The organism is Desulfovibrio sp. TomC (genome assembly GCF_000801335.2).
GTDB lineage: Bacteria > Desulfobacterota > Desulfovibrionia > Desulfovibrionales > Desulfovibrionaceae > Solidesulfovibrio.
Window position 1 is genome coordinate 1 of record NZ_JSEH01000004.1, and the last position, 230686, is coordinate 230686.

At 62.9% G+C, this 230686-nt stretch carries 193 protein-coding genes, 3 tRNA genes and 2 pseudogenes (1 of these 198 cut by a window edge); 103 read left to right on the plus strand and 95 right to left on the minus strand.

All coding sequences use genetic code 11. From position 1 onward, the window contains the following. Positions 1-2308: pseudogene (locus tag NY78_RS24525) on the minus strand (hypothetical protein); the annotation flags it as partial. A gap of 394 nt (positions 2309-2702) precedes the next feature. Here NY78_RS24525 and NY78_RS04695 point away from each other — a divergent pair. The 3 genes from NY78_RS04695 to NY78_RS04705 all read left to right on the plus strand — a co-directional run bounded on the left by NY78_RS04695 (position 2703) and on the right by NY78_RS04705 (position 5375). Beyond that, positions 2703-3263: a DUF4125 family protein gene (locus tag NY78_RS04695; RefSeq protein WP_047960036.1), complete on the plus strand. Its 561-nt coding sequence runs from the start codon at positions 2703-2705 to the stop codon at positions 3261-3263. Positions 3264-3407: 144 nt separating this feature from the next. Further along, a complete protein-coding gene (locus tag NY78_RS04700) occupies positions 3408-4502 on the plus strand; it encodes a glycerol dehydrogenase (RefSeq protein ID WP_043632394.1) in 1095 nt (364 codons plus the stop codon). Between the two features lie 270 nt (positions 4503-4772). After that, positions 4773-5375, plus strand: coding sequence for a hypothetical protein (locus NY78_RS04705; protein ID WP_053062137.1), 603 nt, complete (start codon positions 4773-4775; stop codon positions 5373-5375). 30 nt (positions 5376-5405) lie between these two features. On the opposite strand, the gene cyoE is transcribed toward NY78_RS04705, so the two are convergent. From cyoE to NY78_RS04755, 10 genes are all read right to left on the minus strand, one after another. After that, entirely contained in the window at positions 5406-6275 is an 870-nt protein-coding gene (gene cyoE, locus NY78_RS04710; RefSeq protein ID WP_043632396.1) for a heme o synthase, read from the minus strand. A gap of 10 nt (positions 6276-6285) precedes the next feature. Further along, positions 6286-6609, minus strand: a complete 324-nt coding sequence (gene cyoD, locus NY78_RS04715; RefSeq protein WP_043632399.1) for a cytochrome o ubiquinol oxidase subunit IV — start codon at positions 6607-6609, stop codon at positions 6286-6288. Position 6610: 1 nt separating this feature from the next. After that, positions 6611-7228, minus strand: coding sequence for a cytochrome o ubiquinol oxidase subunit III (cyoC, locus tag NY78_RS04720; RefSeq protein ID WP_043632401.1), 618 nt, complete (start codon positions 7226-7228; stop codon positions 6611-6613). 75 nt (positions 7229-7303) lie between these two features. Then, positions 7304-9271 carry a cytochrome o ubiquinol oxidase subunit I gene (cyoB, locus tag NY78_RS04725; protein WP_043632404.1) on the minus strand — a complete coding sequence of 656 codons (1968 nt, stop codon included), beginning with the start codon at positions 9269-9271 and terminating at the stop codon, positions 7304-7306. Between the two features lie 22 nt (positions 9272-9293). Beyond that, positions 9294-10211 carry a ubiquinol oxidase subunit II gene (cyoA, locus tag NY78_RS04730; protein WP_331428908.1) on the minus strand — a complete coding sequence of 306 codons (918 nt, stop codon included), beginning with the start codon at positions 10209-10211 and terminating at the stop codon, positions 9294-9296. Positions 10212-10710: 499 nt separating this feature from the next. Next, positions 10711-10959 (minus strand): hypothetical protein, encoded by a 249-nt coding sequence (locus tag NY78_RS04735; RefSeq protein ID WP_043632409.1) that lies wholly within the window; start codon positions 10957-10959, stop codon positions 10711-10713. Between the two features lie 205 nt (positions 10960-11164). Beyond that, positions 11165-11800, minus strand: a complete 636-nt coding sequence (locus NY78_RS04740; protein ID WP_043632411.1) for a response regulator transcription factor — start codon at positions 11798-11800, stop codon at positions 11165-11167. Next, a complete protein-coding gene (locus NY78_RS04745) occupies positions 11793-13667 on the minus strand; it encodes a 7TM diverse intracellular signaling domain-containing protein (protein ID WP_043632891.1) in 1875 nt (624 codons plus the stop codon). Before NY78_RS04745 ends, NY78_RS04740 begins: the two co-directional genes overlap by 8 nt. 374 nt (positions 13668-14041) lie before the next feature. Then, positions 14042-15427 (minus strand): hypothetical protein, encoded by a 1386-nt coding sequence (locus tag NY78_RS04750; RefSeq protein ID WP_043632413.1) that lies wholly within the window; start codon positions 15425-15427, stop codon positions 14042-14044. A 444-nt stretch (positions 15428-15871) separates the two neighbouring features. Further along, a complete protein-coding gene (locus NY78_RS04755) occupies positions 15872-16855 on the minus strand; it encodes a LysR family transcriptional regulator (protein ID WP_047960040.1) in 984 nt (327 codons plus the stop codon). A 157-nt stretch (positions 16856-17012) separates the two neighbouring features. Here NY78_RS04755 and NY78_RS04760 point away from each other — a divergent pair, with 157 nt between their 5' ends. The 3 genes from NY78_RS04760 to NY78_RS04770 all read left to right on the plus strand — a co-directional run bounded on the left by NY78_RS04760 (position 17013) and on the right by NY78_RS04770 (position 20294). Next, the gene (locus tag NY78_RS04760) at positions 17013-17513 is read left to right on the plus strand and encodes a C-GCAxxG-C-C family protein (protein ID WP_043632416.1); all 501 of its coding nucleotides are present in this window, start codon (positions 17013-17015) and stop codon (positions 17511-17513) included. 660 nt (positions 17514-18173) lie between these two features. Continuing rightward, entirely contained in the window at positions 18174-18677 is a 504-nt protein-coding gene (locus NY78_RS04765) for a hypothetical protein (RefSeq protein ID WP_043632418.1), read from the plus strand. An 84-nt stretch (positions 18678-18761) separates the two neighbouring features. Next, entirely contained in the window at positions 18762-20294 is a 1533-nt protein-coding gene (locus NY78_RS04770; protein WP_043632421.1) for a class I adenylate-forming enzyme family protein, read from the plus strand. A 55-nt stretch (positions 20295-20349) separates the two neighbouring features. Here NY78_RS04770 and NY78_RS04775 read toward each other — a convergent pair whose 3' ends face one another. Both NY78_RS04775 and NY78_RS24530 read right to left on the minus strand, forming a co-directional pair. Then, positions 20350-21909, minus strand: coding sequence for an MFS transporter (locus NY78_RS04775; RefSeq protein WP_231583774.1), 1560 nt, complete (start codon positions 21907-21909; stop codon positions 20350-20352). 160 nt (positions 21910-22069) lie between these two features. After that, positions 22070-22495 (minus strand): hypothetical protein, encoded by a 426-nt coding sequence (locus tag NY78_RS24530; protein ID WP_156180868.1) that lies wholly within the window; start codon positions 22493-22495, stop codon positions 22070-22072. Between the two features lie 358 nt (positions 22496-22853). On the opposite strand from NY78_RS24530, the gene NY78_RS04785 reads away from it, so the two are divergent. After that, positions 22854-24284: a DUF1254 domain-containing protein gene (locus tag NY78_RS04785; protein ID WP_043632427.1), complete on the plus strand. Its 1431-nt coding sequence runs from the start codon at positions 22854-22856 to the stop codon at positions 24282-24284. A 619-nt stretch (positions 24285-24903) separates the two neighbouring features. Here NY78_RS04785 and NY78_RS04790 read toward each other — a convergent pair. The 5 genes from NY78_RS04790 to NY78_RS04810 all read right to left on the minus strand — a co-directional run bounded on the left by NY78_RS04790 (position 24904) and on the right by NY78_RS04810 (position 31860). Further along, positions 24904-26625: a TIGR03768 family metallophosphoesterase gene (locus NY78_RS04790; RefSeq protein ID WP_043632430.1), complete on the minus strand. Its 1722-nt coding sequence runs from the start codon at positions 26623-26625 to the stop codon at positions 24904-24906. Positions 26626-27437: 812 nt separating this feature from the next. Then, a complete protein-coding gene (locus NY78_RS04795; protein ID WP_082139887.1) occupies positions 27438-29216 on the minus strand; it encodes an NHL repeat-containing protein in 1779 nt (592 codons plus the stop codon). Positions 29217-29997: 781 nt separating this feature from the next. Further along, positions 29998-30074: transfer RNA gene (locus tag NY78_RS04800), tRNA-Pro, on the minus strand. Positions 30075-30135: 61 nt separating this feature from the next. Next, the gene (gene amrS / locus NY78_RS04805; RefSeq protein WP_043632435.1) at positions 30136-31152 is read right to left on the minus strand and encodes an AmmeMemoRadiSam system radical SAM enzyme; all 1017 of its coding nucleotides are present in this window, start codon (positions 31150-31152) and stop codon (positions 30136-30138) included. 21 nt (positions 31153-31173) lie between these two features. Next, positions 31174-31860, minus strand: a complete 687-nt coding sequence (locus NY78_RS04810) for a hypothetical protein (protein WP_156180869.1) — start codon at positions 31858-31860, stop codon at positions 31174-31176. Between the two features lie 26 nt (positions 31861-31886). On the opposite strand from NY78_RS04810, the gene purM reads away from it, so the two are divergent. Next, positions 31887-32933, plus strand: a complete 1047-nt coding sequence (purM, locus tag NY78_RS04815; protein WP_043632438.1) for a phosphoribosylformylglycinamidine cyclo-ligase — start codon at positions 31887-31889, stop codon at positions 32931-32933. A 394-nt stretch (positions 32934-33327) separates the two neighbouring features. Here purM and NY78_RS04820 read toward each other — a convergent pair whose 3' ends face one another. The 3 genes from NY78_RS04820 to rplM all read right to left on the minus strand — a co-directional run bounded on the left by NY78_RS04820 (position 33328) and on the right by rplM (position 35543). Continuing rightward, on the minus strand, positions 33328-34617 hold the full coding sequence (locus NY78_RS04820) for a radical SAM protein (protein WP_043632442.1): 1290 nt from the start codon (positions 34615-34617) through the stop codon (positions 33328-33330). Positions 34618-34699: 82 nt separating this feature from the next. After that, entirely contained in the window at positions 34700-35092 is a 393-nt protein-coding gene (gene rpsI / locus NY78_RS04825) for a 30S ribosomal protein S9 (protein WP_043632445.1), read from the minus strand. A gap of 22 nt (positions 35093-35114) precedes the next feature. Continuing rightward, on the minus strand, positions 35115-35543 hold the full coding sequence (gene rplM / locus NY78_RS04830) for a 50S ribosomal protein L13 (RefSeq protein WP_043632448.1): 429 nt from the start codon (positions 35541-35543) through the stop codon (positions 35115-35117). A gap of 162 nt (positions 35544-35705) precedes the next feature. On the opposite strand from rplM, the gene NY78_RS04835 reads away from it, so the two are divergent. Then, positions 35706-36965 carry an HD domain-containing protein gene (locus NY78_RS04835; protein WP_043632451.1) on the plus strand — a complete coding sequence of 420 codons (1260 nt, stop codon included), beginning with the start codon at positions 35706-35708 and terminating at the stop codon, positions 36963-36965. A gap of 67 nt (positions 36966-37032) precedes the next feature. Beyond that, on the plus strand, positions 37033-37509 hold the full coding sequence (locus NY78_RS04840) for a CBS domain-containing protein (RefSeq protein ID WP_043632454.1): 477 nt from the start codon (positions 37033-37035) through the stop codon (positions 37507-37509). Between the two features lie 171 nt (positions 37510-37680). On the opposite strand, the gene NY78_RS04845 is transcribed toward NY78_RS04840, so the two are convergent. Continuing rightward, complete coding sequence (locus tag NY78_RS04845) at positions 37681-38568, minus strand: alpha/beta fold hydrolase (RefSeq protein ID WP_043632456.1); 888 nt, start codon at positions 38566-38568, stop codon at positions 37681-37683. 372 nt (positions 38569-38940) lie between these two features. Further along, positions 38941-39954: an HD-GYP domain-containing protein gene (locus NY78_RS04850; protein WP_043632459.1), complete on the minus strand. Its 1014-nt coding sequence runs from the start codon at positions 39952-39954 to the stop codon at positions 38941-38943. 377 nt (positions 39955-40331) lie between these two features. On the opposite strand from NY78_RS04850, the gene mraZ reads away from it, so the two are divergent. From mraZ to NY78_RS04935, 17 genes are all read left to right on the plus strand, one after another. Continuing rightward, positions 40332-40790: a division/cell wall cluster transcriptional repressor MraZ gene (gene mraZ, locus NY78_RS04855; protein WP_043632462.1), complete on the plus strand. Its 459-nt coding sequence runs from the start codon at positions 40332-40334 to the stop codon at positions 40788-40790. Between the two features lie 8 nt (positions 40791-40798). Next, positions 40799-41773, plus strand: a complete 975-nt coding sequence (gene rsmH, locus NY78_RS04860) for a 16S rRNA (cytosine(1402)-N(4))-methyltransferase RsmH (protein WP_043632464.1) — start codon at positions 40799-40801, stop codon at positions 41771-41773. A gap of 8 nt (positions 41774-41781) precedes the next feature. Continuing rightward, positions 41782-42264, plus strand: coding sequence for a hypothetical protein (locus NY78_RS04865; RefSeq protein ID WP_043632467.1), 483 nt, complete (start codon positions 41782-41784; stop codon positions 42262-42264). A gap of 109 nt (positions 42265-42373) precedes the next feature. After that, positions 42374-44410 carry a penicillin-binding transpeptidase domain-containing protein gene (locus NY78_RS04870; protein ID WP_043632470.1) on the plus strand — a complete coding sequence of 679 codons (2037 nt, stop codon included), beginning with the start codon at positions 42374-42376 and terminating at the stop codon, positions 44408-44410. 17 nt (positions 44411-44427) lie between these two features. Further along, complete coding sequence (locus NY78_RS04875; RefSeq protein WP_043632899.1) at positions 44428-45891, plus strand: UDP-N-acetylmuramoyl-L-alanyl-D-glutamate--2,6-diaminopimelate ligase; 1464 nt, start codon at positions 44428-44430, stop codon at positions 45889-45891. Next, positions 45882-47282, plus strand: coding sequence for a UDP-N-acetylmuramoyl-tripeptide--D-alanyl-D-alanine ligase (locus NY78_RS04880; protein WP_043632472.1), 1401 nt, complete (start codon positions 45882-45884; stop codon positions 47280-47282). Before NY78_RS04875 ends, NY78_RS04880 begins: the two co-directional genes overlap by 10 nt. Then, on the plus strand, positions 47279-48355 hold the full coding sequence (mraY, locus tag NY78_RS04885; RefSeq protein ID WP_043632475.1) for a phospho-N-acetylmuramoyl-pentapeptide-transferase: 1077 nt from the start codon (positions 47279-47281) through the stop codon (positions 48353-48355). Before NY78_RS04880 ends, mraY begins: the two co-directional genes overlap by 4 nt. An 8-nt stretch (positions 48356-48363) precedes the next feature. Beyond that, positions 48364-49692: a UDP-N-acetylmuramoyl-L-alanine--D-glutamate ligase gene (gene murD, locus NY78_RS04890; protein ID WP_043632477.1), complete on the plus strand. Its 1329-nt coding sequence runs from the start codon at positions 48364-48366 to the stop codon at positions 49690-49692. Beyond that, entirely contained in the window at positions 49689-50816 is a 1128-nt protein-coding gene (gene ftsW / locus NY78_RS04895) for a putative lipid II flippase FtsW (RefSeq protein WP_043632480.1), read from the plus strand. The genes murD and ftsW overlap by 4 nt, the downstream gene beginning before the upstream one ends. Next, positions 50813-51925: an undecaprenyldiphospho-muramoylpentapeptide beta-N-acetylglucosaminyltransferase gene (gene murG, locus NY78_RS04900; RefSeq protein WP_043632483.1), complete on the plus strand. Its 1113-nt coding sequence runs from the start codon at positions 50813-50815 to the stop codon at positions 51923-51925. The genes ftsW and murG overlap by 4 nt, the downstream gene beginning before the upstream one ends. A gap of 35 nt (positions 51926-51960) precedes the next feature. Then, positions 51961-53334 carry a UDP-N-acetylmuramate--L-alanine ligase gene (gene murC, locus NY78_RS04905; RefSeq protein WP_043632900.1) on the plus strand — a complete coding sequence of 458 codons (1374 nt, stop codon included), beginning with the start codon at positions 51961-51963 and terminating at the stop codon, positions 53332-53334. Further along, positions 53324-54211 (plus strand): UDP-N-acetylmuramate dehydrogenase, encoded by an 888-nt coding sequence (gene murB, locus NY78_RS04910; RefSeq protein WP_043632485.1) that lies wholly within the window; start codon positions 53324-53326, stop codon positions 54209-54211. The genes murC and murB overlap by 11 nt, the downstream gene beginning before the upstream one ends. A gap of 35 nt (positions 54212-54246) precedes the next feature. Next, positions 54247-55140 carry a cell division protein FtsQ/DivIB gene (locus tag NY78_RS04915; protein ID WP_231583776.1) on the plus strand — a complete coding sequence of 298 codons (894 nt, stop codon included), beginning with the start codon at positions 54247-54249 and terminating at the stop codon, positions 55138-55140. A gap of 228 nt (positions 55141-55368) precedes the next feature. After that, the gene (gene ftsA, locus NY78_RS04920) at positions 55369-56595 is read left to right on the plus strand and encodes a cell division protein FtsA (protein ID WP_006921978.1); all 1227 of its coding nucleotides are present in this window, start codon (positions 55369-55371) and stop codon (positions 56593-56595) included. 55 nt (positions 56596-56650) lie between these two features. Then, positions 56651-57970: a cell division protein FtsZ gene (gene ftsZ, locus NY78_RS04925; RefSeq protein WP_043632488.1), complete on the plus strand. Its 1320-nt coding sequence runs from the start codon at positions 56651-56653 to the stop codon at positions 57968-57970. A 92-nt stretch (positions 57971-58062) separates the two neighbouring features. Further along, positions 58063-59730 carry a radical SAM protein gene (locus tag NY78_RS04930; RefSeq protein WP_043632490.1) on the plus strand — a complete coding sequence of 556 codons (1668 nt, stop codon included), beginning with the start codon at positions 58063-58065 and terminating at the stop codon, positions 59728-59730. Positions 59731-59753: 23 nt separating this feature from the next. After that, positions 59754-60365, plus strand: coding sequence for a LysE family translocator (locus NY78_RS04935; RefSeq protein WP_043632492.1), 612 nt, complete (start codon positions 59754-59756; stop codon positions 60363-60365). A 265-nt stretch (positions 60366-60630) separates the two neighbouring features. Here the strand turns inward: NY78_RS04935 and NY78_RS04940 are convergent, their stop codons facing one another. Both NY78_RS04940 and NY78_RS04945 read right to left on the minus strand, forming a co-directional pair. Then, positions 60631-62034: a sigma-54-dependent transcriptional regulator gene (locus NY78_RS04940; protein ID WP_043632494.1), complete on the minus strand. Its 1404-nt coding sequence runs from the start codon at positions 62032-62034 to the stop codon at positions 60631-60633. After that, positions 62031-64448, minus strand: a complete 2418-nt coding sequence (locus tag NY78_RS04945) for a c-type heme family protein (protein ID WP_043632497.1) — start codon at positions 64446-64448, stop codon at positions 62031-62033. The genes NY78_RS04940 and NY78_RS04945 overlap by 4 nt, the downstream gene beginning before the upstream one ends. 197 nt (positions 64449-64645) lie before the next feature. Here NY78_RS04945 and NY78_RS04950 point away from each other — a divergent pair, with 197 nt between their 5' ends. From NY78_RS04950 to NY78_RS04980, 8 genes are all read left to right on the plus strand, one after another. Then, positions 64646-65068 (plus strand): universal stress protein, encoded by a 423-nt coding sequence (locus NY78_RS04950; RefSeq protein ID WP_043632499.1) that lies wholly within the window; start codon positions 64646-64648, stop codon positions 65066-65068. A 757-nt stretch (positions 65069-65825) separates the two neighbouring features. Next, positions 65826-67262, plus strand: coding sequence for a putative sulfate exporter family transporter (locus NY78_RS04955; RefSeq protein ID WP_043632502.1), 1437 nt, complete (start codon positions 65826-65828; stop codon positions 67260-67262). A 17-nt stretch (positions 67263-67279) separates the two neighbouring features. Next, positions 67280-67450, plus strand: coding sequence for a hypothetical protein (locus tag NY78_RS25190; protein ID WP_197084204.1), 171 nt, complete (start codon positions 67280-67282; stop codon positions 67448-67450). A 138-nt stretch (positions 67451-67588) separates the two neighbouring features. Beyond that, a complete protein-coding gene (locus NY78_RS04960) occupies positions 67589-67810 on the plus strand; it encodes a hypothetical protein (RefSeq protein ID WP_043632505.1) in 222 nt (73 codons plus the stop codon). A gap of 374 nt (positions 67811-68184) precedes the next feature. Beyond that, positions 68185-71709 carry an FAD-binding and (Fe-S)-binding domain-containing protein gene (locus NY78_RS04965; protein WP_043632508.1) on the plus strand — a complete coding sequence of 1175 codons (3525 nt, stop codon included), beginning with the start codon at positions 68185-68187 and terminating at the stop codon, positions 71707-71709. 6 nt (positions 71710-71715) lie between these two features. Continuing rightward, positions 71716-72147, plus strand: a complete 432-nt coding sequence (gene ruvX / locus NY78_RS04970; RefSeq protein ID WP_043632512.1) for a Holliday junction resolvase RuvX — start codon at positions 71716-71718, stop codon at positions 72145-72147. Beyond that, the gene (mltG, locus tag NY78_RS04975; protein WP_043632515.1) at positions 72129-73154 is read left to right on the plus strand and encodes an endolytic transglycosylase MltG; all 1026 of its coding nucleotides are present in this window, start codon (positions 72129-72131) and stop codon (positions 73152-73154) included. Before ruvX ends, mltG begins: the two co-directional genes overlap by 19 nt. 129 nt (positions 73155-73283) lie before the next feature. After that, on the plus strand, positions 73284-74195 hold the full coding sequence (locus NY78_RS04980) for a 4Fe-4S ferredoxin (RefSeq protein WP_047960041.1): 912 nt from the start codon (positions 73284-73286) through the stop codon (positions 74193-74195). An 81-nt stretch (positions 74196-74276) separates the two neighbouring features. On the opposite strand, the gene phoU is transcribed toward NY78_RS04980, so the two are convergent. From phoU to NY78_RS25195, 3 genes are all read right to left on the minus strand, one after another. Beyond that, positions 74277-74951 carry a phosphate signaling complex protein PhoU gene (phoU, locus tag NY78_RS04985; RefSeq protein ID WP_043632518.1) on the minus strand — a complete coding sequence of 225 codons (675 nt, stop codon included), beginning with the start codon at positions 74949-74951 and terminating at the stop codon, positions 74277-74279. A gap of 165 nt (positions 74952-75116) precedes the next feature. Continuing rightward, positions 75117-76337, minus strand: coding sequence for a phosphoserine phosphatase SerB (serB, locus tag NY78_RS04990; RefSeq protein ID WP_043632521.1), 1221 nt, complete (start codon positions 76335-76337; stop codon positions 75117-75119). A 149-nt stretch (positions 76338-76486) separates the two neighbouring features. Then, on the minus strand, positions 76487-77743 hold the full coding sequence (locus NY78_RS25195; RefSeq protein ID WP_197084205.1) for an alginate O-acetyltransferase AlgX-related protein: 1257 nt from the start codon (positions 77741-77743) through the stop codon (positions 76487-76489). Between the two features lie 294 nt (positions 77744-78037). Here NY78_RS25195 and NY78_RS05000 point away from each other — a divergent pair, with 294 nt between their 5' ends. Then, entirely contained in the window at positions 78038-78280 is a 243-nt protein-coding gene (locus NY78_RS05000; protein WP_043632527.1) for a hypothetical protein, read from the plus strand. Between the two features lie 170 nt (positions 78281-78450). Here NY78_RS05000 and NY78_RS25200 read toward each other — a convergent pair whose 3' ends face one another. After that, positions 78451-78627: a hypothetical protein gene (locus NY78_RS25200; protein WP_197084206.1), complete on the minus strand. Its 177-nt coding sequence runs from the start codon at positions 78625-78627 to the stop codon at positions 78451-78453. Between the two features lie 306 nt (positions 78628-78933). Here NY78_RS25200 and NY78_RS05005 point away from each other — a divergent pair, with 306 nt between their 5' ends. Then, complete coding sequence (locus NY78_RS05005; protein WP_043632530.1) at positions 78934-80067, plus strand: pyridoxal-phosphate-dependent aminotransferase family protein; 1134 nt, start codon at positions 78934-78936, stop codon at positions 80065-80067. Between the two features lie 125 nt (positions 80068-80192). Here NY78_RS05005 and NY78_RS05010 read toward each other — a convergent pair whose 3' ends face one another. After that, positions 80193-81113, minus strand: a complete 921-nt coding sequence (locus NY78_RS05010) for an ATP-binding protein (protein WP_043632533.1) — start codon at positions 81111-81113, stop codon at positions 80193-80195. 274 nt (positions 81114-81387) lie between these two features. After that, complete coding sequence (locus NY78_RS05015; RefSeq protein WP_043632536.1) at positions 81388-81585, minus strand: hypothetical protein; 198 nt, start codon at positions 81583-81585, stop codon at positions 81388-81390. A gap of 145 nt (positions 81586-81730) precedes the next feature. On the opposite strand from NY78_RS05015, the gene NY78_RS05020 reads away from it, so the two are divergent. The 3 genes from NY78_RS05020 (at position 81731) to trpS (ending at position 84041) form a co-directional block, all read left to right on the plus strand. Beyond that, positions 81731-82108 carry a response regulator gene (locus tag NY78_RS05020; RefSeq protein WP_043632539.1) on the plus strand — a complete coding sequence of 126 codons (378 nt, stop codon included), beginning with the start codon at positions 81731-81733 and terminating at the stop codon, positions 82106-82108. Between the two features lie 224 nt (positions 82109-82332). After that, positions 82333-82977, plus strand: a complete 645-nt coding sequence (locus tag NY78_RS05025; protein ID WP_043632542.1) for a site-2 protease family protein — start codon at positions 82333-82335, stop codon at positions 82975-82977. A 56-nt stretch (positions 82978-83033) separates the two neighbouring features. Further along, positions 83034-84041 (plus strand): tryptophan--tRNA ligase, encoded by a 1008-nt coding sequence (trpS, locus tag NY78_RS05030; RefSeq protein WP_043632545.1) that lies wholly within the window; start codon positions 83034-83036, stop codon positions 84039-84041. Positions 84042-84799: 758 nt separating this feature from the next. On the opposite strand, the gene NY78_RS05035 is transcribed toward trpS, so the two are convergent. Then, the gene (locus NY78_RS05035; RefSeq protein WP_043632548.1) at positions 84800-87244 is read right to left on the minus strand and encodes a ComEC/Rec2 family competence protein; all 2445 of its coding nucleotides are present in this window, start codon (positions 87242-87244) and stop codon (positions 84800-84802) included. A 166-nt stretch (positions 87245-87410) separates the two neighbouring features. Between NY78_RS05035 and NY78_RS05040 the strand changes: the two genes are divergently transcribed. The 3 genes from NY78_RS05040 (at position 87411) to NY78_RS05050 (ending at position 88990) form a co-directional block, all read left to right on the plus strand. Beyond that, positions 87411-87752 carry a hypothetical protein gene (locus NY78_RS05040; protein ID WP_043632550.1) on the plus strand — a complete coding sequence of 114 codons (342 nt, stop codon included), beginning with the start codon at positions 87411-87413 and terminating at the stop codon, positions 87750-87752. Positions 87753-87806: 54 nt separating this feature from the next. Continuing rightward, positions 87807-88394, plus strand: coding sequence for a DJ-1/PfpI family protein (locus NY78_RS05045; protein WP_043632553.1), 588 nt, complete (start codon positions 87807-87809; stop codon positions 88392-88394). A gap of 230 nt (positions 88395-88624) precedes the next feature. After that, positions 88625-88990, plus strand: a complete 366-nt coding sequence (locus NY78_RS05050; RefSeq protein WP_231583777.1) for a hypothetical protein — start codon at positions 88625-88627, stop codon at positions 88988-88990. A gap of 621 nt (positions 88991-89611) precedes the next feature. On the opposite strand, the gene hydG is transcribed toward NY78_RS05050, so the two are convergent. Together hydG and NY78_RS05060 are read right to left on the minus strand one after the other, a co-directional pair. Beyond that, the gene (hydG, locus tag NY78_RS05055; protein ID WP_043632557.1) at positions 89612-91048 is read right to left on the minus strand and encodes a [FeFe] hydrogenase H-cluster radical SAM maturase HydG; all 1437 of its coding nucleotides are present in this window, start codon (positions 91046-91048) and stop codon (positions 89612-89614) included. Continuing rightward, on the minus strand, positions 91041-91316 hold the full coding sequence (locus NY78_RS05060; protein ID WP_043632560.1) for a TM1266 family iron-only hydrogenase system putative regulator: 276 nt from the start codon (positions 91314-91316) through the stop codon (positions 91041-91043). The genes hydG and NY78_RS05060 overlap by 8 nt, the downstream gene beginning before the upstream one ends. A 600-nt stretch (positions 91317-91916) precedes the next feature. Between NY78_RS05060 and NY78_RS22990 the strand changes: the two genes are divergently transcribed. Beyond that, positions 91917-93890: a PAS domain-containing hybrid sensor histidine kinase/response regulator gene (locus NY78_RS22990; RefSeq protein WP_197084207.1), complete on the plus strand. Its 1974-nt coding sequence runs from the start codon at positions 91917-91919 to the stop codon at positions 93888-93890. Positions 93891-93970: 80 nt separating this feature from the next. Here NY78_RS22990 and NY78_RS05070 read toward each other — a convergent pair whose 3' ends face one another. The 4 genes from NY78_RS05070 to NY78_RS05085 form a co-directional block, all read right to left on the minus strand. Further along, positions 93971-95782: a carbon starvation CstA family protein gene (locus NY78_RS05070; RefSeq protein ID WP_043632562.1), complete on the minus strand. Its 1812-nt coding sequence runs from the start codon at positions 95780-95782 to the stop codon at positions 93971-93973. A gap of 134 nt (positions 95783-95916) precedes the next feature. After that, positions 95917-97812, minus strand: coding sequence for a LytS/YhcK type 5TM receptor domain-containing protein (locus NY78_RS05075; RefSeq protein WP_082139889.1), 1896 nt, complete (start codon positions 97810-97812; stop codon positions 95917-95919). 8 nt (positions 97813-97820) lie between these two features. Further along, positions 97821-98588: a LytR/AlgR family response regulator transcription factor gene (locus NY78_RS05080; RefSeq protein WP_043632565.1), complete on the minus strand. Its 768-nt coding sequence runs from the start codon at positions 98586-98588 to the stop codon at positions 97821-97823. A 304-nt stretch (positions 98589-98892) separates the two neighbouring features. Beyond that, positions 98893-99909 (minus strand): cation diffusion facilitator family transporter, encoded by a 1017-nt coding sequence (locus NY78_RS05085; RefSeq protein ID WP_231583778.1) that lies wholly within the window; start codon positions 99907-99909, stop codon positions 98893-98895. An 83-nt stretch (positions 99910-99992) separates the two neighbouring features. Here NY78_RS05085 and NY78_RS05090 point away from each other — a divergent pair, with 83 nt between their 5' ends. The 6 genes from NY78_RS05090 to NY78_RS05115 all read left to right on the plus strand — a co-directional run bounded on the left by NY78_RS05090 (position 99993) and on the right by NY78_RS05115 (position 104937). After that, positions 99993-100784: a prepilin peptidase gene (locus NY78_RS05090; RefSeq protein WP_043632568.1), complete on the plus strand. Its 792-nt coding sequence runs from the start codon at positions 99993-99995 to the stop codon at positions 100782-100784. Positions 100785-100905: 121 nt separating this feature from the next. Further along, the gene (locus NY78_RS05095; protein ID WP_043632910.1) at positions 100906-101241 is read left to right on the plus strand and encodes a hypothetical protein; all 336 of its coding nucleotides are present in this window, start codon (positions 100906-100908) and stop codon (positions 101239-101241) included. Positions 101242-101347: 106 nt separating this feature from the next. Further along, positions 101348-102502 (plus strand): MlaE family ABC transporter permease, encoded by a 1155-nt coding sequence (locus NY78_RS05100; RefSeq protein WP_043632571.1) that lies wholly within the window; start codon positions 101348-101350, stop codon positions 102500-102502. Between the two features lie 118 nt (positions 102503-102620). After that, entirely contained in the window at positions 102621-103310 is a 690-nt protein-coding gene (locus NY78_RS05105; protein WP_197084211.1) for an ABC transporter ATP-binding protein, read from the plus strand. A gap of 17 nt (positions 103311-103327) precedes the next feature. Further along, positions 103328-104341 carry an MlaD family protein gene (locus tag NY78_RS05110; RefSeq protein ID WP_043632572.1) on the plus strand — a complete coding sequence of 338 codons (1014 nt, stop codon included), beginning with the start codon at positions 103328-103330 and terminating at the stop codon, positions 104339-104341. Beyond that, positions 104338-104937: a PqiC family protein gene (locus tag NY78_RS05115; protein ID WP_043632575.1), complete on the plus strand. Its 600-nt coding sequence runs from the start codon at positions 104338-104340 to the stop codon at positions 104935-104937. Before NY78_RS05110 ends, NY78_RS05115 begins: the two co-directional genes overlap by 4 nt. A gap of 81 nt (positions 104938-105018) precedes the next feature. Here NY78_RS05115 and rsgA read toward each other — a convergent pair whose 3' ends face one another. The 12 genes from rsgA to NY78_RS05175 form a co-directional block, all read right to left on the minus strand. Next, positions 105019-106074 (minus strand): ribosome small subunit-dependent GTPase A, encoded by a 1056-nt coding sequence (gene rsgA, locus NY78_RS05120; RefSeq protein WP_043632578.1) that lies wholly within the window; start codon positions 106072-106074, stop codon positions 105019-105021. 547 nt (positions 106075-106621) lie between these two features. Further along, positions 106622-107116: a HyaD/HybD family hydrogenase maturation endopeptidase gene (locus NY78_RS05125; RefSeq protein WP_043632581.1), complete on the minus strand. Its 495-nt coding sequence runs from the start codon at positions 107114-107116 to the stop codon at positions 106622-106624. A 68-nt stretch (positions 107117-107184) separates the two neighbouring features. Continuing rightward, positions 107185-108879 carry a nickel-dependent hydrogenase large subunit gene (locus tag NY78_RS05130; RefSeq protein WP_043632584.1) on the minus strand — a complete coding sequence of 565 codons (1695 nt, stop codon included), beginning with the start codon at positions 108877-108879 and terminating at the stop codon, positions 107185-107187. 72 nt (positions 108880-108951) lie between these two features. Continuing rightward, positions 108952-109896: a hydrogenase small subunit gene (locus NY78_RS05135; protein WP_043632587.1), complete on the minus strand. Its 945-nt coding sequence runs from the start codon at positions 109894-109896 to the stop codon at positions 108952-108954. 337 nt (positions 109897-110233) lie between these two features. Next, positions 110234-111097, minus strand: coding sequence for a M15 family metallopeptidase (locus NY78_RS05140; protein WP_047960043.1), 864 nt, complete (start codon positions 111095-111097; stop codon positions 110234-110236). 268 nt (positions 111098-111365) lie between these two features. Next, the gene (locus tag NY78_RS05145; protein ID WP_043632590.1) at positions 111366-111923 is read right to left on the minus strand and encodes a C-GCAxxG-C-C family protein; all 558 of its coding nucleotides are present in this window, start codon (positions 111921-111923) and stop codon (positions 111366-111368) included. Between the two features lie 141 nt (positions 111924-112064). After that, on the minus strand, positions 112065-112580 hold the full coding sequence (locus NY78_RS05150) for a rhodanese-like domain-containing protein (protein ID WP_043632593.1): 516 nt from the start codon (positions 112578-112580) through the stop codon (positions 112065-112067). Next, entirely contained in the window at positions 112562-113062 is a 501-nt protein-coding gene (locus NY78_RS05155; RefSeq protein ID WP_043632596.1) for a MauE/DoxX family redox-associated membrane protein, read from the minus strand. Before NY78_RS05155 ends, NY78_RS05150 begins: the two co-directional genes overlap by 19 nt. Before the next feature lie 115 nt (positions 113063-113177). Beyond that, on the minus strand, positions 113178-114152 hold the full coding sequence (locus NY78_RS05160; protein WP_082139890.1) for a lytic transglycosylase: 975 nt from the start codon (positions 114150-114152) through the stop codon (positions 113178-113180). A 53-nt stretch (positions 114153-114205) separates the two neighbouring features. After that, positions 114206-114955: an OmpA/MotB family protein gene (locus NY78_RS05165; RefSeq protein WP_047960044.1), complete on the minus strand. Its 750-nt coding sequence runs from the start codon at positions 114953-114955 to the stop codon at positions 114206-114208. 6 nt (positions 114956-114961) lie between these two features. Next, positions 114962-115807, minus strand: coding sequence for a flagellar motor stator protein MotA (gene motA / locus NY78_RS05170; RefSeq protein WP_043632599.1), 846 nt, complete (start codon positions 115805-115807; stop codon positions 114962-114964). After that, positions 115804-116397 carry a hypothetical protein gene (locus NY78_RS05175; RefSeq protein WP_043632602.1) on the minus strand — a complete coding sequence of 198 codons (594 nt, stop codon included), beginning with the start codon at positions 116395-116397 and terminating at the stop codon, positions 115804-115806. Before NY78_RS05175 ends, motA begins: the two co-directional genes overlap by 4 nt. Before the next feature lie 106 nt (positions 116398-116503). Here NY78_RS05175 and metX point away from each other — a divergent pair, with 106 nt between their 5' ends. From metX to NY78_RS05190, 3 genes are all read left to right on the plus strand, one after another. Then, on the plus strand, positions 116504-117700 hold the full coding sequence (gene metX / locus NY78_RS05180) for a homoserine O-acetyltransferase MetX (protein ID WP_043632605.1): 1197 nt from the start codon (positions 116504-116506) through the stop codon (positions 117698-117700). Further along, positions 117690-118301, plus strand: a complete 612-nt coding sequence (gene metW / locus NY78_RS05185; protein WP_043632608.1) for a methionine biosynthesis protein MetW — start codon at positions 117690-117692, stop codon at positions 118299-118301. Before metX ends, metW begins: the two co-directional genes overlap by 11 nt. Before the next feature lie 205 nt (positions 118302-118506). Continuing rightward, complete coding sequence (locus NY78_RS05190; protein ID WP_043632612.1) at positions 118507-119688, plus strand: acetylornithine transaminase; 1182 nt, start codon at positions 118507-118509, stop codon at positions 119686-119688. Positions 119689-119831: 143 nt separating this feature from the next. Here the strand turns inward: NY78_RS05190 and NY78_RS05195 are convergent, their stop codons facing one another. The 3 genes from NY78_RS05195 to fdnG form a co-directional block, all read right to left on the minus strand. Beyond that, positions 119832-120740: a formate dehydrogenase accessory protein FdhE gene (locus tag NY78_RS05195; RefSeq protein WP_082139891.1), complete on the minus strand. Its 909-nt coding sequence runs from the start codon at positions 120738-120740 to the stop codon at positions 119832-119834. A gap of 110 nt (positions 120741-120850) precedes the next feature. After that, positions 120851-121585 carry a 4Fe-4S dicluster domain-containing protein gene (locus NY78_RS05200; protein WP_043632615.1) on the minus strand — a complete coding sequence of 245 codons (735 nt, stop codon included), beginning with the start codon at positions 121583-121585 and terminating at the stop codon, positions 120851-120853. 59 nt (positions 121586-121644) lie between these two features. Beyond that, complete coding sequence (gene fdnG, locus NY78_RS05205) at positions 121645-124683, minus strand: formate dehydrogenase-N subunit alpha (protein WP_082139892.1); 3039 nt, start codon at positions 124681-124683, stop codon at positions 121645-121647. Between the two features lie 350 nt (positions 124684-125033). Between fdnG and NY78_RS05215 the strand changes: the two genes are divergently transcribed. Both NY78_RS05215 and NY78_RS05220 read left to right on the plus strand, forming a co-directional pair. Next, the gene (locus tag NY78_RS05215) at positions 125034-125915 is read left to right on the plus strand and encodes a formate dehydrogenase accessory protein FdhE domain-containing protein (RefSeq protein WP_043632623.1); all 882 of its coding nucleotides are present in this window, start codon (positions 125034-125036) and stop codon (positions 125913-125915) included. Positions 125916-126080: 165 nt separating this feature from the next. Then, positions 126081-127367: a citrate synthase gene (locus tag NY78_RS05220; protein WP_043632626.1), complete on the plus strand. Its 1287-nt coding sequence runs from the start codon at positions 126081-126083 to the stop codon at positions 127365-127367. A 414-nt stretch (positions 127368-127781) separates the two neighbouring features. On the opposite strand, the gene NY78_RS24540 is transcribed toward NY78_RS05220, so the two are convergent. Next, on the minus strand, positions 127782-128129 hold the full coding sequence (locus tag NY78_RS24540) for a hypothetical protein (RefSeq protein ID WP_156180870.1): 348 nt from the start codon (positions 128127-128129) through the stop codon (positions 127782-127784). A 176-nt stretch (positions 128130-128305) separates the two neighbouring features. Between NY78_RS24540 and NY78_RS05225 the strand changes: the two genes are divergently transcribed. After that, positions 128306-128506, plus strand: a complete 201-nt coding sequence (locus tag NY78_RS05225; RefSeq protein WP_043632628.1) for a hypothetical protein — start codon at positions 128306-128308, stop codon at positions 128504-128506. 12 nt (positions 128507-128518) lie between these two features. Here the strand turns inward: NY78_RS05225 and NY78_RS05230 are convergent, their stop codons facing one another. From NY78_RS05230 to NY78_RS05250, 5 genes and pseudogenes are all read right to left on the minus strand, one after another. Further along, complete coding sequence (locus tag NY78_RS05230) at positions 128519-129028, minus strand: 3D domain-containing protein (RefSeq protein ID WP_043632631.1); 510 nt, start codon at positions 129026-129028, stop codon at positions 128519-128521. 529 nt (positions 129029-129557) lie between these two features. Further along, positions 129558-130331, minus strand: a pseudogene (gene tatC, locus NY78_RS05235) (twin-arginine translocase subunit TatC); the annotation flags it as partial. A 348-nt stretch (positions 130332-130679) separates the two neighbouring features. Beyond that, positions 130680-132572, minus strand: coding sequence for a potassium transporter Kup (locus NY78_RS05240; protein ID WP_043632636.1), 1893 nt, complete (start codon positions 132570-132572; stop codon positions 130680-130682). Positions 132573-132797: 225 nt separating this feature from the next. Then, positions 132798-133523, minus strand: a complete 726-nt coding sequence (locus NY78_RS05245) for an EI24 domain-containing protein (RefSeq protein WP_043632639.1) — start codon at positions 133521-133523, stop codon at positions 132798-132800. Positions 133524-133561: 38 nt separating this feature from the next. Beyond that, positions 133562-133846, minus strand: a complete 285-nt coding sequence (locus NY78_RS05250) for a hypothetical protein (RefSeq protein ID WP_043632642.1) — start codon at positions 133844-133846, stop codon at positions 133562-133564. Positions 133847-134047: 201 nt separating this feature from the next. Between NY78_RS05250 and NY78_RS05255 the strand changes: the two genes are divergently transcribed. Further along, positions 134048-134554: a hypothetical protein gene (locus NY78_RS05255; RefSeq protein WP_043632645.1), complete on the plus strand. Its 507-nt coding sequence runs from the start codon at positions 134048-134050 to the stop codon at positions 134552-134554. Beyond that, entirely contained in the window at positions 134554-135936 is a 1383-nt protein-coding gene (locus NY78_RS05260; protein ID WP_053062139.1) for a tetratricopeptide repeat-containing serine protease family protein, read from the plus strand. The genes NY78_RS05255 and NY78_RS05260 overlap by 1 nt, the downstream gene beginning before the upstream one ends. 223 nt (positions 135937-136159) lie before the next feature. Here the strand turns inward: NY78_RS05260 and NY78_RS05265 are convergent, their stop codons facing one another. The 9 genes from NY78_RS05265 to NY78_RS05305 all read right to left on the minus strand — a co-directional run bounded on the left by NY78_RS05265 (position 136160) and on the right by NY78_RS05305 (position 146461). After that, a complete protein-coding gene (locus NY78_RS05265; RefSeq protein WP_043632648.1) occupies positions 136160-137644 on the minus strand; it encodes an outer membrane homotrimeric porin in 1485 nt (494 codons plus the stop codon). A gap of 252 nt (positions 137645-137896) precedes the next feature. Continuing rightward, positions 137897-139375 (minus strand): outer membrane homotrimeric porin, encoded by a 1479-nt coding sequence (locus tag NY78_RS05270; protein ID WP_043632651.1) that lies wholly within the window; start codon positions 139373-139375, stop codon positions 137897-137899. A 280-nt stretch (positions 139376-139655) separates the two neighbouring features. Then, positions 139656-141362 carry a single-stranded-DNA-specific exonuclease RecJ gene (gene recJ, locus NY78_RS05275; protein ID WP_043632654.1) on the minus strand — a complete coding sequence of 569 codons (1707 nt, stop codon included), beginning with the start codon at positions 141360-141362 and terminating at the stop codon, positions 139656-139658. Positions 141363-141715: 353 nt separating this feature from the next. Further along, entirely contained in the window at positions 141716-142618 is a 903-nt protein-coding gene (locus NY78_RS05280; RefSeq protein WP_043632657.1) for a tetratricopeptide repeat protein, read from the minus strand. A gap of 108 nt (positions 142619-142726) precedes the next feature. Further along, positions 142727-143359 carry a guanylate kinase gene (gmk, locus tag NY78_RS05285; protein WP_043632660.1) on the minus strand — a complete coding sequence of 211 codons (633 nt, stop codon included), beginning with the start codon at positions 143357-143359 and terminating at the stop codon, positions 142727-142729. Beyond that, complete coding sequence (locus tag NY78_RS05290) at positions 143349-143609, minus strand: DUF370 domain-containing protein (RefSeq protein ID WP_043632663.1); 261 nt, start codon at positions 143607-143609, stop codon at positions 143349-143351. The genes gmk and NY78_RS05290 overlap by 11 nt, the downstream gene beginning before the upstream one ends. 100 nt (positions 143610-143709) lie before the next feature. Next, a complete protein-coding gene (locus NY78_RS05295; RefSeq protein WP_043632666.1) occupies positions 143710-144591 on the minus strand; it encodes a YicC/YloC family endoribonuclease in 882 nt (293 codons plus the stop codon). Beyond that, on the minus strand, positions 144576-145157 hold the full coding sequence (locus NY78_RS05300) for a DUF4416 family protein (RefSeq protein WP_043632670.1): 582 nt from the start codon (positions 145155-145157) through the stop codon (positions 144576-144578). Before NY78_RS05300 ends, NY78_RS05295 begins: the two co-directional genes overlap by 16 nt. Then, positions 145154-146461, minus strand: coding sequence for a MiaB/RimO family radical SAM methylthiotransferase (locus NY78_RS05305; RefSeq protein ID WP_047960045.1), 1308 nt, complete (start codon positions 146459-146461; stop codon positions 145154-145156). The genes NY78_RS05300 and NY78_RS05305 overlap by 4 nt, the downstream gene beginning before the upstream one ends. Before the next feature lie 104 nt (positions 146462-146565). Between NY78_RS05305 and NY78_RS25205 the strand changes: the two genes are divergently transcribed. The 3 genes from NY78_RS25205 (at position 146566) to NY78_RS05315 (ending at position 148349) form a co-directional block, all read left to right on the plus strand. After that, entirely contained in the window at positions 146566-146724 is a 159-nt protein-coding gene (locus tag NY78_RS25205) for a hypothetical protein (RefSeq protein ID WP_197084209.1), read from the plus strand. Between the two features lie 148 nt (positions 146725-146872). Continuing rightward, complete coding sequence (locus NY78_RS05310; RefSeq protein WP_043632676.1) at positions 146873-147601, plus strand: EAL domain-containing protein; 729 nt, start codon at positions 146873-146875, stop codon at positions 147599-147601. Between the two features lie 343 nt (positions 147602-147944). Continuing rightward, positions 147945-148349 (plus strand): MucR family transcriptional regulator, encoded by a 405-nt coding sequence (locus tag NY78_RS05315; RefSeq protein ID WP_043632679.1) that lies wholly within the window; start codon positions 147945-147947, stop codon positions 148347-148349. 134 nt (positions 148350-148483) lie between these two features. On the opposite strand, the gene NY78_RS05320 is transcribed toward NY78_RS05315, so the two are convergent. Then, on the minus strand, positions 148484-150829 hold the full coding sequence (locus NY78_RS05320; protein ID WP_043632682.1) for a glycosyltransferase family 39 protein: 2346 nt from the start codon (positions 150827-150829) through the stop codon (positions 148484-148486). A 216-nt stretch (positions 150830-151045) separates the two neighbouring features. Next, positions 151046-152806, minus strand: coding sequence for an NAD+ synthase (locus tag NY78_RS05325; RefSeq protein ID WP_043632685.1), 1761 nt, complete (start codon positions 152804-152806; stop codon positions 151046-151048). Positions 152807-153076: 270 nt separating this feature from the next. On the opposite strand from NY78_RS05325, the gene NY78_RS05330 reads away from it, so the two are divergent. From NY78_RS05330 to NY78_RS05350, 5 genes are all read left to right on the plus strand, one after another. Further along, a complete protein-coding gene (locus tag NY78_RS05330) occupies positions 153077-155437 on the plus strand; it encodes a tetratricopeptide repeat protein (protein WP_231583780.1) in 2361 nt (786 codons plus the stop codon). A gap of 36 nt (positions 155438-155473) precedes the next feature. Beyond that, entirely contained in the window at positions 155474-157039 is a 1566-nt protein-coding gene (locus NY78_RS05335) for a glycosyltransferase family protein (RefSeq protein WP_043632688.1), read from the plus strand. Positions 157040-157408: 369 nt separating this feature from the next. After that, positions 157409-158722 carry a hypothetical protein gene (locus tag NY78_RS05340; protein ID WP_043632691.1) on the plus strand — a complete coding sequence of 438 codons (1314 nt, stop codon included), beginning with the start codon at positions 157409-157411 and terminating at the stop codon, positions 158720-158722. Beyond that, the gene (gene hisC / locus NY78_RS05345) at positions 158706-159815 is read left to right on the plus strand and encodes a histidinol-phosphate transaminase (protein ID WP_043632694.1); all 1110 of its coding nucleotides are present in this window, start codon (positions 158706-158708) and stop codon (positions 159813-159815) included. Before NY78_RS05340 ends, hisC begins: the two co-directional genes overlap by 17 nt. Continuing rightward, on the plus strand, positions 159812-161041 hold the full coding sequence (locus NY78_RS05350; protein ID WP_043632697.1) for an MFS transporter: 1230 nt from the start codon (positions 159812-159814) through the stop codon (positions 161039-161041). Before hisC ends, NY78_RS05350 begins: the two co-directional genes overlap by 4 nt. Before the next feature lie 115 nt (positions 161042-161156). Here NY78_RS05350 and NY78_RS05355 read toward each other — a convergent pair whose 3' ends face one another. The 7 genes from NY78_RS05355 to NY78_RS05385 all read right to left on the minus strand — a co-directional run bounded on the left by NY78_RS05355 (position 161157) and on the right by NY78_RS05385 (position 172591). Beyond that, the gene (locus NY78_RS05355; protein ID WP_043632700.1) at positions 161157-161984 is read right to left on the minus strand and encodes an FAD binding domain-containing protein; all 828 of its coding nucleotides are present in this window, start codon (positions 161982-161984) and stop codon (positions 161157-161159) included. Beyond that, entirely contained in the window at positions 161981-162466 is a 486-nt protein-coding gene (locus NY78_RS05360; protein WP_043632703.1) for a (2Fe-2S)-binding protein, read from the minus strand. Before NY78_RS05360 ends, NY78_RS05355 begins: the two co-directional genes overlap by 4 nt. Continuing rightward, on the minus strand, positions 162463-164760 hold the full coding sequence (locus NY78_RS05365; RefSeq protein ID WP_043632707.1) for a xanthine dehydrogenase family protein molybdopterin-binding subunit: 2298 nt from the start codon (positions 164758-164760) through the stop codon (positions 162463-162465). Before NY78_RS05365 ends, NY78_RS05360 begins: the two co-directional genes overlap by 4 nt. Beyond that, positions 164750-166042 carry a hypothetical protein gene (locus NY78_RS05370; protein ID WP_043632709.1) on the minus strand — a complete coding sequence of 431 codons (1293 nt, stop codon included), beginning with the start codon at positions 166040-166042 and terminating at the stop codon, positions 164750-164752. The genes NY78_RS05365 and NY78_RS05370 overlap by 11 nt, the downstream gene beginning before the upstream one ends. A gap of 504 nt (positions 166043-166546) precedes the next feature. Then, on the minus strand, positions 166547-168214 hold the full coding sequence (locus tag NY78_RS05375) for a hypothetical protein (RefSeq protein WP_053062140.1): 1668 nt from the start codon (positions 168212-168214) through the stop codon (positions 166547-166549). 107 nt (positions 168215-168321) lie between these two features. Then, positions 168322-168891, minus strand: a complete 570-nt coding sequence (locus tag NY78_RS05380; protein ID WP_043632712.1) for a UbiX family flavin prenyltransferase — start codon at positions 168889-168891, stop codon at positions 168322-168324. A gap of 277 nt (positions 168892-169168) precedes the next feature. Further along, positions 169169-172591 carry a glycosyltransferase gene (locus NY78_RS05385; RefSeq protein WP_043632714.1) on the minus strand — a complete coding sequence of 1141 codons (3423 nt, stop codon included), beginning with the start codon at positions 172589-172591 and terminating at the stop codon, positions 169169-169171. 584 nt (positions 172592-173175) lie between these two features. On the opposite strand from NY78_RS05385, the gene NY78_RS05390 reads away from it, so the two are divergent. The 11 genes from NY78_RS05390 to NY78_RS05440 all read left to right on the plus strand — a co-directional run bounded on the left by NY78_RS05390 (position 173176) and on the right by NY78_RS05440 (position 184096). Continuing rightward, positions 173176-174123, plus strand: coding sequence for a sugar-binding transcriptional regulator (locus NY78_RS05390; protein ID WP_043632717.1), 948 nt, complete (start codon positions 173176-173178; stop codon positions 174121-174123). Between the two features lie 14 nt (positions 174124-174137). After that, entirely contained in the window at positions 174138-175865 is a 1728-nt protein-coding gene (locus NY78_RS05395) for a glycerol-3-phosphate dehydrogenase/oxidase (protein WP_043632720.1), read from the plus strand. A gap of 15 nt (positions 175866-175880) precedes the next feature. Beyond that, positions 175881-176672, plus strand: coding sequence for an MIP/aquaporin family protein (locus NY78_RS05400; protein ID WP_043632723.1), 792 nt, complete (start codon positions 175881-175883; stop codon positions 176670-176672). Further along, positions 176669-178162, plus strand: a complete 1494-nt coding sequence (gene glpK / locus NY78_RS05405) for a glycerol kinase GlpK (RefSeq protein WP_043632727.1) — start codon at positions 176669-176671, stop codon at positions 178160-178162. Before NY78_RS05400 ends, glpK begins: the two co-directional genes overlap by 4 nt. Before the next feature lie 216 nt (positions 178163-178378). Then, a complete protein-coding gene (gene ruvC / locus NY78_RS05410; RefSeq protein ID WP_043632728.1) occupies positions 178379-178891 on the plus strand; it encodes a crossover junction endodeoxyribonuclease RuvC in 513 nt (170 codons plus the stop codon). Then, complete coding sequence (gene ruvA, locus NY78_RS05415; protein WP_043632730.1) at positions 178888-179496, plus strand: Holliday junction branch migration protein RuvA; 609 nt, start codon at positions 178888-178890, stop codon at positions 179494-179496. The genes ruvC and ruvA overlap by 4 nt, the downstream gene beginning before the upstream one ends. After that, entirely contained in the window at positions 179493-180497 is a 1005-nt protein-coding gene (ruvB, locus tag NY78_RS05420) for a Holliday junction branch migration DNA helicase RuvB (RefSeq protein ID WP_043632732.1), read from the plus strand. Before ruvA ends, ruvB begins: the two co-directional genes overlap by 4 nt. Before the next feature lie 19 nt (positions 180498-180516). Beyond that, a complete protein-coding gene (gene thyX, locus NY78_RS05425; protein ID WP_043632735.1) occupies positions 180517-181263 on the plus strand; it encodes an FAD-dependent thymidylate synthase in 747 nt (248 codons plus the stop codon). A gap of 504 nt (positions 181264-181767) precedes the next feature. Next, complete coding sequence (locus NY78_RS05430; RefSeq protein WP_043632738.1) at positions 181768-183132, plus strand: DnaA ATPase domain-containing protein; 1365 nt, start codon at positions 181768-181770, stop codon at positions 183130-183132. A gap of 428 nt (positions 183133-183560) precedes the next feature. Beyond that, positions 183561-183773 (plus strand): antitoxin MazE family protein, encoded by a 213-nt coding sequence (locus NY78_RS05435; protein WP_043632741.1) that lies wholly within the window; start codon positions 183561-183563, stop codon positions 183771-183773. After that, positions 183770-184096, plus strand: a complete 327-nt coding sequence (locus NY78_RS05440) for a type II toxin-antitoxin system PemK/MazF family toxin (RefSeq protein WP_043632744.1) — start codon at positions 183770-183772, stop codon at positions 184094-184096. Before NY78_RS05435 ends, NY78_RS05440 begins: the two co-directional genes overlap by 4 nt. 1075 nt (positions 184097-185171) lie before the next feature. On the opposite strand, the gene NY78_RS24545 is transcribed toward NY78_RS05440, so the two are convergent. From NY78_RS24545 to NY78_RS05450, 3 genes are all read right to left on the minus strand, one after another. Continuing rightward, on the minus strand, positions 185172-185696 hold the full coding sequence (locus NY78_RS24545; RefSeq protein WP_156180871.1) for a hypothetical protein: 525 nt from the start codon (positions 185694-185696) through the stop codon (positions 185172-185174). A gap of 70 nt (positions 185697-185766) precedes the next feature. Beyond that, positions 185767-186102 (minus strand): RHS repeat-associated core domain-containing protein, encoded by a 336-nt coding sequence (locus NY78_RS23505; protein ID WP_082139893.1) that lies wholly within the window; start codon positions 186100-186102, stop codon positions 185767-185769. Between the two features lies 1 nt (position 186103). Further along, positions 186104-186850 carry a UPF0280 family protein gene (locus NY78_RS05450; protein ID WP_043632750.1) on the minus strand — a complete coding sequence of 249 codons (747 nt, stop codon included), beginning with the start codon at positions 186848-186850 and terminating at the stop codon, positions 186104-186106. Positions 186851-186955: 105 nt separating this feature from the next. Here NY78_RS05450 and NY78_RS05455 point away from each other — a divergent pair, with 105 nt between their 5' ends. After that, positions 186956-187861 (plus strand): glycosyltransferase family 2 protein, encoded by a 906-nt coding sequence (locus tag NY78_RS05455; protein ID WP_047960054.1) that lies wholly within the window; start codon positions 186956-186958, stop codon positions 187859-187861. 51 nt (positions 187862-187912) lie between these two features. Here NY78_RS05455 and NY78_RS05460 read toward each other — a convergent pair whose 3' ends face one another. Then, on the minus strand, positions 187913-188272 hold the full coding sequence (locus NY78_RS05460) for a molybdenum cofactor biosynthesis protein MoaE (RefSeq protein WP_043632753.1): 360 nt from the start codon (positions 188270-188272) through the stop codon (positions 187913-187915). A gap of 28 nt (positions 188273-188300) precedes the next feature. On the opposite strand from NY78_RS05460, the gene NY78_RS05465 reads away from it, so the two are divergent. Beyond that, positions 188301-191033, plus strand: coding sequence for a tetratricopeptide repeat protein (locus NY78_RS05465; protein ID WP_043632756.1), 2733 nt, complete (start codon positions 188301-188303; stop codon positions 191031-191033). Positions 191034-191083: 50 nt separating this feature from the next. Here the strand turns inward: NY78_RS05465 and NY78_RS05470 are convergent, their stop codons facing one another. Next, positions 191084-191725, minus strand: coding sequence for a TetR/AcrR family transcriptional regulator (locus tag NY78_RS05470; RefSeq protein ID WP_043632759.1), 642 nt, complete (start codon positions 191723-191725; stop codon positions 191084-191086). Between the two features lie 646 nt (positions 191726-192371). Here NY78_RS05470 and NY78_RS05475 point away from each other — a divergent pair. Genes NY78_RS05475 through NY78_RS05485 form a run of 3 tightly spaced genes read left to right on the plus strand, consistent with a single transcriptional unit; the run spans position 192372 to position 195856 of the window. After that, positions 192372-194525: an FUSC family protein gene (locus NY78_RS05475; RefSeq protein ID WP_043632761.1), complete on the plus strand. Its 2154-nt coding sequence runs from the start codon at positions 192372-192374 to the stop codon at positions 194523-194525. Between the two features lie 23 nt (positions 194526-194548). Beyond that, on the plus strand, positions 194549-194755 hold the full coding sequence (locus NY78_RS05480) for a DUF1656 domain-containing protein (RefSeq protein ID WP_043632764.1): 207 nt from the start codon (positions 194549-194551) through the stop codon (positions 194753-194755). Between the two features lie 9 nt (positions 194756-194764). After that, positions 194765-195856: an HlyD family secretion protein gene (locus NY78_RS05485; RefSeq protein WP_043632767.1), complete on the plus strand. Its 1092-nt coding sequence runs from the start codon at positions 194765-194767 to the stop codon at positions 195854-195856. A gap of 260 nt (positions 195857-196116) precedes the next feature. On the opposite strand, the gene NY78_RS05490 is transcribed toward NY78_RS05485, so the two are convergent. The 8 genes from NY78_RS05490 to NY78_RS05525 form a co-directional block, all read right to left on the minus strand. After that, positions 196117-196434, minus strand: coding sequence for a TusE/DsrC/DsvC family sulfur relay protein (locus NY78_RS05490; protein WP_006921540.1), 318 nt, complete (start codon positions 196432-196434; stop codon positions 196117-196119). 291 nt (positions 196435-196725) lie between these two features. After that, positions 196726-198471 (minus strand): YcaO-like family protein, encoded by a 1746-nt coding sequence (locus NY78_RS05495; protein WP_043632770.1) that lies wholly within the window; start codon positions 198469-198471, stop codon positions 196726-196728. Positions 198472-198502: 31 nt separating this feature from the next. Beyond that, positions 198503-199234 carry a class I SAM-dependent methyltransferase gene (locus tag NY78_RS05500; protein ID WP_043632773.1) on the minus strand — a complete coding sequence of 244 codons (732 nt, stop codon included), beginning with the start codon at positions 199232-199234 and terminating at the stop codon, positions 198503-198505. Positions 199235-199336: 102 nt separating this feature from the next. After that, positions 199337-199411: transfer RNA gene (locus NY78_RS05505), tRNA-Gly, on the minus strand. Between the two features lie 14 nt (positions 199412-199425). Continuing rightward, positions 199426-199500: transfer RNA gene (locus NY78_RS05510), tRNA-Cys, on the minus strand. A gap of 657 nt (positions 199501-200157) precedes the next feature. Then, entirely contained in the window at positions 200158-200616 is a 459-nt protein-coding gene (locus NY78_RS05515; RefSeq protein WP_043632775.1) for an Hsp20/alpha crystallin family protein, read from the minus strand. A gap of 94 nt (positions 200617-200710) precedes the next feature. Then, positions 200711-201829 (minus strand): serine hydrolase domain-containing protein, encoded by a 1119-nt coding sequence (locus NY78_RS05520; protein WP_043632777.1) that lies wholly within the window; start codon positions 201827-201829, stop codon positions 200711-200713. 14 nt (positions 201830-201843) lie between these two features. Continuing rightward, the gene (locus NY78_RS05525; RefSeq protein WP_043632780.1) at positions 201844-202803 is read right to left on the minus strand and encodes a YbgA family protein; all 960 of its coding nucleotides are present in this window, start codon (positions 202801-202803) and stop codon (positions 201844-201846) included. Positions 202804-202931: 128 nt separating this feature from the next. Between NY78_RS05525 and NY78_RS05530 the strand changes: the two genes are divergently transcribed. The 12 genes from NY78_RS05530 (at position 202932) to NY78_RS05585 (ending at position 215866) form a co-directional block, all read left to right on the plus strand. Then, positions 202932-203564, plus strand: coding sequence for an HAD family hydrolase (locus NY78_RS05530; RefSeq protein ID WP_156180872.1), 633 nt, complete (start codon positions 202932-202934; stop codon positions 203562-203564). Beyond that, the gene (locus tag NY78_RS05535; RefSeq protein ID WP_043632783.1) at positions 203557-204201 is read left to right on the plus strand and encodes a phosphatidylserine decarboxylase family protein; all 645 of its coding nucleotides are present in this window, start codon (positions 203557-203559) and stop codon (positions 204199-204201) included. The genes NY78_RS05530 and NY78_RS05535 overlap by 8 nt, the downstream gene beginning before the upstream one ends. Before the next feature lie 44 nt (positions 204202-204245). Further along, entirely contained in the window at positions 204246-205019 is a 774-nt protein-coding gene (pssA, locus tag NY78_RS05540) for a CDP-diacylglycerol--serine O-phosphatidyltransferase (RefSeq protein ID WP_043632784.1), read from the plus strand. Between the two features lie 122 nt (positions 205020-205141). Further along, entirely contained in the window at positions 205142-206683 is a 1542-nt protein-coding gene (locus tag NY78_RS05545) for a 2-isopropylmalate synthase (RefSeq protein WP_043632786.1), read from the plus strand. Further along, positions 206668-207927 (plus strand): 3-isopropylmalate dehydratase large subunit, encoded by a 1260-nt coding sequence (gene leuC / locus NY78_RS05550; RefSeq protein WP_043632789.1) that lies wholly within the window; start codon positions 206668-206670, stop codon positions 207925-207927. Before NY78_RS05545 ends, leuC begins: the two co-directional genes overlap by 16 nt. Before the next feature lie 96 nt (positions 207928-208023). Continuing rightward, positions 208024-208524, plus strand: coding sequence for a 3-isopropylmalate dehydratase small subunit (locus NY78_RS05555; RefSeq protein ID WP_043632792.1), 501 nt, complete (start codon positions 208024-208026; stop codon positions 208522-208524). Between the two features lie 237 nt (positions 208525-208761). Then, positions 208762-209838 carry a 3-isopropylmalate dehydrogenase gene (leuB, locus tag NY78_RS05560; RefSeq protein WP_043632794.1) on the plus strand — a complete coding sequence of 359 codons (1077 nt, stop codon included), beginning with the start codon at positions 208762-208764 and terminating at the stop codon, positions 209836-209838. A gap of 381 nt (positions 209839-210219) precedes the next feature. Continuing rightward, a complete protein-coding gene (locus NY78_RS05565) occupies positions 210220-212205 on the plus strand; it encodes an ABC-F family ATP-binding cassette domain-containing protein (RefSeq protein WP_043632797.1) in 1986 nt (661 codons plus the stop codon). Beyond that, the gene (locus NY78_RS05570; RefSeq protein ID WP_043632800.1) at positions 212202-212606 is read left to right on the plus strand and encodes a (deoxy)nucleoside triphosphate pyrophosphohydrolase; all 405 of its coding nucleotides are present in this window, start codon (positions 212202-212204) and stop codon (positions 212604-212606) included. The genes NY78_RS05565 and NY78_RS05570 overlap by 4 nt, the downstream gene beginning before the upstream one ends. 144 nt (positions 212607-212750) lie before the next feature. Continuing rightward, positions 212751-213623: a methylenetetrahydrofolate reductase [NAD(P)H] gene (metF, locus tag NY78_RS05575; RefSeq protein ID WP_043632803.1), complete on the plus strand. Its 873-nt coding sequence runs from the start codon at positions 212751-212753 to the stop codon at positions 213621-213623. A gap of 108 nt (positions 213624-213731) precedes the next feature. After that, the gene (locus NY78_RS05580; protein ID WP_043632805.1) at positions 213732-214757 is read left to right on the plus strand and encodes an aspartate-semialdehyde dehydrogenase; all 1026 of its coding nucleotides are present in this window, start codon (positions 213732-213734) and stop codon (positions 214755-214757) included. Between the two features lie 167 nt (positions 214758-214924). After that, positions 214925-215866 carry an aminotransferase class IV gene (locus tag NY78_RS05585; protein ID WP_043632807.1) on the plus strand — a complete coding sequence of 314 codons (942 nt, stop codon included), beginning with the start codon at positions 214925-214927 and terminating at the stop codon, positions 215864-215866. Between the two features lie 64 nt (positions 215867-215930). Here the strand turns inward: NY78_RS05585 and NY78_RS05590 are convergent, their stop codons facing one another. After that, positions 215931-216689 (minus strand): hypothetical protein, encoded by a 759-nt coding sequence (locus NY78_RS05590; protein ID WP_156180873.1) that lies wholly within the window; start codon positions 216687-216689, stop codon positions 215931-215933. Positions 216690-217001: 312 nt separating this feature from the next. On the opposite strand from NY78_RS05590, the gene NY78_RS05595 reads away from it, so the two are divergent. The 6 genes from NY78_RS05595 to NY78_RS05625 all read left to right on the plus strand — a co-directional run bounded on the left by NY78_RS05595 (position 217002) and on the right by NY78_RS05625 (position 224891). Beyond that, positions 217002-219008 carry a methyl-accepting chemotaxis protein gene (locus NY78_RS05595; RefSeq protein WP_043632811.1) on the plus strand — a complete coding sequence of 669 codons (2007 nt, stop codon included), beginning with the start codon at positions 217002-217004 and terminating at the stop codon, positions 219006-219008. 310 nt (positions 219009-219318) lie between these two features. Then, the gene (locus NY78_RS05605) at positions 219319-220836 is read left to right on the plus strand and encodes a sensor histidine kinase (protein WP_043632816.1); all 1518 of its coding nucleotides are present in this window, start codon (positions 219319-219321) and stop codon (positions 220834-220836) included. After that, the gene (locus NY78_RS05610) at positions 220821-222257 is read left to right on the plus strand and encodes a sigma-54-dependent transcriptional regulator (RefSeq protein WP_043632819.1); all 1437 of its coding nucleotides are present in this window, start codon (positions 220821-220823) and stop codon (positions 222255-222257) included. Before NY78_RS05605 ends, NY78_RS05610 begins: the two co-directional genes overlap by 16 nt. A 179-nt stretch (positions 222258-222436) precedes the next feature. Then, positions 222437-222811 (plus strand): response regulator, encoded by a 375-nt coding sequence (locus NY78_RS05615; protein ID WP_047960046.1) that lies wholly within the window; start codon positions 222437-222439, stop codon positions 222809-222811. 102 nt (positions 222812-222913) lie between these two features. Next, the gene (locus NY78_RS05620) at positions 222914-224173 is read left to right on the plus strand and encodes a sulfite exporter TauE/SafE family protein (protein ID WP_043632820.1); all 1260 of its coding nucleotides are present in this window, start codon (positions 222914-222916) and stop codon (positions 224171-224173) included. Between the two features lie 4 nt (positions 224174-224177). Next, positions 224178-224891, plus strand: coding sequence for a hypothetical protein (locus tag NY78_RS05625; protein WP_043632823.1), 714 nt, complete (start codon positions 224178-224180; stop codon positions 224889-224891). Positions 224892-225080: 189 nt separating this feature from the next. Here the strand turns inward: NY78_RS05625 and NY78_RS05630 are convergent, their stop codons facing one another. Further along, the gene (locus tag NY78_RS05630; protein ID WP_043632825.1) at positions 225081-225479 is read right to left on the minus strand and encodes a response regulator; all 399 of its coding nucleotides are present in this window, start codon (positions 225477-225479) and stop codon (positions 225081-225083) included. A gap of 190 nt (positions 225480-225669) precedes the next feature. On the opposite strand from NY78_RS05630, the gene NY78_RS05635 reads away from it, so the two are divergent. The 3 genes from NY78_RS05635 to NY78_RS05645 are packed head-to-tail and all read left to right on the plus strand — an operon-like array spanning position 225670 to position 227841. Then, a complete protein-coding gene (locus tag NY78_RS05635; RefSeq protein ID WP_043632828.1) occupies positions 225670-225957 on the plus strand; it encodes a hypothetical protein in 288 nt (95 codons plus the stop codon). After that, on the plus strand, positions 225950-226741 hold the full coding sequence (locus NY78_RS05640; protein WP_053062142.1) for an HD domain-containing protein: 792 nt from the start codon (positions 225950-225952) through the stop codon (positions 226739-226741). Before NY78_RS05635 ends, NY78_RS05640 begins: the two co-directional genes overlap by 8 nt. 23 nt (positions 226742-226764) lie before the next feature. After that, positions 226765-227841 (plus strand): tetratricopeptide repeat protein, encoded by a 1077-nt coding sequence (locus NY78_RS05645; protein WP_043632831.1) that lies wholly within the window; start codon positions 226765-226767, stop codon positions 227839-227841. A 418-nt stretch (positions 227842-228259) separates the two neighbouring features. Here NY78_RS05645 and NY78_RS05650 read toward each other — a convergent pair whose 3' ends face one another. From NY78_RS05650 to NY78_RS05660, 3 genes are all read right to left on the minus strand, one after another. Further along, on the minus strand, positions 228260-229156 hold the full coding sequence (locus tag NY78_RS05650; protein WP_043632834.1) for an OmpA family protein: 897 nt from the start codon (positions 229154-229156) through the stop codon (positions 228260-228262). Between the two features lie 89 nt (positions 229157-229245). Beyond that, positions 229246-230043, minus strand: a complete 798-nt coding sequence (locus NY78_RS05655) for a motility protein A (protein ID WP_043632837.1) — start codon at positions 230041-230043, stop codon at positions 229246-229248. Then, on the minus strand, positions 230040-230686 hold the 3' portion of the coding sequence (locus tag NY78_RS05660; RefSeq protein WP_043632839.1) for a cyclic nucleotide-binding domain-containing protein. It continues 556 nt past the right edge of the window; only the last 647 of its 1203 coding nucleotides appear in the window; the start codon falls outside the window, past its right edge — the gene reads right to left on this strand; it ends in the stop codon at positions 230040-230042. Before NY78_RS05660 ends, NY78_RS05655 begins: the two co-directional genes overlap by 4 nt.

A 230686-nucleotide genomic window follows, 5' to 3' on the forward strand; every position in this document is an offset into this window, starting at 1 on the left:
GGGTGGCGTCCAGTCCGGTGGCGGCGGTGGCCGTCAGGGCGGCGATCTGGGTGGCGGTCAGGGCGGCCAGGGTGGTCGTGGACAGCTCGCTGGCGTCCGTGGCGGTTAGGCCTTTTATCTGGGCGGTGGTCAGCGCCGCGATCTGGTTGGCGGACAAGGCGCTGACCTGGGTGCTGGTCAGCCCGCTTACGGCAGTGGCGGTCAGACCCTTGACTTGGGTGGTGGTCAGGGCGGCCAGCTGGGTGGTGGAGAGGGCCTCGACTGCGGTCATGGTCAGGGCGGCGATCTGGGTGGCCGTCAGGGCCTGCAACTGGCTTGCAGTCAGGACCGCGATCTGATCCTCGTTGATCCCGGCAATCTGGGCAGCGGACAAGGCCGCCATCTGGGCGGTGGTCAGGGCGGCGAACTGGGTGGTGGTCAGGCCGTTTATGTCGGTGCTGCTCAGACCTTTGATCTGGGTGGCGGCCAGGGCGGCCAACTGGGTGGTGGAGAGGGCGCTTAACTGGGTATCGGTCAGGGCAGCGCTGGAAAGTCCCTGGATCTGGGTGGCGGTCAGGACACTGATTTGGTCTTCGGAAAGGCCGGCCACGGCCGTGGCGGTCAGGGCGCTCAGCTGGGTGGAGGTAAACGCCGCCAGTTCGTCAGGGGTCAGTTCGCTGACGTCAGTGCTGGTCAGCCCCCGGATCTGGGCCGGGGTCAGGGAAGCGATCTGGGCCGGGCTTAGTTCGGCAAACTGGGTGCTGGTGAGCTGGCTGACCGAGGCGGCGCTCAGGCTCTGGATTTGGGCGTTGGTCATGGCCGCCAGTTCGGTGCTGGTCAGGGCTCCTGCGGCTGTCGTGGTCAGGGCGGCGATTTGGGCAGTGGACAGCCACTTGATCTGGGTCGTGGTCAGGGAGGGGATCTGATCGGCGGTCAGGCCCTTGATCTGGCTGACGCTCAGTCCGGAAATCTGGGTGGCGGACAGGACTGCGAGCTGACTGGGAGACAGCAGCCCGATGGCGGTGGCGGAGAGTCCGGACAGGGCCGTCTTGGTCAGGGCGGTGATCTGGTCGGTGGACAGGACAGCCAGCTGGGTGGCGGCCAAAGCGCCTGCCGCGGCGGCGGTCAATCCGGCGATCTGGGTGGTGGTCAGACCGGCGATCTGGTCCTCGGACAGGCCCTTGATATTGGCAGCGGTCAGGGCCGCGATCTGGGTGGCGCCAAGCGCTGCCAGTTCCGTGGTCGTCAGATCGCCAAGGTCCGTGGCGGTCAGGCCCCTGATTTGGGTGGTGGTCAGGGCCGTGATCTGGTCCGTGGTCAGGGCGGCGGACTGGGAGGCATTCAAGGCGTTGATCCAGGAACTGGCCAGGCTCTTGACCTGGGTGGTCGAGAGCGAAGCAAGCTGGGTCCCGCGCAAGGCGTCGATGGCCGTGGTGGTCATGGCTGAAAGCTGGGTCCCGGTCAGGGCGGCCAGCTGGGCCGTGGTCAGGGCGTTGATCTGTCCGCCGTCCAGGGCCTTTATCTGGGTAACGGTCAGGGCCGCCACTTGCGTTCCGGTCAAGGCGGCCAGCTGTTCGGGGGTCAGAGCGCCCACCGAGGCAGCGGCCAGGGCGGCCACCTGGGTGGGGGCCAATCCGGCCAACTGGGCGGCGCTGAGCTGTCTGGCCTGGGTGGTGGTCAGGGCGGCCAGACCGGCGGACGTCAGACTGACAACCTGGGTCGGTTCCAGGCCGGCGACCTGCTCTTCGGTGAGGTTTTTGACCTGGGCGGCGGTCAGGGCGCTCATCTGGGTGGTGCTCAGGGCGTCCATCTGGCTGGGGCTGAGACTGGCCAGGGCGGTGCCGGCGAGGCTTTTCACCTGGGTGGCGGACAGGGCGTTTATCTGGCCCGTGGAGAGTCCGGCCATCTGGGTGTCTCTGAGCGCCGCCATCTGGGTGGCGGTCAGGGCGGAAATCTGCGTGGTGGACAGGGCCGCAATCTGGGTCGTGGTCAGTTCGGCAATCTGGGTGGTGGTCAGTTCGCCAATGTCGGTGGCGGTCAGTCCTGCCAGCTGGGTGGTGGACAAGGCGGCAATTTCGTCCGCACCAAAGACAGCAATCTGGTTCTTGGTGAGGGCGGAAAATTGGACGGCGCTGAAATAAGCGATCTGGTCGATGGTCAGGGCGGCGGCCTGTCCGGTGGTCAGGGCGGCGACCTGGGAGGCGGAGAGCGCTTCGACCTGGGATTCCATCAGAACGGCGAAATCCGTGGCGTCCAGGCTTCGCAACGTGGTCGTCGACAGGCTGGCAATGGCCTCGGGGGTGTACGTCGCGATTGAGGATGCAAGCATGTTCCGACTCCTTGCGCTTGGGACCTGGCAGGCGTCCGGTACGGCTCTGGGACGCGGGAAATTATTGCCTACTACGGCAACTTTCAGTTCATAAGGCAAGATTAGCGCCAATGATAACGACTTTGGGCCAGTGCGTTCGTATTGCATCCGTTTCGGGACGGACCGGGGGCGACGACGGGGAATGGCCTGGGAGCCGGGCGCAGACTGCACGGGCTGTGCGGCCGCGCGGACGGCCTTTCATGGGCACGGGACACACTCGGTTGCCCAGGGGGAAAGCTTTCGGTGGACAGGGGGCCGGGCCGGCCGATACCTTTTGCCGATGCCGGCATGTTCCAAATCCCTGGAAAGGGATCCGTTCGATAACCACCGACAATAACTAGGTAGAGAGATGCCGATGCGAGTTACAAACGAAACCCGGGAAGCCCTGCTGACAAGCATCATCGAAAAGGAACTGTCCATGTTCCTGGCGATCCAAAACGAAGAGGAGCCGGCCTCCGGCCGGCACAATCCGGACGCTTTCCGGCTCACGCGCTGGATGGCCCACGCCGTGCATACCGACGCGGTCCTGGCCTCCTATCTGGAGGACCTTTTGCTGGCCGAAGCCGCCGGGCGCAATTGCATCGCCGAGAAATACGGCCGCCTGTCGGGTGAGATCCCGTCGGGAGCGGACAGCCCGCACATCGCCCTGATTGCCGATGCCGAGGCCGAGTGGCTGGAGGAGGCTGCGGCCCGCTACCCGGTGGCCATCAAAAGCACCGGCGGCGTCCTGTTTCGCCGCTATGTCGCCTGTGAACTGGAAGGTCTGTCCGGGCGGACGCTGGCCCTGTACGCCGAGGAGGTCCAGGCGGCCCGGGAGGCGGGGCGCAATATGGTGGAAGAGCGCCATGAACTGTTGTGCCGGCGCATGGGCTATGCCTCCCTGGCGGCGCGGGAGGCGGCTTTGGGCCAGGAGTAGGGCCGCCGGTCGCGCGCCTGGCTGCGCAGGAGGCAACGCGCCGCGAACGCTTCCTGGCCGCAGTCAGTACGGCTCCACGAGTCTTTGGGGGATGGACGAACCAAGCCGTTGCCAACGACCGGCGACGGGCGAAAGGGGAAACACATGATCACGACGACGCTGTTTCCTGGACGCTATGTCCAGGGCAACGGGGCCTTGTCCCGTTTGGGCCGGGAGCTGTCCCGCCTGGGCACCCGCCATTTTCTGATTTGCTCCCCGCATCCGCTGGAGCATCTGCTGCCGCCCGTCCTGCCGCAGCTTGAGCAGGCCGGGACAGTGCATATCGAGCGTTTCGGCCGGGAATGCACGGACCAGGAAATTGCCCGGCTGCTGGCTGCGGCCAAGGCGTTTGGCGCACAGACCATAACCGCCCTTGGCGGCGGCAAGACCCTGGACACGGCCAAGGCCGTGGCTGCCCAGGCCGGACTCCCTGTGGCCGTGGTCCCCACCATCGCCTCCACGGATGCGCCTTGCAGTTCGGTCTGCATCATCTACACAGCGCAAGGGGTGTTTGAGCGGGTGGACATCCTGCCCCGCAATCCCGATCTGGTGCTGGTCGATACCGCCATCATGGCCGCGGCTCCGGCCCGGTTCCTGGTGGCCGGCATGGGCGACGCGCTGGCCACCTGGTTTGAGGCGGAGTCCTGCCGTATCAGCCGGGGGGCCAATATCGCCGGGGACGTCGGGTCCATGACCGCCCATGCCCTGGCCCGGCTGTGCTATGAGACGGTGCGGGACTGGGGGCTTTTGGCGCGCACGGCCTGCCAGGCCGGCGTAGTCACACCGGCCCTGGAGCGCGTTGTCGAGGCCAACACGCTGTTAAGCGGCCTGGGGTTCGAGAGCGGCGGCCTGGGCGCGGCTCATTCCATCCACAACGGCCTGACTGCCCTGGCTGGGGTCCACGGCCGCAGCCATGGCGAGAAAGTGGCCTTTGGCGTACTGGCTTCGCTCTTTCTGACAGACAAGCCCGTGGCCTGCATTAATGAGGTCTACGACCTGTGCCTGTCCCTTGGCCTGCCGACCACCCTGGCCGATCTGGGGCTGGCCGGCGTGTCTGACGCTGATCTGCTCCTGGTGGCGCAAAAGGCTTGCGCCGCCGGAGAAAGCATCCACAACGAGCCGGTGGAGATCTCCCCGGGCGTGGTCCTGGCCGCCCTCAAGGCGGCCGATGCCGAGGGTCGCCGTCGCCGGCCGGCCTAGGACGGTGTTTCGGATTAATGGTGCATTTTTTCCGTGAATGCGGCATGTTATGGCTTTATTCCGTGCCCCGGCCCAGATGTGCATTGCCCAGAGGCGACGCCTGGGCCGGGGCTGGATCGCGCCGTTGTCGGAGCCGATAGGCGGGGCAGACGGGGAGTGTGTCCCGCCTTGCGCTTCAGGCCTGGGGGCCATGCTGGAAGGCTCGGGAATTGACTTTCATCGCATTCGATGGAAGAGAATAGAGGAACGTCTGGACTCGGAGGAAGCGCTATGAAAGGCAATGCGTTGACTACTTTTTTTATAAAGCATTCACTGGCTATTTTTGTGATTGCTACGGCGTGTTGCCTGTCGCTGATCGTCTATTTCACGAATAGTTTCAAGCCAAATGTCCTTGGAACATGGATGATTGTTGGAATCCTGACGTCATTGCTGTTTTCAGGAGTCGCCCTGGTCGTTATCCTGGCGGTCGCTGCAGTCGAGAAGGCGCGTAAATACATTATTGCGTACCAGCCGCAGGAAGGGGTCACGTTAAAAGGACGCTATGAAAAAGAGCGGATACGGGTCTCGGATTTTTTCTCGGCCTTCCTTCTGGTCAATGAGAACATCACCTTTGAGAATTGTGAAATTCAAGGTCCTGGATCAATCTATCTGCTCGAAAACAGCGATCTCGATAACTGCACATTCAAATTATGCGATTGGATCGTGGTCAAGGGCGAGGTGACGGTCAATACGGCGGCGCATTTCCGAAATACCGATTTTTTGAATTGCAACTTTTTCAATGTCGCCATCTATATGTCGCAGGAGACAGCGAACAGGCTGTGCGAAAAGCAAAAGGCCTGTTCCCGCGAAGAACTGTCCATTATCGGTCGCTAGTGTCGCGTTCGCAACTGACGCCGCCGTTGCTCAGGGGAGTGGAACCGTCGCGGTATAGTCCACGGACATCATGACGCTTACAACGACAATGGTCAGGATGGAAAGGATATATAATTTTCTGGCCCAGAGCAGTTCTGTCTGAAGTTTGGGGCCGGTCCAGGCCACGGTCAACCAATACAGACTCAGCATCGCGACGACGCCGGAGTAGGCATACCCGGCATAACCGCAAACGGTCAACAACTGCGCTGCCAGCGTGAACGCAATGATATGGACCACCATGTCTTTTTTGGTGGCCGCAACGCCATGTCGGACCGGCATGACCGGCAGCGAGGCGGCGGCGTAGTCCTTGAACCGGTAAATCGTGATGGCGTAGGAGTGGGGTATCTGCCACAGGCTGAAGATGGCCAGTACGATCAGGCCGCCCAGGTCGAGCCTGCCGGTCACGGCGCAGTAGGCCGCCAGCGGCGGGGCCGCGCCGGCCAGACTGCCCACAACCGTGCTGTAGGCCGAAGTGCGCTTCATGACGAGGCTGTAGACGCCCACATACACGGCGAAGCCGGCGACAACGATCGCCAGCGTCAACAGGTTCGTGCCTAGCCCAAGAATAGCCAGACCGATCACCCCTAAAATCAAGGCGTAGAGCAGACTGCCCACGGTCGAGATGGACTGCCGGGCCAAGGGGCGCGTTGCGGTGCGCGCCATGAGCGCGTCGATGTCCCGATCAATATAGTTGTTGCAGACGCATCCCGAGGCGACAACAGCGGAAATGCCCACGAGGACGGCCAGAAAAAGGCCAACGTCGATACGTCCCTGGGCGGCCAGAAAAAAGCCGCCGGCGGCCGAAAGGACATTGGCAAACACAATCCAGGGCTTGGCCACCCGCAAATAGTCTTTCAGCACGTATCAGGTCTCACATCCGGTAATGCAGGCTGTGCATGATCCAGATGGATCCGCCAACGAAGAGGAAAATGATAAAGAAGGTGAACAGGAGCGACATGAGATTCCAGTACATGGCGGAAGATGTGTCGAGATGGAGAAAATAATGCAGTTGCACAATGATCTGGGCGACGGCAGCGGCAAATATGCAGAATATGGTGGCCGAGTGGGGCAGCGCGCCGGTCATGACCAGGACAAAGGGGATGGCTGTCAGCAGGACTGAAAGGCCAAACCCTGTGGCGTAGGATCTGATCGAACCGGTGTTGGCCCCGGCCGCGTCGTGGTGTGTCTGATGCATCTTACAAGACCCCCATCAGGTAGACGACCGTAAAGAGACCGATCCAGACAATATCGAGAAAGTGCCAGAACATGCCGAGTCGCAGGAGTCGGCTTTGCACCGGCGCGGTCAGGCCCTTGGTCGCCAGCTGGACCAGCATCACCGCCATCCAGAGCAGGCCGCAGGCCACGTGGGCGCCGTGGGTGCCGACAAGCGCGAAAAACGCCGAAAGAAAACCGCTGCGCTGCGGTCCGGCCCCTTCGTGGATGAGCTGGCTGAATTCGTGGATTTCCATGGACACGAAGCCCAGCCCCAACAGGAAGGTGACGACCAGCCCCAGCCTGATCGGCCGTGTGTCGCCTTTGCGCATGGTCAGCATGGTCAGGCCGAAGGTCGCGCTGCTAACGAGCAGCAGGGCCGTTTCCCCCAGCACGTAGGGCAGATTGAAGAGCTCTTTGCCTGTCGGTCCCCCGGCATAATTCTGGGAAAGGACCACATAGGTCGCAAAGAGACCGGCAAAGAGGATGAGGTCGCTCATCAGATAGATCCAAAACCCAAGCGCCGCAATGGACGCCGTGTCGTGGACCTCGCCGCGGGTCTCAAGGCTGGTGTTTGGAAGTGTTGCTTCGGTCGCCGTCATATATCTCTCCTTTGAAGCGTCTGCCCAGTTTTGGCTGTGCTTGCCATCCGTCGCTTGCCTGGCGCGCAGGCGACGTTAGCCCATGTTCTGATAGCGCAGGTTCTCGATGCGCGCGACTTCGGCCGCCGGAATGATGTAATGGATGTCATCGAGGCTGGCCCGGGCGACCACCACGGCGATAAGGCCCAGGAAACTCGCGGCGGCCAGCCACCAGATGTACCAGATCATGGAAAAGCCGAAGACAAAGGCCAGGACGCCGATCGCCAGGCCATGCCAGGAATTTTTGGGCATTTCGATCGGCTCATACTTGGCCGGGCGCTTGGCGGCGAGGCCCTTTTCCTTCATGTCCCAGAAGGCGTCGCGGTCCTCAACGACGGGAATAATGGCGAAGTTGTAGACCGGGGGCGGCGAGGTGGTCGCCCATTCGAGAGTCCGGCCATCCCAGGGGTCGCCAGTGACGTCACGGTTGGCGTGGCGGTCTTTGATGCTGACCAGGAGTTGGATGATGGTGCAGCCGATGCCCAGGGCAATGACGCCCGTACCGAGGAAGGCAATGATGAGATAGGGCTGCCAGGCCGGATTGTCGAAATGCTGCATCCGCCGGGGCATGCCCATGAATCCGAGGATATACAGAGGGATAAAGGCCATATAAAAGCCGATCAGCCAGCACCAGAAGGCCCGCTTGCCCCAGGTTTCGTCCAGGCGAAAGCCGATGGCCTTGGGAAACCAGTAGGCGTAGCCGGCAAAGAAACCGAACAGCGTGCCGGGAACCAGCATATTGTGGAAATGGGCAATGAGAAACAGGCTGTTGTGCAGCACGAAATCGGCCGGCGGGATGGACAGAAGGACGCCGGCCAGACCGCCCACGGCAAAGGTGGAAAGAAAGCCGAGGGTCCAATACATCGGCGTGGTAAAGCTCACCCGGCCGCGATACATCGTAAAGAGCCAGTTGAACACTTTGACGCCCGTGGGGATGGCGATCAGCATGGTCGAGATGCCAAAGACGATATTGACGTTGGCGCTGGACCCCATCGTAAAGAAGTGGTGGACCCAGACGGCAAAGGACAGAAACATGATGGCGGCCGTGGCGTACACCAGGGAGCCATAGCCAAAGAGTTTCTTTCTGGAAAAGGTGCTGACGACCTCGGAGAAGATGCCGAAGGCCGGCAGGATGACGATGTAGACCTCGGGATGGCCCCAGGTCCAGAACAGATTGGCGTACATCATCATGTTGCCGCCCAGGTCGTTGCTGAAGAAATGCATCCCGAGATAGCGATCCAGGGTCAAAAGGGCCAGGGCGACGGTTAAGACCGGAAACGAGAAGATGATGAGCACGTTGGTAAAGACGGCGGTCCAGGTGAAAAGCGGCATCCGCATGAGGGTCATGCCCGGAGCGCGCATTTTCAAGATGGTGACCAGGAAATTGACCCCGGTCAGCAGGGTCCCCAGGCCGGCTATCTGGATGGACCACATCCAGTAATCCACGCCGGTGTCCGGGCTGTAGGCAAGTTCGGTCAGGGGGGCATAGCCGGACCAGCCGGCCCGGGAGAATTCCCCGACGCCAAGGGAAACCATGACCAGCATGGTGCCGGCCACGGTCAGCCAGAAGCTCACCGAGTTCAGGAACGGGAAGGCCACGTCGCGCGCGCCGATCTGGAGCGGGATGATGATGTTCATGAGTCCCGAGAGAAAGGGCATGGCCATAAAAAGGATCATGATCGTGCCGTGGGCGCTGAAAATCTGGTTGAAGTGATCCGGCGGCAGAAAGCCTTGCGCAGCGCCCAGGGCAATGGCCTGGTGCGTGCGCATCATGATGGCGTCGGAAAAGCCGCGCAGCAGCATGATCAGCGACAAGATGACGTACATGATGCCGATCTTCTTGTGGTCGAAGCTGGTGAGCCATTCCTTCCAGAGGTAGGTCCACTTCTTGAAGTAGGTAATAAGGACGAGAATGCCAAATCCGGCCAGCAGGGAGCCGACAACCGCCCCCATGACGATCGGATCATGGTACGGTATGGCAGAGAGGCTCAGTTTTCCGAACATTGCAGCGGTCCTCCGTATGGCCCTATTGTCCGTGGCCGGAATGGGGCATGTCGCCTGTGGCTGGCGCGTCCATGGGCATGGGATTGTATTGGCGGATGATCGACTCGAACAGATCAGGATCGACCGATGAGAAATAGAGGACTGGCACACTGGAGCTTGGCTTTTGAAGTTCCTTGAAGCGGGCCAGGTCAAGCCGCTGCGGCGACTGTTTGACTTGCCGCACCCAGGCCTCAAAGTGTTCCTTGGAGTCGGCCAGGGCCTTGAATGTCATGGCCGGGTAGCCGGCGCCGCTGAACTGCTGGTTTTGGCCGATGTATTCGCCCGGTTCGTCAGCCATGAGGTGCAGCTTGGTTTCCATGCCGGCCATGGCGTAGATCTGGCTGCCGAGCTGGGGGATGAAAAAAGAGGTCATGACGGTGTCGGAGGTGATCTGGAAGCTGAGCGGGACTTTGGCCGGGAAAACGAATTCATTGACCACGGCGATATTTTGTTCCGGATAAATGAAAAGCCATTTCCAATCGAGGCTCACCACTTTGACCTGAAGCGGCGCAGCATCGGATTTGAGCGGGAGATACGGGTCCAGACGATGGGTGTCGCGCCAAGCCAAAAACGAAAGCACCGACACAATGACAATCGGAATGAGCCACATGGCTATTTCTATTTTTTTGGAGTAGCACCAATTCGGGTCATACGGTGCATTCTTGTTTGTCGATCTGTACTTGAGAGGAAACCAGAGGGACATGATGATGACTGGAAGGACAACCAGCAGCATAAGAACGAAAGATACGATAATGAGAAAGCGCTCAGAGTGCCCGATCGGCCCTTTTGGATTCAAGACAATGAGTTCGCTACAGCCCTGGAGAAGGACAACAGCACAGAGCAGCAGCAAAATTGTGAATGCGTAATGCCATTTTCTTTTCATATGCCTACCTCGACGCATTGAGGGACGTGTCTGGTCTCAACCTTGCCGAATTATCTACTTTTTTCATAACTTGCTGTCAACGACGCCGACCCGTGGGGCACGACCCCAAGCCTTCCCGGGTCGAGACCGATTCGGTCAATGCGTCGAAGAATCCCTGTGGGGCGATGCGGCCGCGATCTTCCCGGCCATGGAAAGTCCGATCAAACCGCACGTGGCGTCGGGGCGGTGGCGTGCAAGGCGCGCTTCCCTGGTCAGTGGCGGGGGCATACGATGCCCGGTCCGAAACGAGGGTTGTGATCCCGGAAGCCTGCAAAAGCGCCTGGAGCCTTAGGCCCGGGCGTTTGCGGCAACGGCGGCCAGCCCCAGCAGCCCGACGCCCTGCGGAACTTAGGGCCGGGCGTTTGCGGCGATGGCGCAGACAGGGCCTGCTGCGGCAACGGAGCGACGCAGCAGGCCCCTTGAGGGCAGATCAATGGGCTTTCTCCCGGCGACCAGGAGCGCCCGCTTCTTGCGGTTTTTACTGCAACAGCAATAACCCAGGGGCCGCCGGGGAAGCTGTGGCGGTTTCGATCTTGCCCCCTTCAATGCGATTATTGTTGGCGTCGGCCACGTACAGCATGCCGGCTTTGCTTACGGCAAGGCCTTGCGGAAAGTTGAATTGCCCGTCGTCCCTGCCGGCGTCGGAGCCGGAAGCGCCGCCGCCGTAGCGTGTCCAGTTGCCGGCGGCGAGGGAAAATGCGTCCTTTTCCGATTTTCCTGACTCCATCCCTCTCCAGGGGACAGCGAGCACGAATACAACGGGAGGCTTGTCAGGGATTTTCCTGGTTTTGGTGTAACAGAATTCAGGGACATCCTGCGTCGCGCGAGGACAAGCGGGGAGCGTGGCGCAGGGCGTCAGCGGGAAGGGCGTAGAAACGCTCGGAACAGGGCCTTCGCGGCCCGATCCGGCAAGGGGGAAAGAGGCTGGTTGGTCAGTCGTGCCGTCGGATGGCGAACTTGCGCAGTTCCTTCATGCTGGCAAGCCCGAGCTTGCGCAGAAGGCGGCCGTAATACGTTTCCACGGTATGAAAGCTGATGTTGAGCGCCCGTCCCATCTCGGCGCTCGTTTCGCCGCGTCCGAGTCCGGTCAGGATCTGCTCCTCGCGCTGGCTCAAGGTGGTCTCGCCGGCTTCGTCCGGCGCGAGAAACCGGTCGGCCAGACGGCGCATGACCTCGGGGCTGGCGTAGCGCTCTCCGGCGGCAACCTTCGCGATGGCCTCAAGCAGGACATCTTCGACCTCGCGCTTGGTGACATAGCCCCGGGCTCCCCGGGAAAAGGCCCCTTCGATGCTCTTGCGGTCCTCGTGCATGGAATAGATGAGCGTCGGAATGCCCCGGGCCGTCAGGTCGTCAATGAGATCCAGCCCGGATTCCTTGGCCAGGGACAGGTCCACCAGGGCCACGGCCGCCCCTGAGCCGTCGACGCAGGCCAGAAGCTCCTCCCGGCTCCCGGCCAGGCCGCATATGGCATGGCCGCTCATTTGCAACAGCACCGACAGGCCGTTGCGCATAACGGGATGGTCGTCGACCAGAAAGACGCGCACCCCGGATGGCGCAGCCTTATCCATCGGCATCCTCCTGTGTTGTCTTGACTGCGGCGCACGAGAGGGAACAGGTCACGCTGGTCCCGCCGCCGGCCGCGTCGTCTATGGTAAGCGTCGCCCCGATCATCCTGGCCCGGTGGGCCATGATGCGCAGGCCAAGTCCGCCTGTGGCAGGGGCCGCGCCCAGACGGCCGATGCCGTCGTCGCACACGGCCAGCGTCAGCCGCTGGTCCGGCCCACAACGCAGAGAGACGCTGATCCGGCCGGGGTTGGCATGCTTGACGGCGTTGGTCACGGCCTCCTGGGCAATGCGAAAGAGTTGGACAAGTTGCTCGCTGTGGCACGGCGCACAGGCCAGATCTTCCCCATACGTGATCTCGACGCCGCTCGAAACACCCATGCGCCGGGCCAACTCGGCCAGGGACGCCCCGACGTCGCCGGAGTCGTGCTCCACCGGCCAAAGCCCCCGGGAGAGGTTGTAAGCTTGGCTGACCGAGTCCTGCAGCAGCGCGGCAATCTCCGAGACTTCTGCGGCCACGTTCGGCTCGGCGATGGGCCGGCGGGCAAGGGCCGAGCAGCGCAACCGGGTGCCGGCCAGTTGCTGGCACAGGCCGTCATGCAGGTCGTGGCTCAGGCGGCGGCGTTCCTCCTCGCTGACGTTCACGATTTCCCATTCCAGCCGGCTGCGCTCGTCCATTTCCGTCTGCAGAACGGCGGAGAGATTTTCCACGGCCGTAAATGCGTTGGAAAAACGCTGGGCCATGGCCAACGCCTGGGAAATGACGAAGGCGAGCAAGCCGAAAGGCATGAGGTTTTCGCCGTTGAGGCTGAAAACATGCCCGTATATGTCGTTTAAGGATGTGGCCGAAAGAATAAAATACCCAATGAGAAGCACCGACGCACCGGAGCGACGATGTCGCAGGCAAAGCAACAGCATGACAAGAAAGCAGGCGTTGAGGGCGAAGGCAGTGACCGCGAGCCAGGGGAGTGCATCATAGATGACAGGCTGGGGTTGCGTCAGAATTATGCATACGAATACAATGCTTCGTATGTCGCAAATATATTGGATACAAGGAATGAATTCTTTCGGATACAGTGACCAGTAAAATCTGTAGAGAACCGACCCTAATACGGAAAATCCGACAAGACAGATTTGGGCGAGAATTTCCGGGTCAGCTTTTGGAACAAACAAGGTAATCAACCAATCCGAAGAATCCATTGTGCTGTATATGCCAATGAAGAGGATGCAGCCCAGGCCGAAATAGAGGGTGGAAACTTCCTTTTTCCGCAGAGAATAGAGGACGAAATGGTAACTGGCCATGATGAGCAGGCTGCCGGCAAAAAACATGGCCCAGGCCCAGGTGCGGATGTGCGCCTGTTCCAATTGACCCGGTAGGCCCAGCCCGATGGGATTGAGCACGCCGCCGCGGCGGAAGGTATGGTTGGACACCTGCAACACCAGGTCGATGGGGGCTCCGTGGCTCTCAAGGATGACCAGGACCAGGGAGCGATGCGCGGATTCGGTCGCGGCGCTTGTCCCCGCCACGCCGCTTGCGGCGAGGAGCTTGCCGTCGGCCCACAACCGGTAGGCGGCGTGGATGCCAAAAAGCCGCATTTCCAGTCGGCGCTCGCCAGGACCCGGCGCCAGACGCAGGCGCAATGTGGCCTGCCCCCGGCCGGGCAAGGGGCGGCCATGGAGCAAAACCCCTTTCCATGTGTGGGGAAGCGCCATGAAGCCGGAAGGCTGCGGCGGTGGGGCGTCGGGCGCGAAATCATCGGGAGTGAGCAGGCGGTCCCAGTAATACTGCCATTGGCCGCTTAAGGAGACCGGCCCGTCCCGGGCCATGTCCCAGCCGGAAAGATCAAACACGCCGTCCCTGGCGATGGGCATGGGGCTGTCCTTTCTGACGCAGCCATAGCCTGACAGGAGGAGCAGCAGCCCAAAGACGGCAGCGGCCATCGGGTGCACAGGCGCTCTCATGCGCCAGCCGTCAGCTGCCGTTTGCGACCGTGATCGGGAGGCATGGCGTTCCCACTGTCCCGGTCGTACAACAAAAGGGAAGACGCCGTTGTAACGGACATGCCTGGTCCCTCTTCCTCCTGGTTGGCAGGCACAAAAGCGCATGCTTCGTCCGACATGGGTAGGCCGCTACGCCGGGCAGCGCAGGACACGTTGTGCGCAGCGGTTTTGGGCAACGCTGGGGATTTTTTATCGGTGTTTTTTCTTGAAGGCAAATTTCTCCGGACAAGGGACAGGCACGAAATTCATTTGGCGTCCAGGAGGATTCTCAGTCGGACATAGTCTTGCAGGAGGCGTTGTTCGTCCGGCTCGATGCCGGCCGGCATCTGGGCCTTGCGACAATAAAAACCCGGAGCCCCGCACTGTTCGGCCAGGTTCAGCCGATCCACGCGACGGGCGCGCAGCAGCAGGCCCAGCCAGGTCTCGCCAGGGTCGCATTGGATGTCGCGGATTTTGGGTTGCCAGTAGTCGCCCGGCGTGACCGCAACGGCTTGGCTGAGCAGCAGGGCCAGGCTGGCAGCGCAGGCGACCCGGGCCGCCCGGCCCCAGCCGATGCGTTCGAGCCAAGCCAGTCCGGCCGCGGCCAGACACAGAATCAACGGGAAGTAATACCAGGAAAAACGGGCCTCTTCGCTCTGGTAAAAAAAGAGCAGTCCGATGAGCAGACCGGTTATGGTCGCCAGGAAGCCGGTGGCCGGGGAGAACGGTCCTGGCCTATGCTTGGCAGCGGCCACGGCCAGGACCAGGGCGATCGGCACGAGAAAGCTGTAATACCACGTCCAGACGTTGGCGTAGAACCCGGCCATGTCCAGGGACAGCCGCAACAAGGGGAACTGGACAGGCACCTGCTCGTGGGGGATGGCTGCATTCCAAATGAAAAGGAGCAGCCCGGCCAGGCCGACCACGGCGGCGGAGAACAAAACCCGTGACCAGCCGGGCCGGCCGGTCCGCCGGTCATGCGCCCAGCTCAGGACAGCGCCGGCCAGAAACGGCAGGATGCCATACAGCTGGGTCAGGCCGGCGAGGAGGCCCACGGCTCCGGCCGCCCGGAACTGGCGTGCATCATCCGTGAGGAACCATTCGAGCATCAACCGGGTCGAGACAAGTGCGCCGGCGATGGCCAGGGGGTCGGCCAGAATGAAGCTCCGGAAAAAGGCGTAGGGGGACAAAACGGCCATGGCGAACAAGGCTGCCTGGGTGCTGCCCGAAACACGAAACCGCCGCCAGATGGACAACAAGGCGGCCAGGGACAGGAAATGGGCCAGGCAAAGAGAGCCCACCACCACGAGCCCGCTGGAGCCAAGGAAAGCGTCCAGGGTCGTCACCAGGACGAAGACCGGTGAGCGTAAAAAAAACAATGGGCCGTCAACAGCGCCATGAACGAAGGCGCGGATATAAAGCCCCTCCAGGACCCAGTCGTAGCCATCGTATTCGATGTCTGGATAACTCGACACGAGGCCTGGCCCGATGAGTCCGGCCATGCAGAGCAATTGGACGAGCGCGACCAGCCCGGCCGCAATGAGCCCGAGGCGCTTGGCGGTAAAAAACGGGCCGGGGATCTGGGGAAGCGCTCCGGGCCGGGTGCCGTCGAGGCCAGTGGGGGCTGTTGCATCAGTCGTTGAACATACCATGGTGACGCTCGAGTCTTTCAAAATGAAGTGTCGTTATTTACAAATCTTCCTGTCACACAGCAAGCACGACCTGAAACTCGTGCTTAAAATCCGCACTTTTTGGTCCCCAATTTGCCTCCAGAGAAATTTTTCAACAAAAAAATGGCTTCCAGTTTTCATCGCAATCCATTGAATTTGCCGATCGGCGCGAAGCGATTCGAACGCTCGGCATCCTGTTCCCAAAGCCTTCCTGCTCGGTTGTATCCATAGAAAGAGTGGGATAGTTCTTGAAGTCCGACAAGTCAGACCAGACAAAATCGATCTTCTCCGGACATTCCCGGTTCTCCTGGGGATATCCAACGCCTCGGTTTTCCTCCGTTGGAGCACCACATCTCTGGGTTCAATCGGAATCCATCGGCCCAGAGGAGAAACACAGGGGACATGTTTGTGCATCACCTGCAACATTTATTTTTTCGAGCGACAACACGCCTTGTCGTTGCCGTCATCTTCTTGTTGAGAGAGCTTGTCTCCCAAATCTATTGCTAAAAACGGCAAAGAGCCAACCATCAGTTCTGCGCGCATCAAGGCCATGAATGACGCAAGAGGCGGAGAAATCCACTTGTTCTTGTGGTGCAGCATCAGCACGGCCACTTCCAAAGCGGGGCTGTCCCAGGGGAGAACCGCCAGGTTGCCTGCAGCAATGTCCTCACGGACCGCCGATGTCGGCAAGATGCTCACCCCGAGCCCGTTTCGAAGACATCCCCGGAGCGACGCTGCGCTGGAGAACTCCAGACAGGCTGCCGTGCGCACCCCGGCTTCGGCCAGCATGTTTTCAAATACCTTGCGATAGGCGCAATCCGCCGTACAAAGCAGCAATGTCTCGCCGGCCAAGGCTTCCAGCCCGAAGAGCGCCCCGCCTCGCGCCAGCCGATGCTCCGGTGCGGCCACCAAAACCAGCTCCTCCATGCCAAGAGCTTCCACAATGAGGTCGCCGGCCCGAACGCTGTCTGCCATGAGAAAGGCGAGATCGGTGATGCCCTGGCGTAAATCATTCTCCAACCCCTCGACGGTGCAAGAGATAAAGCGCAGTTGCAAATGGGGATACGCCTCTCGAAACTGTCGGATCACGCGTCCCATCCGCCAGGCGCAAAGGGACTCGGGCACTCGAATGGTGAGCACCCCCCGCGCTTCCGAAGCTCCGGCCACCCAGGCCCTGGCTTCGTCTTCCAGGTCCAGGAGTTTGACAGCCATTTGCTGCAGGCGTTTGCCGGCTTCGGTGAGGGCCACGCTCCGGCCGAGGCGTTCGAAGAGACGGACCTGCAATTCGTCCTCCAAGGAAGCGATTCGCGCTGAAACCGTCGATTGAGCTGCGTGCACCTCCAGCGCAGCACGATGAAAACTGAGATGGCGCGCCACAGCCGCAAAGGTTCGGACATCCCGCAATTCCACAAGCGTCTCCTGGGCAGGGTTTGTTCGGAATTTCCGATCAACCCCTTCGGATATATTCGCTAGATTCGATCAGAGACCATGATTAAACAGAAATAAAGATCGAAGCAACCGTCGCGCCGACCGTGTTTCGGCACGACGCAACCGGAGGGCGAAAGCCATGGAAACGCGAGAAGTGGAGCAACGGGCGCAGGAACTGTTTGAAAGCGGCATGAATTGTGCGGAAGCGGTGTTGACGGCTGTCCTGGCCGGCCAGGGAGTCGAGGCATGCGAACAGGCCGCGCGGCTGGGGACGGCTTTTGGGGCAGGGGTGGGCCGCAGTAAGGAGGAAATATGCGGGGCGCTTTCAGGCGGGCTCATTGCCCTGGGCTATCTTCAGGGGCGTCGCTGTGGAGACGAAGCCTGGGACGGGTTGGCGGCCCTGGCGGCTGGTGTTCGAAATCGTTTCAAGGCAGCCCACGGCTGTACCTCCTGCGCCGCCTTGTTGGCCGGGTTCGGAGCACAGGAAGGCATGGACAAGTGTATCCGGCTGTCAGCCCGGACAGCCGGTCTTTTCCACGACGCTCTCCGAAACCCCGAAGCCGTTGAAACCTCTGGCCCGGCTTGCGGCTGCGCGGCGCGACAGGCCAAGCCGGCCGCAACCGGGCGTTGTTGCGGGTAACTGTCGTTTTGCATCGTATGCGTGCGGTCGGTTGGCCTCCAGGTTGCCAGCCGCCCGCAAAAGATAAAGGGGATAGGCCAACGGTGGTTTATCCCCTTGAAATTTGGTCGCGGCGAGGGGATTTGGACACCCGGGGTCCTGCGCCCTAAGCCTTGCCGTCTTGTCGCATCGAGTTGATAGCCAATAATCAATTGAAGATACGTATGGCTGTCCGGACACAATCGATCTTCTTTGGGCATTTTCGGTTTCCCATTGGTTCTCCAAAATCCCGGTTATCCAAGACTGGAGAACCATAGTTCAGCGCCATCCGGGAGGTAATTTGAGCCACTCCCAGAGACGAAAGGGACGTATGGACTGCATTGGCGGCGCATGAAGAAGTGTAAACCCTTGCCGATTGCGCCTCAGCCCGCACAGTGTCACGCCATTCTGTTGACTGTCGCCGCAAGCCATGCGATATTTTTACAAAATGGTATCGTAGCCCACGTTTGGCCAGCGCTGCGGAAGCATGCACTCTGAGATTTCAGCTGGAGTCATACTTTCCACTTGGAGACGTCTGTCTGTATATTGTTCTGGGACAGTTCTGAAAGGATATTGATTGCAGGAGTCATTTGTTACGCAGGATGTATGACTTTATTCAGTCCAACAAACAATGGAGGGGTTATGCGTACGTTCATTTTTGTTGCGGTATTCGTTTTCACGGCTCTGTGTTCTCAACCTGCGCAGGCTTTTGAGTGCGGTAAACTTGATTTCGGGGCTAAACTGAGCGACATAGACGATGGCAATTTCGTGTTTTATACGGAGAAAGAAGGCGTTTCATACTATAATTATGTGGGAATTTGCCGTCTCCCGGTGCATCAGAAAGCATCGCCTGCCATCGCCTATGCTTTCATCGACGGACAATACTATGCCAGAATTATCCGCGTTGTCGGTAGGGATAAAGAAGATATCCTCGCCGATATGAAGAAAAGTCTATGTACCCCAAGCGCTGCAAAAAACGAAGGGGAATGGAGCTTGTATACATGTGATTTGCCAAACGAAATTGAGTTCAAGTTCAAATATAACAACAAGACTGGCGAGGCGAAGACTGCTGCCTACAGCAAGTCCTTGCGTGAAAAGATTGGGAAAAGCGGCAAAACCGATCCGGCCGCGTTCTTGGAGAAGTAGCCTTTCGGCGAAATCGTCGTGAGGGCTTTTGAGGTGAAAGCCGACGGCGGCACAAGGGCATGGGAACATGCCAAGGAGTGTCCCATGCCCCTTTTTCGCATGGTCGCCGCCACGGCAGCGCAGCGGCCCGAGGCCGTGGCCCTTTGTTGCGGGCCTCGTCACGTCACCTACGCCCAACTGGTTGCAGACGCAGGCCAGCTGGCCGCTTGGCTTTCAAGCCGTGGTCTTGCCCCCGGCGACCGGCTTGCCGTTCTCCTCCCGAACACCATCGAGCTTGTCGTCGTCATCCTGGCTGCCTGCCGGGCTGAGCTCGTCCTTGTTCCTCTTTCGCAGGACGCGCCGCCGGCCCGGCAAGCCGAGGTTATCGGGCAGACTGGGGCCAGGGGTCTTGTTTTGGCCGCCGGTTTGGGCGCGGCCATCCCGGCCGAGGCGCGGGAGCGGCTGGCGGTAACGGTCTGCCTCGGTCGGCCCGAACCGGGAACAGTCGGATATGACGCCTGTCTCGCCCATGCCCCAACCGACCCTGCGCCCCGGAGCAACGTTGCGGACCCGATCTGCCTTCTGGTTTTTACCTCCGGCTCAACCGGCCGGCCCAAGGCCGTCGCACACAGCCAGGAACGGCTGGCGCGACGTGTGGAAGCCTTTGTCCAGGCCCTTGGCGTCACGGCCGAGGATACGACCTTGGCCGTATTTTCGGCCTACCGGCCAGTGGTCCTGGTGTTCCAGGTGCTGGCCATGCTGCGCCAGGGCGGGACCGTCGTGCTGGCCGAACAGCCGGCCCCGGCCCCGGCCGCGTTCTGGCGTCTCTATGGCGAGGTCCGCCCGGGGTATTGCCTCGTGATGCCCAGTTACGCCCGGATGCTTTTTGCCGATCCGGCCGCCGCCCACGTTGACCATTCACGGCTGCGGTTTTGGCTCAGCGGCGGCGACTCGCCGGGACAAGCCCTTTATGAGGCGGCCCGGCGAATCACCGGCCGGCCGTATTGCAACCTGTATGGCCTCACCGAAACAGGCCTTGTGGCTGTGGTCGCGCCAAGCGAAACGGACAAACCCGGCTGCGTCGGCAGGCCCGTCGGGGATGTGTCCGTGCGGCTTGTGGACGACGCCGGGCGGGACGTTCCCGAGGGGAGTCCCGGACGCCTTCTCGTCACCTCGGCGAACATGATGGTCGGCTATTTCAACGACACCATGGCCACGCATCGGGCCATCGGAACCGGCTGGTACGATACGGGCGATTGCATGCGCCGCGACGCCGCGGGCGACTACTGGTTTCTCGGCCGCAGCGGAGACGTCATCGTGCGCCATGCCGTCCAGGTGGTCGCCGCCCTGGTGGCCGACGTCCTAGCCGGGTATCCTGGCCTGGCCGAGGCCGTGGTGGTAGGGGTGGCCGATGCCGAGGCCGGGCAGGTACCGGTGGCCTTTTATCGAACGACCGGCCCTGATCCCGGCCCCGAAGCGCTGCTCCGGTACCTCGCCGACCGGGTGGACGCCTTGTCTGTGCCCGTGGCTTGCCTGCCTCTTGAGCAGTGGCCGGTGACGCCCCGGGGCAAGACCGACCGACCGAAGCTGACGGCTTTGGCTGTGGCGTCCCTTGGCCGGATGCGCGGGGATGGTTGAGCGAGGCCGGCCAAGGGATGCCCCGTGTTTTTCCGAATGTGCCGTTGCGCGGTGCTCAAAGGTCTTGCGTGTCCTCGGGCAGGAGCCCTGAGGCGGGCTCGGGCAGCCAGCGCGAGGCAATCAGATTGACGAGGGTGACCAGGAAGGCGATCCCGGCAGCGGCGTAGGCCACTTGGGCGGGGTGGGCGGCGGCGACGGGCAGGACGGCGGCGAGCCATTGGGTCAGGGCGGCGAAGCATGATCCGAGCATGCGTCCGCCGACGTTGGCCGCGAAGCTTTCCCCTGTGCCCCGCAAGTGCAGTGGATAGACACGGGGGAGATAATTCCCCCAGAAGCTGAACTGGCCGATAATAAAAAATCCCGCCAGAAAAAGGCCGCTTTCAAAGGCGGGCAGGCTCGTGGTTCCGGCCCAGGCGAAGGTCACTGGCAAAATAACCGTCGCCGGAATCAGAAAAAACCGCAGAAGCCTCCTGCGGCTGACAATCCACACCGCCAGCACTGCCAGGGCGCACCGCCCGCCAATTCCCCCCATCTCCTGGAATGTGGTCACGCGCGCCGCGATTCTCTGTTCCACCGGACCGGCGATGCGGCGTTTTTCCGAGAATAGCCTCTGCTCGATTTCGCCCTCGGGGCATCCTGCCGCCGTCAACTGGGTCCGAAGCGACGCCTGATCTTCTTCGGACAAAAGCGCGCCCTGGGCCTCGGCCACGGCGGCCCGGGTCTCGGGCAGCCCGGGCACGATTTGCGGCGCTTGCAGCAAGGCCCCAAAGGAGGCGGCGAAACTCAGCGTGAACATGCCGGTGACCAGACAGGTGGTGCGCCAAAGCCTGGGGGAGAACAGGGCGGCCACACTTGGCCGACCAAGGCGGCCGGTACGGCGTTTTTCCAGCCAAGGCGGAGATTCCGGCAGAAAAGGCCGCACCAGGAGAAGCGGCAGGGCCGGCAACAGGCCGGACATGAGCGTATAGCGCCAATCCGCGTGCGGATTGGCGATGTGCCCGAGAAAGGACAGGAAATGCGGGAGGCCGATCGGCGGCAAGGCCATCGGCGGCAAGGTGAACCAGCCCAATATCTCTATCGGACGGCCGGCAGCCCATGCTGCCGCAATGCCGCCGGCCAGGGCCACAAGCAGTCCCCCCACGGAAGAGAAGGCTTGCGTGGTTCCAAGTACGGCCTCGCGCCGGCGTGGTTCGGGAAAAATTTCGGCCAGCCAGGCCACCGCAGCCACGAATTCCACGCATACTCCGATGAAAACAAGGCAGCGCAGGACAAGCAGCATGGGCAGGTTCGCAGCAAACCCGCTCAAGAACGAGGAGCACGCATACAGCATGATGCTTGCAGTCAGTATGCGTTGCCGGCCAAAGCGGTCAGCGAGGTAGCCGCCAAGAAGTCCGAAGGCTCCGCCGGCTATGGCGGGGATATAAAAGAGCAGACCAAACCAGAACGTGAATTCTGGCGAGCCGGGAACAATGCCGCCGAGTTCCATGAGCGCCGGGCGCACGATGAGCGGAAGCATAAGCAGTTCGTAGCTGTCAAAGAGAAAGCCGCAGGCGGCAACTGCACAAACAAGCCACTCCCTGGCCGTCAGCCGGAGTGGCCGAAGAGGGGCGGTCACAGATGGGCCGGACACGCCCGGCGGCGACGCAGCGCGCGGAACATCGTTTTTGGTATCAGAGCAGCTGACCAGCAGCAAGAGATGCAGACGTATGCCGAGGTGTTGCGGGCCGCTTGGCCGGTGGGCCAGCGTTCACTTGCGGCATCCCGAAAGGTGTGCCCTATTTTGTTGCGCACAAGGCCTGTTGTTGTCCGTGGGCCTCGTTGGCGTACGGCACAGCCAGCCAGCGGTATCCTGGATCGGCCTTGCCGACAGGACCGATGCCCGGAAAAGAAATATGCGCCCCGGCCACAAGGTGCCCGTGGCTTGCCGCCTCAGAAAAAGCCCGTTCCCGTTGCTTGATCGCCGCATCGGGATCGAGGTCGTACTCGATAGCCACGTCGGGGCGGGGAAATCGGATGATGAGAAAGGCATTCACCGAGGTGATTCGAGGGGACGGGACATACGATGCCTGAAGAAGCGCCTCGACCAGAGCGCCACACGGCGGCAGGAACTCAAATCCAGATTTGGGGCCATGATAGACGCCATCCTGACCGCCTCCGCCGAGGATTTCAAAAAGAGCTCCCCGAGGAGGAAGGGTGCGCATTTTATACTGAGGCCATAGCCAAAAGACGTGGGCTGTGATAACGGCCTTGTCAAATGGGGCCTGCGCGACTTGTGTCGAGAGGCGGCGGAGTACTGAATTGGTTTATATTACAGGGATAAGATATTTATCAAACAATAACCATCTCTTTTGAAAATGCACCCTGTCGAAACTTCATCGGATATGGCTTCGCGTTCAGGAGCGTGTTGCTGGCGCTCCATCTCTCCGCTTTTGCTGCGACGGACCAGATTTTACATGCGTTTTTTTGGCGGAAGGGTTTTAACCTGCAATCATTAGCTGCATCTGAAGAATGACGCACAGGTCAAAGCGCGCATCAGTCAACCTTTAGTCGGAGGTTACTATGGTCAGTGTGTTAATCAAAGAAGCAAGGCTTTTTTGTCTTTCGATTGTTGTCTTGGCGGCTCTCTGTGTCAACGCACAGGCTAAAGAAAATGTTTTTGCTGCTATTCCACTTGGTGTTGAGGCGTATGTTTATGGATATCCACTCGTGACCATGGAAATGACGCGACGCGTGATGACAAACGTAACGACGCCTGAGGGGACACGCGCCCCAATGGGGCAGTTTGTTCGGATGCGTGCGTATCCCTCGGCGGAGTTTCGTGACGTGACCGCGCCAAACGCAGATACGCTGTACACAACGGCCTGGATAAACGTGAGTCAGGAACCGTATGTACTCACTCTGCCGGATGCCAAAGACCGCTACTACCTCTTCCCCATGCTTGACGGCTGGACGAATGTCTTTCAGGTGCCTGGAAAACGCACCACCGGAACCAAGGCGCAGGTATATGCCATCACCGGTCCAGGCTGGAAAGGCAAGCTGCCCGAAGGAGTGAAAGAGTATAAGTCGCCTACCAATCTCGTCTGGCTGCTGGGACGCATATACTGCACGGGAACGCCTGAGGATTACTCGGCTGTGCACGCGATGCAGGACGAAATTTCCCTTGTTCCTCTTAGCTCTTATGGCAAGCCTTACACGCCTGCGGCAGGCAAGGTCGACCCAGCGATCGATATGAAGACTGCCGTGCGTGAGCAAGTCAATGCGCTGAGCGTGTATGACTACTTCAGTCTGCTGGCAAAGTTGATGCAAGACAACCCGCCTTCCCCGGCTGACAAGCCGATGCTTGCGAAACTGGCGAAGCTCGGGATCGCGCCGGGCCAGCCCTTCGACGGGAGCAAGCTTAACCCCTTGGCGCGCGAAGCATTCTCCATGGTCCCGAAGATTGCCTTTGAAAAGATCATGCTTTGGATGAAGGAGGGGATCGTCGCTGGGGACATGAAGCTGGAGCACGGTTGGCTCTTCACGACCAAGACGGGAGCCTACGGCGTCAACTACATCCAGCGAGCGCTCATCACTGCGATCGGTCTTGGCGCGAACCTCCCCCAGGATGCGGTCTATCCAACTTCGGAAGGGCCGAACGTGTTTGAGTCGTATAACGGGGGGAAGAACTACGTGATGCACTTCGATAAAGGCCAACTCCCTCCTGCAAAAGGTTTCTGGTCGCTGACCATGTACGACAAGGATTACTTCTTTGTAAAGAATCCGATCAATCGGCAAAGTATCAGTGCCCGCCAGAATCTGAAGCAAAATGCGGATGGTTCCGTGGATCTTTACATCCAGAACGAAAATCCAGGCCCAGACAAGGAATCCAACTGGCTGCCGGCGCCGAAAGATACGTTTGTCCTGATGCTGCGTCTCTATTGGCCACAGGAAACCAAGCCCTCAATTCTCAATGGAACCTGGACCATCCCGGCGGTTAAGGCGGTAAACTAGTCCGCACGGGCGAGAGGAGTGCAGCGAAGACCACGTTCGCCCGTCCAGGCTTCATCGCGTGGTCGCAAACTTGTTGGCTCCGGTTGACCTGCGGCTGCGCGATGATCAGGGGATGAGACGCAGGCAAGCCAACGGTCGGGTGCTCAAGGAGTGGTCGCTGATGCGGTACAGACGTGGGCGGCGCGGTCGTTTCAGGCCGCGCCGCCTTTTTCACGTTTGCCGGGATCGATGATGCCTGCAGAGTGGGCAGGGGTCGCAGAAGGGGGACAGTTGTTCTCCCGGGAGAACCTTCGCCGGGCCACCGGCGTCAGTTCCGGCAGTTGTGCCACGCGCTGTTCTTGAAGCAGCCCTGGCGCAAACACCTCCGTTCGAATCTATCTGGTCGGGGCGAGGTGATTTGAACACCCGACATCCTGCTCCCAAAGCCGCACAGCCGGCGAGCTCTATGGGAGCATTGTCGATCGATCGCAGGTAGGTGCAACCGCCTCACGGCTCTTCCTGGCTCTCTACGTCAGTAAACTCCTGGCCTGGTGGACGGGCAGCGTATCGCCCTCCAAGGTTCGGTCCGCTTCACGCCACGCAGTGAAGAGCCAACAACAAACCTGTCCCCAAGGAGAGGTCAAGAACGCACCGGGATGCCAACGTTGTTGAGCTTCGCCCGCATTGACGGACTCAAGGGAATGACAAGCTCCGCATTGTATGAACCGGTGGGGGGATAGCCCCTGGGATTGTGGAAAATCTGCTGGACGGCCACGGCATAGGCGCGCGAGGTCGAGGCTGGCGACCCCTCCTGAACGTCCGGATTGAAGTCGGCGGCCAGGATGGACAAAGTGCCGTCGCTGTTGCGCAGGATCTCGAAGGTGCGAAATTGCTGGGGGAAGTCCCGGAGCGAGGAGGTTTCGATCTGCCAGAACCCCAGTTCCGGGCGGGAGCCATCGGGCGAGGCAAAAGCGGTAATGGCGTTGCAGTGCCGGTGTCCCGCGATCCAGGCGATGAGATTGGGATAGGTCTGCAGTTTGGCGATCAGTTCCGGCTCGGAGATGGCGGCGGCGGCGTACCAGCCGACCGGGGAGGTTGGCGGCTCGACGCCGATGGGAGCATGGGCGGCGATGATCATGAGCCTGCCCTCGGCCTGGCCCCGGTCCAGTTCGCCCACAAGCCAGTCCAGGCGCGCCTTGTCCAGGGAGCCATGTCCGTAGCCGGGGGAACTCGTCCGGGACATGGGTTGATCGACATCGTCTTCCCGCTGGGTGTCGTCGACCACAATCACCGTCAGCGGGATATCCGGCCTCGGCTCGAAGCTGTAGCAGGCAAAGTTGTTCTCGGTATTGGCCTGGCTGAAGCCGTGACCGACCGGAGTCGAAGTGGTGTGAAAAAATTCGGCCATCCACTCCTTGGGCGTCAGGGAGCGGCGGTTCGGATCGGCCACGACCTTGGGCGGGCTGGGAAAGTCCGCCACCGGACCCATGCCGACGATATCGCCGTAGGGCGTCCGGCCGTCGATGACCCCCTGGTAGGTTCCCCGGCTGTCAATCCCCTTGGGATCAGCCAGGAAATCGCCGAGATTCAGGACATGTTCACCGGTATAGACCTGTCGAAAATATTCCGTCACCGGGAAGGAACCAATGAAAAAATGATCGTGGTTGCCGCGCGCCTGATACCAAGGGATGGACTTGTTCAGCCCGGCCGCCTGGAACGGTTTTTGGTAGTCGATGCTGTCGACGCCGACATGCGCCCCGGAACTGGGGGTGATGGCCTTTCCGTCCAGGACGTCAAGATACCAGCGCAGTTCGTTGTACTGGGTATTGTTGCAGGTATCCCCCAGGGAGATGCCGAAATCCAGGGGATCCTGTTTGTGGATGGCGTTTATCGTTCGCACCGCCGCATCCAGGACCTGGGTCGTGTACAGCATGGCCGGGGAATAGGCTGCGGAAATGTGGTGTTTGAGGCCAAGGGCGAAGAGCTGGGCCGGGCTTTCCTTGTCGGCGATATGGATGTCGGAGATGGTAAAAAACCGCACCAGCCGGGCAACCGGTTTCCCGGCCGGGGCGCCATGGTTGGCGGGCATGAGGTCCAATCTCTTGGGAACGGCGAGGGGCTCGCCGAAGCTCCAGAAGCCATAGCCTGACTCGGCGTATTTGGCGACATCCGTGGGCCGCAACTTGGGCGAGGTGGCGGGCACGGGAACGGGGACGACGCTGCGCGCCAGTGTCGCCAGCGACTGGGCGGCGGCATTCACCGGGGAAAGGATCCATTCGACACCGGCCGCCAGCCCGCCGCAAGCAACCAGAGCGGCTCCGGAGAGGCTGGTATTGAGAAAATTCCGCCGGGAAAATTTCATGATGCGCCCTCCTGTTTTCTGTCCTGGCGACGATTGCGATCATGCGGCCCGTTGACTGGCCGACGCGTCCAGGCGTCCTGCCGATGGTCCGGCCGCAGCGCCCTTTCCATGCATCGGGCTTGCACCCCTGCCAGACTGTGAGTGATCAGTGCCGCATCTTCGGGATTGGGGCAAGAGAATCGGCAAGGCAGCTCCGTTTCCCCAGACGGCATGGCATTGGACCGCCATGTCCGGCGGCCTTTTTATACTCCATATCGTATCCAGCCAATTTTCCACGAAAAAGGGCCTACGAAATATTCGTAAGCCCTTGAAATATAACTGGTCGGGGCGAGGTGATTTGAACACCCGGCATCCTGCTCCAAAAAACCTCATGGTTGGTTGTATCCTTTGAAATAATTTAATATTTATCGTCGGCGGATAAGCCCGGATGGACAAAATCAATCATCTCCAGGACATTCCCGGTTCTCCGGTTGTTATCCTAAATCCCTGGTTCCCAAGTGCTGGAGAAGCCGATCGCAGCGCCGGCCGCGAGACAATTCCCAGGTTCCTCGGGTTGTAGTCCTGTTTTGCTCCCCTTGGGATAAACAGGGCAGAGTTTACGCGTCTGCGGGATTGGGCATGCGATGTCCGGTCCGCAAGGAGCGTTTGCGGTCCCGGGAATCGCCAGAATCCCCTGAAGCGTTACGCCAGGGAGGCTGTTGTTGAGGTCGAGGACAATGCCTGCCCCGGGAACGGATCAACGCGCCGCCCCCCCGTGCGACAGGCGGTCGGGGAACCTCCGTGATGGCGGATAACGCTTCCCCTGCCTGCGCCTACTGCAACAGTAACGACGCGATGGGGGCTGGCGAAACCGTCGTGGTCGCGACCTCGGCCGCTTCGATGCGATTGTTGATCGTGTCGACCACGTAGAGCATGCCGGCCGTGCTCACGACCAAGCCTTGGGGAGCGTGGAATTGCCCGTCATCGCCGCCGGCGGCCGTGCCGGAAGCGCCGCCCCCGTAGACACTCCAGTGGCCGGATGCGTCGCGGACCTGGATGCGGTTGTTGTCGGTATCGGCCACATAGAGGTTTCTCAACGCATCCACGAACACGCCCGACGGGGCCTGAAACTGGCCTGGGCCGGTGCCGCTGGAGCCGATGACCGTCCAATTGCCGCCGGTGTCGCGGACCTGGATGCGGTTGTTGTCGGTATCGGCCACATAGAGGTTGCTGGAACTGTCCACGGCCACGGCCTTGGGGCTGGAAAACTGCCCGAGGCCGCTGCCAAGTGTGCCGACGGAAGTCCAGTTGCCGGAGGTATCGCGGATATGGATGGCATGGTCCATTTCGGCCACATAGAGGGTGTCGGCTTTGTCCACGGCCATGCCCAAGGGATGGTACATCGTGGAGTCCTCGTAGCTCGACCAATGGCCGGAGGGGTCACGTATCTGGATGCGGTTGTTATACGTGTCGGAGATGTAGACGTTGCCGGAGGCGTCGACCGCCACGCCCGACGGGTATGCGAATTGTCCGAGGCCGTCGCCGGGCCCGCCGATGAGCGACCAGGTTCCGGCGGTGTCGCGCGCCACGACGCGTGAGTTGAACGTATCAGCGACATAGATCGTGCCGGAGCCGTCCACGGCCACGGCCAGGGGCCAGCCGATAAATCCCAATTCCGAACCCGCGCTGCCCCAGATCATCGTCCAGGCGCCTGTGGCTACGGATGTGCCCGTGACAACGCAATTGTTGTCGGTGACATAGATGTGGCCTGAGCCGTCCACGGCCACCGCCGTGGGGTTCGCGAAGGTGCCGTTGCCCGAAGACGTCCAGGTGCCGGCCGTGTCGCGCATCTGGATGCAGTTGTTGTCATCGATCACGTATATGTTGCCCGATCCATCCACCGCCACGTCCCGGGGCCAGAGGAACTGCCCGGGACCCGAGCCAGAGGTGCCGTAACTGGTCCAGTTGCCGGAGGTGTCCCGGACCTGAATGCGGTAGTTGTCGCCATCGGTCACGTACAGGTTGCCCGAGCTGTCCAGGGCGATGCCGCCCGGGGATGCAAACTGGCCGACAGCGCTGCCATGCGAGCCGATGGCCGTCCAGTTGCCGGACGTATCCCGGATCTGGATACGGTAGTTTTGGGAATCAGCCACGTACAGTTTTCCGGAGCCATCCACGGCGATGCCCCACGGGTATGCAAACTGGCCGACAGCGCTGCCGCTTGTGCCCATTGTGGTCCAGTTTCCGGCGGTGTCGCGCACGAGGATTTTATTGTTTTCCGTGTCAGTGACGTATATTGTACCGGAGTTATCGACGGCAACCGCCTTGCCAAACGTTCCAACGGAAGCGTCCGGACCCTGTATTTTCGTCCATTTTCCGGCATTGTCGCGCCGTTCTATCTCGTTTAACTCTGTATTGAGAATGTACATCGTTCCGTTACTGGCGAAAGTTACATTCACAGGCTTTCCAGTTCCGTAAGTGAACTGGCTGGTGTCGACCGGCGCTATTCTGGTAAAATCCAGTGTTTTCGCCGCAAAGACCGCCCCTGCCCACATGGTGAAAGCCAGGATGAGCAGGGTGTGAACAAGTTGGCGTCTCATAACGTGTCCCATGGTTTGCTCCTGTGCAATTGCCGCGTGACTGCTTTATTATGCGGATACGCCGGACGGCCGATGGTGTAGATCATCCTTCTTGACCGTTCAGGAAGCTTTTTCGAGAGGCCGCAGTGCATAAAATGGTCAGTTTCGTCCGGGAAGCGATCCTTGCGCGTGCCATGGGCAACAACCCCATCGGCCCTGCCAGGTCTCCTGGAACGACACCCGCCCACGATCACCTCCACCGCCTTCGATGGGGATTTCGTAGCGTAACTCTCTAAAATTAAGGCTTATTACCCCATTTATCCGGGCATTGGCTTCGAAACGGATAGCGCGAAAACGGCAAGAGGTCTGTCGGGGATTCCCGTGATTCTGTGTAGCGGAATTTGGGGACAGCCTCGCCGCGCCCGGCCAAGGTGGAAGAGGAGCCGGATTGTCCCGGCGGTAAGGCGGGCAGTGTTGCCCGGGCTGGGGATGTCCCCGGCCGGGCCTCGGAAAGGCAGGAGGCGGACTCGGCCGGTCAGCCGTGCTGCCGGATGGCCAACTTGCGCCGTTTCTTCATGCAGGAAAACCCGAGTTTGCGTATCAAGCGGCCGTAATAGGTCTCTTGACGGGATGGTCGTCGACCAGAAAGACGCGCACACCGGATGTCGCAACCTAATCCAGACAACTTCCCGGAATATTGTATGTGTACATTAAGGGCCAAGCCTAACGGCATCCCTTTTGTCCCACAGGACGGCCCACAGGAGAATTTTCCACGAGAAAAGGGCCTACGAAATATTCGCAAGCCCTTGAAATATGGTCGGGGCGAGGTGATTTGAACACCCGGCATCCTGCTCCCAAAGCAGGCGCGCTACCAGTCTGCGCCACGCCCCGACGCAAGAGGGGATTGGTTACTGCAACTTCCCGGTCCTGGCAAGGGTTACGAGCCGGCTTGTCACGGCAGGCCGATGCCGGCGATGGACACGCCGCACGAAGAACACCGGCCACCGACCGTTCGCGCCGCCAGAAGCCCTATGCCCTCGCGCTCGATGAGCCGCTCGCCGCAGCCTGGACAGAAGGTGGCGTTACGGTCCGCATCCAGGATGTTGCCGACATAGACGTAGCGCAGTCCGGCCTCACGGCCGATGGCGTAGGCGCGCTCAAGGTCCTCGGGCGACGTCGGCGGCCGGTCGCGCATGGCGAAATCGGGATGGAAACGCGAAATGTGCCAGGGCGTGTTCGCCCCAAGCTCTTTGGCCAGGAAGCCGGCCAGATCCGTCAATTCCCCGGTGCTGTCGTTGCCGCCCGGAATGAGCAGTGTCGTCACTTCCAGCCACCAGCCAAGCTCCCGGATACGCACGAGATTTTTCAGCACAGGCGTAAGCTTCGCGCCGCAGATGCGCTCGTAGAAATCCGGGCGCATGGCTTTCAAATCGATGTTGGCCGCGTCGATGCGCCCGGCCAGGGCATCGAGGCACTGCCGGCTCTGGAATCCGTTGGAAACCAGGATGTTTTTGAGGCCGGCCCCATGGGCCAGATCGGCCGTATCGGCCATCAGCTCAAAAAAAATGGTCGGTTCGGAATAGGTGTAGGACACCGAGGCTGCGCCGCTGCGTCGGGCGGCGGCCACCAGATCGGCCGGGCTGACCTGTTCGCCGGTAATCGGCTTGCCCTGACGGGGCGGTTGGGACAGGGAAAAATTCTGGCAAAAGGAGCAGGAGAGGTTGCAGCCCATGGTGCCAAAGGAAAAGGTCGTGGTGCCGGGGAGGAAGTGATAAAGCGGCTTTTTCTCCACCGGATCGAGATTGGCGGCGGCCACCCGGTCGTAGACCAGGGTAAAAAGTGCGCCGTCCCGGTTTTCCCGCACCCCGCAAAGCCCCCGGCGGCCAACGTCGATACGGCAGAAATGCGAGCACAGCCGGCAGGACACGCGCCCGTCAGGCAGGGCTTTCCACAATGCGGCAGGATGCATGGCGGCCTCCTTGGCTTGGAGCTAGGAACCGGAGCCGGTCGTCCCTTGCCCGGTCGGTAGTCTTTGGCCGGACGGCGAACCAGGGGACTGGCCGAAGCCGGACGTGTTGCCGGTCGGGCCGAAATTTCCCGGATTCCCCTGGTTGCCGGGAGCGGTCTGGGACTGGCCCGGCGGTTGGCCCAATGGACTGGATTGGCCCGACGGGCCGCCGGCCATGCCCCGCCCCTGGCTGGGTTGTCCTGGCTGGGGCATGGAGCCTGGCTGTCCGATTTGCCCCCGCGGTTGACCGGATTGTGGGCCGGATGGCGAGCCGGCTTGTTGGCCGGTCTGCTGGCCGGGCATGTTGCCGATTTGCGGATAGACATAGATGGGGCCGGTCTGGGACTGGTCCTGGGTCGGTTTGGGGCGCGGCCGTATTTCCATGATGACGCTGCCGTCCTCTTCGCGGCCAAGGCGCATGTGGTCCACGTTGCCCAGGCGCACGTCGCGGCGCGGCTCGTCATTGTTGTCCCAGGCAGAATCCGAGGGCGCAGCCGGCGGCGGACCGTACTCGACCGAGGGCGAACTCATGCCGTCAGCCGAAGCCGGCCTCGGAGCGAGCAGGGCGGTCGCCACGAGCAGGGCCAAAGCAATGGCCGCAACCCGGCGAGAGGCGGCGGGCTTCCCTTGAACTTCGCGGACAAAACGGCTAGCATGACGTGTTTTCATTTGCATTTCTCGCAAGGAGCCACCCCATGGCCGACAGATCGGCAGCCTACAAAGCCGCAGGCGTTGACATCGACGCCGGCAACTCCCTGGTTTCGCGCATCAAGTCCATTGTGGCCGGAACCTACAGCAAGGGCGTGCTCTCCGACATCGGCGGCTTCGGAGGCCTTTTCAAACTCGACTCCGGGGCCATGGCCGACCCGGTGCTCGTGGCCTCCACCGACGGCGTGGGCACCAAACTCAAACTCGCCCACGACATGGAAAAGCACGATACCATCGGTATCGACCTTGTGGCCATGTGTGTCAACGACATATTGGTTCAGGGGGCAAAGCCGCTCTTTTTCCTGGATTATTTCGCCACCGGCAAACTTTCGGTAGACTTGGCCGCCCAGGTCGTCTCCGGCATTGCCGACGGCTGCAAAGAGTCGTCCTGCGCCCTGCTTGGCGGCGAGACGGCCGAGATGCCGGGCTTTTATCCTGACGGCGTCTACGATCTGGCCGGCTTTTGCGTGGGCCTCGTGGACAACGCCAAGATCGTCGACGGATCGAGTATTGGCGTCGACGACGTCATTATCGGCATCGAGGCCTCGGGACCGCACTCCAACGGCTATTCGCTGATCCGCAAGATCCTGGCCGACTCCGGGCTGGCCCCGACCGACCCCCTGCCCAATTCCACCCAGACCGTGGGCGAGGCCCTGCTTGCGCCGACGCGCATTTACGTCAAAACCGTGCTCAATTTGCTGCGCGATTTCGACATCAAGGGCATGGTCCACATCACCGGCGGCGGGTTCTACGACAACGTCAACCGCATCCTGCCCAAGGGCGTGGCCGCCCAGATCAAATTCGGTTCCTGGCATGTGCTGCCGGTCTTTGACTGGCTCAAGGAGCAGGGGAACCTCACCTGGCCGGAGATGCTCCAGATTTTCAACTGCGGCATCGGCTACATGCTGGTGGTTGCCCCGGAGATCGCCGACGACGTCATGCAGCGCTTAAAGGCCCTGCACGAATACGCCCGGGTCATCGGCCGGGTTGGTATCCGCCAGGAAGGGGCCGAGCAGGTCGAGGTGATTTTTTAGGGGAAGTGGGGGAAGAGAAGAGAAGAATGCCCCGGCGGCCGGGAGGGGGTAACCCCCTCCCGGACCCTCCCTGCCAAAAGAGAACGTCGCCCCTGGGTTGGACCGGATAGACCGGTCCAACCCAGGGGCGACGTCAGTATTGGGGCGTGCGGTCTTTCCCGCATCGCTTCATTCCGTCGCGACGACGCCGCCCCGGGCGGCGGGGAAGCTTCCACCGGCCGCTGGAGCCACGGGGATTCCTGTCAAGCGTTGGCTTCTTCTGTCCTGGTCCACAGCCGACCCGATTCCCCGTAGTCCCCAAAACCCCTTTACAAACTTCTCCAATTGCAGGGGTCCGGGGGGATCATCCCCCCGGCCGCCGGAGGCATTCTTTCTCTTTATCCCCTTGTCCCCATTACTCTACCCTCTCTTCCAGATACGGATTGAAATAGCCGAATTTCAGCCAGGGGCAGGCCTTGCGCAGGCGTTTGCGGAAATTGGCCAGTCCCATGGAGGCGTGCCGGGCCGGATCGGCCAGTGCGCCGCTGCCGGCCGCCACCTGCAGGTAGAGTTGGGGGTCGAGGTTTAGGTTGCGCAGCTGGATGAAATCCACCTTGTATTCGGTGACCAGCTCGGTCAGGGCGGCAAGCTCGGCCTCGGTGTCGGAGATGCCGGGGAAAAAGAGGAAATTGAGCGACACAAAAAGTCCGCCGGCCTTGGCCCGGGCTATGGACTCGCGCACGGCGGCAAAGCCGTAGCCGACCGGCCGGTAGTAGGCTTCATACAGGGCCGCCTCGGCGCTCGACAGGCTCACCCGGATCGACGACCCGCCGGCGGCGGCAAAAGCCTCCACACCGTCGGGCAGGCTGGCGTTGGTGTTGATGTTGACCGTGCCTTTGCCGCCGTTCTGGCGGAAGCGGGCCACGGCCTCGCAGATGACCTTGGCTTCGGTCAGCGGTTCGCCTTCGCAGCCCTGGCCAAAGGAATAGACCGGCCGTTTTTCCCGGCGGCCGTGTTCGGTCATGACTTCCACGATCTCTTGGGCTGTTGGCCGGAAGCTGATGCGCGTCTGGGTGGAGGGAAAGCCCGAGCCTTCCTCCTGGAGCGACAGGCAGCCTACGCACCGGGCGTTGCAGGTGCGCGAGGTGGGCAGGGGGGCCTCGAAGCGGCCAAGGGCCAGGTTGCGGGCGGCCGGGCAGCAGGAGGTCAGGGCGCAGCCGGTCAGGTGTTCGAGCAAGCGGTTTTTGGGGAACTTGGCCCGAAGCGCCTTGGCGCCCTTGATGATGCGGTCGCGGCTGATGCCGGTGAAGATCTGGCGTTTGTCCTCGTCCACCCGGGCGGCGGCTACGTAGAAGCGGTCGCCGGAAAAGCCCACTGCGCCGTAGGCGAACAGGGGCAGGGTCGGGGCGTTAGCGCGGGCGGCGTAGGCGGCTGTGGCCGAGAGGGTGTAGCCGGGGCAGACAAAGGCGGCCACGGCCTGTTCGTCGAGCTGTTCGATCTCGCCGGATTCCGGGTCAAAGCCCAGGGCATGACGGCCGGGCAGGAGGAACAGTTCGCTTTCCGGCGGCAGGGCGATGATCTCGTCCGGGCGCGGCGGCTCCAGGCGATCGCCCCGGCGCACCAGCATTTCGAGCTCGGGATGGTCGTAGATATTGCCGTCGTTGTCGGCGAAAACGAGCTTGGGGCGGGGTTTGTGTTCGGCCATGGGAGCCTCCTTGGGGCCAACGCCAAAAGGCGGAACCGCTTTCGCGGTTCCGCCCTGGGATACTGTGTAATCGCCGCGCGGTTTAACGCTTCGAGTACTGGAACCGGGCGCGGGCGCCGCGCTGGCCGTACTTTTTACGCTCTTTCTCGCGGGAGTCGCGGGTCAGCAGGCCGGCTTTCTTGAGCACGCCGCGCAGCTCGGGGTCGAGCGTGATAAGCGCGCGGGAGATGCCGTGGCGCACAGCCTCGGCCTGGCCGGTCATGCCGCCGCCGGCGACGTTGACCTTCACGTCCAGGCGGCCTTCCAGCTTGGTCAGGGCCAGGGCCTGACGCACAATGGCGTGCAGGGTGGGACGGGGAAAGTATTCCTCGAAGGGCCGATCATTAATGAGGATGCGGCCATTGCCTTTGTAGAGGCGGGTACGGGCCGTGGCGCGTTTGCGGCGGCCGGTGGCGTAGTAGAATTCGTCGCTCATGTGGATTCTCCGGAGGCCGGGTTTAGACGTCCAGGGTTTCGGGCTTTTGGGCCTCGTGGGGGTGGGCTTCGCCGGAGTAGACCTTGAGCTTTTTCAGCATGGCCCGACCGAGGCGGTTTTTGGGCAGCATGCCGCGCACAGCCTTACGGATAACATCTTCCGGCTTTTTGGCCAGCATGTCGCGCAGGGAAGTTTCCTTCAGGCCACCGATCCACCCGGAATGGCGGTAGTATTTTTTCTGGTCCAGCTTGCGGCCGGTGGTGCGCACCTTGCCGGCGTTGACCACGATGATGAAATCGCCGGTATCCATGTGGGGGGCGAATTCCACCTTGTGCTTGCCGCGCAGGCGAATGGCCACGGCAGAGGCCAAGCGGCCGAGGATCTTGTCCGAGGCGTCGACCACGAACCAGTTGTGGGAAATATCTTTGGGCGTCGGGCTAAACGTTTTCATGGCGGCTCCTCTGAGTTGCTCGAAAGACGAATCCTGTATTCCCGCAGACCGTGGTTGTCAACAGCATTTTTTGCAGGAACCGTCCGGCGCAGGAAGGGAGGTTGCCCTTTATCCCCGGCAGGGCTAGGCTTGCGTCCGATCGAGGAATTTAAAGGAGAAGGCATGGTCAGCGTCCGCAAAAGCCTTTTGCAGTTCCTGTTTGCCGGGTCGTTCATGAAGCGGTGGAACGACAAACACCGCAGTATGGAATTGGTGGAGGTCGACAAACAGGCCCATAAGATGATGGTGGCCTGGATGCTCTACGAACTCAATTCCCGCCATCTGCCCGAACCGAAGCGGCTGGCCCTGGGGCTGGAGATCGTCGAGGGCGGATTGTTTGAATATCTCTACCGGTTGGTCATCACCGACATCAAGCCGCCGGTCTTTTATAAAATCAAGGCCAATCCGGCCCATTACCGGCAGCTCACCAACTGGGTGTTCGAGCAGCTCGAACCCCGGGTGCGCGAACTGGGCGAGGACTTCTGGGGGCGGCTTCGGGCCTATCTGTCCGTGCCGGAAAGCGACGCCCCGGCCCGGCGCATCCTGGACGCGGCCCATCTCTATGCCAGCGGCTGGGAATATTCCCTGATCAAGCGCGACAATCCCTGGGACGACGAGTTGCTTGAAATCGAGTCGTCGTTTACCGGCGGTCTGGCCCGGTTTGCCGATCTGCGCGGGGTGCGCGATCTGGCCGACGGGCTCTTTGCCGGCAAGAAGACGCCGCTGGGGCATTTCGGCCGGCTGCTTGGGCAGCTGCGGTTCCAGACCCGTTGGTCCCAGACCCCGCGCATCCCGGAGACCTCGGTGCTGGGCCACATGTTCCTCGTGGCCGCCTACGGCTATTTTTTCAGTCTGGCGGTGGACGCCTGCCCGGCCAGGCGGCTGAACAATTTCTTTGCCGGCCTGGTCCACGACATGCCCGAACTCCTCACCCGCGACATCATCTCCCCGGTCAAGCAGTCGGTCGCGCCGCTTGGAGATATGATAAAGGAATATGAAAACCAGGAACTGGAGCGACGGGTCTTTTCGGTCCTGACCGGCGGCGGCTACGGCGATCTGGCCGACCGGCTGGCCTATTTCCTGGGCATCGAGGTGGGCTCGGAATTTTACGAATCCATCCGCGACGAGACCGGGAAAGCGGTGCGGGTGACGCCCGACGAACTGGAGCACCGCTGCAACCTGGACAGCTTCGATCCCAAGGACGGGCAGCTCCTAAAGGTCTGCGATTCGCTGGCCGCCTTTATTGAGGCCTACACCGCCCTTCGAAACGGCATCACCTCCGATCAGCTGCAACAGGCGGTGTGGCGGCTGCGTACCCGCTATTCGCCGGTGGTCCTTTTTGGTAAGGTCCATGTCGGAGCCTTGCTGGCGGATTTCGATTGACCAGCCCTTCACAAGCCTGGGCAAACCGGGTTAGGCTGGCGCACCGCCACGCCATCGGAGAAAGAGAATGCTACGCAAACGCGCCTTCGACGCCTTGCGCACCGACGTGCTTGCCGTCGACGCCGGCGAGCCCCTGGAACTTGTTGCCAGCAAATTGCAGCAACATCTGGAGAAATGCCCGGAACTGGATGCCGCCGTGGTCATGCGCCAGGGGCGCTACGTGGGTATCGTGAGTCTTCGGACGCTCCTGTCGGACTTAAACGACTGCGCCCTGGACGCAAGCCTGCGCACCAGTCTTGGCGATGATGATTTTGAGGAAACCTATCGCGCCGCCTGTCGCCACTGCATGGGGCGCAAAGCGGCCGACGCCGCCCGGCGCGACATCCCCAAGGTGTCGGCCGCCGATCCCCTGCATCTGGTCCTGGACGCCATGATCAAGGCGGACAGCCGCTTTGCCGTGGTCTTGGAAGGCGAGCGGCTGCTTGGACTGGTGCCCTTGGGCGAGATCTTCCGCGAGATGCGCCGCGAGTGCGCCCAGCTGTAACCCCTTGCCTGACCACGCTGCCACGGCCCCGGGGCAACGTGCGCCGCACTGCCCCTGGCCGAAGGAGAGGCGACGTCCGCACCGTTGGATTGGGAGGGGAACGCTTGGCCCGGCAATCCGGCGCTCGCCCCGCTGACCCAACACCGCGCGTATCCCGTCGATGCAGTCATTTCATGCGTTGGCGTGCTGTGTCTGCTCCGAAATAGCGCTGACTATTTTCGCCCAGGTCCCTTTTGGCATGTCATGGCCCATACCGGGAATAATCAATAACCGGGCCCCCGGTATCGTCTGGGCTGTGTCTTTCCCTGCCTCGACGGGCAGCAGCGGATCTTTTGCCCCATGTATCACAAGTGTTGGCGCTTTGATGGATGCAAGCGACGGTCTTCTGTCTCCACTGACCATAAGGGCCGCATTTTGGCGCGCCATTCCCTGCGGATAATAGGACCGATCATAGCTCGTTTCTAAGAATGCTCGGGCTCGTTCTTCCTCAAATGGAAATCCAGGACTCCAGATTTTTCGCCATGTCTGCACATTGTGCTCAATATAGGCTTCGCGTTCCTCCGGCGGCGGCGCGACAACAGCAGCTATTGCCTCTGGTTTCCCTTGCGGAAGGCCGGGGTTGCCTGTGCTCGACATGATGGACGTCAGGCTCAGGACATGTCCCTGGTGTCTGGAGGCGATGACCTGAGCGATCATGCCGCCCATTGAAGCGCCGCAGATGTGGGCTTTCTCTATGCCTAACGCAGCCAGGAGGCCAACGGAGTCGTCGGCCATATCTTCAAGAGTATAGGCTGACTGCACGGCCTTGCCTTCCATGGCGGCTTGTATTGTCGCCATAATATCCGGGATGCCCGCTTCCTCAAATTTTGTCGAGAGGCCGGCGTCACGGTTGTCAAAACGAATGACGAAGAGCCCTGTTTGGGCCAAGTGTTCACAGAACTCAATATCCCAGAATGTTAGTTGGGCTCCATTCCCTGCGATTAATAAGAGTGCAGGAAAATGCTTCTCGCCAAACGTGTCGTACGCAATCTGAATCCCATTGGCTGTTACAGTTGGCATTGGCTACTCCTGCCCCGCTAGGGGCACTTCGAGGCATCTGGCCATTCAATTTAGTTTATACAGTAACGACAAGCAGAGGCAAGTTCAACCTGTCCGGCAGCCGACCTGGGGAGTGAATACGCGCAAGCGCCCAGATTCGGGCGAAGTGGCCTCGGTCGACAGACCGCGCCGTTCGTGCCGGCGGTTGCCGGCAGAGAAGCCGGGCGAGTCGCAAGCGCAATGCCCGGCGCGACGTTTCGTGGGCAGGGTCCGGCCTGGGTTTGACTCCAGGGGCTTTGCCTCGGAAATGGCGGGAACCGGCCACGCACCTCGGGAGCGCCGTCTCTGGGCGGGAGGATGTGGGGGAAACGGGTCCGGAGTGGGAAATCGTCCCTATTTTTGATTGGCCAGCATGGCGATCAACCGTTTGACAATGTCGCTGGGGTAGCGGCGGCTGTCGTCGAAGAGTTTTTTGGCCGCCGCCAGCGGTTCCATGGCCGGGGCGTAAGCCCGCTTGGCAATCATGGCGCAAAACGAATCCACCACACCGGCCAAGAGTCCCAATTCCGAGATATTGCCCATGGTCAGTTTCTGCGGGTAGCCCGAGCCGTCGAGGCGCTCGTGGTGTTCCGACACGCAGCGCTCCATTTCCGCAAACTTGATGTCGATGCGCGTGAGCATCTCATATCCGGCCATGGTATGGTTGCGGATTTTTTGCATTTCATCGGGCAGCAACGTCTTGGTCTTGTCGCGGATCATGGCCGGCACCCGGGTCATGCCAAGATCGTGCAGAAACAGGCCAAGGATGGTGCGATCCAGGATGGCGCGCGCATTTCTGCTGTCGCGAAACGTCTCGGACTGGCCGGCCAGAAACAGGTGCAGGCCGAGCAGGCCGCAGTTGACGGCGTGGTTGGGCAGGCTGTGGGTGGTGTGCATCCGCTTGGCCAGGGCCTTGGTGCGGTTGAAATCCTCCCACACGTACTCGGTCAGCACCAAAACGTCCTCGCGCACCTTGTCGTAGACGATGCGCACCGGCTGATCGAAGAAGGCTTCCATGCGCCGGGTGAGCGCAATCTGGAAAATATCGGCAATCTCCGCTTCGGTGAGATGCTTGTCGAGGAGCACCAGATCGAGCTGGTAGCTGATGTGCTTGACGTAGACCGAATGATCTTCGCGGGAGACGAAGATCGTGCCCCCGGCCACCAGATCGGCCAACTCCTGGGATTGCTCCTTGGAAAGTCGGTCCCCAACCTTATAATACGGCGTGATGCGGGAAACCGGCTCCAGGAACCGGTAGATATTGAGCGGCGGGCGGAACTTGCTAAAACTCTGGAGAATATCCGGATTGATCTGGTAATATTCTTCTTCAAGTCCTACCGGAATTTCCAGTGTCGACCTCTCGCGCATGATGCCCTTCCATGGGTCGTGTGACGTCGGGGTTTCCTTCCGGCCAGCGGAAGGGGGCGAGCATTCGCCATGACTTCCATCCCTTAACGGGTTCTGCAACATTCTGGCAAGGCTTGCAGCCCCGCGACCTTTTTCCCAGGCTTTGCCGCTTGTTTTCAGGTGGTTAGCAAAACCGCTGGAAAATGTCCTGAAATCCCACTCGCTTTGCTGAAACATCCCGATATACCGGCCCATTTCCCACCTTGGCCCCGGAAAGGCGGGGATGGATGTGGCATTTCCCTGTCAAGAGGTGGTTTGCCCTTGACACCAATAAGCGATTGGTGGAGAGAATGTGGGAAATGGTGGTAAGAAGTGGTGAGCCATCTGTGTGAGGGACCGTGTTCAGAGGGCATTCCAATCGCAGCCTCGACCCCAAGGGTCGCTTGATGCTGCCTCCGGAGTTTCGGGAGGAGATCTTTCGACTCGTCCCTGATGGCCGGATCATGCTCACCAATAACTTCGATGGGGCCATAAGCGGCTATCCCATGCCGGAATGGGAGCAGGTGGAAGCCAGTTTTCGGTCCGGCAACACACTGATTCCGGGCTTCCGGGACATCGAACGGTTTTTTATTGCCGGGGCCACCGAGGTGACGCTGGATAAGCAGGGGCGGGTGCTCATTCCGCCGTATCTGCGCACCTACGCCGCTCTGGACAAGGATTTGGTGCTGGCCGGGGTGGGGACGAAGTTCGAAATCTGGGACCAGAGCCGCTTCGAGGAGCGCCTGCGCCAGACCGCCGCCAATTTCAACGCGCATATGGACACGCTGGCCGCGTCCGGAATCGCGCTGCGGTTTTAAGGACAGGCGTGGACAACCAACCCGTGCATATACCGGTCCTTTTACAGGAAGTGATCGAATACCTCGGCATCAAGCCGGGGATGAAAATTCTGGACGCCACGGTCGGGCTTGGCGGGCATTCTAGGGGGATGCTCGATGCGGCCGGGGGAGAGGGGCAGGTGCTCGGTTTGGACAGGGATAGGGAAGCCCTGTCCGAGGCCGGGCGACGACTTGCCCCCTACGGCGAGCGGGTGCGCCTGGTGCGCTCGCGTTTAAGCCGGTTCCCGGCCATCCTGGCCGAGGCGGGGTGGGAGAAGGTCGATGCTGCACTCCTGGACGCAGGGATGTCCTCGTTGCAGCTCGACGACCCGGAGCGGGGCTTCGGGTTTTTAAACGACGGCCCCCTGGACATGCGCATGGGGGCCGAGGACGGCGGGGAGAGCGCCGAGGCGCTGATCAATCTGGCCCCGTTTGCCAGATTGGCCGAGATCATCCGGGAGTACGGCGAAGATCCGCAGGCCGGGCGCATTGCCCGGGCCATCGTGGCGGCCAGGGAACAGGCGCCCATCACCACCACGGCCCGGTTGGCCGAGGTGGTCTGGCAGGCCTACCCGGCCAAATGGCGGGCCACGGCCCGGCAGCACCCGGCCACGCGGACCTTCCAGGCCCTGCGGATGGCCGTCAATGAAGAGTTGGCCGAACTGGCCGCCTTTTTGGAGGCCATCCCGGACCATCTTGCCCCGGGGGGGCGGGTGGCCGTGATCTCGTTTCACTCCCTGGAGGACCGGCTGGTCAAGCGGGCGTTTCGCCACGAGGCCACCGATTGTCTGTGCCCCAGGGAACAGATGGTCTGTATTTGCGGGCATCGGGCCAGGTTTCGGATCCTGACCAAAAAGCCCGTCATGGCAGGGGAAGAGGAAGTTCGGGGCAACTCGCGCGCGCGCAGCGCCAAGCTGCGGGTGGCCGAGCGGTTGCCAGACGCCGGGGATAGGGCCGCATACTAGGAGTGGGAATGGGCGCGTTGTCGAAAGAATGGGCCATTTCCATGGCCTTTAGCCTGGCATTGCTGCTGATTTTCGGCCTGGGACTGGTGTGGGTCAACATTGAGCGGGTCGATCTGGCCTACGAGCTCAACAAGATCCAGCACCAGATCGACGAACGGGAAGTCCTCTCGTCCAAGCTCGAAGTGGAACGCAATACCCTGATCACGCCTTCCCGGCTGCGCGAACTGGCCAAGGAGCGGGGGCTGGGACCGGCCCGTCCGGGCCAGATCCGGCGTGTGGCCGCAAGCGGCGAGATCGAGGCTTCCCCGTTGCTGCCCGTGACCGCCGAACCCGCCAAAAAAGCGACCAAGGTCGCCGCCGAACCGGTCAAGCCCGTGGCCAAGGTCACGGCCGAAGCCGGCGGCAAGGCCGCGGCCAAGGCTTCCGCTCGGGCCGCCCGGGCCGTTGCCGCGCCCAAACCTTTTGAACCCGCCCCGGCGGGTGGGCAGTAGATCGGTTATGGCCATGAACCATTCCAACGTCACCTTTTCAGGCAGCCTGTCCCCGGATGCGCCGTGGCGTATCGCGGGATTGTGGCGGTAACGGGCCTCGGGACCGGACATGCGCAAACCGCCCAAAGAACGCCAGCACACGACCGTACGGGACTGGAGCCGGGTCAAGCTCACCTGTGTGGGTGTCCTGCTGGGACTGGCCTGGCTTGGCCTGTGGAGCCGGGCTGGCTATCTGCAGATCGTGGCCGGTCCGGAGTTGGCCCAATTGGCCGTTCGCCAGCATGTGGCCTCGGAAGTGGACAAGGGGGCGCGCGGCGAAATTTATGACCGCTCTGGTCGCCTGCTGGCCAAAAGCGTCGAGATCGAAGGCCTGTTTGTCCGGCCCAAGGAAATTGTCGATCCGGACAAGACGGCGGCCTTCCTGGCCAAGGTGCTCCACATGAAGGAGCAGCGGGTCAGGAAGAAGCTGCAAAGTTCGTCGGGCATGGTCTACCTGTCCTGGCGGGTCGGGGACCGCACCGCTGCGCGCATCCGGGAAGCGGCCCTGCCGGGTGTGCATTTCACCAAGGAATTTGGGCGGTTTTATCCCAATGGCCATCTGGCCAGCCAGTTGATGGGCTTTGTCGGCGTGGGGGATGTGGGCCTTGAGGGCCTGGAGAAGTCCTTCGACGGCCAACTCTCGGGCCGGCAGGCCAAATACGTGGTCCAACGCGACGCCTCGGGCCGTCGCTTTTATTTCGATTCCCAAGGCCGGGAGCTGGCCGACATCAACGGCCACGACGTGCGTCTGACCATCGACGCCCAGATTCAGTTTTTCGCCGAAGAGGAACTCGAGAAAGCCGTTACCACCAACAACGCCAAGGCCGGCACCTGCCTCGTGGTCCACGTGCCCACGGGCGAAGTTCTGGCCATGGCCAACTATCCCTTTTTCAATCCCAACGTCGGGCGCGGCATCAGTCCGCGCATTGCCCGCAATCACGCCGCCCTGGATGTGTTCGAACCCGGTTCCACCATGAAGCCCCTGCTCGTGGCTGCGGCTCTGCAGGAACGCACGGTGCGTCCGTCAACGACGTTTAACTGCGAGAACGGCAAGTTCGGACTGGCCGGCCGGGTCATCAAGGATACCCATTCCTACGGCGTGCTGCCGGTCAATATGATCGTGCGCGTTTCGAGCAACATCGGCGCGGCCAAGATCGGGATGCAGCTCGGCTCGGCCCGACTGCACAACTATTTTGAAAAACTTGGCTTTGGGAGACAGTCCGGATTGCCCATTTCCGGCGAGGGCAAGGGCCTCTTGCGCCCGGTCAAAGCCTGGTCGATCCTGGATCTGGCCACGGCTTCTTTCGGTCAGGGCGTGGCCGTCACCCCGGCCCAACTGGCCCAGGCCTATCTCATTTTGGCCAACGACGGGGTGTACAAGCCGCTGAAGATCGTGGCCGCTCCCGACGACGCCGCAGCCCAACGCCAGCCCTACCGGGTGTTTGATGCCGACGTGGCCCGCACGGTCCAGCAAATGATGCGCGACGTGGTCCATGAGGAGCACGGCACCGGCCGCTCGGCCATGATCGCCGGCCTGGAAACCGGCGGCAAGACCGGCACGGCCCAGAAGGCCGGTTCGACCGGCGGTTACGGCAACAAATATCTTGGCTCCTATGTCTCCTTTATCCCGGCCATCAGCCCCGAATACATCGTCATGGTCATGGTTGACGAACCCGAGCCAAGCCATTACGGCGGCGTGGTCGCTGCGCCGGCAGTGCGCGAGGTGACCCTGCGGATGCTCTCCTACCTCGGCCGGATGCCTGAAACCGTGCAGGTGGCCAAGGCGGCGGCCTCCGGCGCTGTTTCCGGCTCCACGGCTGCAGCCGAGACGCCGGCTGCGCCCATGGCGCCGTCCAAGGCGGACAAGGACATCCTGGCCATCGCCCAGTCCAAAACGGCCGAGACCAAGGCCGTCGAAATCCATGCCGTGCCGGATTTTTCAGGGATGCCGCTGCGGCGGGTGGTGGAGATTCTGGCCGGCAAGGGCATTATGCCGCGCCTGGAAGGGCAGGGGCTGGTGGTCTCCAAGCAAAGTCCCGGTCCGGGTACGCCCTGGCCCGGGGAAAACAAATCAGAGTTCGTGCTCTGGCTGGCCAGACCGTCCTGAGTGGCGAGGCGATGACCATGACAGCAACTACCGCAATACCAGCTTTTTCCGCGCTCCTTGACGCCGTGCGCCAGGGGGGTGTGGACGTGGCCGCCCATTCCGGCAAGACAACGCCGGGGGGCGTGTTTGTGGCTTTGCCCGGTTCCAAGGACGACGGCAGCCGGTTCATTGCCGAGGCCCTGGCCCGGGGCGCGGCCTTTGTGGTGGCCGGGCCCGGCGTTGTCCTGCCGGCCGGGTCGACGGCCCGGCTGGTCGTTGTGGACGACGCCAAGGCCGCCCTTGGGGCGCTGGCCGGGGCGCGCTACGGCACCGAGGCCATGACCATGCCGGTCGTTGCCGTTACCGGCACCAACGGCAAGACCACCGTCGCCTATCTGGTCGAGCGCCTGGGCGCGGCGGCCGGGCGCAAGGTCGGGCTTTTGGGCACCGTCGCCTATCGTTGGCCCGGGTTTTCCCGCGACGCCTCCCTGACCACGCCCGACTGCCTGACCATTCACCAGTGCCTGGGCGAAATGGCCGCCGCCGGCTGCACCCTGGCCGTCATGGAAGCCTCCTCCCACGCCCTGGACCAGGATCGCTTGGCCGGCCTGTCCTTTGCCGCCGCCGCCTATACCAACCTGACCCAGGACCATCTGGACTACCACCACGACATGGCCGCCTATTTCGAGGCCAAGGCCAAGCTTTTTCGCCGCTACCTCGCGCGCCCGGAAAACGCGGTGCTCAATTTCGACGATCCCTACGGGTTGCGGCTGTTGCGCGAATTCCCCACAGCCATTGGCTACGGCCTGACCGTGCCGCCCGCCGGCTTTTCCCGTCTCCTCGTCGGCGGCATCCAGCAGGCCGGCCGCGACGGTCTGACCATCGGGGCCAATTTCGGCGACGACTCCTACGTCATCGCCTCGCCCATGCCCGGCCGCCACAACGCCCAGAACATCCTGGCCGCCTTCGGCTTGGCTCTGGCCTTGGGCCTGCCCACGGAAACCCTGGCCTCCCTGGCTGATTGTAATGGCGCGCCGGGGCGTCTGGAACGCATCCCCAACCCGGCCGGGCTGACCATCCTGGTGGACTATGCCCATACCCCGGACGCCCTGGAGAATGTTCTCACCGCCGCCCGGGAATTTACCACTGGCCGCCTTTTTGTCGTTTTCGGCTGCGGCGGCGACCGCGACCGCACCAAGCGCCCGCTCATGGGCGCGGCCGTGGCCCGCTTCGCCGACGTGGCTGTTTTGACCTCGGACAATCCCAGGCACGAAGACCCCCTGGCCATTATCGCCGACGTCAAACCGGGGCTGGCCAAGGCCCGTCGGGCCATCCTCGAACCCGATCGTCGCCGGGCCGTTGAACTGGCCCTGTCGGAAATGCGACCCGAGGACGTGCTGGTCATCGCCGGCAAAGGACACGAAACCTATCAGCAGATCGGCGACGTGAAGCACCCGTTTTCCGACGCCGCCGTGGTCAGGGAGCTTACCGGATGCGCATGACCCTGTCTGATCTCCTTGTGGCCACCGGGGCTGTGGGCGACGTGGGCGAGCGGGGCAATCCCGTCATCGAGTCCGTGCGCATCGACAGCCGGGCGGCTGCGCCGGCCAGCCTCTTTGTGTGCATCCCCGGGGAGCGCCTGGACGGCCATAATTTTGCCGCCGAGGCCGTGGCCAAGGGGGCAGCCGCCGTCCTGGCCGACCGCCCGCTTTCCGGTCTGCCCGAAGGCACGCCCGTTCTCTTGGTGCGCGACACCGTGGCTGCGCTTGGCAAGCTGGCCCGGGCCTGGCGGGAGCGCGTCGGGGCCAAGCTCGTGGCCGTGTCCGGTTCGGCCGGCAAGACCACGGTCAAGGAACTGACCGCTTCGATTCTCTCGAAAGTGGGTCCGACCGCCAAGAATTACAAGAATTACAACAACAAGATCGGCCTGCCCCTGTCGATGCTCGAAGCCGGCGAGGCTGACCGGGCCTGGGTCATGGAGCTTGGCATTTCCGCCCCGGGTGAAATGGAGCCGTTGGCCGCCATTGCCGAACCCGATGTGGCCGTCATCCACAATGTCGGTCCGGCCCATCTGGAGGCCCTTGGCGACGTGGCCGGGGTGGCTGCCGAGAAGGTGAAGCTCTTTGCCGCCCTGCGCCCCGGCGGCACAGCCCTGGCCTCGGTGGATTACCCGGAACTCTGGAGCGCGGCCCAAGCCGTTTTTCCGGGGGTTGTGGCCCTGTCCACCAAGGGCGGCCCGGCGCGTTACCGGGCCAAGTATCTGGGCGCCATTTCCGAAGGACGCGGCCGTTTTTTTCTGCGTCTGGACGACTTGGAGCTGGACGTCGTAACGCCGCTGACCGGCGGGCACTTCGCTGAAAACATCCTGGCCGCCGCCGCTGCCGCCCACATCATGGGGGCCGGCGCGGAGCAGATCAGTTCCGGCTTGGCCACGGCCGTTATGCCCGAACAGCGTTTTTTCTGCCGTCGCCACGGCAACTACACGCTTATTGACGACACCTACAACGCCAATCCCCTGTCTATGCGCCGGGCCATTGCCGCTGCCGCCGAATCGGCCCAGGGCAAGCCGCTGGTGCTGGTGCTTGGCGAGATGCGCGAGATGGGCGCCCATGCCGAGGTCGAACACCGGCGAATGGGCGAGGCTGCGGCCGAAAGTGGGGCCAAGGCTGTTTTTTACCACGGGGCCTACGCGGATATCGTCGGCGAGGGACTCTCCCGCCGGGGGTACGCCGGCCTCTTTGCCGTGGTGGAGAGCCCGGATGCCTTTCTGGAAACCCTGAATGCCGCCGACCTCGGCGGCGGCGTCTATCTCTTTAAAGGTTCCCGCTCCATGCACATGGAACAATTCCTGGCGGCCCTGACCCAAAGCATCCAGAAGGACGCCAAGGTATGATCTACGCTTTTTTAGTGCCGCTCGTGGCGCATTTCAGCGCCTTAAACGTCTTTCGCTACATCACGTTCCGGTCGATTGCGGCACTGTTGACCGCTCTGGTCCTGTCCATTGTCTTTGGACCGAAGTTCATCGGGGCCTTGCGGCGGCTGAAGTTCGGCCAGTACATCAACGAGGACGTGGCCGCGCATCAGCAAAAGGCCGGAACGCCAACCATGGGCGGCCTGCTCCTTGGCTTTTGCATCATTACGAGCGTCCTGTTGTGGGGCGATCTGGCCAACGAATATGTCTGGATGACCTTGTTCGTCTTTCTCGGTTTCGGGGCGCTGGGCTTTGTGGACGACTACGCCAAGGTGGTGAAAAAGCGCAACAAAGGCCTCACTCCCAAGCAGAAGCTCCTGGGGCAGGTGATCGTGGCCGGCGTGGCCGCTGCGGTCTTGTTGTCTGATCCCGAATATTCCACCCGGCTGGCCGTGCCCTTTTTCAAGCATCTGACCCCGGATCTGGGCATGTGGTATCTGCCTTTTGCCATGATCGTCATGATCGGGGCCTCCAACGCCGTCAATTTGACCGACGGTCTGGACGGACTGGCCATCGGACCCATGATCGTCAACGCGGCCATGTTCGGGCTTTTCGTCTATGTGGCCGGCCATGCCCAGATGGCCCGCTACCTGCAAGTCATGCCGGTGTCCGGCGTTGGCGAGGTCACGGTCTTTTGCGGGGCGCTGGTCGGGGCCGGTCTGGGTTTTCTCTGGTTTAACGCCTACCCGGCCCAGATTTTCATGGGCGACGTGGGCTCGCTGTCCCTTGGCGGAGTGCTCGGGTTTCTGGCCGTCCTCTGCAAGCAGGAACTGCTGCTCATCGTTGTCGGCGGCCTGTACGTGGCCGAGACCGTCTCGGTCATCCTCCAGGTCGGGTACTTCAAAATGACCGGCGGCAAGCGGATTTTTCGTATGGCCCCGTTGCACCACCATTTCGAGCTGATGGGCGTGCCGGAATCCAAGATCATCATCCGGTTCTGGATTCTCTCCATTTTACTGGCCCTGGTCGGGCTTTCCACCCTCAAACTGCGGTAGGCTTTCTCATGCGCGATATGCTCCATCCCGATCAGCTGCGCGGCCATACGGCTGTTGTCGTCGGGGCCGGCGCGTCCGGCCGCTCGGCGGCCCGGTTGTTGGCCCGTCTGGGGGCGTCGGTGCGCTTTTTGGAGAAAAACGCCGCGGCCGTGTCGGACGATTTCCGAGCTGAGGCTGCCGCCGCCGGCTATGACCTGCGTACGGGCGAACATGGACCGGCGGATTTCGCCGGCGCGGATCTGGTCGTCCTTTCCCCGGGCATCCGGGCTGCCAATCTGGCCCCGGCCCTGGCCGAGTGTCCTGGCGTCCAGGTCGTCTCGGAACTGGAGCTGGCCTCCTGGTTCACCCCGGAACCGATCATTGCCGTGACCGGTTCCAACGGCAAGACCACCACCGTCATGCTCATCAGCGCCCTGTTGGAAGCAGCCGGCCGACGCGTCTTTACCGGCGGCAACATCGGCACGCCGCTCTCCGAGCACGTGCTGTCCAATGAGCCGGCCGACGTGGTGGTGCTTGAGGTCTCAAGCTTCCAGCTCCAGCTGGTCAGGACCTTTCGCCCGCAGGTGGCCGTGCTGCTCAATTTCGCCGCCAACCACCTCGACTGGCACGCCGACATGGACGAGTACCTGACGGCCAAGCTCAACCTGTTTGCCGCCCAGCGTCCCGAGGATACGGCCATCGTGTCCGAAGAGCTGCGTCCTCTCCTGGCCGGCCGGCCGTTCACCCGGGCCGCCGTCACCTGGTACGACGTCGCCTCCCATTTCCTGTGCCGCCGGCTGGCCGGGGTGCACAACCAGCGCAATATGGAAGCGGCCTATCTGGCCTGCCGGTCCTACGGCGTGGACGAGGCCCTGGCCCGCGAGGTCTTTGCCGGCTTTGTGCCCGCTCCCCATCGCCTGCAGATTATTGGCGAGAAGGGCGGGGTGCTCTTTGTCGACGACTCCAAGGCCACCACCATTACGGCCATGGAAGCGGCCCTTAAAAGCTTTGACCGGCCGGTGCGTCTCTTGTGCGGCGGCGTGTTCAAGGGCGGCGACCTGGAAGCCCTGGTCCCGCTGCTTCGGGAAAAAGTCTCGGCCGTCGGCCTGTTTGGCGGCAGCCGCGAGGTGTTTGAGGCCGCTTTTACCGGGGTGGCGCCGGTCTTTTACGAACCCACCCTCAAGGCCGCCATGGTCCGGCTCTACGCCGATGCCCGGCCCGGCGACGCCATCCTGCTTTCGCCGGGCACCTCAAGCTTTGACCTCTATCCTAATTATAAGGCCAGGGGACGGGATTTCCAGGACATTTTCGCAGAACTGCCGGCTCGTGACGCCGGCCTGGCAGGGCAGGGCGCATGAGCAAACTGAGCGTGCAGACGGCCGAGTCCAGAAAGACCGGCACCTTTGATTTCTGGCTGCTTGGAGCGGCCATGCTCCTGGCCGGCCTCGGACTGGTCATGGTTTTTTCCTCCAGCGGGGTCATGGCCGAGCGGTTAAACGGCAACCGCTATTATTTTTTCGAGCGCCAGGCCCTGTTTGCCCTGGTCAGCCTCGTGCTCATGACCATTTGCGCCTGGATGCCGCGCAAGGTCCTGCACGGCCCGGTTTACCTGTGGCTTTTCGCCATCATCGGTCTGCTCGTGCTGACCATGGTGCCGCCTTTTTCGGTCAAGGCCGGCGGCGCGCGGCGTTGGATGCATCTTGGCCCGATTTCGCTCCAGCCCATGGAACTGGCCAAGGTGGTCCTGGTCATGTACCTGGCCTATTTTTTCAGCCAGAAGCAGAAACTCGTGCGCTCGTTTTCCGTGGGCTTCATGCCGCCGATCATCGTCACCGGGTTTCTGGGCTTGATTTTGCTGTTGCAGCCTGATTTCGGCGGCGCGGTCTTTCTGGGCATGCTCTTCTTCCTCATGAGCCTGGTCGGCGGGACCCGGCTGACCTATCTGGCCGTGTCCATGTTGTTCGGCATCGGGGCCATGGGCTTGCTCATCGCCTCCTCGCCGTACCGGTTCAAACGCTGGTTCGCCTTTCTTGACCCCTTCAAGGACCCGCAAAACGTCGGCTACCAGCTGGTGCAGTCTTTTTACGCCTTTGGTTCCGGCGGCGTGGCCGGGGCCGGGTTCGGGGCGGGCAAACAGAAGCTCTTTTATCTCCCCGAGGCCCATAACGACTTCATTATGGCCGTCCTTGGCGAGGAACTCGGGTTCATCGGCGTTTCCATTGTCTTTATCTGCATCGGCATCCTCCTGTGGCGGTCCTTCAAGGTGGCCCTGGCCCAGGACGATCTACGCGACCGTTTCACCGCCTACGGCATGGGACTGGTCCTTGGCATCGGCTTTCTGCTCAACCTGGCTGTGGTGCTCGGCTGCGTGCCGCCCAAGGGCGTGGCCATGCCGTTTTTAAGCTACGGCGGCTCCAACCTGCTGTCCTGTTTCCTGTGCGTCGGAATCCTGCTCAATCTTTCCCGGAGCGCCAGGACATGAGCCGCATCATTTTGACAACCGGCGGCACCGGCGGCCACATCTTCCCGGCCTTGGCCGTGGCCGAGGCCTTGCGCCGTCTGGAACCCGACGTCGATGTGCTCTTCATGGGCGGGGCCGGACCGGAAGGGGAGCTGGCCACCAAGGCCGGGCTGTCCTTTATCGGGTTGCCGGCCAAGGGTGTTTTCGGACGCGGACTGCGGGCCTTGGCCGCGCCGTTTTGGATGGCCCGGGCTTTTGGCTTGGCCGTGTCCCATATCCGCAGCTTCGCCCCGGACGTGGTGGCCGGTTTTGGCGGCTATGCCGGGTTTATCCCGGTGGCCGCCGCCCGGATCATGGGCGTGCCCACGGCCATCCACGAGCAAAACAGCGTCCCGGGGGTGACCAACAAGGTGCTCGGCCGGGTGGTGGACCGCATCTACGTCACCTATCCCGACACTTCCGGCGCTTTTCCGGCCAAACGCACGGTGCGTCTGGGCAATCCCATCCGGACCGGCATCGCAGCAGCTCCGGCGCCAGCCCACCCCGGCACGAAGCATCTGCTCGTTCTGGGCGGCAGCCAGGGGGCGCGAGCCGTAAACGACGCCGTCATGGCTATTTTGCCAGTGCTTCTTGATGCCGGCGTCAAGGTGCGCCTGCAGGCCGGACGGGCCGATTTTAACCGCGTCGGCGCGCTGGCCGCCGACATCCTGGCCGGTCGTCCCCATGTCGACGACGGCGACGGGCCGGCCGTGGTCATTGAAAATTTCATCGATGATATGGCCGCCGCTTACAGCTGGGCCGATCTGGTCCTGGCCCGGGCCGGGGCCACCACCCTGGCCGAGGTGACGGCTGCCGGCAAACCGTCCTTGCTTATTCCGTTTCCGTTTGCCACCCACGACCACCAGTCGGTCAACGCCGCCTTTCTGGCCAAGGCCGGGGCGGCCGAGGTGGTGGCCCAAAGCGCCCTTCCCGGTTTCGATCTGGCCGGGACCCTGGCCACGCTTCTGTCCGATCCGGATCGTCTGGCCGCCATGGGCCGGGCGGCAACGGCCGAGGCTTTGCCCGACGCTGCCGAACGCATTGCCGCCGCCCTGCTCGGGCTGGCTGGAAAAAAGGGAGAACCGTCGTGATGACGCCGCATATTGGGACCGGCGCGCCTGTGGCCATGCGCACCAAGGTCAGAAAGATTCATATGATCGGCATTGGCGGCTCGGGCATGAGCGGCATTGCCGAAGTCCTGTTAAACCTCGGCTACGAGGTGTCGGGTTCCGATTTGGCCATGAGCCAGACCGTGCGCCGCCTGGGCAGCCTGGGGGCGGCCATTGCCATTGGCCATGGCCGGGAAAATCTCGGCGACGCCGACGTCGTGGTCAAATCCACTGCGGTGACGGCTGAGAATCCCGAAGTGGTCGCGGCCCGGGAACGCGGCATTCCGGTCATTCCCCGGGCGGAAATGCTGGCCGAGCTGATGCGCCTTCGCACCGGCATCGCCGTGGCCGGCACCCACGGCAAGACCACCACCACCTCGCTTCTGGCCACCATTTTCACCGAGGCCGGTTACGATCCAACGGTCATTATCGGCGGCCGGCTCAATGCCTACGGGGCCGGGGCGCGGCTGGGCCAGGGCGAATACCTGATCGCCGAGGCCGATGAATCCGATGGATCGTTTCTTTGTCTGGCTCCCATCGCCTCGGTGGTGACCAACGTCGACGCCGACCATCTCGATCATTACGACGGGCTTGAAGCCATTGACGAAGCCTTTGTCGCCTTCCTAAACGGCATTCCGTTTTACGGCGTCAACGTGGTCTGTCTGGACGACCCGGGCGTGGCCCGCCTCATTCCTCGCATCAACCGCCCCTTTATGACTTACGGCTTTGGCGAGGCGGCCCGGCTTCGCGGCCGGATCATCGAGACCGGGGCAGTCAGCCGGTTCGAGGTCTTTCTGGACGGGACGAGCCTTGGCGAGCTGCGGCTCAACCATCCCGGCCGCCACAATGTCTTAAATGCCCTGGGGGCCATCGGCCTGTCGCTGGAAGCCGGCATCGCCTTTGCCGTCATTGCCGAGGCCCTGGCCAAATTCGGCGGCGTTGGGCGGCGGTTCGAGCGCAAGGGTGAGGCCGGGGATGTCGTTGTCGTCGATGATTACGGCCACCATCCGGCTGAAATCAAGGCCACCCTGGCCACGGCCAGGACGGTCTATCCCGACCGTCGGCTGGTCGTGGCCTTTCAGCCCCACCGGTTTTCGCGCACCAAGGCCCTTTTCGGCGATTTCTGCACCTGTTTCGAAGTCGCCGACCAGCTCCTGTTGACCGAAATCTATCCGGCCTCGGAAGCGCCCATCCCGGGGGTCAGCGGTGAGAGCCTGGCCCAGGGCATTCGGCAGGTGAGCAAGACCAAGGTGGCCTATTATCCTGATTTTGCCGCCATGGAAGCGGCCCTGCCGGATATATTGCAGCCCGGGGACCTGCTTTTGACCCTGGGAGCCGGCAGCATATGGCAGGTCGGCACGCGCTACCTCGAGGCAGGGCGTGGCGCTTGAGATTCGGCCGGGGCCGTCCCTGGCCTCGCGCACCACGCTCAAACTCGGCGGGTCGAGCCTGGCCGAGGTGGTGCTGACCACACCGGAAGACGCCGAGGGCCTTTCCGGGGCGCTTGAAAAACTGGGCGGCCAGCCGCTGATCCTGGGCGGCGGCAGCAACATTCTGGCCCGGGACGGGGACCTGCCTCTGGTCCTTGTCCGCCCGCAGTTGCGCGCGGAGCCGGCCATCCTGCGCGAGCGCCCGGCCGGAAAAATCCGGGTGCGGGTCGGGGCCGGGGTCAAGCTCCAGCGGCTGGTGGCCTGGCTGGCCACCCAGGGCCTTTCGGGACTGGCCGGACTGGTCGGCGTCCCGGGAATGGTGGGCGGGGCCGTGGCCGGCAATGCCGGCTCGTATGGGGATGAAACAGGCCGGCGCCTGGCCCGGGTGCGCTTCTGGACGCCTGGAAGGGGTCTTGTCTGGGTCGGTCGTGAAGACCTGGACATCGGTTACCGCAGATTGACGCTACGGGGCGAGGCCGGACTATTTTTGGTGGTGGAGGCGGAATTTGACTGCGAGGTGGACGAACCCATTGCCATCCGCCAGGAGATGATCGCCAATTTGAAGAAAAAGCGGGCCAGCCAGCCCATCACCGCCGCCACAGCCGGCTGCGTGTTCAAAAACCCGCCAGGCAAAGCGGCCTGGAAACTGCTGGCCGAGGCCGGGTTTGCCGGAAAGCGGCTGGGCAATATGGAATTTTCCGGGCTGCACGCCAATTTTTTAGTGAATCTTGGGGGCGGCACAAGCGATGAGGCGTTGACGCTTGTTGAGAGTGCGCAGGGGGCGGTACGGGAGTTGTGCGGACACGAACTCGAACTGGAAGTGAAGGTCGTGCCATGAATGTCAGGGCAGGAACATTGACGGGATTTGGGTCCATGGCGGCCAGGAAGAAACGCAATGGGTACGGCGGACCACGCATCACGGTCAAAAGCCGGGTGGTCAAATCCCATGGCAACAAGAACCGCAATGCCCGGGGAGAGGGCCGCAGCCTCAGTCTGCCCAGCGTGAGTCTGGGCGGCGTGGGCAAGCTTTTTACCCGGGTCGTGTCCATGGCCTTTATGGGGGCTGCGGTCCTGGCGGTGAGCGTGGTGCTCCTTGCCGGGTATCGCTGGCTGACCACGGTCAATTATTTTGCCTTGCAAAACGCCGAGATCGTTGGTTGCACCCGCCTGGCCACCGACCACATCCGGGAAGTGGCCGGGCTTGGCGAAGGGGTCAACATCCTGTCGCTGTCCATGGACCGGATGCGGGCCGATCTGGCCCGGGAGCCGTGGGTGGAATCGGTGTCCGTGCGCCGGGTCCTGCCCGGGTCGATTCGTATCGAAGTGAAGGAAAAGTCGCCGTCCTATCTTGTGCAGTATCAGGGAACACTCTATTACGCCGACGAGGTTGGTCGTATCATCGACAAGGTCGAGTCCGGGCAGTTCGTCTCGTTGCCCCAGATCGAGGTCGAAGCGGGCATGGAAAAGCACCTGCCCCTTTTGGCCGATTTGCGCCGTGCCGTCTCCGAACATCAGGTTCCCTTTGATTTCGGCCAGATTGCCTGGCTGCGTCTGAGTTGGGGGCGCGGGCTGGAAATCAGGTTGATGGAGCCGGGTATCGTGTTATGTCTGGGGTCCCAGAACTGGCACCGGAATCTGTCGCGCATGAACATGGTCTGGACCGACTTGCGCCGGCGCGGTGAGCTTGACAAAGTTGGGCTCATTACCGCCGAAGGCGACAAGGTCTGGGTGGAGAAACGCGGCGGGGGGGACTTGCCGCAGGGCTAGAATTTCGCAAAATAAGGCAATCAATTCTCATGGTTGCCGAGATCGTGGAAAGGGACGGATTACGAGGCCGCGACGCGAAGGCCGGGGAATCAGGGGCCGCCAGGGGGCACAGGACGGAAAACCTGAGGAACTTGCCATTTTATCAATGAAATTCGCGCGGGTTTGACGTATAACCGCGCATGGGCGCGGCCAACGCCACGAGAGGAAACGTTCAGGGAGCGGATTTGTATGGCCAGGTCGGAACTTATCGTCGGACTCGATATCGGCACCACCAAAATTTGCGTGGTCGTCGGTGAACTCTCGCCCGAGGGCGTGGATGTGGTGGGCATCGGCACCAGCCCCTCCACGGGCCTGCGCAAAGGCGTGGTGGTCAATATCGAGCAGACCGTCCAGTCGATCAAAAAAGCGCTTGAAGAGGCCGAACTCATGGCCGGGTGTGAAATACGCTCGGTCTACGCCGGCATTGCCGGCAGCCACATCAAGGGTTTCAACAGCCACGGGGTTATCGCCGTCAAAGGCGGCGAGGTCGGCCCCCGGGACATTGAGCGGGTTATCGACGCGGCCAAGGCCGTGGCCATACCGCTTGACCGGGAGGTCATCCACATCCTGCCCCAGGAATTTATCGTCGACGATCAGCGCGGCATTGCCGATCCTCTGGGCATGGCCGGGGTGCGGCTCGAAGTGCGCGTGCACATCGTCACCGGAGCCGTCACCAGCGCCCAGAACATCATCCGCTCCTGCCACCGGGCCGGGCTTGACGTCTCGGACATTGTGCTGGAATCTCTGGCCTCGTCCAAGGCCGTGCTGACCGGCGAAGAGCGGGAAATCGGCGTGGCCCTGGTGGATCTTGGCGGCGGCACCACCGACTTGGCCATTTTCGCCAACGATTCCATCAAGCACACGGCCGTGTTGGCCCTTGGCGGCACGAATCTGACCAATGACATTGCCTTTGGCCTGCGCACGCCCATGGCCTCGGCAGAGAAGATCAAAATCAAGTACGGCTGCGCCCTGGCCGAGATGGTGCCCAAAGACGAGGTCATCGAGGTCATGAGCGTGGGCGGACGCGAACCGCGCCGGCTTTCGCGCCAGGTTCTGGCCGAAATCTGCGAACCGCGGGTGGAGGAGATGCTGGCCCTGGTTGATCAGGAACTCATCCGCTCGGGCATGAAAAACCAGATCGGGGCGGGCGTGGTGCTCACAGGGGGAACCGCGCTGATTGAGGGCATCCAGGAACTGGGCGAGCAGATTTTCAATTTGCCCACGCGCATTGGCTATCCCGACAAGGTCGGGGGACTCAAGGACGTGGTCAACAGCCCCATGTACGCAACAGCCGTGGGGCTTCTCATGTACGGTGCGGAAAAGGAAGGCGTGGAACAGCGCTTCCGCATCCGGGATGAGAACGTGTTCAACCGCATTCTGGGGAGGATGCGGAAATGGTTCGTGGACGTGAAATAGTCCGCGAGAGGCTTTTTTGGGGGATAACAGGGAGTCTATGCTAGGGGGAGATCAGATGGAATATTTGGAACTCGATCAAGGATCAAACGCCCGCATCAAGGTCGTCGGATGCGGCGGCGGCGGCGGCAACGCTGTCGAGAACATGATCACATCGGCCATGTCCGGCGTCACCTTCATTACGGCCAACACCGATATTCAGGCCTTGCAGCGGTCCCAGGCCGAATACCGCATCCAGCTTGGCGACAAGCTCACCAAGGGCCTTGGGGCCGGAGCCAATCCCGACGTCGGCCGTGACGCCGCCTTGGAAAGCATCGACACCATCCGCGCCGCCATCGGCGACTGCGACATGGTCTTCGTCACCGCCGGCATGGGCGGCGGCACCGGCACCGGAGCCGCCCCGGTCATTGCCCAGGTGGCCAAGGAAGCCGGCGCGCTCACCGTGGCCGTCGTCACCAAACCCTTCTATTTCGAAGGCAAAAAACGCCTGCTCTCGGCCGAAAAAGGCGTGCAGGCCCTGCGGGACGTGGTGGACTCCATCATCACCATCCCCAACGACCGTCTCCTGTCGCTGGCCTCCAAAAAGGCCACCTTCATCGAGATGCTCAAAAAGGCCGACGAGGTCCTCTATTATGCCGTCAAAGGCATCTCCGACCTCATCATGGTCCCGGGCCTGATTAACCTCGACTTTGCCGACGTCAAGGCCGTCATGAGCGAGATGGGACTGGCCATGATGGGCTTTGGCACGGCGCGCGGCGAATCCCGCGCCCGCGAAGCGGCGCTCAAGGCCATCACCAGCCCGCTGCTCGAAGACGTCACCATCGACGGGGCCAAGGGTGTTCTCATGAACATCACCTGTGGTCCGGACCTGACCATCGAGGAAGTCGACGAGGCTGCCTCCACCGTGACCGAGGCCGTCCACGAAGACGCCAAGGTCTTCTTCGGCACGGTCTTCGATCCCGACGCCACCGATGAGATGCGCATCACCGTCATCGCCACCGGCATTGAATCGGCCATGCAGCGCGGCATGCCCGTGCAGCAGAAGCGCGAAGAGCAAAAGCCCATCGAGGTCCTGACTTCCTCCATGCTGCCGCGCCAGAAGCCGCCCCTGCAGACCACGCCGATGCAGCACCAGCCGCAGCACAACCATGGCGCCGGCACGGGCCACGTGCAAAGCCCTCGCAGCGTGCGCGTGTTAAACGGCCAGGGCAACGACTACAATATCCCGGCCTACCTGCGCAAAGGCACCAAGAAAGGCGGACCTGAGGCGGCCATGTCCCAGCCGCCCATCAAGAGCCAGCCGGTTGGCGAGGAAGAGTTCATCTTCGATGAGGAAGAGTTCGAGATTCCTTCCTTCATCCGGATGCAGGCGGACTAGTCGCGCCTGCCCGCAATTGATCCCCCGATCTCCCCGCCGGGGGGAGTGGAAAAAACTCCCCCCGGTCCCCCCAACGGGGGCAGGGATGTGATTTGAGTCAGACTCCTGGGACCACGGTCTATTTTGGCCTGGACAGACCGGCTGTCCCCGAATGGGGCGGCCGTTTGCCTGTTGCCCTGACCGTGCCCGGCGATGCCGCCATGGCCCTGTCCGCCCTGGGTTGGCAGGCTGTGTGGCGGGTGCTGGCCGAAAATCCGGCCCTGGCCGTGGAACGGGTCTACACCCGAAGCGCCACGCCGCCCCAGGCCGAAGACTCCGGCCACCTCCTGGCCGATTTTCCGCTGATCGCCTTTTCGTTGTGCTACGAAGAAGAATACCTCGATGCCGCAGCGGCGCTGACCGCCGCCCAGATCCCGCTGACCCGGGCGGAAAGAGCCGATTTCCCCATCGTCATGGCCGGCGGACCGCTGGCCTTTTTAAACCCCGCCCCGTTTCTGCCGGCCCTCGATCTGCTCTTTGTCGGCGAGGCCGAGGCCGGGCTGGCCGCAGTGGTGGCCGCCATCGCTCAGGTGGCCCTGGCCGGCGGGGACAAGGCCGCCTGTCTCGACGCCGTGGCCGGGCTGCCCGGGGTGTTTCTGCCCGGACGCAGCGATGGCCCCGTGGTCCGGGCCACCGCCCTGACCGAGGGTTCCACCACGCAGCTTGCCGCGCCGGCCCATTCCTGTTTCGTGTCCGGACACGCCGAATTTCGGGACATGTTTCTGGTCGAGATCAACCGGGGGTGTCCCTACGGCTGCCGCTTCTGTGCCGCCGGCTACGTCTACCGGCCGCCGCGCCAGTCGCGTCTGGCCGACCTCAAGGCACTCATTGAAAGCGTCTCGCCGCGCAAGATCGGCCTGGTGGGCACGGCGCTGACCGACTGGCCCGACTTGATTCCGTTTTTGCACTGGCTGCGTGAGCGCGGCACGAAATTCTCCCTCTCCTCGGTGCGCGCCGACGGCATCACCCCGGAACTGCTCACGATCCTTCGCACCGCCGGTCTTCGCACCCTGACCCTGGCCCTGGAAGCTCCCAGCCATCGCCTGCGCACCGCCGCCAACAAACATCTCTCCGTGGAAGCGCTCCTAAACGCGGTCGCCCTGGCCGGGAAGCACGGCGTCAACCATTTGAAATTCTACCTTATCATTGGCTGGCCCGGCGAAACGCCCGAAGATTACGACGAGTTGCGTCCCCTGCTCGAACAGGTGGCCAAGGCCGCTTCCATTGGCGTTGGCAAGCGCGGCGTGGCCCACGCCACCCTGTCCGTCAACCCGCTGGTGCCCAAACCCTTTACCCCCATGCAGTGGGCTCCCATGGCCTCCGAAACGGCCATCGAAGCCGGCTACGCCCGCATCAAACAAGCGGCCAAGGGACTCAAAGGCTTTCGCGTCGAGACCGAAACCGCCTCCATGGCCCGCCTGCAAGGCCTGCTGGCCCGGGGGGACGAGCGCCTTTTCCCCCTGATCCAGGCCGCCGTCACGGCCGGCAGCTTTCGCCGGGCGCTTAAGACCTGGGACGGCGATCCGGCCGAATACCTCGACCGGCAACGGCCCAAGGACGAACGCCTGCCCTGGGATATGATCGACAACGGCATCACCCGCGACTTCCTCTGGCAGGAATGGGAGCGCTATCAGGCCGGGATCGGCACCGCCAAATGCCCGCCGGCCGGCTGCGCGAGTTGCCGCCGCTGCGGTCTTTACGAGGCCAGCCAAGGGGCGTAGAAAACCCGGCAAAGGAGTCCTCCATGACCTTGCCGCTCTACTTTGCCTTCATCGCCGCCGCCGTTTTTCTCCTGCTTATTCCCGGCCCCACCGTGCTCATGGTGGTGGGCTACGGGCTGGCCGAAGGCCGCAAGCACAGCTGGCCGCTCGTCGTCGGCGTAGCCCTGGGCGATGCCGTGGCCCTGACCTGCTCCGTGGCCGGCCTCGGGGCCGTCCTGGCCGCCTCGGCCTCGGCCTTTACGATCCTTAAATATATCGGGGCCATTTACCTCGTCTATCTCGGCATCGGCATGATCCGTTCCGGCAACGCCGCCGCGCCGAAACTGACCGCCGTAAGCCCCCGAAAAAAATTCGTCCACGCCTTTGCCGTCACCGCCGCCAACCCCAAGTGCATCCTCTTTTTCGTCGCCTTCCTGCCCCAGTTCATCAGCCACGACGCCCCGGCCGGTCCGCAACTGCTGCTGCTCGGCGTCACCTTCGTCATCCTTTCGGCCATAAACGCCACCACCTTCAGCTTCCTCTCCGGCACGGCCGGCAGCCGTATCCAGGACCCGCGCTTCATGCGGAAGTTAAAGGGCGTCGGGGGGAGCGTGATGGTCGGCGCGGGTGTGCTGACGGCAGCGGCCCGGCAGTGACGTAGCTGATAATACAGAAGAAAAGAAAGAAGATGCCTCCGGCGGCCGGGGGGATGATCCCCCCGGACCCCTGCAAGGAAAGAAGTTTTTACAGGGTTCTTGGAGGCTGGCTGGCAAACCTGCCCGGCGCACATTTTTGCACGCTGCGCCGCACGTATCCACCCCCAATCCGCTGATCACCTCCCGCTCCCCCATCGTCGGGGGCCGGGGGAGCATCCCGGTGGGGTTTGGGCAACACCCTGGTTCTCTTCGCCTTTCCGCTCCCTTACCGAAATCCCTCCGCCGCAATCCCCAGTCTCCGTAAAATCTTTTGCAACGACACCCGTTCCAGTCCCGACGCCCGCGCCGCTTCCGAGATATTGCCGCGCGTCTGCTTCAAGAGGCGCTCGACGTAGCGACGGGTGAACGCATCCACGACCTGGGCCTTGGCTTCGAGGTAGGGTGTTGTTGCGCCGTCGTCCTCGTCGTCGCCGGCATTCTTGCCGTGGCCTGGGTCGGCGTTGGCGACGGCGGCGGCGCTGACCACGTCGCCGTGGGAAAAGACGGTCAGGCGGCGTACGTAATTGAGCAGCTCCCGCACGTTGCCGGGCCAGTCGCGGCCGGCCAGGGCGGCGAGCCCTTCGGGGGAGAATTCCTTGTCGCCAAGGCCCATTTCGCGGCAGGCGCGCTCCAGGAAGGCGGTAGCCAGGAGCGGGATGTCATCGCGGCGGTCGCGCAAGGGGGGCAGGCGCACGGTGAGCACATTGAGACGATAATAGAGGTCTTCGCGGAAGGTCTTGTCGGCAATGCGGGCTTCGAGATCCTGGTTGGTGGCGGCCAGGATGCGCACGTCGACCGGTATGGATTTGCTGGACCCGACGGGCCGTATTTCGTGTTCCTGGAGGACGCGCAGGAGTTTGGTCTGCACGCTCATGGGGATGTCGCCGATTTCGTCCAGGACGAGAACGCCGCCGTTGGCGGCGACGAAAAGGCCCCGGCGATCGCGTTCGGCTCCGGTAAAGGCCCCGCGCACATGGCCGAAGAGTTCGCTTTCCAGAATCTGGTCCGGGATGGCCGGGCAGTTGACGGACAGAAACGGGCCGCCGGCCCGGCGCGACTGGGCGTGGATGGCCCTGGCGGCCAGTTCCTTGCCGGTGCCGGATTCGCCGCGAATGAGCACGGTGTAGTCCGAGGCAGCCACGGCGGCGAGGGTGTCCTGGACGTGGCGCATGGCCGCAGACTGGCCGAGCAGGCCGGGATCGACCCCGCAGGCGGCCACGGCGGCCCGCAGCCGACGGTTTTCGTGCAGCAGCGCGGCCCGTTCCAGACCCTTGGCAATGACCCGGGCCAGGTGGTCGGAGTCCACGGGTTTGGTCAGGAAATCGTAGGCCCCGGCCCGAAGCGCCAGGACGGCGGAATCGATGTCGCCGTGGGCGGTTAGAAGCACGATGCCGAGGTTGGGGGCCAGGGCCAGGGCCTTGGGCAGCAGATCAAGGCCGCTTAGGCCCGGCATGCGTAGATCGGTGACCATGACGTCGCATGGAAAGATGGCCAGATCGGCCAGGGCCGCTTCGCCGGAGAGCACGCAGGCCAGGCTGGCGGCCGGGAGTTTGGGCGCAAGCAGGCGCACGAGACCCTTGGCGAAGTCGGGCTGGTCGTCGACGATGAGCACGCGGGGGGCGGCGGTCATGGGGTTTGCTCCTGGCAGGAACCAACGCAGGCGGGGAGGGCCAGGGTGAAGACCGCGCCGCCGTCGTTGGCCACTTCAATGGTTCCGTGCATTTCGCGCATGAGGCCATAAGCCACGGCCAGCCCGAGACCCGAGCCGCGCCCGGCGTCCTTGGTGGTGAAAAACGGGTCGAAGATGTGGGGCAGATCGGCTGGCGGGATGCCGGGACCGTTGTCGGCCACAGTGAGGATCAGGTGCTGGCAGTCGCCGGAGAGGGCGGCGGCCAGGGTGATCCGGCCCGTACCCGGGGCAACGGCGTCCAGGGCGTTTAAAAGCAGGTTGGAGAGCACCTGTTCCAGGGCGGTGGCGTCGGCCTTGGCCAGCGGCAGGTCGCCTGGGACGCTGACGGACAGGGACACGCGGCGGGCTTGGCTCTGGACTGCGAAGATGCGGGCCAGGCTTGCGATCAACGCGCCGAGGTCGCAGGGGCCGGGGTTGGCCGGCCGGGGCCGGGCAAAGTCCAGCAGATCGCGCAGCACCTTCTTGGCCAGGGTGGCGTGGCGTTCGATGACGGCCAGATCGTCCACGGCCTGGGGATCAACCAGGCTTTGGCGCAAGAGCTCTGCGTAGCAGGCGATAACGCCAAGGGGGTTGTTGATCTCGTGGGCCAGCCCGGCCGCCAGTTTGCCCACGGCCACAAGTTTTTCGGTTTGGCGCATCTGCTCAAGCATCCGGCGTTCGGCGGTATTTTCCCGGGCATAGACCACAAAGCGGCGCGACTGGCCGGCGGGCGCAGCCAGGGGGTAGCGGGTGACGGCAAAGGAACGGCCGCCGTCGAGGCTGACGGTGGTGAAAACGGGTTCGTCGGCAACAGGCGATGACGGGGCGTCGGAGCTTGGTTCGCCCAGCAATCTGGCCGGCAGGCGCGGCCTCTGACCAGGGAGGGGAGGCGTGTCGGCCAGGGCGCGGGCCAGTTCCCGGGCCGGTTCGTTGGCCAGGATGATGCCGCTGGCGCTGTCGATCAGGGCCAGCGGGTCGGAGATGCCGTCGAAGATGGAACCGAGCAGGACGTTTTGGGCCAAAAGTGAATTGATGGCGTCGAGGTTTTCCAGCGCAATGCCGAGCTGCTGGCCGATGGCCCGGTAGAGATCGGCGGCCTCGGGATCAGGACCGGGACCGTCCGCCGGGAAATAGAGGCGCAGGAGCCCACGGCTGACGTCGGTGGTGCGCACCGGTATAAGGGCCGCCTGATCGGTCAGGCGTAATTCGCCTTCGGCCACCAGTCTGCGCCAGTCCCCAGGGGGCGGGGGCGGGGTGACGCCCGCCGGCCAGACAATGGAACTGCCGTCGGAAAATTCGCACTCATAGGCGACGGTGTCGGCCCCGAATCGGCCGGCAATGCGGGCCAGGGCCGCCGCCAGCAGCTCGGCCCTGGTCTGGGAAAGATTCAAAATATTCAAGAGTTCGACGAAAAGCGACACGTCCGAGCGGCGTTCGTCTGCTTCCCGGGCCAGATCCAGGGTTCGCTCGGCCACCTTGCGTTCCAGATTCTGGGCATGGTCTTCGATCTTCTCCCGGGCTTCCTTGAGGCGCGAGGCCAAGGCGTCGATGCCGGCGTAGATCTCCTCGATTTCCCCGGCGTCGGCGGTTTTTTCGGGGGTCTCACCGGCTTCTTTGGGGAAGTACCGGCGCAAAACCTCCGTTGCCCGGCGCAGGTTGACCACCACCAGCCGGTCGAAAAACACCTGCAGCGTCAGATAAAAAGCGCCCATGCCCAGAGCGAAAAGCGACAGGAAGCCGACGGTCTTGCCCTTGATCTGCCCCAGCGCTCCGCCCACAGGCATGGTCACCATGTCGAGCCCCACCAGTTCCCCCTCGTGCCGCCAAAACCCCCTGGTGTCGCCATAGCGCACAATGAGCGCCTTGGGGGCCTTGGCCGGGTCGCCGTGGCAGTGCAGGCACGAGTCCTCAAAGCGTACCGGCCGGGCCGCCATATAGACCTCTTCTCCGTCGCGCCGGGTGATTTCCTCCAGTCGGGCCAGATACGGATCGGCCGCAAAGCGCTCCATGGTCATGCGCTCGAAGGGATCGGCCTCGTAATCGGGGTTGCGCGCGCCCACGGCCACCCGGCGGTAACGGAACTGGTCGTCGCGGCTGTTCAAGTCGCTCATGACCTTGCGGGTGACAAACGAGGTGGACATGGCCTCAAGCACGAAGTCGTCGGCAGGCAGCCGGTCGTACATGACCGGGCGCAGCACCTCGCGCACATAGGCCTGCATGGCCTCGACCTGGGACAGCACCAGCGAGGCTTTGTGCTCGGTGTCGGTGACGAGCTGGTCGCGCAGATTCATGGAGATCACCACGGCGAAAAAGACGCCAAGGGCGACCATGCTGACCGACAGCCCGACCATGAAACGGTGTTTGAGGGTTTTCATGTCTGCTCCTGTCCGGAGTTTGGGACGGCCGGGGAAAAAAGGCAATGCAGCCGCGCGGCGTCAGGCTGCCAACCGGAGTTGGCAGGGAATAGAAAAGTTGCGTTAATAATCGCAATACGGTAATAGATCACAATGGAGGATTCCCTGGCCTCGGTTTTGTGGAGGGGGGGCCTCCCCCAGGACAAAGGAGGAAACGGATGAAAATTCTTGTGGCCCACGACGGATCGGCTCAGGCGGACAAGGCTCTTGATGTTGGCGTCGGCATCGCCGGCAAGAGTGGAGGATCGGTGGTTGTGGTCAATGTGGTCCCGGATCTGTGTCTGGCGAGCGAGGAAATTGGGATGGAGACCTGCGAATTGGTGTCCCGCTCGCTCACCGACGAGGCTGGCAAGACCATGGGCAAGGTCATGGCCCGTCTGGCCGAAAAAGGCGTTGACGCCGCACTGGTCATCAAGACCGGCCGCCCGGCTGACGCCATCCTCGAAGCCGCCGACGAGATGGCGGCCGATCTCATCGTCATCGGTTCCACCGGCAAGCATGGGGCGCTGCGGATGCTCCTGGGCAGCGTGTCGTCCCGGGTGGCGGAGTATTCCACGCGCAGCGTGTTTATTGTGAAGTAGGGGGCGCGGGTATCCTTACAGACCAGGAAAGGTTTTGTAACACTGCAGGTTGGAAAAACCTGAAAGACGACTGGGACAGGAGCGCAGTGGAAGCTGGTTGCGTGGGGGACGGGTTTCCCGCACTCGGCGTCATTGAACCCGCATAGGCCAGCTTCCACGACGTGTTGCGCCCAGCTCTTCGGTATTCTCCCAGACGTCCTTGAACCGTGCGACCCGGGTGTTGCCGCCGGCGTCAAATCCCAAGGTTCCTTTCGTCGTCGATGGCCTTGAAGGCCTTCGGCTCTCACAGGACAGACTCCCCGCCTATCCTCGGCCGCCAGGCCAAGGTGACCACCTACAGCCCACCTTTTATGAGACCGACAGCCCGATCATGAGCCCTTCGGGAAAGGTTCCACCGCATCTCTTGACCGGAGAGCGGCGCGGTCGGGCAACAACACACTGCAACCATGCGGCTTCAGTCTGCCAACCGGAGTTGGCAGACTGGCCGTGGTGTTTGTAAAATACCATTATAATTTAGTATGATAGGTTGTGCTGTCTTGTGGCCCCCACTTTGCAGAAGGGTAACGCCGGCCACGGCTTCGAAGGGGAAGTTGCAGCCGGCAGCGGACAGGAGGGGCCGTGACGGAACCGACGACGACGGCGGGTTTCGTTGGCTCTCCGCGCAATGGGCGGGAGCTGGCTGCTTGGCCGGCGCAAGGCGCGTGTCTGCACAACAATGGTGATCCCCGTATCATCGTAGAACAGAGGGAGGTATGGAATGGCTGAAAAACGGTGGCTGACGGAGGACAAGCTCGCCCTGATACTCGGGTTGTTCTTGTTCCTGCTGTCCATGCTCAATTTCTCCGGCATCGATCTGCTCGGCTGGGGCATCAAGGTCAACGTCTGGACTTCTTTTAGCAAGGCGTTGGCAACGGCGACTGGCTCGTACAAAGACCTCGGCGGCTGGGGCGCGCTCTTTGCGACATATGTCTTCATCACCGCCGTGTTGGCTATCGGCATACGGATGCTCGGCGGCAATGTGGGCAAATTTGTCGGCAGCTTCACTGTGGTGTTTTTTGTCAGCTACGCATGCTGGGTTCTGGGGCATTACGCGGTCATCGCCGCCACGCCGGACCAGACCGCCAAATTCGGCATTCCCTGGTCCCTGGGGCTGACGGGCGAAGCCGGATTCATCATCGCCCTGCTGGCCGGCGTCTTTATCGGCAACTTCATGCCCGGCGTGGCCCAACAGCTCAAGGAAGCGCTTCGGCCTGAAATGTACGTCAAGATCGCCATCGTGGTCCTTGGCGCGGAACTGGGCGTCAAGTCCGTGGACGCCCTGGGGCTGGCTTCCTCGGTCATCTTCCGGGGCCTTTGCGCCATTGTCGAAGCCTATCTGATCTATTGGGCGCTGGTCTATTACGTGGCCCGCAAACACTTTAAATTCAGCCGCGAATGGGCCGCCCCCCTGGCCTCGGGCATCTCCATCTGCGGCGTGTCCGCGGCCATCGCCACCGGCGGGGCCATCCGCGCCCGGCCCATCGTGCCCATCATGGTCTCCTCGCTGGTGGTGGTCTTTACCTGCGTGGAAATGCTCATTTTGCCGTTTGCCGCCCAGTGGGGCCTGTCCACCGAACCGCTGGTGGCCGGCGCCTGGATGGGGTTGGCCGTGAAATCCGACGGCGGGGCCATCGCCAGCGGCGTCATCACCGACGCCCTGATCCGGGCCAAGGCCCTGGCCGACTACGGCATCAACTACCAGGAAGGCTGGGTGACCATGACGGCCACCACGATCAAGATCTTTATTGACGTGTTCATCGGCATCTGGTCCTTCGTCCTGGCCGTTATCTGGTGCACCATGATCGAATGCAAGCCCGGGCAGCGCATGCGCTTCTCGGAAGTACTCGACCGTTTCCCGCGTTTTGTCCTGGGCTATGTGATCACCTTCCTGATTATGCTCATCCTGTGCGCCAAGGGCGGCGACATGCTGAAGTTCGGCAAGGCGGCCATTGCCGGCACGGGCACCTTCCGGGGCATCTTTTTTATCCTGACCTTTTTTACCATCGGCGTGGTTTCCAATTTCAAGAAACTCTGGGAGGAAGGCATTGGCAGACTGGCCGCTGTGTACGTGGTGTGCCTGTTTGGCTTCATCATCTGGATCGGGCTCTTTATCTCCTGGCTGTTCTTCCACGGCGTCAAGCCGCCACTCGTCTAGTTTATTAGGAGTATCAGATGGAAATACCAAAAGAAGTCAATGTTGCCGCCGAAATGGAAAAGATGGAGTACGAGCCGCTCCAGCCTGTTGAGATAAAACTGATCCGCTGGAGCCTCGGACTTGGCACATCGCTTTTGGTGGTGCTCTACTTCGTCAGCGCCTTCTTCTTCCCGGGTGTGCACGGGTAGGGGAGTGTAAACGCGAACAGGCGAGGGCGGCTTGAAGATCTGTCAACCGCCTTCGCCTGTTCTTTGTCTTTCAAGCCTTGGCCGCCGGCGGTTGCGTTTTGGGGCCGGCCGCGGTCAAGGAATCATGGCGAGGCGGACATGAATACCTACACAATTCGCTATATTTCCGGCCCGCAGCACGCGCTGCGCATTTCCGACGTGGCCCAGGTCGAGGGGGCTTCGCTGGCCGCCGTCCTGGCCGACAAGAGCCCCTGGCCCGTGGAAACGAACATGGAGCAGACCTGCGCCTGGGCCAAAAATCCCGGAACCAGCCTGTACCATGTTGAGGCTTGGGAGGCGCAACTGGTTGCCGCTTCCTGACCGGCGGATGTCGGAGGACACGGCTTGGCGCGGTTGTGGCCTTGGCCGGCCGGCAGTCAAGCAGGGGCGGCCGGGGCAATGGCGGCGTAAGCGGTTTCGACCGTAAAGAAAGAACGGCGGGCGGTCCTTCGGGGCCGCCTGTTTGCGTGCAAGGCTCCGGCTTGACGACCCATATCGGCCTGAGGCATGCTTTTAAAGCTGCAGTTGGTTGCCGGCTCCGGTTGCTGCCGCCGGCGGCAGCAACAGCGCCAGTGGCCGGGATTACAGTCCCTCCCGGCCAAACCTTGTCTTCACCAGCCCCGTTGCTTGCCAAACGACGGCAACGGCATTATCTGACTCCCTCCCTTCTTTAACCCTCGCCGGAAGCGCCCATCATGTCGGAGCGAACACCTCATATTTCCCTGCCCCTGGAACGTCTTGTGCCCCGGGTTCTCGACATCACTGCCGAGGAACTCGACACCTGGCCCGAAGACGCCAAGAATCTGGCCGTGGCCGTGGCTGCCGAACTCTTTTTGGTGCGGTCCAATCCCTTCATCAATGCCGCCGACGTCAAGGCTTCCGTGGAAAAGCGTTTGGCCGACGCCAACCCCAAGGCCTGGGGCACCTATCCCCGCACCATCAAAAAAGCCTATAAGGCCTTCTGGGATGTCTATGAGGCCGACAGCCGGTTCCGCGACAATCTGGTCGAGCGGCTGCGCCAGTTTTTGCCCGACGAGGACGTGGTCACCGCGCCCAATTCGCTGATCGAATGTTCCACCGACGCTACGGACCTGCGCATGGAGCTGCCGCTGTGCATGCTTCTGCCCGAGACCGAAGAGCACATCCGCCACATCCTGCGGCTGGCCAACGAACTCGAATTCGCCATCATCCCGCGCGGCGGCGGCTCGGGCCTGACCGGCGGGGCCATTCCGGCCCACCGCCGTTCGGCCATCCTCAGTCTGGCCAAGTTCAAAAAGATCCTGGACATCGACGTCGAAGCCAAGACCCTGTGCGCCCAGACCGGCGTCATAACGCTCACCGCCATCAAGGCGGCGGCGGCCAAGGGCCTGCTGTTTACCGTGGACCCGGCCTCCAAGGCGGCCTCGTCCCTTGGCGGCAACATCGCCGAGAACGCCGGCGGTCCCTTCGCCTTTGAATACGGCACCACGCTGGACAACATCATCAGCTACCGCATGGTCGAGGCCACGGGCGAGATCATCGAGGTGCGCCGGGTGGACCATCCGCGCCACAAGATCCAGCCCGAGGAAACGGCCGTTTTTGAGATTCTCGACGAGGACGGGGCCGTGCGCGACGTGGTGACGCTGCCGGGCAACCAGATTCGCGGCGTCAACCTGGGCAAGGACGTCTCCAACAAGTTCCTTGGCGGCCTGCCTGGCGTGCAGAAGGAAGGCGTGGACGGCATCATCACCGAGGCCTGTTTCGCCCTCTATGCCATTCCCAAATATTCCCGCACGCTGTGCCTGGAGTTTTTCGGGCGGTCCATGAAAAATGCCATGTGCGTCATCCGCGACGTGGTGGGACTGCGAAACCGCATCCGCGAGGAAGGCGATGCGGTCAAGATTTCGGCCCTGGAGGAGTTCAACTCCAAATACGTCAAGGCCATCAGCTACGCCAAAAAGTCCGCCCTCTACGAAGGCGACCCCATCTCGGTCCTGCTTTTGCAGCTCGATTCCGACGATGAGGACGCCATGTTGCGAGCCGCCGCCGACATCGTGGACATCGTCGATCCCTACGACAACGTGGACGTGTTTGAGGCCAAGGACGCCAAAACCGCCGAATTGTACTGGGAAGACCGCCACAAACTCTCGGCCATCTCCCGGCGCACCTCGGGATTCAAGATCAATGAAGACGTGGTCATTCCGCTTTCCGTGGTCCCGGAATTCGCTGAATTCTTGGAAGGACTCAATCTCAAGTGCATTGCCCGGGCCTACCGCACGGCCCTGCAAAACGCCGGCCGGCTGCCCGGCATTCCGGCTTCGGACGAATTTATCGCCATGGAGCTGGAATTTTGCGACCGGGTGCTGCGCGACAAGATTTCCGCCCGCGACCTGTCCGACTCGGAAGTCGAAGTCCAGACGCACTACTTTTTCACGGATCTGGGTTCGCGGTATCCGCGCCTCAAGGAACGTCTGACCGCCATCCACGCCGAGATGGCCGCCACCCGCATCGAGGTGGCCAGCCACATGCACGCGGGCGATGGCAACTGCCACGTCAATATCCCGGTCAATTCCAATGATCCCGAGATGATGCGGCAGGCCTGGGAGGCCGCTGAAGAGGTCTTCGAGACGGTCACCCGCCTTGGCGGCGCGGTCTCGGGCGAGCACGGCATCGGCATCACCAAGATCGCCTTCCTGGCCCAGGACAAGATCGATGCGCTAAAGGCCTACAAAAAGCGGGTGGACCCGAAAAACATCATCAACCCCGGCAAGTTGACCACCCGCGTCCTTGAGGTCGAGCCGTATACGTTTTCCTTTAACCGGCTCATCCGCGACATCAAGAAGACGGCGTTGCCGGACAAGGACATTCTGATTTCGATCCTAAGCGGCATCCAGTTTTGCAACCGCTGCGGCAAATGCAAGCAGGTCTGCCCGATGTTCGCGCCCGAGCGCGGCATGCTCTACCATCCGCGCAACAAAAACATCAGCTTCGGCGCGCTGATCGAAGCCATCTACTATTCCCAGATCACCCATGGCGAGCCGGACACGGCCCTTTTGGACAAGCTGCGCGGCATCACCGACCACTGCACCGCCTGCGGCAAGTGCACAGGCGTGTGTTCGGTCAAAATCGAGTCCGGCCAGGTGGCCTTGGGGCTGCGCAGCTTCCTGGATCAGCAGGATTGCGGCGGCCATCCCATCAAGCACAAGATTCTCAATTATCTGGTGGAGGACCCGGCCAAGCGCGTGCCCCAGGCGGCCAAGCTCATGGCCTACGGCCAGCAATTTCACAACAAGGTCATGCCGCTTCTGCCGAAATTCTGGCGCAACCGCATTGAAAATCCCGGTCTTCGCGGCCCCAATCCATCCCTTGGCCTGCGCAATCTGGCCGAGCGGCTCGACCTGGACAAAGGTTCGATTTTCATTCCCCAGGCCGGGCGCGAGGCCCCGGAAACGGTGCTTTATTTCCCGGGGTGCGGGGCATCGGTCTTTTCCAGCGTCATCGGCATGGCGGCCGTGCATCTGCTGCTTCGGGCCGAGGTGGCGGTGCTCATGCCGCACACCCATCTGTGCTGCGGCTATCCGCTGCTGGCCGCCGGCATGGGCGAGGCCTACCGCCAAAACCGCGAGCGCAACCGGGCCGCGTTGGCGGCGCTCCTGGAAGAAGCCGACAAGCTGGGCCTGGCTCCGGCCTACAGCCTGACCAGCTGCGGCACCTGCCGGGAGTCCATTGAAGAGCATGAGCTTAAAACCCTGCGGCCAAACCTTGTCCACATGGACGTGACCCAGTTTTTGCTCGGCCGTCTGGATTTCCCGAAAAGCGAGGACGCCTCGCCCATCCTCTACCACGCCGCCTGCCACAGCGAATGGTCGGGCGTGCCCAAGACCAAGGCCGCCGACCTGTACCGGACCGCCCTGGCCGAGACCACTGGCCGTCCTGTCGTTCTTTCGCCCAATTGCTGCGGCGAATCCGGCATGGGGGCCATGACCACCCCGGCCATCTACAACCGGCTGCGCGACCGCAAGCGCGAGACCTTGGCCGAGAATCTGGCCGAGGCCTCGGAAGCCATGCCAATTCTGGTCGGCTGTCCGTCGTGCAAAATGGGCATCTCGCGTATCCTCTCGGAAATGCACGATAAACATACGGTTATGCACACGCTGGAATATCTGGCCGAGGCGCTCGACGGTCCCAAGTGGAAGAAGCTCCTCTCCAAGAACGCCAAGGCCGCCCGGGTGCGCGGCTAGCGCTCCATGGGAAAGATTCTCGCCATCGACTACGGACAGGCCCGGGTGGGAATCGCCGTCACCGACCCCGAAGGGACCGTTGTCTTTCCCCTGACCACCATTGCCTGGGACACCCGCGACGCCTTGTTTTGCCGCCTGCTTGCGGTTATCGAGGAACACAAGCCGGCGCGCATCGTCATCGGCTACCCGGCCCGGGCCGGCGGCGACGAGGGCTTAACCGGCCGGCAGGTGCGCAAATTTGCGGCGCGCCTGAGCCGACGCACCACGTTGCCCATCTGCTTCGCCAACGAGGCCCATTCCACCGAAGAGGCGGCTGAACGGCTGCGCGAGGCCGGCCATACCGGCCGGGAACTCCTCGCCCGGGTGGACGCCATGTCGGCGGCAGTCATCCTGGAACGCTACCTCCGCGGTGGGGAAATATGCTTCGATCCATCATAGCCGGCTTCCTGATTGTCCTTTGCATCCTTGGCGGCCTCGTTGGCTACCGCGCCTACGAATTTTTGTCCGTACCGCCCCAGACACCGGGCGAAACCAAAACCGTCTTCATCGAACCAGGCCAGTCCTTTGACGCCACCGCCGCCATGCTGGTGGCCGAAGGCGTGTTGCGCGACGCCGAGGGCTTTAAACTCCTGGCCAAGGTCACGGAGAAAAGCAGCCGCGTCAAAGCCGGCGAGTTCGAAGTTTCAACCGGCTGGACGCCCATGCGGCTGCTCGACTACCTGACCACGGCCAAGGGGGTGCAGCACAAGCTCTCCGCCCCGGAAGGCCGGACCATGCGCCAGATCGCCAAAGCGGCCGAAGAGGCCGGCCTATGCTCGGCCCAGGCCTTTTTACGGGCCGCCAGCGACCCGGAATTGCTCAAAAAATACAACATCCCGGCCGAAAACGCCGAAGGGTTCCTGTTTCCCAATACCTACCTCTTCACCCGCAAACGGGCCGACGACGGAACCTACGTGGTCGAGGCCATGCTCAAGGAATTCTGGAAACAGGCCGACGCCGTCTGGCCCGGCGACAAGCCCGCCGGCAAGGCGCTCCTCGCCTTCGTCACCATGGCATCCATCGTGGAAAAGGAGACCGGCGTCGATGCCGAGCGCCCGCGCGTGGCCGGGGTGTTTGCCAACCGCGTGGCCAAGGGCATGCTGCTCCAGACCGATCCCACCATCATCTACGGCCTGGGTGAGAAATATACCGGCAACATCACCCGCGCCCACCTCGAAGATCCTGCCAATCCCTACAATACCTATACCCGTCCCGGGCTGCCCCCCGGTCCCATCTGTTCGCCAGGACTCAAATCCATGCAGGCCGTGGCCAATCCCGAAGTGCATGAGTTCTATTACTTCGTGGCCAACGGCGCAGGCGAACACATATTCAGCAAGACGCTCGACGAACATAATAACGCTGTGAACAAGTTCCAGCGCAAGAAGAGTAAAGAGAAGAAAGAGTAAGAGGAAGATGCCTCCGGCGGCCGGGGGGATCATCCCCCCGGACCCCTGCAATGGGGGAAGTTTTCAAGGGGGATTGGCGCTGGTTGACAACCTGACGCCGGGCCGCCGGCAGCCGGGAAGGAGTGCGTCATGGACACCGCTATCGCTCGGACGATTGCAGCCTGGATGGCCGATCCGGCCAACAATGCCCTGGCTCCGGGACTTGACGAACCCGCCTTTGACACGCCGCTGGTGGGCTGCGCCTCCGGGGCTGATCCACTGTTCGACTGGCTGCGCAACGACATCGGTCCGGACTTCTACTGGACCCCGGCCGAACCCCTGTCCCTGGCCTTTCCCGACCGGAAGATTCGTCCCGAGGACGTGACCGTCATTGCCTGGGTGTTGCCCCAGACCGCGCGGACCCTGGAAGCCCACCGCCGCTGTCGGCTGCTGCCGAGCCTGCCCTGGTCCCAGGTGCGCCACTACGGCGAGATGATAAACGAAAATTTGCGCCGCTTCGTGGTCGAAACCCTGGTCGGGCAGGGCAGAGCGGCCGTGGCTCCGGTCCTGCTCCCCCAATGGGACCGGGCCACCTCGGCGCGGTACGGCTTTGCCTCGCGCTGGTCCGAACGCCACGCCGCCCATGTCTGCGGCCTGGGGACCTTTGGCCTGTCCGATGGGCTGATCACCCCGGCCGGCAAGGCCGTGCGGGTGGGCTCGGTGGTGGCCGAAATGGTCCTGCCGCCAACGCCCCGGCCCTATGCCCGCCACGACGCATGGTGCCTGCGGGCCGCCGGCGTGCCTTGCCGCTCCTGCATCAAGCGCTGCCCGGCCGGAGCCATCAGCGAAGCCGGCCATGACAAGCAACTGTGCTACAACTATATTCGAAACGTCACCGCACCCTATGTCGCCCGGGAGCAGATGCCGGGCATCCCGGTCAACAGCTGCGGCCTGTGCCAGACCGGGACGCCCTGTGAACACGGCATTCCCAAGCGGCCCAGGAACCGGCCCGCCGGGGAGACGGCAGGCGGGCAGGCCGGACAGGGCGAGGCCGCCGGATAGGCGGCGACCACAGCGGCAATGAAAAGAACCCGGGGCATCAAAGTGCGCCGGGTTCTTTCCGTTTGGGCAGACGGCGGCGGCTCAGGCCGGGCCGGGCAGCGGGGCGCACTTGTGCTTGTAGTCCACGGCGCGTCGGATGAAGATGGTCGATTCGGCAATGTTGGCGCACTGGTCGCAGACGCGCTTCAAGCTGTGGGCCACAAAGGACTGCTGCACGGCCCGCTCCACCGGCCGGGACTCCCGGATCATCTCCGTGGTCACTTCGCGGAAGATGCGCACGTTGAGTTCCAGGGCCGCGGCGTTTTGCTCGATGACCTTGAGCGCGCAGGCGTCGTCGAGGTCCATGTAGCAGGAGATGGAGGCGGCAAGCAGTTCCAGGGCCAGATCAGCCAGCTGGAGCAGATTGCTGTGGATGGGCTGGCGCGTTTCCGTGGTCAGCACCAGCACCCGCTCGGCGATGTTGACGGCCTCGTCGCCCAGACGTTCGATATTGACCAGCATCCGCATGGAGCCGACGATAAAGCGCAGATCCTTGGCCACGGGATGGTGCAGGGCCAGGATTTTAAGGCTTTCCGAATCAACGCGACATTCGAACTCATTGATTTCCCGGTCCGCGTCGATGACTTCGCGGGCCAGGGCCGGGTCGTGTTCCTGGAGACTGACCACGGCCTTTTTTACGGCGTCCTGGGCCAGATGCATCATGTGCAACACATCCACCTTGAGCTTGTGGATGGCTTGATCGAGCGGGCTTTCCAAAACGTGGCTCCTGGTTGGACGCGGGGGTGGGTGGTCGCCCGTCGTCGTCGTTGGCGATAACCCTTGTCACGAACGGTTTTCGGTTACACCCGAATGCCGGATGTGTGACAATTCGCACAAACTCTGTCAACCGCGCCCCTGGTCTGCCTGGCTGTGTCGGAGCCGTTACGAAAGAGTGTCGCGGTCGCGGACGCCGACCAGATAGAGGATGCTGTCCAGGCCCAGGGTGGAGATGGAGTGGCCGGCCCCTTTTTTGACCACCGGCTTGGCGTGGTAGGCGATGCCAAGGCCGGCGATGCCGAGCATGGGCAGGTCGTTGGCCCCGTCGCCCACGGCAATGACCTGCTCCAGGGACAGCCCTTCCTTTTCGGCAATCATCCGCAAGACCTCGGCCTTCTTGGCCGCATCCACGATCTCGCCCACAACGCCGCCGGTCAGCAGGCCGTTTGCGATTTCCAGCTCGTTGGCAAAGACGTAGTCAATGCCCAGGCGGTCCTTCAGGCGGTTGCCGAAGTAGGTGAACCCGCCGGAGATGATGGCGATTTTGTAGCCGAAGCGTTTGAGGTTGGTGATCAGCCGCTCGGCCCCGTCGTTTAAGGGGATGCGCTGGGCCACCTCGGCCAGGGTGGCGGCGGGCAGACCTTTTAAGAGGAGCAGCCGACGGCGCAGGCTTTCCTTGAAATCGATCTCGCCCCGCATGGCCGATTCGGTGATGGCCGAGACCTGCGCGCCGACGCCGGCCGCCTTGGCCAGTTCGTCAATGACTTCGGCGGCGATCAGCGTCGAGTCCATGTCAAAGGCGACCAGTCGCCGGTTGCGGCGAAAGGCGTTGTCTTCCTGGATGGCGATATCCACGCCCATGTCGGCGGAGATGGCCAGAAATTCGCTTTTCAGCGTGGTCAGGTCGGCCGGCGTGCCGCGCACGGAAAATTCCACGCAGGCCATGCGCGGGGCGTTGCTGCCGTCTAAGGAGGTGCGGCCGGACAGGCGGTTTATGATGTCGATATTGAGCCCGTTTTGGGCGATGACGCCGGTGACGGCGGCGATATGCTCGGCGTTTAAGCTGCGGGCCAGCAGGGTGACGATGCGCCGTTGTTTGCCTTGGGCGTCCACCCAGTTCTCATAGTTGCCGGCATCGACCGGCGTGAACGAGAGATTCACCCCAAGCTTGTGGGCGCAAAAGAGCAGATCCTTTAAAAACGGCGTGGACTCGGCCGTGGTCGGCACGCGCACGAGGATGCCAAGGGTCAGGCTGTCGTGGATGACGGACTGGCCGATGTCCAGGATATCGGCTTTGAATTTGGCCAGCTCGGCGGTGATGGCGGCGGTGAGGCCGGGCTTGTCGTCGCCGGACACGCGGATGAGGATGATTTCGGGCTGCTGCATGGGGAGGCTATAGCGCCGGGCCGGCCCGGGGGCAAGATGGGGGCGCGTCCTCACCCTGGCCTTTGCATCTCTGGCCGCTGGCGCCGGCGAGCTGTCTTGTTGCCCCCGTTTGTTGTGGCCGCGAGCCGGAAATAGCCCGGCCAAGCGTTTCAGGGGTGCTTCGGGGCTGGCCGGTCGGCCTCGTATTCCCGCAATTTTTGGGCCACCACTGCCGCTGCCGCCCGGATGCCGGCCGGCCCCCAGTGGGTGTCGTCGCGCCAGAAAACATAGCCCCCTTCCGGCAGGAGACGGCCGGCTGCTTCGGTCAGGGCCGGCGTGAGGTCGTAGGCCGGGATGCCCCATTGGTCGAGATAGCGCTGCATGTCGGTGAATCCCGAGGCCGGCCGGGGCAGGGGCGGTTTGTCCGGGGCGTCGATGAAGTCGTAGTAGACCCGGTATTTGGCCGGGATGAAAAAGACCATGGCCACGCGGGAGAGGGCTTCGGGAGGTGGGGCGGAGAACGTGAAGCTGCAGTGGGCAAACAGCGCCGCATCGGTGTAGGGACCGTAGAAGCCGACGTCCTTTGCGCCAATGCGGTAGGTATCGGTTAGGTCGTAGGCGTTGCCGGAATATTTCTGCCACACCTGCAAAGACATGTTGATGATGGTCATGGGAAGCTCTATGGCGCCGTTGATGGCTTTGGCCAGGCGTATTTTCCAGGCGCTGTAAGGCGGAAGATCGGCTGTCTCAAATTTCTTGCGTTGCTTCGAACTGCACGACAAGTCATTTCCTTCGAAAACGAACAGGGCGAATCGGACCTCCTTGCTCTTTTCCTTGAGAAAACGATCGGCGTATTGCAGGTAGTCGTCCGGGTTCCCCGGGAAACCGAGAGAATAGGTGTCCAGGCCGAATTCGGTGCGCAGGACATTGCCCAAAAGAGCGCTCTGGTCCGTCCCGGTCCCGGCGACAAAGGAATCACCGACCAGCGCCATGGATTGCCCGTGGTAGTCGCTGTCGTTGCGAAAGCCCAGGTCATCCGTGTGAAACGCCACATGGCGCGCTTCCCGGATGGATGCCGGAGCCAGGGGGTCCATGGCCAGGATGTCGCCAAAGCGCATGGTCATGGCGTCCTCGACATTGGGCGTGTAATGGCCAGGGCCGAAGTATTTGTCGTCCATGCGATAGGCCGTGGTGACGGCATCCGTCTTGGTCAGGAAACGGAGCATCCCTTCAGCCAGCCCGAGGGTGAGAAGGAGTGATATGAAAAAGAGAAACAGTTCTTTTGCATCAAGACGGTAGGCCAGGATGAGAAGGAGAGACAGGAAGAGAATATCAAGGCTGTAATGGAGCGTAAATGGTGCAATGATGCAGGCACAGCCAAAGACACTTGCCGATTTATAAAGAATATTTTTGCAATTCATTTTCATGTTGAAGAGCCTGGTCATCCTCTTGGCAAGCAATAAGGGCATTGGGCCTATAGCCCTTTACCGCTGTCCTTGCAAGACTGTGGCCGATGCGGGTGTCGGGAGGGGGAGGCTTTGCGTGGAGGGCGGGGAGCCGGCCTTGTGTCGCTGACGATTTCCCTTTCCCCGGTTGGCGATTTCGGGTATCTTTGACGACGAGACGCTAGCAAACGCCCCTCTCCGTCTCCCTTACCGATTTCCCGCGCCCGGGCCGGCTACGTCCGGTCTGGAGGCTCAAACAGCTTATCTGGAGGACAAGTGGCCAAAAACGCTTATACTTTTGCAAAGCGGTCCAAGGAATTGGCAAAGAAAAAGAAGAAAGAAGAAAAGCTCGTGCGCAAGAATCAGCGCGGCGATGTCGAAGAAGGCCCGGTCTACGACGAGGCCACCGGGCAAATCATCTATCCCCAGGCTGCCGACGCTGAAAATGCCGTCGAAGGCGCAGCCGATGGGGACGCCGAAGCGCCGGCCAAATCCCCGGACGCAGTCGACCGCCCGTAAATTCCGTCCCGCGCCAACGGGCCAAGGGCCGCTGGTCAGACCAGTGCGCCGTAGCCGGCGCATCCCCCATTGGCGTCACGCAGACAGTTCGGACGCGGTCAGGCCGAGCAGGCCGCTTCCCCCGGGCAAACGCCCCCCCGACAGTAGACGGGGGGAGCGTCCCTGCCCTGTTACGGCAGCAGAAACGACGGCGTTTTCTGCCGGAAACTGCGAAAATCCTGCCGCCCCTGAATCTGGGTCAGACAGTCGTCGCTGTCACGGTTATACAGCCGCGCCAGTTCCCCGTTGCCGACCGGGGCGCAGGCTGCGGCCAAGAGCGTGAGCAGTGCTACGGCAAATCGAAGCATAGTCGTCTCCCTGGCCGATTTTGCCGGCCGCTCCGCATATTGCAGCATTCATGCCCAATGTTTCCCCCTGGCGCCGGGGACCTGGGGGATCCCCCCGGCCGCCGGAGGCCTCTTCCCGTCTTTTCCTGCGCAACTTCCGCGCCCTGACTTGGCCCGGCGCATCGTCAAATCAGACAAACCCAGGCGGGTTTCCAAAGGGCAGTGCCCTTTGGCCGCCGGAGGCATCTTCTGCCTTGCTGCCGACGCATTGCAGCCCCCGCTCTTTTTCCGTATGATTCCCCGCTTACCGCAACAGGGAGCAGTCATATGGCCAATGCGCCGTTTCCGGAAATCACGCTTTTTATCACCGGCCCGACCTATGTCCGGCCCGAAGTGCGCGCTGCCGGGGCCTGGCCCGAATACGGGCACCGCGACGCCGAGAATGCCAAGCGTTTCGAATCCATTTTCCATAATCTCGGCGTCATTGCCGATCTGCCCGCCGACTACCGCACCATCCTGTTTCTGGGATCGGGGTCCACGGCCATGGAGGCGTCCATCCGGTCGCTGGTGGCTGCGGACGAGACTGTGCTCCACGCCACGGTCGGGGCCTTTGGCGACCTGTGGCACAAGATGTCGGTGGCCAACGGCAAAAAGACCGTGCATCTGGCTTTCGAGCCGGGCCGGCCGGTCGATCCGGCCGCGCTGGAGGCGGCCATGGCCGAGCACAAGCCGGCGGTGGTGGCCATCACCCACAACGAGACGTCAACCGGCCTTGCCAACGACGTGCCGGCCCTGTGCAAAATCATCAAGGCCCACGGAGCCTTGGCCCTGGTCGATGGGGTGAGCATCTTTGGCGGCGCGCCGTGCCCCATTGCCGCCTCGGGCTGTGATTTTTACGCCACGGCCACCCAGAAGTCCCTGGGCCTGCACGCCGGCTTCGGCATCGGCTTTGTCAGTCCGGCCGCCATCGAAAAAGCCCGCCATGTCGCCTGCCGGGGCCATGCCACCGATATTTTGAGCCATCTGGGCCGGGCCGAGAAATTCCAGACCCAGTCCACGCCAAACGGGGCGTTGGGCAACCAGATGTATCTGCAACTGCGCTATATCGTGGAAGAAGAGGGGCTGGCCGCGCGGTACGCCCGACACGAGGCCATGCGGGACATGGCCGTGGCCTTTGTGAAGAGACTGCCGGGCTATGAACTCTTTGCCGCCGAGGGGTTCCGTTCGCCCACGGTCACGGCCGTGGCGGTGGCCCCGGGCATGACGGCGGCCGATCTGCGGGCCGTCAAGGAGGCCCTGCGTCCCCGGGGCTACCTGTTTGATCCCGGCTATGCCAAGCTCAACGAAGACCTCGAAGCCGCCGGTAAGCGCCCGATTTTCCGCATCGGCCACATGGGCGACATCACCCCGGCCATGCTGGAAGCGTATCTGAAGGATCTGGGCGAGGTGCTGGTCCGCTAACAGGCCCTGGCGTCCGTCGGCCGGCTTGTCTCCGGTCGTCAGGAACCCATGGAACCCTTTTTCCCGGTGCAGGGGTCCGGGGGGATCATCCCCCCGGCCGCCGGAGGCATCTTTAAAAAAGAAACCTACCGCGCTTCACCCTTTCTTTTCGCCACCAGCTCCCGCACCCGGCACACACCGCACACTTCCCCGGACGACGGAAAGCCGCACTGGGCGCAGGCATAGAGCGTATCCTGGCCCTCGCCCCGGGACGCACCCGCGAAATGGGGCCGGCCCTGGGTCAAAAACGCCTCGTAAAAGGCTGTTTTCTGGCCCGGGCTGCGGTCTTCGAGGTCGGCAAAGAGTTTTTTGTGGCCGGTGAAGCTGGCTCCGCCGCTGTAGGGGCAGGCGGCCTTCCAGTGGTTGATCCCTTTTAAAAAGCAGTAGGCCGCCGTCTCGAACTCCGTCACGCGGTACAGCGGCTTGATCTTGCGCACAAAGCGGCCCTCGCCCGGCAGGGTCGGACCCTGGGTGCCCAGATACTTGGCGTCCCAGCGCAGGGTGTTGGCGAAAAGCCGGGCCACCTCGTCGTCGAGATTGTGCCCGGTGGCCAGGGCGGCATAGCCGTTTTCATAGGCAAACCGGTTGAAGTAGTGGCGCTTGATCTTGCCGCACACGGCGCAGATGGGCCGGTGGACTGCATCCTTGACGTCGGGAATGGCCAGGCCGACCTCGGCCGTGCGCAGCACATGCAGCCGGAAGCCGTTATCCCGACAATACGACTCGGTGCGCTCACACACCGGATCGGACGAATCCGGGATGCCCAGATGTACATGCAGCCCGTCCACGTCGTGGCCGAGGTCGGAGAGCACCCGCATAAGGGCCAGTGAATCCTTGCCCCCGGACACCGCCACCAGCACCTTCTCGCCGGGTTTGATCATGGCGTAGCGCCGGATGGCCGTTTCCACCTGCCGCTGGAAAAAAACCTCGAAACAGGTCGGGCAAAACCCGGCATGGTGGCTTGGCAGCTTCACCGCCGCCAGTTCGCCGCAGCGCTTGCACTTCATACTGTCAGTTTGTCCTTACTTGGAATATCGGATGTGTCCGAATGTCCGGTCAGTCCCGCCGTCCGTCCCGTCCGGGCATCGTGTCCCTGCAATCTATCCGTGTCAGCGTCCCTGACTCGTCGCCATGGTCCCTGGTCGAGCGCATGTTCAACGTGCGCACAACTGACTGGGGGAACTTCCCCTTGACACTTTCCCCTTGTCAGGGAGGGTCCGGGAGGGGGTTACCCCCTCCCGGCCGCCGGAGGCATCCCCTTCCGCAACGACAGATATCCGGTTAACCCCGGGAGACGACCCGGCGCACGGTGATCTCGTCGCCGGGCCGCAGGTGGCGGTCCGGGGTGAGCAGTTCGCCGTCGCGGATGATCAGGGCATCATTGACCCGAAGGTTAAGATTGTGGAGCAATTGGAGCACGGTCTTGAGTTTTGGGTAGATGACGGGCGGATTTTTGCCGTCGATAGTTACGGTTATCATAGGCCGGCTGTGTAGCCCGGCCGGCTTTGGGAATCAAGCCGGGCCAGGGATGAAAACGGTTGACCGTAGAACGGGTTTTGCGCATAAGATTGAATTGTTCGACAGCCCTCCTGTCGATTTGTGCCGCATTGCAAGGAGTTTATCTATGAGCGGGAAGATCTTGGTCGTCGATGACGAGAAGCATATCCGGATGCTCTATCAAGAGGAACTGGAAGGCGAAGGCTACCAGGTGGTTGTGTCGGACGGAGAGGACGCCATCCTGCCGCTTTTGGAGGAGGTATCGCCCGATGTGGTTGTCCTGGACATCAAACTCGGCGGAAATCGCTCGGGACTTGATCTGCTCCAGGAAATTCGCGGCAAGGATCAGGCCATCCCGGTCATCCTCAGCACCGCCTACGACAGCTTTCAACACGATCTCAAGTCCATTGCCGCTGACTACTACGTGGTCAAGTCCGTGGATCTTGGCGAACTCAAGTCCAAAGTGGCGCAAGCCATGGCCAAGGCGACGGCCAGCGCGTCCTAGGCCGGGCAACCCGTTACGCTTTCGCCAGGGAATGGGAGCCCATGAATTGAACTTCCAGGCGGCCCATGTCCCACTGTCCCGCATGGCGGGCAGCCGTCTGACGCAGCCGGGGCCGGCCGGGCCGATACCTGCCGGCCGGGCCCCGACATCGCCCATGTCCGGACCCTTGCACAGCACGGCTTAGTCCTTGCCCCGGCCGGGCGTTCGTGCTAGCCGCCATCTCCATGTTTCCAGATATTGCACGCGCTATTCAGGAGATCGCACTGCTGCTCGTGCCCGTGCTCATGGGCGTCACCTTTCACGAGGTGGCCCACGGCTACGTGGCCAACTGGCTGGGCGATCCCACCCCCAAAATGGCCGGTCGACTGACTTTTAATCCCATCAAACACCTCGACGCCATCGGCGCGTTGGCCTTTCTGCTCACCCGCATGATCGGCTGGGCCAAACCCGTGCCCATCAATCCGCGCTACTTCCGCGACCCGGCCCGGGGCATGATGCTCGTGGCCCTGGCCGGACCGGCCATGAACGTCCTTTTGGCCGTCGGCTTCGCCCTGGTCATCCGCCTTGTGGAATATGCCGCCATGGGTGTCATGCCAGGCACAACCGCCTACAGTATCCTCGAACCGCTCCTGTACATCTGCGCCGCCGGCGTCCAGGTCAATCTGGCCCTGGCCTTTTTCAATATGCTCCCCGTGCCGCCCCTGGACGGCAGCAACGTGCTGGCCGCCTTCCTGCCGCCCCAGCTCGCCGACCGCTACATGGAGCTTGGCCGGTGGGGCTTTTTCCTGCTGCTGCTTCTGGCCGTAACCGGCATCCTCGGCCGGCTTATCCTGCCGGTCGTCAGCTACTTTACCCATCTGTTGCTGTAGGTCGCGGCCTGCGCGCCGCTTTTTCATCCCCCCGACGACCCAATGGAATATCGATCATGAGCGAAAATGCCCCCAAGGAAAACAGACGGATCGTCTCCGGTATGCGCCCCACCGGAGCCTTGCACCTCGGCCACTACTTCGGCGTGCTCAAAAACTGGATCGACCTGCAAGACAGCCACGAATGCTACTTCTTCGTGGCCGACTGGCATGCGCTGACCACCGAATACGCCGATCCCAAACGCATCAAAGGCTTTGTGCCCGATCTGGTCAAAGATTGGGTGGCCGGCGGACTCGATCCGCAAAAGTGCGTGATTTTCCAGCAGTCCCAGGTCAAGGAACACGCCGAGCTGCACCTGCTCCTGTCCATGACCACCCCCGTGCCCTGGCTGGAACGCTGCCCCACCTATAAGGACCAGCTCCAGGAATTGGCCGCCAAGGAACTCAATACCTACGGCTTCCTTGGCTATCCCGTGCTCATGGCCTCGGATATCCTCCTCTACAAGGCAGGCTTCGTGCCCGTCGGCCTCGACCAGCTGCCCCACCTGGAGTTGACCCGGGAAATTGCCCGTCGGGCCAATAATCTCTACGGCAACTTCTTCGTCGAACCCCAGGCCTTGCTCACTCCGGATTCGAAACTGCCCGGTCTCGACGGCCGCAAAATGAGCAAAAGCTACGGCAACGCCATCGGTCTGTCCGAAGAGCCCAATGCCATGAAGAAAAAAGTCATGAGCATGCTCACCTGCGAAAAACGCGCCCGGCTGACCGACCCCGGCGATCCCAAGGAATGCAACCTCTTTCCCTACCACGAGCTGCTCACCGACGCCGCCCGGTTGCCCGAAATCATCGACGGTTGCACCCACGCCACCTGGGGCTGCGGCGACTGCAAAAAGCTGCTCGTCGAATCCATGAACGCTTTCCTCGAACCCATCCGCGATCGCCGCAAAGCCTTCGATAAAGACCCCAACCTCGTCTGGGATATCCTGGCAGCCGGCAATACCGTGGCCCGCGCCCGGGCAAGCCGCAATCTGGATGCGCTGAAAAAGAAACTCAATTTTGTTTTTTGAGTGGAGCGGGGTGAAGTGAAGTGAGGAAGAGGGAAGGCAGAAGATGCCTCCGGCGGCCGGGGGGATGATCCCCCCGGACCCCTCGATAGGGGGCCGGGATATTGGGAAGCGGGTGGGGGCGTCGTCTGCGGCGGGAGCCGGAGGCGGAGCGAAGAAAATCGGGTCTGGATTTCGGGCGCTGGGTCCGACGCGGAAGCCGCGCCAGACCCAGCGCCCGAAATCCAGACCCGAACTCGCCAGCGGCCTTTGGCCGTTTGCGCAAGCAAAGCCTTGCGCAAACGGCCAAGGGCCGCATTTTGTTGGCGAAAGAGCAACCAGACAGGGTGAAGCCAAAGCAGGAGCCCAGCGACCTTAGGTATTCTGGACTGGAATGAAAGTTGTTTCATGACGTCCATCAACAGTCTTGTTTCTTTGCCTGACCGGGTGGACCCAAAAGCACCAACGCCCTTGTCTTCCTGCCTTTCCGGGCGAACCGGTTGGTTGCAATTGGGGCCGCCGTGCTCCCCGCGCTTCGCGGGGAGCACGGCGGCCCCAATTGCAACCAACCATGCGGCACAGCCGCCAAGCGCCTCCGCGCCTCACAGTCCTCCCAGACTGCCGCGTTCGCAACAGCTCCTTATCCAGACCGCGCCATGCGCCCCATCCAGGGGGTCCGGGGGGGATGATCCCCCCCGGTGGGTCCAGGGCAACGCCCTGGCAGGTCCAGGACAGCGTCCCGGCGGGGTCCGGGGCAGCGCCCCGGCTCTTCATTCCCGTCCTCATCGCTGCGTCTCCACGCGCTTGATGTTCCCTTCGCCGTCAACCCGGACAGTGACTGCGCCGTTGCGGTTGGTGGCGTAGGTGGCGCAACCGAGGCGGGCCAGGGCGTCGAAGACTTTACCGGACGGGTAGGGGCCGGAGTCGCCGGCGCTGGCGATGGCTACTTTGGGAGCGACGGCGGCGTAGAACCGCTTGGCGAAGCTTGATGATGAGCCGTGGTGGGGGACGACGAGGATATCGGCCTGGAGGGTGTGTCCTTGGGCGGCGAGTTTTCGCAGCACGCGGGTTTCGGCATCGCCGGGGAACAGCGCCAGGCCGTGGCCGTTTTGGGTCAGGCGCAGGATGAGGGAGCCGTTGTTGGTGTTGCGGTCGTCGTCCGGGCCGGGGTGGAGGACTTCGATGGCGAGGCCGTCTCCGAGGTCGACGGCGTCGCCGGCGGCCAGGGAGTGTTGGGGGATGGCCCGTTTGGCGAGGGCGGCAGCGATGGGGGCGGCCAGATCGCCTTCGGGGGTGCCGCCGTTGTCGTACCAGGCGTCGACGGTAAAGCGGGTGAGCAGGGAGACGAAGCCTTTGACGTGGTCGCTGTGGGGGTGGCTGGCGAAGGCCAGGTCGATATGCGGCGGGCGTCCGTCGGTGAGGCTTGCGCCGACAACGGCCCGGCCCACGTCGAAGCTGCCGAACAGGCCGCCGGCGTCGATGAGCAGGCGGCGGCCGCCGGGGATGGCGACAGCCACGGACTGCCCCTGGCCCACGTCGAAGACGGTGACGCTGACGTCTGGCTGGCTGTCTTCAATGCAGTGCAGGGCGGTTGGCGCAAGAAGCAGGAGGAGGCTTGCGGCCAGGCCTGCCCTGGGCAGGGCGCGGCCGGCGGCGGCCAGGGCCAGGATGGCGAGCAGGCCGTAGCAGCCGATGATTTGGGGCCAGGTGGGGCGAAGGACGGCGTGGGAGACGAGGAGCCCTTGGGCGTCGAAGGCGGCCAGGGCGCGCATGAGCCAGGCGCAGCAGTCGGCTCCGGCGGTAAGGAGCAGGGAGGCAGCCGGTTCCAGGCCCGGCACGGCGGCCAGGGCTGCGCCGCCAAGGACGAGCGGCATGACCACGCCCCCGAGGATCGGCAGCCACAGGAGGTTGATCCAGGGATTGAAGGGCCAGTCGCCAAAGAGCCGGGCGAGGAGCGGCAGGACGGCGGCTTCGGCCGTGATGCTGGTCCACAGGACGCCAAGCGTCCAGAGGAGGGCGGTGCGCGGCAGGCCCGAGCCGGGGATGCGCCGGGTAAGCCGGACAAAGGGCGGCCAGAAGACAGCGATGCCGGCCACGGCCAGGGCGGAGAGTTGCAGGCTGGCGCTGAAAACGGCCAGGGGCGAGACGATCAAAAAGACGGCCAGGGCCAGGAACAGGCCGTCAAAGAGGGCCTTGTCGCGGCGAAGGAGCAGCATAAGCCCGAAGGCGGCGAACATGAGGCCGGCTCGCACGAGCGAAGGCGAGGCCCCGCCGATCCAGCAGTAGGCGACAACGAGGGGCGCGGACACGAGGACAATGAGCAGAGGGCGGGGAAGACGCAGGTAGACGCCCGGGGTGATCCTGCCGAGGCCAAGGACCAGGGCCGTAGCCAGGGCGACCACATAGCCGACGTTCATGCCGGACAGGGCCAGGGTATGGGCCAGGGATGCCCGGCGCACCAGATCGAGGTCGTCCTCGGTGAAACCGGATTTGTCGTCGAAGAGCAGGGCCGGCACCATGGCCCGTCCGGCCTTGGCGGCCTCGTCGAGGCTGGGCGCGTCAGGGGGCAGGGCCAGGGCGGCGGCGATACGGGCGCGAAGGGCCTGTCGCCAGGTGGCCAGGACATTGTGCCCCTGGGACAATCGCGTGACCTGGGCGCGGTCGCCTCGGGCGAAGGTACGGAAGAAGACGCCGTCCAGGCGACGCAGGAAGGCGAAATCGGTGGCGCCGGGATTGGCAAAGCCGCTGGTTGGGCGCATTCGGCCGGTGACGGCCAGGACATCGCCGGGCACGGGATCAAAGACCGGGTGGTCGATGGTGACGGCCAGCCGGCCGGGCAGGGGAGTCTCCTGGCACTCGCCCCCGGTCAGACGCACCGCTTCGAGTAAAACGGCCTGTCGGTTGCCGGGGCGGGGATCGACCTCAATGACCCGGCCCGTGGCGGTGACGGGTTGGACCTTGGCCAGACAGGCCGGCGTCGTATCCGGGGGCGTGGGCATGGCCAGAAAACCGGCTCCAAGGCCCAGGGCAAAGGCGAGGAGAAAGGCGGCCAGACGCGGGGTGCCGGCCATGGGGCGCGGGAACAGGAGCAGCAGGAATAAAGCGCACAAGGCCGGCAGGAAAAAAGCCACGGCCAAAATGCCGGCGGCATAGGCCAGCAGGCAGGGTTGCCAGGGGAGCAGGGGCGGCATTCCCCTGGGCGTGGGACGCGGCACTGATGCTTGCACAGAACTGTCCGTTTTCCGTCACGAAACCTGTGGGGAGTTGTAGGAAGCTTGGCCAATCGAGGCAAGCATGGCGTGACCTGGGCTGGCTGCTTGTCACCGCTTCCGCTTGGGGGTAAAGCTGCTAACGAATCCCGGTACCCGCACATCGGTGCACAAAGGAGCAGGCATGGTCCGTCACATCATTTTAGTTTGCATACTCGCTTGTATCGGCCTTACGGGCTGCGCCAAGATCAAACCCATCATGATCCCCCAGGAATTTGAAGCGGATTGTCGCCGCAATGCTTACGGGGCCGATGCCGCCTGCGCCGCCAAGGTCTGCGAGGTGTACCAAGCCGTTGTCACCGATTATTATGAGGATATGGAAGGGTGCTATGCCGCCTGCAAGGATCGGGCAGTCTCCCTGGAGGCCGGCGCGGGCAACCAGTGCCAGGCGAAAATCACAGCGGCCAAGAATACCTGCCGCGATTTCTGCAACCGCAAATTCTATCGCTGCAACTGCGCGAAATAACGGATCCCCACGTCGTCCCGGGACGACGACAACAGCATCGACAAGGAGTACCCCATGGCGGTCAAAAGAATTCTCATGCTTGTTGGTGATTACGTTGAAGACTACGAAGTGATGGTCCCCTACCAGATGCTGGTCATGGTCGGCCATGCCGTCTCGACGGTGTGTCCGGGCAAGAAAGCCGGCGAAACCGTGCGCACTGCGGTCCACGATTTCGAAGGCGACCAGACCTACAGTGAAAAACCCGGCCATAATTTTGGACTCAACACCGACTTCGACGTCATTGACCCGGCCAACTTCGACGCCCTGGTCATTCCCGGCGGACGCGCCCCGGAATATATCCGCTTAAATCCCCGCGTCATCGAAATCGTCAAGCATTTCGGAGCGGCCAAAAAACCCATCGCCGCAGTCTGCCACGGCCAGCAGGTACTTGTTGCCGCTGACGTTATCGCCGGTTGCCAGTGCATGGCCTACCCCGCGGTACAGCCCGATATCGAACGCGCCGGAGCGACCTACGTCGCTCCCAACGACACCTTCACCAACGCCGTCACCTGCGGCAACATCGTAACGGCCCCGGCCTGGCCCGCCCACCCGCAATGGATGCGCCAGTTCCTGGAGCTTCTTGGCAGCAAAATCGAAGCCTAAAGGCGGCGTTGCCGAGACGGTGAACGCCGTCTTTGGCGCAGCATGCCGGGGAGGAGGCGGATTTGCCGAATCCTCCCCGACACCCCCCCCTTTTTTCCCCGGCCCAACGATGGTATAGCCCTTGGCGATGACCGGCCCGGCAGCGGCCCGACCGCCCGCCGGCGCAATGAGGCGCTATGATTGACACGACCAAGTTTGAACGAGTGCGGCAAATTATAGGCGATTTCGCCGTGAATAAAGGGAAAGTGCTCCTGCTCGTTTCCTTTCTGCTCTTTATCGTCGCAGCCTACTATGTCATGGATTTCATCACCGAAGACAGCCTGGCGGTAAAATACAAAAAGACCACCGCCCTGGTCGAAGAAGTCCAGGAAACCAAGAATGTTCTCACCATCGTCACCAGCCAGGGCTTTTTCGTCGTCGATCCTGGCTTGCGCTCGGATAAATTCAAAAATATTGGCGACTTTTTCCGCAAGGTCAAAGAAGATGGGTCCCCCGTGCGCATCGACTACAAAGACGTTGGCAACGACAAGGTTATTGAAAATGTTTTCTATCGGGCCGAGTCCAATAAATTCGGCAAGATAGGGTCGCTTAAGTAGCCGTTGCCGGCAAAGGCGGAAGATGCCTCCGGCGGCCGGGGGGATGATCCCCCCGGACCCCTCGTTGGGGGGATTTGGCAAGTGGGTTGTAGGTGCCGGCGGTGACGGGAGTCGGAGGCGGAGCGAAGCGAAGAGAATCGGGTCTGGCTTTCGGGTGCCGGGTCCGACGCGGAAGCCGCGCCAGCCCCGGCGCCCGAAAGCCAGACCCGAACTCGCCAGCGGCCCTGGGGCTTTTGCGCAACCAAAGCCTTGCGCAAAAGCCCCAGGGCCGCATTTTTTGAGTCAGCGTCTACGCTTTCAACAGGGTTGGTTTTTTTCTTCCGGGCGAACCGGTTGGTCGCAATTGGGCCGCCGTGCTCCCCGCGCTTCGCGGGGAGTGTCGGCGGCCCAATTGCGACCAACCATGCGGCACAGCCGCCAAGCGTTTCCGCGCCCCACAGTCCTCCCAGACTGCCGCGTCCGCAACGGTCCCTTACCCCGGCCGCGCCCTGCGCCCCCATCCAGGGGGTCCGGGGGGGATGATCACCCCCGGTGGGTCCAGGGCAACGCCCTGGCAGGTCCAGGACAGCGTCCTGGCGGGGTCCGGGGCAGCGCCCCGGCTGCGTCCCGGCTCTTGCTCCCCTAAAAGAACATATCGCGGCGGCCGGCTTCGATGTCGTGCAGGCGTTCGATGGTCAGGTCGCGGATACCGTCTTTGGGGATGGTTTCCAGGGCTTCCTGGATGCGTTTTTCGCCCAGGGCTTTGGTTTCGGGGTCGGCGTAGTCGATCAGGTATTCCTTGAAGGTGAGCAGGGCGTTTGGCAGGCAGACATTTTGGATGGTGCCGTCTTTGGCCAGGCTCATGAAGCGGTCGCCGGTGCGGCCCTGGCGGTAGCAGGCGGTGCAGTAGCTGGGGATAAAACCGCGCTCACACAGCATGCGGATGATTTCGTTGGGGGAGCGCTGGTCGCTGGGCTCGAACTGTTGGCCGTTATTGGTGTTGCTGGTGCCTTCGTGTTCCTCGTGGACTTTCTGGTAGCCGCCAACGCCGGTGCAGGAGCCGGCGCTGATCTGGGAGATGCCGCAGTCGATGAGCTCGTCGCGAAAATCCGAGTCTTCGCGGGTGGAGAGGATCATGCCGGTGTAAGGCACGGCTAGCCGGATGATGGCGATGATTTTTTTAAACGCCTCGTCCGGGACGAGATAGGGGAAGGTGTCGAGGTTGACGGCACCGGCCGGGCGCATCCGGGGGACGGAGATGGTGTGTGGTCCGACGCCAAAGGTTTTTTCCAGGTGCTCGGCGTGCAGGAACATGGCGACGGTTTCGTATTTCCAGTCATAGAGGCCGTAGAGCACGCCGATGCCGACGTCGTCGATGCCGGCTTTCATGGCCCGGTCCATGGCGGTGGTGTGCCAGTTGTAGTCGTGTTTGGGGCCGGTCGGGTGCAGGGCGGCGTATTGGGGCCGGTTGTAGGTCTCCTGGAACAGGATATAGGTGCCGATTTCGGCGTCCTTGAGCTTCTTATAATCTTCGATAGTGGTGGCGGCGATATTGATATTGACGCGGCGGATGGAGCCGTTGCCGTCTTTGATGCTGTAGATGGCTTTGATGGCGTCGGTGACGTATTCGATGGGACAGTTGAGCGGGTCTTCGCCGGCTTCCACGGCCAGGCGTTTGTGGCCGAGTGATTCGAGGATTTCCACTTCGCGCTTGATTTCGTCGGTGGTCAGACGTTTGCGGAGCTGTTCCTTGTTGCTGCGTTTGTAGCCGCAGTAGACACAGTTGTTGATGCAGTGGCTGGAGATGTAAAGCGGCGCGAAAAGGACGATGCGTTTGCCGTAGATGGCTTCCTTGACCTTTTTGGCGGCGGCGAACATGGCGTCTAGAAGTTGCGGGTCCTTGACTTCGAGGAGCACGGCCACTTCTTCGGCGGACAGGCCTTTGTAGTCCAGGGCCTTGTTGATGATGCCGGCGACGGCCTGGGGATCGGAGGCCATGGTTTTGGCGGCGGCAAGCGCGGCGTGAATACGGTTGTCGTCGATGAACGCATCGGTTGTGCGCTGGGATTCGTCAATCATGGTCGTCCTCCTTGCGAAGGGTTTTGCTGGTCAGGGCGGACTTGACGGTCACGCCGGGGATGTTCCCGAGTCTGCCTGTAAGAGAACCGATCTCATCGGTTGTGCCCTCGATAATGAGCGACACCACGCCCACTTGGTATTCCGGCCGGGGGATGCCCATGCGGCCGAGTACGATGTGCCCGTGGTCGCTGATGACGGCGTTGACCTTGTCGGAGACGTGTCTGGGATCGTCGATGACGATGCCGACCACGCCAAGGCGTCTGTTCATGGGTGTTTCCTTTGGGCAATAAAAAACGTCTTGGTTTCCCGGCGGGAAAACAAGACGTGGTGGTGCAGCTTTGGCATGGCATCATCCTCGGCGCAGGGACGGCCCCTTGCCAGCAGATTGCGGTATGATTTTGTGCCTTCACGTCAGGACCGGGACGATCCCACCGTGGCAGCGCCTTGACTATGCGCGGGTTTTTCGCAATTGGCAAGTGCTACTAATTATTTTTTCGTAATACTTCTATTTCTGACCAAAACGCTTCCAATGGGGGGGTGGCGTTCCGGCACAGTGGTTGCGACGGGGGAAGGTGCGGGTCAGGTGGACGGGCGGAGTGCGTTAAAAATCTGTTGCTTCGTCGCAAAAACGGGTTGGAATGGTTGATCGGTGCATTGTTTTTGTTCGCTGGAAGTGCTAGAAGAAGTCGTTCTGCTGTGTCTTAAAATGGAAGACGGAACAGATATATTCATGAATTATACATACACTAACGATAATAAAAATTCTGTACAGCCCGCCATCCCGGAAAGTCTGGATGATGCCTTGGCGTATATCGGTGTGCTTGAAGCCAGGCTTGCCGATCAATCCAAAACAAAAGATGCAGTGGCCGTGACAAGAGACGGTCTGCTCTTTTTATTGAATTGCGTCAGTGATGCGCTCTTTTTTATTGATCCGGCTGATGGACGCATCCGAGAAGTCAGTCAGGCGGCCTGCAGTCTCATGGGGCATCCACGCGAGAGACTTGTCGGGCGCTGGCATACGGAGTTGCATCCTGAAGAAGAGCGGGACTTGTGCCTGGCCCAGTTTTATGAGTGCGTCCGCGCTGCCCGGGAGGGGAACCCCTGCCGGTCACTGCCGGTCACGGTGTTGCGGGCCGACGGCAGTCGCATCACCTGTCGGGTAGTGGTCATGATGGTGGCTTTTGAAGGCGAACGTCTGGCCTGCTGCGTGTTCAACAGCCCGGCCATCCACGGACTGATGGGCAGCGGGCTGCAGGAGAGCGAGGCCTATTTCGCCCAGTCCCTGCCCCACACCGGGGACGGGGCCTGGAGTTGGAACCTGGACACCGGGAACGTGTACCTGTCGCGACAGTGGCGGGAGCTCTTGGGCTATGGGGCCGACGATGCCCCCAGTACGTCCGAGGCCTGCAACGATCTGCTGCATCCCGATGATCGCGAGGCGGTGCTTGGTGTTATTGCTGACTGCGCCAGGGGTGTTGTGCCTTCGTTTTCCCTGGAATACCGGCTGCGTCGCCAGGATGGCTCCTATTGCTGGGTGCATGGCCGGGGGGCGTCGGTGCGCGACGCGGCCGGGCGGGTGACACTCCTGGCCGGAGCCACGACGGACATCACCGGGCGCAAGGAGGCCGAGCTGGCCCTGGCCGAGGCCCGGGACGCCGCCATGGCCGCCAACCGGGCCAAGAGCGAGTTCGTGGCCAGCATGAGCCATGAAATCCGCACCCCCATGAACATCATCCTCGGCATGGCCGAGATGCTGACCGAAACGCCGATTTCCCCGGTACAGCGGCACTATCTCAATGCCATCCAAAGTTCGGGGCGGATGCTGTCCTCGCTGCTTGGCGACATCCTGGATTTTTCCCAGATCGAGGCCAACCGCCTGACGCTTTGCAGCCAGCCATTTGCTCCGGCGGCCCTTGTTCGTGACGTCTGCGGCCTCATGCGCATCCCGGCTGGGAACAAGGGCCTGGAACTGGTTGTGGAACTGGCTCCGGAGCTGCCGACGAGCCTAAACAACGATCCGGACCGGGTGCGCCAGGTGCTGGTCAATCTCCTGTGGAACGCGGTCAAGTTCACGACCGTCGGCCGGATTACCGTTGCGGCGGGGGTGTGGGCTGATGCCGCCGGCCGGGAATGGGTGCGGTTTTGTGTGCGCGATACCGGGGCGGGCATTGCCCCGGAGGCGTTTGAGCGGATTTTTGTCCCGTTTACCCAGGCCGACAGTACGGTCCACTCACGCCATGCCGGCACCGGTCTCGGGCTGTCCATCAGCAAACGGCTGGTCGAGCTGATGGGGGGGGCGATCCGGGTGGAGAGTGTCCTGGGGGCAGGTTCATGTTTCTCCTTCGTATTGCCGGCGCAAGCGGTCGGCAGTCAAAACGTGCCGCTGCCGGAGAATGGGAACGGAGGGGTACAGCCGGAGACGACCATGGCAACAGCACGATCCAACAGGAACTGGCGACTGCTTCTGGTGGAAGATTCCGAATCAAACCAGGAACTCATCAAGCTTTTTTTGGAAAGCGAACCTGTGGAGATCGTCTGGGCCAGAAACGGCTGGGAAGCGGTGGCTGCCGTCAGTGAGGCCGAGACCTCCTTTGACGTCATCCTCATGGATGTGGAGATGCCGGTGATGGACGGGATTGAGGCAACCCGGTCGATTCGCAGCCTGGAGGGCCAACGGCAACAGGCCCCGACGCCCATCGTGCTCCTGACCGCCCACGCGGTCTATGAGTTCGAGGCCAAGGGGCAGCAGGCCGGCTGCAATGGTTTTTTGACCAAGCCCATCCGCAAGGCGCATCTGCTTGATCATCTGCGAGGCCTGCTGGGTCCCGGTGCGTCGGACTGACCAGGGCGGCCGGGACAGCACAGGAAAACGGCCGGGACACTGCCATGTCCCGGCCGTTTTGCGTGCCAAGGCCCGGCCGGTTATTCCGGCACCACCTCCAGCACCGGTTCGCCGTAGGTGTCGGGAACCGTGCCCTTGATGGCGAGCAGGCTCATCCAACGGCGCAGCGTGCCGACGATGACGATGGCAATGAGCACCAGGACGATGACCGCCAGGGTGGCCAGCAGGTAGAGCCCCTTGGGCAGGTAATTGTTGACGATTTGCAGGTAGCCGGCCCAGACGGTGATGACGACCATGGCCAGTCCCGGCACGGCCGTCATCCAGGCGTAGCGGGCCTTGCCCATGCGGATGATCATGGTGGTGCCGATTAAAAGGCCCACGGCGGCCAGCAACTGGTTGGACATGCCAAACAGCGGCCAGATGGTGGAGATGTCGCCGGTGTAGACCAGATAGCCCCACATGAAGGTGAAGATGGCCGAGGTCGAGAGGATGCCGGGCATCCAGTGCTTCTCCTGGAACTTGGGGATCACCTGGCCGATCATCTCCTGGAGGAAGAACCGGCCCACCCGGGTGCCCGTGTCCACGGCCGTCAGGATAAAGACGGCCTCGAACATGATGGCGAAGTGGTACCAGTAATCCATCAGATGGCTCATGATGGGCACGGAGGAGAAGATGTGGGCCATACCGACGGCCAGGGACACGGCTCCGCCCGGGCGGCCGGTGATATTCTCGCCCACAGCCTGGGACAGTCTGGCCAGATCGACGGTGGTCATGCCGAGCGTGGCGAACACCTCGGGCTTGGTGTTAATGGCGAAGTAGTCGGCCGGCATCAGCACGCAGGCGGCAATAAGCGCCATGATGGCCACAAAGCCTTCCATGAGCATGGCCCCGAAGCCGACAAACAGCAGATTGCGCTCATTGTCGAGCATCTTGGGCGTGGTGCCTGTGCCGATGATGGCGTGGAAGCCCGAAAGCGCGCCGCAGGCGATGGTGATAAACAGGAAGGGAAAGACCGCGCCGGGGATGATGGGGCCGCCGCCATGGGCGAACTTGGTCAGGGCCGGCATTTGCAGATCCGGATGGACCCAGAAGATGCCGATGGCCAGCATGGCGATGGTGCCGATCTTCAAATACGTCGAAAGATAGTCGCGCGGACACAGGAGCAGCCACACCGGCAGCACCGAGGCCACGAAACCGTAGATCGGCAGGGTGAGGGCAATGGCCGGACGCGGCATGGTGAACAGCGGCCCCCAGGTGGGGCTGGCGGCCACGTGCGGTCCGATCAGGATGGCCACGGCGAGAAGCCCCACGCCAATGAGCGATGCGCCCAACACGTCGCCGTCGCGCCACTTGTGGAGATACACGCCCATAATGAGCGCGATGGGGATGGTGGCAAAGACGGTAAACGTGCCCCAGGCGCTGTCGTGCATGGCGTTGACCACGGCAATGGACAGGCCGGCCAGGGTCAGGACGAGGATGAACAACACGGCCACGCCGGCCACGCGCCCGGTGTGCTTGTCGATTTCCTGGGTGGCGATGTAGGCCAGGGACCGGCCCTTGTGGCGCACCGAGGCGAAAAGGACCACCGTGTCGTGGACGCAGCCGGCCATGACGCAGCCGACGAGAATCCAAAGCGCCCCCGGCATATAGCCGAACTGGGCGGCCAAGACCGGTCCGAGCAGGGGGCCGGCGGCGGCAATGGCCGCGAAATGGTGGCCGAAAAGGACATACTTGTCGGTCTTCACATAATCGTGCCCGTCCGCCATCTTCACCGCCGGGGTCAGGCGCGCTTCGCTGGCGCCCAGCACCTTTTGGGTGAAAAAGAGTCCGTAAAAACGGTAGCCGATGGCGAAGATGCACAGGGCGGCGAAGACCAGGGTCAGGGCATTCATGCCAGCCTCCCGTGTTTGGGGTCCCGGCAGTCCGGGACGCCTGTTATCGATGTTGGCCCTGCTGTGGCACGGGAGGACGGCCGCGACAAGACGGCTGGCGTCAAAGGGATAATCGCGGGGCTGAAACGGCGTTTTTACGACGTGGATGCCGCCGCGGTCCGGGCTTCCCGGGCAGTCTGGGTGGGTTGCGTCGCCTGGACCGGCTGGGCCGCCTGGGCCGTTTCGGTCGCTTGGGCCGGCCGGCTGGTCCGGGAGGGCTGGATCATCTGGGTAGGCCGGGCTGCATCGGCGGCCTGCCCGGGCTGGGGCGGAGCGGCCGGGGGCACGCGAAAGGCGATGCGCACGCCCTGGCCCGGGGCGCTGTCGATGTGCATGGCATAGTCCTGGCCAAACAGCTGCACCAGCCGCTGGTTGGAATTGCGTGCGCCAACACCCTCGCACAGGGATTCCGGGGCGGTCGGCGACAGGATACAGCCGGTGGTTTCCTGGTCCATGCCCAGGCCGTCGTCTGCCACCACCACCTCCAGGTGCCCGTCACTGCAACGGGCCGTCACGCACACCTGTCCGCCCTCGGGCCGGGCTTGCAGGCCGTGGCGCACGCTGTTTTCCACCAAGGGCTGGATGAGCAGCGGCGGGATCAGCCAGTCCTCGCAGCCCGGCTCCACGTCGATAACGCTCACGATGCGCTCGCCGAACCGGGCCTGTTCGATGGCCAGATAGGAACGGACCTGTTCCATTTCTTCCGACAAACGCACAAGCCCCCGGGAACTGTCCAGGTTGCGGCGCATGTAGCGGGCCAGATCAAGGAGCAGTTCCCGGGCCTGCCCTGGGGCGGTGCGGCAAAAGGACGCGATGGTATTGAGCGAATTAAACAGGAAATGCGGGTTGATCTGGGCTTGCAGGCGGCGGATTTCGGCATGGGCCAGGAGCTGGTTTTTGATGCCGATGTCTTCCAGTTCGAGCTGGGTGGAAAAGAGGTCGGCCAGGCCCTTGGCCAGCTCAAAAAGCGGCTGATCGAGCGGCCGGGCCTTGGTGCCGTAGAGTTTGAGGCAGCCGCGAATGGCCACCCCCTTGCGCAGCGGCACGATAATGGCCTCGCGCAGCGGACAATCGGTTTTGGCGCAGCCGATGCTTTCGCGGTCACGCAAAAAAAGCGCCATGCCGCTTTCAAAGGAGCGCCGCGTGGCCAGGGTGCGCCAGGGCGCGCCGGACAGGTGGTGGTCTTCCCCGGCTCCGACATGGGCCAGGATGGTGCGGTCGCCGGTGATGGCCACGGCGGCCACGCCGGTTTCGGCCTGGATGATGGCCGCAGTGGCCCGGGCCGACTCCGGGGTCAGGCCGCCTCGCAGATGGGGCACGGTCTGGCTGGCGATGGACAGGATGCGCCGGGCTTCGGTCGAGTCCTGGTGTTCGCGCAGATTGCGTTGCAACCGCAGCGCCCGCACGAAGATGGCCGCGCCCATGGCGTTTATGACGATCATGGGCGCGCCGATGACCTGGACCAGGGCCAGGGCCTCGTCAAAGGGCCGCGACAGGGCCAGCACCAGCCCCATGTGGACGGTCTCGCCGACCAGGCCCAGGGCCATGGCCACGCCCCAATCAAGGGATTGGCCCGGGAAGCGTCGGGCGATAAGCCCGGCCACGGTCCCTTCCAGGAAGGTGGCCAGGGCGCAGGGCAGGGCGCTGAACCCGGCGATGTCGATGAGATAGCGGTGGCCGCCGGCAATGAGTCCGGCCCCGATGCCGACCACCGGACCGCCGAACAGCCCGGCCGTAATGACGCCCATGGCTCGCAGGTTGGCGTAGGAATGAAAGACCGAGTTGCCGGTATAGGTGCCAAGAATGCCGAAGACGCCAAAGAGGATGGTGACGGCCACCGTGGTCCAGATCGGGCGCTTTTGCCCCAGGCCCATGCGCTCGAACGGGGCCATGGTCATGATGGCGAAGCCGCCGGCCAAAAGCAGCCCGAACCGTTGGGACAGGTGGAGAAACAGTCCCGGCACCTCGGGAACGAGGATATCCAGATGCATGCGGCCTCCTACAGTCCGAGGCGTTCCTTGAATTCGCGCACCCGGTTGCGACTGACCGTCACCTCGGTGCGGGCCGGATCGTTCATAACGAGCAGATATTTGCCGCCGACCCAGGGCGAAAGTTCGGCAATGCGTTCCAGGTTGACCAGCACGGCCCGGTTGGCCCGGAAAAAGGGCTGGCCGGCGAGGCGCTCCTCGGCTTTGGTCAAGGTCGGCAGGCCATGGCAGGGATAGCGGCCGTGGTCGGTCAGCGCCCCCACATCGCGGTCGTCGGCCTCAAGGAGCACCACCTCGCCGGCCGGGAGCAGGGCGATGCGGCCCTGGCGCTCCACGGCAAGGCGGGCCAGCGCCCCGCCCCGGCCAAGGCCGGCCAGGAGCGACCCCAGGGCGTCGGTCAGGCCGCTTCGCCCTTCGGCCAGCCGCCGGCGGACCCGGGCCAGGCTGACGGCCAGGCGTTCGGCCGACACGGGTTTGAGCAGGTAATCCACGGCGTTTTGTTCAAAAGCGGCAATGGCATACTGGTCAAAGGCGGTGACGAAAATGAACAGGGGCACATGGGGCAGGCCGGCCGCCTCGGCCAGCACGTCGAAACCGTCGCGGCCGGGCATCCGGATGTCGAGAAAAACGAGGTCCGGGCGGGACACGGCAATGGCGGCCAGGGCCGCGTCGGCTCCGTCGGCCTCGCCGACTTCAATGTCGGGATGCTGGCCAAGCAGATAGGCCAGCTCGTCGCGGGCCGGTTTCTCGTCGTCAACGATGAGAGCTCGGATAAGCATGCCAAAGCCTAGCGCCGGGCCGCTTTCCTGTCCAGGGGGCAGAGTGGGGAAGAGAAAGAGGGCCTCCGGCGGCCAAAGGGCAGTGCCCTTTGGAAACCCGCCTGGGGGAGTTTTCTTTGACAGGGTTCGCGGCCAAGTCGATGGGCGGAAGTTGCGCAGGAAAAGACGGGATGCGGCCGGGCCGTGAACTGCTGTTTGCGTGCAACGGGACGCACCTTTGCTCTGGGCAGGCGTCACCCCCCATGCCTTTCAGGTGGGATTCCTAAGGGGTCATCCCTTTGGCCGCCGGAGGCCTCTTCTGCCTTCAATCACCGCGCAGCGGGGTGCAGGCGGTGTCCGGGGACCACAGCGGCGAGACCTCGGACGTATGGCTGCGCAGATCGCAGGGGTCGGCGTCGCAGGCCGGGCAGCAGTCTTCGGCGCAGGGATCGGCGTGGATCATGACGTCGGCTTCGGGACCGAGATGGTCGCGCAGGAGTTTCTCAAGGGCTTCCACCTGTTCGTGGGCCACGGCCAGGGTCATGTCCCGGGGCAGGATGAGGTGCAGGTCGATGTGCACGGAGCGGCCGGACTTGAAGGCCCGCAGCCGGTGGACGTTGATCCAGGCGGGATGGCGATTGTCTCGCAACAGGTCGCAGATGCCGGCCAAAAGGGCCGGATCGGATTCGTTCATGAAGCCGGCCACGGACTGGCGAATAAGCCCGATGCCGGTCCAGGCGATGTTGGCTCCGACCAGACAGGCGATGGTGCCGTCGAGCCACAGCCAGCCGGTCAGCATGACCAGCGCCAGGGCGAGGAGCACCCCGCCCGAAGTCCAGACGTCGGTAAGCACATGCCGGCCGTCAGCGACCAGGGTCAGGGAGCCGGACCGGCGGCCCTGGCGCAACAGGAGCAGCCCCAGCCACAGGTTGACGCCGCTGGCCGCGACCAGAAGCAGGATGCCTGCGCCGAGGTTGGGAAGCGCTTGGGGATGGAGGATCTTATCCCAGGATTCCCAGATGATGGCGGCAGAGGCCAGCAGGATGAGCAGTCCCTCGATGCCGGCGGCGTAGTATTCGACGTTGCCGTGGCCATACGGGTGGCGCTTGTCCGGCGGCGCTGCGGCAACCGTCACGCTAAAGACGGCGAAGGCCGCCGCCACGACGTTGATAATGGATTCCATGGCGTCGGACAGGATGGCGGCCGAGCCGGTGAGCAACCATGCCAGCATTTTGATGGCAAGCAGGCCGATGGCCACAGCCAGGGAGAGTCGGGCTGCCCGGATTTCGGGCGAGACGGCCGTGCGGGAAAAGAGTTCCATGGGCATTGGTACTAGCGTCATGGTTTGGCCTTGTCTACACGGCCATTCGCCTCCAGCCGCGTCCAACCCTTGACGGCAACCGCCCCAATGGACACAAGGAGCGGATGCCAGCAGCCATCAATCCCGCTCTGTTTCCCTATGCGTTTCCGGCCGCCGCGGCCGTACTCGGGCTCTTTCTCGGCAGCTTTTATTCGGTGTGCGTCTCGCGCGGCATCGAAGAAACCTCCATTGTTTCGCCGCCCTCGCACTGCCCGGCCTGCGGCCACAGGCTGCGGCCCTGGGAACTGATCCCGCTTGTCAGCTGGCTGGCCCTGGGCGGGCGATGCTCGAGCTGCCGCCAGCGCATATCCATGCTCTATCCGCTCATTGAACTGACGTCGGCCCTGGTGGCCGCCCTGCTCGCGGCCCGCTTCGGCCCGACGTGGTGGTTCGTCGGCCATCTGGCCCTGGGCGGGCTTTTCATCGTGGCCTCGGGCATTGATTTTCAGGTCTATCTGCTGCCCAATTATCTGACCTATCCGGCTGCGGTCCTGGGCATTGCCCTGGGTGCGCTGGACCCGGCCATCGGCCCGGTCCTGGCTGGCGTGGGGGCGGTTGTCGGATGTGGCGTGTTCTGGCTCCTGGCTGCCGCCTACCGCACGGCCAAGGGCGTGGACGGCCTGGGCGGCGGCGACGTCAAGCTCATGCTGGCCATCGGCGGCGCGGTCGGGGGCCTTGGGCTGCCGTATGCAGTGCTGCTCGGCAGTCTGGCCGCTTTGCTTGCCAGCCCTTTCTATATTTTCGGCCGGGGCCGGGGCCGCCAGATGCCCATTCCCTTCGGGCCGTTTTTGTGTTTTGGCGGCATGGTGCAGATCCTTTACGGACATGCGATTTTTGCCCTGCTGGCCGGTCGTTGATTTCATAAATCTGCACCCGGGACGCCGGGCCGCAAAGGCCGGGCTGGCGTCCCTTGGCGGGCTCATGGTACACGGGACCATGCCTGTCGCGTGCATCCCACGCCACACCCCGGAGGTCGCCATGCCGCGTCGCATCGCCTGCCTGACAGCGCTCCTGGCTTTTTGCCTGCTGGCTGCTTGCACCCCCCAGAAACCCTATTCGGATTCGATGTTCTACGGCAACTGCATCTTCCCGTTTGGCCCCGACCCCTGTGATTCGGACATGGACATCTGCCAGGCCTTCCGGGAGGTGTTCATCTCGACCTATCCGGATGCAGTGAGCTGCCGGACTGCCTGCAACAAGGTCTTTGTGCAGCAGGGCAACATCTACCTTGGCCGCAATTGTTTTTACATGATCGATCATGGCGGCAACCTCTGCGCCCAGCAGTGCGACCGGCTGTATCCAAAGCAAAAATGACGCTTGGCAAGAGGGCCGGGCAGGGGCATTGTGCCGCTGATCCGGCCCGACGCCGGCAGACCAGCCAGGAAACCGGAAATCCCATGCCCCAAGGTCCCATACGTTCATGACCCGCCCAGCTCAAACGCCCAGGGCCGATGCTCCCACGCGCGCCATTGCCGTGGCCGACGGCGTCGTCACCCTGACCTTCGCCGGCTCCTGGCGCATGGACCGGACCCTGCCCGGCATCGAGCCGGTGGTCCAGGCCCTGGCCGTCTCTCCGGTCCCCAAGGCCCTGGCCTTCGCCAGTTCCGGGGTGACCGGCTGGGACAGCCTGTTTCTCACCCAGTGCCGGGCCATCCTGGCCCTGGCCCACGAGCGGGGCGTGCCCGCCGATCTGGCCGGACTGCCCGACGGCGTGACCAGCCTGCTGGCCCTGGCCGAGAAAGTGCCCGAACGCCAGGGCGCCGCCCGCAAATCCGTCCACAGTCCCTTTCTCGACCGTATGGCCGACATTGGCCTAGGCGCGGTCCAGGCCGTCCGCAATCTTCTGGACTTCATGGGCGACATCACCCTGGCCGGGGTGGCCCTGGCCCGGGGCAAGGCCGTTTTCCAGCGTTCCCAGCTGGTCACGCTCATGTACCAGGCCAGCATCGACGCCCTGGGCATCGTCTCGCTCATAAGCTTCCTGGTGGGTCTCATCCTGGCCTTTGTCGGGGCCATTCAGCTGAGCCAGTTCGGGGCGCAAATCTACGTTTCCACCATCGTCGGCATCGCCATGGTCCGGGTCATGGGAGCGATCATGACCGGCATCATCATGGCCGGACGCACCGGAGCGGCCTATGCTGCCGAACTCGGCACCATGCAGGTCAACGAAGAGATCGACGCGCTTAAAACCTTCGGTTTTTCGCCGACCCAGTTCCTGGTGCTGCCGCGGCTGATCGCCCTGGTCATCATGATGCCGCTGTTGTGCATCTACGCCGATCTCATGGGCGTCATGGGCGGTTTCGTGGTCGGGGTGTTCATGCTCAAGATCAACCCCATCCAATACCTGACCCATACCTGGCAGTCCGTGCCCCTGGCCAACTTCTGGATCGGACTGGTCCACAGCACGGTGTTCGGCGTCCTGGTGGCCATGGCCGGCTGCTACCGGGGAATACGCTGCGGCCGAAGCGCCCTTGGCGTGGGACAGGCCGCCACCTCGGCCGTGGTGACCGGCATTTTGGCCATCGTCATCGCCACGGCCATCCTCACCGTGGCCTGCAACATCATCGGCGTGTGAGGCCTTTGTGAACACTGCCCCAAAAATTGCCGACACCGCCGCGCCGCTTGCTCCTGCCAGCGCTCCCCCGGCGATAGAAGTCCAGCACCTGACGATCGCCTACGGGGATTTCGTCATCATGCGCGACCTCAATTTCACCGTGCGCCAGGGGGATGTCTTTATCATCATGGGCGGCAGCGGCTGCGGCAAGTCCACGCTCTTGCGCGTGCTGATCGGACTCAAGGAGCCGGCTGCCGGCAAGGTCGTCTACCGGGAAGGCAGCCTGTGGGACGCCACGACGGAAACCCGCGCCGCCATTTCCCGGCGCACCGGCATTCTCTACCAATCCGGGGCGCTTTTCAGCTCCATGACCCTGGCTGAGAACATCTCCCTGCCCCTGTCCCAGTACACCGCCCTGACCCGCCGCCAGATCCGGGAAGTGGTCTCGCTCAAGCTTGCGCTGGTGGGACTGGCCGGGTTCGAGGACTTCTATCCCTCGGAAATAAGCGGCGGCATGTGCAAGCGGGCCGGACTGGCCAGGGCCATGGCCCTGGACCCGGACATCCTTTTTTTCGACGAACCCTCGGCCGGACTTGACCCGGTCAGCGCGCATCTTCTGGACGAACTGATCCTGGAGCTGCGTGAAAGCCTCAAGGCCACCTTTGTGGTCGTTACCCACGAATTGGCCAGTATTTTTGCCATCGGCAACAACTCCGTCTACCTTGACGTCGAGACGCGGACCATGACCGCCAGCGGCGATCCCAACACGCTGCTGGCCGAATCCACCGATCCCAAGCTTCGCCGGTTCCTCACCCGGGGAAAAGAATAGGAAAAGGACCTACCACCATGAGCGGCAAAGCCAACAAGACCATGATCGGGCTTTTCGTGCTGGGAGCTTTGGCTCTGGCCCTGGGGGGCATCGTCGCCCTGGGCTCGGGGTTGCTTTTCACCAAGAAATTTTCCTGCATCATGTATTTCCCCAATTCCGTTTCGGGGCTGGAAATCGGTGCGCCGCTGTTGTTCCGGGGCGTGCCCATCGGCTCGGTCAAGGACATCAGCATCGAGGCCGACGCCAGCCGGCTGCACTTCTTTATCCCGGTGGTGGTGGAAATCCTCGGCAACAAAATCAAGCTGGCCCCGAGCGAAAGCGGGAAAAAAGGCGCTGAGACATTGGTCCAGGCCCGCAAGGAAACCCCCGGCGACCTGCTGACCCAGCTTATCGAGAAAGGGCTGCGCGCCCAGCTCGTCACCCAGAGTTTTGTCACCGGCCAGTTGGCCGTCTCCCTCGACCTCATGCCCGATACCCCGGTCCGTCTGGTCGGCGGCGCGCCTTTGCCCGAGATTCCCACCGTGCCCTCGACCTTTGAAAAACTGACCGAGACCATCAAGCAACTGCCGCTCCAGGAACTGGTCAACCGCCTGATTGGTGCGGTCACCGGCATCGAAACCCTGGTCAATTCCCCTGAATTGACCAAGATGCCCAGTAAAATCGATACCGTACTCACCAACGGCAACGATTTGATGCTCGAACTGCGCAGCAAGGTCGGGCCGCTGACCAAGAACCTCGACGAGGCGGTCAACAGCTTCACCGAGCTGGCCAAGCATCTCGACCACCGTACCGACGGCCTGAGCGCCTCGGCCAAGACCGCCATGGACTCCTTTGACGCCACGCTCAAGGAAAGTCGGGCCGCCATCGGCAAGTTCCAGAAAATCGTCAACAGCGATTCACCGACCGTCACCGACCTCAACCGGGCGTTGGGAGAGATTGCCAATGCCGCCCGGTCCATCCGCGAACTGGCCAATTTCCTTGAGCGCCACCCCGAGGCGCTCATCCAGGGCAAGGGAGGCCCTCATAAATGATCAGCAAACCCCGATCACTCGTCCTCCTGCTGGCCGGCGCGGCCTGCTGCCTGCCGCTTCTGGCCGGTTGCGGCAAATCCGCGCCCACCCACTTCTATTCCCTGAGCACGGCTGCGCCCAAGACCGACAAGACGCCCGACGGCCCGTGCGTGGCCGTGGGCATCGGCCCGGTGGACTTCCCGGCCTACCTGGACCGGTCCCAGATCGTCACCCGCATCGGGGAAAACCAGATGCATCTGGCCGAGTTCGAACAGTGGATCGAAGTGCCCCATGACAATTTCCAGCGCGCCCTGACGGAAAATCTCAATCGGCTTATCTGCGCCAAGCCGCTGTATACCTACCCCTGGCCCGTCGGCGGCCATCCCGACCGGCAGGTCGTGATCCAGGTGGCGCGCTTCGACGGGACCCTTGGCCAGGAGGTCAAGCTCGGCGTCAGCTGGTCGATTCTCGATGCGGACAACAAGGTGCTCGAGTGGCGCACCGCCGAATACCGCGAAACCGCCCAAGGACCGGACTATGCCGCCCTGGCCGCCGCCCAGAGCCGGCTGGTCGAACAGTTCGCCAAGGATGTGGCCGCCACCCTCGGCGCGAAATAGCCGCGCGTGGCCCGTCGGGGTCAGGAGAGGCAGCGCCGCTCCTGACCCCGCCGGCACGGCGAAGCCGCAGGGCGTGGTTTTTCAGCCCGCCATCCGTTTCTTTGTCGATTTCATGAACCTGCCGAAGGCCTTGTCCTTTTTCCGTTTGTCCAGGGCGGTCAGGGCCGCGTAGGCAGACTCCTTCTTGAGCTTTTGATAATTGGCAAAACGCTCTTCAGCCAGTTCCCCCCGTTCCCTTGCGGCTCTGACGGCACAGCCGGGTTCGCGCCCATGGCTGCAGTCGGCAAAGCGGCAAGAGGCGGCAAGGGCGGCAATGTCCTCGAAACCGCCATCGAGCGCCTCGGTTGCGTCGAGCAAGCCGAGTTCCCGCATCCCCGGGGTGTCAATCATCATCGCGCCCTGGCTCAACACGACGAGTTGCCGGCGCGTGGTCGTGTGAATGCCTTCGCCGGTGCTGCTGACGGTCTTTGTTTCAAAGGCTTCCCGACCCATGAGACGGTTGATGAGCGTGGTCTTCCCTACGCCCGACGAGCCCAGGAGACCGTATGTCTTTCCCGGGACGAGGGTTTGGCGCAGCGCCTCGCAGCCGGCTCCGGTGACGTTGCTGAGCGCAATCACCCGGGCTTTGGTCACGGAACCAAGGACGGCGATTTTATGCTCCAAGGCTTCCTGGCTGATCAGGTCAGTCTTGGTGAGGACGATAACCGGGGCAACGCCTCCTTCGGCCGCCATGACCAGATAGCGCTCCAATCGGCTTGGATTGAAGTCAAAATGGCATGACTGAACAAGGAAGGCGGTATCAATGTTGGCGGCGATCATCTGGATGGCGGCGGTTTCGCCGGGGGATTTGCGCCGCAGGAGCGTCTTTCGGGGGAACACCTGGTTGATGCGGGCTGCGGCAGCATTGTTGTAATACGCGACCGTCACCCAGTCGCCGACGCAGGGCAGTCCGCTTGGGTCTTGTACGGTAAAGGCGAATTTGCCGGAAAGCTCGGCCGGGATCTCCCGTGTTGCATCGTTGATGCGATAAGCTCCGCGGTCTACGGCGCAGATGCGGGCAACACCGCAATCAGGCTGGATTGGCCCGTTGACGTGGGCCTGGAACCATTGGTCGAAACCGAGATCGTGTAATTCCATGGGAGTACTCGCTCAGGGGCACGCTATTGCGGCAGGATGCCCCTGTGTATCGGCTGGTAGAGTGATCAAAGGGCGTGTCGGCCGCCATGTCCGAATGGCGTCGCTCCTCGGGCGTGGCGGCGTCCGCTGGCGGCCCGGCATGGACGAGTGTCAAGACCCGTCCCAGGCAACGCATGCGGTCAGCCCTCGTCTGGGAAAACGCCAAGGGAGTGGTTGCCGGAGGAGAGCAAAGAAAGACCGGCCCGAAGAAATCGGGCAGGCACGGTACGGGCGGAATCGATCGCCCCAAGGCGGGCGAGGCCCCCTTCAGGGAAGGAGGTTCAGGGCTTGGGGGCGCTTACCGGCCGCGGCTCTCGCCGGCAACCAGGGCAACAAGATCCAGTGTGGCGGTGTTCAAAAGAACTCCTCCAAAAAGGCGATTGGATGCGTGGTCCATACGAAAGCGGTGGCCAGACGTCAAGGACATCGGACCACCCGCGCCGTCTGCTGTTGACCCGCATGGGGGAAAAAGCCCCGGCCGCCGGCCTTCTCCCGTTCCCTCGCCTGTTCAGACTTTGGGCGTTGCAGTGCCACCGGCATCGGCCAGTTCCTGAAGGGCGACGTCGAGCATGGCGGGAAGGCGCGCTGCCACTGTGGGGGAGAGCTCGACGCACATGTTTTTGAAATCAAAAGGCTCCATGCCGATGACCACGGTCTCGGGCCGTTTGCCGATCAGTTCGCAGTAGATCAGGGTATCGACGAGGTCGGACTGGTGCATGGAGTCTTTGAAGGCCAGGGACTTGCGCAGATCGTCGCCGGTTAGGCGGTAGACGGTGCCCGGGACGTCGCCGCCGAGCACGGCGTCAAGGACGATGCAGTAATCGGAGTCCATGAGCGGCTGCATGAGGCGCATTCCCAGGTTGCCGCCGTCCATGAGGGTGACGTTGTCTGAGAAATCGTAGTGTTCGATCAGGTGTTCCACGGCGCGCACACCGACGCCTTCATCGGTGTAGAGGATGTTGCCGACGCCGAGGATGAGAATTTTTTGCGGTTCACCGGACATGGGCACTCCTTGAAAAAGGGAGAACCCGGCCGAGGCCGGGTTCTCCAACGATAGCGTTTGGAAGCGGGCTAGACAACCTTGAACTTGAGGACTTCATTGGTCTCAGGCTCGATGATGTGCACGCCGCAGGCGATGCAGGGATCGAAGGCATGGACCGTGCGCAGGATTTCGACCGGGCGCTTGGGATCGGCGATCGGGGTGCCGATGAGGGCTTCCTCGACCGGGCTCTTGTCGCCGGCGGAGCCACGGGGTCCGAGGTTCCAGGTGGAGGGAACGACCAACTGGAAGTTGTCGATCTTTTTGTCTTTGATACGGATCCAGTGGGACAGGGCGCCGCGGGGGGCGTCCGCCAGGCCGACGCCTTTGGACTCGCCGGGCATTTCCCACTTGCCGCACAGGGTGTTGTCCTTGGCCGAGCTGTCGGCGAATTCCTTGATCCAGGTTTCCATCTTGCTGGCGACGATGGCCGTCTCAATGCCGCGGGCGGCGGTGCGGCCGAGCGTCGAGTGCAGGGCGGTGGCCGGGATGGAGAGCTTGCCGAGGATCATGTCAATGATCTTCTTGAACTCCGGCTGTCCCTTGGCATAGGCCAGGAAGCAACGGGCCAGAGGACCGACTTCCATGGCTTTGCCCTTGTAGCGGGGGGCCTTCATCCAGGAATAGTGATCCTTGTCGTCGAGCTTGGTGTAGCTGGGATCGGTAACGCCGTCGTAGGGATGCAGGCCGTCGGCCCCGGGCTTGTACCAGGAGTATTTGACGTCTTCGTAGATGGCCCCGAGGTCGACCTTGTCCACCTTGCCGAGGTCCCGGTTCATGATGACGCCGGACGGGAAGAAGGAGGATTCCATGTGCTTTTCGGGGGAGCTTTCGTCGGTGGCGAACTCGCCGAAGGCCATGTAGTTGGTGCAGCCGCCGATGCCGCCCCAATCCTTGTAGAAGCCGGCCACGGCCAGCAGATCCGGGATGTAGACGTCATTGACGAACTTGCAGACTTCCTGGGTCAGGGCCAGGTAGTTGGCCAGGGGTTCCTTGGTCATGGCATTGTAGTTGGAGCAGCCGCCGACCACGGTGAACTGGGTGTGGGGGTTTTTGCCGCCAAGAATGGCCATGGCGCTGGCCGCCTTGACCTGGAGGTGGAGGGCTTCCAGGTAGTGGGCGGTGGCGATAAGATCGACCTCGGGCGGCAGGTAGTAGGCTTTGTGGCCGCCGAGGAAGTAAGCGTTGGTGAAGATGCCGAGCTGTCCGGTCTCGACGAAGGCTTTGAGGCGATCCTGCACGGCCTTGAGCGAGGCGGCGGAGTTGCCGGGCCGGGCCGGGGCGATGGTTTCGGCCAGTTTGGCGGCCTTGGCCGGGTCGGCCTTGAGGGCGTTGGTCACGTCCACCCAGTCCAGGGCATGGAGGTGATAGAAGTGGACGATGTGGTCATGGAGGTACTGGGAGGCCATGACCAGGTTGCGCATCATCCGGGCGTTGCCGGGGATGTTGACCTTGACGGCGTCATCCACGCAGCGGGTGGAGGCCAGGGCGTGGACGTAGGTGCAAACGCCGCAGGCGCGCTGGGTGAAATGCTGGGCATCGCGGGGATCGCGGCCCTTCAGGATGATTTCGAGGCCGCGGAAGAGCTGCGAGGAGCTCCAGGCGTCTTTGACTTTTCCATTTTCAACTTCGACCATGATCCGCAGGTGACCTTCGATGCGGGTAATGGGATCGACCACGAGGGGGCCGGTGAAGGTCGATTGCGGCGTGGGTTTGCTCTCAGCCATATGCTTCCTCCGTCACGAAACGTTGCTGCTTGGTAAAATGCCCAGGGAACGATCTTCTGCGAGGCTGGGCGTCTAGCCCTGCTCGTAGAAGGGGGTCATGGTGTCCCAGAAGTCCGGCTCACTGCATCCGATGCAGGGGTGGCCGGCTCCGACGGGCCAGTTGACCTGGTTAAACAGCACTTTCGGACAGTTGTTGTAGGTCACCGGGCCTTTGCAGCCCAGTTCGTACAGGCAGTAGCCCTTTTTGGCTTCTTCGGAATCGAAGGAAGGAGCGAATTCGGAATTTTCGAAATGCTTGAGGCGCTGACAGTTGTCATGGACGAGCTCGCCGAAGAAGATTTTCGGCCGGCCGTTGGAGTCGAGTTCGGGGATGCCCTTTTCCAGGACATGGACCACGGCTCCGACGAAGTTGATGGGGTTTGGCGGGCAACCGGCGATGTTGATGGTGGTCAGTCCGGTGGCTTCGCTGACGCTGATGGCCTTGCTTGGGTTGGGCTTGGCTTTCTGGATGCCGCCGTAGCACGAGCAGGTGCCGATGCAGATGACGCCCTTGGCCTTGGGAGCCAGTTTCTTGGTGGTTTCCAGCATGGGGTGCCCGGAGACCATGCCCCAGTTGCCGCCGTCGATGGTGGGAAGTCCGCCTTCGACAACCAGATAGTAGCCATCGGGGGAAGAAATGGCTTTGTGCAGGGCATCCTCGGCGGCGTCGCCGGCGGCGGCCATGATCGTCTCCTGGTAGTCCAGGGAGATGGTGTCGAGGATGAGCGAATCGATAAAGGGTTTGATGGTACGGAGAGCCGCTTCAGTGCAGCCGGTGCACTCGGCGTTGTGCAGCCAGACCACCGACGGACGGTGTTTGGCTGTCAGCGCCTGGGCCACTTTGGGTGCAAACGCCGGGCCCATGCCCATGGCTGCAGCCACAGTGGCGCAGAATTTCATGAAGTCGCGGCGGGAGACGCCGTTTTGCTCAAGCCGTTTTTCCGCATCATCCCTGCCAAGACCCACGGAAAAGTTCATAAACGTCCTCCTTGGTTTTACGAAGGGTCACGACCCCGACGTCCATTGGAAGCGTCCGAGCCGTGTTGCATCAATCCCTCGCTTCGGCACGCGCCGGGCGCTACGGCTTCAGCCGTGGCGCAGTTTGGCCTATCGGCATATGCCTATGCCGCTGCCCGAGTTGGTGTTCCCTTTTGCAGTTCATCACGAAATGGGCATGACGTCAATGGGGAATGGTGAATTTTTCACGTGATTCAGCGGTGTTACGACACAAGCGGCCCGGAAGAAGTTCTGGATACTAATTTAAAAATAGTATGCACGTGGCAACCGCATGACAAAACAACCACGGGTTTGCGCCTCAGCGCGCAACCCGAAGCAGGCCGCCGATATCGGCCAGAGGAAGATTCTCCCCGCGGCCCAACCGGGCCAGCAGCACGAGCTCGGGGCGGTATTCGAAGTGCATGAGGTCAAACTCCGACCACTTGCCGCCCCAGATGAACCCCTCCGCTTCGAAGGCCGCAACCGCGGCGGCCGGGAAGGCCTGGCGCGTCGGCAGCAGGTTGGTTCCGCGCGGCAGATTGCGCCAATACGGGTTGCCCTTGGGGCTCACATCCACGGCAGCGGCAAAGGAATGGACGGAGAGGCGATGTGTGCCGGCGATGACCCGCCAGACCACGCCGCCTGAGGCCGGGAGCAGATAGCGGCGCAAGGAGGGATCGGCAGCCACCAGCCGGGCAAGGCTTTTTTCCGCCCGGCCAAACGCATCGGCCGCGCCAAAACGGGTGTTGAAGGCCATGGTCTGGCCGAGAAAGGAAACCGGGCGGCAGTTGGCCGTAACGGCGGCCTTGTCGTGGCCGTAGAGGGCCAGGAAAAACGGTTCGACCCGGCATCGGCCCGGGGAAAAGCCCAGGGCCGGTTCGGCCGTGACCGGACCGAGGGGATAGGGCTGGGCCAGCATGTCTTTGATGTCCGGGGCGTTTAAGCGTTCCTCCGGGGATTTGCTGCGTCCGTCGTCGTAGGGCAGGCGTGTGCCGTCGGCCAGGATGACGACGGCCTGTCCGGCGGCGTTGACTTCGATGGCGGTCATGAGGCCCGGATAGGCGGTGGCCAGGACGGCCAGATCGCGCCGTGCGCCTGGAGCAAGCGTCTGGGCCGGGGCCGGGGCCGCCAGGGAGACGAGCAGGGCGCACAGACAGAGGATGCGCGGCAGTCGGATGGACATGGGGACTCCTTTCCAAAGGTGTTGGGCTGGCATACGGCCACTGTCCGGCAAAGGGAAGGGGGGAGGGACGGACAGGCCGGCCACGCCGCTTGGCCGGATGGCGGCCGGGGCGCGGTCGTCTCTTGGCTTGTCTGGCAATGACGGCAGAGGTCGGGGGGAATCGCAGGCGCGTGCCGCGTCCGCAAAAAAAGGACGATTTTTATGGGAAAGGCATGAATTCAAACTGTTGCTGTTGGGCCAACCGAAACGGAAAGGCCCCAAGGCAACACTACCGGCAAAAGAGCGACAGCAGCCAGCGGACCCGGCTGCACAGGCGCTTTTCCCGGGGCAAGGCGGCTTCGGGGCAGTCGAGAAGCTCCGGGCGCAGGCGCAGGATGGAGCGTACGGCCAGTTCGGCCCCGTAGCCGGTGAGCGCTGCGCACTGGGTCATGTGGGCGCTTGGGTCCGCTTTCACGTGTTTGGTCAGCACCCGGCAACACGAGGACTTGTGGCGGTCGGTGAAGGCCTCGTGGATGGCGGCCGATTCCTGGCGCACGGCGGCCCGGGCGGCGGCGTGGTCGCCCCGGGAGCAGACAATGCCGACTCCGGCGCAGGCCCCGGCCACGGCCCCGCACAGACAGCCCCGGTCGCCCAGCCCGGCCGTGAGTCCGGCCGCCATGCCAACGGCCTGATCTTCGGTGACCGGCTGGCCAAAGGTCTCGTTTATGGCCACTAAGATGGCCTCGGCGCACAGGAGCTTTCGGTGGGAAAAAAGGCTGGCCGCCTTCTCGCCCACGGCCAGGGCCAGGGCGTCGAGGCGGGCAGTATCGGAAAAGGGGGCGTTCATGCCGGGTCTCCTATCCCTCCTGGACCGTGCCGGCAAGGACCAGTCCCCTGGCCGGGGCGGATTCCCCGGAGTGCTTGCCCTTGCCGGGGGCCGGGGGGGATGATCCCCCCCGGCGGGGCTCGGGGCAGCGCCCCGATCTTCCTATTTTACGGCTTCCACGGGCAGGTTGGCGCCCTTCCAGGCAAAGATGCCGCCGGAGTAGCGCACGACGTTTTTGTAGCCGAGCTTTTGGGCCCACACCGCGCCGTTGTGGCTGCGGGTGCATTTGACGAAGCCGCAGTAGACCACAATGGTTTTGTCTTTGTCCGGGCCAAGCAGCTTCAGGTAATCGGCTTCAGACTTGCCGTCGGTTTCCTTGGCGTCCCAGGCGGCCATGTCCGGGATGGGGAAGACGAAGTTCACCGCGCCGGGCACGTGCTCTTTTTTATAGCTGTCTTCAAAGGGCATGGTGTCGACGATGACCATGGGCTTTTTCTCGTCCATCCATTGCTTGAGTTCCTCGGTGGTCACCAGGGCGTAGCCGGCCTTTTGGGTGTCGCGCACGAGCTTGACGGCTTCTTTCTCTTTGGCGGTCTCGTCCTCGAATTTGTCGGCCAGGGCCGGGGCGGCCAGGGCAATGACGGTCAAAAGGGCCAGGATCAGTTTGACGGTGCGCATGGACACTCCTTGGACGTTGGGGGTTTCGGGGAGGCGAGGCGGGAGCGCTGCCGTCGCCGGATGAAAAGATAGGCCACGCCGGCAAGCATTGCCGCGTCGCGCCACAGCGTCGGCCACAGACCGTGGTACACTTGGCCTTCGACATCGCCCGGGCCGTAGCAGCCGCAGTCGATGTCCAGGCCCTGGCGGATGGCGTTTGCAACGACGCCGATAAAAAGGAACAGCAGGCTGCCGACGATGGCCAGTCCGCCCGGGGCGTCGCACAGGAGCAGCCCGCCGCCGATGATTTCCAGGACAGGCAAGAGGGCGGCAACGGGTTTGACGCTGTCGGTCGGCAAGACGCCAAAGGCCTTGATGGTCAGGACAAAGGCGTGGACATCAGCGAGTTTGAGGAGGCCGGCCGCGATGAACGCGACGGCCAGGGCGGCGCGGACGGCCCGGGAAAGCCAGACCGAGGCAAGGAAGGTGGCGAGGTATTGCATGCTGGTTGTGGGCCGCTTCGTAGAGGAAGCGACCCTACAACCCTAGCATGGCTCAAATAATCTGACAAATCAGGAAGTTAAATCGTTTTACCGGAGAGCTATTGACAAAACCGATTCAGGGGGCGGCTGGCGTCGGGGCTGCCGGCCCGGGCGCAGTCTGAGGCTTGCCCGCCGCTTCGGGATCGGCCGGAGCCGGAGGGGCGGCGTCCTTTTTGATCGGGATCCGCAACACCGTGCCCGGACGCACATTGTCCGGGTCAATGTCGGGATTGGCGGCAATGACGTCGCGGGTGCGCGCGCCATTGGCATTGGCCACCTTGGACAGCACCTCGCCCTCTTTGACGGTGTATTCGATATACTCGCCGGGCTGCAGCGGCGGGGCGGGTTTGCGGGCCGGTTTGGCGGTCTGGCCGGGCAGGTTGATGCTGGCCCCGGCCTTGAGGTTCTTGTCGGTCAGGCCCGGGTTGGCCGCCAGCAGATCGGCTTCGGAGACGCCGTGCGTTTTGGCGATGCGCTCAATGCTGTCCCCTTTTTTGACCGGATAAGTGGCCGGCTTCCCGGTGGCCGGGGCGGCGGCGATGCCCTGGGCCTTGGCCGAGGCCTCGGTGATGGGGGCGTAGAAGTAGAAGATCCGGCCGGTGGGGGTGTCCTTGTCCTGGCGATGGCCGATGAAAAGCGCGCCCGGCCAGTTCCAGGTGGCGACGGAGTAGGCGTGCCCGGCGGCATCGGTCTTCTGGCGCACGGCGTCCGGGGGGCCGTATTTGGCTTCCAGGCTTTGCTGCAGGGCCTCGGCCGCCCCCTGGCCCTGGTAGCCTATCTCGGCGTGGTAGAATTTGTCCTTGAAAAAGGAGTAGGTGACGTTTTTCAGGGAAATGCCGCCCAGTTCTTTTTTCTCGCCGGTCCGTTCATAATGAATGATGTCCCCGTCGCGGTCGATGCCGGCCAGGTCCGGCAGGGAGGCTTTGGGCGCACCCCAGGGGACGCCCCGGAAATCGGCGGGCTGCTTTTGAGGATCGGCGGCCCGGGCCGGGGACAAGGCCAGGGCCAGGGCCAGGGGGGCCAGGAGGGCGGAAAGAAGTCGCATACGCATAGACAATCGGTCCTCCGTGTGAAGTGGCGGGCAATCTACGCCAGAGCCCGGGGTCAGTACAGCACTTGTGCGTTGGTCACATCGGGACGGTGGAAGTAGAATTCCACCCGGCGGTTGGCCGAGACCGCTTCCGGGGAAAATTCCGGCACGAGTGGGCGCGAATCGCCGTAGGCCACGGCCCGGATGCGGTTCGACTGGATGCCGCCCATGGCGATGATGGCCCGGGCCGCCGCAGCGGCCCGGGCTCCGGACAGCTCCCAGTTGGAGGGATACAGGCCCTTGACCGCCTCGGCTGCATCGGCGTGGCCCCGGATGACCAGGGCAACATTGTAGGTTTTGAGCACGTCCACCACGTCGGCCAGCAGGCGTTTGGCCCCTTCGGTCAGTTCGGCCGACCCCGGGGTAAAGAGCATGCCGTTTTGCAGGCGAAGAAGTACCCCGACGTCGTCGGAACTGACCCCGCTGCTGCTTTTCAGGTACGGGTCCTCGGTAATGATTTTTTTAAACCGCACGGCAATGGCGTAGCGCATGGCATCGTCGCGATTCAGCGCCGCCGTGTGCTGGCGTTCATTGGCGTCGGGAGAAAAAAGCGCCCCCTGGGCCGGTTTCGGTTCGCCCTGAAAGTACTGCTCCAGCTGCTTGAGGGTGGCCGGCGGGGTCATATTGATGATCCACATGAGCAGGAAAAAGGCCATCATGGCCGTGACGAAATCGGCGTAGGCCACCTTCCAGCTCGATCCATGGGCCTGGGGGAAGCCGGGGAGCTTGGGCGGCTTTCGCGGGGCGGGTTTGTGGCCGGACATGGCGGCCTAGCCCCGCAACTGGGATTCGAGTTCGGTAAAATCCGGCCGCAAGGCCTCGGGCACGGCCCGGCGGCCGTATTCAACGGCAATGAGCGGCGTGGCCCCCCGGGCCGCCCCGGCAATCACCGCCCGGATGACCGAGAAATAGGTCTGGCGCTCCATGGCCTGGTTTTCCAGGTTCGTGGCCAGCGGCCCGACAAAGCCATAGCACAGGAGCACGCCGAGAAAGGTGCCGACCAGGGCCGCACCAATGCTGTGGCCAAGGACTTCCGGCGGCTGGCTGATCTTGCCCATGGTCAACACCACGCCAAGGACGGCGGCCACGATGCCAAGGCCGGGCAGGGATTCGGCCACCTTGCCGAGATTGTGGCCGGGACTGGCGGCCTGCTGGTGGATGGCCGCCATGTCGAGGTCCATAAGCTGCTCAAGTTCCTGGGCGTCGCCGGTGACCAGGAACACGCGCATGGTATCGCAGATAAAGGCCAGGGCCGCCTTGTCGCGCGACAGACGCTTGGCCTGGGAAAAGACCGAACTGGACTCGGGGTGCTCGATGTCGCTCTCGATGCTCATCAGCCCCTCGCGTCGGGATTTGCCCAAAAGCCGCGACAGGCAGGTCAGCGCTTCCAGATAGTCCTCCCGGCCGATGTGGGCCGGGACAATGGCCCGGGGCAAACCCAGCACGATGAGCGACAGGGAATTGCGGGTGGAGCTTATGAGCATGGCTCCGATGGCTGCGCCGAAAATGATGATCAGTTCAGCCGGCTGCAACAGCACGGCAAAGATGCCGCCTTCCATCAGATAGCCCAGGCATACTGAAGCGATGACGACAATGAAGCCGACAATGACAATCATGGGGGGCTGTCCTGTCCCTGTGCCGGGAGTGGCCCGGACACGCAAGGCTCGTCGAGGAGCCGGTCGAGGTTGAGTCCCGGGGCCGGGTCATGGTCGGGGCGAAGTTCGCCCCGCACCACGGCATCAATCCAGCTGGCCAGCCCCGGAGCGCCGAAGCGGCTGACGTCGACAAATTCCAGGGCTTTGTCAAAGGGCGAGCCGCGCCCCAGGCGCAGGAAACGCAGGCCGGCTTGCAGACGGCCGTCGCTTCGGGTGAGACGGGCCGTGGCCGCGTGGAAAAAAAGCGACAGCAATTCGCCCTCGGTCTGGGGGCGGTATTCGCGCAGGCGCAGGTAGAGGAAAAAGGCCGGGGCAGAGGCCAGGGCTTCGAGGGCGGCAGTCGGGGCGTCGAGGGTCAGGCCGATGCCCAGGACAGAGATGTCGGCGACCGTCAGCCGGCAGCCGCTGCGCCGCGACGCGGCGGGACGGCCAAGCTCGGCAATGGGCAGGCGGGCCGGGGCTGCCGCAGGAGCCGGCCACAGCGCGAATTCCAAGACCGCGTCCCCAGGCGGATGCACCCGTTTTTCGGCTCGGCGTTCTACTGCGTCCATGGCCCCTCCCTGACAACGTCCTTGTGCCGCGCAGGTCCGGGAAAGTCAAAGTGGTCTCCCTTTGACTTTCCCGTCCGGGCTGGTAGGAAACGACCAAGAGGATGCCATGAGCGAATACGTCGAACAGTCTCCCTCTGGAACCAGTGTTGGGCAGGTGACCAAGCAGTTTTTCACCGTGGCCGAGGCCGACAATCCGCTGGCGGTGGAGTCCGGGCGCAGCCTTGGTCCCGTGACCCTGGCCTATGAGACCTATGGGACCTTGAACGAGCAGGCCACCAACGCCGTGCTGGTGCTCCACGCCCTGACCGGCGACTCCCACGCCGCCGGCTATTACGACAAGGCTGACGCCAAGCCCGGCTGGTGGGACCTCATGATCGGTCCGGGCAAGCCCATCGACACCGACCGCTATTTTGTCATCAGCTCCAACGTCATCGGCGGCTGCATGGGGTCCACCGGCCCGGCCAGCACCGACCCGGCCACCGGCAAACCCTATGGCCCGACCTTTCCGGTCATCACCATCGGCGACATGGTGCGCGCCCAGAAGCGCTTGGTCCGGTTCTTGGGCATTTCGCAGCTCTTGTGCGCCATCGGCGGTTCCATGGGCGGGATGCAGGTGCTCGAATGGGCGGTGCGCTATCCGGACATGGTGCGCTCGGCCGTGCCGCTGGCCACCACCACCAAGCATTCGGCCCTGGCCATCGCCTTTAACGAGGTGGCCCGGCAGGCCATCATGGCCGATCCGGCCTGGAACGGCGGCCACTACTACGACGGGGCGGCCCAGCCGGTCCACGGTCTGGCCGTGGCCCGCATGATCGGGCACATCACCTATCTGTCCGACGAGGCCATGCGCCAGAAGTTCGACCGCCGCCTCCAGGACCGTTGTGAAATTTCCTTTGCCTTTGATGAGGCCGATTTCCAGGTGGAGTCGTACCTGCGCTACCAGGGCCAGAAGTTCGTGGACCGGTTCGACGCCAATTCCTTTCTCTATGTGACCAAGGCGGCGGACTATTTTCATCTGGAGTCCAGCCACGGCTGCGGCTCGGCCGTGGCGGCCTTTGCCAAGGCCAAGTGCCGCTTTCTGGTGGCGTCGTTTTCCTCGGACTGGCTCTATCCCACCTACCAGTCCCGGGCCATGGTCCAGGCCATGAAAAAAAACGGCCTGGACGTGAGCTTTGTGGAGCTTGAGGCCAAATGGGGGCACGACGCCTTCCTGCTGCCAAACACCCGGCTTTCCGGCATGATTGCCCGGTTTCTCGACCGGGCGGCCGGGGACGCCCGCAAGGAGGACGCCCGTGCGCTATGATCTGTCCATGATCGCCTCGTGGATCGAACCCGGAACCCGGGTCCTGGATCTCGGCTGCGGGGCCGGGGATCTGCTCCACATCCTTTCGGTGGATAAAAACGTGCGCGGCACCGGCATCGAACGCGAAGAAGAGAAAGTCACCCGGGGCATTGAAAAGGGGCTGTCAATTCTCCACGGGGACATCATCGAGGAAGTGGCCGACTACCCGGACGGGCATTTCGACTACGTCATCCTGTCCCAGACGCTGCAACAGGTGTTTGAGCCGGCCGTGCTCATCCGCGAGATGCTTCGGGTCGGCCAGTGCGGCATCGTGAGCTTTCCCAATTTCGCCTACTACCGCATTCGGGGGCAGCTGCTTTTTCGGGGCCGCGCTCCAGTGTCGCGGGAGCTTCCCTACGAGTGGTACGACACGCCCAACATCCGGGTGATCACCATTCGGGATTTCCGGCGTTTTTGCCGCAAGGAAGGGTTTGCCATCGCCAGGGAGACGGCGGTCAGCACGCCGCATCATCACGAGCAGGGCATGGTGGTGACTTTTCTGCCCAATCTCCTCGCTTCCTACGGCATGTTCATGCTGACCCGAAAGGGGGCGACGGCCTAGGCGGCTTTTTTCAGGCACGGTGCAGGCGCGTCAACCATCCCGTCGGGTCACAGCAGTCAGGCGACGGATGCGTTGCGGTCTTTGTCCGGGGGCCGGTTGGCGATTGCACCAATCCGACGTCTTGCGCTCAAGCGGGAACAGGCCTATGCCCGCCCTTTGCTCCGCAGTCGTCCAACTGGCGGCCGGAGCCAAGGAGGCGTCACGGATGCACCAATCCCCTGTCGACAGCAGCGCGCTGCTGGAAATTACCGTTCGGCCGGACGTCGTTTTCGTCTCCGGCCAGGGTTCCTGGCTCACCGACAGCCAGGGCAAGGTCTATCTGGACTTCATCCAGGGTTGGGCCGTCAACAGCCTGGGCCATGCCCCGGCCGTCCTGGCCCGGGCCATCGCCGAACAGGCCCAGCGCCTGATCACCCCCAGCCCCGCCTACTACTCCGACAAGCTGCTGGAATTTGCCGGACGTCTCGTCGCCGCAACACCTGTTGACAAGGTCTTTTTCACCAACAGCGGGGCCGAGGCCGTTGAGGGGGCCGTCAAGCTGGCCCGGAAATGGGGGCAGGTCCACAAAAACGGCGCTTACGAGATCATCACCTTCCGCAATGCCTTTCACGGTCGGACGCTGACCTGCATGGCCGCTTCGGGCAAGGCCGGCTGGGACGCGCTTTTTGAACCGAAGACACCGGGGTTCCCCAAGGCGGTCTATAACGATCTGGAATCCGTCGCCCGTCTGGTCACCGACCGGACAGTGGCCGTCATGCTGGAACCGGTCCAGGGCGAAGGCGGCGTTATTCCGGCGGACGACGATTTTTTGCGGGAGCTTCGCCGGTTCACCCAGGAGCGCGGCCTGCTGCTGATCTTAGACGAGGTCCAATCCGGCATGGGACGCACGGGGAAACTGTTTGGCCACCAACACGCCGGCATCGTTCCCGACATCCTGACCATGGGCAAGGGCATCGGCGGCGGCTTCCCCCTGGCGGCCATGGGCTGCCGGGCCGAGGTGTCCTGTTTTGCGCCCGGGGAGCAGGGCGGTACCTACAACGGCAATGCCCTGGCCTGCGCCGCCGGGCTGGCCGTTTTGGAGACGTTGCTTGCACCGGGTTTTCTGGACGCCGTGGAAGCGGCCGGGACGTATCTGCGCGAGCGTCTTGACCCGGTGGCCCAGGGCCTGGGCTACGGCCGGGTGCGCGGGCGTGGTCTGCTGCTGGCCCTGGCTCTGGGCTGCGACCGGGCGGCGGCCGTGGTGGAAGGGTGCCGGGAGCGGGGACTTCTGGTCAACAACACCCGGCCCGACGCCATCCGGCTGACCCCGGCGCTGACCGTCAGCCAGACGGAGATCGACCAGTGTGTGGCCATTCTGGGCGAAGCGCTGGCGGCGGCGGCCGGCTGACACCCGAGCTCGCCGAAAGCCCAACGCCCTCGCGGCGTCCGGTCAGGCCGGACGTCTCCGCCCGCGACCGCCCATGCAGACGCAAACGCGCCCCGATGCCGCCAAGGCATCGGGGCGCGTTCGCGTTTGGCTGCAGACAGGGGCTATTCGTCGCCGAGCTGGTTCCAGGGCCTGGGACAGATCGGCTCGTAGCCGCGTTCCCGGGCGGCGGCGTCGAGGTGGGCCAGGGAGGCCGGGGCCGCGTCGACGTCAAAGGCCGCGTCGACGTCCACCCGGTTGGTCACCACCAGATAGCGCCGGCAGGTGGAACAGGCATGGATGCGTTCGCGCTCGCGCCCTTCCGGCACGAACAGGTCAAGTTTGTCGTGTTCGCCTTCGCCGCACGCCGGGCACACCAGCCTGGGAAAACGCCACAGGTGGCCGCACAGCGAACAGTGGAGCATGAGCCGGCCGGCCTTGGCGATGAGAAACTCCGACGGCTCGGTCTGTTCCTTCAAAAGCCCCAGGTCCGGGGACGAGCCGCACACCGGGCAGTGGTTCTTGCGCCACAAGGCGTCGTCGGCCAGGGCGGCCAGCCGGGGCGCTTCACTGTGCAGCACGGTCGCCAGCGTCTCCTGGGTCAGAAAGAAGAGTGTTTGGGCGCTGAGGCCGAGTTCTTCGGCCAACCCCTCGAAATCAGCCGGCTGGTCGTTGAAAAATCCTGTAACCAGTGGCCCGGCCAGACGCGGGCTCTGGGCCAGCCCCTGGGCCAGGAGGGCTGACTCCCGGGCCAGGGCCGGGAAGATGCCGCCGATGCCCGGCAGCAGGGTCTGGGCGGCGGCCAGGAAACCGGGCGTCAGGGCCGCTGGCTCGGTCGTGCCCAAAAGCGTCTCCCCGGCGGCGAATCGGTCGGGATCATAGGCCACGTCGAAAAGTCCCTGGGGCAGGTCGGCGGCTACCTGCCGCCGCAATTGGGCCAGGGCGGCAAAGGGCGCGGCAATGGCCGCGGCCTCGGCCGGCGGCGGCACTTCCGGGAGATCCGGCTGGGGGGTGGTCGGGAAACGCATGCGCATGGGGGTGTCCTTGGAAAAGGGAAAACAAGGCCAAACAGAAAAGGAGGACCGACCCGGGCGCCACTGGCAGATGGCGCACGGGTTGGTCCTTGGGAACGCGAATCGTCGGCCTAGCCGCGAAGCCTTGTGACCGGCCGGGTCAGCATGGCCAGGAAGGCCTGGCGCGACATGGGACCGGGGACCTGGCGCTCTTTGCGTTCGGCATACTCATAGTAGAGGTTGCGCGGTTCGGTGATGAGATAGATGACGCTTAAGTACTCCTCGTCGAGGAGTTGGGCCTCGGGATGCGTCTTCTTGACTTTTTCCAGGCTCCGGTGGGCCAGGGCCAACATGTCGGCCCGCTCGCCGATGTTCATGGAGCCGGTGCAGCAGGTTTTGACGCAGGCCGGCTTCATGCCGGCGCGCTGGCGGTCGATGCACCAGTCGCATTTGCTGAGCATTCCCGTGGCTTCGCTGCGCACCGGGATGGCGTAGGGGCACACATCGCGCACTTCCCGGGCCTGGTCGATGGTCAGCTGTTTGGTCTTGTCGGTATAGAGCACGGCTCCGGTGGCCTCATCCTGGATGATGGCCCCGGGGACGTAGGCATCGGCCGCGTCCTTGCAGGGCGGGACGATGCAATGCCGGCACTGGTCCGGGAAAAAAAGCCATTTGATCTTGCCGTCGATCTTGTGCTCGTTAAAACGCACGATCTTGTAGTTATACGGCGTGAAATCCGGCGGATTCTGGTGTGTTCCGCGTTGCAGCGTGGGCACGGCTTGATGCTCGTGCCATTCCTTGCAGGCCACCTGGCAGCCGCGGCAGGCCGTGCAACGTGATGTATCAATGAAAAACGCCTTGGGCATGGCGGATTCCCCTTCTTATAGTGCGGCCGGGACCTGGACGGTCCCGGCCGCAATGGTCGTTAGCGTTGCAGCTCCGTCACCTTGTCGGCCTTGCGCAGATTGCACAGGCAGGCCTTGTACTCGGGAATACGCGTGTTGGGGTCGGCCACCGAAACCGTCAGGCGGTTGGTGGCGTCGCCACAGCCCGGCGTGGTCCAGCCGAAGCAAAACGGCATCCCGATAAGATGAAGGGTCTTTCCCTGCACCAGAAGCGGCGTCATGCGCACCGTGACCATGGCCACGGCCTCGACCTTGCCCCGCAGGGTCTCGATGATGACCACGTCACCATTCTTGACGCCTTTGTCCTTGGCCAGCTCCTGGCTGATCTCCACATAGAGCTGGGGTTCGGCTTCGAGCAGGGCCGGGGTGTTGCGCGTGTCGCCGCCGCCGCACCAATGCTCGGTGAGGCTGTAGGTGGTGAGCACGATGGGGAAGCGCGGATCGCCGTTTTTCGCCAGGGCGTCGATGTCGCTTTCCGCCACCTTCATGCAGGGATTGCTCATCTGCTTGGAGAAGGGGTTGACGGTAATGGGCGTTTCCGCCGGTTCGTAGTGTTCCGGGAAGGGTCCGTCCACGCGGCCGGGGCCAAAGAGCTGGCCATGGCCCTCGGTGTGCATGATAAACGGATACACGCCCTTGGGATCGGCCATCGGGGGCGCCGGTCCGTCCGGCACGTCGCCGACCCATTTGCCTTCTTCCCAGGCAATGACGGTCTTGGCCGGGTTGTAAGGCTTGCCGTTCACGTCTACCGAGGCCCGGTTGTAGATGATGCGCCGGTTGACCGGCCAGGCCCAGGAGTAGTTCGGGAACAGGCCGATTTTGGCCTGCATCGGCGTCTGGTTGTGGTCGCGGCGCTTGGTCAGGTTGCCGGCCGCGCCGTAGCTGCCGGCGTAGACCCAGCACAGGCTGGAGGTTGCGCCGTCAGCCGTCAGCATGGGGAAGGCCGGAACCTGATCGCCCTTTTTGTATTGCTTGTCGCCCACGGTGACGTCGCGGGTGAACTGGCCGTTGATCTTCTTGGCCATGAGGTCCGCATCGTATTGGTCGTACCACTCAATGTTGGCGATGGGGGCCGGGAAGGCGCCGCCGTCCTTGGCATACAGCGCGCGTACGCGCTTCATGATCTCGACGACCATCCAGCCCATGGGCTTGGACACGCCCATCGGCTCGTAGCCTTTGTAGTGCCACATGTGCCAACGGCCGGAGTTGGAGGTGGTGCCGTCCTTTTCGCCGCGCTGGCACGACGGCAGCAGGAACACCTCGGTCTTGACGTTTTTGGTGTCAAAACCTGGCTGCCGCCAGAAGGCGGCCGTTTCCGTTTCGTGGGCCTCGCCGACGACCAGCCAGTCGAGGTTGGTCAGGGCTTTTCTGATTTTGTGGGTGTTGGGCATGGACATGGCCGGGTTGTGGCCGTAGATGAACCCGCCCTTGATCTTGCCCTTGTACATCTTGTCGAACATGAACAGGCTGGCGTACTCGACATTCGGCTCGATTTTCGGCAGCCAGCCGTAGCCGTACTCGTTTTCCGCCGTGGCTGCGTCGCCAAACCAGCCCTTGAGCAGGCTGACCACGTACTTGGGCCGGTTTTGCCACCAGTTGACGCTTTTGGGGTCCTTGGTCACCGGCGTATTGGCCTTCAAGTACTCGGCCAGGGTCGGCCAGGCCGGGATCGGGGCCGGATGGTAGCCGGGCAGCGAATCATAGAGCAGGGCGTGGTCGGTGGAGCCCTGGACGTTGGGTTCGCCGCGCATGGCGTTGATGCCGCCGCCAGCCACGCCGACGTTGCCGAGTAAGAGCTGGATCATGGCGGCGAGGCGAATGTTCTGCACGCCAACCGTGTGCTGGGTCCAACCCAGGGCGTACATCATGGTGGCGACTTTGGTCGGCTTGCCCGTGGCGCCGACGGCGTCCCACACCTTGAGCAGGTTTTCCTTGGACACGCCGGTGATGGAAGACACCGTGTCGATGTCGTAACGCGAATAGTGCTTTTTGAGCTGCTGGTAGACGCAGCGCGGGTGCTGCAAGGTCTTGTCGCGCACGACCAGGCCGTTTTCGTCCTTGTCAAAGGTCCAGGACTTGCGGTCATAGGTCTTGGTGCCCGCGTCAAAACCCGAGAACAGGCCGTCTTTGAAGGTAAATCCTTCGGAGACGATAAACGAGGCGTTGGTGTACTCGGTGACGTATTCCTTGAAGTACAGTTCCTTTTCCAGAATGTACTTGAGCAGGCCGCCGAGAAAGGCGATGTCCGTGCCGGAACGAAGGGGCACGTGGAAATCGCTGCGGGCCGAGGTGCGCGAGAACTTCGGGTCCACGTGAATGACCGTGGCTCCGGCGTCTTTGGCCGCAAGCACCCATTTAAACGAGATAGGGTGATGTTCTGCCGCGTTACTGCCCATGATGAGCACCACGTCGGCGTTCTTGATATCAATCCAATGCTGGGTCATCGCGCCGCGTCCGAACGACTCTGCCAGAGCCGGTACAGTGGGCGAGTGTCAGATCCGGGCCTGGTGGTCCATGTGGACGACACCCAGGCTTCTCAGCATTTGGTGCGTGACGGCGCACTCTTCGTTGTCCATCTGGGACGTGCCGAGGTGGAAGATCGATTCCACCCGGTTAACCGTCTGGCCCTTGTCGTTTTTCTCAATGAAGTCGCGGTCCCGGGTTTCCTTGACGCGGTGGGCGATGCGGTCCAGGACGAAGTCCCAGTCTTTTTCTTCCCACTTGTCGCTGCCCGGAGCCCGGTACTTGGGCTTCAAGATCCGGTGGTGGCTCACATGCATGGAGTGGAAGGCCGCACCCTTGGGGCAAAGCGCCCCTTCGCTGACCGGATAGTCCGGATCGCCTTCCGAACTGATAAATTTTCCATCCTTGACGAACATGAGGATGCTGCACCCGCACGAACAAAACGGGCAGGTTGATTGGAATTCTTTGGCCCCTTCAATCCGCAGCGTCGTCGCATACGCCGCTGCCGGACGGGGATCGAGGCCCAGGTCTTTGAGCCCCAGGCAGGCCACTCCGGCCCCCGTCAGTTTCATAAATCCGCGTCGCGATATGCCCATACGGCCTCCTTGGAATGTTCCCCGGCAATGGCGGTAATCCGCCTAGTGTCCCACGATTTATGTCAAAACAGGCACACGATTGTGATAAAAAAGCGGACGCCGACCGGTCAAACCAATCCCAATTGCGTAAGATTTGGCACAAACGATCACGATTTTATCAGGAAAGCTGATGCAGTAGAGCGTAAACAGGCCGTTGAATTGAGCTAAGCTATTTTAAATACATCGAAAAAAGTTCTTCAGTGAGAGGTCCGGCCGTCCGGAAACAGGGTTTGTCTTCAGACGCACACGGCTTTATGCTTGGCGTGAACGCGACACGGCACGGCGGTGCCGCACGGATTGGGAGGTGCTTGATGACCGGGCCGGCGCAAACGGATCTGACCGTGGTGGACGAGATGGAACGGCTGCGGCGGGAGCGGCCCCATGCCCGGGCGTTTCTCGACCCTTTTCTCGGGGTGCTGCTGGCGCGCGGGCCATTGGTCTCGGCTCTGGCCCTGGCGGCGGCTGCCGGGCCGGCGCCGCGCCCTGATCCCATCCGTCTCGGACAAGGGGCCTGTCTGGAGCCTCGGGACGAATTCCCCTTGGATCGTCTGGCCTTGCAGCGTTCGTTTGAAACCCTGCACACGGTCCTGGCCGCCTCCTTCCGCGATGCCCGTTCAGACCTGCTCAATCTGGGCCAGGCCGCCTGCCAGGAGCCGGAACTGCTCTACGAGGCCGTCTCCCACATGCTGGCCGACCGGCGGGCCGCCCTGGTCGGGCTCGGGCACTCCTGCGGCGTCGACCCGCGCGTGCTCGGGTTTTGGTGCGTGCAACTGGTAACGCCGCTAGCCATGGCCCGGGGGCGGCTGCTTGGGCCGCTTTTGGCGCAAGCCGCCTGGAATCGCGGCTATTGCCCGGTCTGCGGCTCCTGGCCGGGATTTGCCGTGCGTGGCGGCACGGGTCTGATCATGCACTGTTCCTTTTGCGCCGCCGCGTGGCGCTTTACCCGCCGGGAGTGCCCCTACTGCGAAGCGCCCGGTCCTTCGGGACAGGTCTACGTCGTGCCGGGCCATGACGCCGAGCGGGTGACGGTGTGCCGGCGCTGCAATCATTTTCTGGGCGAGTTGACCGACGCCGCCCTGCCTGGCCTTTCTCCAGAGATTGCCGCCCTGGTCCTGGCTCCCATAGAACTGCTGGCCCGGCAGCACGGCCATGTGCCGGCCACCATGGACTGGCGGCAGATGGTCTGGGCCTGACTGCGGCCTGGAGCTGCCCTGTCGGCGCCTTGCCAGGGGAACGGACAGTACAGGGGAAGACAAGACCGAATTTTTTTTCTACAGTGCCCGCTTCCCGGACCGCCGCCGAAGGCCCCGCGCCGTTTCCGGCCGTTCTCCCGCACCCTCTGCCTCACGAGGAGCCTCATGCGCGAACGCAAGACCGCCACACTGACCTACGGTGACAAATCCGTTGAATTGCCCGTCCTGGTCGGGACCGAAGGCGAGGTGGGCATCGACATCACCTCACTGGAAAAAGACACCGGCCTGCTGTCGTTTGACCCGGGCTACGGCAATACCGGCTCCTGCCAGTCGGCCATCACCTTCGTCGACGGTGAAAAGGGCATCCTGCGCCATCGCGGCATTCCCATCGAACAACTGGCCGAAAAAAGCTCGTTTATCGAGACGGCCATGCTGCTTATTTTCGGCAAACTGCCGACAGCCGAAGATCGTACGGCCTTTCGCCACCTTTTATCCGAGCATGAGCTGCTCCACGAAGGATTGCTCCACCATTTCGACGGGTTCCCGCCGGGCGGACAGCCGATGGCCATTTTGTCGGCCGTCATCAATTCCCTGGGCAACTACCATCCCGAACTGCTGGAGATCCAGAGCGCGGCGGAATTCCGGCTGGCCGTGGCCAAAATCATCAGCAAGGTGCGCACGATTGCGGCCTTCAGTTACCGCAAATCGCTCGGGCTGCCATTTATGTACCCCGACCCGAACCTGAGCTATTGTCGCAATTTCCTGCACATGATGTTTTCCGTGCCCAACCGCGAGTTTGAGGCCACCCCGCAGGCCGCCGCCGCCCTGTCGCTTTTTCTGGTGGTCCACGCCGACCACGAGCAGAACTGCTCCTGTTCCACCGTGCGCATGGTCGGGTCCACCAAGGCCAACCTCTTTGCCAGCGTGTCATCGGGCATCTGCGCCCTGTGGGGCCGGCTGCACGGCGGTGCCAACGCCGCCGTCATCCAGATGCTCACCCAGATGCTGGAAGGGCGCTACAAGGTCAAAACCTTCCTGGAGCTGGTCAAGCGCAAGGAGCAACGGCTCATGGGCTTTGGCCACCGGGTGTATAAAAACTTCGATCCCCGGGCGCGGGTGCTCAAAAAAGCCGCCGACAACCTGCTCCTGCAGTCGGGGCGGCCCGATCCGCTCATGGAAATCGCCCAGGAACTGGAAGACGCGGCCCTGCACGACGACTACTTCCAGAGCCGCCAGCTCTACCCCAACGTGGATTTCTACTCGGGCATCATCCTGCGGGCCTTGGGCATTCCGGTCAACATGTTCCCGGTCATGTTCGCCATCGGCCGGATGCCCGGCTGGATCGCTCACTGGCACGAGGAAAACCGGGACGTCACCACCCGCATCCACCGCCCGCGCCAGATCTACACCGGCCCGACCCGCCGGCCGTATGTGCCGCTGGACCAGCGGTAGGGGAAGGAAGAGGAAGATGGCTCCGGCGGCCGGGGGGGGAATCCCCCCCGGCCCCTCTTGATAAGAAATATTTTGAATGGGTTATAGCCGCTGGCTGGTAGCCCGGTCGGCTGCGGAGCGGGGTGAAGCGTTGCAAGGTCCATGCGCTTACACTCCCTGGAGGCGGGGAGTGTAAGGGGCTTTGCTTTCTGGAGTTTATATCTAACTCGCGTATGCGCTGGGTAAGCGATGTTTTCCAGAAAAACAGTCTTTGTCTTAAATGCCGTTGCCGTCCATCTTCCCCCTGCGCTTTTTTATTGTCTTCCCATGTATTCTGTCTTGGATGACGGGATTGCTTATTTGTGGTCAATCTTGTTGTGGTTGTTGCTTGTATTGTGCTTGTTTCGTACAGCTCCGCAGCAGAAATGGGCTGGTTTATGGGGGTTGACCTCGTTCTTTTTTGTCCTGTTGTTGCTGAACCCTGGGGCTGTCACATTTATCTCCTGGACAATCAATGGCTTCGGTCCGTAACAGGCCGTTTGCCGAGCGCTTGTTCATTCCTGCGAACTTCTGTTCTGCCCAATTTTGGTCCCTGACCGTTCCCGTCAGGAACTCGACGAAACAGCCTTGCACGACGACGACTTCCAAAGCCGTAGCCTTCCGTTCAAAGTGGATTCCCATTCCGACATTGCAGTATTCGTTTTGGCCTTCGCGCGGCACAGCCAAGGGGCGCGGTATCCCGGCGATTTTTGTTCTGGAAAAGCAGCGCACGGCAGAGTGCATTCGGCCGTCAGGCAGAGTCTTGGCATGGTTTCGTAGGCGAAAGCGTTGGCGGGAGATTGTCAGAGGAAGCCTGCCTGACTAAACGCGCATCGTGGCGTCGATCCTGGAGATAGACAAACGAGGCCAATGGGCTACAAGGACTGGAAAGTCCTTGGCGCAAGAAAGGAGGACGGACGATGGCTGACGTGTCGCTTCTAAAGGTGGCGGTGGCCCTGGGCCTGGGCATCGTGCTGGCTGGCGTGCTTGGCTTCGTGCTGGCCCGGATGGCCGAAACCCGCGGCGGCAAGGGACTTTTCCGGGCCGCGTTTCTGCTGGTGCTTTGTGTCTACGCCCTGGGCTTTGCGGCCCGCTTTACCCTGATTGAGCTTTTGCCCTAGGGCTGCGCCGGGTCACTGCCAGGTGATGTTCAGCGTCCGTTTTCCCCACTGTCTGGCCCCGCATTGGTCGTCGCCATAAAAGATGTCGATGGTCTTGTCGTGGCGGCCGTGCATGACGTCGAGCACCTTGTACTGGCCGGGCAGTCCTTCGATGCTGATGGCGTCGCCCCGGTCCAGCCCCATTTCCAGCAGATCGGGTGAGACGGCCACGGCTTTGACGTTTCCAGTCAGGGCGTCGCCCCAGGCCCCGCGCGTGTTGCGCTTGGATTTGACCGAACAGCCGGTATAGGCCAGCGCTTTGACGCGAACGGATTTTTTGGGAGCAAGGGGACGGCTGCCGAACAGGTAGGAGGGATCGTCGAGACGACCGATGACGGCGTCTTCGGGTTTTTTCTTCGCCGAGGGGGTTGTGGCCGAGGCGTCGGCCAACGGATTCGGGCTCTTGGTCCCGGCGCAACCGGGCAGGGTCATTGTCGTGACCAGCAGGGTCAACGCCGTGAGCAGAATATGGACATGTCGCATCGTCGCTCCATGGCTTCGGGACGACCGCCCCAAAACACCGGCATCTGGCATGGATGCGGGGGAGGCGGCGGGGCATGGCGGCCGGGTAAAGCTCCGGCCGTGTTGGGTCGTCCGCGTTGTGGAGTGGCTCGCGTAGAGACGAGAGCTGCTGCCCCGGTCGCCGACATCCGGCTGCGGGGCGACGCATCGGTGGCGTCGGTACAGGGCTGGCAAAGCAGCGCTGCAAAGCGGCGACTGCGACCTGTAGCCTACCTATGGCGATTTGGCGGGAGGCTGTCAAGCCGGGGCCGGTTGTCTGGCCGGCCCCGGAAAGTGGTGTGAGCAAAGGCAGTTGCCGACGGCATGCTCCGGCGCGTTGCGAGGAAACCTCGTGATGCCGGTGTGTTGCGGGCGACGGAGAAACGTATTTTTTTCTTGACCGACCTTAACTGGCCTTGGGGTCGGACTCGCCGGGCGTCTTGTCCTCTGCCTTGGCCGCCGGTTCGGCGTCGGGCGCTTCGGGTTCCCCCGGGGTATCGGGCGATTTGGGCGGCTCGGGCGGATTCTTGGCTGCCTCTTCCGCCGCCTGGCGGGCCGCCTTCTCCTCCAGCCGGGACTTGTCCACAAACCAAGACACCCAGATGCCAAGCTCGTACAGGACGACCATGGGGCCAGCCATGAGCAGCTGGTTGATCGCGTCCGGCGTAGGCGTGAGGACGGCGGCCACGATGAAGCTGAGCAAAATGGCCCAGCGGCGGAATTTACGCAGGGCCTTGGTGGAGACCATGCCAAGGCTGGTCAGGAAGAAGATGAAGACCGGCAGTTCGAAAATCAGTCCAAAGGCGAAAAGCAGCGTCACCGCCAGGGAAAAATAGGCGCTGATGGTCGGCATCACCGTGATGTAGTCCGAGGCGTAGTCCACGAAGAACTTGAAACCAAACGGAAAGACAATGAAGTAGCCAAAGAGCGCGCCGGAAACAAAACAGATCGCCGAGGCGATGGCCACGGGGACGATGATCTTGCGTTCTTCCTTGTACAGACCCGGGGCCACGAACTGCCACAGCTGATAGAAAATGTACGGGCTGGCGACAAATGCGCCGGCCACCATGGCCAGCTTCATGACCGTGAAAAACGTTTCCGGCAGGCTGGTGGCAATAAGCTTGCTGCCGGCCGGCATGACGTCGGTCAGCGGCTTGAGCAGGATGTCGAGGAGCCGTTCGGCAAAGGAGTAGCTGGCCGCGAAGCCGACGCCCACGGCAATCAAACAGCGCACCAGGCGGGTGCGCAGTTCGACCAGATGTTCAAGGAGCGGCGCTTCCTTCATGTCCGAAGGATTGCCGGCGGCTGTCGGGGGCACGGCCGGCGGGGGCGGCGGCGTCCCGGCCCCATCGGTTGTGGCCGGCGGCGGCGCATCGGATCCGGTCTCGGCGGTGGGCACGACCGGCGAAGTCTCGGACGTATTGTCCGTACCCGGCGTCGCCGGCGTGGTTGCGGCATCGTCGCCAGGGCGGGGGGCCTTCGGGGTATCGGTATGGTCAAGCGTCTCGGTCATGCGCTCCTCTTTTCCGGCGGCGGACAAAATATAAGCGGCCTCGGTTGCCGCGCCTTCGCGGTTACGGCAGGAAGGCTTTGGGGTCAAGGGGAACGGGCAAATTGCCGGTCTGGCCTACAGTTACAGCTCGACCTGCACGCCCAGCTCTACCACCCGGCCCGGCGGCAGCCCGAAGTAGGCCGTGGCTGGACGGGCGTTTCGGGACATGAGGGCAAAAAGGGTCTTGCGGTACCCGGCCATCTTGGCCTTGCCCGTGGTGAGCAGGCTTTCGCGACCCAGGAAAAAGGTGGTGTCCGCCGGCGGATCGATGGGGACGCCCAGGCTTCTGGCCTGGGCCATGACTGCCGGCACGTCCGGTGTTTCCATGAAGCCGAACCGGGCCACGATACGGACAAACCCCAGCCCCAGGTCCTGGATGTCCAGGCGCTCGTCATCTTCCACGGTGGGGACGTCTGCGGCGGTGATGCTTAAGATAACCACATGTTCGTGGAAGATCTTGTTGTGTTTGTAGTGGTGCAGCAGGGTGACCGGTGTGCCCTGGGGGGACAGCGACATGAAGACGGCCGTGCCGGGCACGCGGATGGGCTGTTTGGTGGCCACATCGGCTAAAAAGACCCGCAGGGGCACGGCCGAGGCCATGGACAGTTTGCGCAGCGCCTGGCGTCCGTCTTCCCAGGTGGCCATGGCCAGGACAATCAGGGCGGCAATGAGCAGGGTGAACCAGCCGCCGTCGGCCACCTTGAGAAGGTTGGAGCCGAAGTAGGCCAGATCAAAGGCCAGGAAGACGATCACTGGGGCCAAGGCCCGGGGCAGGGACTGCTTCCAGGTCCAGCGGGCCACGTAAAAATACAAGATGGAGGTGATGCCCATGGTGGCCGTGACCGCGATGCCGTAGGCCGCCGCCAGCCGGCTCGATTCGCCAAAGGCCAGGGTCAGGCCGATGCAGGCCCACATAAGGGCGAAATTGACTTCCGGAATGTAGATCTGTCCTTCCATGGCGCTTGAGGTGTGCACAATGCGAAGGCGCGGGCACACGCCAAGCTGGATGGCCTGCCGGGTCAGTGAAAACACGCCGGAGATCAGGGCCTGGGAGGCGATGACCGTGGCCGCCGTGGACAAGGCGGCCATGGGATAGAGGAACGCCTCGGGCACAAGGCTGTAAAACGGATTGGGCGCGATGCTCGGATCAAGGAGCAGGCCTGCCCCTTGCCCGAAATAGTTGAGCAGCAGACAGGGAAAAACGATCAGGAGCCAGGAGTATTGGATGGGCCGGCGGCCGAAATGCCCGAGATCGGCATAGAGCGCCTCGCCGCCGGTGATGCAAAGGACCACCGAACCCAGTACGATCAGCCCGTGCATGTGATTTTCCAGGAAAAAGGCCACGGCATAGGCCGGATTGACTGCGGCCAGCACATGCGGTGCGGCCAGGATCGCTTTGATGCCGAGACCGGCCAGCACGGAAAACCAGATGAGCATGATGGGGCCGAACACCTTGCCAATGCCGGCCGTGCCCCGGCGTTGGACCGAAAAGAGCCCGAACAGGATGAGGCAGGTGATGGGCACCACCAGCGGGGCGGCCGCGTCCGTGGCCACATTGAGGCCTTCCACGGCTGAGAGCACGGAAATGGCCGGGGTGATGATGCCGTCGCCGTAGAGCAGGGCCGCGCCGCACAGGCCCAGAAAGGCCAGCGTGGCCCGCACATGGCGGTGGCCGGCATCCTTGGGCAACAGTTCGATGAGGGCAAAGATGCCGCCCTCGCCCCGGTTGTCGGCAGCGGTGATAAACAGGATGTATTTGACCGTGATGACCATGGTCAGGGACCAGAAGATGAGCGACAGCACGCCCAGGACATTGCCCGGGGTCACACTGATGGCGTGCATCCCGTGGAAACATTCTTTGATGGCGTAAAGGGGGCTTGTGCCGATGTCGCCGTAAACAACGCCAAGAGCGCCCAGGGACAGGGCGGCGGTATGGGCGAATCCGGATTTGGCAGGTCCGGCGGTATGGGTCATGAAATAGTTACTCCGCAAGGACGATGGGTGACGAGCCGGGCACGGGGCCGGCAAGGCGACAAACGTCGTCGGCTGTTTGAGCCATTGCGACGAAGACGTCGGGGAAACATGTCCTCATAGCGTTGCTCACTGCCGTCGACAAGGGGTAGTGTTGGGTCGTTGTTGTTTCAGAAATGGAAAAACAAGTTTTCCAAGGTTGCTACCCCCCAAAAAGTGTCAGAATTGTCATTTGGCCGGCAGCGTCGGACGACGTCCGGTCATGTCCAGATAGAGCAGCGTGCCGCTCACGATGGCAAAGGGAAAGAGCACAATATTGAGAAATGGGATCAGAAGCGGCAGGCCAAAGCCAAGCAGAAGCAGGGGGCGGCGGCCCAGGGCTTTAAGCCGCTCCCCGAACCGGCCTTCCTCACGACTGAACGGATAGTCCATGAAGTCCATGGCGAGAAGGAAGGCTGCCGCCAGCGGAGCGAGTATTTGGCCCAGCACGGGAATGACCAGCAGCACCAGGGGCAAGGCCATGACGAACACGGCCTTTTTGGCTTCCTCGACGACCAGACGCCAGACCGACAGGCCTGGACCGTCCCGGAGGCTGCCGGCCTGGGCCAGGAGCCTGCCGGCAATATGGTCATAGAGCGGGGCGGCCAGGACGTTGGCTGTAATCATGAACAGGAAATACATGAGAATAAAGGCCAGGGCAAAAAGGATGTACTTGACGATATGCAGGTACAGCCAGGCCAGCGCCCCGAGCATACCCCCGGCGGCGGCATCCGGGGTCCACATGGCGGCCAGGATCTGGTCGCCGGAGGCGGCAAACACGGCAAACCCCACCCCGTACAGGAGCAGGGCCAGGGCAAAGGGGATGGCGCACAAACCGAGGTAGCCCTTGTTGGCCAGGGCAAACCGAATCCCCCGGACATGGGCGGCCAGGCCTTTAGGGAAGGCGGTGATCATGGGGAGCCTCCGAAAAACGGCTGCGGCGCTGCTCTGGATTACAACGGGTCGGCCTCGATCGGGGCCGGTGCAGGGGCCTGCTTGGGGGCCAGGGCGCCGTGGTAGCCTTCGGGATCGTCCTCGGTCGTTGCAGCGATACGGGTGACTTGGAACGGAACGCCCAGAGCGTCGAGATCAATGAGAGCTTTGGCTTCCTTGACCGCATGGGCCTCGTTATGGGCACGTACAACCACGTATTCCGTTTCCGATACGCTTTTTTGCCGACGGAACCAGCCTGTGGTAATCAAAACCTTGGTGGCGAAATACACACGAAACTTTTGCATGTTGCATTTAACTCCGAAAGAATGCCAACCCGAGGGCGGGGGTGCTGCGAGAATTTCCGCCCTGAGCCAAAATCGTCAGGGGAAGGAACACTACGTGAAGGCCGGCCGGTCGGCAAGCCCCCCGCGAAGGGCCGGTTGGACGAATCTGCGGGCATAACGCTCCGGCGTCGGGAATGTCGGACACTGCGAGGGGGAGGATACATGAAGCCACTCTTTGCCGGAATGGTTGCGGCGGCGGTCCTGACCGTTGGCACGGCCCAGGCCGAGGACCCGGGGAAGGCACTCTATGCCGCCAATCGGCTGGCCTGCGCCTACAGCCAGGGCATGAACGCCGCATTCAATCCCCAGGGCCAGGTGAAGCTCAAGCCGCCGCTTGACCCCAATACCCCCGGCCTGACGATAGCCATCGTGGATCGCGGGAAGAATCGGGCCATATTGGAAGAGGATCAACTGGAAACACCGGGAGTCCTCATGGTGTCGCCGGCCGGCCTGTCGGTCATGGCCCGTTATGCTGACGGCGGGGTGACGATGGTGACGGTGTATCCGGTTCATTCCGGAGCTTCGGACAATTACCTGATGGTCTCTTCGCGCCATGGAGCCGGGAGCGAACCACAAGTATCCCAACGCTATGGGTTCTGCCGGCCGGGCCAGGAAACGCCGCCGCCAGCGGAACCACCCGCCCCGCCGGCCAAGAAGGAAGGGCACTGATGCCCGGGGCGGGCCGTTTTTCGCGCCGGTTTGTCCAGGCAGTCTGCGGGCTGGGCTTGATGCTTGGCCTGGGCTGTTGGCCGGGGATTGTCCGGGCAGATTTCGACGCCGCCCTCAAGGCCTACGAGGGCGGCGATGACGCGGCGGCCTTGCGGGAACTCAAACCGCTGCTGTCTTCGGGCAACCCGTCGGCGGCCTGGCTCATGGGGTGCATGGTCGAGGGCGGGCGCGGCGTTTCGGCCGACGCCGCTTTGGCCGCCCGGTGGTATCGCAAGGCGGCCGAGGCCGGCAATGTGCCGGCGATGCTGTCTCTGGCGGATCTGCATCTGCGCGGCCAGGGCGTGCCCCAAAGCGATGCCCGGGCCGGAGATTGGCTCAAAAAGGCGGCAGCCAAGGGATCTTCCCGGGCTCTGTTGGCCCTTGGGCTGTTGCGTTTGGATGGGCGTCTGGGACCGGCCTCGGACGCGCCCGCGTACCTGCGCCGGGCCGTGGCTGCCGGTTCGGGGGAAGCTGCCGTGGTCCTTGGCGAACTGTATCTGGCCGGGCGGATTGTGCCTCGCGATCCGGGCCAAGCCTACCGGCTGGCGCTGACGGCTGAAACGGCCGGGGCAGGGCGCGGGCCGATGCAGTCGCGGCTGGCCGCTTTGACTGCTGCCGCCCAAAAGGAATTGCCGCCGGCCACAGCCCAGTCCCTGCGGGCCGGGAGTGACAAGGCCAAAACGCCGTCGCCCCCGCAATCTCCTCCCGGACAGGTGCGCACCGGGACCGGCTTTGTGGTCAGCCGCCTGGGCCATGTCCTGACCAATGCCCATGTGGCCTCGGGCTGCGCCCGGATCGTGGCCATGGTTGACGGGCAGGCGGTCGGGGCGACGGTGTCGCGCCTGGATGTCGCCCATGATCTGGCTTTGCTCAAACTGGCGGTGGCCCCGTCCCGGGTTCTGTCCTTTCGGGAAGGCAGTACGGTGCCGCCGGAAGTGGCGGTGTACGCTGCCGGTTATCCAGGCGAACGGGCGCGAACCGGGGAGATGCGCATCACTTCCGGGCATACCCGTGAACTGGCTGCCGGCGTCGGCATTTCCGGCGAAGTGGCAATCAGCGCCGAAGTGCTGCCCGGCAACAGCGGCGGGCCGTTGCTTGATGCCAGCGGCCGGGTGGCCGGCGTGGTGCGGGCCAGACGCGATAGCGAGGCCGTGCGGGAACAGGTGGGCGGGGGGATGGCCGATATGGGCTTTGCCGTGCCTTTGGCCGAGGTCAAAGCCTTCTTGTCCCGGGGGCAGGTGCCAATCCTGACCGCACCGAGTGGGCGTACGCTGGATACGGCCGGCCTGGCCCAGGAGCTTTCGGGCACGGTTTTGCCGCTTTTTTGCCGGCCTGGCCGGTAAAAAAGCGCCGCCGGCGCCCCGTTACGGCCTGCTTGGGGAGCCAAGGCGCGAGCGACAGGCTGCATGGCCCTGTCGCTTGTTCTCGCGCGGGTTTGTCCGGAACCCGAGGAACTGCATCCGGCATCCGCAACCGGGGCGTAACCGCCCCGTCCTGTCCGGCGACATAAAAAAAGGCCGGGACCCGAAGGTCCCGGCCTGCGCCTTTGATTTCCGGAGAACCGATTTAGAACTTGTAGGTCAGGCCGAAAGCGACCTTCCAGGAGTCGTCTTCACGGGACTTGGCGGCCAGGCGATGACCCCAGACGCTCGACTGGAATTCACCGTGAGCCCAGCCAGTCTCCATGACGGCGGCCAAGTTCTCATAGATCATGTACTTGTTGTCGAAGTTCACGCCCATGGCGTACTCGTTCATGGTCAGGTCGCGACCCATGACGAAGTAGGGGTTGCTGCCCATGAGCGCATTGAGGTTGCGGATGGCCTTGGCCGAGTTGTTGCCATGCAGGTAGGTGAAGGTCAGGCGATGGGTCAGCTTCTCGATGAAGGTGATGTTGTCAAGAGAAGCGCCCAGGCCGTAAGCACCAATCGGGTTCATGCCCATGTTGGAGTTCTTGGCCAGTTCCTGCGAATCGTCGAACAGGAAGCTGTTGCCCGGTCCCCAGTTGGGGCGGATCTGCGGCATACGCTCGGAACCATTGCGGGTGGAGCCGTCTTCGCCGGTGGACCACCAGCCGAAGACTTTCGGGGTCAGCACGTCCCAGCCGGTGTACTCGATGCCGGCATCGATGAACCAGCCCTGGCGCTTGCTCTTCTTGCGATCGGACATGGCGCCGGCGCCGTAGATCACGTCAGCGTAGAACTTGACGGGATCAAGAGCGGTCACCTCGAAGGAGGAACCAGCCCACCAGTAGACGTTCTGGTCGTTCTTCCACAGGGCCGGGCTGACCAGGGAACCAGCAGAGATCAGGTTCTCAGCAAAGGACTGCGAACCGAAGGTCGAACCGCTGGTGGTGAAGTAGCCGGCATTCTTGCCAGCCACAACAAGCGTGCCCCAGGGGGTGGCCTTGAAGCCGTCCAGGGTGATGGGCAGGGCCAGGAAGTAGGCGTCCAGCTCGTCAGCCACCTGGGTGGTGGTGGTGTCGTAGGTGCGGTTGGTGTCGATCAGACGACCAAAACCGGCGATGGCGCTCAGGGTCTTGTCGATCAGCGGGGCATTGACGGTCAGGGCCGCGATACGATCGCCGCCGAAGACCGGGTTGCCGTAGAACATCTTGCTGATGGGCAGATCGATGTCCTGCAGACCGGCGGTCACTTCGATGTCGTTACAGCCAGGAACCTTGAACTGCAGGTAGGCCTGGTAGACGGCAATGGCGACTTCCGGGTTGGCGGCGGTCAGGGTGCCGTGACCCCAGGTGTCTTCCACCTTGATGCCCAGACGGAACTTCACGGCCTCGTTGGCCACGAAGTCAGAGCGCAGACGGAAGCGTTCCCAGATCTCGAAACGATCTTCGGTCTTTTTGCCGGCGCCGGTGTACGTCGGGGTGTTGGACGACCAAGCGGCGTTGTTCCAGCCGGTGAAGTTGTGGTCGGCAAAGAAGACGCCGTAGATACGGGCGTCGCCGGTCATCTTCACTTCGGTGGCCGCCTGGGCGCTGGCGAAGGCGCCAAGGGCGAACACCGCGACGAGGGCGATGGTCAGAATACGTTTCATAATACCTTCCTCCAAAAGAGAGTGGTTCGAAGCCGGAAATCGCTGGCGCTTGGCCGGGGAGGGCGAGTCCCCTGCCACACGATTCGGTTGTAAAGCGGGACTTCCAAATTGGCAATACTCTGCCGGGTCTTTTTTATACAAAGGTAAAAAAATTTTTACCGGGCCGGCGCAGGCGGCAGGCCCAAAAAAAGCCGGACCCCCCAAGAGGGGTCCGGCCTGTGTCGGTTGCCTTACGTAGCGAGCGTTTGCGCTTTAGAACTTGTAGACCAGACCGGCAGCGATCTTCCAGGCGTCGCCTTCACGGGACTTCTCAGCCAGGCGATGACCCCAGACGCTGGTCTGGAACTGGCCATGGGCCCAACCGGTTTCCATGACGGCCGACAGGTTCTCGTAGATCTTGTAGGTGCTGTCGATGTTGGCGCCCATGACGTACTCATTGGTGGTCAGGTCGCGACCCATGGTGAAGTAGGGGTTGCTGCCCATGAGCGCGTTGAGGCCGCGAATGGCGTTGGGCGAGTTGTTGCCGCGCAGGTACACGAAGGTCACGCGCTGGCTCAGCTTCTCGATGAAGCTGATGTTGTTGAGCGAAGCGCCGATGCCGTAGGAGCCGATGGGGTTGACGCCCATGTTGCCCTGCTTGAGCAGTTCCTGCGAATCGTCGAACAGGAAGCTGTTGCCCGGGCCCCAGTTGGACAGGATCGAAGGCATACGCTCGGAACCATTGCGGTTGGAGCTGTCTTCACCGGTCGACCACCAGCCGAAGACCTGCGGGGTCAGCACGTCCCAGCCGGTGTACTCGACGCCGGCGTCGATGAACCAGCCAGAGCGCTGGTCCTTCTTGCGATCACCCTGGTTGCCGGCGCCGTAAATGACATCAGCATACAGCTTGATGGGGTCAAGAGCGGTCACTTCGAAGGTGCCGCCGGCCCACCAGTAGGCGTTCTGGGCGTTGCGCATGCCGGTCGGGGTCAGGAAGGTGCCGGCAGACAGCAGGCTGTCAGCAAAGGTCGAGTTGGGGCCGTAGGAACCGGCGGTGAAGTAGTTGGCGTCACGTCCGGCAACACCAAGGGCGCCCCAGGGGGTGACCTTGAAGCCTTCCAGGGTGATGGGCAGCGTCAGGAAATAGACGTCGAACTCATCAGCAACCTGGGTGGTGGTGGTGTCGTAGGTGCGGTTCTTGTCGAGCATGCGAGCAAAACCGGCGGTCACGGACAGGGTGTCCGGGATCAGCGGGGAGCTCACGACCAGGGCGGCAGCGCGGTCGCCGCCAAAGACGACGGAGTCGGTGAAGAACGCGGTCTGGGGCAGGGAAAGATCCTGCAGACCGGCGGTCACCTCAATGTCACAGCCCGGCAGCTTGAACTGCAGGAAGGCCTGGTAGACTTCGATGGACACGGCCGGGTTGGCGGCAGTCAGGGTGCCATGGCCCCAGGTGTCCTGGACCTTGATGCCCAGACGGAACTTCACGGCCTCGTTGGCCACGAAGTCCGAGCGCAGGCGGAAGCGTTCCCAGATCTGGAAGCGTTCTTCGGTCTGCTTGCCAGCGCCGGTGTAGGCGCCGCTGTTGTTGTCCCAGCTGCCGGTGCTCCAGCCAGTGAAGTTCTGGTTGGCATTGAAGGTGCCGTAGACGAAGGCGTCGCCGGTCATCTTCACCTCGGTGGCCGCCTGGGCGCTGGCGAAGGCGCCAAGGGCGAACACCGCGACGAGAGCGATGGTCAAAATACGTTTCATGATTCCTTCCTCCAAAAATGGTTCGTAGCCGGAAAACGCTCGACCTTGGGCAGGGAGGGCGAATCCCCCGACACACAGTTCGCTTGTAAAGCGGGACCTCAAATTTGGCAATAAGGTGACGGGTCCTTTTTATACAAAAGTAAAAAATTTTTTACCGTGAATTCGCCCCTGGGCCGCATCCGACAAATCCGTACTGCCGGAAAGCTTGGCACGCCTCAGGCCGGGGCAGCGTGAACGCAGCGTGAAGCGGCCGAGGTGCGAAGAGCAGGCCGGCGAGGCCTCAGGCGTCCTGGCCGCCCAGGTCGCGCAGGCGAAGTTCAATCTCCGGAACACCGGAAAAATAGGTGATTTTGGGCGAGTAGGCCACCCGCACGGTGGTCCCGGCCGTTTCCTGCCCAATCTCCCGGGCCATGCGCCAGGCCTTGCCCTTGAGCGTCACCCCGGCCGCCACGTCGCGCAGGGCCAGGGCCACATGGTTTTCCCCGAAGACCCGGCGGGATTGCACCTGGACCGGCGGCGAGGCGAAGACCGGCTCGGGATTGCCGCAGCCGAAAGGTTCGAGCAGCCCCAGCTCCCGGATCAGCGTGGCGGTGACTTCGCCAAAGGACAGTTCCCCGTCCAGGCGCAGCGACGGCTGGGGCGCGGCATGGCCCAGGGCGCAGGCTGCGGCCGCGTCGAAGCGTTCGGTCACCAGCGGCAGGTTGTCCGGAACCAGGGACAGGCCGGCAGCCTGCTTGTGTCCGCCGAAGGCGTGCAGGCTGTCGGCAATTTCCTCCAGCAGACCGTGCAGATCACATTCGGGAATGGAACGGCCGGACCCTTTGAGCAGGCCCTTGACCGGATCGGCCGTGAGAATCAATGTCGGCCGATAGCGCCGCTCGGCCACCCGCGAGGCCACGATGCCGATGACGCCCTGGTGCCAGTGAGGGGCAAACAGGGTGAGGCCAAACCGGCCCGGCGCAGCTTCGGCCTGGGCCATGGCCTCGGCCAGGATGGCGTCCTCCTCGGCCCGGCGGCGGGTATTCTCGGCGTCGAGATCAGCGGCCAGGGGCCGGGCGGCGTCCAGGTCCGGGGCCAGCAGCAGGTCCAGGGCGGCGTCGGGCCGGCCCATGCGGCCGGCGGCGTTGATGCGCGGGGCCAACCCGAAGGTCACCTGGGACGCGCCCAGGCTGGCTTTGGGATTGTGCCCGCTGACTTCCTTTAAGGCATGGATGCCCGGACGACGGGCTTCGCCCAGAAGGAGCAGGCCGTTTTTGGCCAGAATGCGATTGGGGCCGCGAAGCGGCACGACATCGGCCAGGGTGCCCATGGCCACCAGATCGAGCAGGCGGCGCACGTCGCTCGGTTCGCCCGGGAGCAGGCGATTGAGCGCCGCCGCCAGGAAGAAAGCCACGCCCACCCCGGCCAGATCGGTCCCCGGCCCGTCGGCCAGTTTGGGATCAACCACGGCGTCGGCCGGCGGCAGTTCGGGGCCGGGCAGGTGATGGTCGGTGACGATGACGCAAAGGCCCAGTTCCTTGGCCCGGGCCACCTCGGCCACCGAGGTGATGCCGCAGTCCACGGTGACGAGCACCTCGGCCCCGGCCGCAGCCAGTTCCTCGATGCCGGCAATGTTGAGCCCATAGCCTTCCTCGGCCCGCACCGGCAGCCGCCACAACGGGGTGAAGCCGTGTTCGCGCAGAAAATCCAGCAGCAAGGCCGTGCCGGTGATGCCGTCCACGTCGTAATCGCCCCAGATGGCCACGGTCCGGCCCTGGGTGAGCTTTTGGGCCAACAGGGCCGCCGCCGCATCCAGGCCGGGGATCTCGCCCGGATGCATGAGGTGGCGGAGTCCCGGCGAGAGGTAGCGGTCCATGGTTTCGGCGGTGGTCAGTCCCCGGTTGGCGAGCAGGGCCGCGATGGCCGGGGAGATGCCCAGGGTATCGGCCAGGGCGGCGGCTTGGGCCAGCGGCGGCCCGTCTTGGGGGAAAATCCATTTTTTGCGCACAAAGGCCTCCAGGGAGAACCGGGCAGGCCCGGCGACGGGGCAGGATGCCCCGGGGGGGGCGGCAAAGCAAGCCCTGCCCCGCACGTCCGGCCGGACAATTCCTCGCCCGGCTTAGGCCGGGCGGCACAAGGCATCAGACGTGTTTGCAGCGGGCGTCGGCAGATGGCTTGAATCGCAAGGCGTGGTCATAATCCTCAAGGCCTCAGAGGCGGTTGCAGCGGGCGTCGGCAGAGCGGGGGCGGCTGGCGGCAGTGTCGCGTTCACAGAAAACACAGCTGTTTTTTGTGAACAAGCATCAGACGCCAAACGTGTTGCGGCTTGGTCGGCCAGAAGGGAAACGACCGAACGCAGTCCTAGAGGGTGTCGTCGCGGGCGACCAGATCTGGCGTCTCGGCGGCGGCGGCGGCCGCAGCGTCCTCGGTCGGAGAGGCATCCGGGGACTGGGAGGCGGCTGGCAGGTCGGCCTTGGCCAGCCCCTTGGACGTGAGAAATTCGGCAAATTTCCTGGCCTCAGGCTGATCGGGATTGAGCTCCAGGGCTTTTTGCAGATAGTCCATGGCCTGGGCATACTCTTTCTTGTCGAAATGGGCCCGGGCGATGTTGAACATGAGGTTGTCGTCGCGAATCGCCAGGGCCTCGGCCCGGGTGTAGTATTCCAGGGCCTGATCAGTCATCTTGTTCTTGCGCAGATTGATGCCGAATTCATTAAACAGGTGCTTGTGGTCCTTTTCAAAGGCGGCATCAAGACGCACCAGCCGCTGGAAGATGTCGTCGGCCTTATTGGCTTCGCCCCGTTCCAGGTAGGTCAGTCCCAGACCGAAATTGGCCCGGATGTTGTCTTCGTCCACCGCCAGGGCCTGGCCGAATTCCAACTCGGCGCTGAAGGATTCGCCCTTTTCCCGGTGGCGCTCGCCCTTTTGGATGACCATGTTGAGTTCACGCAGTCGCGGATAGACCGTGGAGACGTAGAATTCCGGCTCCGGGGAAAACTTTTCCAGCAACTCGTCCAAGGTGATCTTGCGCTTCGGCCCGGAGGGGACGTAATTTTTGTTGAGTGGCTGGATTTCCAGAACGTGCGCGTCGTCTTCCTCCACAAACCAGTACATTTTTTGGATGGTGCGGCGGGTGGTGGTGCCGGTGCCGACCTTTTGGATGGCCTGGGTGGAGAAGATGCCCTTGATGCGCTCCCGGGGCTTGCCTGCTTGGGCAGGATTGCCAGGGGAACTGGTCGGGGCGTCGTGATTGTTTTGGCTCATGGCTTCCGGGCGGTTTTATAACCTGTTTCGGCCGAATTACCAGGGAAAGGGGAATGCGGTCAACGGCCCGTGCCAGCACCGATCATCGCAGCAGTACACGCCTTGGGGCTAGATTGCGGCCTCCCACTGGGACAGCAGGTCGCGCAGAAAGTCGGGATGGCAGCGCGGCCGACGCCGTTGGGCGATGTAGATGGCCCGCAGGTCGTCATAGGCGACGTCGAGTGCGGCATTTTCCACCCAGTAATCGAAAAGGGGCGCGTCGGCCAGTTCGGCCTGGGCCGCGGCCAGCCGTCGGGCCACCACCTCCGGGGAATCCGTGCCCCGTCCCGACAGGCGACGGAGGAGTTCGGCCCGCGAAGGCGGCAAAATGAAGATATAGGCCCCGTCCCGGCCAAGGCTCTGGCGCAGTTGGGCCGCGCCCTGGACATCCACGTCAAAAAGCACGTCGCGTCCCTCGGCCAGGGCGCTGTGCACCGGCTCAAGCGGCGTGCCGTAAAAATTGCCGTGGACCTCGGCCCATTCGGCCAGTTTGCCGGCCTCACGCCAGGCGAGAAAGTCCTCACGGGACAGGAAGTGGTAATCAATGCCCGGCCGCTCGCCCGGCCGCGGGGCGCGGGTGGTGGCCGACACCGAAAAGGAGATGGCCGGAAATTCGGCGCACAACTTCTTGATCAGGGTGGATTTGCCGGCTCCGGACGGGGCGCAGATGACCAGAAACATTCCCAAACGTCTAGCCGGCATGGTCTTCCTCCTGAGCTTCGAATCGGGCCCCCAGGGTCTCGGCCTGGATGCCCGACAAAATGATGTGATTGGAATCCGTGATGATAATTGCGCGGGTTTTGCGGCCCTGGGTGGCGTCGATGAGCCGTTTGTCGGTCCGCGCCTCTTCACGCAGGCGGCGCATGGGCGAGGAGGCCGGGTTGACGATGGCTGTGACCCGGGCGGTGGCCACGAAGTTGCCAAAACCAATATTGAGAAGGCCGGAGGCCATGCGTCACCTTGCCCTTGGCTGACGGATAAAACGGAGCGGGCGCGCCGGACGCGCCCGCATAAGCATACAGAAAACCGGACCGATGAAAAGGCTGAACGGGCTATTCGAGGTTTTGCACCTGTTCCCGGCATTTTTCGAGCTCGGCCTTGAAATCCACCACCAGCCGGCTGATGTCGAGATTTTGGGCCTTGTTGCCGCAGGTGTTGATCTCGCGGAAGGCCTCCTGGATGAGGAAATCGAGCTTCTTGCCGATTTCGCCGCCTTCGCGAAGGAGTCCCTCAAGCCGGGCGATGTGGCCGCACAGACGGGTCATTTCTTCGGAAACATCGAGCTTGTCGGCCAGGATGGCGGTCTCCTGCAGCAGCCGGTCCTGGGTCGGCTCGTGGCCGACCTTTTCGAGCAAGGCGGTGATGCGGGTGACCAGCTGCTCGGTGCGCTCGGCCACAATGGCCGGCGCGCCGGCCTCGATGGCGGCCTGCCAATCCTTGAGCCGGGCCAGCCGCGTCAGCAGGTCCGTGGCCAGGGCGCGGCCTTCGCGGGACCGGGCGTCGTTGAAATCGACCAGGGCCAGACGCAGTCCTTCGGCCAGGGTGGCGAAGAGATCGGGATCGGGGTCCACGGCGTCTTCCTGCCAGAGATGGGAAATGGCCAGCATCCGGTTGAGGTCCGGGGTGTAGGGCAGGCCGCGTTCGGCGGCAAAGGCGGTCAGTTCGCTCAGCATGGCCCCGGCCAGGCCGGTGTTCAGGGTGGCCTTCCACATATCCACCCGCTTGGGGGAAAATTCCAGATGGATTTCCAGGCGTCCCCGGGCCACGGCTTCGCGCACCACGCGCTCCAGGGCTGCTTCGCTGGGGCGCAAAAACAGCGGCAGACGCCATTTGAGGTCGAGAAAACGGCTGTTGACGGCGCGCACTTCCCAGACCTGGGTGAAGGCGTCGGACTCAAGGCGGCTTTTGCCGTATCCGGTCATGCTTTTGGGCATGGAAGCTCCTTTTTCGGGGACAGGGTGCGGACGGCGCGTTCACGCAGATCCCGGCGATAGCGGCAGCGGATGTCGGTTAAACGCGCCAGCATGTCCGGCGCGGCATAGTCGGGAAACGTCCAGGGCAGGGTTTGCCAGGAGCCGGCCTGAAAGACAAGGGTCAAGTCGCCGAAGATGCCGTCCCCGAGATAGATGCGGTGGGTGAAGTTCTTGCCTGTGGCCAAGACGAAGCGTTCGCAGGTGAGCAGCCCCGGGTCGAGATTGACCCGACGGCGGCCGTCCGGGCGGCCGAGGCGGTCTTCGAGGACGTTGGTGGCCTGCTTGGCCGGTCCGAGCACAGCCTGGGACACCAACTCCGTAAAGCAGAACAGGCGGCGCACCAGCGGCACGCCCAGTTCATCATTATAATAGGCCGTATGGACGAACGGCATGGCCGGGTAGGCAATTTCCACCGGGCCGAAGCGGTCGGCCAGGCCGGCCAGGACTGCCGGCCAGCATTGGTTAAGCTCGGAGGAGAGGACCGAGACGACCAGCTTGGCCGGCAGCGGCTCGTGGGGACGGCTCATGCCACGGCCCCGGCAAGCGGCACAACGGTCAGGCAGTCCCCGTCGATGCCGACCGGCCGCGCCGCGACCAGGGAGCCAAGGGGCGCGTCGGGCGCAACGGCAAAGCGGCAATCCACGTACGCCTCGCAGGTGCCGGCCGCCGGGGCGCTGCGTTCCAAGGCCACCGTCAGCTGCGCCTGCCCGGCCAGCGTTTCCAGAAAAGCGGCGCTCTTGGCCGTGGCCAGGGCACGAAGAGCCTGGGCTCGTTCGATCTTGACTTCCTTGGCCACCTGACCGGCCATGGCGGCGGCCGGCGTGCCGGGACGCCGGGAATAGGGGAAGACGTGGGCGTAGGTGATGGGCAGGACGGCCAGGAATGCGGCGGTGGCGGCATAGGCGGCGTCGGATTCGCCGGGAAAACCGGTGAGCATATCCAGCCCGAGGGCCAGGTATTTCCATTTCACACGTATCTTGTCCACAAAAGAGGACACGGCAGCGGCATCGCCCGGCCGGCGGCGCATGGCCGTCAGGATGCCGGGATCGGCGCTTTGCAGGGATATGTGCAGATGGGGGCAGACATGGCGGCTTTCGGTCAGGACCTCCACGCCTTCCTGGGTCAGCATGGCCGGGTCGAGAGAACCCAGGCGCAACCGGAAACAATTGCCGTGGCTGGCGGCGAGATCCTTTTCCAGGGCGGCCACAAGCTGCCAGAAGGTCAGGGGCGGGGACAGGTCCGGGCCGAAATGGCCGAGGTTGATGCCGGTCAGCCCCAGTTCCTGGTGGCCGGCGGTCAGCAACCGTCGGGCTTCGTCCACAATGTCCGGGTAGGGCCGGGAAATCGAAGCGCCCCGGGCGCTGGGGACGATGCAGTAGGAGCAGCCGTGGGAGCAGCCGTCCTGAATTTTGAGCAAGGCTCTGGCCCGGTCGTAGTCGGTGACGGCCAGGGCGGGGAAGAGGCCGGCCGGCCGCAGGGCGGCTGAGGCGGCCTGGGCCGGGGAGCGGGCCAGGAGACCCTTGTCCGGGACCGGGACAGCTGTCAGGCCGGCAAAGGCGCGGGGACTCACGGCTGCGGCGCAGCCGGTGACCACCACCCTGGCGCCCGGGCGGGCCTGCCGGACAAGGGTGCGGGTCAGGCGGCGGCTTTCGGCTTCGGCCCGGGCAGTCACGGCACAGGACAAAAGGACGATCAAATCGGCCTCGGCGGCGGTCGCCGCCGGGGCGTATCCTGCGGCGGCAAAGGCTTCGGCCAGGGCCCTGGCCTCGTACTGGTTGACCTTGCAGCCCAAGGTCACCAGCCAGAAACGATGGATGTCGGATTGCGGCATGGAGGCGGCATACCAAAGGGTGGGCAGGAGGTCTACGGGAGCTGATTCGGAACGCTGGTTGCTAGGAGTCCTGGCAGGGGAAAAAATTGCCTTGGGAGGCGGACGTGCACAAGCGCATCATTGTATTTTTCGACATTCTGGCGCTGATGGGATTCGGGGCCTACATGGCCTTGACCATCTGGCGGCTGCCCGAGGAATTGCGTGGTCGCCTGCTGACCACGTCGTTGTCTTTGTTGGCCCGACTGACCACAGGCACGGGCTGAGTTGTCCTGTTTTGAGGACTTTTGAGCGGCACAGTCCGAGCATATCCTGGAAACGGGACTCGTCTGGTTCTTTATCTCCCTAAAAAAACAAGCGAATTGACTTGGACTGGTTCTTGAAAAGGATGCTCCATTCAATTGGATGGAGCATATGGCGAATACCTTTTCTCAGACCCAGACGGGCTGCCCGGTCAGCAAGGCCCCTGCCGCCAGCGCAATTGTCGGACAGGGGATAATCTATTTCCGGGCCTTGGTGGACCTCGGCAACGGCGGCGTGGCCGGCATCGAGGCCGCCCGGGACAGACGGGCTGCGACTGAGAGCATGCCGTGCCGGCCGGTGGCGGCCACCGGCCGCAGCTTGGCTCAGGGAAGCGATGCCCTGGGAGCCTGGGGCAGCGAAGTCCGGGAGCCGGCCGCCTATTTGGTTCGGGGTGGTCTTGGCAGCTCGGCTGCCGGCCTTGGGGCTGCGGTTGGGGTCAACGCCGGCCGTGTCATCATCATGTATGACGTTGCCGCGCTGCTGGCCGACCCGGCTCGGGCCATCGACACCCTGGTTGCCGCCAAGTGCGGCGGAGCCCGGGTGCTCCTCGACAACTTCGATATGGACACCCCGCCTGCCCGATTCATGGAAATGCTCCCGGCCGATATTTTGCGAGTCGACCCCAGGCAGATGCCCTGGCATTGGGATGACGCCAAACGTCAGGAGGCCATGGCCTCACTGGTGCATTTTGCCGGGAATCTCCTGATGGACGTTGCAGTGGAGGGTGTACACAGCATTGGGCACAGACGGGAACTCAAGCAACTCGGTGTACGTTACGGACAAGGCGGCTGGCGTCGCGATACTTCCGGTCTCGTTCCTGACCCCAATATCTTGGTATAGTGCTTCACATTTCCCCTATCCGTTTTGTTGATGGGGGTGCGGCCTGGTGAAAGGATCTCGTTGCCCTCGGGTCCTTTCGCCAGGTTGCCTTTATAGTGCCCAGGAAAATGTTTGCGGAGTCATTCTCTACGCCTTGTCGCCGTCTTTTTTTGTATACCTCCGTTTGGGTATTCCTATTTGCAGTCTTAAACGGTGCCTGTTTTTCGTTGAATATTTATCGTGTTGGCTGCGGGCCAAAAATTATAGAAAAATATAGTTCTTGCGCAGGTACGCTGGCCGATGTAATATTTGAAGTGATTGTGTGTCTTGTCTTATGAGGCCACAAAGCAAGCGAGGAGTATCCATGGATGATTTTTTGAGAGAAGCGCTGGAAATCGTCAAAGCGCAGGCAAGTGTCCGCAATATGACCGAGGCTGAAATTACCTCCATGGTGCGTCGGTTGGCGGATGATATTCGCGGCATCGTTGCCTCAGGTTCGGCTGCGCCTGTTGCCGATGAACCGGCGTCCGCTCCGGCTGTTGATCCCAAAAAGGCCGTGCGCGAGCGCAGCATCATCTGCCTTGAGTCGGGCAAGTCGTTTAAGATCCTGACCAAGAAGCATCTTTCCAAGTTCGGCCTGACCCCCGAAACCTATCGGGAGAAGTGGGGCTACGCCAAGAAGATGCCTCTGGTTTGCAAGGAGTTGCAGCGTGAACGCCGCAAGAAGATGAAGGAAATGAAGCTCTGGGAGAAGCGCATTAAAAAATAATGCGCCCTGAAGCTGGTTGAACGGAAAAGCCCGGACAGATTTCCTGTCCGGGCTTTTTGCGTTGTGCGACGGGGAGCCTCGACTGGCTGGGGCTTGGTTTAGGCCGATGCCGGCCCAGCCCCCGGCGTTTCGAACTACTTGGCCGGTTCCTTTGCCGGGGAGTCGTCGCCCGAGGGCGGCACGGCGTCCGCAGCGGAGTCGAGGGCCAGACGTCTGTAGCGGACGGCCAGGGGACGGGCGTCGGTCGGCGAAAAGGCATGCGCTCCGCGATTGGCCTGGGTCCAGGCCAGGGTCACCACGTTTTCTCCGGGCTTGGCGGCAAAGGTGATTTCGCCGCTCCCCGGCCCGGTGGCCAGATCAATAGCGGCGACGGCCACGCCGTTGACCGACACCGTGCCGCGCTGGCCGGGCAGCGGGCTGTCTGCGGCATAGCGCAGGATGACGGGACCGGCATGGTCCCTGGCAAAGGTCAGGGTGGAGACGTCATAGCCCCAGCGAAAGACTCCCCCGGCCTCGTCCGGCATGGGAACGTCCAGGCCGTGTTCGGCAACGCGCAGCGTGCGGCTGTGCAGGCGATTGTCCTCAGGGACGACATAGGCCTGGACCGAGGCCAGCCGGACCTGCTCCAGCGGATTGTCGATCCGGTTGGCCCGGTCGCCGGAAACATAGGGCCGCAGGCGCACATCCATGGTTGTAAACGGGACTTTGGCTGTTGTTTGCAGAAACAGCGGGCCAGTCACCTCCTGCCCCGCAAGAGCGGCGAGACTGGCATAGGGGGCATGGTCAAAGCGCACGTCAATGCCCAGCCGGTTGCCCGGGCGGTGCATCCGGGCGTCGACCACCAGATAGACCGGACCAGGGGGAAAGGGCGAGGGCGAAACAAAGCGGAGGGTGATTTCGCCCTCCTGGCCGGTCAGGGCCGGGCACATCCAGAACTGGTCCTGGTCGGCAAAGAAACGGATGCGGCGCAGGGAATGGACGTGGCGCAAAAAGGTGTGGGGCGGCAGGCCCAGCGTGCCGGCGTAGGGCGTGCTCGGACTCCAGTCGATCTGTCCGGTGCGCAGGATCAGGGCTCTATACAGCGGCATGTTGCCCGATGGGCCGGCAAAAGGCGGCGGCAGGGGGGCGTCGCGGACAAAGGCAAACGCGGGCTCCGGGGTCACGTGGGCGAGCATCTTGGAGAAAAAGAACAGGTTCACCTGCTTCTGCTCCGGGGTTACGGCATAGTCGGCCAGGCTCCCGGCCGGGGTCGCGGCCCGCATATACCAGTCTACAGCTCCGGCCGCAAAATTATCGTCAAAGATGACAAACGATTGGCTGTCGGTGTTGGCAGCCAGGATATGGGCGATACGCTTGTAGCGTTCCTGGTTGTCGTGCCAGGCGTCGCAGACGGCGGCGTCGGGATGGTAGAAGGCCCGGCCGTCGCGTAGCACGAACACGCCGCCAAGAACAGCCAACAGGACCAGGACGCTCCAATTGCTGCGAAGCGCCCGGGGCAGGAGATGGGTGCATGCCGCGGCCAGACAGGCAAACAGGAGCGGCAGGGCGTAGCTGAGGTGTACCGGGGTGAAGTGGCCGGTGTAGCGGATGGCCAGGAGCAGGAGCGGGAAGGCAGTGGTAAGCAGCAGGCAGCACAAGGCCCGGCCGGGGTTGGCGCGCCACAGCCGGAGAAGTCCCAGGGACATGGCGGCCGCCGGCAACAGCCACAGCCGCTGTCCGTCAAAATAGCCGAAGTTGAAAAACTGCAGCAGTTGGAACGTCAGCTTGGACGTCGTGACGCCAAGGTCCCCGGAGGCCTGGATGAAGGCACTGGCGTAGGACTGGGTGTGCAGCCATTTGACGCTGGCCAGAAAGGCCAGGGAGGGCAAGGCCGTGACCACGCTGCCGACGGCGAACAGCAGGATGTCGCGCACCGGGGTGACGCCCAGTCGCGTCAGCCGGGCCGCCACAAGACATAACCCCTGGCAGGCCATGATGACCAGACCCACGTAGTGCATGGCCACAATGGGGAAATTGACCGCCACAAGCCGCAGGACATCCCGGCGCGTTGGCGTTGCAATAAGCCTGAAAAGCAGGAGAAAGCCCAGACAGCAGAAGATCTGGATCAGGGCGTAGGGGCGGACCTGTCGGGAGATCCAGATATGCAGGGGGTTCACGCTGGCCAAGGCCATGGCGGTCGTGGCCATAAGCCGGGAACCGGCCGCCGTGCCCGAACCGAGCCGGGCGGCCACCAGGCCGATCAGCGGAATGCTGGCAATGCCGGCCAGGGCTGAGGGCAGGCGCACAAAGGCGTCGTTGGCCCAGATCCATTGCAGCAGGTGATTGAACCAGTAATAGAGCGGCGGATGGATTTCCACCCGCCAACTCAGATCGGTGAGGTAGGCGAGGGAGTTGGCGGCATGGACCGTGACGAGCATCTCGTCGAACCACTGGGACTGGGCGCCAAGGCCCCACAGACGCAGCCCGGCCGCCGTGGCCATAATGACGGCCCAGAGGAGCCAGTCGGCCTTGGTGCACTGTTGCGGGACAAGTTTGCGCCAGGAACGTCTTCCGGGGGAAGCGGCATGTGGAGGGACGACAGACACGGCCCAAGGGTAGCGTTTTCCGCGCCTGGCCGCAATGGAGCGCCCGGGGGCACAATACGTCCGTTAGAGTCCGGGCATGGCGGGAGCACAGGCCGCGTGCTCCCGCCACGCTTAGGGCTTTTTGTCCGCCTCGCCAGGGCCGCGCTTCGGGGCATAGCGGTTGACGATGGGCAGACGCCAGTCCTTGCCAAAGGCGCGCGGCGTGATCTTCGGCCCCGGCGGACTTTGGCGGCGCTTGTATTCGTTGCGGTCCACCAGCCGCGTCACCCGGTCGACCACGGCCGCGTCCAGGCCGCGCTCCACCATGGTTGTCGGCGACAGGCCAAGCTCCACATAGGCCCTGAGCACCGGATCGAGGACGTCGTATTCCGGCAGCGAATCCGAATCCTTCTGGTTGGGCCGCAGTTCCGCCGTGGGCGGTTTGACCAGCACGCGCTCGGGAATGAGATCCAGGCCGGCCTGTTCGTTGCGCCAGCGGCAGACGGCATAGACCAGGGTCTTGGGCACGTCTTTTATGACCGCATAGCCGCCGGCCGTGTCGCCGTAGAGGGTGGAATAGCCGACGCCCACCTCGGACTTGTTGCCCGTGGTCAGGACGAGGCGGCCGAATTTGTTGGAAAGGGCCATTAAAAGCGTGCCCCGGATGCGCGGTTGCAGGTTCTCCTCGGTGACGTCAAAGGGGCGGTCGCCGAAAAGCGGGGCCAGGGCCTGGAGAAAGGCCTGGAAAATCGGTTCGATGACCACGGTTTTGCACTCGATGCCGAGCCGCGCGGCCAGGGCCTCGGCGTCTTCCAGGCTGTCGTCGGAGGAAAACCGGGTGGGCATGGCCACGCCCAGCACATTGTGCGGCCCCAGGGCGTCAGCGGCGATAACCGCGGTCAGGGACGAATCAATGCCGCCGGACAGTCCCAGGGTGACGCCGGTAAAACCGGATTTGCGCACATAGTCCCGGGTGGCGACGACCAGGGCACGGTAGACTTCCTCAAGCGGCCCGAGGCAGGGGGCGATGGCCGGTTCGGCCAGTCGGGGGCGGGGTACAGCCGGCAGATCCGGCAGGAACACCCGGGCCGGACAACCGGCCGGGACCGGTTCCCATTTGCGGCAGCGCGGGTCCAGGAGGCGTTGCCGGGTGGGCTGGTCGATGTCGAGGTCGCAAACGAGCAGGTCTTCCGTAAATTGCGGCCCCCGGGCCAGAAGGACGCCGTCCGGGCCGAAGACCAGACTTTGGCCGTCAAAAACCAGCTCGTCCTGGCCGCCCACGAGATTGGCGTAGGCCACAAAGGCCCCGTTGTCCGCCGCCCGGGTGGCCAGCATGCGTTGGCGCGAAACCCCTTTGTCCATATGGTAGGGCGAGGCTGAAATGTTGATGAGCAGCCGCGCTCCGCCATGTTTGGCCTGTTCCGTGGGCGGACCGTCGGGATACCAGATGTCCTCGCAAACGCTCACCCCGAAGACGAGGCCGGCCCGGTCGTAGACCGTGGTCCCCCGGCCCGTGGCAAAATAGCGGTTCTCATCGAACACGCCGTAATTAGGCAGGAAGCGTTTGGCCGAAACCCCGGCCAGGGTCCCGTCATGGGCGGTGACGGCGGCATTGACCAGATCGCCGTCGAGCCAGGGACAGCCGAAAATGACGGTCGTGCCCCGGCTGGCCCGGACGATGTCCTGGGCGGCGGCCATGCAGGCGGCCACGAAATCGGGCTTGAGGAGCAGATCTTCCGGTGGGTAGCCTGAGACGGCCATTTCCGGGAAAACGATGATATCGGCCCCGGCGGCTTTGGCCGCATCGAGTTGGGCGAGGATGGCGGCGGCATTGCCGCCGACGTCGCCCACAGTGGGGTTGATCTGGCTAAGGGCCAAGCGCAACGTGGCCATTTCCGGCCTCCTTGTCAGGCAAGTTCCGGGAATCCTTAGCCCGTCTTGGCCCGGCCGGCAACCGCTCAGGCCCTCCCCGTCTCCCGTTGCCGCCAGGGGGCGCCAGGTTATGCCCTGCCCCCCTTGGTCCCGGACCCAACCTGTGTTACGGTTACAGGAAAATCAGGTTTCACGTCCGTAGCGGCAGTGCAAGCTCCGGGCACAGCCTGCAACGAGACAACGGCGAGGTGGCAGGGCGTATCCCAGGCAACGCATAACCAGGCGGGGTGGATGATGCAGGCGGGCAGGACCCAGGCGGCCAGGGGACAGTTGAGCCAGACCGAGAAGCAGGATGTTGCGGCCCTGTTTCGAAGCGGCCGACTGACGGAAATCGTCGAACGGGCCACCAACCTGACCGCGCGCTATCCTGGCGAGACCTTTGGCTGGAGCGTACTCAGTTCCGCCTTGCTCCGCCAGGGCCGCAGCGAGCAAGCCCTGCCGCCCTTGCGCCGCGCCCTGGATCTCTCGCCGCACGATGCCGGTCTGCACAGCAACCTCGGTTTGGCGCTGCTTGGCCTGGGGCGAACCGATGAGGCCATGATGAGCTTTACCCGCGCTCTGGAAATCAGTCCCGCCGCCGTGTCGGCCCACAATCATCTCGGCAATGCCCTGGAGTCGGTCGGGCGTCTGGAAGAGGCGGTCGCCCACTACCAGGCCTCCTTGGAGGCGTCCCCGGACCAGCCCCATACCTTGTATAATCTGGCCAACGCGCTCTATGCCCTGGGCCGGCCCGAAGAGGCCGTTGTCCGCTACCGGGCCGCCCTGGCCTTGTCCCCGGAGTATGCCTATGCCCTGGCCAACTGCGGCGTGGCCCTGGCTTCGCTTGGCCGCAGCGTCGAGGCCGAGGATTGCGCCAGACGGGCCTTGCGCCTCGCCCCGGAGCTGGGCGAGGCCCGGATTCTGCTGATAAACTGTCTGCTTCTGCGCGGGAATCCGGCCGGGGCGCTGGTCGTTGTCGAAGCCGCCCTGGACGCCGGGGAGAGCCCGGAGATGCGCCGGCTGTTCGTGGCCTGTCTGCGGGGACTGTCCGCGCCGCCCGAGGGGTCGGTGCGCCGGGAGCGGATTTTGCGCGCCCTGACCGAGCCTTGGGGACGCAGCGCCGAGGTGGCGGCGGCCATTGTCCCCATGCTCGAAGCCGACGTGATCGTTGGCGGCTGCATGCGCCGGGCCTTGGCGGCCTGGCCCGGCCGACTTGATGCCGCAGCCCTGTATGGTCCCACCGGGCTGGCCAACGTGGTCGGGGATACGCTCTTTCCTGCCCTGCTCGACGCCGCCCCCATAGCCGCGCCCGGGCTGGAACGCTTTCTCACCCTGGCCCGGGCCGTGCTGCTCGACGCGGCCTTGCACGTTGGTCCCGTTGTGGTGACGGAGAGCGGCAATGATGACCGCGGACTGGAGTTTTACGCCGCCTTGGCCCGGCAGTGCCGGGTCAACGAATACGTCTTTGCCGTCACGGCGGCCGAGGAAGCCGGGGCGGCCGAACTGACGGCGCGGCTCCTTGACGCCCTGGCCGGGGACCTGCCTGTGCCGGCCCTGTGGGTCGTGGCCGTGGCTGCCTTTACCCCGCTCCATGGACTGCCCCAGGCCGAACGCCTGTTGGCCCGGTCCTGGCCCGAGCCGGTAGCCCGGGTGCTGGTCCAGCAGCTCACGGAACACATCGAGGAGCAGCGCCTGCGGGGCCGCATCCCCCAGCTGACGCCCATTGAGGACGACGTGTCCCGGTTGGTGCGGCGGCAATATGAGGAAAACCCCTATCCGCGCTGGGTGCGACCGGCGCCGATGGGCGAGCCTGTCAGCCTGGCCGCCCATCTGCGGGAGCGCTTCCCCCGGGCTGTTCTGGACAATGTCCCCGACGGCCCGACCCTGGACGTGCTCATCGCCGGCTGCGGCACAGGGCAGCATTCCCTGGAAACGGCCCGGGTATTTCGGGGAGCAAGCGTCCTGGCTGTGGATTTGAGCCTGACCAGCCTGTGTTACGCCCGGCGCAAGACCCGGGAACTGGGCGTGGCCAACATCGAATACGCCCAGGCCGACCTGTTGCGTCTTGGCGAACTCGGCCGGCATTTCGATCTGGTTGAATCCTCGGGCGTGCTGCATCATCTGGCCGATCCGGCCGCTGGCTGGCGGGCGCTCTTGCCTCTGGTGCGCCCGGGGGGCATCATGCGCATCGGCCTGTACAGCCGTGTGGCCCGCCGCGGGATCAGCCGGGTGCGGGAGATGATCGCGGCCCGGGGGCTGGACGGTTCGCCCGAGACGATTCGGGCCTTTCGCCAGGAGCTGCTCGACAGCCCCTGGGAGCCGAGCTGGGGCCGGTATCTGCTGGGGGATTTTTTCAGCATCAGCGGCTGCCGCGATCTGCTTTTTCACGTGCAGGAGCACTGTCTGAACCTGCTTGAAATCAAGCGATTTTGCCTGCAAAACGGGCTGGCGGTCCTTGGCGTGGAGGTGGATCCGCCGGTTGCCGCCGCCTACCGGGCGCGCTTCCCGAGCGACGTGACGGCCACGGATTTGTCCAACTGGCACGCTTTTGAAGAAGACAACCCGGACACCTTTCTCGAGATGTACCAATTCTGGGTGCAGCGGGTGGGCTAGGGGTGCGTTTTACAGGCAAAAAAATCAGGTCTCTCCATGCGAATCGTTCACTTCGGCCAATTCCTGCAGGAAGGCTTCAAAGAGATTGGCTGCGAAGTCGTCCCTCTTCAATTGGATGCGACGAAAACGCTGACTGAATGTATTGAGGATACTGGTGTTCAACCCGATCTTGTTGTCATAGAATTTTTTGGCCAGACAAGCCTTCCCAAGGAGTTTTTCAACTGCAATTACAAATTAGCTGCCTATTGCATCGATAGCCCACTCAATGAATACTGGCTTATCCCACTGACGAAGCTCTTTGATTTCGTATATGTTGACCAGCTGTCGTCAGTGTCGAAATTTCGAAGAAATGGCGTTCCGGCGAAATGGCTTCCCCTGTCCGTGTTACATATGGATTTTCGTCCAACCACGGAGAAGAAGCATTTCATCACGTTTGTCGGGAGGATGACGCCGCACCGGGTCAAGCGCAATAATCTGATTCAGTATATCCATGAGAGCTTCCCCATCCATGTCGTCGAGGGGATTTCAAGATCTGCTCTGCAAGACGTTTTCGCGGCCTCGCAAATTGTCCTCAACGAGAACTTTTTTCCCGGACTGAGCATGCGCTGTATCCAGGCGCTGGCTTCTGGATCGTTGTTGCTCACGGAACGCAGCGGATATGGTGTCAGGCCGCATTTTCTTGAAGGGAAGCATTATATCGGCTATTCCCCAAACGATGTCATTTCCACAATCAAGGCTATTGAACGGTCATACGACAGCTTTGCCTCTGTCGCATCCTGCGGCCAGGAGGAATGCCGGAGAGGGCACACCAGCGCAAACCGGGCAAAGACGATCCTTGAGGACGTAGCCTCGGGAAAACGGCACGTTGTCCCCTCGGTGGATGAAAGGAAATTGCATGAGGCACAAGGCAAATATGCCTCTGCCCTCCGTTTTGGCGGGAAGTATGACGAATCAGTCAAGCTCCTCGTGGCCGCTGCAAATGTTTCCGATGCGATGCTGTCGCAGGCCTGGTGCGTCCTTGGCAGCATCCATCTCCGGGCCGGGCGTAACGAACCCGGGATTGCCGCTTTGGAGAAAAGCGCCTCTGCGGCGACAGTTCACGGGGTGATCGCAACCCTGAAGCTGATGCTCTTTTTTGCCGATGATTCCCGTTTTTTTAACTATTTGTCCGCGCTTATTTTGAAAATTCAAGCCCTGCGGATGAAACCGAAAAATTTGATGAAATATATACAAAGGCTGCTTGCACATCAGGACACATATTATAACAGCTGTCTGTTGGCCTGTGAATTGTTGTTTGCGATGAACATGAATTACGACATCGGCTTTCATAAGTCGCAGAAAGAAGAATATCCAGATTATGCCATGGAATATGCAGTCCTCGCTTTTGCAGCACAAAAAACGGTCGAATCACTCGATGCCATCATCAAATGCACGAAAAAGTGCAATTTTGCGCCGGAAGCGCTGGGCTACATCAAAGAAGCTATTCTCGTCGGGGCTGCATCGGACGAACAGATTGCGCTTTCCGTATCGCTTGCCCGTGAATACTATGATTTTTTGTATGCGGAAACGACCCTCAAGGCATTGCAGGCGACCATCGCCTAAACCGGGGCGTACGTCAGGTTCGCAGCATTGACAGGTCCTGTGCCTGTCTCGAACACCATCGCCCAAGGGCCTTTGCCGGCCCGGCCAACCGTCTGGGGGAGGGGAGGCGCTTTCCCTGGGGAGAGTGCTTGACGCAAGGCGTCGGTCACGGCGTGCCGGAGTCCGATGCTTGCAGTTGCGCCGGCTCCTGGGGACTGTCCGGTCGATGCCTGCAAGAGTCGGGATGCGATCCCGGGGACGGGGACGCACGTCTGGGGATGGCCTTGGCGAGCGGTTGCTCATGGATTGCAATTGCCAAAAAAATAGCGGAGATAAGGGAGCCACTAACACCCAGAATTGGTGGGTGGAAACCGAGTCCGGGGAGGCGACATGCCTGACGATCTGTGTGTCTCGATGGAGATTCCTCCGGACACCGCTTTTGCCTGTCCGGCGGCAGGCGCGGCCCAGACCTTGGCCAAGCGTTCCGGCTTCGGCCAACGGGAAAGCTTCCGCTTCCAACTGACTGTCGAGGAATTCTGTCTCTGCCTCATCGGGCTGGTCCAGGCGAAGGAACCCTTGCGCGTGGCCATGACCGGAAAACGGTATCTGCTGCGCTCAGAGTTCACTTTCAGGGCTGCGGAACTGTCCCTGGGCGGCCTCAACATTACGGCCCATGCCCTGGGCCGGGGCGACGGCGAACCCTCCCGCGACCTTGGATTGCTGCTCGCGGGCAACGCGGCGGATCGCTTCCACCTCGAACACCAAGGCGGCGAGCGTTTTCGCATCGTGGCGGAAGTGGATCGCCGCTATCCGGAATTGACGCCCATTGCCGCACCTGAGGGCATATGTCCGCCGTACCGGCTGGAGTTGCACGCTGATGCGGCGCGCCTTTGCCAAGCCGCCGCTCTGGCTGCCAGCGCCTATCCGCCCTGGCAATGTCCCGGTAGTTTTCACACGCCCGAACAATTCGCCGATCTCGTCGCCGACGGCCAGGTTGCCTGCGTCTGTGCCCTCGATGCGGCCGGGCAAACCGTGGGACTTCTCACCTGGAATCCGTGCAGCAGTCAGGCCCTGTACTTTTCCGGTCCTTTTGTTTTCACGCCCGCGGAAATGCGGCCCGATGTGGCCCGACTGCTGCTCGACGGTTTTCTGGAAGCCGTGGCCCGGGAGCGCTACGCCATTGTGTTGGGCTTTCGGGCCACGGGCGATCTCCTGCCGGGCTATTTCGAACCGCTCGGTTCCCTGCAAGCCTGCGCCGCCACGGGGTGCGACCGGCAACCTGTGGTCTTTCGGCATCTGCGGGAGGATGCCGGCCTGGCGGTCTGGTGCAGCCCGAGGATCGAAAATTTTCTGCGGGAGACCTACGAACGGCTGGCCATGCCCCGGGACATTCTCCCGGTCGAGGCCCCGGCCGGCCGTCCCCGGCGCGAATCATTGCTTGGCACGGCGTTTGACCGTTGCCGCGATCTGGCGGAACTGCGCCCCTTCCTGGACGGCCAGGACATGGCGGCCAATCTGGCCGCCCATGTGGCGGCCATTCGGGAGAAAGGCATACACAGGATTCTCTATTATATGGATCTGGCCCGGTCCTGGGAGGCGGCTTTGGCCGATGACCTGCTGCAGTCGGGATTCTCCCCGAAAGTCGTGCTTCCCCACGGGGGGCAGGGCGATATGGTTGTATGGCAGCATGACCAGGATTCTTGAGGGCATCCCGGACTATGTCCGGCAATTCGAACGCTATGTCCCCAGCCGGCCCGATGCGGTCCTCATGCGCCAGTACGGCGCAGCGCATCTGTACCGGCTCAATAACAACGAAAACGCCCTGGGACCGCCGCCTCTGGCCCGGGAGGCCATCGCCGCTTTTCCGGCCGAGCGGGCCGCCGTCTATCCCAGCGGCGACGCCTATGACCTGCGCCAGGCCCTGGCCGGGCGGTTTGGCAAGTCCCCGGAGCAGTTTTTGGTCGGCAACGGTTCCTGCGAGGTCATCGGGTCCGTCATCCGGGCTTTCTGCGGTCCGGGCGACGCCATTGTCACCGCAGACAAGACCTTTGCCGTGTACGAATGGGTGGCGAAATTTTCCGGGGTCGAGGCGCGGCTTGTTCCGCTGGCAACGCAGGCCCTGGACCCGGCGGCCATGCTGGCGGCCGTCACCGAGAACACCCGGGTCGTTTTCGTGTGCAATCCCAACAATCCCACCGGATCGTGGTGGAACAGGGCGACACTGGACCGTTTCCTGGCCGAGCTGGACGGCCGGGCGCTGGTGGTGCTTGACGAGGCCTACCGGGAATATCTGGATGATCCGGATTTTCCGGACGGCATGGAGGTCCTGGAGCGCCACGACAACGTCCTGGTCTTCCGGACTTTCTCCAAAATGTACGGTCTGGCCGGATTTCGGGTGGGCTATTTGTGCGGCTCCCTGGAGGCGGTGGACATCGTGCGCCGCACCCACATCGCCTATTCCGTCAATATGCTGGGGCAAATAGCCGCAACGGCGGCCCTGGCCGACGACGCCGGCCATATTGCGGCCACCCGGCAGATGGTGGCTGCAGCCAAAAGCGCGCTGTGCGACCTCTTTGCTGCCCTGGGACTGGAATATGTCAGCGGAGCCGGCAACTTTGTCATGGTCCGCACGCCCATGTCCGACACCCTGCTCTATCGCAAGCTCATGCAGAAAGGGGTGATGGTGCGCACCATGACCGGCTTTCGCTACCCCAACTGGATTCGGATCTCCATGGCCCAGGCGCCGGCCATGGAGGCTTTTGCCAAGGCTTTTTCAAGTGTGCTGGCCGCCCCATGACCGACAGCAGCCAGACAGCCTCCGAGCGGCTTTTCAGCTACGAGTTTATGGTGTTGCTCCTGGCGGCCACCTTCGGATTTTGCAACATCGCCATCTTTTACGGTTTCGAAACCTATTTGGCGCGTCTGGGAATCGAACCGGCCTGGCGCGGCTGGCTGCTTGGCGCGGAGCCCGTGGCCGCCTTTTGTTTGCGGCCTTTTTTAAGCGTCCTGATTACGCCGCGAAACGCCTTGCCCCTGGTCCGGGCCGCCCTGGTCGGCATGGGGCTGGCCCTTTGCGCCTACCAGTTCGCCCGGGGTATCGGCCCGATCCTGGCCGTGCGCCTTTTCCACGGGGTCTCCTTTGTCTTTCTGGTCAGCGCCGTGACGGCGCTGCTGGCCCAGGCCATCCCGAAAGCCCTCGCCGGCCGGGCCTTTGGCTATTTCTCCCTGTCTTCCCTTGTGCCTTATGCCCTCATGCCGCCGCTGGCCGAATGGCTGTTGCCGCGTCTGGGCCGGGAGGACCGGGTCTATGCCGTCTGTTCCCTCCTGGCGCTGCCCGGCCTGGCCCTGCTTGCGCCGCTTGGCAAGCGCTTGGAACAACGAGCCAAGGCCGGCCTTGCGAATGCCGGACGGCCGACGTGGGCAGATGTGCGCCACACCCTGGCCTTGCCGCCGGTGCGGCTGGTCCTTGTGGCCAACCTGTGCCTTTTTATGAGCACCACGCTGGTCTTTTTTTTCATCAAGCCCTTCGCCATGGGCCTGGGGCTGGCCGATCCCGGCTTTTTTTTCACCGTGTCCACGGGCGCGTCCATGGCCGTGCGGGTCCTGGCCGGGCCGTATTTCGACCGGCTGCCCAAGGAAACCGTTCTGGTCGGGGCGTTGGTCTGCCTGGCCGCCTGTATGCTGGGCTTTGCCGCAACCCTAGGCCAGACCCGGCTGCTGCTCCTGGCCGGAGTCTATGGCCTGTGCCTGGGCGTGGCCATGCCGCTTATGAGCGCCGTCATGTTCGGCTGCTCCCCGCCGGGCATGCGCGGGACCAACCTGAACCTGATGCTCTTTATGATGGATACGGCCTATGTGTTCGGTCCGGTCGCGGGCGGGGCCATCCTGGCCGGAGGAGCCGGGTATCCGGCGTTGTTCGTTCTGTCCTGCGTCTTTGCGGCCGGGGCAGGCCTGCTGGTGGTCCCGCTTGTCGCCGCCAGCCGGCGCAAGCGCGGCAAGCCGCTGGCTAGCGGCGGATGCTAAAGCCGCGGATAGCGGCAGATGCTAAAGCCGCGGATAGCGGCAGATGCTAAAGTCGCCGGCGAGCGGCAGACGGCAAGCCGTCGGTCAGCCACAGACGGTAAGCCGTCGGCCGGGATCAAAGCGTCAGCAGGCGCAGGGGCAATTTGCCGGCCACGTCCCGACGGTAGGCGGCCGTGGCCCGGATGTCGTCGATGGGCGAAATCTGCTCCCGAATACATTGTCCGGCCGCGATCAGGGTTTCCCGGTCCAGCCGGCCGCCGCACAGGAGCGCCTCGGCTTTACGGCAGCGCACCACGGTCGGGGCCAGGCTGCCCACGGCCAGCCGGGCCTCGGTCACCCGGCCGGCCTCGTCCCGGACCAGTATGGCGGCCAGACTGGCCACGGCAATGGCCAGGGCGTCGCGCCGTCCCACCTTTTCAAAATGGTGCAGGGCTCCGGCCGGGGGCAGCGGGACAAGGACCGCCGCGACGATTTCACCCGGGGCAAGGGCCGTGCGTCCCGGGGCGACAATGAATTCGGACACGGGCAGCCGGCGCGCGCCGTCCCGGGAAACCAGCTCCACCAGGGCGTCCAGGGCGCAGAGCGGCGGCAGGGTGTCCCCGGCCGGCGAGGCGGTGACACAGTTGCCGCCGAGGGTCCCCATGTTGCGGATAAGCGGCGAGCCAAGGGAGGCAAGCGCCTGGGCCAAGACCGCCAAGCGCTCCCGGACCAGAGGATGGCGCAGCACGCAGGCATGGGTGGCGGTGGCCCCGATGCGCAGCCGGCCCGCCTCGGCAACGATGGCGTCCAGGCCGGCAATTCCTTCGAGCAGGGCGACTTCGCCAAGCGACCGGCCTCGACGCTGTACAAGCAGGTCGGTCCCGCCGGCCATGGGACGCGCGCCGGCGGCGAGCAGCGGCCACAGCGCCTCCAACGAGGCCGGCCGATGGACCCGGCCGCTCACGAGTCTTCCCCGCGCAGGGTCGCGGCCGCCGCCAGGACCGCGTCCACGATTTTGACGTATCCGGTGCAGCGGCACAGATTGCCGGACAAGGCCTGTCGAACGGTCCCCCGGTCCGGGGCGGGATTGCGCGCCAGCAGTTCGACGGCCGCAATGGTCATGCCCGGCGAGCAATAGCCGCACTGCACGGCGCCGTGGACGGCAAAGGCCGTCTGGACAGGGTGCGGCGCTTCGGGCGTGCCAAGCCCCTCGGCCGTGGTCACGTCCCGGCCGTCAAGCTGGGCAGCCAGCATGAGACAGGACAGTCTGGCCACCCCGTCAAGGAGCACGGCGCACGCCCCGCATTCGCCCGAGCCGCAGCCTTCCTTGGCGGCGGTCAGGCCAAAATCGTCCCGCAAGACATCAATGGCCCGCCGGGCCGGATCGGTTTCAAGGCGCACCGGGCGGCCATTGAGCCGAAAGGAAATTTCCATGCGTTCGTTCATGCGTTCTCGTCCTCCAGGGCCGAAAGCACTGCCTCGGGCGCAACCGGCAGGCGGGTCACGTCCATGCCGATGGCGTCGTAAAGCGCCTGGGCCACGGCCGGACCGGGTCCGTGGATGCCGACCTCGCCCATGCCCTTGAGTCCCATGGGACCGGTGGGTTCGTTGTCGGGAAGGGCCAGACAGGCAATATCCGGCAGATCCAGGGCGGTGGGAATCAGATAGGTGCTGAGGTCTGCGGCCCGGATGCGACCCTGGTCAAGGGCCATGTCCTCGAAAAGCGTCAGTCCCGCGCCCTGGGCTGTCGCGCCCTGGATTTGCTGCTCCACGCCGGCCAGGGAAAAGACCCGGCCGCAGGCGACGACCCCGAGGCATTGCGCCAGCCTGACCCGGCCCGTCAGTTCGTCCACTTCGACCCCGCACAGACAGGCTCCGTAGGAATAGAAGCGGTGGGGGAAACCAAGCTTGCATGCATGGCCCGTATCGGGCGGGTCGGCCACCACCGGCATCACGAACTGGTCGATGTAGATCCGGTCGTCGCGGATGAGAAATCCAGCCAGCAGGGACAAAGGGACGGTGCGACCGGTGGCCGGATCGGACACGCCCCCGGGCACGAGGGTCAGCCGGTCCGGCGCGTCGCACAAAAGCGCCAGCGCGGCCCTGGTCCGTAATTTTTCCGCCATGGCCCGGCAGGCCCGGAGCAGGGCGTTGCCAAAGGTGTAGGTGGTGCGGCTGGCCGAGGACGAGCCGGCCGGCGGACAGACCCGGGTGTCCGGCTGGACGCAGGCGAAGGCGGTTTCGGGCTGCCCCAGGGCCTTGGCGGCCATGGCCACGAAGGCCGCGGCATTGCCTTGCCCCATGTCCGGCACGGAGTTGTACAGGCGAAACGTCCCCTGGCGCGTCAGCTCCAGCTTGGCGGCGGCGTGGTCGGGCAGGCCCCGGCCATAGCCCATGGCGTTATGTACGGCGACCAGCCCCACTCCGCGTCGAGTCAGCGGCGGGGCCGCCTGCTTCCAGGCTTCCCGTCCGGTCCAGAACGGATGGTCCATGGCGGCCTGGAGACAGGCGGCGACGTCGGTTCCGGGTTCGACCGCCACGCCGACGGCGTTTTTTTCACCCGGGCGCAGGGCATTTTGCAGCCGCAGGGAGTCCGGAGTGCGGCCAAGCCGCGTGGCCAGGAGATCCATGGCCCGTTCCAGGGCAAAGGTGGCCTGGACCACGCCAAAGCCCCGGAAGGCACCGCCCACGGGGTTGTTGGTGTAGGCGCAAAAGCCTTCGATGCGCGTATGGGGGATGCGGTACGGACCGCCGGCATGCTCCATGCCGAGTTCCATGATCTCGCCGCTTAAGTGGGCGTAGGGGCCGGCGTCAAAATGCATGGCGCAATCAAGCGCCTGCAGCCTGCCGTCGGCGGCAGCGCCCAGGCGGATGTCCATGACGGCGGCGTGGCGCTTGTAGCCGGCCAGGAAGGTCTCCTCGCGGCTCCAGACCATCTTGACCCATCGGCCCGGCAGACGCAGGGCGGCCAGGGCCAGCAGGCACTGGACGGTCGCCCCGTCCTTGCCGCCAAAGCCGCCGCCGAGATAGGGCGCGCGCACGCGGATGCGCTGGGGATCAAGCCCCAGGGCCTGGGCAATCTCGAAGCGGTCCCGAAAAGGGGCCTGGGTGGAGACGACCATGTCCAGGAGGCCCGACGGCAGGAGCCGGGCCAGCCCGTTTGGCGGTTCCAGGAACACATGGTCCTGCAAGGGTGTCGCAAACCGGCCCGCGACCACGACGTCGCAGTTGGCCAGGGCCGCCCCGGCGTCGCCCTTTTCCATGAGCCCGTGGGCCAGGAGATTGCCCTCCTCGCGGCCGGAATGCACCAGCGGCGCATCCGGCGACAGGGCCTGGACGGGATCAAAAACTCCGGGCAGCGCTTCGAAATCGACCCGGATGGCGGCCAGCCCGGCGGCCAGGGCCTCCCGGTTCTCGGCCACAACCAGGGCCACGGGGTCGCCGCAGTGTCGCACCCTTTCCCCGCACAGCACCGGTTGGTCCTTGTGGACGATGCCCTGGCGGTTGGTCCCCGGGACATCGGCCCGGGTCAGCACGGCCACGACGCCGGGCAGGCCTCGGGCGGAAGCGACATCCAGGCCGGCGATGCGGCCGTGGGGGAGGCCTGCCCGCCTGACGCCGGCCCACAGGCAGCCTGCCGGCGTTTCGTCTGCGGCGTAGCGCTCGCAGCCGCAGGTCTTGGCCAGGGCATCGACCCGGGGAGAGCTGGCCTGTCCGGCCACGTCTGCCTCAGCGCCCATGCCTGCGCCACTCCTCCCGGATGTGCGCCAGGATCGCCTTGGCCCGGTCGGTCAGCAGCTGCACGGCTTCGAAGTCCGGCTCCGCCGCCAACCGTTGGAACATGACGGCGTCGCCGCCCGGAAACCACAGCGGCAAAAACGCCCCGAACACGTACCCCCGCTCCCGCAAGGCCTCCACCGCAAAGGCCACGCCCGGGGAGGCCGTGTTGCAAAACACCTGGACCACGGCCAAGCCCAGGCGGACGGCCCGTTCCTCGATGGCAGCGACATGCCCGGGAAAATCCCGGCCGATGACGGCCACCTGGATGCGCTCCACCTGGGCGAGGTCAAAAATTCGTGCGTCGAGCACGGTTTCCGGTGCTTGGGGGACGTCGCTGGCGGCAAAGTGCATATCGCGGTTCAGGGAAAAGCCCGAAAGGATCGGCTCCAACACCGGTCGGCAGTCTTCGGGGAGATACAGCGGCAACGGAGCGTCCCGATGCACCCGGAAAGCCATCATGCACGTGACCCGGCCGGCCGCCCCTTCCTTGGCATAGGCCCCGTCCGGCATGAGGGACAGTTCGATGCCGCAGGGCACATACCCCTGCCGGTCGCCGCTTTTCTGAGTGACGACATGGTTGCAGACCGCCTCGCCAAAAAAGGCCTCGGCCCAGGTCATGGCATGGGAGACCGCATCGAGTTCCCGAAGCAGCTTGAAGGCCATGGAGGTCTGGCGGTAGGCCGGATCGACCAGGAGTTGCCCCTGCTCATACACGGCCGGATTGGGCGGCGAACTGCGGTAATACGCCCCATGGCCGACGATCTCGCCGGTCTCCGCCCTGGCCACCAGCGTCAACACGGCTTTCTGCTGGTTCAGGGCCACAAGCTTTTCCGGCACATAGTAATCCAGGACCGGATAGTTGGCGTCGTAAATGGCATAAAACAGGCCGGCCACGCCAAGCGCGTCCTGGGGGCGCATTCGGTCGATGACATACGGCTTCCCCTGAGGGATTTCCGCCTTGTTTTTCACGATGCGGGCAATGGCCGCACCTTTGAGCGTCTCGTCATCGAAATGCCGGGCGACAAAGTCGAGCCAATCATCCAGAGAGCCTTCCTGGCAAAGCGATGCGGGCGCGTCGGGCGTCCCGAGGGCCTCGGTGAGGCGCTTGGCCAAGGCAACGCCCATCTCCGCCGGAATGTCTTGGACCGCAAGCGGCACATCCCGGGATATGGCGGCAACGGCCTCGATCGGACATCCCGTTGTCGCCAGAAACACCTTGAGCGTATCGAGATCACATTCCATACATTCCCCAGAGCAGCCTCGGCGACCCGGAATCCGTGGTTTGGCGCGAGATTGGCCATTGCCGTCCGTGTGTGGCGATACGCGGCGAAAGCATCGAGTGCGGGCAATTCCCAGGTCAGCGCCTCAGGTCTGGTCAGCCCGAAACGCTCCTCCAACACGACAAGGAAAGGAGGGAAATCCAGGAACCGACGCCCTGGCGCGACAGCGGCCCATCGGGCCGCTGTGAGGCGGCGACAGACTCGTCCACCCCGGACAAAGGCATACTTTCTCGTAATTCCGCATCGGTGACAAGCATGGAGGCTTCTAACCATCCGCCGGCAAGCCGGCAGCAAGGGTGGGCAGATGTGGTCACCTTGGCAAGCCGTCGACAGGCGCGTTGCAGGGAACAGGTCGGGCAATGGCCTGCTGTTCCGAGGGGCGCGTCCCCCGGCCGGTGGACAGTGTCACTGGTTCTGGGGCCTATGGACCAACACGCGCCCCATGAGCCGGCTCACGGCGGACAGGTCAGCGGTCGGTCAGGGGAACAGGAAAGAAAAAGGCGTCGATGCCCTCTCTGGGATTGACGGCAGTCAGATCGCTTTGCGGCGGAACCGTCTCGATCCAATTGACCTCCCCGGCCAAGTGTTCCCGGACGATGCGCTCGTGAAAGGCGACCTGACCGGCCTCGGGTTGGCCTTCCCGGCTGTCCCAGAGCAGGTCGAAGTAATGGCTGTAGGCATTGAAGAGATGCCGTTTGCCGGCATTCTCGCCGCTCCAGACGCCGCTTCCCGGCCGTGCGGCTATGATGGTCCCGGCCTGCCACAGCTGGCCGCTGCCCACCCCAGGCGTGTCGAGGTTGGAAGAAGTCACGTAGATGCGGCGTTCCTCCTCGTGCCCGGCCACGTCCAGGAGCATGAGCTTGTTGTGCATGTCGTGGGGCGTGCCAGGGTTGCGGGTGATCCCGGACGGGTCGAGTCTGGGCCAGACCCGGGCCATGGCCAAGACCGAGACGTGGCCCGTGGCCGGATCGAGCCGACGGATCACAGACGGTCCCCGCAGCAGGGCCGTAGTTGGCGTTTCGGCCTTTCCGTCGCCGCTTTGGAACTGCCACAGGAAGCGCACCGTCAAGTTACCCGGCTGCGTCGTGCCCAGGCGGACGTCGCTCTCCCGATCCTCGGTCCGGCCTCCGGCAAAGCCCTCGTCCACGAACCGGAACAGGTGTTCGACAAACCAGGCTGTTTCGCCAATCTCAAAGACGGCGACGTCCAGGCGCACGTCGCGTCCCTGGCGCAACTGGGCGGCGGCGTCGAACAGGGCAGCGTCGTACCAGTTGACAATGCCGGCCTCATGCTGGCCGGCAGAGGGAGCGTTCAGATAGAGCGGCCAGGGACGCTCCGGCGCGGCAGGCCTGCCGCCGACAAAGGCCTGGCCGCGGCCGGCATAGAAGGAGACCAAATAGTTTCCCACTGGTATGGGGGGCAGGCTCGTCCCACTTGCATCCGCGCTCCCATGGCCGCCGGGAAAACGTCCCTGGCCGTTTCCCGCTCCGGCCGCCTCGGACAGGGCCGTGAAGGCGGCGTAAAGGGCGGGCCTTCGCTCCACAAAGCGCAGGGCATTATTGCCCTTGCAGGTCAGGCCCACCGTCTGGAGGTTCAGGGAACCGTGCACGGTGTAATACTCGGCCTGCCCGTCTGAAAGCTGGAGCACCTTGGCATGGGTTTCGGGATTTCCCCAGCGGCCGTGCTGCTTGCCTTCCTCGATGCGGGCCGTCTTTCCCGTCCGCGGCAGCAGTGCCCGCACGCCGTCCGGCGAGATGTCGCCCACGCCGTAGCGGATGGTCAGCGAATCCATGGCGTCGCAGGCGTCGAGGCGGGCCAGAACCCGGCGCGTGACGTCGTCGTCGGTCGTGCGCTGCCTGTCCCGCACGAAATCCACGCCCCTGTCGGGGGTGATGTCGCAGAAATAGTCGGTGTTGAGAAAGCCTATGTGGATGTCGCAGGCGTAGACGCCTTGGCGGCCGGCCAATCGGTCCAGGGGCCAGGACCAGGGGTTAAAGCGGGGATCGTTAGGCAAAAAAATCGCTGCGCGGCTGGCGTCGGGACCGGGGCGGCCAAGGCCCGGTCGGGGATACAGTCCCGACGCCGCGACCGTCGCCGCTAGGCACAACAGCACAATGCGGACAGTTCGTTTCATACGGTGGTGACTCCGGACCCGGGGGGGGGCGTTTGGGGCGGTAGTCGCCGGCGTCAAGGGTACGCCGGCCGCATGCCTTCGACGCGCCTGCGGCCCGTTGACGCTCCTTATGCTTTCGTCCCGCTCCAGCGCTGGAACAGCTCATGGGGAATGTCGAACTGGTCGAGAATCTTGCCGACCGTCTGGTCGACCACGTCCATGATGGTCTTGGGGGCGTGGTAAAACGACGGGGCCGGCGGCAGGATGACGGCCCCCATTTCGGCCAAAGCGACCATGTGGCGCAGATGCCCGAGATGCAGCGGCGTCTCGCGGGGGACGAGGACCAGCTTGCGTCGCTCTTTAAGCGTCACGTCGGCGGCCCGGGTGAGCAGATTGTCGTTTAAGGACAGGGCGATCTGGGCCAGACTCTTCATGGAGCAGGGGGCGACCACCATGCCGCAGACCGGAAAAGAGCCGGACGAGATGGCCGCAGCCAGATTGCCGTGCTCGTGGACCACGTCGGCCAGCGCCCGCACCTCGTCCACACTGTGTTTGGTTTCCAGGCCCAAGGTCACGGCCGCGCCGGAACTGATGATGCAGTGGGTTTCCACGTCCGGGATATGGCGCAGGACTTCGAGCAGCCGGAGGCCATAGACCACGCCGCTGGCGCCGGTGATGCCGACAATAAGTCGTTTCATTTTTTCCCCTCAAGGCTCGTGCGCATCTTTTCCCATCTTCCCTTGCCGAACTTCCGCCCGCCGATTTGGCAGCGTCCTCGGTCAAATCAAACGAACCCCAGGTGGGATTCCAAAGGGTACGGCCCTTAGGGCGCCGGAGGCATGCTTTCTGCCTTCTCGCTTCCTGCCGGTTCAGTCTGGCGGCGTCGTCGTCAAGGCCCCGATGGCCAGGTCTTCCAGAAAGTCGGCCATATCGAACAGGCTGGGCATGGGAGGCTGGCCGGCGTCAAGAGACGTCTTACGTGTCCGTGAACCGGCGGGAATCGACCGTGGCTTTGCGCTCGAGTTTGGCCCAGCCCATTTCCCGGCCGCGCAGCGAGGCGACAAAGGTTTGCAGGGCCACCACATACATGAGTTGCCGGTAGAAAAAACGCTGCGGCACGAGCCACACGAGCAATAGCTTGTCCTCGCTGCGCTCCAAGAAAAAGGCGACCAGACCGGCCAGAATGTCGGCGGCCATGAACAGGGCGTAATAGAAGACCACCTTTTGAAACGAGTCCGGGTCCCAGCTGGCAGGGTGCCACATCCACATGACTGCGGACACGAGGCAGGTGTAGGCCAGCCATAAGTCCATGATGGGCGAGATGAGCTGGAAAAAAATCTGGTAGATCCAGATGTTGGGCAGCCCGCAAAAGCCGAGGAGGCCGTAGCGGGGCCGAAACAGGGCGTCTTTATGTTTCCAGGCCACCTGGAGCGTGCCGAACATCCAACGGAAGCGTTGGCGCAAAAAGCCGCGCATGGTGTCCGGGGCTTCGGTCAGGGCCACGGCCCGGTCTTCGTAGGCCACGACAAAGCCCATGCGCTGGATGCGGATGGTCAGGTCCGCATCCTCGGCCAGGGTTTCGGCCGAGAAGCCACCGGCCGCCTCCACCACCTCGCGCCGCCAAGCGCCGACAGCCCCGGGCACGACCGTTACACTGTCGAGAATGGTCAGAGCCCGGCGGTCGAGGTTCTGGCTGGTTACGTATTCCAAGGCCTGGCAACGGGTCAGGAAATTGATGCGGTTGCCAACCTTGGCATTGCCGGCCACGGCCCCGACCTTGGGATCGGCGAACCAGGCGACCAGACGCATGATGGTGTCCCGGGTGAACACCGTGTCCGCGTCCAGGGTGACTACGATGTCGGCCTTGGTGCGGCCGATGCCGTGGTTGAGCGCTGACGGCTTGCCGCCGTTTGGCTGGGTGACGACGGTGACGAGTGCGTTTCCGGCAAAGGCCTCGCGCACGACCGCGTAGGTGTTGTCGCTAGAGCCGTCGTCCACCACGATGATTTCGAAGGCGGCCGGGTGCTGGCAGGCCAACAGCGACTGCACCGTCTGGAGCACGACCTTTTCCTCGTTATAGGCCGGCACCACCACGGCCACGGAAAGTTTGTCCGCTTGATCGGAGACCGGCTTGTGGCGGCCCCGCACCTTTTCCGCCACCGCCAGGGTCACGAGGATGGCCAGACGCCCCAGGCCAAGGGCCGTGCCGAGAATAAACAGGTACTGGAGGCCGGCCGACCAGGCGAAGAGCAGGAAAAAGCCGATGCGGGTGCCAAGGGCCACCAGCGGATTTTCGTTCTTGGCCTCGGGCATGATGGTGTCGCGCGTCTGGCCCAGGAGTTCGGAAACCGTGGCGAATTGGTAGCCTTTTCCCCGCAGGATTTCGATGATCCGGGGCAGGGCGGCCACGGTCTGGGCCCGGTCGCCGCCGCCGTCGTGGAGCAGGATGATGTTGCCTTCACCGATTTCAACCTGGCGCACGGTCTCCTCGACAATGGCGTCAACGCCCGGCTGCCGCCAGTCGTTGGGGTCGATGTTCATGCCCACGAACACGTACCCCTGCTTGCCGAGGATCTCCAGCGGCCGGACCTGATCCTGGGTCTCGGGTTCGCTGTCCTCGCCGTAGGGGGAGCGGAACAGATGGGTCCGGTGGCCGAGAACGCTTTCGAAAAGCCGCTGGGTGGCGGAAACCTCCAGGGTGAGCTGGGTGGTGGAGACGTCGGCGATGTTGGGATGGGTGTAGGTGTGGTTGCCGATGTCGTGGCCCTCGGCGTAGGTGCGCCGCAACAGTTCGGGATTTCGCTCGGCGTTGGAGCCGATGACGAAAAAGGTCGCCGCCGCGCCGGTCTGGCGGAGGATGTCGAGAATCCGGGGGGTGTATTTGGGGTCTGGCCCGTCGTCAAAGGTCAGGGCCACGGTTTTGGGTGTAAAGCCATGGCGCTCGATGACGTAGGGCGAGGGATACACCTCGAAGCTTTCGCCGGTGATGAGCCGGCTTTTGCCGTCGTAGGTGATGCTGCGCCGGCCGATATGGGGGGTCTGGGCAATGCGCAGAATTTCTCCCTGGCCTTCATAGTCCAAGTCGTAATCGAACCGGATTTCTTCCAACCGCGCGGCGGCCTCGGCTCCGGGGGCCCAATCCGTCCCGAAAAAGGTCCAGATGGACGGGTCTTCGCCGCCCAGACGCCACAGGGCAAACCCGGCGGGCTGGAGCGGCAGGGCCGAGGCCATGGCGTTTAAAACCGTGGTCGCGTCCATGAGCCAGACGTTGTGGGGGACGTCCTTCTCGTCGTCATAGTCGAAATGGGGATTAAGCGACACCGGATCAAGGCTGATGGCCGACTCGGACTCTTTGGCGAGCAGCACCGCCTCCTCGAAGGTGACTTCCTCGGCCGGTTTCCCTTTGGGCCAGTCATAGGCGTAGCTGCCAAGGGCCACCACCAGCTTACCGGCCGGGATGTCGGCCATCCGGGGGCGCAGCGCCTTGACGTACCAGGGCAGGCTGGCGATGGGACCGGGTTTGCCGGCCGCCCAGTGTTCGTCATAGGCCATGATGATGACCTGATCGACCTGTTCGGCAATGGCCCGATAGGGGAAGGCCGGGTCTTCGGCCGGGACGTTTATGGAAACGGCGAGCTTTTCGTTGTGAAAGGCGGTCGACAGTTCGGTGACGAAGCGCAGGTAGTTCTTTTGCGCTTTTGGGGGGACGTCCTCGAAATCGAGGCTGACTCCCGCGAATCCGTTTTTGCGGACAAAGTCCAGGAGTGCGGCCACGACCCGGGCCCGGGCCTCGCTGCTGGCCGCCATGCGGGCCAGCAGGTCGCCGCGCCAGGTCATGTCGATGAAATTATTGACGAGCGGCATGATGGGCAGGTCAGGCCGGCTGGAGCGGATGAAGCGCAGGGCCTCGCGGGTCTTGTCCGGGCTGTCCTCGCGGATGGTTCCGTCTCCGTCCACCATATGCAGCCATTCGGGAATGAGGATGTCGAGGTTGCCGATGTGCTTTTTGAGTGAACTGAGGCTGGCGTCGTCCCAGTTGACAAAAAAGCCGATGGCCTTGGTGGCGTAGGGCTGGGTCGGGGCGTTGCGCGCGACCGGCGGGGAATGGCGGTTGGCTTTGATTTCCTTGGCCAGGGTGCGCTTGAGCTTGGCCAGACGGGCATCAGCGGCAGCCGGCGTTTCCACAGGCAGCGGCGGGCTTAAATGGTTGGGGCGGGGCAGAAACCGGGCCGCCGGCAGGGAGAGGGATTCCAGGGCCGGATTGACCAGCACGCTGACCACGAGCGCAACCAGGACAGCCGAGACCAGCACGGCCGCAAGCAAGGCCCCTGCTTTGACTTTGGGCCAGCGCTTGTTGTTCGGGTCGAAGAAAACCGGACGTTTTGAGGGCAGGTGCACGGTGGGCTCGTCTGGTTGAAGTGGCCGGGGCTGGCGTGGGTCTCTCAGGGATCAGGAAAAAAGAAGGATAATCCTGCGCTGCGGCTTTGCAAGCAAACTTGCAAAAATGAGATGCCGCCCCCGTTCGATGGGAATCCCCTTGGGCTGTCGTTTCAAGCCCCCGGAAACAGCGGGGCCAGGCCCGACGCCGTCCGGGGGGTGCTCCCGGCATCGTACTGCGCTTGGGCCTGAAGGTCCAGGGGGTGGGCCTGTTTCCCTGTCTTCGGCCGGTCACGGCGTCCAGTTGGCTCCCACTGAACAGAGTGGTTGTTGGAAATTCAAATGATCTGATGAATTGCCGTGCTGTCTGCCCGTGCTGCCTGGGGTCTGCCTTCCGGACGCTTCGGGAAGGTTGCGCCTGGATCTCCCATACCTCGGCTGTGTCGGCCCATCGGACGTTCCTGGGCGGGTGTGTCGGTATCGGGCGGGGCGTCGCGGTTTTTTTGAAAGAACTATTGACGCGATAATTTTACAATTGTATTTGAATTGTCAAAAAAGAATGCCCGGGACGTCGACCGAACAACCCCATGCCCCAGAGGTTTCCCATGACGGGATTCGATGAAAGCGAAAACCAGTTGATATCCCGGGTCGCCTGGCTCTATTTCAATGAAGAATTGACCCAGGGGGAAATCGGCGAGCGGCTCGGCATCACCCGCCTCAAGGTCAACCGCCTGCTCCAGGCCGGACGCCAGGCCGGACTTATCCGGGTCGTCATCAACACCGCCTTCAAGGACTGCGTGGCCCTGGAAGCCGGACTCGTCCGGGAATACGGCCTTGTCCGGGCCATTGTCGTTCCCACTCCGGAACGCGACGGACTTTCTCGCTATGAGACCATCGGCCGACCGGCCGGCGAATACACCTCGCTTGAACTCCAGGACGGGCAACGGCTGGGCGTGGGCTGGGGCTACACCCTGTGCGCGGCCATAAACGGTCTGGTCATCCGCAACTTTCGCGACGTGTCCGTCACCTCGCTCTACGGCGGCGTGCCGCGCAGCCCGGTCAATCCCTTCGATTCGACGGCCATGTTCGCCAGAAAGCTTGCGGCCGTGGTCTGCAACCATCTGCCCGCCCCCATGTTCGTCTCCAACCGGGACGTGCGGGCAACCATCGCCGACCAGCCCTTTTTCCGGACGTTTTACCAGGAAGCCCTGGACGTGGACATGATCCTGACGGCGGTCGGCGATTTGACCGCCCAGGCCACCAACATTGCTCTTGGGGCCATCACCCAGGACCAACGGCGCGATCTGGCCAGGGCCGGGGCCGTGGGCGAATTTTTCGGCCGTTTTCTGGACGCACACGGCAATGTCCTGGACCACGAAGTCAACCACTGCAGCATGTCCCCGGACTTCGACGGACTGTGCAAGGTTCCCCACATCATTCTCGTCTCCGGTGGCCTGGCCAAGGTCCCCATACTGCAATCCGTGCTGCGGCGCGGCTACGTCCACGTGTTTGTGACGGACGCACGCACTGCCCACAGCCTGCTCAACCCGTAAGACAAGGCGGAGCCATGGACAGACAGGAGCATTTACGCCGTCTGCAAGACGGAGAACCATTCGATCTGCTGGTGATCGGCGGCGGGGCCACCGGCTGCGGCATCGCACTGGATGCGGCGACTCGGGGCCTGCGCGTCGCTTTGGTCGAACGCGACGATTTCGCCCAGGGGACCAGCAGCAAAAGCACCAAGCTGGTGCACGGCGGCGTGCGCTATCTCGAAAAAGCCATCCTCAAGCTCGACAAGGACCAGTTCAATCTCGTGCGCGAAGGTCTGCGGGAACGCGGCCGGCTGCTCAAAAACGCCCCCCATCTGGCCCATGCCATTCGCCTGATGACCCCGGTCAAAACTTGGTTCCAGGCCGCTTATATCTTTGCCGGGCTGGTGCTCTACGATCTCCTGGCCGGCCGGCTTTCCCTGGGCCGCAGCCGGCTGGTCACCCGGGGCACGGCCCAGAAGCTTTTCCCCCAGCTCAATCTGGACGGCTACGTGGCGGCGGTCATCTACGCCGACGGCCAGTTCAACGACGCCCGCATGGCTGTTTCCCTGGCCCGCACCGCCGCCGCCCATGGGGCCATTTGCGCCAACCATGTGGAAGTGACCGGTCTGGTCAAGGAGGACGGCCGCATCCGGGGGGCCCAGGTGCGCGACCGGATCGACGGCCGGACCTGGACCATTGCGGCCAAGGGCGTGGTCAACGCCACCGGCCCCTTTGCCGACGCCGTCCGACGCCTGGACGACCCCCAGGCGCCGGACACCCTGAAGGTCAGTTCCGGCATCCATATCCTGCTGTCGGCCGACACCACTCCCGATGATCTCTCGCTCATGATCCCCAGCACCGAGGACGGGCGCGTGCTCTTTATGATCCCCTGGCAGGGGCATGTCCTTTTCGGCACGACCGATGAACCGGCAGGCGTGGAATTCGATCCGGTTCCGCAGTGCAAGGATGTGGACTATTTGCTGCGCTACGCCGGCGCCTATCTGCGTCGACCGGTTGCGCACAAGGACATCCTGGCGGTGTGGAACGGGTTGCGGCCGCTGGTCTTTGATCCGAAGAAAAAAAACACCCAGGAACTGGCCCGGACCCATGTCCTGACCCAAAGCCCCTCGGGCCTCCTGACCATGGCCGGCGGCAAATGGACCAGCTACCGGGCCATGGCCGAAGACGCCGTGGATGCCGCCTGCCTCGCCTTCGGCCTGGACCGGGGACGGCCCTGCGTCACCCAGGAGCTGCATCTGCTCGGCTCCAAGGCCTATTACCCCGACGCCTGGCGGGATCTGGCCGTCCGCGAAGGCCTGGACCCTGATCTTGTCCGGTCCTTGTTTCTGCTTCACGGCGACGAGACCATGCAGGTTGTTGCCCTCGGCCGCGCCCTTGATCTCATGCAGCCGATTCATCCGTCACATCCGTATATAGGCGCGCAGGTCGTTTTCGCCGTCAGGCGGGAAATGGCCAGGCACGTCAGCGACGTCTTGTTGCGACGCCTCCCGTTGGGGCTCGTGGACATGGCCCATGCCCGGGAGGCGGCTCCTGTGGTGGCGGCGATCATGGGCCGCGAACTCGGCTGGGATGAAACCCGTCGCACGCACGAGGTGGAGAGCGTCTGCCGGCTGCTGGAGGCCTGGTATACCGGGTATGATCCAGCCGACGCACGGCAGGCGAAGAACGTGGCAGAGGCAGACCTGGAGAAGCAGTCTCTTCTCCCTGCACAGGGAAAGAGGCCAACGGCGGAAGCGATGTAAGAGGAGGGGTGCGGCATGAGTCAATCGTCATTGGGCAAGGAGATGTTTTCCGAATGCCTGGGAACCATGGTTCTCATCATTTTCGGAGCCGGCTGCGTAGCCATGAAAGTCTGCTTCGGCGAGGCCTTGACCATAACCTGGGACACCATCACCTTTGGCTGGGGAATGGGCGTCTTTTTCGGCGTGCTGGCCAGCCTGCGCTCCGGCGCGCACATCAACCCCGCCGTGACCCTGGCCCTGGCCGTGACCGGCCGTTTCCCCTGGGGCAAGGTGTTGCCGTATGCCCTGGCCCAGACCGTCGGCGGCTTTCTCGGCGCGGCCATCGTTTTTCTGGATTTCAAGGCCAAATGGATTTTGGTTGACCCGCAGCTGGTCAAGACAGCCGGCATCTTCTGCACCTTCCCGGCCGTGCCCGGATTCTGGCCCGGCTTTACCGACCAAGTCATCGGGACTGCCGTGCTCATGTTCGGGATTCTCTCCATCGGCGATTTCGGGGCCAAAAACAAAGTGCCCTGGATCGGCCCCGTGGCGGTTGCCATGCTGGTCATGGCCATCGGCATGAGCCTTGGGGCCATGAACGGTTACGCCATCAACCCGGCCCGCGATTTCGGCCCCCGCTTCTTCGCCCTGGTCGCCGGGTTCACCCAGCCCAACCTGATGGATACGAGCATTGTTCTGGTGCCCATCCTTGGTCCGCTTGTCGGCGGCCCGCTCGGTGCGCTGATCTATGACAAGACCACAGGAGCCCTCAACAAAGATCCCGACGTCTGCTATTGCGAAGACGGCGCACAGGAGTGTCAGTCATGAGCCAGTACGTGTTAGCCCTTGACCAGGGCACCACCAGTTCCCGGGCCATCCTTTTCACCCGTGAAGGCGACATCAAACAGATCGCGCAAAAAGAATTCACCCAGATCTATCCCCAGCCGGGCTGGGTGGAGCACAACGCCAACGAGATCTTTGACACCCAGTCCTTCGTTATGCGCGAATGCCTGACCTATGCCGGGGTCGATGCCTCCGAAGTGGCGGCCATCGGCATCACCAACCAGCGGGAAACCACCGTGGTCTGGGACAAAAAGTCCGGCGCGCCCATCCACAACGCCATCGTCTGGCAGGATCGCCGCACGGCCGGCTTTTGCGACGAACTCAAACAGCGCGGCCTGGAAGCGACCATTCGCGCCAAAACCGGCCTCGTCATCGACGCCTATTTCTCCGGCACCAAGGTGCGCTGGATTCTCGACAACGTGCCCGGAGCCAGAGCCAAGGCCGAAAACGGGGACCTGCTTTTTGGCACCGTCGATTCCTGGGTCATCTGGAACCTGACCAAGGGAGCCGTCCACGTCACCGACGAGACCAACGCCAGCCGCACGCTGCTCTTTAACATCAATACCGGCCAGTGGGACGACGAATTGCTGGCCATCATGGACGTGCCCCGGTCCATGCTGCCCCGGGTGTCCAAGTCCTCGGAAGTGGTCGGCGAGATCCACCCCGAATTCCTGGGCAAGGCCCTGCCCATTGCCGGCAACGCCGGCGACCAGCAGGCCGCCACCTACGGCAACGCCTGTCTGAAGGAAGGCATGGCCAAGAATACCTACGGCACCGGCTGCTTCATGCTCATGAACACCGGCCAGGCCCCTCGGGCCAGCACCAACAACCTGCTGACCACCATGGCCTGGGCCACCCCTTCGGGGCGGTATTTCGCCCTGGAGGGCAGCGTGTTTATTGCCGGCGCGGTGGTGCAGTGGCTGCGCGATGGCCTTGGCATCATCCAGAGCGCGCCGGAAGTCGAACAACTCGCCCTGTCCGTGCCGGACAATGGCGGCGTCTTCCTGGTCCCGGCCTTTGCCGGCCTTGGCGCGCCGCATTGGGACCAGTACGCCCGCGGCACCATGGTGGGTATCACCCGGGGCACGACCAAGGCCCACATCGCCCGGGCCGCCCTGGAATCGATAGCCCTGCAGACGCTTGACATCATGGACTGCATGCAAAAAGACGCGGGCATCAAGCTTGCGACGCTTCGCGCTGACGGCGGGGCCACCCGCAACAACCTGCTCATGCAGTTCCAGGCCGATGTCCTGGGCGTGCCGGTGGAGCGGCCCATGGTGACCGAGACCACGGCCCTGGGCGCAGCCTATCTGGCCGGGTTGGCCGTCGGATTCTGGAAGAGCGAAGAGGAAATCGCCACGATGTGGCAGCTTGACCGTCGGTTCGAACCGAATATGGACCAGTCCGTGCGCGACAAGCTGCTCCATGACTGGCAGCGGGCCGTGGAACGCAGCAAGGCCTGGGCCGAGGCCTAGACGCCCTCGTTTAATCCAGAGGGGAGTGCCTCCGGCGGCCAAAGGGCGTGCCCTTTGGAAACCCACCTGGAATATGCTTGATTGAGTCCGCGCACCTTGCTCCGTCGGTGCGGCGCATATACAGGTCCGGGAGGTTGCCGCCTCCCGGACCTTTTGCTGCCGGGGGGCATTTTTCGGGACTGGCGCTTCGGCCGGACAAAAGGTAGGACCACGGGCATGGAACACAGGGGCGGCGATACGATCATCCTCGGGCTCGATCCCGGGTCGCGGATCACGGGCTACGGCTTTGTGCGCGAACGCTCGGGCGTGCTCGAACTGCTGGGGGCCGGCGTGGTGCGCACCGCTTCCCAGCCCGATTTCCCCAGCCGCCTGGGCGTTATTTTTACCGCCGTGGCCGAACTCATCAACCAGTTCGGACCAACGGAAGCCTCGGTGGAAAACGTGTTCGTCTCCAAAAACGCGGCCACGGCCTTGAAACTCGGCCAGGCCCGGGGGGCGGCCCTGGCGGCCTGCTCCGTGGCCGGGCTGCCGGTCTTTTCCTACGAGCCGACGGTGATCAAACAAAGCCTTGTAGGCACGGGACGGGCCGAGAAGTCCCAGGTGGCCTTCATGGTGACGCGGGTGCTGGCATGTCGGGAGACTTTCACCGTGGACGCAACCGACGCACTGGCCGCGGCCGTGTGTCATCTGAACCAAAGGCGGCTGACCCGCCTGTGCGGGGCGCGATGATCGGCTATATTGAGGGCCGGGTGCTGGCCCGGCGCGACCGCTTCGCCATTGTGCTCACCCCGGGCGGGGTGGGCTACGAACTTGAGCTGCCGACCCCGGTGGCGGCGGCGCTGCCGGCCACGGGCGGCCAGACGGCCCTGTTTGTCCATACCGTGGTGCGCGAGGACGCCCTGGAACTCTTCGGTTTTGCCGCCCTTGAGGACCGCGAAACCTTCCGGGCGCTTATTGGCATCAGCAAACTCGGGCCGCGCACGGCGCTGGCCATTTTGTCGCAATTTTCCAGCGACGACCTGCTGCGCATCGTGGCCGCCGGCGACGCCGAGGCCCTGGTGGCGGTGCCGGGCATCGGCAAAAAAAGCGCCCAACGCATTTTTATCGAGCTTTCCTATAAGCTTGAAGGCCGCGCCCCGGTGGCCGGTCCGGCCGCTGGCGCACCCCTGCCCGGCGGCGTCTTGGGCGATGTGGCGGCCGGGCTGACCAATCTCGGCTATCCCGAGGCCGACGCCCGGCGCGTGGCCGCCGGGGTGCTTGAGGACGAGCCGGATCTCGACGTGGCCGGGGCGCTTCGCCAGGCCCTCAAGCGGCTGGCGGCGGCCAAGGCATGAGCATGGACAAGGCGTTCTGTCCGCCAGACGGGATCGTGGCGGCCGCGTCCCTCCCCGACGACACCATTCGCCCGTCGCGCCTGGATGATTTTATCGGCCAGGACGATTTGCGGGCCAATCTGCGCGTCTTTTTGCAGGCGGCCATGGAGCAGGGCCGAAGCTTGGACCACAGCCTGCTCTACGGCCCCCCGGGCCTTGGCAAGACCACCCTGGCCCAGATCATGTCTTCGGAACTGGGCGTCAATCTGGTCCAGACCACCGGGCCGGTCCTGGAACGTTGCGGCGATCTGGCCGCCATCGTCACCAATCTGCGCCGGGGCGACATCCTCTTTATTGATGAGATCCACCGCATGCCGCCGGCGGTCGAGGAAATCCTCTATCCGGCCATGGAGGATTTCAAGCTTGATCTCATCATCGGCCAGGGTCCGGGAGCCAGGACGGTGCGCATCGATCTTGAACCGTTCACCCTGGTCGGGGCCACCACCCGGTTGGGGCTTTTGACTTCGCCCTTGCGCGACCGGTTTGGCGTGATTTTCCGCCTGGAATTTTACGATCCCTCCGAGCTGGCCCGCATCGTCACCCGGGCCGCCGCCATCCTCGGCATCGGCATCACCCCGGCCGGGGCTTTGGCCATTGGCCAGCGCTCCCGGGGCACGCCGCGCATTGCCAACCGGCTGCTGCGCCGGTTGCGCGATTTCGCCGTGGTGGCCGGGGCGGCGACTCTGGACGAGGAACTTGCCAATACCGCTTTGCTGCGCCTGGACGTCGATCCGAGCGGCCTGGACCAGATGGATCGCAAGATTCTGGAAACCCTCATCAATCATTATGAAGGCGGCCCGGTCGGGGTCAAAACCCTGGCTGTGGCCATAAGCGAAGAAGTGCGCACCCTGGAGGAGATTTACGAACCCTATCTCATCCAGTGCGGGCTTATTAAACGCACGTCGCGCGGCCGGGTGGCCACGGCCAAGGCCTATGCCCATTTGAAGATGCAGCTGACGTAAGCGACCGAAGGATACGACCATGCCCGAAACCCGGCTTTCCGTGGAGCTGCTTGCCCACACCCCCGATGCCCTGGCCCTGATCTATGCCGCCTTTCGCCAATGTTACCATCCCGGGTATGTGGCGGACATGTGGCCGCGCCTGTTGTCCGGCGAGATCACAGCGGAGAAGCAGGCTGCGTTCGTGGCCCGCATCCTGGATTCCGGCCATGAATCGCCCATCGAACACGTTTCCTTCACTTTTGCCGTGGCCGGGGTGTCCCGGGCGCTGTCGCACCAGCTCGTGCGCCACCGCATTGCCAGCTATTCCCAGCAGTCCCAGCGCTACGTGGACGCAGTGGGCTTTGATTACGTCCTGCCGCCGCAGATAGCGGCCATTCCCGAGGCCCGGGCGCGCTACGAGGCGGCCATGGAGCAGGCCGGGGCGGCGTATGGCGAGTTGCAGGAGATCCTCACCCGCCATGGCCGGGGCGACAAGGCCAACGAGGACGCCCGGTTCGTCTTGCCCAACGCCTGCGAGACCAAGATTGTCGTGACCATGAACTGCCGGTCGCTGCTGCACTTCTTCGAACTGCGCTGCTGCACCCGGGCCCAGTGGGAGATCCGGGCCATGGCCCTGGCCATGCTGGCCCTGAGCCGGGAGGCGCTGCCGGTGATTTTTGCCCGGGCCGGGGCGCGGTGCGAGCGGCTGGGCTATTGCCCGGAATCCGAACGATTTTGCTGTGGCCGATATCCGCGTCTTGAACAAACTGGTTCCATTTCGTCCTAATTCCTGAAATTCGGCTTTCTGGGGCATTTTTTCTCACCCGTCACGAAAGTGGCGGGTTTTTTCGTTTGGCCGGTCCAAAGGCCAGTAAATGCGGGGCTGAATTTTTTTTCTTAATGAAATAAGAGGATTGTTCGTGCCGTGTGCATGTTGGCCTGAGGCTGTGGGGAGCCGCAAAGGCAAGGGCCAAGCGGATTTTCGGGCAGGTCAACCCAAAAGTTGCATGTTGGAAGATGAAATATTTTGACTGTCATTGAGTAATATTGAGATAAACATGGATTACCATGTTTAAAACTCTTTCACAGATGTGTATAAAAAAATCCGCCTGCCCAAAACCCAGGCTCCAGGCGGGCTGGCGCGACCCCCCAAATCCCCCGGTTCTCCTGGCCTGACGGAAATATCAATTGATTTCGAAGGATTGCATTGTAGAGAACAAAATGGCCGGCTGGCGGAAAGCGGTCCCTAATCGTCCTTTGCCCGACCGCTCCCCGGCCGTAGGGTGCGCGCATGGAAACGATTTGGTCACAAACCAAAGAGCTGCTCGAAAAGACGCTGAGCCCCGGACTCTTCAACCTCTGGATCAAACCGCTTGCGGCCCGGGCCCGCGACGGCGTCCTTGAACTCGACGCACCCAACGCCTTCGTGGCCTCCTGGGTGCGGGAACGACTGAGCGATTCCATAGCCGAAGCCGCCGCCGTGGTCATGGGCGTCCGCCCGGAAATCATTGTCGCCGAAGCCAAGCCGACCAGTGCCGCCCCGCGCAGCCGTCGCCAGGAGACGCCCAAAGCCGCCGGCCCCCGGCCCGTGGCCGCCTCGCTGACCCTGCCCGTGGCCCCGCGCGCCCCGGAACTGGCCGCCGACCGCTTTCGCTTCAGCTACGACGAATTCGTCGTTGGCCCCTCCAACGAGATGGCCTACGCTGCCAGCCGGGGCATCTGCGACATGTCGCTGACCGCGGACCAGCTTTTCATCAGTTCGGCCCCGGGCCTGGGCAAGACCCATCTCATTCAGGCCATGGGCCGGCGGCTGTGCCACAGCGATCCGGGCCAGCGCCAGCCCCGGGTGGCCTATCTTTCGGCCGAGGAATTCGCCAACCGCCTCATCATGGCCATCAAGACCCGGCAGGTGGAGCAGTTCAAGGCCGCGTTCCGGGAAAACGTCGATGTGCTTCTGTTGGAAGACATCCATTTTTTCCGCGACAAGCCGCGCATCCAGGACGAGCTCTTAAATACCCTCAAAGCCCTCAATTCCCGGGGCTGCCGTCTGGTCTTCACCAGTTCCTTTCTGCCCAAGGAACTCTCGGGCCTGGACAACCAGCTCTTATCGCGCATCAATTCCGGCTTTCTGGCTGTCATCGACAAGCCCGACCGGGAGACCCGGCGGCGCATTCTGGAGCGCAAGGCCGCTATCCATCAGGTGCTTCTGCCTGAGGACGTGTCCACGCTTTTGGCCGACAAGCTCTCGGCCGACGTGCGCCAGCTGGAAAGCTGCCTGCAAAACCTGGCGCTCAAGGCCCGACTGCTCAATTGCCGCATCTCCGTCGATCTGGCCTGGGAAGTGCTTCGCCACTACGACGTGGACGCCGCGCCGCGCACCATTGACGACATCGTGGCCTATGTCTGCGACGTCTACCGGCTCTCGCCCGACCAGCTCAAGTCCAAATCGCGCAAGCGCCAGCTCGTTCTGGCCCGCAATACGGCTTTCCTGCTGGCCCGGCAGCACACCGACCTGTCGTTGGCCGACATCGGCACCCGGTTCAATCGCCGCCACTCCACGGTGGTCAAGGGCATCACTTCCCTGGAGAAGCATTTGTCCCTCAAAACCCCGCTTGGCCGGGAGTTGGAGCGCACCATCGACCAGATGCGGGCCTAAACGCCGCGCACAAGGATTTCCCCTTCAGGCCCCCTTCGAGGGCAGCCCTGCCACACGCTCCGGCGACCAACACCAGGCGCCCTGTGGAGCCGGCAGGCAGACTCGAAAACAGAGAACAAGCACCAGCTAGGGGGAGGCCGCCATTGGCCGGGCAGACGTCGGACTGAAAAGTCCGGCGTCTGCTTTTTTTGGGGGGGGAGCGGCGTAGACGGCAGCAGTCTTGGAGGCGTTGGCCCGATTGGTCAACCCGCGCAGGGCGTTGGTCTCGGCGGTGCGGCCGGTGCCCGGCCCGGCCTAGGCGTATGCTTCGACGACCGCAGCGTCCTTGGTCGCCTGGGTCAGCCGGCCGACGGTGTCGTTGGGGGGTGCGAGCAGATACGTTGACTTTTGCCGGTCGCATGTTACCTTTTGAAAAAAGGAGCCACGCCATGCAAGCCCATATGACCAAGCAGAACCGTTACCGCGCCAGGCTCAGGGAGCAGGGATTGCGGCCAATCCAGATTTGGGTTCCCGACACCCGCCGCCCTGGCTTCGCCGAGGAATGCCGCCGGCAGTCCCAGCTTGTGAGCAGCGACCCGCACGAGCGGGAACACCTCGATTGTGCGGCCACGGCCGCCGCGACCATCGAGGGTTGGGAATGAAGCGCGGGGATCTCGTGACAGTTTCGCTCTCTGGCGACTACGGAAAGCCCCGCCCCGCCCTGGTCATTCAATCCGACTTGTTTGCCGACCACGCATCCGTGACGCTCTTGCCGATCACAGGATTTTGCGTGGAGGGCGCGCCCCTGTTGCGTTTTGATGTTGAACCAGATGAAGCGAACGGGCTACGCAAACCGTCCCAAGTGATGATCGACAAAACCAGCACAGTCCCCCGTGAAAAAGTTGACGGCCCATTCGGCCGTTTAGATGACGAAACGATGCTGGAGATTACAAGGGCGCTTTCGGTGTTTTTTGGGATAGCATGACGCTACAGAACAAAATTCGGGCCATCCAACACGTCTCCAGCAAACAGTATTGTACGGCGCGATCGTGGGAAAAAGTTGGATTGCCGCGAAACGATTTGAAGGGGTGCTTGCCTTGCTGCCTGACGGGTTGGGTGGGCAAGTCTGGTTTGAGACCGACGCCGAGCGCCTGATTGCTGCCGCGTTCGGCGGTGGGACAGGGTAAGTCAAGGGTTGACCAAGCCGATACGATCAGCGCCCGAACCTATGCTGGTGTAGCCGCCCGAGCCGGTGAGCAGAAACGGTTCCCGTTGGGGTCGGTCTCCGCTCGCAGCGACCCGACTTGGTCACCCGGCCTTTGGCATCAAGGACATGGTCGAAGTGATTGCCGTTGGGATCGGTTTCGGTCAGCACCTGCCCGCCATTCGGGTAGGTGCCCCGGGTGAGACGACTCGCACCGTCCACCTTGAGTGCCGTGCGTTGGCCGTTCGGGACCACGAGGGCCGTGCCCCGCCGTCCGAGTCGCGTTCGAGGGTGATGACGTCGCCAAGCGGGACGATTACTTATGCGTCCTTGAGTTTCACTTGCTCGGATTTTATCATGTGCCTACTGACGTGGATAACAAAATTTGAATGAAATCAATAATGTTGTGGCAAGGAGTTGCATTAGTTTAATGTCTCCCCAAGTATTCTTGAAATGTATTTTCTGGTTCGTATAAAAGCGATGACGCCACCAAATATTGATATTATTGTAAAAATAAATAGAATTCCAAATTCTAAAAACTGCGAGTTTGACCTGTGTGAAACAAAAAAGAGCAAAGGAGATTCTAAAGCAAATATCATGCCAGACACAATTGATGATATGGTAACTGATATAGATATAATGACTCCGTTTTTTAAATGCGTCGATAGTTTATTGTGTGGTTTCATTGCGACTACAGTGCTAGCTTGTTTGTTAATAAGCTATTCATGCTATGAGCAGGGGCTAGCAGGATTGTTGTTTTCTGATTTTTGTTCGGGTCCATCCTCAGGCCCTTGGTCAGGCGCTTGCTTCCTCGTAGTCCGGGTGAGGAATTTGCCCGAGAGGAAGGCGACCCGGGTCAGTCGCCGGTCGCGGTCGTAGCAACTTTGTCACGGAATTCGGGTGGAGGACCAAATATATTACACAACAGTCCCCATTTTATTTCTGAAATTCTATTTAAACATTGGCATAGTTGAATATTGTGAGTGTTGGCAAAGTATATCCTTTGTTTATTTGTAACGACAACAATATATCCATTGACTCGTATTGATTTAATGTCTGAAAAGTTATTGTCAACTATGCCGCTGTTCCTGTTCATGTAAAACAATGCTTTTCTTTCATTAAAGCGTAAAACAATTCTGTTGCAAAATTTATTTTGTATAACTCTGAATAAACAAATAATAATTGAAAAAAGCATATACAATAATACAATTTTAATATTCATAATATTTTGTATTAACGTAATATATGCAAGTGAAAATATTAAAACAGCCGACATAGCTTTGTCTGCGTGATTTGCAATAAATTGATGACTTAGCAACTCTGAAAATGAATACACTGCTTCATGATCCATTTCCATTTGTTTGTTGTTGCTTGGCAGCATAAATTCTCCAATTTATTCAGGTTCCTATTTTCTAAAGGGGATGCCAGTATTATTTTATCATGCCTATTCCTCAGGCAATTTGGGCAGATACGATCCCTCCTGCTGCACCTGCAGCACCCCCTATAAGCCCCGCAGCGGTATTGCCAGACTGTATCCCTGAAAGGAATCCTCCATATCCTCCTGCAATTGTTTCGATAACAGCGCCGGCTACTCCGAACTCCCCTGTCTGGTCCACCCCATTGACCGTATCCCCGACTACATATCCATATAAATCCGTATCCCCACCCTCAAACCCTATCGGGTCCTTGGCCGTCCACCGTCTGCCGTCGGCGTCATAATCCCGATACCCGAATCGCGTCAGCCCGGTGTCTGATTGCGCAGATCTTGGGTTTGCTGACGGCGTCAGTCTACTCCAAGGCCACCAGTTCCAGGTCCCCGACCAGTCCCACCAGTTCGCCTAGCTGGAGAAACGCGCCGCGAACGCCTCGCCCGGCCATGCCCTCGGCCGCCGCCAGCACGCCTTCCATGTCCTCGGCCGTGACCAGGAGATTGGCCAGGGCCGTGGCCGCGGCGTCGGCGATGGCCCCCCGGTCGGCCACCACCGTCACCATGTCGGCCCGGCCAAGGCTTAAGGACGGGCCAACCGTGGCCGAGGAGGCGCAGATGGCGGCCGGCAGGGCGTCCGGGCCAAAGCGCAGGGCCAGGCGCGCCCCTTCCACGGGCTTGGCCAAAAGGGCCACGATGCGTTCGCGCCGGCCGGTCAAAAACACGTCGCCGCCATTTTCCACCAACAGTTCCGGCGACTGCCCGGCAAAGCGGTCGGCCACGGCCTGGGACATGGCCCCGGCCACGGCGGCCATGGGGCCGACGCCAAAACGCGCGGCCGCCTCGGCCATGTCCAGGGCGATGTCCGGGGCGTCGTCGGTCAGGGCCACGGGCACGAGGCTGTGCTGGAAATCGGGGTGGAGCAGCAGGTAGGTGGAGAGCCGGGCGCGCAGGGCGGAGACGAAATCAGCAATCTCCCGGGACAGGCTGCGCTCGGCCACCACCCAGAGATCGGTCTGGGCCACCACCACCTGGAAGGCAGTTTCGCCCGGGCGCGGGGCATGGGTCTGGCGGTAGGCGCGCACGGGATCGAGATGGACGCGGGGCATGGCGGCTCCTTTGTCGGGTGGCGTTTGGCCCAGTATGCCCGGTTGCCTGCCCGGGGGAAAGAGGCGGCCTTGGCAGGTCCGGCCCGGCCATGTAGTGTCGGGACCATGACGCACGCACCCTTGCCGCACGTGGCCGAACCGTTGGTCACGGTCATCATCCCCACCCACGACCGGGCTGCGCTCCTGATGCGGGCCGTGACTTCGGCCTTGGGCCAGACCCATGGAAGCCTGGAAGTCCTGGTGGTTGACGACGGCTCGACGGATGAGACTCCGGCGCTGCTGGCTGCCGTGGACGATCCCCGGCTGACGGTGATCCGCCGGCAGACGCCCGGCGGGGTGTCGGCGGCGCGCAATGTGGCGATTGCTGCGGCCCGGGGGGACTTTATCGCCCTGCTGGATTCCGACGACGAATGGCTGCCGGACAAAACCGCCCGCCAGCTGGCCTACATGCTGGAAAACGGCCATATCATAAGCCAGACCCAGGAAATATGGATGCGCGGCGGCCGGCGGGTCAATCCCGTGGCCAGACATGGCAAGCCGGATGGGTTCTTTTTTGAGGCCGCACTGGATATGTGTCTGGTCAGCCCTTCGACAACGATGTTTGCCAGGGGATTTTTTGAGGAGGTCGGGCTTTTTGACGAAAGTCTCCCGGCCTGCGAAGACTATGATCTGTGGCTGCGGACCTTGCTGCGCCATCCCATAGGGTTGCTGGACGCCTACCTGGCCGTGCGCCACGGCGGGCGGGGCGATCAGCTCTCGACCATGTTTATTGGCCAGGACCTGTTTCGCATACGGGCGATGATCGGCCTCTTGGCCCGGCCGGAAGTGACGCCCTGGCATCGGGATTGCATTGAAAAAGAATTGCGCCGCAAGGTCCGGGTCTATGTCGTTGGCTGTTGCAAGCGCGACAGACCGGAAGAGGCCGAGCGGGTGCTGGCCCTGATGGAAACGGCCCTTGGCGCGGCCAAAGCGCATGACACCCAGCCGCCCGCGCCGGACGGGGCGGCCTGAATGCGGCGGGTTGGGGCGGCCCGGCGAGAGGCCGCCGGCCCGGGAAAAGGCCTAGGGCGCGACTTCCCGTTTGGTGATGGCCTCGGCCTTGATGCGCGTCAGGGTGTGGGTGAGCCCGGCCAGGACGTTTTCCCGGATATCGCCGGCAGCGATGATAAAAAGCAGATCGTCGCCCGGGGCAAAAGTGCCGGCCCGGGCTTCGACCAGCACCCGGAACATGCCGGGCATGGCTTCGCCTTCCTGGCGGATGGCTTCCACCAGATCGGCGTCCACCCGGACTTCCAGGGAGGCCACCGGAGCCCCTTGCCGGGACGTGGCCCGGGCCATGCCGTTATGCACCAGTACCATGCCGACTTTCTCCAGAAAGCCCGGCTGAGCCTTAAGCGCCGCAATGGTTTTTGATATGTCCATCAACGGCAAGTAAGGGAGAACAGCGCCCTTGTCTACGTTTTACATCGCCAATCTGCTGGAGAAGCTGCCCCAGATTCCGACCACGCGCATGGTGCACAACGGCATCTGCGTCTGGGTGGTCTGGGACGGCGAACTCGACCCGGGCATCCCGACCATGCTCGAGGACTACGGCGGTTTTCGCATGGCCGACGCCTACGGCCAGGCCCTGTGGTTTTTCTTCAGCGAGGAGGGCCTGCGGGCCTTAGGGCGCATCCATGTCTGGGGCAAGGTCAACGCCATGCGCCTTTTTATGGAGGCAGTGCCGGCGGCGATGTTGGTCAGCCCCAAATTCGAGCGCTCACTGACCATGTCCGTGGAGCTGTCGCGCCAGCATGTCTCGCCGGGCGAAACCCTGGAGATCCTACTCCATCCCAATCTCAAACCACAGTTGGCCCATCTCCCGGGACTGTCGGGCCAGCACACCAAACCCACCATGGGCTTGGCCCGGGTTGCCTTCGAGCGTCTGGAGGCCGATACCGCCTTGTCCTACGACCCGGGGCTCATCTGGTATTGCGTGCTGCGGCCCCTGGGCGATCCTTTAAGCCGCAATACGGCCGAGGGCTGGCGCAATATCGCCGAGGAACTCCTTGATATCGTCGAACGCCTGGGCGTCAAGTTCATCCGGCATGAAGGGTTTCTTATTTTCGAGCTGTCCGGGCTGCGCAAGTTTCGTTCGTGGTCGCGCGACACCATTGCCCGGATCATGCGGCTTAAGGAAGAAGGGGAGCAGGGCCGTTACTGGCCAAGCGTCATGGCCGCGGCCTCGTCCAAAGGCCGGACCCTGAGCAAGGACCTGCCCCGACGCCTTGGTCTGGACTGGGACCAGATGAGTCCGGACTATCCCCACATGAGCTACCGTTCGGCCTTTCTGCTGGGCGACGACTTCATCATCCACGAGGCCCGGACGCTGTCGCGCGGGGTGACCGTCGAGGACTGGTGCAACGTCAGTCTGGCCCGGGCGGAAGAGACCGAAGACGCCGCCGAGGAGAAAATCCAAGGCGAACTGGCCGTGCCGTTACCCTCGGCACTGTCTGGCGGGGACGCCAAACCGTGTTTCTACTGCGGACTGAACAACCATACCCCGCACCACTGCCCTTCCAAACTGTTGACCGTGCCCAAGCCCGAAGTGTGGGAGCTTTTCGGTGATGTGGACATGGGTGGCCTGGAAGCGCTGTCCCAGGGCCTGGAAACGGCCCTGGCCGCTGATTTTGACACCGAGTCGGCCCGCCTGCTGACCGGCGGCGATGCCCCGTGCCTGTTTTATCAGTCTCTTTTCGAGACCGGGATGCCGTTTCAGACGCGCTTTCTCGAGCTGGTGTGGCGCAGCAAGGGCAAGGTCCTGCCGGATGGTCTGGCCCAGCTGGGCCAGCGCGAGGGCGAGTTTTTCTGGGGCGCCCTGGTCGCTTTTCGCAGCGATGACGCCGAGAATTACGATGCGCTCATGACCCAGGCCCTGGCCAAGTATCCCCGGGCTTACCAGCCCAAGTCGCTGCAAGGTTTTCAGGCCATGGAAGCCGGGGATTGGACCAAGGCCGTCTACTATTGGCAGGAGGCGGGCCGGCAGTGCCACACGGCCCTGCAACGGGGCTATTTCCATTTCCTGGAGGCCCGGACGGCGGAAATCCAGGGGGACAGCCATAAGGCCATCGCCCATTACCGCGAGACCCTACGGGAAAATCCCAAGTGGTTGGAGCCGGTCTACCGCCAGGGCGTGTGTCTGGTGAAGATGGGCTTTATCGATCAGGGGTTGCAGTATCTGCTCCCCCTGGTGACGGCAGATGCGCCAACATTTAACCGGGTGCTGCTCGACCCGGAGTTGGAGCGCGGCCGGTTGCAGGTGCTCGGCGCGTTGTGGCGGGTCTGGAGTGCCGCCCGGGAGGAGGCCAAGCACCGGCTTGGCACCCTGGCCGAACTGTCCGAATCGGTGCGCGGCCGGTTTCTCGATGAAGAACCGTATCTGGCTGAGGCTGCGGCCAAGGCCGAGGTCTTGGCGACGCTTGGCAAAGTCAGCAATTATGTGGCTTTTAAGCGACTTGTAAACGGAGTGGATGCCTTCGAAGCCGAAGTCAAAAAGGCTATCGAAAAGGAACTGGCGGCCATGCGGGCCAGACAGGACCGGCAGGTGGAGGATTTGAAGGGCATTCAGCGGGAGGCGGCGTGGTTCCCGTTCCCCTCACTCTTGCGGGAGTTCAACAAGGATTTCAACTATTGCGCCACGAGGCTTAACTGGATGCGCACCGCATCCATGGACGAGGCCGCCAATTTTCGGAAAAGCCGCGAGAGTATGCCGGAGGTGGACGAGCGCATCCAGACGTTGCGCACCCGGCTGATCACGCTTCGCATTGTGCGTGATTCGACCTTTTTTACCATGCTTTTTGGTCGCAATTTCATGTGGATGGAGGTGGCAAGCCTGGGGTTGTCCCTGGTGCTGGTGCCGCTTATGGTCTATGCGTTCCAGCGTTTCGGCCAGGGTTGGGTGGCGGACATGGTGGAGCATCAGAAGTGGCAGTTGCAAAAGGGGCTGGTGGTCATTTTGACGATTTCGGCCCTGGCTTTAGCCGCCATCAACACGGCGCTGACCTTTGACGCAAAAAAACGCAAGCTGTTTAAGCTGGCCGAGGAAGGCAAGCTGCCCAAGAAAAAGCCCAAGAAATCGCCCAAGCCCAAGAAAAAGCCCGCGCCCAAAGCTGCGCCCAAAGCTAAGGCCGCGCCTAAAAAATAGGCCACTTGGTCGTTAGCTCGGTCCAGTTTGGCCCGGCCCGGTTTGACCTGTCAGCGAAGTGAGCCCTCGCTTGGAAACCCCTGTGTCAGGCTTTGAAAGAGTCCTTCCAGTTGCCGGGCCAGATCGGCTGGCTCGGCCTCAGTCAGCGCCGACAGGCCAATAATTTGCCGCATGAGCTGGAATCCGGCGATGACTGCCAGCAAAAGGGCCGCCCGCTGCGGAGCGCCTGGACCGGACAGGATGTCGACAAGCGGCTGCAGGTGCTGCTGGGCATGGTCCCGCAGGATGGTTGCCGCCTGCGGGTTGGCGGCCGAGCGGATCAGCAGCAGGATGCCGTCCAGGGGACTGACGCCCGGCTCGGTCTTGGCGACCAGGGTGCGGGCCATATTTTGGGCGAGCGTCGCAACGGTTCGGTCCGGCCTGGTCAATTCGTGCCGGAGTATTCCCGGCGTCGCCAGCGTCGCTTCGACCACCTCCTCAAACAACCTCTCCTTGGAACCGAAATACCGGTTGACGAGCATTGCCGTCACGCCGGCATTTTGTGCGATTTCCCGGACGCCGACGCCGTCATAGCCGCAACGGGTGAAGGCCAGGCGGGCCGAATCGAGGATCGCCTGCCGCGTGGCTGCCGCGTTTCGCCGCCGTTTCGGGTGGTGGCCCGGGGCAAGGCCTGTGGTGGTGGGCTCATCCATGTCGTTTCCCCTCGTTTGCTGATCATCCCTCGGGCTTGACGAAGCCTGTCGGCGGCGGCGCACGGCCGCTTCCCGGCGTGCTGGGGTGATACCCCCTTTGCCGGCGACAATCCATGCAAGCAATGTTGACAGCCCGGGAGCGTGGGGTATTGCCGTCCTTCCCCTGGCCTGAAAACTGGCGGCCGGTCTTGCCGGTCGTGCGGGACTGTTGTGAAATAGCCTGCTATCCCTGCATGTTGCTGCCTCTCCCGATACCCCGTATGACAGTTTGGATACAATATCTACACATGTAGACAAAATATGAAATTGAGTCTACAGGTGTAGAGAAAGAGGGCGGGAAGTCCTGCTCCGCGTGAAGAACGCCCGGAGTGGCCCGGGCGCACGAATCTGTTCGGATACTGTGCCGCATTGACGCGCGCTGGCGAAAACCGGCGGCGATTGGCGCCCCGGGAGTGGGCCGCCCCGCGCCGCGTTCGGATGCTGCTTCGCCAGTCCAGCCACGGCCGCCTGACAGCGTATCCAACACAACGGCTTCGCCGGGTCATCGGGCCAACATGACGCCAGGCCTCTTTTTCCCCTTTTGGGGTGGAGGGGCTAAGCGGTGTCGTGTCGCCGCCATGCCCTCGTTGCTCCAGGATCGTATCACATGGTGTATCATCGTCTCGCGGCCAGGGAATCCATCAAAACCGGTCTGGCCATGGCGCTTGCCTGCGGCATCGCCCTGGCCCTTGGCTGGGAGAATCCCTATTGGGCCGCAATCGCCGTGGCCGTCGTCAGTATGCCGACCGTCGGCGAATCGCTCAATAAAAGCGCCTTGCGACTCGGGGGAACCGTGGTCGGCGGTCTGGTCGGCCTGCTGTCTTTGGGGTTGTTTGGCCAGGACCGGTTTGCCTTTACCCTCTTCATGTCGCTGTATGTCGGCTGGTGCGCCTACCGCATTACAGTAACCCGCGCAGTCTACTTCTGGTTCATCAGCGGCTACGTCGCCCTGCTCATTGCCGCCGCCGGCGTGGGCAGCAGTTCGCACCAGGCCTTTTATACCGCGATGCTGCGCGTCCAGGAAACCGGACTTGGCATCCTCGTTTACGCATTCGTTTCGGTCTTCGTGTGGCCGCAGCGCTGTTTAGATGACCTGAAGCTGGTGGTCAGGAATCTTGTGGGGGTAGAGGCCAAAACCCTGGCACAGTATTTTACCCTGCTTCGCCAGGAGGAAGCCGGGGATCGGACGGCAAGCTGGTACGCCATGGAGAACCAGCTCGTTGGCCAGCTTGCGCGACGGCTCGACGCAGCCGAAATGGAACAGTTCGAGATCCGCGAAGTCCGGCACTGGTGGCGGCGTCTGCTGCGCACGGCCCAGGACCTGATGGAAGCCATGGAGATCTGGCGGGAGACGTTCCCGGAACTACGGCGCATCGACCTGGATGCCGTTTTGCCGGACCTGCCGGAGGTCGAGCGCTCCCTGCAGGCGCGTTTCCGACAAGTGGTCGCCCTGGCCGACGGCGGGCAGCCGCAAGAGCCTTTGCCGGCCCCTGCCTTGCCGATCGACCAGGACCGTCTTCGGGCACTGCCGCATTTGCAGCAGGCCGCTGTCTTGACGCTCCAGGCGACGGTGTTGGAGATCGGGGCGCTCACGGATCGGCTTGTGACCTGTATGCGGGGTATCAAGGAGAAACGGCCGCAAGGCGCGGACGCCCCGGATGCGGACGTTTCGGCGGTCGGCCGGCAGGCGGACCCGGACAGCTTCATGGCCTTTTTGCGCGGCATGGCGGCCGTATGGCTTTCGACCCTGGTCTGGATAGCCTTCGATCCGCCCGGCCACATGATGCTCGTGGTCTTTACCGGGATTCACACCCTGATGGGAGTCATGTCGCCCCAGATGCGCTGGGCGAAATTCATCCTGGCCAATACGATGGGCGTCGTGATCGCCGCTGTGCTCTATGTCTTCGTTATGCCGCAGTTGTCAGGCTACATGGAGCTTTCCGTCCTGCTTTTCGTGCTGACCAGCGTCATTTATTACGTCTTCTGGGATCCGCGGCTGACCATGCTCAAGTTTTCCGCCATCGTGCCCTTCATTATGCTGACCAATATTCAGAACCATCAGGTCTATAATATGATCAGCTATTGCAGCAGTGCGACGGCCATGCTGCTGAGCCTGCCGTTGGCGGCCATGGCCTCCAATGGCGTGTGTTCCTTACGCCCGGAAAAGATGTTTGTGCGTCTTGGGTCCCGGTATTTTCGTCAGGCCCTGGCCCTCATGGCCACGTTCGCGACGCCAAGGAAATCCGGCTGGCCCGGGAAAACGAGCGCGTCCGTTTTGTCGGCCATGCAGGCCTCGGTCGGCAAGATCGGCGGTTGGGCCAATGGCGTCGACTATAAGTTGTTGCCGCAACAGGCCCCGCAGCAGGCTGTGGCCATGGTTGCCAGCCTCAATACCCTGACCTACCGGTTTTTGTTTTTTGCGGCGGCCCAGCCTGAACGGACGCCGTCGTGGCCGGCCTTTGACGCGGCGCTTGAGGCGTGGCGAGCGGCCATTGAGGACGTTTTGCGCCAGTGGGCAGCCCGTCCGATGCAGCAAGCGCGTGAATGCGCCCTGCATGGCCGGCTGGCCCAGGCCCGGGCGCAGCTTGAAAATGCAAGCGAAGCGAGCTTCGAACAGATCGAAGGCGCGTTCACGCCAGCCCAATACACCCGGGCTTACCGTCTGCTTGGCGGCTACAGGGGGCTTTACGACGCCCTCGTCGCCCATGCGGCCCTGGCTGCGGCGTTTGATTGGGACGCCTGGCGTGAATCGCGTTTGTAACCAGACTGAAAAAGGAGGGAGCGATGCTCCTATCGCCACGCGAGGTCAATATTGCCGGAATCTATCTGCCGCCGTTGCTCATCGCCGGCTGTTCCGGACTGGCGCTCGCCTATGGGCTGGCCAGAGGGCTGAACCGGTTTCGCCTGTCGCGGTATTTTGCCGCCCCGCAGCTGGTGTTCGTGTGTCTGGCCATCATCTTCTCAAACCTGATCGAAACAGTTCTTTTCTAGGATACCTCGATGCGCTTCCCGATTCGAATTGTGCTGACGACTGCCGTTGTGTGTCTTGCCGTCGGTCTCATGATCCTTAAATTCCGGCAGTACCTGCTCGATCCCTGGACCCGGGATGGGCAGGTCCGGGCAAATGTGGTCAAGATCACGCCCCGCGTGTCCGGCCCGATTGTGTCGCTGCCGATCAAGGACAACCAGTTCGTCCACAAGGGCGATCTGCTCTTTGCGATCGACCCCCGGACGTTTCAGGCCGCCTTTGACAAGGCCGGCGCCGACCTGGACCAGACGCGCAACCAGATCGACAACCTGACGCAACAGGTCAAAAGCGCCACGGCCTCGCGGCAGCAATGCGAAATCGCCATTCGCAAGGCCAGTTTTGCGGTCACGAGCGCCAAGGCCCATTTTGATGAAGCCTCCAAGGATCTGGGGCGCAACGAATCCTTGGTGGCCCGGGACACCATTGCCCGGCGGGATTATGACCTGAGCAAGGAGACCAGCATCAAGGCCCAGTCGGATTTCAATCAGGCCCAGGCCCAATTGGAAAGCGCCATTTCGGCCCAGATCAAGGCCGAGTCCGAATTGGCCAGTTCCCGGGCGCTCCTTGGCGCGCCCGGCGAGGAGAATCCGCTGCTGCGCCAGGCCATGGCCCAGTGGGAGGAGGCCAAGCTCAATCTGGAGTTCACCCAGGTCCGGGCTCCGGTCGATGGCTACGTCGCCAACCTGAACCTGCGTCCGGGCAGTCAGGCCGTGGCCAACCAGCCGCTCCTGGCCCTGGTTGATGCCGACAGTTTCTGGATTGCCGGGTACTTCCGCGAAACATGTATCGGCGGTATTGCGGCCGGCGACAAGGCCGTTGTCACGCTTATGACCTACCCGGATGCGAGAATCGAGGGGGAAGTGGAGAGCATAGGCCAGGGCGTGGCCCAGCAGGACGGATCAACCGGCGAGGACCTGCTCCCTACCATCAACCCCACCTTCGAATGGATTCGTTTGGCCCAGCGTATTCCGGTCCGGATTCATATTGTGCAAAAGCCGGAGAATGTCGTGCTGCGGGCCGGCACGACCGCTTCCGTGCTCGTTATGACCCAAACGCATTTGTAACCCTTCCGAGGCGGCGGGCAGGCAACATCGAACGGTCTGACCGGGCGGCCTCGGAGCGGTTCGGGGCAGCCATGGATTCGGGCCATAGTGAAATCGGGCAGGGACAGACAGCGTAACGGCGGCGGGGCGGGAGAGCGGTCCGGCAGCCCGGCAGGCACGGCCGGGCTGCCCTGGGAGCAAGGATGCGCCTGCCGGGGACCGGAGACAAAAAAAGGCGGCGGGTTGCCCCGCCGCCTTTTTCCCTCGAAGAGAAGCGAGAACTAGACGCAGCCGGTGGGCTTGGGCAGGCCGGCCATTTTGCAGGCTCCTTTGCCAGGTCCGGACGGGAACAGCTCGTAGATGTGCTTCAGCTTGAATCCGGTCACTTTGGACAGGATGCGCACCATCGGGGCGATGCCGTTCTTCTTGTAGTAGTCCTGCAGGAACTCGATGACCTTGTTGTGCTCCGGGGTCAGCTCTTTGATGCCCTCGGAGTCCTTCACGTAGTCAACCCATTCCAGGGTCCAGTCTTCAAACTTCTGCAGGAAGCCGTCTTCGTCGACCTCGAAGGTTTTGCCTTTGTACTCAACAGTAGCCATGCGCATCCTCCTTACAAGGTTGATAATACAAGCGCCCGACAGGAGAGCCGGGCGATTCCAATGCCCCCACGCGCAGCGGGGAGGCCTCACCCATAGATCAGAGCACCCTTGATGCCCGATGGGTCGTGCTTGTCAGGGAACCGGCTCCAGTGGCAGCTTCAGGCTCCCGCGTTACTTTCCGAACGTATCCTTGAAAACCTGTTGGTGTCAACGGCTTTTCAAAGCGGAGGCGACAGCCCTGCGTCGATTTCGTCCGTTATGCTACGCTGTTGCGACAACTTTACGCAGTCTTTACCGACCCATGGCGGTCAATTGATCCTTGGCGAACGTGATGGAAGGGTCCAGGGCCAAGGCCGCTTCCAGGTAATGGACCGCCAGGGCGTTCTGCCCCAGTTTGGCCTGGCACAGCCCCAGGTTGGCCAGATCCATGGCCGAGCCGGCGTCCAGCTCCAGGGCGGCGGCAAAGTCGGCGGCAGCCGCCTCGTAGCGTCCGGCCTTGTACTGGGCCACGCCGCGCAGATTAAAGTATTCCTTGACCTCGGGGCAATAGGCCACGGCCCGGTCCAAGATGGGCACGATCTCGTCGAAGCGGCCGAGCTGGGACAGGGCGTGGGCCTGGTAAAAGGCGGCCAGTCCCTTGTCCTCGGCACTGGTTTGCAAGGCCTCGGCGCAGGCGAACTGGGGTGCGGCAGCCTCGGCGTCGCCCAGGCGAAGGGACAGCACACCCTCGAAAAAGGCCACGAAGGGGGCGCTGGGGTAGATTTCGGCCAGGGCGGCCAGACCGGCGTCGGCCGTGGCCGGATCGGCTTCCTCGGCCAGCAGTCGGCCGGTGAAAAGCCCGAGGCTGGCGGCCGGGGTGCGTTCGCGAAAGAGAAAACCGGGCACCACGTTGTAGTTGGCCGCAAGGCCGAGTTCGGCATGGGTGGTGTCCACGGTCAAAAGCGGAAAGCCGCGCGCAGCCAGGGCCTCGGCCAGCTCGGCCAGCTCCTCGGCAATGTCGTCGCGCTCAAGGCCGGGCAGGCTGGACAGGGGGACAAGCGGACCTTCGGTCACCCAGGCCGCCGCGTCCACAGAGGTGAACTTGGGCAGGCCCGAGGCCTCGTAGTTGGAGAGGCTCTCGAAATCGCCGGCCAGCTGGGCCACTTCGGTCAGCGCCCGGATGGCGGCTTTGGCCGGGGAGGTCGCCGTGCCGGCCGTAAAGACGATCTCCGAGGCATGGGGGAAGGTGCCCGGATCATAGGCTAAGGCCCCGATGGTCGGCACGGGCATGTCCAGGGTGAAATCCTTGAGCCACACCTTGATGCCCTGGCTGGTGAAGGCGTCCAGGAGCTTTTGGAGCACCGGGTCCTGGAGGCTGGCCGGGTCGATGGTGGGCTGGATGGGGCGGGTGCGGTCGATGATGGTCGAGACGTGGCGCTCGACCAGCTCGCAGGCCCCCTGGAGCACGGATTCCTCGAAGCAGTTGCCGGCGGAAGAACCGTTAAATTCGTTTAAGATCTTAAACCAATCCAGGGGCACGGCCACGTCCGTCCCCTTGGCCACGTCGGAAACGAGCGCAAAGCGCCAGGGGACGAGGTCCAGGATGCGCCGGGCGTCCGCGTCGCTTATGGTCTCGCCCACCGAGGCCTTGATGACCGACAATGGGATGAGCGCGTCGCCAAACCGGGCCTCGGCCTCGCTCCAGGTGGCCGGGAAGAATCGGTCTTCATCGCGCCAAAACGAGAAAAAACTGTAGCGCTCGGCCAGCTCCATGAGCGCCGAGGCCTCGGCCTGCTCCGGGGAGGCTCCCTTGCCCATCTGCTTGCGGGTGGGCATGACGGCCCGGGCTTCGTCGCCGCAGATGCTTAAAAAGACCGGAATGCCGAGTCGGCCGGTGTCGATGCGTTTGGTTTCGGCCAAAACGCCGGTGCCGAGCCGGGCAAAGGCGGCTTTGGCCCGGGCCACGGTCTCGGCCGGAGATATGATTTTATCCTGATCGACGGTGTAGCCCTTGGGGCGATGGGTCAGGCCCGGGGCCAGGGTGTCGCGGTGGTCCATGCAATGCTTCCGTTCGGGTAGGGGTTGCCGCCTAGACGACCTTTTTGGGCGTCATGCGGTAGATCTGGCACAGCTTGCGTTCCGGCTGTCCCGACTCCGGGGCGGTTTCCTTGTAGCCGACCACCCGCTCGGCAATGGTGAATTCTTCATCGGCCAGTTCCATGAACCGGGTGGCCTTGCGGGTGAAATCCTTGGCCAACAGCAGGGCGGCGTCTTTTTTGAGCGCGAGGTGGGCCAGGAAGAATTTGAGCAGGCTGCGGTAGGTGTCCTGGAGATAAAGCACCTCAGCCCCGAGGATGACGTCAAAGCGCCGGCCCAGGCGGTCGGTCGTGAAATCGGCTCGGGCGACGCTGGCCGTGTCGGCCAGGCCGTTTTGCAGAATATTGATCTGGGCAAAAAGCAGGGCGTCGGGATGGATGTCGGTGACCAGGGTGGTGAAGCCCTTTTGGGCGGCAAACAGGCCGCACAGGCCGATGCCGCTGCCGACTTCGAGCAGGGTGCGGCCGTTGGCTGGCCCGAGGTGGCGCAGGGAATGGGCCAGGAGCAGGGCGGCGGGCCAGATCGTGGCCCAGTAGGGCAGCTCGACCGGGCCGTCGCCGGCGATGGCCAACTGGCGGTCAATGAGGGCGGCTACGTCGTCTATTTGGAGAAGTTCCAGGGTTTCGCCGCCCACGGAGACGGGCTCGAAGTGCACGTCGTAGCGGCTCTTGGCAGCGTCCAGAAGTTCGTCGAGGGGGGCGTCGAGGGGGATGGCTGTGTCCATAAACACTCCCTGTGCGGTATGGATTGCCGGCAATAGCGCAATCGCGGGGGCATGGCAAAGAAAAAGGGCCGGCTTTGTGGGCCGGCCCTGTCGATTTTTCAGTGGAGCGGGAAACGGGATTTGAACCCGCGACTTCAACCTTGGCAAGGTTGCACTCTACCACTGAGTTATTCCCGCTCAATGTTCGGCTGTGGAGGCGGCATCCGGATTTGAACCGGAGAATGGAGGTTTTGCAGACCTCTGCCTTACCACTTGGCTATGCCGCCTCGTTTCAAGGAGCAATTTGTTTACTCGCTGCCGGCCCGGTTGTCAATGACTTTTTTCAATCTTTTCCGTCCGGTCCGACTCGGCGGGGCGGCCGCCGTTGCCGAGGCGCATAACTGTCAAAATCCGGCCCGCTCGTCAACAGGAAATTTTAAAAATTTCAAAAATGAGACATAAATATTTGTATTTAAATGATAAATTTTGAAGACCTCGTGTCGGCTGCCGGGCCGGGAAATGGTCTGTCCCGGCGGGCCGGCCCCTATGACCGGACCGCAACCCCAAATATGGTCCCCCCGCACCCCTGGTTGGCCCGTTTCCGGGACGGCCGGCAGGGAGAACGGGGCGAAGTGGAGTCCGCTTTTTTTCGGGAACGGGTGCACAAGGGGGGTATGGCCCATCCCGTGTCTTCAAGGGACTCACGGGCTTATTAAGGCCATTGGTCCTGCAACCGGCGGCCGGGTCGTCCTTTTCGGTGAAATCCGGCGGCTTCCTGTTCTCCCCGCGGGCTCGAAGCGTGGTCGGAAGGCTGAGGCCATGTCCCCCGGCCTTCCGAAACACCCCCTGGCGGGGCCAGTGGCTACGCTCACGGGCAGTACGGGCGTTTCACCACAAAAAAGGCCGGAGCGGTGAAGCTCCGGCCTTTGGGGCGGCAAGGCAGGCTATGCGCCTTCGATGGGGATGTTGCGGACAGCCTCGGCTGCGTCTCGGGGGAGCGTGACGGTGAGCACGCCCTTTTCGAAGCGGGCCTTGGCTTCGGCCTCCTTCACCTTGCCGGGCAGGGGGACGACGCGGGAAAATGAGCCGTAGGCGCGTTCGATGCGGTGGTAATCGTCCTTCTTCTGCTCGTCTTCGAAGCGCTTTTCGCCGCGAAGGATCAGCGCATCGTTTTCAACACTGATGGTCACATCCTTGGGATCAAGTCCTGGCAACTCCGCCTTGACGGTGACAACGCCGTCGGCTTCGCTGACGTCCACGGCCGGATATCCGGCATCGCGGAAAAGCGGGGACAGATTGCCAAAGGGTTCGCGCCAGAATTCCTCCATCATGTCCGACAAGCTGACCGGACGATTGGCAGCCGCAGAACGCTCCCGCATTCGCGGCAACAGATGCTTGAACATGGTCCAAACCTCCGTCAACATGAAATTAGGATATGATTTTCATAAGCACCCCATAGGGTCAGTCAAGACCGGGGCCGCATCTCCAAAAAGGAAATTACGACCCGACGGATTTGCCGGTCAGCAGCTCCAGGAGTTTCCAGCCTTCTTTGGAGAAATCGCCCTCGGTGTCGCAAAGGAGCACCACCCCGGACATATCGATCGGGGACATGAGGACCAGGGCGTAATACCCGCCGGAGCGGCCGGCGTGGAGCACGTACTCCTTGCCGCCAAAATTCATGACGTTCCAGAAATAGCCGATATAGAGCGTCGGGATCGAAGAGACATGCTTGCGCGGCAACTGGGCCAGCCGGGCGGGCGCGAGCAGGGGCGTCGGGGTCAGCCCCAGATTGGCCGCGGCGTAGGCGAGCAGGTCGTCGGCGGTGGACCGCAACGCCCCGGCGCCTTCCAGGCCGCTGACTTCCCAGTTGGGCACGACCCTGCCCTTGGCGTCATGGCCGTGGGTCATGCGGGAGCGCTGGTCCTCGGAAAGCGTCACCCGGGTGTCGGCCAGGCTTAGGGGCGTACAGATACGCTCCACCACCAGGGTTTCGTAATCGACGCCGGCGGCCCGGGCCAGCAGATAGCCGGTCAGGGCCGCGCCGACGTTGCTGTAATAGAAGTTCTGGCCCAGGGGCGCGATCAGGGCGGCCTGGGCGACGTAGCGCAGGAGCAGGCCCGTGGAATAGCCGGCCATGGGGTTTTGCGGATCTTTTGAGGGCAGGTTGTCCGGCCCTTCGGGCAGTCCCGAACTGTGGGTGGCCAGATCGAGGTAGCTCACCCACCACAGCGGCGAATCTTTGGCCAGCGTCCCGGGCGGCAGGGTGAGCCGGATGGGATCGGTGTCGTGCAGTTGGCCGGACAGGACGGCCTGGGCCAGGAGCAGGCCGGTGAAGGTCTTGGTGATGGAGCCGAGCTCAAAAAGCGTGCTGCCGTCCGGGACCTTGGCGACGCGCCCCTCGCCGCGCTGGCCAAAGCCGTAGACCTTGCGCCCGGCCGGGCTGACATAGCCCACCACCAGGCCATGTACCCGGCCCGAGCGGGTCAGATTCTCAACAAGATGGGCCGTGGCCTGCCGTCCGGGAAGCGGGGCGGCCTGGACGCCTGGGGCGGCGGCCAGGAGGAGCAGGGCGGTTAAGAGGAGCGGGGCGGAAAACAGGAGTGGGCGTCGCGGCATGGACAGGCTCCGGCTCAGGCGTGGTTGCGCAGTTTGAGTTCGATGGGGTGCGGCGACAGGTAGGCCTGATCACGTAAATAGGCCACATCGTATTTGCGGGTGTAGTGCGTAAGCAGGGTGATGGGAACAATGAGCGGCACGAGGCCCAGGCGATAGGCGTCGATCACCTCGTTTACCTCGGCTTTTTCCCCGGTCGTGAGCATTTTCTTGAAATAGCCCATGATGTGCTGGAGCACGTTGGCGTGTTTGGCCGGGGTGGCCGGCAGGGCCAAGGCCCGCATGAGCAGGGTTTCGTAGGATTGGCGCAGGGCGTCGGCCGGCCAGTTCTTGGCTTCGGCGGTCAATCGGCCGATCTGCCGGGCCAGCTCCGGGCTGTGGGCCATAAGGAGCAGCTTGTGGCTGGCGGTGAAGGCGATGATCCGGGAGAGAAGCGAGGCCTGGCCGTCGCCGGCCAACGCGGCGCGCCAGCGGGTCAGGGTGAAAATGCGTTCGATGAAGTTTTCCCGCAGCTTGTCGTCATGGAGCCGGCCTTCGTCCTCGACCGGGATCAGGGGAAAGCGGTCGATAAAGGCCCGGGCAAACAGGCCGACCCCGCGTTCGGTTGGCGAACCCTTGTCATTGTAGACCTTGACCCGGGTCAGGCCGCTTGAGGGCGACTTGGATTTGAAGATAAAGCCGCACAGGTTTTCTTCGGCCAGTGCCGCAACGCGCCCGGCGGCCCAGGCCTGCATTCGGTCGGTGTGGTCGAGGCCGGATTTGATGGCGACCAGCCGCGGCGCGTCCGGGTCGCCGACCAGGCGCATGGCTTCCCGGGGCACGCCCAGGCCGCATTCCACTTCCGGGCACACCGGAACGAATTCGAAAGAGCGGCCCAGGGTATCTATAATATAAAGATCACGCTTATGGCCGCCGTCGTAGCGGACAGGCTGGCCGAGCAGACAGGCGCTGACCCCGACGCGGATGGTCTCGGACATGGTTTTCCTCCAGAGGGAATTCCCGACTTGCCGGGGGGCATCTTTGCGGCTAAAGCCATCCAGGCAAATGCCAGTGTACGGGCTTTGCGCCGGCATGGGAAGCGATGCAGCCGGAATCAAGGACGGGTATGGAACAATTGTGCGGGCTTACCGCCATTTTTTTCGATTTCGGCGGTGTGCTGGCCGAGGAAGGATTCCGCGAGGGACTCATCCATATCGCCCAGCAAGCCGGGCGCGATCCGGCTATCGTGGTGCCCCGGGCCTATGAGATGGCCTGGACCACCCGGTACGTGATCGGCGGTTGCGACGAGGCCGGGTTCTGGCAGGCCTTTCGCCGGGCCACGGGCATCGTGGCCGAGGACGCCGACCTGACTGAGGCCGTGCTGTCCCGCTTTGTCCCCCGGCCCTTCATGTTTGCCGTGGCCGATGCGGCCCGGGCGGCCGGACTCAAGACCGCCATCCTGAGTGACCAGACCGAATGGCTGGCCCGGCTCGACACCCGCCATGACGTCTTTTCCCATTTCGACAGGGTCTTTAACAGCTACCACCACGGCACAAGCAAACGCGAAGCTGCGTTTTTCCACCTCGCCCTCAAGGCGCTCGGCGTGGCTGCGGAGGCCTCCCTGTTTATCGACGATGCCGGTCACAACACGGCCCTGGCCGCGACCCTTGGTTTCAAAACCATCCTCTACCGGGACCGGGCCTCGTTTTTTGACGAACTGGCCGCCGTGTGTCCACCCCTTGGAGCCGCCCATGTATAATCCCATCTGCGGTCTGGCCCGCGACGGACTGCCGATCATCGGATTTTTTGCCCTGGCCGCCCTGATCACTGCCGTGTTGCGCTGGCCCTGGCTGGCCGGACTCTTCTTGCTGCTCACGTTTTTCTCGCTCAATTTCTTCCGCGATCCCGACCGCGCCGCCCCGGTCGAGCCTGGCATCGCCGTGGCCCCGGCCGACGGCGTGGTCTGCAAGATGGGCGAGGCCACCGATCCGGCTTCCGGCGAAACGCGGCAGGTGGTGTGCATTTTCATGAACGTCTTTAACGTGCACGTGAACCGTTCGCCGGTCACCGGCGTGGTCTCGGAAGTCCGCTACATCCCCGGGAAATTCTTCAATGCCTCGCTGGACAAGGCCTCGACCGACAACGAGCGCAACATGATCGTGGTCACCGACCCTGAGGGCGCGCGTTTCACGGTCATGCAGATCGCCGGACTCATTGCCCGGCGCATCGTCTGCCCGGCCAAGGTCGGCGACCGGCTCGGCCGGGGCGAGCGCTACGGCATGATCAAGTTCGGCTCGCGCCTTGACGTCTATCTGCCACAGGGGTATGCTCCGGCTGTCACAATGGGCCAGAAAACCACAGCGGGCGTCACCGTTTTGGCGAAAAAGGCTGAGTAGGGGGCGGGGTTTTACCGCCCGCAGTGCCGATAAAAGTGGAATCGATGGAAGAGAAAGTCACCCAGAGCCGGGCTCGCAGGAGCGTGTATATCCTGCCGAACCTGTTCACCATGGCCAGCCTGTTCGCTGGCTTTCTTGGTGCGCTGTGGGCCATCGAAGGCCGCTTCGACATGACCGCCCTGGCCATCCTCTTTTCCTGCCTGTTTGACGGACTCGACGGCAAGGTGGCCCGGCTCACCGGCACCAGCAGCGATTTCGGCGTCCAGTTCGACTCCCTGGCCGATCTGGTCGCCTTCGGCGTCACCCCGGCCATCATGGTCTACCAGTGGCAGCTGGCCCGGTTCGGCCGCCTGGGCATCCTGGCCTCCTTCATGCTCGTGGCCTGCGGCGCGCTGCGCCTCGCCCGGTTCAACGTCATGTCCGGCAAGACCACTGCTTCCAAGAAATTCTTTGTTGGCCTGCCCATCCCGGCCGCCGGCTGCATGATCTCGCTGTTTTACATGTTCGAGCAGTATCTGCCCGACGACATTGCCGCCGCCGTCATGCCCAAGGCCTGCCTCTTTCTTGTCTACGCCTTGTCCTTTCTCATGGTCAGCCGCGTGCGCTACGCCTCGTTCAAGGAATTTGGCTTGGTCAAGGCCCATCCCTTCAGCGCCATGGTCACGGCCCTGCTTCTTTTTGTCGTCGTGGCTTCCGAACCGTGGCTCATGGGCTTCCTGCTCTTCTCCGCCTATCTTGCCTCCGGCATCCTCTACACCTTTTTCATTCTGCCCCGCCGCGCTTCCAAGCTACGGGAGTCCCTCCAGGAACTCTCATAATACCATTATCCTCTTTTTGACATTTCTTGTCATTGCCCCGGCCCCAGGCTAACCATAGCCCAGCCGCGTGATCACACGTGTGCATTCCTCTCCGCGAAAACGCGGGGAAAGGGGAGACTCTTATGCCCGACGACAACAGGGTATTTATTTTCGACACCACGCTTCGGGACGGCGAACAGTCGCCCGGAGCCACCATGACCCGCGAGGAAAAGGTCCGCATGGCCCGCCAGCTCGAAACGCTTGGCGTGGACATCATCGAGGCCGGTTTTCCCGCCGCCAGCGAAGGCGATTTCCAGGCCGTGGCCGCCATTGCCGCGGCCGTCAAAACCCCAATTGTGGCTGCCCTGTGCCGGGCCTTGGCCGCAGACATCGACCGGGGCTTTGAAGCCATCAAGAAGGCCCAGCGCCGGCGCATCCACACCTTCCTGGCCACGAGCGAACTGCACATGGAGCACAAGCTCGGCAAAACTCCGGCCCAGGTGCTCGACATGGCCGAGGCCGCCGTGCGCCATGCCGTAAGCAAAGGCGTCGAGGTCCAGTTCTCGGCCGAGGACGCCTCGCGTTCCGACCCGGCCTTCCTGGTCGCCGTGTGCGAACGGGTCATTGCCGCCGGCGCAACCATCCTCAATATCCCGGACACCGTCGGCTATGCCCAGCCGGCCGAATTCGCCGATTTGATCCGCCATCTGCGCTCCACCGTGCGCGGGGCCGAGGGCGTCACCTTCGCCGTCCACTGCCACAACGACCTGGGACTGGCCGTGGCCAACACCCTGGCCGCGCTGCACGCCGGGGCGCGGCAGGCCGAAGTGACCCTTTCCGGCATCGGCGAACGGGCCGGCAACGCCTCCCTGGAACAGGTGGTCATGGGGCTTAACACCCGGCCCAACTACTATAATCTGACCACGGGCATCGTCACCGAGGAGCTTTTCCCCTCGTGCCGCCGCTTATCCGGCATCATCGGCCAGCCCATTCCGCCCTATGCCCCCATCATGGGCCGCAACGCCTTTGCCCACGAATCCGGCATCCACCAGCACGGCATCCTCAAGGACCGCCGTACCTACGAGATCATGACCGCCGAAAACATCGGCCGCAAAGGCGCGGTGGTGGTCCTTGGCAAACACTCCGGCCGCCATGCCCTGGACGCCAAGGTCAAGGAGCTCGGCTACAGCATCACCGACGACGAACTGTTGGTGGTCTTCGACGCCGTCAAACAGCTCGCCGATCGCAAGCAACGCATCCTCGACGAAGACATCGAAGCCCTCATCCTGGAAAAAGTCCTGCGCCGTCCCGACCGTTATGCCGTGCAGTACCTGTCCGTCCACTGCGGCAACGTGGAGCTTGCTCCCTTTGCCGTCATCGAAATGCTGGTGGAAGGCCAGTCCGTGCGCCACTATTCCGCCGGCTCCGGCCCGGTGGATGCGGTCTTTAACGCCGTGTGCCAGGCTGTTGGCCGCAAGCCCGAACTCGAAGAATACCAGATCAACGCCATCACCGGCGGCACCGATGCCCAGGGTGAAGTGACCGTGCGCATCCGCGACGGCGCGGCCACCACTGTCGGACGCGGCGTCCACGACGACGTCATCATGGCCAGCACCCTGGCCTTTATCAACGCACTCAATCGTTTGGCCAAGAAAGAGGAGGAACGGATATGCCCGCAACTTTAGCCGAGAAAATTCTGCAACAGCACAGCGACGAGCAAATTACGGGTCCGGGGCAGATTATCCGTTGCCGGCTCTCCCTGGTCCTGTCCAACGACATCACTGCGCCGCTTGCCATCAAGTCCTTTAAGAAGATGGGCGCTGCCGCCGTCTTTGACAAAGACAAGGTTGCCATTGTGGCCGACCATTTTACGCCCAACAAGGACATCGCCTCGGCCGAGCAGGTCAAGGTCTGCCGCGAATTCGCCAAGGAAATGGGCATCACCCATTACTTCGAGGGCGGCAACGTCGGCGTCGAACACGCCCTTTTGCCCGAACTCGGCCTGGTTGGCCCGGGCGACGTGATCATCGGCGCAGACTCCCACACCTGCACCTACGGCGGCCTTGGAGCCTTTGCCACCGGCATGGGTTCAACCGACATCGCCGCCGGCATGGCCCTTGGCGAAACCTGGTTCAAGGTGCCGCCCACTATCCAGGTCATCCTCACCGGCACGCTTCGCCAGTACGTCGGAGCCAAAGACCTCATGCTGGCCCTGATCGGAACCATCGGCGTGTCCGGCGCGCTCTATAAAGCCCTGGAATTCACCGGCGACCTCGCTGCGGCCCTGTCCGTCGAAGGCCGCATGACCATGTCCAACATGGCCATCGAAGCCGGCGGCAAAGTCGGCCTGTTCCCGGTGGACGCCAAGACCCTGGCCTACGCCGCGGCCCACGGCCGAACCGGCGACGTGGCCCTGAGCGCCGACCCCAATGCTGTCTACGAACGCACCGTCACCATCAATGCCGACGGCATGGAGCCGCAGATCGCCTGCCCGCACCTGCCCGACAACGTCAAACCCGTGTCCGCCGTGGCCGGACTGCCCATCGATCAGGCCGTCATCGGTTCCTGCACCAACGGCCGCATCGAAGATCTGCGCGAAGCCGCCGCCATCCTCAAAGGCAGAAAAGTGGCCGACTCCGTGCGCTGCATCGTCCTGCCCGCCACGCCCAATATCTGGCGTCAGGCCCTGGCCGAAGGACTCATCGCCACCTTCATGGACGCCAACTGCATCGTCGGCCCCGCCACCTGCGGCCCGTGCCTCGGCGGCCACATGGGCATCCTGGCCGGCGGCGAACGCGCCATCGCCACCACCAACCGCAACTTCAAAGGCCGCATGGGCAGCCTGGAAAGCGAAGTCTACCTCTCTGGCCCGGCCGCTGCCGCAGCGGCAGCAGTGGCAGGAGAGATTATCGATCCGCTGAAGGTGTAGTTGGTAGAGGGAAGAGAAGAATAAGATGCCTCCGGCGGCCGGGGGGGTGATCCCCCCGGACCCCTGCAATGGGGCAAGTTCTATAAGGAGACAGCCATGTACCACGGTACAGCACATACGGTCGGCGCGCATATCGACACCGACGCCATCATTCCGGCCCGTTTTCTGGTCACTACCGATCCTGACGAACTCGGAGCCAACTGCATGGAAGGCCTGGAAGCGGGCTGGATCAAGAAAGTTAAAAAAGGCGACATCATGGTCGCCGGCGAAAACTTCGGCTGCGGCTCGTCGCGCGAGCACGCCCCGGTGGCCCTGCTCGGCGCAGGCATCCCCGTGGTCATCGCCCACAGCTACGCCCGCATCTTCTACCGCAACGGCTTCAACATGGGCCTCGTGCTGCTGGAAATCGGCGACGACGTGTCCAAAATCCACGACGGCGACGAACTCAAAGTCGATGCCGATAGCGGCATCATCGAAAACGTCACCACCGGCGTTTCCATCCAATGCAAACCCGTGCCGCCTTTTATGCAGGGCATCCTCGACAAAGGCGGCCTCATCCCCTACGTCCAGGATCGCTTAGCCGAGCGGGCTTCATAAGAAGGCGAAACGAAGAGTGCCTCCGGCGGCTGGGGGGATAATCCCCCCAGACCCCTGTAAAGGGGGGTAGGGGTTGCGTAAACGGGTGCAATTTTTGTTGCAAGCCCGATATGGCAACGGCAGCCAGCTAAAATGAGCACTCCATTTTTATAAACTTGCCTCCCATTCAGGGGGTCCGGGGGGGATGATCCCCCCCGGCCGCCGGAGGCATCTTCTCTTCTCAATAAAGGACACTCCATGCGTTACAATATATGCGTCATGCCGGGGGATGGGATCGGGCCGGAGATTGTGGCCGAGGCTATGAAGGTTCTGGAGACGGTCGGGAAGAAATTTGGGTTGGAGTTTGGGTTTAGTGAGGCGCTCATTGGCGGCGCGGCCATTGATGCCACGGGTAGCCCGTTGCCTGAGGCGACGATTGCCGCTTGCAAGGCGGCCGATGCGGTGCTGTTGGGAGCGGTTGGCGGCCCGAAGTGGGACACCATTGATCCGGCCATCCGTCCGGAGAAGGGGCTGCTTGGCATTCGCAAGGCCCTGGGGCTTTTCGCCAATCTGCGTCCGGCCAAGCTGTTCCCGGAGTTGGCGGCGGCCTGCTGTCTGCGTCCCGATATCGTGGGTAAAGGCCTTGACGTCATGGTCATCCGCGAACTGACCGGTGGGGCCTATTTTGGCGAACCGCGCGGCATCGAGGAGCGCGGCGGCGAGCAGGTCGGTTTCAACACCATGATCTACGCCGAGCACGAGGTGCGCCGCATCGCCAAGGTCGGTTTCGAGACAGCCCGCAAGCGTGGCGGCAAGCTGTGCTCTGTGGACAAGGCCAACGTGCTGGACGTTTCGCGTCTGTGGCGGGCGGTGGTCCTCGAAGTGGCCAAGGACTATCCGGATGTCGAGCTGTCGCACATGTACGTGGATAACGCGGCCATGCAGCTGGTGCGCGATCCGTCCCAGTTCGACGTCATCGTGACCGAGAATCTTTTTGGCGATATCCTGTCGGATGAGGCGGCGGTCATCACCGGCTCCATTGGCATGCTGCCCTCGGCCTCGTTGGGTGAAGCCAATCCGGGCCTGTACGAGCCGATCCACGGTTCGGCCCCGGACATCGCCGGTCAGGACAAGGCCAATCCCCTGGCCACCATCCTGTCGCTGGCCATGATGCTCAAGCATTCTTTTGACCAGACGGCTGCGGCCGAGGCCATTGAAGTGGCGTGCGCCAAGGTGCTGGCCGAGGGCTACCGCACCGGCGACATCATGGAGCCGGGCAAGCAGCTTGTCGGCTGCAAGGCCATGGGCGATCTGGTCGTGGCGCGCTTGGCGTAGCGAGAGGGGATATACGGAGGGGGATGCCTCCGGCGGCCGGGGGGATGATCCCCCGGACCCCTGCACGTGGAGAAGTTTTTAAGGGGTTTGTGGCGCTGGCTGGTACTGCGGTCGGCTGTGGACCGGGACAGCCGAAGCAGACGCTTGATGGGAATCTCCGTTGCTCCGGCGGCCGGGAGGGGGTACCCCCATCCCGGACCATCCCTTCCGGGGTATTCATTTTCAGCAGCGGTTTCAGGGCGTTGTATAGAACAGGGCAGGGGGCTGGCCGGGGCTGGTTCTCCTGCCCTTTTTTGCGTACAAACGCCCCGCGAAGGCGACCCATTTTCACCGAGCCGTCCGTTGCGACGGCCAAGACGTAAGCGAAGCGACATACCCACCATGGCCAAAGTCAGTCTGCAAAATCTTTCCAAGGCCTATGCCGGCCGGGATCTGTTCAAGGATTTTTCCCTGGAGATTCCCGGCGGCACCCGGCTGGCCATTGTCGGCCAAAATGGCGCGGGTAAATCCACGCTCCTCAAGCTCATTGCCGGCGTGTCCGAACCGGACAGCGGCAAGGTGTCGCTCTCGACCGGCGCGCGCCTGGGCTACGTGGCCCAGGAGATGGAGGAGTCTGATCTGGGCATGACGCTTCTCACCTGGGTCATGGCCGCGCTGCCGTCCTGGAAGGAGTTCTGGGTCCGCTACGACGCGGCCGTGGCCGCCGGGGACGCCGCCGCTCTGGACGCGCTGTCCCACGAACAGGCCAGCATGGAGCATGCCCTGGGGTATAATCCCGAGCATCGGGCCAAGACCATCCTGTCGGGCCTGGGCTTTGAAGAAAAGCATTTTGACAGCCCCATATCCGGCCTGTCCGGCGGCTGGCGGGAGCGGGCCAAACTGGCCCGGGTGCTGACGGCCGGGGCCGATGTGCTGCTTCTCGACGAACCGACCAACCACCTGGATCTCGAAGCCGTGTCCTGGCTGGAATCGTTTTTGTGCGCCTTTGCCGGGGTGCTCATTTTCGTGGCCCACGACCGGGTCTTTCTCGACCGGGTGGCCACCCACACGCTCTTTCTCGGCGAGGCCAAGCCCATCTGGCGGCCGGGATCGTTCTCCCAATTCCTCGTGTGGCGCGAGGAGATGGAAAAGCAGTGGGAGCGCCAAGCTGCGGCCATTGACAACAAGATCAAGCAGCACAGTGTGTTCATCGACCGGTTCCGCTACAAGGCCAGCAAGGCGCGCCAAGCCCAGAGCAAGCTTAAGACCGTGGACAAGCTGAACAAGGAGATCTCGGCTCTGCGCGGCGACCGGCCCGATGTGCGCGGGCGCACCCTTGATTTCTCCCTGCCCGAGCCTGAGCGTTCGGACAAGACGGTCTGCGCCGCCGCCGATCTGGCCTATGCCTGGCCTGGGCGCGACCCGCTGTGGCCGCCGCTGACTTTTCAGTTGTTCCGGGGCCAGAAGGTGGCCCTGGTCGGGCACAACGGCGCAGGCAAGACCACGCTTTTAAAACTCATCGTCGGGGCCAACAAGCCGACCGACGGCCGCATTGTCCTCGGCACCGGGGTCAAGATCGGCTATTTCAGCCAGCACCAGACTGAAATTTTGAATACCGAAGCCATGGTCATGGCCGAGATGCGGCGTATGGCCGGGCCCAAGGCCACCCACCTGGAATGCTGTTCCACCCTCGGGCTTTTTCTCCTGGGCGAAGACTACTGGGAGCGCCGGGTTTCCGAACTGTCCGGCGGCGAGAAATCGCGGCTGGTCCTGGCCGGACTCTTTTCGACCCGGGCCAACTTCCTGATCCTGGACGAACCGACCAACCACCTGGACTTGGAAAGCCGCGAAGCCTTGGTGCGCGCCCTGGCCGAATTCACCGGCACCATCCTGATGGTTGCCCACGACCGCTATCTCTTGCGCGAGGCCGCCGGCGAGGTCTGGTCCGTGGGCTCGGACGGCATCACCGTCTACGACGAGGGCTACGCCGCCTACGAAGCCGCCCAGATGGCCGAGGCCTCGGCCTGCCGGGTGGAGGATGGCGAGGCCTCGGCTCCGCTTCAGCGGGTGTCGCGCCAGGAGGACAAGGAGCGCAAGCGCCGGGTGGCCGAGCAGCGCAATGCCCTCTACCGCGACATCAAGCCCAAGCGCGATGTTTTCGAGAAACTTGAGGCCGAGCTTGAGGTGCTGTTGACCAAGCAGGCCGAGGTCGAGGCGGTCATGGCCGACCCCGAGACCTATGCCGAGCGCGAACTGTTTGCCAAGCTCAGCAAGGAGTACGGCGAACTGTCCCGGGACGCCGAGGATTTGCTGGCCCGTATGTCCGTGGTCGAAGAGGAAATTGCCGATCTGGAAGCGCGCCGGGCGGCCCTTTTGGAGGATGCGTGAGCCCAGGCCGCAAGGTTGTGGCCGTCGTGGCCGCCGTCATCTGGCGGGACGGGCGCTATCTGGGCGTACGTCGGCCTGAGGGCAAGCCCATGGCCGGAGCCTATGAATTTCCCGGCGGCAAAATCGAGCCGGGGGAGACGCCGGATATGGCCCTGGCCCGGGAGCTTGGCGAGGAATTGGGCATCACGCCCACTGCAATTGCCTTTTTCCGGGAAAAAGCGCATTCCTACGAACACCTTTCGGTCCATCTGCATTTTTTCCACGTCCGCGCCTTTGACGGGGAACCGCTTCCCCTGGAAGGCCAGGACCTGGAATGGCTGACCCCGCAGGAAGGCCGGATGCGGCCGTTTCTGGAAGCGGACCGTGACATCGTTGACGCACTGGTATTGGAAGAACGCTGATGCACTCTTCTCCGGGCTGTCTGCGCAGATCGGTGTTAACCCCTTGAAGAATTTTTAGGGAAAGGGGGTCCGGGGGAAAACCCCTTTTTGCAAAAAGGGGTTTTCCCCCGGTTCCTCTCTTCATATCTTCACGAAGGAGATCGCGTGCGAATCAGGGAGTTGATGGAGGCCAGGCGGCCGTTCGTGTCGTTGGAGTTCTTCCCGCCCAAAGAGCGGGAGGCCTGGGAAGGCTTTTTTGGCGTGGTGGAGCGGCTTTTGCCGGTGCGTCCGCTGTTTGTCTCGGTCACCTACGGGGCCGGCGGCAGCACCCATGCCCACACCCTGGAGATCGTCTCGCGCTTAAAGACGGCCTACGGCCTGGAACCCATGGCCCATCTGACCTGTGTCGGGGCCAGCCAGGACAAGATTCGCGGGTTTCTCGACGCCCTGCGCGCGGCCGGCGTGGACAACGTATTGGCTCTTCGCGGCGATCCGCCCAAGGGCCAGGAGCATTTTGTCCCGGATTCCGAGGATTTCCAGCACGCCTCCGATCTTGTGACCTTTATCCGCCAGGAGTATCCCGAGCTGTGCGTGGGTGTGGCCGGCTATCCCGAGTGCCACCCCGAGGCTGCCTCGCCCGAGGCCGACCTGGAGCATCTGCGCGCCAAGCTTGCGCGCGGCGGCAACTTCGTCGTCACCCAGCTTTTTTTCGACAACGACAAATATTTCGCCTTTGTGGACAAGGCCAGGGCGGCCGGCATCACCGCGCCCATGGTTCCGGGCGTGCTGCCGGTTTTGAGCCTGGGCAGCATCAAGCGTTTCGCCTCGCTTTGCGGCGCCAGTCTGCCGCCGGCCTATATGGCCGAGCTTGAGGCGGCCGACGCGGCCGGCGGGGCTGCCGCTGTGGCCGAGGTGGGCATCGAGTATGCCCGAAATCAGGCCCGGGATCTGATTGCCCGGGGCGCGCCGGGCGTCCATCTGTATACGCTTAACAAGGCCGAGGCCGTGCTCTCCATTGTCTCGGGCCTGGAGTACTAGGGCTTTTTCTCGCCACAGGGGTCCGGGGGGATGCGCCCCCCGGCCGGGTTGCGGGGAGTCGTCCCCCGGCCGCCGGTGGCGTACACATACTGCTGCTTGGAGGATCGTATGGGCAGGGGCGAGTTGGTTGTAGCTGTGGCCGGCGCCACGGGAGCCGTGGGTCGTGAGATGCTGAAGACCTTGGAACAGCGGGCGTTTCCGGCCAAAACCGTCAAGGCGCTGGCCTCGTCGCGTTCGGCCGGCACTACCGTGCCCTATGCCGGGGGCGAACTCATCGTCGAGGAGATGACTGAGAAATCCTTCGAAGGCGTCGATATCGCCCTTTTTTCCGCCGGCGGCTCAACCTCGAAACAGTTTGCCCCCTTCGCGGTCAAATCCGGCTGCGTGGTCATCGACAATTCCAGCGCCTGGCGCATGGACCCCAAGGTGCCGCTGGTCGTGCCCGAGGTCAATCCGGCCGACGTCGATTGGCACAAGGGCATCATCGCCAACCCCAACTGCTCGACCATTCAGATGGTGGTGGCCCTTAAGCCCCTGCACGATGTGGGCACGATCAAGCGCGTCATCGTCTCCACTTATCAGGCCGTGTCCGGCACCGGCCAAAAGGCCATCGCCGAACTGGAAACCCAGGTGCGCCAGCTCTTTAACAGCCAGGAAGCAGAGAACAAGGTCTATCCGCACCAGATCGCCTTTAACTGTCTGCCCCAGATCGACGTGTTCACCGATGGCGACTACACCTTCGAAGAAATCAAGATGATCAAGGAAACCAACAAGATCATGGGTGATGATTCGATCAAGGTGACGGCCACCACTGTGCGCGTGCCGGTCTTTTACGGCCACAGCGAATCGGTCAACATTGAGACCGAGAAAAAAATCACCGCCAAGGAAGCCCGGGCCATCCTGGCCCAGGCCCCGGGCGTGGTGGTCTACGACAACCCGTCTGAGAAGATCTATCCCATGCCGCTGATGGCTGCCGGCGAAGATGCGGTCTTTGTCGGGCGCATCCGCGAAGACAACACCATCGACAACGGCCTGCACCTGTGGATCGTGGCCGACAACATCCGCAAAGGCGCGGCCCTTAATGCCGTGCAGATCGCCGAACTGCTGATTGCCCGCGACAAGGTGCGCGTTTAAAGAAGAAAGATGCCTCCGGCGGCCGGGGGCCTGAGGCCCCCGGACCCCCCACATGGGGAAAAGGGGCGGGAAGCCGCTACGAAATCATGCTTGCAAAGGCCCCCGCAGGGGGGCAAACGGGGGAAACGGGTAACGCCGTTTCCCCCATTTTTCATAAGGAGTACTCCATGGCCGACAGCGTTGACGCCAAGACCTATCTCGACCGCCTGCTGGCCGCGCCGCGCCCCGGCAGCGACGGTGTCCTGGCCTTCTACGACCACCGCATCGGCGTCATCGGCAAAGACCCGCGCCTCATGCTCATTCCCCTCGACGACCACCTCGTGCACCGGGGCGACGGCGTCTTCGAGACGCTCAAATACCTCGGCCGCCGGCTGTATCAGATCGAACCGCACTTCACCCGCATGGAACGCTCGGCGGCAGCCATCCATCTGGCCCCGCCCTGCTCCTGGGAGGAAGTGGCCGCCCTGACCCTGGAGGTCTGCCGGGCCGGCGGGGCCGACGACGGCATGGTGCGCGTGCTGATCGGCCGCGGTCCGGGCGGGTTTGGCATCGATCCGGCCGAATGCCCAACCCCGAGCCTGACCATCGTGGCCTACGGCTTTCACGCCCGGCCGGCCGCCTCGTTTGCCAAGGGCGTGACCGCCTTTCGCACCACCATTCCGGCCAAACAGAACTACCTGGCCCGCATCAAATCCATCGACTATCTGCCAAACGTGCTCATGAAGCGCGAAGCCACCGAGCGCGGCGAAGACTACCCGGTGTGCTACGACCACAAGGGATTTCTGGCTGAAGGGGCTACCGAAAACATCTGCATCGTGGACGCCGCCGGCCGTTTTGTTGTGCCGGAACTGACCAATGCCCTGACCGGCACCACGCTGTTGCGGGCCATCGAGTTGCTCGCCGGCGAGGTCGAAGTGGTCTTTGCCGGCATCCGCGAAGAAGACATTGCCACGGCCCGGGAGATGTTCATCCTCGGCACGACGAACGACTGCCTGAGCATCGTGCGCTATAATGGAAAAGCCGTCGGCGACGGCCAGCCCGGGCCGGTCTCGCTGCGACTCAAGGAACGCATCGTGGCCGACATCGCTGCGAGCGGGACAGCGTTTTAGCCGGGGCGTTGTCCCGGCTCCGGTCGGGACAGCGCGCCATCTTCCTCGCGCATCTCCTCTCTTCCTACCGTCGTTCCATGCCGTCCAGCAGCCAGTTGGCGCCAGGGGCGGCATTGTCGCGGGCAAAGGTCCAGCGCTCGGTGCGTTCGGTGTTTTGGCTGGCTCCGGGGTCCCGCAGCAGGGCTTTGTAGTCCACGGTCATGGTGGTGCGTTGGCCGGTATCGTTTTGTTCGGCCAGGGTGGCGTCGACAAGGAGGATTTCGGGCTTGCCGGCTGGCGAGGTGGGCAGGGAGTTGCGCAGCTGGGCGAGCAGGCTGGGGCTGACGAAGTGGGTGAGGTCGTCGTAGTCGCGGTTGGCCAGCGAGGTTGTGATGCGGGTGTAGGCGAGTTTGGCCCCGGCCAGGAACTCGTCGTCAGAAGAAGCGGACGAGGCGGGTGCGGCGGAAGGCTGTCCTTGGGACGGGGCTTCGGGAGCGGAGCCCGGGGCCGGGCGGGATTTGAGAGCGGCCCAGGTGGCCTGGGCGTTGGTGTACATATTGGGTTTGCCGGGGGACGTCGGATCAAGCGGCGGCGTCTGGTCGTCATCCTCATAGCGTTGTTGCGGCGGCGGGGATTGTGAGGAGTCTTTTTTCTTGGCGCGATTGCTCAGGAAGCGAAAGAGAATGAACATGGCCAGACCGAGCAGGATGAGGTTTGTGAGCAGGCCGTCGGAGGCAATGCTGGCCGGTTGAGCGGTCTGGGCCTGGGCCGGGACGGGAATGAGGCTGGCGGCGAGGCCGGCAAGGGCGGGAATGCGGCGCAGGGCGGAAGGTGTGTTGGGCATGGCGTTCTTCTCCATACTGTGCTTTGTGACAAAGGGTGGAGCGCAAGTCAATGTGGGGCATCCTTTGACAAGGTGTAAAAAGAGCTGACACCCTTGCCACGGTACCGCCTTGCTTTGGACCCGCAAACCCTGTTGTTTGGGGAGCTTTGGCCACCGACGAGTTGGCCTTGGCTTTGCATACGCATTGTGTCTTAAAAACCCTGGTCCAATGGGCCGGTTGCCCCGTCATGACATTTGTGACGGGATAGCGTATATTCACATACTGTTTGTCGTGCTGCATACTTGCGTTGTTGAGTAACCCTGGGGGGCAAAATGGGCGTTCGAAGTAAGTTGTATCTGCTGCTTGGCGTATGCGTCTTCGGATTTGCCTGTTCGTTTGCAACGGAGCAGGTAGGGAAGCACTACACCGAGAAGTATAGGAATCTTGAGGAGTTGGCGGCCAACGCCCATCTGGAACTGCTCCAGGGCCGGCGCGAGGAGAAGAATTTTCTGCTGCGTCTCGACCCGGCCTATGTCGAAACGGCGTTTCGCCATGTCGACAAGGTTCGCGCCGACGTTGAACAGCTCGTGCGGTTGGACACGGCCATGGAGAGCGAGACCCGCTCGGCCCTGAGTGAACTGGCCGCCTATCGCAAAGGATTTGAAGCCCTGGCCGATCTCCAGAAAGTGAAAGGCTACACCGAAAACGACGGGTTGATGCGCGATTTCGTGTATGCCGCCCGGGATCTGGACGAGAAGTTCAAACCGGTGACGGACAAGGATTTCCAGATACTGCTGTTGACCATCCGGCGACACGAGAAGAACTGGCAGTTACGTGATGAGGACAGCTACGTGTCGCGGGTGGCCGATGGGGTGAAGAAGCTGCATACCATGGTCAAGGCCGATGAGGCCCTGACGCCTGAGCAGAAAAAGGGTTTTGACGCCGTCATTGACACCTATCAGCGCAGTTTCACCGCCTACGTGGAGGCTTCGGCCAAGGCCAAAACGGTCACGGCGGCCATGGTGGAGAGCGGCCGGGGGCTCATGCCGCATTTCGAGAAGATCGAGGATTTCTACGCGGCCCGGCGCACCCAGATGCAGTCGACCGTGGAAACGGCCCAGGTTGTGGTGCAGGCGGCCCTTGGGCTGGTGCTGCTGCTCGTGGTGCTGTGGATCATTCGCGGCATCACCGGTTCCCTGGCCGCCCTGGGGGTCTATTCCAGGCAAGTGGCGTCGGGCGATCTGACTGCCCGGCCGACCGGCCGTTTTGAGGTGGAGTTTGCCGCCCTGCGCGACGACATCACGGCCATGGTGGACAACCTTGAAGAAAAGATGCGGCTCGTGGAAGATCGGCAGGCCGAGGCGGCCCGGCAGGCCATGGCGGCCAAGGAGGCCATGCACGCCACCATGCGCAAGGAAGAAGAGCTGGCCGAGAACATGGCCCGAATGCAGGCCGTGGCCGAGCAGGCAGCGGATATTTCCCGGCGTCTGTCCGAGGCGGCTGAGAATCTGTCCAGCCAGACCGAACAGTCGGCGGCCGGGGTCGAACTCCAGCGCCGCCGGGTGGACGAAACCGCAACGGCCGTCAGCCAGATGAACGCCACCATTTTGGAGATCGCCTCCAGTGCCGGCTCGGCCGCCCAGGCCGCAGTCACCACCCGCGACAATGCCGTGACCGGGGCCGAGGTGGTGCGTCAGGCCGGGGAGTCCATGTCCACGGTCAACGGCATCGCTACGGAACTCAAGGGCGACATGGCGAATCTCGGCCAGGAGGCCCAGTCCATCGGCCAGGTGGTGGGCGTTATTAACGATATTGCCGATCAGACCAACCTGTTGGCCCTGAACGCCGCCATTGAGGCGGCCCGGGCCGGCGAGGCCGGACGCGGCTTTGCCGTAGTGGCCGATGAGGTCAGGAAGCTGGCGGAAAAGACCATGGTGGCCACCAAGGAAGTGGAATCGCGTATCCGGGCCATCCAGGACGCAGCCGGTCGCAACATTCGCAGCATGGATCAGGCCGTGGACGCTGTTTCCGACGCCAATGCCCTGGCCGGCCGTTCCGGCGAGGCCATCCTGGCCATTGTCGGCAATGCCGACGCCACGAGTTCCGAGGTGCAGTCCATTGCCGCCTCGGCCGAGGAGCAGTCTGCGGCCTCGGAGCAGATCAGCCGGGCGATAACCGAAATAAGCGGCGTGGCCGAGGACAATGTGGCCGGGGTCGAGGCCACGAGCCGGGCCGCCCATGCCCTGGCCGACATGGCCGAGGAACTGGGCCAGCTCATTGTCGAGCTGCGTGGCGGCGAGCGCCGGAGCCGGGGCGGACGAAAAGCCCTGGCGGCCTAGCCTCCCTTCAATGATGCGATTGTATTTTTGAAGAAAAAAGAAATCTCCCTGGTTGTTTGCCTGGGTACGTGCAGAAACGAATGACGCGGACGCGCCCCGGGGGCACCGGGCGCATTGGCCGCTTGCGCCGCCCGGGACCTCCCCGAGATGCCGGGCTTTCGGGAGGCGTCGGTTGCCAGAGGGCGGCGGTCACGGTAGGACAGGCCTCGTCATAAACGCCCAGCCGACGGCCCGGCGCCGCCCGGTCCTTCTCCAAACGCCGCCCCCGGTCCCGGCTGCCGGCCAACGCCAACAAGGCCAGGGATCGTCCATGACCACCGTTTTTTCGGCTGCGGGAAAACGCTCCCGTTCCAGACTCGGGCTTCGCACCCGGGTCTATCTGCTTTTGGGCGGGCTGCTGCTCGTCAACATGGCCGGCCCTATTATCATGGTCTGGTATGCGGCCATGGCCCGCGATCTCTACACCACCACGGCCGACAAGGATCTGGCCGCCCTGACGGCCGCCCATGAGTTGGAAAACGCCCTGCTCAACCAGAAGGGCTATGCCACGTATTATTATCTCAGCCATGACCCAGGCTGGCTGGTCAAGCTCGACGAGAGCCGGCGCTCTTTTTCCTTGTGGCTGGAGCGCATCCGCAATGATCTGGGCGCGCCCGAAGCGGCCAGTCTGGTCGATGAGATTGCCTCGGCCTACAAACGGTACGCCGTGGCCAAGGACAATGTCATTGCCCTGTACCAGCAGGGGCGGGTGGAGACGGCCAAGGGCCAGCATTGGAGCGTGCGCGACGATTTCGACGGGCTGCGCGAGCAGTGCGAGCGGTTCAAGGCCTTCTACCGCGACCGCATGCGCCATACGAGCCAGGTGTACCTGGAGCGCACGGACATGGTTATGGCTGTGGCCGTCATTGGCGTGGTCATAAACGCCACCCTGGGTTTTTTTCTGGCCTCGGTCCTGGTCGGGCAGATTCTCGATCCCATCCGCCGGCTGGCCCTGGGCGGCCAGGGCAAGGTCGCGCCTGTCGGATTGTCTGATGAGGTCAAGGCCATCGGCCAGAAATTCCGCGACCTGGAAAAGGACGTGGATCAGGCCCATCTGGACCTGGAACAGAGCCGCGACCATCTCATGCAGTCGGAAAAGCTGGCCATGGCCGGCAAGTTGGCCGCCGGCGTGGCCCACACCATCCGAAACCCCCTGACGTCGGTCAAACTCCGCCTGTTCTCCCTGGAACGCGGTCTCAAGCTCGATCCGTCGCAGCAGGAGGACTTTGAGGTCATTGCCGAGGAGATCGGGCATATCGACACCATTGTGCGCAACTTCCTGGAATTCGCCCGGCCGCCCAAACTGACCGCCCAGCCGGTCAGCCTGTCGGCGGTGGTGGATACGACGCTCACCTTGCTCAAACACCGGCTGGAGTCCTACAATGTGGCCGTTACGGTGGAGCGCGGCCGGCCCCTGCCCGAGATCAACGCCGACCCGGACCAGCTCAAGGAAGCCCTGGTCAATCTGGTGCTCAACGCCTGCGAAGCCATGATCGAAGGCGGCGAGATCGTCATCCGCGAGGAGACAGGCGTGCTCGAACCGTACGGCAGCATTCTGGCCGTGCGCGTCACCGACTCCGGGCCGGGAATCGCCTTGCCGCTCCTGGAGCGCATTTTTCAGCCGTTTTTTACCACCAAGGGCGAAGGCTCGGGCCTGGGGCTGGCTATCGTCAAACGCATTGTCGATGAGCACGGCGGCTGGATCACGGCCCAGTCCCCGGAAGGGCGGGGAGCCTCGTTTACCATGGTGTTTCCATACGAAGGGGAGCGGGGATGGCACAGATCCTAATCGTTGACGACGACCACCAGCTGCGCCAGAGCTTCGAGCGGTTGCTGGCTGCCGAGGGCCACGCCGTGCGCACCGCCTCTTCGGGCGAAGCCGGCATAGCCGCCGTGCGCGAGGCCTTGCCCGACGCCGTGGTCATGGATGTGCGGATGCCCGGCATTTCAGGCCTTGAGGCCTACGCCGCCATGCGCGAGATTGAACCGCGCCTGCCTGTCATCATCATGACAGCCTACGGCACCACGGAAATTGCCATCGAGGCCACCAAAATGGGGGCCTACGACTATATATTGAAACCCTTCGACATCCCCGAGATTTTAAAACTCATCGATAAGGCCGTGACCGCCGGCCGGTCCATGCGAAGCCGCGTCGTGGTCGGCGTCGAGGGCGAGGCCGCGGCCTCAGCCGACGCCATCATCGGCCGTAGTCCCTCCATGCAGGAACTCTACAAGGCCATCGGCCGGGCCGCCCCCACCGACGCCACCGTGCTCGTGCGCGGCGAATCCGGCACCGGCAAGGAACTGGTGGCCCGGGCCGTCTACCAGCACTCCATCCGGGCCGATAAACCCTACCTGGTCATCAACTGCGTGGCCATTCCGGAGACGCTGCTCGAATCCGAGCTCTTTGGCTATGAGAAAGGGGCCTTTACCGGGGCCACCGGCCGCAAGGTGGGCAAAATCGAGCAGGCCAACCGGGGCACGGTGTTTCTCGATGAAATCGGCGACATGCCCATGGCCATCCAGGCCAAGCTCCTGCGGCTGCTCCAGGAGCAAAACGTCGAACGTCTGGGCGGGCGGCAGGTCATCCCGGTTGACGTGCGCATCATCGCCGCCACCAACCGCGATCTGGAAGAGGCCGTGCGCCAGGGGCAGTTCCGCGAAGACCTCTATTATCGTCTGAAAGTCGTGACCATGACCCTGCCGCCGCTGCGCGAGCGGCCCGGCGACATCCCGCTTCTGGTGCGCTATTTCCTGTCCCGCCATTCCCTGGAGATGGGGCAGGCCGATCCCGGGGTCAGCGACGAGGCCATGGCTATGCTGACCGCTTACAACTGGCCGGGCAATGTCCGGGAGTTGGGCAATACGCTGAAAAAAGCCCTGATTTTCAGCCGGGGAGGGGCGCTATCGCCCGACGAAGTGGCCAAGGCCCTGGGCGAACCGCTCCGGGTAAACGGCCCGGCCGGGGCAGACGGGGCCGACCCGATCGAAGCGTTTATCCGCCACGAACTGGCCTCCGGGCGCGAAGGGCTCTTTGAAGAACTCATGGATTGCTTCGGCCATCTGGTCATCCGCCAGGCCCTGGAGGCCACCGGCGGCAACCGCTCCCAGGCCGCCCGACTGCTTGGCCTGTCACGGCCGACGCTTATTGCCAAGATCGAGAAATACGGCCTGCGCATCGAATCCCACATCCGCCAGATCGACCGCTGATCCTCCGGCCGTTTTACAGCCTGTAAAGAAAGCTGACAGGCCCCTTGGGCCCGACGGTCGGCTCTTTTTTTCTGCCTTTTATTAAATGCTGCAAATCCAGTCTGTTGCACAGTCCCTTCAAACGAGCGGTTTTGGCACGGGAGTTGCCTTTCCCTCTGCAAAACCTCGACATGGAGCGTATGGTGAACCGTCCAAGGCCGACACTGTGCATCGCGGAGCGAAATGCCAATATCCGGGAACTGTTGCGCCGGGAATTCGGACGCGAGGGCTACGGCGTGCTGACCGCCGGCTCTGGCGCCGAAGTCCTGATGCGACTGGCTTTGCCGGCATCGGTGGACGTGCTTGTCCTGGATGCCGAGATTGCCGACCCGGATGGCGGTTCGCTCACCCCGCTCCTGCGACGCCTGTACCCGGATCTGCCCGTGATACTGCATGTCTACGCCGGTATCGACGCTGGCGACGACGGCCTCGTCCGGGTGGAGAAGGGCGGCGATTGGGAGCGGCTCAAAGCGGCTGTGCGCACGGTGTTGGTTGTCGGCAACGACGCGCCATGAGCGGGGGTGTGAAGGCAAAGGTTTTGATGCGGCGTCACGCATCGCGGGGTGGGTCGCGCGGCGGGTCGCGCGGGCAAGTTTTTTAAAACGGAGGGAGCAGCAATGGGGTTCGGTAGGCAAGTCTTCGAGTTCCTCAAGTCGGCGTCAATTGCGCACGCCAAGTGGGATATGGAAGTGTCCACGTCCATCATCCAGAATCGCAAAAAACTTCTTATCCTCTTCATCTTGGCGCTGCCCATCCTGGCCGTAACCTGCGTCGAAGCCAACGACTTTATCGGCAGCAAGACGGCTTACGGCCCGGCGTTTTATTCCACCAATATTTTCCTGGTCTCCATCGCCGTCGGCCTGGCCGCCGGCCTGATCACCGGCTGCATCGGCGCAGGCGGCGGCTTCATCATCACCCCGGCCCTGATGGCTGCCGGCGTCAAAGGCATCCTGGCCGTCGGCACCGACCTCTTCCACATCTTCGCCAAGGCCATCATGGGCACGGCCGTGCACAAAAAGCTCGGCAACGTCTCGGGCAAACTGGCCATCGCCTTCCTGGTCGGGTCCGGCGGCGGCACCTTTATCGGCGGCGCCATCAACAAGGGCCTGTACAACAAGGACCCGCTGCTGTCGGAATTCTTCATCAGCTCCATCTACGCCGTGTTGCTCGGGTTCCTCGGCTTTTACGCCCTGTTTGACTTTATCAAGGCCTCCCGCCAGGACTCCGGCAGCGACTCGCAGGGCGGCAGCCACGGCGGGCCTTCCGGCATGACCGGCATGGCTATGAAGCTGCAGAACCTCAACATCGCCCCCATGATCACCTTCGACGAGGACTTTGTCCCCGGCGGCAAGCGCATCTCGGGCTGGATTGTGGCCTGCGGCGGCGTCATCGTCGGTATCCTGGCCGCGCTCATGGGCGTTGGCGGCGGCTTCATCACCTTCCCCATGTTTGTTTACGTCTTCGGCGTGTCCTCCATGACCACCGTCGGCACCGACATCCTGCAGATCATCTTCACCGCCGGTCTTGGCGCCATCGCCCAGTACGCCATTTACGGCTACGTGTTCTATACCCTGGCCATGGGCATGCTGCTCGGTTCGCTCCTGGGCATCCAGGTCGGCGCGCTGACCACCAAGGTCGTCAAGGGCATCCACATCCGCGGTTTCTATGCCATGTCCATCATCGCCGGTTTCATCAACCGGGTCTCGACCCTGCCGAAAAAGTTCGTTGAACTCGAATACCTCAATATGTCCAAGGATATGGTCAACGCTATTGAATACGTTGGCAACATCGTCTTCTGGATCGTGGTGGCCCTGTTCGGCGTCTGGGTCATAAGCAAGTTCATCATGAATATCGGCGCCCTGCGCCAGGAGGGATAGAGGCATGATTATCAGAGACAAAAAACTGTTCGCCAAAGGCGCTCTGCTCATGCTGAGCTTCACCGCCGTGTTCATTCTGATCTTCTCCCCAGTCTTTCCCGGCGGCGTCAATGGCCTGCATTTTTCCGATGACCTGTTTAACAAGTTATCCAAAGGCTCGTCCTACTTCATTCCCGAAGTGGTCAAATCGGTGAAGCCCTATGATGGCAAGCAGGTCGCCGTCGACGTGAAGATGAAAAGCCCTGAGGACGTCAAGACCGCCGTATTGCTGCTGGACAAGGTCGGGGCCAAGGGTGAGGCCAAGGGCGACGTCGTCACCGTGACGGCCGACCTCGGCCTCATGCTCGGCAAGGTCACGGCCGATGCCGATCTTCTCTACAAAGATGATTTCGACAAGCTCAATGCGGCGTACGGCATGGACGGCAAGGTCGCCATGAAGGGCTGGTGGACGCTGTTGAACGCCATGATCAAGCCGCTGCAGAAGAACAAATTGATCGAAGAAGCCAGCGTGGTGAACACGGTCAACCAGAAGGCTATCGAGCCGGCCTACAACTTTGCCGGCATCCCGGCCGAAAGCATCGGAACCAAGATCCCCACCGTTGCGGCCCTGCTCGTCTTCTATGTCATTTATACCATGTGGTATGGCTATGCCATCTTCGACATGTTCGCCGGCATGGGCCTGTCCATGAGCAAGTCCAAGATCAAGAAGGAAGCCTAAACCGCTTCAGAAAACAGGAAACCCCGGGCCACTGCGGTGGTTCGGGGTTTTTTTGCTTTCAAGAACGTCGGATTGTCCAAGCCCTGGGCCTGGGCGGAACAGGCAGGCAGCCTGCGGGAACCCACCTGGTCGAAACAAGGCTGGATCAGAGGGAGGCTGGCAGCCTCTGACCCGGGCGAGGTGGAGAAACTAGTCGATCAGCCCAAGCGATTTGAGGAGATGCAACAGCATATGCTTGTCGATGGGTTTGGGCACATATGACGTGGCCCCGCCCTTGTAATACGCTTCCACCACGTTTTTGGGGTCATCCAGGGCCGTGGTCATGATGACTTTGGCCTCGGCCGCCGGGGTGATGCCCCGGCCTTTTTCCAGGGCACGGATCTGTTTCAGCGCGGTTTGGCCGTCCATCTCCGGCATCATGATGTCCATGCAGACCAGATCGTAGTGATTGTCGTCGTCCAAGGACTGTGTGAACGCCTCAACAGCCTCAAGTCCGTTGACCGCTATGTCGACTTCGCCATAAGGAGCTAAAATTTTTTGTAAAATCTTTCGACTCGTGAAGTCGTCCTCGACAACCAAAACACGCATGTGAGCCTCCCTGGCGCGGGTTGCGCGTCTCCGGGCTGCTTCACGGGCAGCTGATATGGAAACGTACGCGACTGTGAACCTAGGGTGAATCGGGAAAAAAGGCAATCGAACAGGCCCCCTGTTTCCTTGCCTGACACTTTAATCCCGGGTAAGTCAGACGCGATGCGCTGTCTGCGCCCTGGAGCACTCGATGGGTTTGTGGAATACCTTGACTTTTTTCGCTGCGACCGTTGTGGAGCCGAGTTGGCACAAGACCTGGCCGTTTGGGCCGGGGCTGGAAGAAGGTTTTTTTTCCGTGGTCCTCAAAGGGCTGTTCATTGCCTCGATTCTCGGCGGCATGGCTTGGCTTTTGCGCTGGCTGTTCGGACCGGGCGGTCCCTTGCGGGAAAAGGAGTTCGACGAGCCGGATCCTGAAGCGCCGACCGCTCCCGACCAGAAACCGATTGCCCATGACGCGGACAACGACCCGCATGTCTGAGACCTGTGTTTCGGTCGAAACCTGGTTCGCGGCTTTTTTTGCCGGCCATGGCGTGCCGACGGCTACGGATGCCGTCCGCATGGAGCTCAAACGCTTCCACTGCGAACGGGTCAGGGACGAAGCCCTGGCCCTGGCCGGGAATCTGGGACTGTCCCAACGGCACAGGACCCTGGCCGCCGTCGCCGGACTGTGCCATGATGTCGGCCGGTTCCCGCAATACCAGCGCTACCGGACTTTCAGCGACCGTCAAAGCGTCAACCACGCCATCCTCGGCGTTCAAACCCTCAACCGCCATGGCGCGCTGGCCGGGCTGCCCCGCCGCGACCGCACCCTGGTGCGTACCGCCATTGTCGCCCACAACCGCCACTCCCTGCCGCCGGCCCTGGCTTCGGGCGGCGACCAGGAGGCGCTCACCCTGGCGCGCATCATCCGCGACGCCGACAAACTCGACATCGTGCGGGTCATGCTCGACCACTTCAATACTCCGGGGGAAAAGGATCCAGTGGTCTTTCTCGGCCAACCCGACCTCCCCGGCCAGTACAATCCGGTCATGCTTGAGACCGTCACCGCCGGACGCCTGGGCAGTTATGCCGATATGACCTCGCTCAACGATTTCGCCTTGCTGCTGTTGAGCTGGATTAACGACATGGCCTTTCCCTGGACCCGGCAGCAGTTTTTTGCGCGCGGCCATGTCCAGGCGCTGTTTGCCCAATTGCCCGAACAGCCGCAGCTTGCTATCTTCAAGAAACGCTATTTTGAGTACTACGCGCCCACATCCTTCTGACGGGCAAGCAAGGGGCGTCCAGCATGGATTTTTCGCCGATTTTGTTCGACACAGTCATCATCGTTTCCAAAAACGAGGACAACGCCCGCCGTGACCGGCGTTCCCTGGCGTCGTTTCGTCCGCAACGGGTGGAAACATTTGCCTCGGGTGAAAAAGCCCTGGCCTTTCTTCTGGCCAATCGCGTGGACATGGTGCTCCTCGACAGCCAGCTCGACGATATGGACGCCACCCAGTTCCTGCGGCTCACCCGCCGGGACATGCGGCTCAAAGACGTACCCGTGGTCATGGTCACAGCCCATACCAGCCGCGAGAAAGTCCTCGATGCCATTGCCCAGGGCTGCGCCGGCTACATCCTGCGCCCCTATTCCGAAGATACCTTTGCCAAGCATGTCCTGCGCGGCTGTCAGGTCGAACGGGTCACCGAAATCGAACAACAGCAAATTGCCGACGCCCGGGATATGATCGCTGCCGGCAATTTTGACGATGCCATCGAGGCCTTTGAAGAAATCATCTCCGAACAGAACATGGCCCAGAAATACTATGATATGGGCTGCCGCTGTCTGGTGCGGCAAAAATACGGCCAAGCCATCATTGCCTTTAAAAAAGCCATCAAACTCAATGATCTTTTTGCCGAGGCCTACAAGGGACTGGCTGATGCCTACAAGGGCAAGGGCGAAATAGACGAGTTCAAGCGCTACCTGCAAAAAGCCGCCGAGGTACACGCCCAGTTCAACCGGCTGGAAGAAACCAAGGAACTCTTTATTGAGATTCTCAAATACGACGCCCTGACCCCCAATCCCTTCAATTCGCTCGGCGTCAAACTCCGCAAAAGCGGTGATCTGGCCGGAGCGCTACACGCCTATACCCAGGCCCTGACGCTGACGCCAACCGACGAGAATATCCATTTCAATATGTCCAAGGCATTTTATTTTATGGGAAATATCGAATCGGCCAAGACCAGCGTGGAACAAGCCCTGGAATGCAACCCTTCCTTTGAAGAAGGCCGAAAACTCTACCGCAAGCTCTACAACCGCGAATACCCGCGCCCGGCCACGACCGGCGCAGCACGACCACCCGTGGATTCCGTGCGCGACGACTGACCCTGCCGGGGCGCTGCCCCGGACCCTGCAAGGGCTCTGCCCTTGACCCGCCGGGGAGGTCACCCCCCCGGACCCCCGGATAGGGGAAGCGGGTGTGCGGATGTCGTTGAGGATGGTGGTGGCGCGTGAGAAGAAATAGGGGGCGGCCCCTGGGTTTGTTTCCCGGGCGAACCGGTTGTTGGAATTGGGGCCGCCGTGCTCGCCGCGCTTCGCGGGGAGTGTCGGCGGCCCTAATTCCAACCAACCACGCGGCATGGCCGCCAAACGCTCCCACGCCTAACAGTCTTCCGGCACTCCCGCGTCCGCAGCACCCCCTTCCAGGGACCACGCCATGCGTATCCGTTCGGGGGTCCGGGGGGATGATCCCTCCGGCCGCCGGAGGCATTCTTTACGCTTCTCGCACGCCACTCCCACGTCGCTACGGGCTGACCAAAATGACGACTCTTCGATTCTTCGCCTGATTTTCCGGAAGACTGCGTCCGGCCGGGTCGGTATTGGGGGCGATGGGCTGGGTATCGGCCAGGCCTTCGACGCGCATGTGTTCGCGAGGCACGCCGTTGTCGATGAGGAAGCGGGCCACGCGACTGGCCCGGGCCGAGGAGAGTTCCCAGTTGGAGGGGTAGAGCCAGGATTCCATGGGCAGATTGTCGGTATGGCCTTCGACGGTGACCTTGTAGGGGGTGCCGGCCAGAGTGGCGGCGATGTCGCGCAACAGCGGAATCCCGCCGGCCTTGATGTCGGCGCTGGCCAGATCGAAGAAGGCTGCGCCGCGCAGGTTGAGTTCCACGCCATTGTCCCGGGGTTTGACTTCCACGGCGCCGGCGGTGATGTCGAGTTTGCTGGAGAGTTCCTTGCGGATGTCGTCCAGGCTTTTGCGGGTCGGGCCGGTGCGTTCGGCCGCGGCTTTGTCGGCCGGTGTTTCGGGTTTGGGCTGGTCTGCGGCGGAGTCGGTTGTTTTGGGCGGCTCGGGCTGGGCCGGTTTGGCGGCCGGGAGATCGAGCGGCGGGGTGGGTTCGCTGGTCAGGGTGGTGTGGCTGATCTTGGAGCGCACCATGGGTTTTTCGGGCGGGGCCGGGGTGGTGCGGGCGACGGCCGTAGGAGACTCTCCGGGCGTCTTACGGGGGGCGGGTTTGTTTTGGACCATGGCCTGCTGCATGGAGTCGGCCACGCGCTCGTAGCGGTTGAGGTCTACATTGGAGACGGCCACGATGAGCAGGAAAAAGCAAAGCAGAAGCGTCATCATGTCGGCCAGGGAGATGGGCCAGAGGTCTTCCTCTTCCTGACGGCGTTTGCGCAGATCCGACAATTTGAGCACGGCGGTGTGGTCCTCTGGTTTCTGGCGGCAATCCGGCCTGCGGGGGCGGGCTGCGTCCTGTTGCCGGGCCGGGGGAGGCTCCGGCGGCTTTAGGCCTCGTTTTCGTTCGGGGCTTCCTGGCGGTCGATGGAGGCCCAGCGGCGCGGCGGCAGGTAGGCTTTGAGCTTGTCCAGGACGATGGCGGCCGGGGTCTTGTCCTTGATAAAAAGCGTGCCGTCCCGGATGACGCACATGAGAATGACGCGCTCCTCGATGCGCTTTTCGACCTTGATGGCAATGGGCAGGAAGATGAGGTTGGACAGCAAGATGCCATAGAGGGTGGTGGTCAGGGCCACGGCCATATGCGCGCCGAGATTGCCAAGGCCGACGCTCATGGACTGCATCATGCCGATGAGGCCGATCAGCGTGCCGATAATGCCGTAGGCCGGGGCGAGCTTGGCCATGGTTCGGTAGATGCCGGCCGAAGAGAGTTCCTGCTGGTAGGTCTGCTCGATCCGGGTTTCCAGGATTTCCTTGATTTCTTCGCGAGAGTAGCCGTCCACCAGCATCTGGATGGCGTTTTGCAGGAATTCGTTTTCGATGCCGGGCAGGGCGGTTTCCAGATGGATTTTGCCCCGGGCGCTGGCTTCGCGGGCAATGGCTACGATTTCCTCGATATAATGGTCTGTGGGGAGTTCCTCCCGCTTGAGCGCCAGGAGGAAGGTGCTAAACACCCGCATGACTTCCTTAAGCGGGAAACAGATAAACGTGGAGGCCAGCGTCCCGCCAAGGACGATGGCCAATCCGGGGAAATTGACAAACACGCCGGCGCTGTCGGTGGAGTGGTAGGTGGCAAGGCCGAGGATGGCGATGCCAAAGACGATGCCGATGACGGTGGCGATATTCACGAGGCGAGTCCCTTGATGGTTTTGACGCGCTCCAGCAGTTCCTGTTCCACAGCGGCAGCCTCGTCATCGTCGAGGTTGGCCAGGGCGGCGGCTTCTTCGCGGACGACCCCGGCGATTTTCTTGGAGAGATTTTTGTAGATTTTATCGCGGGCGGCGTCCCCGGCCATGGCAGCCAGCACGGCCACTTTGTGAAATCCCAAGACGGAGAAGACTTCCTGGAGCGTGGCATTGTCCACGGCGGTGATGTCGTCAATGCGTTCGAGATCGGCGGCGGTCAGCCGTGGCCGGCGGGCCTGCCGGAAAAATTCCTGTCCCATGGCGTCGATGTAGTCGCGGCTGGCGGATTTATGGAAGAAGAAGAGCTTTTCCGGAATTTCGCCGTAGCCGATTTTCTTGATGATGATGTCGGGAGACGAGCCGGCTTCCCGGGCAAAGTCGCCAAGGTCGCAAAATTCCAGGTCCACGCCGAAGTCCTGGCGATCCCGGGCATCGCGGGACACGTTCTTGGCCACGGCCAGAAAGGTGTCCGGATCGGGCAGGCGCACCGAGCGTTCCTTGACAAACGACGGGCCGGGCTTGGTCGTGCCGAGGATGTTTTTGCGGGGGAAATTGCCCTTGACGTCGGTTATGGCCACGAGATGGA

Excerpts from the sequence above, each read along its gene's own strand:
- NY78_RS04810 (WP_156180869.1), bottom strand. The coding sequence starts at position 31,860 with ATGAAAACACGTCATGCTAGCCGTTTTGTCCGCGAAGTTCAAGGGAAG.
- rpsI (WP_043632445.1), bottom strand. The coding sequence starts at position 35,092 with ATGAGCGACGAATTCTACTACGCCACCGGCCGCCGCAAACGCGCCACG.
- NY78_RS05220 (WP_043632626.1), top strand. The coding sequence starts at position 126,081 with ATGCGCGAACGCAAGACCGCCACACTGACCTACGGTGACAAATCCGTT.
- NY78_RS05330 (WP_231583780.1), top strand. The coding sequence starts at position 153,077 with ATGATGCAGGCGGGCAGGACCCAGGCGGCCAGGGGACAGTTGAGCCAG.
- NY78_RS05635 (WP_043632828.1), top strand. The coding sequence starts at position 225,670 with ATGGGTTTGTGGAATACCTTGACTTTTTTCGCTGCGACCGTTGTGGAG.
- NY78_RS05340 (WP_043632691.1), top strand. The coding sequence starts at position 157,409 with ATGCCTGACGATCTGTGTGTCTCGATGGAGATTCCTCCGGACACCGCT.
- ruvX (WP_043632512.1), top strand. The coding sequence starts at position 71,716 with ATGGGAAAGATTCTCGCCATCGACTACGGACAGGCCCGGGTGGGAATC.
- NY78_RS05270 (WP_043632651.1), bottom strand. The coding sequence starts at position 139,375 with ATGAAACGTATTTTGACCATCGCTCTCGTCGCGGTGTTCGCCCTTGGC.
- ruvB (WP_043632732.1), top strand. The coding sequence starts at position 179,493 with ATGAGCATGGACAAGGCGTTCTGTCCGCCAGACGGGATCGTGGCGGCC.
- NY78_RS05320 (WP_043632682.1), bottom strand. The coding sequence starts at position 150,829 with ATGGCCACGGCGGCCGGGCTGCGTCTGTGGGGCCTTGGCGCCCAGTCC.
- metX (WP_043632605.1), top strand. The coding sequence starts at position 116,504 with ATGAGCGAATACGTCGAACAGTCTCCCTCTGGAACCAGTGTTGGGCAG.
- thyX (WP_043632735.1), top strand. The coding sequence starts at position 180,517 with ATGCCCGAAACCCGGCTTTCCGTGGAGCTGCTTGCCCACACCCCCGAT.
- NY78_RS05305 (WP_047960045.1), bottom strand. The coding sequence starts at position 146,461 with ATGCCGCAATCCGACATCCATCGTTTCTGGCTGGTGACCTTGGGCTGC.
- NY78_RS04735 (WP_043632409.1), bottom strand. The coding sequence starts at position 10,959 with ATGGAGTCAGGAAAATCGGAAAAGGACGCATTTTCCCTCGCCGCCGGC.
- NY78_RS05070 (WP_043632562.1), bottom strand. The coding sequence starts at position 95,782 with ATGAATGCCCTGACCCTGGTCTTCGCCGCCCTGTGCATCTTCGCCATC.
- murG (WP_043632483.1), top strand. The coding sequence starts at position 50,813 with ATGAGCCGCATCATTTTGACAACCGGCGGCACCGGCGGCCACATCTTC.
- rsgA (WP_043632578.1), bottom strand. The coding sequence starts at position 106,074 with ATGGAATTACACGATCTCGGTTTCGACCAATGGTTCCAGGCCCACGTC.
- NY78_RS04750 (WP_043632413.1), bottom strand. The coding sequence starts at position 15,427 with ATGGTATGTTCAACGACTGATGCAACAGCCCCCACTGGCCTCGACGGC.
- NY78_RS05530 (WP_156180872.1), top strand. The coding sequence starts at position 202,932 with ATGGAACAATTGTGCGGGCTTACCGCCATTTTTTTCGATTTCGGCGGT.
- NY78_RS05010 (WP_043632533.1), bottom strand. The coding sequence starts at position 81,113 with ATGAAGTGCAAGCGCTGCGGCGAACTGGCGGCGGTGAAGCTGCCAAGC.
- NY78_RS05485 (WP_043632767.1), top strand. The coding sequence starts at position 194,765 with ATGCGCTTCCCGATTCGAATTGTGCTGACGACTGCCGTTGTGTGTCTT.
- leuC (WP_043632789.1), top strand. The coding sequence starts at position 206,668 with ATGCCCGCAACTTTAGCCGAGAAAATTCTGCAACAGCACAGCGACGAG.
- mltG (WP_043632515.1), top strand. The coding sequence starts at position 72,129 with ATGCTTCGATCCATCATAGCCGGCTTCCTGATTGTCCTTTGCATCCTT.
- glpK (WP_043632727.1), top strand. The coding sequence starts at position 176,669 with ATGAGCCAGTACGTGTTAGCCCTTGACCAGGGCACCACCAGTTCCCGG.
- murC (WP_043632900.1), top strand. The coding sequence starts at position 51,961 with ATGCGCACCAAGGTCAGAAAGATTCATATGATCGGCATTGGCGGCTCG.
- NY78_RS05130 (WP_043632584.1), bottom strand. The coding sequence starts at position 108,879 with ATGGCTGAGAGCAAACCCACGCCGCAATCGACCTTCACCGGCCCCCTC.
- NY78_RS25190 (WP_197084204.1), top strand. The coding sequence starts at position 67,280 with ATGGAAATACCAAAAGAAGTCAATGTTGCCGCCGAAATGGAAAAGATG.
- NY78_RS04865 (WP_043632467.1), top strand. The coding sequence starts at position 41,782 with ATGGGCGCGTTGTCGAAAGAATGGGCCATTTCCATGGCCTTTAGCCTG.
- hisC (WP_043632694.1), top strand. The coding sequence starts at position 158,706 with ATGACCAGGATTCTTGAGGGCATCCCGGACTATGTCCGGCAATTCGAA.
- NY78_RS04760 (WP_043632416.1), top strand. The coding sequence starts at position 17,013 with ATGGAAACGCGAGAAGTGGAGCAACGGGCGCAGGAACTGTTTGAAAGC.
- NY78_RS04915 (WP_231583776.1), top strand. The coding sequence starts at position 54,247 with ATGGCGGCCAGGAAGAAACGCAATGGGTACGGCGGACCACGCATCACG.
- NY78_RS05640 (WP_053062142.1), top strand. The coding sequence starts at position 225,950 with ATGTCTGAGACCTGTGTTTCGGTCGAAACCTGGTTCGCGGCTTTTTTT.
- NY78_RS05490 (WP_006921540.1), bottom strand. The coding sequence starts at position 196,434 with ATGGCTACTGTTGAGTACAAAGGCAAAACCTTCGAGGTCGACGAAGAC.
- NY78_RS05475 (WP_043632761.1), top strand. The coding sequence starts at position 192,372 with ATGGTGTATCATCGTCTCGCGGCCAGGGAATCCATCAAAACCGGTCTG.
- NY78_RS05280 (WP_043632657.1), bottom strand. The coding sequence starts at position 142,618 with ATGAGCCAAAACAATCACGACGCCCCGACCAGTTCCCCTGGCAATCCT.
- NY78_RS05140 (WP_047960043.1), bottom strand. The coding sequence starts at position 111,097 with ATGTCCATCCGACTGCCGCGCATCCTCTGTCTGTGCGCCCTGCTCGTC.
- NY78_RS05145 (WP_043632590.1), bottom strand. The coding sequence starts at position 111,923 with ATGAACGCCCCCTTTTCCGATACTGCCCGCCTCGACGCCCTGGCCCTG.
- NY78_RS05450 (WP_043632750.1), bottom strand. The coding sequence starts at position 186,850 with ATGCCCCGCGTCCATCTCGATCCCGTGCGCGCCTACCGCCAGACCCAT.
- NY78_RS05150 (WP_043632593.1), bottom strand. The coding sequence starts at position 112,580 with ATGCGCACCGTCAAACTGATCCTGGCCCTTTTGACCGTCATTGCCCTG.
- NY78_RS05105 (WP_197084211.1), top strand. The coding sequence starts at position 102,621 with ATGCGCGACCTCAATTTCACCGTGCGCCAGGGGGATGTCTTTATCATC.
- NY78_RS05075 (WP_082139889.1), bottom strand. The coding sequence starts at position 97,812 with ATGCATCTGGATATCCTCGTTCCCGAGGTGCCGGGACTGTTTCTCCAC.
- NY78_RS05135 (WP_043632587.1), bottom strand. The coding sequence starts at position 109,896 with ATGAACTTTTCCGTGGGTCTTGGCAGGGATGATGCGGAAAAACGGCTT.
- NY78_RS05090 (WP_043632568.1), top strand. The coding sequence starts at position 99,993 with ATGCCAGCAGCCATCAATCCCGCTCTGTTTCCCTATGCGTTTCCGGCC.
- purM (WP_043632438.1), top strand. The coding sequence starts at position 31,887 with ATGGCCGACAGATCGGCAGCCTACAAAGCCGCAGGCGTTGACATCGAC.
- NY78_RS04820 (WP_043632442.1), bottom strand. The coding sequence starts at position 34,617 with ATGGCCGAACACAAACCCCGCCCCAAGCTCGTTTTCGCCGACAACGAC.
- NY78_RS05260 (WP_053062139.1), top strand. The coding sequence starts at position 134,554 with ATGCCCGGGGCGGGCCGTTTTTCGCGCCGGTTTGTCCAGGCAGTCTGC.
- NY78_RS04705 (WP_053062137.1), top strand. The coding sequence starts at position 4,773 with ATGAAAGGCAATGCGTTGACTACTTTTTTTATAAAGCATTCACTGGCT.
- NY78_RS25200 (WP_197084206.1), bottom strand. The coding sequence starts at position 78,627 with ATGCTTCGATTTGCCGTAGCACTGCTCACGCTCTTGGCCGCAGCCTGC.
- NY78_RS05480 (WP_043632764.1), top strand. The coding sequence starts at position 194,549 with ATGCTCCTATCGCCACGCGAGGTCAATATTGCCGGAATCTATCTGCCG.
- NY78_RS04795 (WP_082139887.1), bottom strand. The coding sequence starts at position 29,216 with ATGGGACACGTTATGAGACGCCAACTTGTTCACACCCTGCTCATCCTG.
- NY78_RS05370 (WP_043632709.1), bottom strand. The coding sequence starts at position 166,042 with ATGGAATGTGATCTCGATACGCTCAAGGTGTTTCTGGCGACAACGGGA.
- NY78_RS05545 (WP_043632786.1), top strand. The coding sequence starts at position 205,142 with ATGCCCGACGACAACAGGGTATTTATTTTCGACACCACGCTTCGGGAC.
- ruvC (WP_043632728.1), top strand. The coding sequence starts at position 178,379 with ATGGAACACAGGGGCGGCGATACGATCATCCTCGGGCTCGATCCCGGG.
- NY78_RS05015 (WP_043632536.1), bottom strand. The coding sequence starts at position 81,585 with ATGATAACCGTAACTATCGACGGCAAAAATCCGCCCGTCATCTACCCA.
- NY78_RS05395 (WP_043632720.1), top strand. The coding sequence starts at position 174,138 with ATGGACAGACAGGAGCATTTACGCCGTCTGCAAGACGGAGAACCATTC.
- NY78_RS05580 (WP_043632805.1), top strand. The coding sequence starts at position 213,732 with ATGGGCAGGGGCGAGTTGGTTGTAGCTGTGGCCGGCGCCACGGGAGCC.
- NY78_RS04955 (WP_043632502.1), top strand. The coding sequence starts at position 65,826 with ATGGCTGAAAAACGGTGGCTGACGGAGGACAAGCTCGCCCTGATACTC.
- NY78_RS05380 (WP_043632712.1), bottom strand. The coding sequence starts at position 168,891 with ATGAAACGACTTATTGTCGGCATCACCGGCGCCAGCGGCGTGGTCTAT.
- NY78_RS05645 (WP_043632831.1), top strand. The coding sequence starts at position 226,765 with ATGGATTTTTCGCCGATTTTGTTCGACACAGTCATCATCGTTTCCAAA.
- NY78_RS05240 (WP_043632636.1), bottom strand. The coding sequence starts at position 132,572 with ATGACCCATACCGCCGGACCTGCCAAATCCGGATTCGCCCATACCGCC.
- NY78_RS05265 (WP_043632648.1), bottom strand. The coding sequence starts at position 137,644 with ATGAAACGTATTCTGACCATCGCCCTCGTCGCGGTGTTCGCCCTTGGC.
- NY78_RS05300 (WP_043632670.1), bottom strand. The coding sequence starts at position 145,157 with ATGAGCCGTCCCCACGAGCCGCTGCCGGCCAAGCTGGTCGTCTCGGTC.
- NY78_RS05175 (WP_043632602.1), bottom strand. The coding sequence starts at position 116,397 with ATGGACGCAGTAGAACGCCGAGCCGAAAAACGGGTGCATCCGCCTGGG.
- NY78_RS04880 (WP_043632472.1), top strand. The coding sequence starts at position 45,882 with ATGCGCATGACCCTGTCTGATCTCCTTGTGGCCACCGGGGCTGTGGGC.
- NY78_RS25195 (WP_197084205.1), bottom strand. The coding sequence starts at position 77,743 with ATGAAAATGAATTGCAAAAATATTCTTTATAAATCGGCAAGTGTCTTT.
- NY78_RS05555 (WP_043632792.1), top strand. The coding sequence starts at position 208,024 with ATGTACCACGGTACAGCACATACGGTCGGCGCGCATATCGACACCGAC.
- NY78_RS05630 (WP_043632825.1), bottom strand. The coding sequence starts at position 225,479 with ATGCGTGTTTTGGTTGTCGAGGACGACTTCACGAGTCGAAAGATTTTA.
- amrS (WP_043632435.1), bottom strand. The coding sequence starts at position 31,152 with ATGCATCCTGCCGCATTGTGGAAAGCCCTGCCTGACGGGCGCGTGTCC.
- NY78_RS05190 (WP_043632612.1), top strand. The coding sequence starts at position 118,507 with ATGCACCAATCCCCTGTCGACAGCAGCGCGCTGCTGGAAATTACCGTT.
- rplM (WP_043632448.1), bottom strand. The coding sequence starts at position 35,543 with ATGAAAACGTTTAGCCCGACGCCCAAAGATATTTCCCACAACTGGTTC.
- NY78_RS24545 (WP_156180871.1), bottom strand. The coding sequence starts at position 185,696 with ATGCTGCCAAGCAACAACAAACAAATGGAAATGGATCATGAAGCAGTG.
- pssA (WP_043632784.1), top strand. The coding sequence starts at position 204,246 with ATGGAAGAGAAAGTCACCCAGAGCCGGGCTCGCAGGAGCGTGTATATC.
- NY78_RS05245 (WP_043632639.1), bottom strand. The coding sequence starts at position 133,523 with ATGATCACCGCCTTCCCTAAAGGCCTGGCCGCCCATGTCCGGGGGATT.
- NY78_RS04695 (WP_047960036.1), top strand. The coding sequence starts at position 2,703 with ATGCGAGTTACAAACGAAACCCGGGAAGCCCTGCTGACAAGCATCATC.
- NY78_RS05155 (WP_043632596.1), bottom strand. The coding sequence starts at position 113,062 with ATGCAATACCTCGCCACCTTCCTTGCCTCGGTCTGGCTTTCCCGGGCC.
- NY78_RS05325 (WP_043632685.1), bottom strand. The coding sequence starts at position 152,806 with ATGGCCACGTTGCGCTTGGCCCTTAGCCAGATCAACCCCACTGTGGGC.
- NY78_RS04940 (WP_043632494.1), bottom strand. The coding sequence starts at position 62,034 with ATGACCGCCGCCCCCCGCGTGCTCATCGTCGACGACCAGCCCGACTTC.
- NY78_RS05100 (WP_043632571.1), top strand. The coding sequence starts at position 101,348 with ATGACCCGCCCAGCTCAAACGCCCAGGGCCGATGCTCCCACGCGCGCC.
- NY78_RS05460 (WP_043632753.1), bottom strand. The coding sequence starts at position 188,272 with ATGGACATATCAAAAACCATTGCGGCGCTTAAGGCTCAGCCGGGCTTT.
- NY78_RS05310 (WP_043632676.1), top strand. The coding sequence starts at position 146,873 with ATGGCGAATACCTTTTCTCAGACCCAGACGGGCTGCCCGGTCAGCAAG.
- NY78_RS04790 (WP_043632430.1), bottom strand. The coding sequence starts at position 26,625 with ATGAAATTTTCCCGGCGGAATTTTCTCAATACCAGCCTCTCCGGAGCC.
- NY78_RS04840 (WP_043632454.1), top strand. The coding sequence starts at position 37,033 with ATGCTACGCAAACGCGCCTTCGACGCCTTGCGCACCGACGTGCTTGCC.
- NY78_RS05115 (WP_043632575.1), top strand. The coding sequence starts at position 104,338 with ATGATCAGCAAACCCCGATCACTCGTCCTCCTGCTGGCCGGCGCGGCC.
- serB (WP_043632521.1), bottom strand. The coding sequence starts at position 76,337 with ATGCAGCAGCCCGAAATCATCCTCATCCGCGTGTCCGGCGACGACAAG.
- NY78_RS05365 (WP_043632707.1), bottom strand. The coding sequence starts at position 164,760 with ATGGGCGCTGAGGCAGACGTGGCCGGACAGGCCAGCTCTCCCCGGGTC.
- NY78_RS04845 (WP_043632456.1), bottom strand. The coding sequence starts at position 38,568 with ATGCCAACTGTAACAGCCAATGGGATTCAGATTGCGTACGACACGTTT.
- NY78_RS05290 (WP_043632663.1), bottom strand. The coding sequence starts at position 143,609 with ATGGCCTCCGGCCTTCTCAATATTGGTTTTGGCAACTTCGTGGCCACC.
- NY78_RS04935 (WP_043632492.1), top strand. The coding sequence starts at position 59,754 with ATGACCTTGCCGCTCTACTTTGCCTTCATCGCCGCCGCCGTTTTTCTC.
- NY78_RS05165 (WP_047960044.1), bottom strand. The coding sequence starts at position 114,955 with ATGTCCGGCCACAAACCCGCCCCGCGAAAGCCGCCCAAGCTCCCCGGC.
- NY78_RS05060 (WP_043632560.1), bottom strand. The coding sequence starts at position 91,316 with ATGAACAGACGCCTTGGCGTGGTCGGCATCGTCATCGACGATCCCAGA.
- NY78_RS05525 (WP_043632780.1), bottom strand. The coding sequence starts at position 202,803 with ATGTCCGAGACCATCCGCGTCGGGGTCAGCGCCTGTCTGCTCGGCCAG.
- NY78_RS05520 (WP_043632777.1), bottom strand. The coding sequence starts at position 201,829 with ATGCCGCGACGCCCACTCCTGTTTTCCGCCCCGCTCCTCTTAACCGCC.
- NY78_RS24530 (WP_156180868.1), bottom strand. The coding sequence starts at position 22,495 with ATGCGCACCCTTCCTCCTCGGGGAGCTCTTTTTGAAATCCTCGGCGGA.
- NY78_RS04870 (WP_043632470.1), top strand. The coding sequence starts at position 42,374 with ATGCGCAAACCGCCCAAAGAACGCCAGCACACGACCGTACGGGACTGG.
- NY78_RS05515 (WP_043632775.1), bottom strand. The coding sequence starts at position 200,616 with ATGTTCAAGCATCTGTTGCCGCGAATGCGGGAGCGTTCTGCGGCTGCC.
- NY78_RS04785 (WP_043632427.1), top strand. The coding sequence starts at position 22,854 with ATGGTCAGTGTGTTAATCAAAGAAGCAAGGCTTTTTTGTCTTTCGATT.
- NY78_RS05255 (WP_043632645.1), top strand. The coding sequence starts at position 134,048 with ATGAAGCCACTCTTTGCCGGAATGGTTGCGGCGGCGGTCCTGACCGTT.
- NY78_RS04945 (WP_043632497.1), bottom strand. The coding sequence starts at position 64,448 with ATGAAAACCCTCAAACACCGTTTCATGGTCGGGCTGTCGGTCAGCATG.
- NY78_RS05080 (WP_043632565.1), bottom strand. The coding sequence starts at position 98,588 with ATGCTTATCCGAGCTCTCATCGTTGACGACGAGAAACCGGCCCGCGAC.
- cyoD (WP_043632399.1), bottom strand. The coding sequence starts at position 6,609 with ATGCATCAGACACACCACGACGCGGCCGGGGCCAACACCGGTTCGATC.
- NY78_RS04765 (WP_043632418.1), top strand. The coding sequence starts at position 18,174 with ATGCGTACGTTCATTTTTGTTGCGGTATTCGTTTTCACGGCTCTGTGT.
- NY78_RS04700 (WP_043632394.1), top strand. The coding sequence starts at position 3,408 with ATGATCACGACGACGCTGTTTCCTGGACGCTATGTCCAGGGCAACGGG.
- NY78_RS05200 (WP_043632615.1), bottom strand. The coding sequence starts at position 121,585 with ATGCCCAAGGCGTTTTTCATTGATACATCACGTTGCACGGCCTGCCGC.
- NY78_RS04950 (WP_043632499.1), top strand. The coding sequence starts at position 64,646 with ATGAAAATTCTTGTGGCCCACGACGGATCGGCTCAGGCGGACAAGGCT.
- NY78_RS05215 (WP_043632623.1), top strand. The coding sequence starts at position 125,034 with ATGACCGGGCCGGCGCAAACGGATCTGACCGTGGTGGACGAGATGGAA.
- NY78_RS05455 (WP_047960054.1), top strand. The coding sequence starts at position 186,956 with ATGACGCACGCACCCTTGCCGCACGTGGCCGAACCGTTGGTCACGGTC.
- NY78_RS05495 (WP_043632770.1), bottom strand. The coding sequence starts at position 198,471 with ATGGACCACCGCGACACCCTGGCCCCGGGCCTGACCCATCGCCCCAAG.
- NY78_RS04965 (WP_043632508.1), top strand. The coding sequence starts at position 68,185 with ATGTCGGAGCGAACACCTCATATTTCCCTGCCCCTGGAACGTCTTGTG.
- NY78_RS05390 (WP_043632717.1), top strand. The coding sequence starts at position 173,176 with ATGACGGGATTCGATGAAAGCGAAAACCAGTTGATATCCCGGGTCGCC.
- NY78_RS05225 (WP_043632628.1), top strand. The coding sequence starts at position 128,306 with ATGGCTGACGTGTCGCTTCTAAAGGTGGCGGTGGCCCTGGGCCTGGGC.
- NY78_RS05435 (WP_043632741.1), top strand. The coding sequence starts at position 183,561 with ATGCAAGCCCATATGACCAAGCAGAACCGTTACCGCGCCAGGCTCAGG.
- NY78_RS05315 (WP_043632679.1), top strand. The coding sequence starts at position 147,945 with ATGGATGATTTTTTGAGAGAAGCGCTGGAAATCGTCAAAGCGCAGGCA.
- NY78_RS05020 (WP_043632539.1), top strand. The coding sequence starts at position 81,731 with ATGAGCGGGAAGATCTTGGTCGTCGATGACGAGAAGCATATCCGGATG.
- gmk (WP_043632660.1), bottom strand. The coding sequence starts at position 143,359 with ATGCCGGCTAGACGTTTGGGAATGTTTCTGGTCATCTGCGCCCCGTCC.
- NY78_RS05590 (WP_156180873.1), bottom strand. The coding sequence starts at position 216,689 with ATGCCCAACACACCTTCCGCCCTGCGCCGCATTCCCGCCCTTGCCGGC.
- NY78_RS05470 (WP_043632759.1), bottom strand. The coding sequence starts at position 191,725 with ATGGATGAGCCCACCACCACAGGCCTTGCCCCGGGCCACCACCCGAAA.
- ftsA (WP_006921978.1), top strand. The coding sequence starts at position 55,369 with ATGGCCAGGTCGGAACTTATCGTCGGACTCGATATCGGCACCACCAAA.
- NY78_RS04745 (WP_043632891.1), bottom strand. The coding sequence starts at position 13,667 with ATGCCCATCGCCAGGGACGGCGTGTTTGATCTTTCCGGCTGGGACATG.
- trpS (WP_043632545.1), top strand. The coding sequence starts at position 83,034 with ATGAGCGAAAATGCCCCCAAGGAAAACAGACGGATCGTCTCCGGTATG.
- NY78_RS05110 (WP_043632572.1), top strand. The coding sequence starts at position 103,328 with ATGAGCGGCAAAGCCAACAAGACCATGATCGGGCTTTTCGTGCTGGGA.
- hydG (WP_043632557.1), bottom strand. The coding sequence starts at position 91,048 with ATGATTGACGAATCCCAGCGCACAACCGATGCGTTCATCGACGACAAC.
- NY78_RS04850 (WP_043632459.1), bottom strand. The coding sequence starts at position 39,954 with ATGCGCGAGAGGTCGACACTGGAAATTCCGGTAGGACTTGAAGAAGAA.
- NY78_RS05025 (WP_043632542.1), top strand. The coding sequence starts at position 82,333 with ATGTTTCCAGATATTGCACGCGCTATTCAGGAGATCGCACTGCTGCTC.
- NY78_RS05620 (WP_043632820.1), top strand. The coding sequence starts at position 222,914 with ATGGGGTTCGGTAGGCAAGTCTTCGAGTTCCTCAAGTCGGCGTCAATT.
- NY78_RS05400 (WP_043632723.1), top strand. The coding sequence starts at position 175,881 with ATGAGTCAATCGTCATTGGGCAAGGAGATGTTTTCCGAATGCCTGGGA.
- NY78_RS05610 (WP_043632819.1), top strand. The coding sequence starts at position 220,821 with ATGGCACAGATCCTAATCGTTGACGACGACCACCAGCTGCGCCAGAGC.
- NY78_RS04835 (WP_043632451.1), top strand. The coding sequence starts at position 35,706 with ATGGTCAGCGTCCGCAAAAGCCTTTTGCAGTTCCTGTTTGCCGGGTCG.
- NY78_RS05040 (WP_043632550.1), top strand. The coding sequence starts at position 87,411 with ATGGTCCGTCACATCATTTTAGTTTGCATACTCGCTTGTATCGGCCTT.
- NY78_RS05195 (WP_082139891.1), bottom strand. The coding sequence starts at position 120,740 with ATGCGCATGCGTTTCCCGACCACCCCCCAGCCGGATCTCCCGGAAGTG.
- NY78_RS05375 (WP_053062140.1), bottom strand. The coding sequence starts at position 168,214 with ATGAAACGAACTGTCCGCATTGTGCTGTTGTGCCTAGCGGCGACGGTC.
- NY78_RS05295 (WP_043632666.1), bottom strand. The coding sequence starts at position 144,591 with ATGCCCAAAAGCATGACCGGATACGGCAAAAGCCGCCTTGAGTCCGAC.
- NY78_RS05535 (WP_043632783.1), top strand. The coding sequence starts at position 203,557 with ATGTATAATCCCATCTGCGGTCTGGCCCGCGACGGACTGCCGATCATC.
- NY78_RS05005 (WP_043632530.1), top strand. The coding sequence starts at position 78,934 with ATGGCCAATGCGCCGTTTCCGGAAATCACGCTTTTTATCACCGGCCCG.
- NY78_RS04960 (WP_043632505.1), top strand. The coding sequence starts at position 67,589 with ATGAATACCTACACAATTCGCTATATTTCCGGCCCGCAGCACGCGCTG.
- NY78_RS05095 (WP_043632910.1), top strand. The coding sequence starts at position 100,906 with ATGCCGCGTCGCATCGCCTGCCTGACAGCGCTCCTGGCTTTTTGCCTG.
- motA (WP_043632599.1), bottom strand. The coding sequence starts at position 115,807 with ATGATTGTCATTGTCGGCTTCATTGTCGTCATCGCTTCAGTATGCCTG.
- ftsZ (WP_043632488.1), top strand. The coding sequence starts at position 56,651 with ATGGAATATTTGGAACTCGATCAAGGATCAAACGCCCGCATCAAGGTC.
- NY78_RS05500 (WP_043632773.1), bottom strand. The coding sequence starts at position 199,234 with ATGGACACAGCCATCCCCCTCGACGCCCCCCTCGACGAACTTCTGGAC.
- NY78_RS24540 (WP_156180870.1), bottom strand. The coding sequence starts at position 128,129 with ATGCACTCTGCCGTGCGCTGCTTTTCCAGAACAAAAATCGCCGGGATA.
- murD (WP_043632477.1), top strand. The coding sequence starts at position 48,364 with ATGCGCGATATGCTCCATCCCGATCAGCTGCGCGGCCATACGGCTGTT.
- mraY (WP_043632475.1), top strand. The coding sequence starts at position 47,279 with ATGATCTACGCTTTTTTAGTGCCGCTCGTGGCGCATTTCAGCGCCTTA.
- NY78_RS05230 (WP_043632631.1), bottom strand. The coding sequence starts at position 129,028 with ATGCGACATGTCCATATTCTGCTCACGGCGTTGACCCTGCTGGTCACG.
- cyoC (WP_043632401.1), bottom strand. The coding sequence starts at position 7,228 with ATGACGGCGACCGAAGCAACACTTCCAAACACCAGCCTTGAGACCCGC.
- cyoA (WP_331428908.1), bottom strand. The coding sequence starts at position 10,211 with ATGCGTCGAGGTAGGCATATGAAAAGAAAATGGCATTACGCATTCACA.
- ruvA (WP_043632730.1), top strand. The coding sequence starts at position 178,888 with ATGATCGGCTATATTGAGGGCCGGGTGCTGGCCCGGCGCGACCGCTTC.
- leuB (WP_043632794.1), top strand. The coding sequence starts at position 208,762 with ATGCGTTACAATATATGCGTCATGCCGGGGGATGGGATCGGGCCGGAG.
- cyoB (WP_043632404.1), bottom strand. The coding sequence starts at position 9,271 with ATGTTCGGAAAACTGAGCCTCTCTGCCATACCGTACCATGATCCGATC.
- NY78_RS05350 (WP_043632697.1), top strand. The coding sequence starts at position 159,812 with ATGACCGACAGCAGCCAGACAGCCTCCGAGCGGCTTTTCAGCTACGAG.
- NY78_RS05595 (WP_043632811.1), top strand. The coding sequence starts at position 217,002 with ATGGGCGTTCGAAGTAAGTTGTATCTGCTGCTTGGCGTATGCGTCTTC.
- NY78_RS05250 (WP_043632642.1), bottom strand. The coding sequence starts at position 133,846 with ATGCAAAAGTTTCGTGTGTATTTCGCCACCAAGGTTTTGATTACCACA.
- NY78_RS04980 (WP_047960041.1), top strand. The coding sequence starts at position 73,284 with ATGGACACCGCTATCGCTCGGACGATTGCAGCCTGGATGGCCGATCCG.
- NY78_RS05045 (WP_043632553.1), top strand. The coding sequence starts at position 87,807 with ATGGCGGTCAAAAGAATTCTCATGCTTGTTGGTGATTACGTTGAAGAC.
- NY78_RS05585 (WP_043632807.1), top strand. The coding sequence starts at position 214,925 with ATGGCCGACAGCGTTGACGCCAAGACCTATCTCGACCGCCTGCTGGCC.
- NY78_RS05085 (WP_231583778.1), bottom strand. The coding sequence starts at position 99,909 with ATGACGCTAGTACCAATGCCCATGGAACTCTTTTCCCGCACGGCCGTC.
- NY78_RS04875 (WP_043632899.1), top strand. The coding sequence starts at position 44,428 with ATGACAGCAACTACCGCAATACCAGCTTTTTCCGCGCTCCTTGACGCC.
- NY78_RS05335 (WP_043632688.1), top strand. The coding sequence starts at position 155,474 with ATGCGAATCGTTCACTTCGGCCAATTCCTGCAGGAAGGCTTCAAAGAG.
- NY78_RS05565 (WP_043632797.1), top strand. The coding sequence starts at position 210,220 with ATGGCCAAAGTCAGTCTGCAAAATCTTTCCAAGGCCTATGCCGGCCGG.
- NY78_RS05160 (WP_082139890.1), bottom strand. The coding sequence starts at position 114,152 with ATGCGTATGCGACTTCTTTCCGCCCTCCTGGCCCCCCTGGCCCTGGCC.
- NY78_RS05625 (WP_043632823.1), top strand. The coding sequence starts at position 224,178 with ATGATTATCAGAGACAAAAAACTGTTCGCCAAAGGCGCTCTGCTCATG.
- NY78_RS04740 (WP_043632411.1), bottom strand. The coding sequence starts at position 11,800 with ATGGATAAGGCTGCGCCATCCGGGGTGCGCGTCTTTCTGGTCGACGAC.
- NY78_RS05605 (WP_043632816.1), top strand. The coding sequence starts at position 219,319 with ATGACCACCGTTTTTTCGGCTGCGGGAAAACGCTCCCGTTCCAGACTC.
- NY78_RS05615 (WP_047960046.1), top strand. The coding sequence starts at position 222,437 with ATGGTGAACCGTCCAAGGCCGACACTGTGCATCGCGGAGCGAAATGCC.
- NY78_RS05360 (WP_043632703.1), bottom strand. The coding sequence starts at position 162,466 with ATGAACGAACGCATGGAAATTTCCTTTCGGCTCAATGGCCGCCCGGTG.
- NY78_RS04770 (WP_043632421.1), top strand. The coding sequence starts at position 18,762 with ATGCCCCTTTTTCGCATGGTCGCCGCCACGGCAGCGCAGCGGCCCGAG.
- NY78_RS05430 (WP_043632738.1), top strand. The coding sequence starts at position 181,768 with ATGGAAACGATTTGGTCACAAACCAAAGAGCTGCTCGAAAAGACGCTG.
- NY78_RS05125 (WP_043632581.1), bottom strand. The coding sequence starts at position 107,116 with ATGTCCGGTGAACCGCAAAAAATTCTCATCCTCGGCGTCGGCAACATC.
- ftsW (WP_043632480.1), top strand. The coding sequence starts at position 49,689 with ATGAGCAAACTGAGCGTGCAGACGGCCGAGTCCAGAAAGACCGGCACC.
- NY78_RS05440 (WP_043632744.1), top strand. The coding sequence starts at position 183,770 with ATGAAGCGCGGGGATCTCGTGACAGTTTCGCTCTCTGGCGACTACGGA.